Source organism: Azonexus sp. (assembly GCF_030824335.1).
Taxonomy (GTDB): Bacteria; Pseudomonadota; Gammaproteobacteria; order Burkholderiales; family Rhodocyclaceae; genus Azonexus.
Genome location: NZ_JAVBXX010000006.1, coordinates 57,672 through 286,433, shown reverse-complemented (window position 1 = coordinate 286,433; position 228,762 = coordinate 57,672). Strand labels below are relative to the sequence as shown.

Sequence of the window (228,762 nt, the reverse complement as noted above, 5' to 3'; positions counted from 1 at the left end):
GTGACGATTCTGGGAAGTTTGGCCACATCGGCTGCAAACGTTCCAATGTCGTGGTACGAACCATTGATTTTGACCGTAACGGGTAACTCGGCATAGAAATCCTTGATTTCTTCCTTGCCCGGGCGGAAAAGTTCAAACTGCAAACCACGTCCCAAGCCAGCCTGATTCACCTCGATCAATAAGGCTTCAATTTCGGATTTGTTTGGCAACTGCTTGAGCAGCGCACCAAAGGATCGGTCAATTTCAGACAGTTGCTGCGTATAGAGTTCGAGATTGACGGCTTGGCGCTTCTTCTCAAGATACTGTTCTTTCAAGGCGGTTTCTTCCCTCTGGCGAGTTTCCAGAAGCGTGAATTGCTCACTCCAGAGAAACCACCAGCCAGCCAGCAGCAAGCCAGCAAACAAGCCAAGCAGAATTACTGCCTTGGGAATCAGCGGCCAAGTTCCCGGATCATTCGGATTCAGATGCCGAAAGTCTTCGAGAATTGCCTGAAAATCAATTTTGGGTAGCGAAGCAACCTTGAGTCCGAACGAACTGGCTTTCATTTCACCACCCCTTCCGGTGCCACCCGGGTCAATGTGAATTCCATACCAAACTCATTCACACGCCGACCTTGGAGGAGAACGGCTTTCGTTTCGATCAGGCGTGGCTGCTCAAGCCATGGCGAACCCTCAATATTCCGCATCAATGCGGAAACACGGGCATTCGACTGGGCATAACCGGTCACATTGACTTTGAGTCCATCCTGCTTCATGGATTTCAGGTAGACACCTTCAGGAACCTGACTCACCATTTCGCTTAATAGGTACACGGTTTCACCACGATCGCGCTGCAAGTTTTCAATCACCCGCTTTCGCGCAAGGAGTGCTTGAGTCTGCTCTTTCAGACGCTTGATCTGATCAAGCTGCTTGTCCAGAACTGCAATTTCCTGCTTCAGAAATGCATTTTTCCCATTTTGTTCTTCTATTTGCACGTCAATCAATGAGTAGACCGCAAAAATCACGACGGCAGCAAGAGCGGAGACCAAAGCAGCCAATACGATAAACTGCTCACGCCGAGCCTTCCTGGCCTCTTCACGATGGGGCAACAGGTTAATACGTATCATGCTGGATCAAACCTCCGTAGCGCCAAGCCACAGGCCACCATCAGGGACGACGAATCAGACAACAAGTTGCGAGCCCGAACCCGATCCGACAACAACATGTTGGCAAACGGGTTTGCAACCAAAGTATTGAACTGGGTACGTGTCGCAACGACTTCGTCGATGCCAGGGATTACCGCACAACCACCGGCCAAAACAACATGGTCCACCTTGTTGAATTGTGTCGAAGTAAAGAAAAACTGCAGCGCCCGCGATACTTCAAGCGCCAAATTCTCCATAAATGGGTTGAGCAACTCGACTTCATAGCCCTCTGGCAGATTGCCTGCACGCTTCGCTGCCTCCGCCTCTTCGAGACTCATTCCATAGTGACGGGATATATCGAGTGTCAATTGACTGCCACCAAAAGCCTGTTCACGGGCATAAACCTGCAAGCCATTACGCATTACGGTGAGATTCATCACATTGGCGCCAGCATCAATCAGGGCAACAACCTGATTTTTTCCATCGTCGGGAAGCTGACGCTCAATCAATTCAAACGCAGACAGCGTGGCAAAAGACTCGACATCCACCACGACAGCCTTCAAACCCGCTGCGTCTGCCACAGCCACCCGGTCTTCCACGCGTTCTTTTTTGGAAGCCGCAATCAATACCTCGACTTCGTCAGGCGAAGATGCCGCAGGACCGAGCACCTGATAATCAAGATTGACCTCGTCAATCGAGAAAGGAATGTACTGATTCGCCTCACTCTCGACCTGAAGCTCCAGATCTTCTTCGCGAAGGCCGCTTTGGACTATGATTTTCTTGGTAATTACTGCCGAGGTAGGCAAGGCCATGGCCACATTGCGTGTTGACGTACCAAGACGTTTCCAAGCACGCCGAACCACGTCGACGACTGCCTCAAGATTGGCAATATTGCCATCCGATACCGCGTCCTTGGGCAACACCTCTATGGCGTAGCGCTCAACGCGATACCCTTCTTTACCATTGGCGGACAATTCCACCAGCTTGACAGCTGACGAACTGATGTCGAGCCCGAGCAAGGGGCGCGCCTTCGGATTTAGCAAAGCGGAGATATCGAAGCCCACCACACCTCCAAAAAATCCTTACGGATTACGATGTTAGATGAAAAAGCAATAATTCACTTCAAATGCTAGCAACAAGCCATGACAGTGTAAAGCACTTTTATACCCCCCCCACAGGCTGAGCGTATAATGCGGCTCGCTCGTCACACTCTCGATTGTCACTCTTGATGCCTCCAGCGCTTCGCCTACTTGCCTACCCTGCCATTGCTTTAGCCGGCCTGATCGCCATTGTTCTGTCGATAGCCGTTATCGTCGTTGCTCTGGCCTACCCCAACCTGCCATCGCTAGAGGTTCTGACTGATTATCGTCCCAAGATCCCACTCCGGGTTTACAGCGCAGACGGCCACCTGATAGGTGAGTTTGGCGAAGAGCGACGGGCGGTTGTTTCAATCAACGATGTCCCCGATATTATGAAGCAGGCCATTCTGGCTGCTGAAGACGACCGTTTCTATCAGCACATCGGCATCGACTATGCCGGCATCCTGCGCGCGGCCAGCTCAAACCTGCTTAGTGGCGGAAAGAAGCAGGGTGCATCAACCATCACACAGCAAGTTGCCCGCAACTTTTTCCTGACCACGGAAAAAACCTACACACGCAAGCTGTATGAAGCGCTGCTATCGCTCAAGATCGAAAGCAGCCTGAACAAAGACCAGATTTTCGAGTTGTATATCAACCAGATTTTCCTCGGACAACGTGCCTACGGCTTTGGCGCAGCAGCTCAAATCTATTTCGGCAAACCGCTGCAGCAGATTTCCATCGCCGAAGCAGCCATGCTGGCCGGCCTGCCGAAAGCCCCCTCGGCATACAACCCGATTGCCAACCCTCGTCGGGCGAAAATTCGCCAACAATATGTTTTGCGGCGCATGCGCGAACTGTCATACATCTCCGATAGCCAATATGAGCACGCCCTCAAGGAGCCCATCGTAATCAAGCGGGAACTCACCGAATATGCGGTCAACGCCGAATTCGTCGCCGAAATGGCACGGCAGATCGCTGCAGAACGCTTCCCGGATGACGTCTACACACGCGGCATGAAGGTCTACACAACGCTGATCAAAGCCGAACAGGAGGCCGCCTATCATTCGCTTCGCAAGGGCGTTCTTGATTACGACCGGCGTCATGGCTACCGCGGCGCTGAGTCCTATCTGGACATGAAAGATGTGCAATCCGAACAGGACGAACACATCGACGTCATGCTGCAGGAAGTCAACGATGCCGGCGACCTGCTCCCCGCACTGGTCCTGAGCGCTGACAGCAAGCAGATTCGCACCTATATCAAGGGCGGAGAGCTTGTCACATTGAGTGGTGACGCCATCAAATTTGCGGCGAAAATGCTGGACGACAAGGCGCCAGCCAACAAACGCATCAAGCGCGGCGCCATCATTCGGGTCAACAAGGACCAGAACGGCAAATGGCAGATCAGCCAATTGCCCGAAGTCGAATCAGCCTTTGTTGCGGTCGACCCGAAAGATGGGGCGATTCGTGCCTTGGTCGGCGGTTTCGACTTCAATCGCAACAAATTCAATCATGTCACGCAGGCATGGCGCCAGCCGGGCTCCAGCTTCAAGCCTTTCATTTACTCGGCTGCGCTGGAAAAAGGCTTTCACCCGGGCAGCATGATCGCCGACGAGCCAATCGTCATTTCGGCTGGAGAAACCGGTTCACAAGCCTGGCAACCCAAGAACTACGACGGCAAGTACGACGGCCCGATGAGCATGCGTACCGCGCTGGCCAAATCGAAAAACATGGTGTCGATCCGTCTACTGCAGGCCATCGGTACCCAGTACGCACAGGATTACGTCAGCCGCTTTGGTTTCGATGCCGACAAACATCCACCCTACCTCACCATGGCGCTCGGCGCCGGTTCGGTGACCCCATGGCAGATGGTGACCGGGTATGCAATATTCGCCAATGGCGGTTTCCGTGTAACACCTTATGCCGTACGCGAAATTCGTGACGAAAAAGGTCGCGTACTGGCTCAGGCCAGTGGGCCTCAAGCCGGCGATGAATCGAATCGGGTGCTTGATCCACGCAACGCCTTTCTGAGCGACACGATGATGCGTGACGTAACCATTTCCGGCACCGCTGCCCGGACTTCCAGCCAATTGAAACGACACGATCTGGCGGGCAAAACCGGCACCACCAACGAATATGTCGACGCTTGGTTCTGCGGCTATCAAGCGACGGTGGCAGGTTGTGCCTGGGTCGGCTTCGATCAACCGAAAAATCTGGGGGGCCGGGAAACGGGTGGCGTTGCTGCCATGCCAATCTGGATCGGCTATATGGCCACAGCCCTGAAAGACGTGCCGCAGCAACTGCCAACCCCGCCGAGCGGCTTAAGCCCCCTTGGCAGCAGTTACGTTTACAGTGAAAACCAGCCCACCACGCCAGCCGCGAGTGCCGTTGAAGAAACCGCGGTGGCGCCGCCAGATCAGCAAACGCCGCTCGACTAACTCAGTCGAAACGCACCGGCTCGCCGGCCTGCTGGCTGGCGAGCGCTGATAATTTTTGCATCAACTCGGCACAGTCACGCGTATCCCGCCAGACCTCGCCATCCCAGCGAAAATGAAAGCCGCCGGCCCGCGCCGCGACCCAGATTTCCTTCGCCACGCCGTGCCGGTTGATGATGATCTTGCTGCCGTCGGCAAACTCGATTTCGAGCACACCCCCGGCGGCCAGTTCGAAATCGATATCGGCAGCGCAAGCCTCAAGCGCCGCATCGATTTTGGCCAGTGTTGCATCGGCCAAGGCATTGAATTCGCTGTCATCCATCGTGTGCTAACATCCCCGTTTTTCGCCGCCAGCGCGCCCCATAATGAGCCTGATCCGATTCGCCGCCGTACTGATCATCATGAGCCTTGCCGCCTGCGGCATGAAAGGCCCGCTCGAACTACCGCCCGCCCAAGGTACAAAGCCCCAAGGTGCCGATCTTAGCACGCCCAAAAAGCCGAATGCCCACTGACCCAAAATGACTCAATTCTCTCTGAAAAATGGCGTCCTGCACGCCGAATCCGTTCCCCTGACCACGCTGGCCAAGCAATTCGGCACCCCGGCCTACATCTATTCCCGCGCTGCGCTTGAAGCATCGTTGCAGGAATTTTTCACGGTGCTCGGCAGCCATCCGGCCGGTGCCGGCGCACTGGTCTGCTACGCCGTCAAAGCCAATTCCAACCTGGCGATTCTCAATCTGTTTGCCCGACTAGGTGCCGGTTTCGACATCGTTTCCGGCGGCGAATTGCAACGCGTACTGGCCGCTGGCGCCGATCCGAAAAAAGTCGTCTTTTCCGGTGTCGGCAAGACCGCTGCCGAAATGAAGCTGGCGCTGGACGCCGGCATCTTCTGCTTCAATGTCGAATCGCTCCCCGAAATCGACCGCCTGAACGAAGTCGCCGGCCAGTGCGGCAAACAGGCACCGGTCAGCTTGCGCGTGAATCCGAACGTTGACCCGAAGACCCACCCCTACATCTCGACAGGCTTGAAGGAAGCCAAGTTCGGCGTCGCCTACGATGATGCGCTGGCCCTTTACCGCCGCGCCGCCGCACTGCCCAACATCAAGGTCGCCGGGATCGATTGCCACATCGGCTCGCAACTGCTCGACCCGGCCCCCTTTGGCGAAGCACTGGAACGCATTCTGGCCCTGATCGACCAGTTGACCGCAGAAGGCATCCACATTCATCACGTCGACCTCGGTGGTGGCCTGGGCATCAAATACAAGGCTGATCAGGTGCAACCGACTGTCGCCGCCTACCTGACGCCGCTGCTCGACAAGCTGGCCGGTCGCGGCTTGCAGGTCGTGCTGGAGCCGGGTCGCCGGCTGGTCGGCAACGCCGGTTTGCTGCTCACCCAGGTTGAATTCCTCAAGGAAGGCGAGGCGAAAAACTTCGCCATCATCGACGCCGCGATGAACGATCTGATGCGTCCGGCACTGTACGAAGCCTGGCACGACATTCTGCCGGTCACGCCACGCGCTGGCGCCACCCGGGACTACGATATCGTCGGGCCGGTCTGCGAAACCGGTGACTTTCTCGGTCAGGCCCGCCCGCTCAACGTCGAGCCGGGCGACCTGCTGGCCGTCATGTCGGCCGGCGCTTACGGCATGGCGATGGCGTCTAACTACAACACCCGGCCGCGGGCCGTTGAAGTGATGGTAGACGGCGACCAGGTGCACGTCATCCGTCAGCGCGAGACCGTTGAACAGTTGTTTGCCGGCGAATCCGTATTGCCGGCATGAGTGGTCTGCGGGTCGATAAATGGCTATGGGCGGCGCGGTTTTTCAAAACCCGCAGCCTGGCCAGCGACGCCGTCAGTGGCGGCAAGATCAAGTTGAACGGCGCACCGACCAAGGCCTCGCGTGAGGTGAAAATCGGCGACCGCCTGGACATTGCCAACAGCGAAACGCGCTGGGAAGTCATCGTTCAGGGCCTGTCGGACAAACGCGGCCCGGCGCCGGAAGCACGCCTGCTCTACGAAGAAACCCCGACCAGCATCGCTGAGCGCGAAGCCGCGCAACTGCGGCGCAAACTGCAATACGAGCCGGCGGCTGATATCCACGGCCGGCCGACCAAGCGCGACCGGCGAAAAATGGACCGGTTCGGCAACTGAACAACAGTTTTGCCGATTCCTGCGGTCAACCACAGAAATCGACCAAAAATCAAAGCACCAGCGCCAAAGCCAGCGGTAGGAAGATCAGCGCCGCCAGATTGCCGATCAGCACGATGGACGCCACGCGCTGCGGCTCCTGCTTGTAACGTTCGGCAAACAGGAAATTCAGCACCGCCGGTGGTAGCGCGCCAAAGACCAGCAACATCGCCGCATCGCGTCCCTCCAGGCCGAGCAACAGGATCATCCCGTAGGCGATGGCCATGCCGGCCAAGGGCCGCAGCAAGGCGCTCCCCAGCGACAGTTTCCATTCGCCAAACGACACATCGGTCATCCGCACGCCCAGCGAGAACAACAACAAAGGCACCGACACATCGCCCAGCATCTTGATCGCCAACACCAGCGGCGGCCAGATCGGAATTTTCAGCACGGCCACGGTCAACCCGACGATTGCGGCAAAAACCACCGGGATGCGCCACAAGGTCAAAATCCGCGTTTTCGGATCGAGCAGACGGGCGCCAAAGGAAAAATGCAGCGTGTTCTCGACCATGAACAGGATCACCGCCGCCGCCAGGGCATCCTCACCCCAGGCCAGCACAGCCAATGGCAAGCCGATGTTGCCGGAATTGTTGAACATCATCGGCGGCACCAGCGTCTTCGGCTGCACCCCGGCCAGCCGGGCAATTCCCCAAGCCAGCAAACCACAGGTGGCAAGCACCAGAAAGCCACCCAGCGCCAGCGGGGCAAACGCGACGAGATCGATGGATTTGCCTGCCATCGCGGCAAAGACCAGCGCCGGCACGAACACATCCATGTTCAACCGGTTAGCCACCGCCATTTCCGGCTTGTGCCGACGCGCGTAAAAATACCCGGCCGCGACAATCCCGAAGATCGGGAACAGGATCATCAGCAAACGCAAAGCCAGCGAGGTATCAGCCATCAGCACGTCCAATGAGGAAATTGAATTTAACCACGCGCCCCGGGGCCCGCAACAAACACGGAGCAGTCCGGGTCAGGAGATCGACCCAGCATCAAGCACATCGCGGTCCCAGCCCGAACCTTGGCCTTACTCAAGCTTGCCAAAAGACAAGCCCAGCCGGGCGTGGCGACTGGGGGCGACGATTTCTGAAAAGCATGAGGAGTCCCCAGCCGCCACGCCCGGCGACGCAGTCGACCACCACCCCGGCCTCCTGCGCGCAAAGAAAAATCACAACACGTAACGCGACAGATCTTCGTCAGCCGCCACCTCGCCCAGCTTTTCATTCACATAAGCCGCGTCGACCGCAATATTCTCCTGACCGGCCTTGCCGGCCGAAAAGGAGACCTCTTCGAGCAACTTTTCCATCACCGTATGCAGACGCCGGGCCCCGATGTTCTCGGTTTTTTCGTTCACCTGGTAGGCAATCTCGGCCATCCGGCGAATACCGTCATCGGCAAATTCGACCGTCACCCCTTCGGTCGCCAGCAAGGCCTGGTACTGCTTGGTCAGGCAGGCATCGGTCTGGGTCAGGATGCATTCAAAATCGGCCACCGACAGCGACTCCAGTTCCACCCGGATCGGAAAACGCCCCTGCAACTCCGGAATCAGATCGGATGGCTTGGACAGGTGGAACGCCCCGGAGGCAATGAACAGGATGTGATCGGTGCGGATCATGCCGTACTTCGTGGAAACGGTCGTGCCCTCGACCAGCGGCAACAGGTCACGCTGCACGCCCTGGCGCGACACATCGGCGCCTTGCATGTCCGAACGGCTGGCCACCTTGTCAATTTCATCGAGGAAGACAATGCCGTTCTGCTCCACCGCCTTGACCGCCTCAAGCTTCACTTCCTCGTCGTTGACCAGCTTGGCCGCTTCCTCGTCGGCCAGCAGCTTGAATGCTTCCTTGATCTTCAACTTGCGCGACTTTTTCTTGCCGCCCCCCATGTTCTGGAACATGCCCTGAATCTGCTGGGTCAGTTCTTCCATCCCCGGCGGCGCGAAAATTTCTGCCTGCATGGACGGTGCGGCGACTTCGATGTCGATTTCCTTGTCGTCCAGTTCGCCTTCACGCAATTTCTTGCGGAATTTCTGCCGCGTTGCGTTATCTGCGGTCGACGCCGATTCCTCGGCATAAAAGCCGGGACTGCGCGCCGGCGGCAGCAGGGCATCGAGGATGCGCTCTTCGGCCGCATCTTCGGCGCGCACCCGCATCGCCTTCATGGCCCGCTCGCGGTGCGACTTGATCGCCATTTCGACCAGATCGCGAATGATCGTTTCCACATCGCGGCCGACGTAGCCGACTTCCGTAAACTTGGTCGCCTCGATCTTGATGAACGGCGCATTCGCCAGCCGGGCCAGCCGACGGGCGATCTCGGTCTTGCCGACGCCGGTCGGACCGATCATCAGGATGTTCTTGGGGGTGATTTCCTGACGCAAGGGCTCGGCCACCTGGGCCCGCCGCCAGCGATTGCGCAAGGCAATGGCGACCGCCTTCTTGGCGCTTTTCTGCCCAACGATGTGCTTGTCCAGTTCGGAAACGATTTCCTGTGGCGTCATGGCCGATCCTCCAGTCATTCGAGCACCTCCAGCGTGAAATTTCGATTGGTATAAATGCACAGATCGCCAGCAATCTCCAATGACTTGGTGACGATTTCCAACGGCGACAGTTCAGTGTTTTCCAGCAAGCCACGCGCCGCACTCTGAGCATAGGCGCCCCCGGAACCAATGGCGACGATGCCATGCTCCGGTTCCAGTACATCGCCGTTGCCGGTGATGACCAGCGACGACTCGCGATCGGCTACCGACAACATCGCCTCCAGCCGGCGTAGCGCGCGGTCGGAGCGCCAATCCTTGGCCAGCTCTACCGCCGAACGGACCAGATTACCCTGATGCTTGTCCAGCTTCGCCTCGAAACGTTCGAACAGCGTGAAGGCATCGGCCGTACCGCCAGCGAATCCGGCGAGGATGCGCCCCTGATACAGACGGCGAACTTTCTTCGCCGTACCCTTGATGACGATATTGCCCAGCGTGACCTGACCATCGCCGCCCATGGCGACGGAATTGCCGCGACGCACCGACAGGATGGTCGTGCCGTGATATTGCTCCATGTTTTTTTCCTGAACTTTAAGACTTGGGAACGATGATCCGTGCCTGTTTGTTGAGACCGACCACGGCCATCAATTCGGCAACCAGATGATTCGGGCTGCGAATGATGATTTCCTTGTTCGCTGCCTTGAATGGCGCCAGGCGATTGGCCAGCTGACCGGCCGAAAAGAAATCCATGCGCCGCACGCCAGAGAAATCGATCACCGGTTGGGCCGTCGTTTCCAGTAGCGGTAGCAGATCCTCGAAACGCTGGTTTTTCAGGTCGCCGGAAAGGAAATACGGTTCATCCATCAGCCAGTCTGCGGGCTCGACTTCTGCCATCACCTGACGCTTGGGTTTGTTCTCCCAAGAGGGCGGCGAACGCTCGAAAGTCACCGCGTAATCAACAGCCCGCTCCTCGAAGCGAGCCTGGTCGTCCGATTGCTGCAGCAATTCGAGCAGCAACAACCAGGGAGCCTCGTGCTCGGCACTACCGATCGGCAAGCGTTCACTCAGGCGCGTCAGGAAAGCATCGACATTGTACAAAGTCAGCAATTTGCCGGCACGGCGAGCGTTACCCAAGTGTTCGGCGAGGAACAGCGCAACCGTATCATCGCAACCGATCAATTTACTGAAATCGATCAGTACAGCGGGCTTTTCTTGCAACAACTTATCGAGTTGCTCAAGCAAAACACTGTTTTCTGCGGTCAACACGCCCTGCAGGACAAATTTCGGCGGTCCGGCCGGTGGCGTTTTTCCGACATCCCGGGCTACCGGTTCGCGCCAGGCCGGCGGCGATGTTTCGTGCACCCGGACAAATTCCAGCGCGAGTTGGTCATAGGCAGGCCGATCATGCTCAGCCTGCAGCAAATCGAACAACAAAAACCAGAAACGCCGCCCCGACTCGCCGGGGTAATCGATGATGAAATTTTCCAGCAGAGAGCGGGCTACCGCATCCTGTCCGTTGGCGTATAGCACGACAACCTGTTCAATATCACCCTGCAACGGGTCGGTATCGTTCGATACATCAATCGCCATGACTGTGGATTCACTGAAATCCAGGTCGAAATCGTCGTCAACGACAGGCAAGCTGACAGGCGCGGGAGCTTGTTGAGCCTGTACGGATTTGGCAATCGGGACATCCTTAGGCGGCTGAACAGCCGGTGTAGATGGCTTGCTTGGCGAAAATTCCAGGTCAGGCAGCGCCTCCGGCTGTTTCGCCACATCGGGCTGCGGCACTTGAGGGGGGCGCGGACGGACAGCCGGCCGCTCCGGCATCTTCTCGGGCTGTTTCTTGAAAAAGGAGAAAACCATGAATACTCCGCTGGCAGAAGGTGCGTTTTAGCACGTCATAGCAATCTCACGCAACGCCTAGACGATTCGACGTAACAGGTTTGGCGACAAGCCGTGTGCTGCAGCATTGAAAAATGACGTTGTTTTGGCAAGTACAACGTATTCCAGCGCATCATTTTTTACCCATGCCGACTAGCGGCAAGAGCAACACAAGCAAGGCACAGAGTGTTGGCCCGAACGGCTGATCGAAGTGCAAAGCAAGGAAAAATGCCGCCAGGTAAGCCAGCACGGAAATCGCGCTAGCCAGCAGATTCGTCTGCCGCCAGTTGCGCGCCCGGGAGAAAGCCAGCCACGAAGGAATGAACAGCAGTGCGAAACTGGCCATCAAACCCACACAAGCCGTGGCAATGGCGACAGCCAGCGCCACCAGAATGTCGAAGCCCAGATGCCAGCGCCACGCCGCTTTGGCGCTGGCTTTTTCCTGCGCCGGCATCAGGCGTCCGGCAATCAGGCGCGGCGTCAGCCAGCGCAAGGCGGGCCAGACGATGCAGGCAAGGCCCGCACTGGCCAGCAATTCCCCATGTCCGGAAAAATAGAGCTGACCATCGACCACCGCATGCGCCAGCGCTTCGCCCACCGCGCTATTGGCAGCCAGCAGCATGCCCGCGGACCATCCCGCCAGCACCATCACCGCATAGGCCGAATTGCTGCGTCCGGCACGTCCCGACTTGCCAGCCACCCCCAGCAAGGCGCCGCTGATTGCGCCGGCCATGACCGGCAGCGCACAAGCCAGCGCCAGCAAGCCGCCGGCCGCGGCCAGATGCGCCAGCCCCAGCGCGGCCAGCCACTCGTCGCGCAAGCGCAGCAAGTTGCCCAGAACGGGCAACAGTGCCGCCAGCAACAAGCCGGTCAAAAAGGGAAAGTGAAATATCTCATCCATGTGACCGACCCGACTGAACATTGACGATGCGCGCGCCCAGCGCATCGAGAAAATCGCGATCATGACTGACCACCAGACAGCCCCGAGTGCTGCTACCCGCCAGAATTTCTTCCCGCGCCAGCGTCAGATGCGCCAGATCCAGATTATTGGTCGGCTCGTCGAGCAGCACCAGGTCGGCCCCCACAGCCAGGCTGGCCCACAAACTGAGCAACTGGAACTCCCCGCCGGACAGCGCGTCCAGACGCTGGTCCAGACGGGCGGCCAGACTGGCTGGCGGCGGCAGGCAATCGGCGCCGGCAAAGGCCAGGAATTCGTGCCCGGTCAAGGGCATCTCGGCCAGCCGTACGGGTGCCTGTGGCAGAAAGGTGAGCTGCAGGCCCGGCGAACGCAGCACCCGCCCACCATGAATACGCGCCAGCCCGACCAGCGCCTTGAGCAACGTGGATTTGCCGGCCCCATTACTGCCCCACAGCCCGACAATTTCGCCACGCGCCAGACGCAGGCTGCACGGCGCCGTTGCCGGCTGTGCGTAACCGGCAACCAGCGCTTCCAGTTCGATCAGGCTCACGGCGCTTGCCGCGATGCGACCAGCACGTCGATCCAGCGATCGATCAACTGGAAATACGCCGCTGCACTAGCCGGGCTTTTCGGCTCCAGCGGCAAACTGGCCAGCGACCAACCGGTCGCCTGTGCCACACGCTCGGCACCGGATGCCGGCTGGTAAGGCGCGTGGATGATGACGCCACGCTTGCCCTGCAACTTGCCGATCAATGCCTGCAGATGCGCCGCCGTCGGCGGTATGCCGGGTAGCGGTTCCAGATAGCCGAGCACCGGCACCCCAACGAAATGCATCAGATAACTTGCATCCTTGTGATAAAGCACAGCACCCGGCGCGCCTGCGGCTTTGCCGCGCCATCCCGGCAGGCGCTCGGCCAGCGCCGCCCGAAAAACCGCCGCCCGCTGCCGGTAGGCGGCGGCCTGGGCGGGATCGAGCAGGGCCAGACGCTCGGCCAACGCAGCGGCAATCTTCGCCATGCGCTCTGGGTCAAGATTGACATGCGGATTACCCGCCGGATGCACGTCGCCCTTGCTCCGATCGGCGGCCTGCCCGGCCTCCAGCAAGCTGACCTGCGCGGCAGCCTCGAAATAGCCCGGCTGCCCCTGCTGCACTTTGGCATTACCCGCCCCGCCCACCGCAACAGGCAACCAGCCAATTTCCAGATCGGCACCAACGGCCAGCAACAAATCCGCATCGCGCAACGCCCGCATCATCGACGGCTTGACCTGCAAGCTGTGCGCATCGCGCTCGGGCGCCACAAGTTCGACCACCTTGACCGCCGGCCCGCCGATCTCGCGCGCCAGCATGCCCATGCTGGAGGTCGTTGCCACCACATCAAGCGCCAAGGCCAAGGACGCATTGAGCGCCAGACAAATCCCCATGATTATTTTCATCGTTGACCTCATCAGAACAGGTGTGCGCCGTGCGACCCCAGGCTGTGCTGGTACTGCAGATAGACTTCGTTCAGGTTTTCCCGCGCCCCCTCGACCATCAATTTGGCCCTGGAGAACTGCAGCCGGAAACGGGAAAATTCAGTTAAATCACGGCTCAGCGCAAAGGTCCAGCGGCGGGATGGATCCATCTGGCTCAAACGTCCGGCCGGCCCGTTGATTTCGTTGGTCATGCCGGTCACGTCATAACGCAGACCAGCTTGCCAGAACGGCAGGAAGCCGTAATTGCCTTGCAGATAGAAGCCATCCTGAATGAACTCGCGTTTCTGACCAACGCGGTCGCCCAACTCGTGGAAGGCAATCTTGAGGTCCTTGGTTTCGCGCAAATACTCTGCGGCCAGCTTCACGTTACCCCAACCGCCGTGTTTCGCCGCATCGTATTTGTACACCCAGTCCGTCCCCCAGAGCCGCCCCTGGCCTTGCAGACCATGGACAAAACTTGCCGGATTTTCACCCGTGTGGTCATGAACTTCCTGATGCTGCTTTGACCAAGCGCCCCATACACCGAACTGCAGGGCGTGCTTGTCGCCAAGATCCGGCGCAAATTTGGCATACAAGGTGGTCAGGCGCGGACCACGTTTCGTACCAGCCAATATGCCGCCTGAAGTATCGGCCAGTGCTGCGCCATCAGCCCGGCCGGTCGGTGTTGCCTCGCCAGCCGTCGCAAACAACTGCTCCTTGCCCTGCAGCATTTCCAGCCCGAGCAAGCTGTACCAGTTGCCGGTTTTCGGTACCCACTCCAGGCGCAGGCCGGTGTCGTTCAAACCATGCTCACCGAGCAGGCTGCGATAGGCCAGGTTCTGGTCAACAAAATCCCACTGGTGCGGATGCTGGGCGTTGAGATAACCGATACCGGACTGAAACTTGCCCCCGCGCAACTTCAAGCCGGCCGGCAAGGCCCGCGTATCGAAATATGCCTCTTCCAGTTCGACGCCACCACCGGCGGCAACCGTCATTTTCAGATTGGCATCGAAATATGGGCTGACTGCCGCAGAAAACACCAACTCGGTTTCACGTAGATTGAATCCGGACTCCAGTTCGCCATGATCATGCCCTTCGTGTGCATGGGCGTGATTGATCCCATCGATGCTTTCGAGCAGGCCCGGCCCTTTGCCCTTGCGGCCATCGCGGTAATAAACGCCATCCAGAATGACGGAAATCTGGGGATTGAAGCCTGCGGCCAAACCCGGCTGGGGGCGACGACTATCTTCTGCGGTCGACACCGGATTTTGGCTATTTTCCGCCGTCTTGCGGACGGACTTTTCGGCCGTCAACAGGCGGTTCTCAAGCGCCGCAATCCGCTGCTCGTAGGCCGCTTTCATCTGTGCGATTTCTTCGCGCAGGGCTTTCATATCAACATCCGCGGCAGCCGCGGGGAAGGACGACAAAACGCCGGCAGCAGCCAGCACGTACAGTGAAGGACGTAACATAGAAATTCTCCAGAAAAGCTGAAATAGCGCCCAGCCGGGCGCTTCACTCAATCAGGCTTGTTTCGAGAGAAATGGCGGCGCACGAATCGCATAGGCAATGCAGGCCGCGCCATGCACCGGCAGAGACACCAAACCGGCTACCCGGCATGCGGCCCCATCCAGCACGGGCGGCATGGCACTTTTCCCGCTCGGCGCATCCGGCAGATGATTGAATGCCAGGCAATCGTGACAAAGAATCTCTGCCGGCTCGCCCTGAGTGCGGGCCTGTTCGGCAAGATGCTCGACCCCATGCGCCAACATCAACTGCTGGGCACAGAGGAGCAACAGGGCAAGCGCCAGCGCCCGCCAGAATCCCGGAGGCTTCAGTACGCTCAAGCGCATGGCGGACACAAACCACTGATTTCAAGCGCCACCGAAATGCCGACAAAACCCGTCGGCAGGCTGGGCGTTGGCACGGGCATCGACGCCACGCAGAAAACGCGCCCGCAGCGCTGGCAATGAAAATGTGCATGCTCGGCATGGGCAAGCTGCATGGATTTGAGCATGAAGCGAAATACCCCGCGGGCATCCAGCGAACGACTGGCAATACCGCAACCAACCAGGCTGTCGAGCACGCGGTACAAGGTCACGCGATCCAGTTCCCCCGCGTCCTCTGCACTCAACCATGATTCGATTTCGGCGTGCGACAAAGCCGCCTGCGCCTCCAGCAAGCAGGACAACACGCGCAGACGAGGCTGGGTCACCTTGACGCCAGCCTGACGCAGCATTTCCTCTTGGGAAAGCGAAGGGAGTGAGGTTTTCGGCACGGCGCGAGTAAAACACAACGGCACACCAGATGCAACAATGTTGCATCTGGTGTGCCGCACAAAAAGTCGCCCGCTTAATCGACCTGAACGAGCAAGCCCTTCAGGTATTCACCTTCCGGAAAACTCAAGGCCACCGGGTGATCGGCCGCACCGGCCAGACGCTGCACGATGCGCGCCTCGCGCCCGGCATCGTGCGCCGCACCGGCGACGATTTTCTGGAACAGTTCCAGACCGATACCGCCGGAACACGAATACGTCATCAGCAAGCCGCCCGGTTTGAGCAGGCGGCAACCGAGCACGTTGATGTCCTTGTAGGCGCGGGCAGCCCGGTCGGCATGGGCGGCCGACGGCGCGAACTTGGGCGGATCGAGAACGATCAGGTCGAACTTGCGGCCGGCCTGGCGGAAATCGCGCAAAGCCTGGAAGACATCGGCTTCCAGCCATTCGGCGCGCTCGGCCGGCAAGGCAGGATTCAGTGCCAGATTAGCTTTCGCCTGGGCAATCGCCGGACCGGAAGAGTCGATCGACAGGACATGCGCGGCTCCGCCGGCCAGCGCCTGCAACGAAAAGCCGCCGGTGTAGCAGAAGCAGTTGAGGATTTCCTTGCCCGCTGCCAGTTGACCGAGCAATTGACGATTGTCGCGCTGGTCCAGATAGAAGCCGGTTTTATGCCCGCCAGCGATGTCGACCGCAAGCGTCACACCGTTTTCCTCGATGCTCAGCGGCGTCGTCGGCGCCTCGCCATGCAGCCAGCCGGTCACCGGCGTCAAACCTTCGAGACCGCGCACTTCGGAATCCGAACGCTCATAAATCCGCGCACAACCAGTCGCCTTGAGCAGGCCGGCGACAATCGCGTTGCGCCATTTATCGGCGCCGGCCGAGGTCAATTGGACGACCACAGTATCGCCATACTGATCGGCGATCACGCCGGGCAAGCCATCGGACTCGGCGTGAATCAGGCGCAGCCCCTGCTGGCCGCGCAAGGCCGGCAGCACCTGACGGCGCTCGACCGCCGCTGCAATGCGCCGCTTGAAGAAAGCGTCATCGATTGCCTCGTTCGGATCGAAAGTCCAGAAACGGGCGCGAATCTGCGATTGCGGACTGTAAGCGGCGCGTCCCAGCGGCCGCAGGTTGTCGGCCAGTACTTCAACCGTATCACCCGGCCGGGCACGCCCTTCGAGACGGCCCACCGAACCGGCAAACAGCCAGGGATGGTGCTGCTTGAATGCCGAACGTTCCTTGCCAGGCATGAGTATCAATTGGGCCATGATTTCCTCGAATTCAAATTGCGCGACGCAAAATGCAAGAAGCCCCGGTTACCTTGCGATAACCGGGGCCCTGAAGACGGTTGCTGCTTAGTTGCCCAGCGGCTTGCGGCTACGCTGCTGGCACTCAACGGCGTACATGGTCTTGAACATGGTCTTGCCCAGGCCCTTGAACAGGCGCTTGACGGATTTAGAAACGCAGCGGCGTTCCAGAATGTTGCGACGGGTGCGGTTGATGGCCATGAAAAATCCTTGAATTCGGGGAACTTGAAAGGGGTGAATCATAGAGGTTGACGCGATTAACGTCAATTACCGCTTGATTTTCTGTGCTTTTTGGTTTTTGGCGCCTAGAGGCAGTTGACCGCAAAATACCTCAACGCTTGGCCCTTGGATGCGCTGAGTCGTAAACCTTGGCCAGATGCTGGAAATCCAGATGCGTATAGACCTGCGTCGAAGCGATGCTGGCATGCCCGAGCATTTCCTGCACCGCGCGCAAATCGCCTGACGACTGCAGAACATGGGAGGCAAAGGAATGACGCAACATATGCGGATGCACATGCCCCGGCAAGCCCAGACGAACCGCCCGCTGCGCCAGACGCAACTGCACCATGCGCGGCGAAATACGCCTTCCGCGCCGGCTGACGAACAAGGCCGTTTCATCGGCGGCCGCCAACTCGTCACGCAGCGCGGCCCAGACCTGCAGCGCCGCACAGGCCTGCCGCCCGACCGGGACAAGACGCAACTTGTTGCGCTTGCCGAGCACCCGGACTTCGCCCTCATGCACGATGCTGTCGAGCGCCCCGCGCTCAAGGCCAACCAACTCGGCGAGGCGCAAGCCCGACGAATAGAACAGTTCGAACATCGCCGCGTCGCGCGCCTCGAGACGCGGGTCTTCGTCTTCGGCAGGCTCCAGCAGCCGCGAGGTTTCGTCCACCGACAAAGCCTTCGGCAACAAGCGTGGCGATTTGGGTGCCTTGATCGCTTCACAGGGATTGGCGCGCACCAAGCCACGCTCACCCAACCAGGCGAAAAATCCGCGCCAGGCCGACAGCACCCGGCCCAGTGAACGTCCGGACAAACCGCGAGCATGCATTTGCGCGACAAAACGCCGGATGTGATGCACCAGCAACTGGTCGAGCGGCGTCTCAGCAGCAGCCAGCAGCAGTTTGTCCAGATCGCGCCGGTAATTGACGACGGTATGCGGCGACAGCCGACGCTGATCCGACAATTCGTTCAGATATGCATCGACTGCCTGCGCCGGGCTCACAGTGCGCTCTTGGTCACCCGGGCTAGCGCAGCGGATACCATTTCGCCGATCCGCTCAAGGTACAAGGTGCCCATATCGGCGTAGAAACGCTGGTTCTCTTCGCTGCCCAGCGCAATCATGCCGATCGTCCCACCCCCATTGCGCAGCGCAATCAGCGCCTGCGAACGGATGTGCGATGCCGCCTCGCCAAACCACGATGCCGTGCCAAAGCCGGCGGTCGAGCCGCAATAAGGACGGGCCAGGGTTTCGGCAAAGACCTGCAATTCCTCACTGACTGCCGCAAACTCCGGCAGATCCTCGATGCCTTCCGGCTTGTCCCACAGGCGCAAGGCGACGTGCGGCACAGTGAAGTCATCGCGCAAATGGAAATTCAATAGATGAATGACCGCCTGGAAGGTTTCGGCGGCAATCAGGCCGACGGCCAGACGATGCACTTTTTCGCTGATCTGGTCGTTTTCTTCGCCGAAAGCGATCAACTCGGCCAGCTTGCTTTCACTCGCCCGGTTTTTTTCGCGCAAGGTCAGCATCTGGCGCTCGGCCAGCGATACCGCACGGCCACCGTGCGGATGCGGCAGGAAAATCTGCGCCATCAAATCGGCGTACTGCTCGAAAAAGCCGGGATTGTTTTTCAGGTACTCGGCAATTTCATCAGGAAACATGGCGCTCATAATTCGATTTCTCCGGAAAATACAGTCACAGCCGGCCCGGTCATCATGACCGGCCGCGCTTCGCCGCCCCAGGCAATGGTCAGGTCGCCACCGCGCGTCGTCACCCGTACCGGCGACTCAAGCAAACCGCGCCGGATGCCGGCGACCACCGCCGCACAGGCGCCCGTGCCACAGGCCATGGTTTCACCGGCACCGCGCTCATAGACCCGCAAACGGATGGCGTGTTTGTCGACCACCTGCATGAAGCCGGCATTGACCCGCTGCGGGAAACGTTCGTGCGACTCGATCAACGGACCGTGTTCGCCGACCGGCGCCCGATCTACGCAATCGACCACCTGCACGGCATGCGGATTGCCCATCGAAACGACGCTGATTTCCAGTGTTTCGTCAGCCACATCGAGGTTATAGATCACGACATCGTCGTCGTGCAGGAAGGGGATTTCAGCCGGGGAAAAGCGCGGAATTCCCATGTCGACCGTAACATTTCCATCACCCTCGAGACGCAGGGTGATCAGCCCTTTCATGGTCTCGACGCGGATTTCGCGCTTGTCGGTCAAACCCTGCTCATGCACGAAACGGACAAAGCAGCGCGCACCGTTGCCGCATTGCTCGACTTCGCCGCCATCGGCATTGAATATCCGGTAGCGGAAATCGAGCCCGGCCTGGCTCGGCCGTTCAACCAGCAGTATCTGGTCGCAACCGACGCCGAAGTGCCGGTCGCCCAAGTAGCGCAACTGCTCCGGGGTCAGGGAAACCTGCTGCCGCACACCGTCCAGCACGACAAAGTCGTTGCCCAGACCATGCATCTTGGAAAATTTGAGCTTCACGAACTTCCCCACTATTTGATTTCAAAAAAGAATAGCAGAGACAGTGGGTTATCTCAAAATTCTAAAGCTTTTTCTCCATCACGAAATCGTCCATCACATAACCATGACCGATGTCGTCCACTGTCGTGGTGCGCACGGCAAAACCGTATTTCATGTACGAGTTGATCGCCTTGTCGTTGCGCTTGTTGACCTGCAGGATCACACAGGGATAGCCCTGCTTCTTTGCCCGCTCGGCGACATGGGCGATCAACTGGCCGCCAACACCACGCCGCTGCATGTCGGGATGAATATATAGCTTGTCCAACTTGAATTCGCCCTTGTAGATTTCGCTGAAGGCGAAACCCACACGGCGTCCATCATGGAAAGCCTGATCCAGCCATTTGTGCAGGTCTTCGAGATCATCGTACAGACGTTCATGGCCATAGCGCTGCTCGAGCATGAAGTCGATCTGTTCCTGGGTAATGATGCCAGGATAAGTGGCCTGCCAGATTTCGCGGGCCAGCAAGGCAATCGCAGGAACGTCGGGCGGCGTGACGGGACGAATTTCAATATTCAGGCTGTTCATGTTGTAAACCTATGTTCTCTGGTTGGCCCGGATGATTCGTTGTTAACCCGCACGGAGATGGCCCGGTCCGTACGCGCGCAGCATGATAACGCACATACGCTCAATCAGACCGGTGGCGCCTCGGCACCACGCGGTCGCTTGTAGCGGTGATAGCCCCAAAGGTATTGCGTTGGGCGCTGGCGGATCAGCGCTTCAATTTCGCTATTTATCTGCTGCGCCCGGTCGACCGTAGAACCCGCCAATGGCTGACTTGGTGGCAGAAAATGCAGGCAATAGCCACGCCCATCAGGCAATCGCTCTCCCCAGGTCAGCAGGGAAGCCGCACCGGTTTCCGTCAGACGGGCAGCCAAGGTCATGGTGTAGGCATGACGGCCAAAAAATTTCAGCCAGACACCTTCGCCGTTTTTCGGTGCCTGATCGGGCAACATGCCGACCATCTGGCCTTTTTTCAATGCCTTGATCAGCGAACGTACGCCGGACAAATCGGCGGGGGCCAGATGCTGGCGCTCCCGCTGCCGACCGGCCAGAATCATTTTTTGTGCCGCCGCCGATTTGGGCGGACGATAGAGCACCGTGATGTCGCCAATCCGCGAAAGATACTGGCCGACAATTTCAAAGCAGCCAAGATGCGGGGTGAGAAAGACGATCCCTTTTTTTGCCTGCAAGGCGGCCTCGACATGCTCCCAGCCCTTGACCTCGACGACTTGCGCGCATGCCGCATCAAGCGGCCGCATCCAGATGCGGGCCAGTTCGAGCATCTGCTTGCCCGCTTCCTCGGCCGCCCCGGCATGCAGCGATTCGTCAAAACCTGCCTGCGCCATGTTTTCTTGCAAATTGCGCCGATAGGTCGGCGACAGCCAATAGGCAACACGACCAAGCCATGCCCCCAGAATATGCAAAAAGCGCAACGGCAGCAGGGAAAGCAGACGGAAGAGAAAGACCATGTGAGTGCGGGGGTTGAAACCCGGCGCAAAAGGATTAATATTATCTGATCGCCGAGTTAAACAGACAACTTGCGGGGCGATTTACAAATCCTGCTAAAGCGTCGCCTGCTCGTGGTCCAAAGCTGGTTGCGCCGGATCAAAGGACCACTGGAGCTGCACCATGAGCGAATACTTCTTCACCTCGGAATCGGTTTCCGAAGGCCACCCGGACAAGGTTGCCGACCAGATTTCCGACGCCATCCTGGACGCGATTCTCGCGCAGGACCCGCACTCCCGGGTTGCTGCCGAAACCCTGTGCAATACCGGCTTGGTCGTACTGGCCGGGGAAATCACCACGCACGCCAATGTCGATTACATCCAGGTCGCGCGCGACACGATCAAGCGTATCGGTTACGACAACACCGATTACGGCATCGATTACAAGGGCTGCGCTGTCCTGGTTGCCTATGACAAACAGAGTCCGGACATCGCCCAAGGCGTAAACAAGGCCTACGACAACAATCTGGATCAAGGCGCAGGCGACCAGGGCCTGATGTTCGGTTACGCCTGCGACGAAACGCCGTCACTGATGCCGCTACCGATCTACCTGTCGCATCGCTTGGTCGAACGCCAGGCCTTGCTGCGCAAGGACGGCCGCCTGCCTTGGGCTCGTCCGGATGCCAAGTCGCAGGTCACCATCAAGTACGTCGATGGCAAGCCTTTCGCCATCGATACCGTTGTGCTATCCACCCAGCACTCCCCTGACATCAGCCTTGACGACCTGCGTGAAGCCACCATTGAAGAAATCATCAAGCCGGTTCTCCCCAAGGAATTGATCAAGGGCGACATCAAATATCTGGTCAATCCGACCGGCCGTTTTGTTGTTGGCGGACCACAAGGTGACTGCGGCCTGACTGGCCGAAAAATTATCGTCGACACTTATGGTGGCGCAGCGCCGCACGGCGGTGGGGCTTTTTCCGGCAAGGACCCTTCCAAGGTCGACCGCTCTGCTGCCTATGCCGGTCGCTACGTCGCAAAAAACATCGTTGCCGCCGGCCTGGCCAGTAAATGCCTGGTCCAGATATCCTATGCCATCGGCGTCGCCCACCCGACGTCGATCATGGTCGATACCTTCGGTACTGGAAAAGTCAGCAACGAAACGCTAACCGCCCTGATCCAGAAACATTTCGATCTGCGCCCGAAAGGCATCGTCAACATGCTTGACCTGCTCCGCCCGATTTACCAGAAAACCGCGGCATATGGTCACTTCGGCCGCGACGAGCCGGAATTTACCTGGGAAGCCACTGACCGCGCCGCAGTATTGCGTAGCGACGCTGGCCTTTAAGCGATCCAGGCCATACACAGGGGAAGCCTCACGGCTTCCCTTTTTTTTCGTTAGAATCATGCGATATGCTAAGAAAAATACCCGTCGACCAACTCACCCTCGGCATGCACCTGCAAGCATTTTGTGGCGCTTGGCTTGACCATCCGTTCTGGCGGACAAAATTTGTTCTGGTCGATCCGAATGACCTTGTGCTGATCCGGGAAAGCAATATCACCGAAGTCTGGATTGATGCAACCAAAGGCAAAGACATTGCCCCGCAGAATGTCTCCGCATGCACCGAAATTCTTGCGGCAGAAGATATTCCCGCAGAACCACCGGTAGTGCAAAACAAGGCGACCTTTGCCGACGAAGTAAAAAAAGCCGGCCAGATCGTCAACAAGGGCAAGGAAGCCGTGCTCTCGATGTTTCAGGAAGCACGCATGGGCAAGGCCATCGAAGCAGAGGCTGCCGCTCCACTCGTCGAGGAAATCTCCAATTCGGTCATGCGCAACCCCGGTGCGCTGATCAGTCTGGCACGGCTAAAAACAGCCGATGACTACACTTATATGCATTCGGTTGCAGTCTGTGCGCTGATGATCGCACTGGCTCGCCAATTGGGCCTTGATGAGCAGGAAACACGGGAAGCAGGCATGGCTGGATTGCTGCACGACTTGGGCAAGGCCATGATCCCGATGGAGGTTTTGAACAAGCCAGGAAAACTGACCGACGAAGAATTCGCTGTCGTTAAAACCCATCCGGAAGAAGGACACAAACTCCTGCTTCAAGGCAAAGGCATCAATGCGATCACACGTGATGTTTGCCTGCATCACCACGAAAAAGCTGATGGAAGCGGCTATCCAAAAGGCCTGAACAACGACAGCATGAGCCTCTACGCAAAAATGGGCGCGGTGTGCGATGTTTATGATGCGATCACCTCCAACCGTCCATACAAGGCCGGCTGGGATCCGGCGGAGTCGATCAAGCGTATGGCCGAATGGAAAGGTCACTTTGATCCGGCAGTATTCCAGGCCTTCGTAAAAAGTCTCGGTATCTATCCGATCGGTTCATTGGTCAGGCTGGAATCGGGCAAACTGGCCATCGTGGTTGAACAAGGCGAAAAATCCCTGCTGTCGCCCAAGGTAAAGACTTTTTTTTCGACCCGTTCGCAAGCCTACATAAAGCCGGAAACCATCGATCTGGCACGCAGTGCCGAAAAAATAGCCGGGCGTGAAGATGCACAAAAATGGGGGATCAAAGACATCGACCGGTATTGGGTCGGCTGATTTCTTTTGGCAACAAATCAATAGCAGTTTTAGCCTGGCATCGAAAACCATACTCTCAACAATGTTAAACTCAATTTGCATATGTATAATGCATTGAACTAACAATGGGGAGACAAAAATGCCAAAAGGCTATTCAGGGCGCGCCACAAAAGTACCCGCTGAAAAAGCTGAATACACCGCTGCGGTGCGTTACAGGGATGGCAGCAGCGAAATTTTCCGGGTAAAAAACGCCGACAACTTGGCCGATGCTAGAGCCACGGTTCAGGCGCAGCTCATGAATATCCACGCCCTGCTCATCGCTCGCCGCAGGAGTAGTTGTTGAACAAATCAGTCTCCTCACGATAGCTAGCGTATAATCCGCCACCTACCGAGGGGCGCTGCAGGAGCCAGATGATCAACATCACTCCCAGGCTCGGTTTAAAACGGCGCTCACTGATCAACCCTGCCGGGCGCAGGGGGCCGCCGGTGAGCAACAACGCCGTTATTCCCCTCCCCGTCACAGTTATTTAGGAGCTTACTGTGGCTGAATTCAAAGACTACGTCATCGCTGACATCAACCTTGCCGACTGGGGTCGCAAGGAAATCCTCATTGCCGAAGGCGAAATGCCCGGCCTGATGGCCATTCGCGAAGAATTCGCGAAGACCCAGCCGCTCAAGGGCGCGCGCATCACCGGTTCGCTGCACATGACCATCCAGACCGCCGTGCTGATCGAGACGCTGACCGCGCTCGGCGCCGAAGTCCGCTGGGCCTCGTGCAACATCTTCTCGACGCAGGATCACGCCGCGGCCGCGATCGCCGCGCAGAACATCCCGGTCTTCGCCGTCAAGGGCGAAACCCTGGTCGATTACTGGGATTACACCCACCGCATCTTCGAATGGGCCGATGGCGGCTACTCGAATATGATCCTCGACGACGGCGGCGATGCCACCCTGCTGCTGCATCTCGGCGCCCGTGCCGAGAAGGACATCTCGATTCTGGCCAAGCCGGGTTCGGAAGAAGAAACCATCCTCTTCGCCGCCATCAAGGCCAAGCTGGCTGTCGATCCGACCTGGTATTCCGTACGCCTGGCCCAGATCAAGGGCGTCACCGAAGAAACCACCACCGGCGTGCATCGCCTGTACCAGATGCATGCGCGCGGCGAACTCAAGTTCCCGGGCATCAACGTCAATGACTCGGTGACCAAGTCCAAGTTCGACAACCTCTACGGCTGCCGCGAATCGCTCGTCGACGGCATCAAGCGCGCCACCGACGTGATGATCGCCGGCAAGATTGCCGTCATCGCCGGCTACGGCGACGTGGGCAAGGGCTCGGCCCAGGCCATGCGCGCCCTGTCGGCCCAGGTCTGGGTTACCGAAATCGACCCGATCTGCGCCCTGCAGGCCGCGATGGAAGGCTACCGCGTCGTCACCATGGAATACGCCGCCGACAAGGCTGACATCTTCGTCACCACGACCGGCAACTTCCACGTCATCACCCATGACCACATGGTCAAGATGAAGAACAACGCCATCGTCTGCAACATCGGTCACTTCGATAACGAAATCGATGTCGCCTCGATCGAGAAGTACCAGTGGGAAGAGATCAAGCCGCAGGTCGACCACGTCATCTTCCCGGACGGCAAGCGCATCATCCTGTTGGCCAAGGGTCGCCTGGTCAATCTCGGCTGCGGTACTGGTCACCCGTCCTACGTGATGAGTTCCAGCTTCGCGAACCAGACCATCGCCCAGATCGAACTGTGGACGGAAGCGGTCAAGGGTTCGAACAAGTACCCGGTCGGCGTCTACACGCTACCCAAGCACCTCGATGAAAAGGTTGCCCGTCTGCAACTGAAGACGCTGAACGCCCAATTGTCCGAGCTGACCGACGAACAGGCCGCCTACATCAGCGTACCGAAGGAAGGCCCGTACAAGGCCGACCACTACCGCTACTAAGAAGCAGCAGCCCGAACAGGCCGTCCATCGATGAGCATGAACTCTTTCCATGCCCGCCAAGGTGGGCGGCCAAATCTGGCAAAAGCGGATGAAAAGTCCGCAAAAAAACCTGTCGACCGTGGCGGGCTGCAACGCGCCGATGCCTTGCTGGTCCAGCGCAAGCTGGCCACATCGCGCACGCAAGCGCAAAAGCTGATCGCCGCCGGTCGGGTTTTGCTCGATGGTGCGCCGCTGGCCAAACCGTCGATTGAATTGCCGCCGGACGCCGCGTTGACCGTAGTCGATGACGACAATGACCGCTACGTTTCGCGCGGCGCCTTTAAACTGCTTGGCGCACTGACCGAAACCGGCCTGGCCGTCACCGGTAAGACTTGCCTCGACGTCGGCCAATCCACCGGCGGCTTCACCGATTGCCTGCTGCAGTCGGGTGCCCAACGCGTCGTTGGCGTCGATGTTGGTCACGGTCAACTGCACGGCAGGCTGAAAAACGACGCCCGCGTCACGGCGCTCGAAGGCATCAACTGTCGCGCGCTGAGCGCAGCCGATCTCGGCGACGCGATGCCGGACTATGGTTTCGACCTGATCGTCGGCGATGTGTCCTTCATCTCGATGACACTGATCCTGCCGCAGTTGCCGGCACTGCTGGCCAACAACGGTGATCTGCTGCTGCTGATCAAACCGCAATTCGAAGTCGGGCCGGGCAATATCGGCAAGGGTGGCATCGTGCGCGACCCAGCGCTTTACCGTAGCGTCGAAGCCAAATTCAGGGAAAATGCCCAAAATCTCGGGTTGACCGTAAAAGCCTGGCTGGATAGTCCAATTACCGGCGGTGATGGCAACCGCGAATTCTTCATCTGGTTGAACAAATGAATACTGAAATTTCCATCGAATTTTTCCCACCGCAAACCCCTGAGGGGATTGAAAAACTGCGGTCGACACGTGCCGAACTGGCAAAACTGAACCCACAATTTTTCTCCGTAACCTACGGTGCGGGCGGTTCGACCCGCGAACGCACCTTCTCCGTCGTCAAGGAAATTGCTGCCGAAGGCTTCGATGCTGCACCACACCTCTCGTGCATCGGATCAAGCCGCGAATCGATCCGCGAAATCCTAGGCGAATACAAAGCCGCCGGCATCAAGCGCACCGTTGCCTTGCGCGGCGATCTCCCCTCGGGGATGGCTGAAACCGGTGAGTTTCGCTACGCCAACGAACTGGTCGAATTCATCCGCGCCGAAACCGGTGACTGGTTCAGCATCGAAGTCGCCGCCTACCCGGAGTGGCATCCGCAAGCCCGCAGCCCGAAGGACGACCTCGACGCCTTCGTGCGCAAGGTAAACGCCGGTGCCAATTCGGCTATCACGCAGTATTTCTACAATGCTGACGCGTACTTCCACTTCGTCGACGAAGCAAAAGCACTTGGCGTCGATGTACCGATCATTCCCGGCATCATGCCCATTGTCGGCTTCACCAAACTCGCCCGTTTCTCCGACGCCTGCGGCGCCGACATCCCGCGCTGGATGCGGAAGAAATTTGAAAGCTTCGGCGACGATACCGACGCCATTCGCGCCTTCGGCCTAGATTCGGTAACGCAACTGTGCGAACGCCTGCTAAAGGGGGGAGCACCCGGACTGCACTTTTACTCGATGAACCAATCCGCACTAACCGTCGAGATATGCAAAAGGCTCGGTTTGAAGTAATTTCACGGTCAAGCGTTTTCCATCCTGCTCCAGCAGAATTGCGAATCTGGAATCTGCGTTGCGAGCAAATTTACTTAACCTCCCTGCCGCGCCAACGATACCGAGATGGTTACCACCAACGATATACAAACCCTGCTGGACAGCAGCTATACCTACAAAAACAGTGACTTTCCGATTGGCACGCCCGTGCAAATCGGGGTCAATTTTTTACTCTCCCGTCCAGGCGACTGGCCGGAAACCACTTTCCAGTCGTTGACCAGTAAAAACCTGGATATTTACGAGCAAAACATCCTTGAGGCGCTGGCCTTAGTCGAACAGGCTTGTGGCGTTGATTTCGTTCTGCTTCCGGAAAACCAGGCTCGCATCCTGCTCGGTTTGTCTTCCATCACCGCCACAGATCTGGCGGGATATGCTCAACATCGATACAAGGATAGCTTGAGTCAATACGTCACCCAGATCGTCTATGACGACGAGACAATTGACTCATCAAACTTTCAAAGTACGATCATTCACGAAATTCTTCATGCCTTGGGCCTCAAGCATCCGGGACATTATTCGCCCGACGATGAAGGCCCCTATTTATCAAGTGACAAAGACAATACCGGCAACACGGTCATGTCCTACAACTTTACCGGGCAAGATGATCTGAATCTACGCACGTACGACATTGCTGCCCTGCAATATCTCTATGGCCCACCAATTTCGGCTGGTATCCGGGTCGGAATATCCTCCGGCGATAAGCAGCGAAGTGGCACCGCAGCCGATGAGTTATTCGCGCTCAATAGCTATACGCTTTGGACACAAAACAACGATACCCAATTCACCAGTACCGATGGATCAGTCTACCGGGCCACCGAAACAGGCATCCTGATCGATGGCAACAGCGGTATCGATGAGGTATTTATTCCGCTTGCTCAACACCAGGTCGAAATTTCACCTGCTGGCGACAATGTGTTGAATATTTCCAGCGAATGGAGCATCGAACTCTCCGACAATAACACCGGCAAGCTCAAGCTACTTGACCGCCTCGAAGAGATCGAACGCCTACGCTTCTCCGACAAGAAGATTGCCTGGGACATCACGGACAATGCGCTGGAAACAATGCAACTTATCGCGACCATTGCTCCCGCGCTAGAAAATGACCTGCCAACACGCGGCGCCATTCTTCGGCTTTTGGACCAAGGCAATTCACTTCAATCCCTGTTTGAATTGGCCATTCAAAACAACCTTGTACCCAACATCAACACAGACTTGGCAGCTCAAACCATCCACAATGTTCTCCCCAGTATCACCGGCAGCCAGTTTGATGATCTAAAAGCCGTTTGCATCGACTATATCGAGAACAATGGTCAAGCCAAATTTCTCTCCGACGTAGCCAGTTTAAGCATGAACGTGAATCTCGTAGGCTTGCAACAGAATGGCATGGAATACCAGCAAGTCTGAGCGAGAAGCATAAAAACTCTCATGTTTTCCCGAAAACACCCCCAATACAGGACGGCATTGCAGAAGAGGTATGCAAACTATCTATCCGAGCCACACTTTCCAGCAGGGGTGGGGTAAGCTCTGACAATGGAACGCATTGAAGCACTCACCCTGATCGCCGAACAAGCCAGCAATGGAGAGCTTGCTTTCCCGACAGGATTGGATAATTCGCTAAAAATACTGCGCCAGCTAGACGATCCGGACTGTCACATAGAGCGGGCAGTTCAACTGATCAAGAGCGAACCGCTTATTGCCGCAAGAGTCGTTTCAGTTGCCAATAGCGCAGCCTACAACCGAAGTGGGCGAGAAATCACCGAATTGCACAGTGCAATATCCCGTATTGGCTTGCGCACAACGCGCACACTGACAATGGCCATTACAACACGGCAAATGGCAGGCTCACCAAAATCAGCCGAGCTTCGCGAGGCCACGGCAAAACTATGGGACCACACCGCTCACGTCGCCGCCCTGTGCCATGTCATTGCGCGCAGAATCACGCACCTTGATCCTGAAACCGCTTTTTTTGCCGGAATCGTCCACGAAATTGGCGGCTTCTATCTAATTTCCCGAGCAGCTGACTTTCCTGGACTGCTAAAAGGCGATCCTGCCGACTGGGCTGAACAGGCAGAACCGACCATCGGGCGTGCCATTCTCAAGAGGCTGGATATCCCGGAGAGCACGACCCGAGCAATCGAATCCATGTGGGAGGGACTTCTCGCCCTCCCTCCCGTCAGCTTGGGAGATACCCTGCTGCTAGCCAACGAACTTTCCACGGCCAAATCGCCTTTATACGAAGCGGATAGCCTCACGACAGGAAGCGCAACCGGACTGATAGACTCCTTGGTCGACGATGCAATGCTGAGCAGCATTCTTGAAGATGCCTCAGCCGAGGTTGAATCCCTGGCCGCAGCACTGCACTTCTAAAACATCCGTCGTATTTCAATAGCCAATCAACACCGTTGACGTTCTCAAAACAGGCTAATATAATGCGCGCTTCCCTTGGGCCGGGTCGGTAGCTCAGTCGGTAGAGCAGCGGACTTTTAATCCGTTGGTCGCGAGTTCGAATCTCGCCCGACCCACCAAACAGGAAAATTCTGGGGCGCTAGCTCAGTTGGTAGAGCAGCGGACTCTTAATCCGTAGGTCGACAGTTCGAATCTGTCGCGCCCCACCAGAATTCAAAGGCTTGCGCCTAGGCGCAAGCCTTTTTTGTTTCCAGCTCAGATTTGTCGTCAATTATCAAAGCTCAAACAGCGCCGTAATTGCCACCAAGCACAAAATCGCTCGCAGCTTGCCCTCCCTCCTGCTTTTCCCACAGAAACCAGGTTGAGCAGTTCAGCAGGCCATACAGAGCTGCTGGCCCATTTTTCTCTACGTCATAAAAAATTTCTCCATATACAAAAAGCAGCTACCTGCTTCCCCAACAATCCCGCTACACTTTCCAACCTTGAGATTGGCGAACATTTTCTGCACCAGCCAGCCGATCGACCGATCTTCGCCATTGCTTCATCAAATCGCATGACAACGCTTAGCCCATCGACCCGCCATCACTCAACCCGCCCTTCACTAGCCGGGATGCTGGCTTGCGGGTTCGTATGGCGACAATCGCCGATATGACTGCCACGGAAACACAGCTACCGGACGCCCCAAAACAGAGGGACAACGGCCATCGCGACATGCATAATCAATTTCAGTTGCTACGGCGCGTCATGGAACGTTGCCGGCAAGCTGTCGTATTCACCGATTCCGAAAACATAATTTGTGAAGTTAACGACGCCTACGTCGCGATGAGCGGCTTCAGCCGCGAGGAAGCAATAGGCAAACCGCCATCGATTGGCAAATCGGGGCGTCACGATGCCGCGTTCTACAAGCAGATGTGGGATGCGCTGGAACAGGAAAATTACTGGGAAGGAGAAATCTGGGATCGTCGGCAAAGTGGCGAAGCCTATCCCAAGCACCTGACCATCAGCCGCCTGCTTGATGAAACCGGACGGGTCGTAAACTACGTCGCCATGTTCGAAGACCTGACGGAACAGAAGGCGCTGGAATCCGAGCTTGAGCGGCGCACCCACTACGACTCGCTGACCGGCCTGGCCAACAAGGTGCTGTTCCGCAATCGACTTGAACACGAATTCCGCATCGCCGACCGCCGTAAATGCAATGTTGGTTTGCTGTTATTGAATCTGGACCGCTTCCGCAAAGTTAACGAAAACCTGGGCTATGTCGCAGGAGACCGACTGATCCAGATGGTTGCCGCCAGACTCACCGAAAACATTCGCAAAACCGACCTGATGGCGCGCGAAAACAATTCGATGGAGCGCTCGGCAGACACAATTTCCCGCTATGACGGGGACGAATTCACTTTCATTCTGGCCGATCTTGCCGCGCCGGAAAACGCGGCAATTGGTGCGCGCCGACTGACCCGCGCTTTCGAAACACCTTTTCTGATCGATGGTCAGGAAATTTACCTCTCGGCGTCCATTGGCATTGCCGTCTATCCTCAGAACTCAAAAACCCTTGAAGGCTTGATGTGCTGCGTGGAAACCGCGCTGGATGATATGCGCCAGGCAGGTGGCAACAACTTCCGCTTCTTTTCGGAAGCGATGAACCAAAGCAGCAACAACCGCTTTCAGATTGAAAGCGAAATGCGCCGGGCCTTGGCCAGCAGCGGCTTTGCATTGGCTTACCAGCCAAAAATCGATCTGGCCAGCGGCAAAACCACCGGCCTTGAAGCGCTGGTGCGCTGGCGCCGGGAAAATGGCAGCCTGATGTCACCGGCCGAATTTATTCCACTGGCCGAGGAAACCGGCATGATCCTGCCACTGGGCGAATGGATACTCGAAACCGCCTGTCGTGACGTGCATGCCATCAACCAGCACCAGGGTCTTGAGCTATCTGTTGCGGTCAACCTCTCAGCCCGTCAGTTTCAGTACGGCCAAGTCCCCCAGTTGATCGACCGGGTGCTCGCCAGCACGGGACTCCCCGCCCACCTGCTGGACCTCGAAATCACCGAAAGCATGGTGATGCAGGATGTTGAGACGGTGATTGCCACCATGCACGCGATTCGCGAGCGCGGCGTGACACTGGCCATCGACGACTTTGGTACCGGTTATTCGTCCCTGGCCTATCTGAAACTGTTTCCGATCGGCACACTCAAGATTGACCGTTCATTCGTCAAGGATATTGAAACCGATCCGAATGATGCGAACATCTGCGACGTCACCGTACTCCTGGCCCACAAACTGGGGCTAAGCGTGGTAGCGGAAGGGGTCGAGACAGCAGGCCAGCTGAATTACCTGCTCTCTGTTGGCTGTGACCAGATCCAGGGCTATTTGATCAGCAAACCGCTACCGCTCACCGAGGTCGAAGATTTCCTGCGCGCGCACAAACCGAGCACGCTGAATGGAACAGTCGACTTATGGTCCGGCGACCTGGCGGACTGATCCTGAAATAATCGAAGCACAGGGAAATGCCGCCCGGCGGGCTGGACGCCCGCTTCTGCGGTCAACTTACTTGCGGGCGAATTTTTCCGTCAATTGCTGCAGCTTCTGCTGCTTGACAGCTTCTGCCTTGGCCGCAGCCTCGACAGCCTTGCGCTGCTCGGCCTGCTTCTTGAAACGCTCCTTCAGCAACTCGGTCGCGTGCTGACGATTTTCATCGGTCACTTCACCGGCCGGCGTGCCATCAAGATTCAGACGGTGCGTGGCCTTCTCCATTTCCTTCAGATACCGGGTCGCCATGGTGTGACTGCGCATGGCCAAGCGAACAGATTTCTTGCTCAGTTCCGGCAATTCGGCAAACAACTGCTTGTCGATACCGATGGCGAGCGGGCTAAAGTTGCGAAAAACATCGTAACGCGCTTGCAAATCCTTCAACAAGGCACGGATGTCATTCGGTTTGTCAGTAGCAGCGGGAGTGGCAGATTCAGCAGTAGTCATAATGAATGCGATCAGATCAAGGCGCGAAGGGTAGCACGAATGCGCCCTTTCGTGCCTTGCAATGGCGTTCAGACGCCATTCTTGCGGAACCAGTCCAACATGCGCCGCCAGCCATCCTCAGCCTCTTCCTTGCGGTAACTGGGCCGATAGTCGGCGTGAAAGGCATGCGGTGCATTATCGTAAAGATGGAGGCGCGAAGCCTGCGCCGCCGAACCGCCCTTTTTCAGCGCAACTTCCATGGCATCGACCGTTTCCACCGGAATGCCGGTGTCGACCCCACCATAAAGACCAAGTACCGGCGCCTTCAGTTCGCCGACCAAGTCGATCGGGTGGCGCGGCGTATATTGATTGACCGGGCTGACCAGCCGACCGTACCAGGCAACGCCAGCCTTGACGCCCGGATTGTGGGCGCTGTACAGCCAGGTGATGCGGCCGCCCCAGCAGAAACCGGTGATCGCCAGGCGCCTCGTGTCGGCCCCCTGCTTCGCCGCCCAGGCAACGCTGGCGTCGAGATCAGCCATGACTTCGGCGTCCGGCGTCTTGCTGCTGATCTTGTCGATGATTTCGGCAATGCTGTCGATCTTGCGCGGATCGCCCTGGCGGGCGAACAGTTCCGGGGCGATGACGAAATAGCCGAGCTTGGCCAGTCGGCGTGCGGTGTCGCGGATGTATTCATGGACACCGAAAATTTCCGAGATCAGCAATACCACCGGGGCTTTCGCGACGCCCTCCGGCGCGGCGCGGTAGGCCACCATTTCCCCATCGCCAACCGGCACCTTGACCTCGCCTTCCAACAAACCTGCGACATCTGTCCTGATGGCTGTCTGCGCGGCCACCGGCAGGGTTGCCAAGGCAAAACCGGCGCCCAGGCTGGTAACCAGAAAACTGCGCCGGTCAAAGCCTTGTGCCGGCACCAGACTATCGAATTCTGCTTTGTGGTCCATGCCTCTCTCCTTGGTTGATTTACATCAGAACGATGTCGTATTGCTCGGGCGAATAACTGGGTTCGGATTGCAGTGAAACAGCTTTACCGATGAAATCGGAAAGCATCGCCAGCGATTGCGACTCCTCGTCGAGGAACAGATCGACAACGTCCGGCCCAGCCAGAATCCGGTATTCGCGGGCATTGAACTGGCGCGCCTCGCGCAGCAATTCGCGCAGGATTTCGTAGGCCACGGTACGCGCGGTCTTGACCTCGCCACGCCCGCCGCAGGTCGGGCAAGGCTCGCACAGCACATGGGCCAGCGATTCGCGGGTGCGTTTACGCGTCATCTCGACCAAACCGAGCTGCGTAAAACCGTTGACCGTAAGACGCGTGTGATCGCGCGCCAGTGCCTTGTTGAACTCGTCGAGCACTGCCTTCTTGTGCTCCTCGTTCTCCATGTCGATGAAATCGACAATGATGATGCCGCCCAAGTTGCGCAAGCGGAGCTGGCGAGCGATGGTCACCGCCGCTTCCAGATTGGTTTTGAAGATCGTGTCGTCGAAATTGCGCACGCCGACAAAACCGCCGGTATTGACGTCAATGGTCGTCATCGCCTCGGTCTGGTCGATGATCAGATAGCCGCCGGACTTCAGATCGACCCGGCGGGCCAGCGCCTTCTGGATTTCCTCCTCGACGCCATGCAGATCGAACAATGGACGCTGGCCGGTGTAATGCTCCAGCATCGGCAACACAGCCGGTGTGTACTCCTCGGCAAAACCGTTCAGTTTCTGGAAGTTTTCTCGCGAGTCGATCACGATGCGCGAAGTTTCCGGATTGACGAAATCACGCAGCACGCGCTGCCCCAGTGACAACTCCTGATACAACAAACTGGGTGGTGCGCAGGTGCGCGCCTTGTCGCGAATATCGGCCCAGGTCTTGCGCAGATAACCGATGTCGGTGGCAAACTCTTCGTCGCTGGCATTCTCGGCCATCGTCCGCACGATGAAACCACCCGGCTCATCGGCCGGCACCAGGCGGGTGATTTTTTCGCGCAGGATTTCGCGCTCGGCTTCCGCCTCAATGCGCTGCGAAATCCCGATGTGCTTTTCCTGCGGCAGATACACCAGCATGCGGCCGGCAATCGAAATCTGCGTCGACAAGCGGGCGCCCTTGGTTCCAATCGGGTCCTTGACCACCTGGACGACGATGCTCTGACCTTCATGCAACATCTTTTCGATCGGCCGTTCACCAGCCCGCTCCTGGCTGGATTCACGCGGCAACCAGATATCGGCCACATGCAGAAAAGCGGTGCGCTCCAGCCCGACATCGACAAACGCTGATTGCATGCCGGGCAGGATGCGCACGATGCGCCCGAGATAAACATTGCCGACCAGCCCGCGACTGGCCGTGCGCTCGATGTGCAATTCCTGCACGACACCTTGTTGCATCACGGCAACGCGCGTTTCCTGCGGCGTGAAGTTGATCAGGATTTCTTCGGACATAGGCTCTACAATGCACGGTTTTCTGCGGTTTCTCCCGCTCAAGTCTGGATTCTACTATGCGCAAGGCCCCCGAACTTCTCGCCCCCGCCGGCTCGCTCGATATGATGCGCACGGCCTTTGCCTTTGGCGCCGATGCAATCTACGCCGGCCAGCCGCGTTACAGCCTGCGCGTGCGCAATAACGAGTTCGGTCACATCGAAACATTGGGCGAGGCAATTGCCGAGGCGCACGGCCAGGGCAAGCAGTTTTTTGTCGTCAGCAACATTTTTCCGCACAACGCCAAACTGAAGACCTACCTCGCCGACATGGCGCCGGTCATCGCCCTGAAGCCGGATGCGCTGATCATGTCCGACCCAGGGCTGATCGACATGGTGCGCGAACAATGGCCGGAACAGGTCATCCATCTGTCGGTGCAGGCCAACACGGTGAATTGGGCGGCGGTGCGTTTCTGGAAAAAAATGGGGGTTGACCGCATTATTTTGTCGCGCGAACTGTCGCTCGACGAAGTCGCCGAAATCCGCCAGGAATGCCCGGATGTCGAACTGGAAGTCTTCGTCCATGGCGCGCTCTGCATCGCCTACTCGGGCCGCTGCCTGCTTTCCGGCTACTTCAACCACCGCGATCCGAACCAGGGCAGCTGCACCAACTCCTGCCGCTGGGATTACAAGGTATCGACCACGGGGGGAGAATTGCCCGCCAATACCGATTCTTGCGGTCAACCGATCAAATTCCACCAAAACCGCGATCAGGAAATCCTGCTCGAAGAAAAACAGCGTCCGGGCGAACTGATGCCGATCGAGGAAGACGAACACGGCACCTACATCATGAACTCCCGCGACCTGCGCGCCATCGAGCATGTACATCGCTTGGTCGAAATCGGCGTCGACTCGTTGAAGATTGAAGGCCGGACCAAGAGCCCCTACTACGTCGCCCGCACTTGCCAAGCCTATCGTCAGGCCATCGACGATGCGGTGGCCGGTCGCCCGTTCAATCCGGAACTGTTGTCCGAACTGGAAAACCTGGCCAACCGTGGCTACACCGACGGCTTCTACCAGCGCCACCACGATGCCGAATATCAGAACTACCTGCGCGGCCATTCCGAATCCGACCGCAGCCAGTACGCCGGCGATGCAGTGCGTTTCGATGCAGCACGCGGCCTGATGGAAATCGAGGTCAAGAACAAGTTCAGCGTCGGCGACCGTATCGAAGCCGTGCATCCCAAAGGCAATCTGCAACTCAACATCGAGCGCATGGAAGACAAGAACGGCCAGCCGATCAGCGTCGCACCGGGCAGCGGCCACCGGGTCTGGATTGCGCTGCCGGAAGATCAAACCGGTGCTTTCGTCGCCCGTTTCGTCTAGCCGTCAGGAGATGAATCCACAACCGTCACGCATGACACTGATCGACGCCCTGAAAGCCGTCGCATCACAACTCATCGTCCTCCATCATCTGGTCCTCTACGGTCCGCTGGCCATCGGCGCCGGACTGACCTTTCCCGATCTGCGCGAATGGTTGTCCGACTATGGCCGGATCGCAGTGCAAGTGTTTCTCGTCATTGGCGGGTTTCTCGCGGCACGCAGCCTGGCTCCGGCCGGCCGGGGCCCGCAAGACAACCCGCTCACCCTGATCGCCCGACGCTACCTGCGCCTGGCCGTCCCGTTCGTGATTGCCATCAGTCTCGCAATCATTTGTTCGGCCATTGCCGACCACCTGATGGACGACGAGGCCATTCCGGCGCGTGCCAGCATCAAGCAGTGGCTGGCCCATGCGCTGCTGCTGCACGGCATTTTGGGTGTCGAGTCCTTGTCGGCTGGTGTCTGGTATGTCGCCATCGACTTTCAACTGTACGCAGTGATCGCTATCCTGCTCTGGCTCGGCCACAGCGCCTTTGGTGCCATTGGCGCCCGCAGCCTGGTCCTCGGGCTGGCTGCCGCCTCGCTGTTCTGGTTCAATCTGGATAGCAGCCTGGACAACTGGGCGATCTATTTCTTCGGCTCCTACGGCCTCGGTGCTGCCGTGTTTTGGGCCAGCAACGGGAGCAGCGATAAAGCGGGCGAACGCCGCTCCGGCGGCAATTGGCTAGGCATTGTCGCCGCGCTCACGGTCATTGCCCTGCTCATCGACTTTCGCCTGCGCATCGGCCTCGCCCTGGGCGTGGCCTTGCTGCTCGGCTACAGCCAGCACAGCCAGTGGCCGGAACGCTGGCTGAATGCCCGTCCGTTGGCCTTTCTCGGACGTATTTCCTATTCGGTCTTCCTGATCCACTTCCCGGTGCTGCTTCTGGCCAACGGCCTGTTCGTATTCTCCGGCAGCGCCTCACCGGAGGCCGCCTGCCTCGTGCTGCTGACCGCCTGGGCAAGCAGCACGCTGGCCGGCTGGATGTTCTACCGCTGGGTGGAAAAACCGTCGGCCAAGCTGCGTTGGCCGACAACCGTCAGTCGGCCAGTTCCGCGCGTCCCCGGAAATATTCCAGCGCCTCGGGATTAGCCAGAGCCTCGACATTTTTCACCGGCTGGTCGTGCACCACGTTGCGCACGGCCAGTTCGACGATCTTGCCCGACTTGGTGCGCGGAATATCCTGCACCTGAACCACCTTGGCCGGCACATGGCGCGGCGTGGTATTGGCCTTGATCTGCTGTTTCACCCGTTCGATCAAGCCGGGATCGAGTTGCAGCCCGTCCTGCAACTTGACGAACAACACGACCCGCACATCGTCGTTCTTGCCTGGCGGCCAGTCCTGGCCGATCACCAGCGACTCGAGAATTTCCGGCAATTGTTCGACCTGCCGGTAGATTTCCGCCGTCCCGATGCGCACACCGCCCGGATTGAGCGTGGCGTCGGAACGACCATAGATGATCACACCGTCATGCGCAGTCAGTTCCGAGAAATCGCCATGGCACCAGACATCAGCGAAACGCTCGAAGTAAGCGGCGCGATATTTCCTGCCATCAGGATCGTTCCAGAAACCGACCGGCATGACCGGGAAAGGTTTGGTGCACACCAGTTCGCCCTTTTCCGAACGCACCGGCTGCCCGGCGTCATTGAACACATCGACCGCCATGCCCAGCCCGCGACACTGGATCTCGCCGCGATACACCGGCAACACCGGATTGCCGAGGACAAAGCAGGAAACAATATCGGTACCACCGGAAATCGACGCCAGCAGGATGTCCTGCTTGATTTCGCGATACACCCAGTCAAACCCTTCCGGCGACAGCGGGCTGCCTGTCGAGAACATTGCACGCAACGCACTCAGATCATGGGTTTTGCCTGGCGTCAGGCCCAGCTTGGCCGCCGCGTCGATGAATTTGGCCGACGTGCCGAAATGCGTCATCTTTTCCGTTTCGGCCAGATCGAACAGCACCTTGCCCTTGTCGGCAAACGGCGAACCGTCGTAGAGCAACAAGGTGGCGCCGGCCGCCAGACCAGATACCAGCCAGTTCCACATCATCCAGCCGCAGGTCGTAAAGTAGAACAGACGATCACCGGGCCGCACGTCGCTGTGCAACACGTGTTCCTTCAGATGCTGCAGCAGCACGCCGCCGTGGCAATGGACAATGCACTTCGGCACACCGGTCGTACCCGACGAGAACATGATGAACAGCGGATGATCAAAGGCGACGCGCTTGAAAATCACTGTTTTATTGCGGTCGACCGCAGAATTTTGTGAATTTGCCTTTTCGTCCAAGTCCGACCACGACACTGCCCCGGCAATCTTGTCGATGGCCGGCTGTTCCGCGAGATAAGGCACCACCACCGTTTTGACCAGCGACGGCATTTTGGCCACGACTTCGGCGTTCTTTTCCAGGCAATCGACCGGCTTGCCGTTGTACCAGTAGCCATCGACACAGATCAGCACCTTGGGCTCGATCTGGCCGAAGCGGTCGAGCACGCCCTGCACGCCAAAGTCCGGCGAGGCCGACGACCAGATGGCGCCGAGCGCCGTGGTCGCCAGCATGGCGATCAGCGTTTCCGGCAGATTGGGCAGGTAACCAGCGACCCGGTCGCCCTCGCCGACACCGGCAGCAATCAGGAACGACTGGAAACGGGCGACTTCGGCATACAGCTCGACCCGCGTCAGCCGCCGCTTGACCTTGTCCTCGCCCCAGAAGACAAGCGCCTCGCCATCATCTCGATTTTTCAGAAGATTTTCAGCGTAATTCAGACGCGCCTCGGGAAACCAGCGGGCGCCGGGCATCACGCTGCCGCTGCTGCCTGTGGCGACATCCGTTGCGGAAATATCGCGGTCAACCAGCACTTGCGTGCCTTTTTCACCAATGGCTCCGCAGAAACGCCAGACCTGCGTCCAGAACGCTTCCGGCTGGTCCACCGACCATTGCCACAAATCGGCATAAGTACCGTGCCCGGTCGCTTGCATGAATTGCGCCATGCGCGTATCGCCCACCGTGGCGGGATTAGGCTTCCATAAAGGCAAAGGGTCAATCGCGTAGGTCATGTTGTCTCCGTTTTTTGTTTTGTATCCGGCGCATGGACCGGTTCCAGAATCAAACCATAACAGCAAGCCCCGCCAGTGGACTGTCATCAGCCGGACACTCGGACAGCAGGTAATCCAGCCGCCGAATTAGGCGCCCACTGCACCCCGCATCGAACGACACGGCCAAGTCAAAATGCTACCGGCGCCTGCCTCACCGCTTGTCGGGAGCCAGACGCCGGCAGGCTTGCCAAGATCAAATACTGCCTTACATGCCGAGATAGGCGGCACGCACCTGCTCGTTGCTGATCAGTTCCTGACCGCTGCCGGTCAGCGTCACATTACCGGTTTCCAGCACGTAGCCACGATCGGCAATAGCCAGCGCGGCAAAGGCATTCTGTTCGACCAGCAGAATGGTCATTCCTTGCGCCTTGAGCGCCTTGATGACGTTGAACACTTCCTGCACCAGCAACGGCGCCAGGCCCATCGACGGCTCGTCGAGCAACAACAGTTTGGGCCGTCCCATAAGTGCGCGACCGATGGCCAGCATCTGCTGCTGACCACCGGACAAGGTACCGGCGGGCAAATCGCGCTTTTCCTTCAGGATGGGGAACATGGCAAAAACCTTTTCCATGTCTTCCGGCACCTGATGTTTCGGCTGGGTGTAGGCGCCAAGGCGCAAATTGTCCTCGATGGACAGTGGACCGAAGACCTGGCGCCCTTCCGGACTCTGGCAGATACCGCGCCGCATGCGCAAATCGGCGCGCAACTTGACGATATCTTCGCCATCGAAAACGATACGGCCGGCACTCGCTGGTTGAACGCCGGACAAGGTGCGCAGGAAAGTCGTCTTGCCGGCACCGTTCGCGCCGACCAGGGCAACCAGTTCGCCCCGGCGCACTTCCAGATCGATCCCCTTCAGCGCCTTGATCCGGCCATAACAGCTTTCCAGCCCCGACACCGAGAGCAAGACATCGCCCGATACCTTGCTCGCCCCCGGTTGCAGAATGCCCGCACTGTGCGCGCCCAGGCCAATCGAATCGGGCGCCAGGCTGGCAATCCGGTGGAACAACTGGCGAAATTCGGCGGCTGCCTGATCACCAAACAAGGGGTCGCTGTTATCGAGAAAGGCCCGGTCGATCACCGTCCAGTCCTCTGCCGTCAGCACCTCGCGGGCCAGCGGCATGGCATCTTTTTCCTCGGTCCGGATATGCGCTTTCAGGCTTTGCGTATAAATACGCAGCGCCTCGGCAAATTCCGTATTACCCAAGGTTCCGGCGGCCGTCGCAGCCAACTGTTCACGCAAGGATTTGAGCACCTCCGGTCCATTCCGGTGTTCAACCTGCAAACGGTCGATCACGACGGCGGCTTCGGGGCTGCGCTGACGCAATGCAGGAAAAAGATACTCATCTTCCTTCGCATGATGGCAGCCATCCATGAACTGCTCGATGTAATCAAAAATGGCACCAAAGAAAGCCGGATCGACCTTGCTGCCGGCCTGCATTTCGTCGGCCACCTGATCAATCGTGGTGGCGATGCGCCACAGGTTCTGATGCTCTTCGGTAATGATGCGCAATGCTTCCATGCTGGTTCCTTAAGCGTGCGTGCCGAGATAGGCGGCGATCACATCCGGATTGTTGCGAATTTCTTCGCCCGTTCCTTCGGCGAGTTTCTTGCCGTAATCGAGCACCAGAATGCGGTCCGATAGGTTCATGACCATTTTCATGTCATGTTCGACCAGCACCACGGTGATGCCCGCATCGGCCACCTTGCGCACCAGGTGATCGACCTCGATGGTTTCCTTCGGATTCAGACCGGCAGCCGGTTCATCAAGGAAGATGATGCGCGGCTTCATGGCCAGTGCACGGGCAATTTCCAGACGCTTCAGCGCACCATAGGGCATCGCATCGGCACGCTCGTTGACATAGGCTTCCAGACCGACGAACTGCATCAACTGGATGGCTTCCTCGCGCACTTCCGCATCGCGACGACGCAAGGCGGGCAGACGGAACGCGGCCTTGAACAAGTTGCGATCCAGGCGCAGATGCGCCCCGACCATGACGTTTTCGACCGCCGTCATGTTCATGCAGATCTGCAGATTCTGGAAAGTCCGCGCCATGCCGCGCTCGGCGAGTTCGTTCGGTGATTTGCCGTGGATCGCTTCGCCATCGAGCCGGATTTCACCCGTGGTCGGCTTGTAGACCCCGGTAATCAGGTTGAACAACGTCGTCTTGCCAGCACCATTCGGCCCGATGACCGAGTAGACGATGCCTGCATCAATGCTGAAACTGACGTTCTGGACGGCCTTGACGCCACCAAAGTGGATCGACAGATCCTTGACTTCAAGCAGTGCCATGCTCATTCCCCCTTACCGAATTTGGCGGCCAGTGTCGGCACAATCCCTTTCGGGAGGAAGATCATGAAGCCCATCAGGATGGCACCGAAGACGACGGTTTCCCAACCCTCGAAAGTTGCCAGTGCCTGCGGCAGCGCAGTCAGCAAGACCGCTCCGACCAGCGAACCGAAGACCGACGCCATGCCGCCGACGACCACCATGGTGACCAGTTCGATGGAGTGGAAGAAATCGGCGAAATTCGGGCTGACGAAACCGATGTAATGTGCCGTGACGCTACCCATGATGCTGGCAAAGACTGCCGACAACACGAAGATGGAAACCTTGTAGCGAACCACGTCGACCCCGACTACCTGTGAAGCCACCTCGGAACCATGCAAAGCCCGCAGGGCGCGGCCAAAAGGCGAGTCGATCAGGTTCTGCGAAGCCCACACGGCAAATACCAGCATCGCGGCAATGATCCAGTACCACTGCTTGTCACCGTAAATCTCCAGGCCGAACAGGCTCATCGGCAAGACCGGCATGCCATCCGGCCCGCCCGTCCATTGCGCTTCGTTACGCAGCGTGATGTTGATGATGATGCCCAGACCGAGCGTTGCCATCGCCAGATAGTTGCCCTTCAGCTTGAAGATCGGACGCGCCACCAAGGCGGCGAGCAAGCCGGTGATCAGCGCACCGGCGCCCATGGCGAGCAAGGGATGCCAGTTGAAATGCGTCGGCAGCACCGCCGAGGCGTAAGCGCCAATCCCGAGAAATCCGGCATGCCCCAGACTGATCTGCCCGGCAAAGCCGATCAGCAGATTCAGGCCGAGCACGATCATCGCGTTGATCGCCATGCGGATTGCCAGATCGAGATAAAAGCTGTTCGGTGCAATGAAAGGCACCAGCAACAGGATGGCAATGACGATCAGAAGACCGATGTTGAGTTTCTTTTGCATGCTTACACCCGATCAGTCGATTTACCGCCGAACAGACCGCGCGGCATGAAGAACAGGATGAAGATGATCAGGATGAAAGGCATCGCGTCCTTGTAAGCCGACGAAATATAACCGGCCCCCATCGCCTCCAGGATACCGACCAGCAAGCCGCCGACCACCGCCCCGAGACCGTTGCCCAAGCCGCCAACTACGGCGGCAACGAAGCCCTTCAGGCCGAGCATGATGCCGACGTCGTAAGAAGTCATGGTGATCGGGGCAATCAGGATGCCGCCAAGCGCGCCCAGCGCAGCCGCCATGGCAAAACTCATGAACAACACCCACGACGTATTGATACCAACCAGCTCGGCCGCCGTGCGATTGAACGACGTCGCCAGCATGGCCTTGCCGGATAGCGTGCGATTGAAGAAATACCAGAGTACGGCGACCACGACAGCCGTCACACCGAACACCCACAGACTCTGCGGCATCAAGGTGGCACCCAGAATCTGGATCGGTTCCTCGCCGGAAAACGCCGGCAGGGCGAAGGTACTCTTACCCAGCCAGACCTGAACAAGACCGCGGATCACCAGCGAAGCACCGATGGTGATGATGATCAAGGTGACCGTTTCGGCGCCCTTGACCGGCTCAATCGCCAGTTTTTCCAGCAGCACACCAACCACGGCGGGCAACAGGATGGCCAGCACCAAGGCCACCGGCAGCGGAAAGCCGGAAACCGTAAAGAACACAGCCAGCATGCCGCCGAGCATGATGAATTCGCCCTGGGCGAAATTGATCACGTTGCTGGCGTTATAGATCAGCGTAAAACCCAGCGCAGCCAGCGCATAAGTTGCACCGACAGTGAGTCCAGAAAATAGGAATTGCAGGAATTGGGCAAGCATCAGATGCGCCCTTTCCGTGCCGGCAGCACCTCGTACACGGCGCTCCACCTTTGCGGTAGTTTCATTATGTCTCCTCCTGTTGTTCTGGTTGCGACCCGCAAATCTAGACGGTGCGGATTAAAACAAATTCTGAAATGTGAAACTCATTCTGTCAAGCAGAAATGAGACAAAAACTTAAGATTTATTGAAATTCTTGTATCAAGAAATATTGCGCTGCGACGACCATCAAACCGCAGGCAGAATTATCGCCGCCACAGGGGCATCAAGCCCAGCAAACCCAACAAAGGGCCGGGCAGCAGCAGCCAGGCAATATGATCTCCCCAAGCCGGCACCCAAGCCGTGCCAAGCTGGATCGAAATCATCGTGATGGCAAAACCGATGGCGTTCTGGAAGGCCAATGCACTGCCGACGATTTCCGGCGGGCAAGCGCGGGCTGACATGGCTGAAAAATGCGGCGAATCGGCAATGACGCTGGCGCCCCAGATCAGCAACAAACCCAGTTTCAGCCATCCCGGCAGGTCGGCCAGCAATGGATAGAGCACGCAACACAACGCAGACAGTGCCAGGCAGCAAGCCGCAACGGGCGCACTACCGACACGCCGGCTCCACCAACCGCCAAGCACACAACCGACGGCGCCAATCCCGACGATGAGAAAAGCCAGCCCCGAGACCTGCGGGCTGCCCGGCAAGGCCAGGCCGTAGCCCACGACCAACGCAGGGACCAAGGTCCAGAAGGCATAAAGCTCCCAGCAGTGACCAAAATATCCCAAGGCCGAAGCCCGGAATTCCGGAATCCTGAAGGTGTACAGCACACGCCCCAAACGTAATGGCGGCGCATCGTGCCGGCGCTTCAGGTGTGGCCCGTCACCCAGCCGGAAGACCAGTCCCGCCGCCAGTAAAGCGAGCAGCGAAGACACCAGGATGGTCGCCTGCCACGCCGCACCGCTACCGAGCAAACGGATGCCGTGCGGTAACGCCGTCCCCAGCGTCAACATACCGACCAGCCAGGCCAATGCAGAACCAGCCCGTTCCGGCACCCAGCTAACCACCAGCTTCATGCCCAAAGGGTAAACCCCGGCCAGGCAAAGACCCACAGCAAAGCGCAAGGGCACGCCGCTCGTCATGCCCGAGGCCAGCAGGGCAAAAGCCGCATTGCTTGCCGCACCAAGCACGGCGCAAATGGCGAAAATCCGGCTGGCGGAAAAGCGGTCGGCCATACCGGTGATGGCGAAAATCAGCGTGCCGAGGATGAAGCCGAACTGCACCGCATTGGTCAACGTCCCCATATCGGCCGCGCTGATTCCCCACTGACGAATCAGGTCATCGGCCGCGCTGTTGGCCGAAAACCACAACGACGTGCCAAACAATTGGGCAACGACAATGATCAGAACCGGATGTTTCATGGTGCGACAGCCAGCAAGCAGGACGACCAGCGCCGGACAAGACCGGTCGGCAAAACGCTCAGGCTTTTTTCTCCCCGCCGGTATAACCCAGGCGGGTCGAGAGTTCCGCCGCAGCTTGCGTCACCCCCGTAACCACCTTGCTGCCCGGACTCATGTCGAACATGCCTTTGACACCGACTGCCAGCATGGACATGGTGATTTCGTTGCGAAAATTGAACACCGGGGCGGCCACAGCTTCAACCCCATTCACTAGGTAGTAATCGGAAATCGCCGCGTAACCATCGGCCCGCACTTGCGCCAGCAGCCGATCCACATCGGCCCGCGTTTTCAGGCTGGGCGGCAGATCGGGCTTTTTCAATTCTTTGGCAATTTGACGGTCGACCGCATCATTGGCCAACCACGCGGCAAAAACCCGCCCACTGGCCGAAGTCAGCAAGGCCAGCGCGGTGCCGGTGACGACGTTAACGGTAATCGGCCGGCGCGGTCGTTCCCAACGCACGATCACCGGCCCGGTATCGCTCCACACCGCCAGCGCAGTCGTTTCGTTAATCTGGTCGCGCAACTGCGCGATGGCCGTCAAGCCAAGACGAACACGGTCCAGGCGATCAATCGCCACCAGACCGACATTCAGCGCCGACGGCCCGAGGTCGTAACGCGAGGTGATCGGGTCCTGCTCGACAAAACCTGCGCGGATCAGGCTGACCAGATAGCGGTGCGCCTTGGACGGCGGCATTTCCGCTGCCACCGCAATATCCTTCAACATCATCGAACGCTGACCATTGACGATGGCACGCAGGATGCCCATGCCAATTTCCAGCGACTGCACGCCGTGCTTGCCATCCATTTCGTCGCTCATGAGCGCTCCAAAAAATTCCCGATTAAGAAACGTGTTTTATTCTATAGAATCTTCCGGTGTTTTGTCATTGAGCTCATCATGTCCCAACTCCGCGTCTATGCCATCGACGGCATCGTTCCCGTCGTTCATCCCACTGCTTACGTACACCCCAGCGCCGTCCTGATCGGCGACGTCATCATCGGCCCGGATTGCTACGTCGGCCCCTGCGCCAGCCTGCGCGGCGATTTCGGCCGGCTGATCCTGGAACGTGGCGCCAACCTGCAGGATACCTGCGTGATGCACGGCTTCCCCGGCACCGATACCGTCGTCGAGGAAGACGGCCATATCGGCCACGGTGCCGTGCTGCATGGTTGCCGCATCGGCAAAAATGCACTGATCGGCATGAACGCCGTGATCATGGACAACGCCAGCATCGGCGAATCGTCCATCGTCGCCGCCAGCGCCTTCGTCAAGGCCGGCGCCGAAATCCCGCCGCGCAGCCTGGCCGCCGGCATGCCGGCCAAGGTCATCCGCGAACTATCAGCGGAAGAAATCGCCTGGAAGGGCGAAGGCACGCGAACCTATCAGGAACTGACCCGGCGCTGCCTGAGCACGATGGTCGAGTGCGATCCGCTCAGCGAAATCGAGGCCGACCGGCCGCGCATCCACATGCCGGATGTGATTCCGTTGGTTGAGATGAAGAAGCGTTGAGCAATCGCTTTAATATAACTAAGGCATACCATCTCACGGTATGGCCTTTGTCATATTTACCCACAGATCAAGCCAAGTGATAATACCCAAATTTCATTGAAGCAAGACATCCAAGTGTTCGTCTTATCCGCCCCCCCCAGTTCGACCTGGAATGAAGACAAGAAGCATGCCGGAAAGGACGCAGACCGGGAAGCCAGCGGGCGGTGAGCTAACCGATGAACAGAAAGCGTTCAACCGGATGCTGTCGGCGGTTCGGTCCCTTGTTAAGCATCCGTTCCGCGTGGTGAAGCGCCAGTTCGGTTTCGTGAAGGTTCGCCATCGTAGTCTGCCGAAAAACACCGGTCAGATTATGACGCTGTTTGTACTGCCCAATTTCTGCCTGGCCCGCGAGCAATTACTGCCTTTGCTGAGCGAGGTGCGCCCGTGAAGCGGGAAATACCGGGCAAAACCCCGGAGTTTCACGGTCAACCGTCGAAAATCACCAGCTTTCATCACTTTATGACAGGCAGCCAAAAATGGGCGGCAGTTCAGAGAATCCTTTACACATAACGTTTCATAGAACCCAACACAATGAGCAAAAAAACTGCCGCCATACTGACTTCATTGCTTGCAATTTCAGTCTTATTTTTTTTATTAAAAGAATGGGTAGCCTCTCATCTATTTGACCCGTTGCTACCTGCATATATTCAATTAGCCTATCCATCATTTAATCCAGTCAACGGCAAATTAGGTGGCAAAGAAGTCATCATACCAAGTCACTTTGCAAACTATATTGAATATGACAAACAAAATGAAAGCTCCAAAAAAAAACAAATAAAAAGCTTCGGTTTTTTTGTACGATACCCCGACATGTCAGGATTAAGCACAGAAGAACTTGTTGCAGAAAAAAACAAGCAAACAATAAACAACACAATGTGGATTGACGTTGGAATAAGCTCTGGAACAATATATCCTGGAAATGGTTTTCTTGACAGGCGCGCCAGTTATATAAATTCACCTGAACACAAAAACTCCGAACAATCCGGCTCAAAATTTAAGTTTGAGCGCTCAAATGAATTATTTCACGATTTGATTGTATACAAGCCGCTCGGAGTAAATATAGAAAACCGAGTCCCCTTCAAAACAGACGGAGACGATATCGACTTTTTTATCAACAGAAATAATAAAAACGAAGTAACCACATACATCGAATGTAGCAATGTTCTAATTGAATCAGCCCCTTGCATACACTACTTCAGTTTAGAACCAAACATGGAGGTCAAAGTTTATGTCGGATATCGCAGAGGGATGCTCCCTGAGTGGAAAAAAATTCAATTTAACCTAACGCATCTCATTGGTAGCTGGGTAATCCAAAACCAATAAAAATTGAAAATAATGGCCAAAAATTCCCCATATTAACCCGGAAAATTCATAGAGCGGTTATTTTATGATATTGAATCCACAGACTGTTCAATATTGGTGGCAGCACTATCAAAACGATGGGCTAAAGGCCGCTGTTGATAGTGGGCAACGAGGCCACGAGGTTGGAAAATCACGGACCTTGGGTCGCGTGCAGGAATGGATGAACCAGGAACTGATCAGCGAGAAGATGCCTGATCGGTTGGAGCTTTCATTTGCCTTGTGGACACCGGCGTACTCGCCAGAACTCAATCCCGACGAGCACCTCAACGGTGACCGGAAAGTCCGGATTCTTTGTGGCTAACCGGCGAAAAACCGCGATGAATTGGAATCCAGGATACGCGGCGCCATGAAGAAACCACAAAATTGGCCGTCCCGGATCAAAGCCTATTTCAAACACCCAATAAATCAATATACCGCTTGATATTTAGTCAAATTAACTATTAGATTTCCGGTGTAACAACATACCTATTCAAATTGCAGGTCACCTCATGAGCAAAAACCCAGTTGACTATTATCTTTTTGGATGGCGAGTTTTCGCCAGAAAAATAAGCACAATAATCATCAGCACACTATTTTCATGTGCCATTTTACATTTATTTTTTGTTAGCTTTTTTATAAAATCAGAACACACCCGACTTCCTGAAGAAATTTTTGTCACTTTCATTTTATTTGCCTGTGCATACCTTTCCGTTTTATTGCTATGGTTAATTACTACCCCATTCTTTATAAGAATCGAAGCTTTCGACAACCCGTCGTTAATAATCAACAGCTTGCTATATTACGGAATAAGCCACACCAGTCCTTTTAGATTAAATATGGACGCAAGACCCCCCAGAGAAATAGACAAGCCCATATACAAAATAATTATTGAAAACTACCACAACGATGTACTTTATGTTGTTTCTATTTTGTTTTCATCGTTTATCCTAGTGGCAATACAAACCCCCCATGAAATATCAAATTTTTATATAATAAACAAATCAAGTTTGTTTTACTTCTCATCCTTTCTAGTCGCATTCTATGGAGCAGGCTCCTCAATTATTAGCCTAATCTTGATATTTTATTGCAGAGTGATTGATTACTTTTCCACTTAATCCGCAAACAAAAATCACAACCATGACGAACGATTACATATTTAAACGGAATTGAATTTCAGCAATAGCTCGTAGTACAAGAGACGGCACTGCAATAATAATTCATATAAAACGACGCATGTATTTTTACTGAATAATTCCAAGCATTTTTAAACCAGAAACCAACTACCTTGTATGCTTAGGGAAACCCATGCACAAGATCACATCATGCAACTCGACTTTTGAATAAACACATTGTTATTGAGTAGATGAGTCATATGAAACCGCCCGGAAAAAAATAGGAGAATTTTTTGACTAATTCTTGGATTTTTATTTTATTTATCATTTCTTGGCTAGCAAATGTTGCCGCAATTTTATTTTTATCAGAAGGCCTAAAACAAGAAAACAAATGTTATCTAGCAACAATGATAGATTTTGTTTTATCTAAGAATATCAAGAAACAAACATTAGCTGCTTCATATTTCAATGCAATATTTTTTTCTATCCTGTTAATAGTTTCAAATTAGCAGGACACGCAAAACTCCACTCTTGTGCCCAAAAAATGGACTAAAACCCCGCTAAAATCTGGTTTTCAGCCCCCACAATTGATCATTCACAGAAAATCCATTACCACAAACATCAAATACCGAAGGCATCTGAGATATTTTTAATATGCTATTAAAAACTCCTGCAACAGGAGAACATTTAGTATCAAAAGAAGGACCTCATGTAGGTGCGAATGCACTTAAATCTTTTGAAGCAATAGATCGTTTTGTAAACAGCCATTAAAAATACCCAGGCACTTGGATAATTTCTGGTTTAGGAAAACTCTGCATAAGCGCCCATCATGCAGCGCAATTTGAGAAAATTACTGCATTATCATTGAGTTGATGAGACAGATGAATCAACTGAGCTTGGCCGAGACGGGTTTTTAGCGAAAGCTGGCAAGCAACCCCACGGACCTGCCAGAAATCGTTGGCTTGTTCAGAGTATCCATATTGAATTTCCGGGTTAATATTTATATCTCTAGAGCCAATCGCACATGAAAAAAACAGATTATTGCAATGGATTTTTTTTGAAAGCCGGAAAGTTTATCCTAATAACAGAAAAAAAATTTATGTTTTTTGGAATATTTTTTGGCCTATTTTTATTCTTCATTCCTTCTATTCACGGAGGAATGCAACAATTTCTAAAAGGAATACCACTTCTATATTCCGCATTTGAATCAGCAACAAAACTAGAAAATACTTTTGTTTACCCAATGTTAATAGTCACAATTTATAACGCAGTTGTACTACAAGTCGCCATAAAAAGAGGATTCCCTGGAGGATGGGATACAAATATAGAAAATGGGCTACCAACAGCAAAAGAAGTAAACGACCGAATGCTATTCCCCTCTTCTAAAAATGAAGCAATAGTATTTTCACTCTGGGTTATTTTAAAAATAATGGCAATTTTTATTTGGACTTGGCCTTTCCTGCTTTTAGGCTATTTTCTTCGGATTGGAAAATAAAATGACGGCTATCGTAACAATGGGAGATCCTGGGATTCTCTGAACAACCCGACGTTTTCTAGCGGGTCGTCATAAATGCGACGAAGAACAGGCGATTTCGACTGTCGACCGTAAAATTCAGGGGATTTCCCCATATTTCCCGTTTCACGGGCGCACCTCGCCCGGTAAGGGCAATACTCGCTTGCGAACCATCCTCAAATTGACCACCGCAAACAGGGGCACGATTTGACAGATTTTCTTCGCCAGACCACAGTAGCAAACTTTTACAAAGCCATGTATTGACCCGGCTGAAACTGCCTCAACCAAGCTTTCAGCTTGTCAGCACTAGCACAGACCAGCAGATCGTTTTTGTACTGGAAAACCACTTGCTGCATGGTCACCACATCCTTTGTCAGTAGCCGCAGCAGCTTCCCCGGCGCCAGCCCGGTGGATGACGGAATCCCGAACTGACGGCGGAACTCGGCCTCGACATGGCGAATCTCCCGCGTCAGTTCAGCGAGTTGCTCGACCAGAACCCGGTTGTAGTGCTCCAGGCGTGATTCACCGATATTGAGCAGTGCGGTCTGATCGATCTGTTCGACTGCCAGTTGCAAGGCCAGCAACTGCAGCAGATCGTTTTTTTCATAGGCTTCATTGGCTTGCTGCATCAATACGGTTTTGCGCAAGGCCTCATCCGGATTGGCTGCACGATCCGGGTGCAGGACGCTGACCAGTTTGCGATACACCTCACGCACCGACAGGCTGGCCTGTTTCGTTTCCAGAGCATCGCGTGATGCACGGGCCTGTTGCCGCAGGGTTTTCTGGCGCCCGGAGCGTTTTGCGGCACGGGCTGCTGCCTGGGCATCAAGTTCGGCCTGCATGGCGTCGACCTGGGCCTGTATCTGCTGCAGCAAATCGGCCTCACTGGCTTCATCAAGGTTCGGCGGCCCGGAAAGTGCTGCCGATTGTGGTGCGAGTTGCGCGGCGGCTTCGCCGTGTCGGCGGGCAATGGCCGGCTGGGCATCACCTGCCTCTTCGTCCGACAAGCCTTCAGCCAGGCTGACGATCAAGGCATCGACCGTCTTGACTTCCCGGCCGGTCAAATCCCAGTGAGCGACAGCCTCGTCCAACGCAAGAATGAGAGCCCGACGCAGTGCCAGTGACTGCTCGAACAGCGGCAGCAATTCATGTACGTACTTCTGGCGGAATTGCCCGATGGCAGTTTCCCAGGCGGCCAGTTGCGCCCGCTGTTGTTCGATCTTCCGGCTCAGGGTATTGAAGGTCTGCTGTGCCTCGGACAAAGGCGGCGCATCCGCTTCATTGAAGATTGCGAGCGCCTGGTATCGACAGGGATGTGCGGGCTGACCAGTCAGAGTGCCGGCGCCAGCAAGGGGTCATCCTGCGGGAAACGCTCGACGCTGGATGGCAAACGCACCGGGGACGAACCGTCGGCCAGCGTCAGCGTCGCATCGAGGTGACGCTCGGCGCCGGGCAGCAAGCGCCGATAAAGATCCTTGCACAGCAGGCGGGCTTTCTGCCCCGGCCAATCGGCCGGCAACAGCACTTCGGGCAGTTCCGGATCGCGCAGCAACAGCCGGCGGTAGTCGTGGATCAGCAGCAGGCGAAGCAGAAATGCATCCGCATCATCGACCTCGGTCTGTCGTTCGCTGCGCAGCTCGGCCAAAATGGGCAAGTAAGTCGCCACGAAGGCACTGTAGGACTCGGCCAGTTCCTGCAGATTCCAGGCCCGGCGCACCAGGTCGGCATCGTTGGCCGACAGGCCGGACAAGGAATCGGCGGCCAGCAGCGGCATCAGGCAATCGAGCAGGGAACCCAGTCCTTCGGCGACCAAGGCATCGAATGCCGCCGTCAGGTCGGCACTGGGGTGCACGAAGCAATCGCCGGGCAAAACGCCAAAACCTTGCCAGAACAATGCCTTGCGCAGTCGATCGCGCTCCTTGGGGTCGATTTCCTTGACCACAAGGATCAAACGCCAGCGCCTGTCCCAGACCGGTGCATGCGACGCATAAATATGCCGTGACGCCTCTTCGAAACGCTGCCGGCCGGATTGCGTGAGCACGTAATCAGCGCGCCGGCCAACCGTTTCCGTACGCAGCCATTCTTCCTTGGCCAGACGAAATACCGAGGTCCGGATCAGGCGTTCGTTCAATTCCAGCGGCTCGAGCAAACGGATCAAACTGCCCAGCCAGATGCGTCCGCCACGCGGCACGATGGCATCGCCGAAGGCGGAAATGATCAGCGATCCAGCCTGGACACGGCGCTGTTGCCGAAAATCGTCCAGGCGTTGCTTGATGGGGGCTATCACGGGGTCAGTCAGGGCGGAGAACCTGCGCATGTTAGCGATTCCCGCCATGACTGAACAGCCTTCCTTAATCAGAATGGCAATTTGAAAGGATCGTCTTCACCCGACTGCTGCACTTGCTGCGAGAAAAACCCTTCCGTATGGATCAGCTCCGGTTGCGCCCCAAGCTTCTTCACCGTAGCCACGCAGGTTTCGACAAATTCTGGACTGCCGGCTGCGAAAATGCTGTATTTGGACAAATCCGGGTACAGCGCCGGCAGAACGGCGTCGATGCGACCGGACTGATAGCCTTCGACCACTTCCCGGGTCAACGTGATTTTGTAGTCAAAATTGCGGTGCTTGGTGCGCCACCAGGCCATCATGCCTTGGCTGTAGACGTCTTCCTTGGTGCGCGCAGAAAACACCATGCCGACCGGCCGCTTGTAACCACGGCGCAATGCCGCTTCGGCCAGCGCCAGAATCGGTGCCAGACCGGTGCCCGCCGCCAGACAAAGGACTGGCGTATCGACCGAAGGATCGCCAATGAATGTACCGTAAGCACCGGATACCTTGACGTTGTCGCCAACCACCAGCTTGTCGTGCACCCAGGCACTGGTCAGGCCGCCATCCTGGCGCGCCACCTGCAATACCAGTTCGCCATCCGGGCGCGGTGCATTGGAAATCGAATAGGCACGCGGCGGAACGTTGTCGCGGGCATTGCCCAAGGTGACGTACTGGCCGGGCCAATAGCGGATCGGCTGGCCGACCGGACGCAGGCGCAGTTCGACGACACGCGCCGCGACCTGGCGCTTGTCCACGACGACGAACAAAGCATCCTCGCGCGGTGGAAACAGCTTCGGCTTGGCATCTTCGGTGCCCCACTCGATGCTGATTTCCTCAGAAATCGGCTTGGCCATGCACATCAGGCCATAGCCTTGCTTGCGCTCATCCTGCGACAGCGCCATGTCGAGCACCATGCCCTGGTCGAACTGACCGGCAGTGACCTTGACCTTGCACTCGCCGCAAGCACCAGCCCGGCAATTGTTGGGCAATGCGTAACCGGCTTTTTCCAGCGCCATCAATACAGTGTCGCCATAAGCACAGTCGACCGACTTGCCAGAGGGTTGCATCACGATACGAGCCATTTTTCTTCCTTTTGCTTTTCTGGTTTCTCTGTCGCGGCAAGGCCGGCGCTCCTTGCGAAGCACCGGCCGTTTTTGCTGCTTGATTACAGCCCGCGGACTTCCTGCGGGCTGCGGTCGACCCCGATCAGAAGACCGGAATGATGTCGTCCATTTCGATATCGCTGATTTCCTGGCCGGTGATGCCGACTTCCGGAATCGCCGGGAACGGAATGTTGTAGCGATCGAGCACACCCTTCAGGTTGATCATCGCGTTCTTCCAGTTTTCCTTCTTGGCTTCGTAGCTCGGGATACCGAAACCGGCACCGCGGGCAACTTCTTCGCCTTCACGCTGGTTGGCGATGAAGTCGGCCGGCAGGTCCCAGAATTCCATCGGCGGCTCGAACAGCACGGCCGACAGGAACAGGTAACCGGCACGAATCTGCTTGGTCACGATAGCCTTGGTCGAGTCGTCGAGACCCGGGTAATCGCGTTCCATAACAGCCATACAGATTGCCATGTGACGGCCTTCGTCGCGGCCGATGTTCTTGAAACCTTCCTTGAAGACAGCTTCGCGGGAGTTCTCGTACATCTGCTTGAAAATGGTCGCAGCAGCGATTTCACCCATCAGGAAGGAGCTGAACAGCACGGCCAGGTCGTACTTCGGCACAGCCTGCTTGTAGCCGGTCCAGTAGCGACCGCCATTGAAGTACAGCCACTTGACGTTCTTCTGCAGGCGACGACCGAGATCGGTCTTCGGTTCGTAGGTGATCGGGTCCGGATGGCCGAGCAGCTTGGTGATGGCCAGGCCACACATGATTTCGTGGTTCTGTTCGTCACGGGTCACCGAGAAGAAACACTTGCGGACCGGATCTTCTTCATGCACTTCATAGGTCTTGATCAGCGCTTCGGCGAAAACCGGCGGAGCGGAAGCGTCGAATACCGACAGCAGGCTCCACCAGTAGGCGATGGATTCGCGCTCTTCCCAGGAGTAGCTGTCTACGTCCAGCGTATCCCAAGGGAGCTTTTCCGGATCCCAGTTTTCACGCAGGGAGGCTTCCCAGACTTCCTGCAGCTTCTTGGTCTTGCTGTTCCAGGACAGCGGATAGATGTTCGGCTGCGGGGTTTCCGGCGGAAATTCCATCTTGTCCGCAAATTTTTCCTTGTGACTTGCCATGTCTCTCTCCTAATTCAATTCGTCAGGTGGGCGGACAACCCAAGTCGGGCTGCCATGGGATGAATCATGTTACACACAGAACACGTGTGTCAACATTTTTTGTATCGCTTTAGAAAAAATCTGTTTTATCGCGGAAGAAAATACAGGGAAAATTTTCTGCAAATACTAAAAACACCCAGCAATCACGGTTGTTTTATATTGATATTTTTGTGCAACGCGGAATAAATTCCGCTATACAAAACTCGATTCTCTGTGCTGTAATGTGATACGACATGAAACAACATGAAGCAACAATCGGTAACGTGTAGCAAAACCCAGCGCTGCGCCGCCACCTGACAGGAGAATCGATATGTCCCACCCGCTGCTCGACAAACACCGCGCCACGCTTGATGGTGCCCTGAACGCCATCGCCACCCGTGGTTACTGGTCGGCCTATAACGAAATGCCCAGCCCCAAGGTCTATGGCGAAACCGCTCCGGCCGATGGCAAGAGTGCATTTGATGCCCACCTGGGCAAACAGTTCGTGCTCGACCAGCCAGGCCAGAACGCTTGGCATGGGGGCGAGCAGTCGCCCTATGGCATCGACCTGAACGTGACTTATCCGGTGTGCGACATCGAAGCCCTGATCGCCGCCGGCAATGCCGCGATGAGCGGCTGGCAGAAAATCGGCAACGATGGCCGGACCGGCATTTGTCTGGAAATTCTTGATCGCCTGAACAAGCAGAGTTTCGAGATCGCCCATGCCGTGATGCTGACCACCGGCCAGGGCTGGATGATGGCCTTCCAGGCCGGCGCGCCGCACGCCCAGGATCGCGGCCTGGAAGCGGTCGCCTACGCCTATCGCGAACAGGCTTTCGTTCCGGCTGATACCGTCTGGGAAAAGCCGCAGGGCAAAAACCCGCCGCTGGTCATGAAGAAGCACTTCCAAGTCGTCGGCCGTGGCATCGGCGTCGTTGTCGGCTGCGGCACCTTCCCGACCTGGAATACCTACCCCGGCCTGTTCGCTGCGCTGTCCACCGGCAACGCGGTGATCGTCAAGCCGCACAGCAATGCCATCCTGCCCGCCGCGATCACCGTGCGCACGATCCGCGCCGTGCTGGCCGAAAACGGCATCGACCCCAATCTGGTCACGCTGGCTGTGGCCAACGACCGCGCCACGACGCAGAAACTGGTCACCCACCCGGCCGTCAAGTCGGTCGATTTCACCGGTGGCAACGTCTTCGGCCAGTGGCTGATCGACAACTGCCGCCAGGCGCAGGTTTATGCCGAACTGGCTGGCGTCAACAACATCGTCATCGACTCGACCGACAGCTACAAGCGCATGCTCGGCAACCTGGCGTTCACGCTGTCGTTGTATTCCGGCCAGATGTGCACCACCTCGCAGGCTATTTTCGTCCCGGCCGGCGGCATCGAAACCGACGAAGGCCACAAGTCCTACGACGAGGTTTGCGCCGATCTGGCAAAGTCCGTCACCGGTTTCCTGAGCAAGCCGGAAGTCGCCCACGCCGTACTCGGTGCGATCCAGTCGGCCGATACCCTGAAGCGTATTGAAGAAGCCGCTTCCGGCAAGCTGGGCAAGGTCATTCTCGCCCCCACCAAGCTGGACAATCCGGAATTCCCGAAAGCCGAAGTACGCACCCCGCTGCTGCTGGCGTGTGACGCCGGCGACGAAGCCGCCTATATGGAAGAGCGTTTCGGCCCGATCAGCTTCATCGTCAAGGTCGCCGACACCGCTGCTGCCATCGCCCTGTCCGAACGCATTATTGCCACCCACGGCGCGTTGACCGCAGCAGTCTATTCAACCCAGCCCGCCGTTATCGAGGCAATGACCGAAGCCACCTGGCGTTCCAAGGTCGCCCTGTCGATCAATCTGACCGGCGGTGTCTATGTCAATCAATCGGCGGCTTATTCCGATTACCACGGCACCGGCGGCAACCCGGCAGCCAATGCGTCCTACGCCGATTCCGCCTTCGTCGCCAACCGCTTCCGCGTTGTCCAGCGCCGCTACCACATCTGAGGTTTGCCCATGCAATTCGAAAACATCCTCTTTGACGTCAGCAACGGCATCGCCCGCCTGACCCTGAACCGTCCGGACAAGCTGAACAGCTTTACCGACGACATGCACGCCGAACTGCGCGTCGCGCTGGATCGCATCCAGGACGACAAATCCATCCGCGTGCTGGTGCTGACCGGCGCCGGCCGCGGTTTTTCCGCCGGGCAGGACCTCGGCGACCGTGCCATGCAGATCCAGGCCGGCAAGATGCCGGACATCGGCAACACCGTCGAACGCAATTACAAGCCGCTGGTGCTGCGCCTGCAGAACCTGCGCGTGCCGACCATCGCTGCGGTCAATGGAATTGCCGCCGGCGCCGGTGCATCGGTCGCGCTGGCCTGCGATCTGGTGATCGCCGCCAAGTCCGCCTCCTTCCTGCAGGCCTTTTCCAAGATCGGCCTGATTCCGGACACCGGCGGCACCTGGTTCCTGCCGCAGCGCGTCGGCATGGCACGCGCCATGGGTCTCGCCCTGCTGGCCGAGAAGCTGCCGGCGGAAAAAGCCGCCGAATGGGGCCTGATCTGGCAGTGCGTCGAGGACGCCGAGTTCGCTGCTACGGTCGACGCCATCGCGACGCAACTTTCCACCGCGCCGACCAAGGCGCTGGTCCGTACCCGCCAGGCCATGCACGCCGCACCGGGGCACACGCTGGAACAGCAATTGTCGTTCGAGGGCAGCTACATGCGCGAGCTCGGCTGGTCGCCGGATTACGCTGAAGGCGTCGCCGCCTTCATGGCCAAGCGCGCGCCCAACTTCACCGGGGAATAAGCGATGACCGCTCTCGCCCAAATGGCGGTCGTCGCCGTGGTCGGCACCGGCGCCATGGGTGCCGGCATTGCGCAGATTGCCGCGCAGGCCGGCCACCCGGTCAAGCTGCTCGACAATCGGCCCGGCGCTGCGGAGAAAGCCATCGAAGGCATCCGCGCCCAGTTCGCGAAAATGGCCGAAAAAGGCAAGTTGACCGCAGAAGCCGCCCAGGCCGCCGGCCAGCGCCTGCAGCCGGTCGCTGAACTGGCCGAACTGGCCGACTGCGCGCTGGTGGTCGAAGCCATCGTCGAAAATCTCGAAGCCAAGCAGAAGCTTTACGCCGACCTGGAAAGCATCGTCGGCAGCGACTGCATTTTCGGCACCAACACCTCGTCGATTTCGGTCACCGCCATCGGCGCTGCACTGAAGCAACCGGAACGCCTGGCCGGCCTGCACTTCTTCAACCCGGCGCCACTGATGGCGCTGGTTGAAATCGTTTCCGGCCTGGCCACCACGCCGGCCGTCGCCGATACGCTGTTCGACACCGCCAAAGCCTGGGGCAAAACCCCGGTGCACGCCAAGTCGACCCCGGGATTCATCGTCAATCGTGTGGCCCGGCCGTATTACGCCGAAGCCCTGCGCCTGGCGCAGGAAGGTGCTGCCGACTACGCGACCATCGATGCGGTGATGCGCGAAGCCGGCGGTTTCCGCATGGGGCCGTTCGAGTTGATGGACATGATCGGCCACGACGTCAATTTCGCCGTGACCAATTCGGTCTGGCGCGCCTTTTACAACGACCAGCGTTTCCTGCCCTCGCTGATCCAGCAGGAACTGGTCGATGCCGGTTTCTACGGCCGCAAGAGCGGGCGCGGTTTCTACGATTACCGCGAAGGCGCCGTGCGGCCGGCGGCAAACACGATGGCGGCGCATACGCCAGCCGGCAAAATCACCATTTTTGGTGAGTCGACCGCTGCAGAAGCACTGGCTGAACGCTTGCAGCACAGCGACCTGAGTTCCAGCCGGGCGCCGGCGACCGATGGCCGCATCGCCGAAATCGGCCGCGCCGTCATTTACGTCACCGACGGCCGCAGCGCCACGCAACGCGCTGCCGAAAGCGGCGTCGCCAACACCGTGCTGATCGATCTGGCCCTCGATTACTCACAGGCCAAGCGCCTGGCCATTGCCGTGGCCGAACAGTGTGAACCGGCTGCCGCCGCGTCGGCCGTCGGCCTGTTGCAGGCCGCCGAATTCGCCGTCTCGCGTTTCCACGACGTACCCGCCCTGGCTGTCATGCGCACCGTCGCCATGCTGGCCAACGAAGCGGCGGATGCGGTCAACCAGGGTGTTTGCTCGGAAAGCGCGGCCGATTCGGCCATGCGTCTGGGCGTCAATTATCCGCAGGGGCCGCTAGCCTGGGCCGATCAGGTGGGCGTTGCGACGATCTGCGATGTGCTGGCCAATCTTGGCTCCACCTACGGCGAAGACCGTTATCGCATCTCCCCGCTGCTGCAGCGTGCCGTTTTTGCCGGAAGGAACATCCATGACTGAACCGAAACTCAGCCTTGCCGAAGCGCAAGCCCTCGCCGAAGCCACCGCCGAAGCGATGTGGTCACGCGACCGTGCGGCCCAGGCGCTGGGCATGAAAATCATCCGTGTCCAGCCGGGCAGCGCCCTGCTCACCATGCCGGTACGCGGCGACATGGTGAACGGCCACCACATTTGCCACGGCGGCATGATCTTCAGCCTGGCCGATACGGCCTTTGCCTACGCCTGCAACAGCTACAACAAGAATACGGTGGCCTCGGCCTGCCATATCGATTTCCTGGCACCGGCCCGCGAAGGCGACCTGCTGGAAGCCGAGGCCGTCGAGCAGTCGGCGGCTGGTCGTACCGGCGTGTACGACATCACCGTGCGCATTGCCGGCGGCAAGACCGTCGCGCTGTTCCGTGGCAAGTCCTATCGTATCAATGGCGAAGTGATCGCCGGTTTGCAGCAAGCCGACCAGCCTGCCTGAACAACAAAAGAGAGAGGAGACAATCATGACTGCAAAAAAACCCCTGCCCGGCGATCTTGAGCCGATTGAAACGGCCAGCCGCGACGAAATTTCCGCGCTGCAACTTGAGCGCATGCAATGGTCGGTACGCCACACCTACGACAACGTCGAGGCCTACCGGAAAAAGTGCGTGGACAAGGGCGTCCATCCGGATGATCTGAAGACCCTGGCCGATCTCGCCAAGTTTCCGTTCATGACCAAGCTGGACCTGCGCGACAACTATCCGTTCGGCTTGTTTGCCGTACCGCGCGACAAGGTGGCCCGTCTGCACGCCTCGTCCGGCACCACCGGCAAGTCGGTCGTCGTCGGCTACACCGCCCGGGATATCGAAAACTGGTCTGACCTGATCGCCCGTTCGCTGCGCGCCGCCGGCGTCCGGCGCGGCGACATGGTGCATAACGCCTACGGCTACGGTATGTTCACCGGCGGTCTTGGCGCCCATTACGGCATCGAACGCCTCGGTTGCTGCGCCGTGCCGATGTCCGGTGGTCAGACCGAGAAGCAAGTGCAGCAGATCATGGACTTCCGGCCGGACGCCATCATGGTCACACCATCCTACTCGCTGGTGATTGCCGAAGAATTCGAGCGCTTGGGCATCAAGCCGGATGAAATTTCACTCAAGGTCGGCATCTTCGGTGCCGAGCCGTGGGGTGAAGGCATGCGCGCCGAAATCGAACGCAAGCTCGGCATCGACGCCATCGACATCTACGGCCTGACCGAAGTCATGGGGCCGGGCGTCGCCTGTGAATGTATCGAGTCCAAGGACGGCCCGGTGATCTGGGAAGACCACTTCTACCCGGAAATCATCGACCCGGAAACCGGCGAAGTTCTGCCCGACGGTGCCGAAGGCGAACTCGTCTTCACCTCGCTGACCAAGGAAGCCTTCCCGGTCATCCGTTACCGTACCCGCGACCTGACCCGCCTGCTGGCGCCAACGTCGCGCGCCTTCCGTCGTATCGGCAAGATCACCGGGCGCACCGACGACATGCTGATCATCCGCGGCGTCAATGTCTTCCCGACCCAGATCGAGGAACAGATCCTGCGCGACCAGCGGCTGGCCGGCAATTACCAGGTCGTCGTCACCCGTGACGGCCACATGGACAACCTGGAAGTGCGCTGTGAAGTTCAGCGCGAGCTGTCCGGCAAACTGCCGGCTGCAGAAATCCAGCAAATGACCAAGGAACTGCAGCACCGCATCAAGACCATCATCGGCGTGTCGACCAAGATCACCATTATGGAATTCGACGCCATCCCGCGCACCCAGGTCGGCAAGGCCAAGCGTGTGCTCGACGAACGCCCGAAGCAGAACTGAGGAAAACACCATGATTGAAGCCTTTATCTGCGACGCCATCCGCACCCCGATTGGCCGCTACGGCGGCGCGCTGGCTGGCGTGCGCGCCGACGACCTCGGCGCCATTCCGCTCAAGGCACTGATGGAACGCAATCCGCAGGTCGACTGGACGGCCGTCGATGACATCATCTACGGCTGCGCCAACCAGGCCGGCGAAGACAATCGCAACGTCGCCCGCATGTCCGGCCTGTTGGCCGGCCTGCCGATCGAAGTGCCGGGCACGACGGTGAACCGCCTGTGCGGCTCCGGTATGGATGCGGTCGGTCTGGCCGCCCGCTCGATCAAGTCCGGCGAAACCTCGCTGATGATCGCCGGCGGCGTCGAAAGCATGTCGCGCGCACCGTTCGTGATGGGCAAGGCCGACTCCGCCTTTTCGCGCAACGCGGCAATCTACGACACGACCATCGGCTGGCGCTTCGCCAATCCGCTGATGAAGAAGCTCTACGACACGCACTCGATGCCGCAGACGGCTGACAACGTGGCCGAAGAATTCAAGATCAGCCGTGCCGACCAGGACGCCTTCGCCATCCGTTCGCAACAGCGCTGGGGCGCCGCCGATGCGGCCGGGCGTTTTGCCGACGAACTGGTGCCGGTGGTCATCGCGCAGAAAAAAGGCGATCCCAAGGTCGTCGACCGCGATGAGCATCCGCGGCCCGAAACCACGCTCGAACAACTGGCCAAACTAAAGGGTGTGAACGGCCCGGACCTGACGGTCACTGCCGGCAACGCCTCCGGCGTCAATGACGGCGCCTGCGCGCTGCTCATCGCTTCCGCCGCTGCCGCCGGACAATACGGACTGAAGCCGCTGGCCCGCGTGGTCGGCATGGCAACGGCCGGCGTACCGCCGCGCATCATGGGTTTCGGCCCAGCCCCGGCAGTGCGCAAGGTGTTGGCGCAGACCGGCCTGACGCTGGACCAGATGGACGTCATCGAGCTGAATGAAGCCTTCGCGGCGCAAGCGCTGGCCGTGCTGCGCGACCTTGGCCTGGGCGACGACGCAACGCATGTAAACCCGAATGGCGGCGCGATTGCCATCGGTCATCCGCTCGGCATGAGCGGTGCCCGCCTGGTCACCACCGCGGCTTACGAACTGCAACGCCGAGGCGGACGCTACGCGTTGTGCACCATGTGTATCGGTGTGGGACAGGGCATCGCGATGATTATCGAGCGGGTCTGAAAACTGTTTCAATTTTTCAGAATACATTCCATAATCCGTAACACATTAATTCAAAACAGAGGAGACAAATCCATGAAGCAAAGCATGAAGAAACTCGCTGCCGGCGCTGCGCTGGTCCTTGGCGCTTTCGGTGCCTACGCTGCCGACCCGATCAAGATTGGTTCCGTTCTGTCGGTAACCGGCCCGGCTGCTTTCCTCGGCGACCCCGAACTGAAGACCCTGCAACTCTACGTGGACGACATCAACAAGAAGGGTGGCGTCATTGGTCGTCCGCTTCAGTTGGTGCATTACGACGATGGCAGCGATGCCAACAAGGCGAACGGTTTCGCCAAGCGCCTGATCGACGACGACAAGGTTGACCTGATCGTCGGCGGCACGACCACCGGCGGCACGATGTCGATGGTGCCGCTCGTCGAACGCGCCGGTATCCCCTTCATTTCGCTGGCCGGTGCCGTCGTGATCGTTGAGCCAGTCAAGAAATTCGTTTTCAAGACCCCGCACACCGACCGCATGGCCGCTGAAAAAGTCTTCGAAGACATGAAAAAGCGCGGCCTGACCAAGGTTGCCCTGTTCTCCGAAACCTCCGGTTTCGGCCAATCCGGCAAGAAGGAAACCGAAGGCGTTGCCGCCAAGTACGGCGTCACGCTGGTGGCCAATGAAACCTACGGTCCGAAAGATACGGACATGAGCCCGCAACTGACCAAGATCCGCAATACGCCGGGTGTCCAGGCCGTGTTCATCTTCGGTCTGGGTCAGGGACCGGCCATCGCCACCAAGAACTACAAGCAACTGGGCATTACCCTGCCCTTGTATCAGTCGCACGGCGTCGCTTCGGATGAATTCCTGAAGCTGGCCGGCCCGGCTGCCGAAGGGGTGCGTCTGCCCTCCCCGGCTCAGTTGATCCCGGAAAAACTGCCAGCCAACGATGCCCAGAAGCCGGTCGTCACGGCCTATGACAAAGCTTACAAGGCAGCCTACAAATCCGAGGTTTCGACCTTCGGCGGCTACGCCTACGACGGCTTGATGATTGCGGTCGACGCGATCAAACGGGCAAATTCCACGGACAAGACCAAGGTCCGCGATGCCATCGAAGCGACCAAGGGCTTTGTCGGTACCAGCGGCACTTACAATATGTCGGCAACCGACCACATGGGCCTCGACCTCTCCGCCTTCCGCATGCTGGAAGTCAAGAACGGCGACTGGTCGCTGGTTCAATAAAGCGCGGCAAACAATCATTCGACTTGGCCGCCAGGGTGACTTGGCGGTTTTTTTTTGGAGAAACAGCAATGACACAAGTGGTATTGACAGAAATCCACGGCAAGGTAGGCCTGATCCGCATCAATCGTCCAGAGGCGATGAATGCATTGAACAACGAAGTAGTCGATGCCATCGGTGCTGCGGTCGACGCCTTCGAAGCCGATGAAAACATCGGCTGCATGGTCATCACCGGCAACGAAAAAGCCTTCGCCGCAGGAGCCGACATCGGTTTCATGAAGGATTTCGACTATATGCACGCCTACAAGACGGACTTCATCACGCGCAACTGGGAACGCATCAAGACGACGCGCAAACCGGTCATCGCGGCAGTCGCCGGCTTCGCACTCGGCGGCGGCTGTGAAATGGCGATGATGTGCGACATGATCTTCGCGGCCGATACGGCCAAGTTCGGCCAGCCGGAAATCCGCCTCGGCACCATGCCCGGCGCCGGCGGCACCCAGCGCCTGCCACGCGCCGTCGGCAAGGCCAAGGCAATGGACATGTGCCTGACCGCCCGCATGATGGACGCAGCCGAAGCCGAGAAGGCCGGCCTCGTCGCCCGCATCATCCCGGCCGATCAACTGCTGGAGGAAACGATGAAGGCCGCCGCCACCATCGCCGGCTACTCGCTACCGGTGATCATGATGATCAAGGAAACGGTCAATCGCGCCTACGAAAGTTCGCTGAACGAAGGTCTGCTGTTCGAGCGCCGCGTCTTCCACTCGGCCTTTGCGCTGGAAGACCAGAAGGAAGGCATGGCGGCCTTCGTCGAAAAACGCAAACCGGTGTTCAAGAACCGCTAAGCATTTTTCCACCTGTCAGACTGCCTTGCAGGGGCAGTCTGGCAGGCATCAAAGCGGATGCAGGTCGAAGCGCTTGAGCAGTTCCCCGGTTTCACAAACCGGCAAACCCATGATGCCGGTATAGCTGCCGGCAATGTATTCGACAAACAGCCCGGCCTTGCCCTGGATGCCGTAGGCGCCGGCCTTGTCCATTGGATCGCCGGACAAGACGTAATGCCGGATTTCATCGTCCCCGAGTTGGCGAAAGCGCACCTCGCTCACGGATAGTACGTATTCCGTGCGGCCCTGATAACAAACCGCCACGCCGGTCAGCACTTTGTGGGTCCGACCGGAAAGCCTTGTCAGGATGGCAGTCGCATCGGCGGCATCAAGCGGTTTCCCGATGATCTCGCCATCCAGGGCCAATGTCGTATCTGCGGCGAGCACCGGCCGCTGCAGCAAGCGCCGTTCATTGACCAGACTCAGGCCGTACCCGGCCTTGGCACGGGCTACCCGCTCAACATAGGCCACCGGGTCTTCAGTCGGCAGAGGCGTCTCATCAACTTCCGGGTCGGATCGTGGGCCACCGCGAAACAGTATGGTTTCAAAATCGATCCCGACCTGATGCAGCAACTCACGGCGGCGCGGGCTGCGCGAAGCAAGATAGATACGCATTATCCCTCCCGATGATAGGGGTGATTTTTCAATACGCTGACCGCCCGGTAAAGTTGTTCGCACAACAGCAAACGCGCCATGCCGTGCGGCAGCGTCAGGCTGGACAGGCGCAACTTGTCGTCGGCCTGTTGCTTGAATTCTTCGTCCAGCCCGTCGGCCCCGCCGATCAGCAAGGCGACGTCCCGGCCATCCTGCATCCAGACTTCCAGACGCCGGGCCAGCTTGAGCGTAGTCAGGTCGTCGCCTTTTTCATCGAGCACGACAATCCGGCAACTGCCCGGCAGGGCATCGCGGATGCGGGCCTTTTCAGCAGCCAGCAACTGTTCACGGGTTTTGGAGCCACGCGGTTCCGGCTTGATTTCGCTGACGCTGGCCGCCAGTTCGCGCGGCATGCGCTTCAGATACTCGGCGCAGCCATCGTTGACCCAGTCGGGCTGGCGATGGCCGACAGCCAGTATCGCCAGCTTCATTCCTTGGCGGCCGGCTCCGCCAGCTTGCGGCGCTGGGCCGGCGTCACCTGCCAGAGTTCTTCCAGGTTGTAATGGGTGCGCACGGTCGGCAGCATGACATGGACAACCATGTCGCCAATATCGACCAGCACCCATTCGCCCCCGGCTTCGCCCTCGGTCGAAATAATCTCGCCGCCGGCCTCTTTGACCTTTTCGACGACATTCTGGGCCAGCGCCTTGACCTGGCGATTGGAATCGCCGGTCGCAATGACCAGTCGATCGAACATCGAGGTCAGCTTGCTGGTGTTGATGACTTCGATATCCTTGCCCTTGATATCTTCAAGGGCGGAAACGACGATTTTTTGTAGCTTGCGTATGTCCATCAGGAGTTTCTATAGAGAGAATGGGACGAAATATAGTCGAGAACGGTGTCCGGCAGCAAATAACGCGCAGATTGAGCCTTGGCCAACAAGCCGCGTATCTGGGTTGCCGATATTGCCAGCTGGGTCATGGCGAAAGTAACGATACCGCCGGCTGGCGCGGCTTTCAGGTCGGCCACCTGTGCCAGATGGCGGCTTGAAAAAACCTCGCCGAGGGCGTCAGGCAAGGCGGCGACGTCAATGGGAAAACCGGGACGATGCGAGACCGCAACATGGGCCAGGGCAAAAATATCGCGCCAGCGATGCCAGCCAGCCAATCCGGCGAAGGCATCGGCGCCAACCAACAGTACCAACGGCTGCTCATTGCCCAGTTCGCGTCGCAGACGTTCCAGCGTATGCACGGTATAACTCGGGGCTGCGGTTTCGACCTCCGACGCATCCACTGAAAATCGGGGATTATCGGCCGTCGACCGCAAAACCATGGCCAGGCGCTGGGCCGCCGTCACTTGCGGCGTGTCGCGATGCGGCGGATTGCCGGCCGGAATCCAGCGGATTCCGCCCAGCGCAAGCCGCTCGATGGATTCTTCCGCCAGCCGGAGGTGACCGTAATGAACCGGATCGAAGGTACCGCCAAAAATCCCCAGCGGCTCAGACAATTTCCGAAATACCGAAAATATCGCGGTAGCCAACATAGAAGCTGGCGAACACCGTAGGGGCAACAACCAGAGCCATGGCAACACTGACGATCACGGCAGCAAATTGCTGCAAACCGGGCAGAACGATCAACAACAAACCCAGCACAAGTCCCGGCAAAATTGCCGCCGACAGCAGCAGCCCCAAGCTGTAGACCAGAAAGGGCCGCCAGTTCATCGAGCAGGCCATGAAACTGAAAAACAACGACTTGCCCAGCGGCAGTCGATGCCAGGCCGCCAGTACCGGCGCGAACCACCAGGCCATCAGGACGGGCGTCATCAGCAAGGCAACGAGCAAGGCCGGCAAGGTGAAATCCGCACTGCTCAGCGCAGCTTTTTCTTCCCGGCTATCGGCCAGCATGAAACGCAGTAACTCACCCCCATCAACAATGGTGGACAAGCCCAATGCGGCGAGCGTTGCAAATAGATAGAGTGCGCCGAGCAACAGCAGGGTGCGGGTATTTTCGCGGAAGCCCCCCAGCAGGGTCCGGATATTTGCCGATTGCCCGCGCTCTACGTTGCAAGCTGCCTGCATCAAGCCGACCGACAAGCCGGGGATGGCGACCGATGCCGCCAAGGCACCGATCAGCGGAAACAGGTTAAGAAACACAATGGCAAACCAGTAGGCCACCACCAGCATCGACAAGGTCAGCGGGTTGCGCCGGTAAATAGCGAAGCCGGCAGTGATCCAGCGCCACCCGGCAGCCGCCGGCAAAGTTTGCGCCCGCATCTCAGGCCTCCAGGAAAATATCGCGGTAGGACGCGTAGACCGCAGCCGAGAACACCGGCAGCAACAGCAGCAATCCCAAGCCGATCGGCAGCATGGCAAAGAAGCCGGCAACCACGAGGAAAATGCCGAAAATCGACATTGCCAGCCAGTTTTTCAAGCCGGCGGCGAAACTGGCCTTCATCGCAGCCAGCGGTTGCATGTCATGAAAATAAACCAGGGCCGGGGCAAACCATACTGACATGATGACGGGAACGGACAACACAAGGACCAGCAGAAAGGCCAGCATGACGCCGCCAAAGGCGATGCCAAAGCCACCGACCTTGCCGGTGATCGCGCCGCCAAGCAAGCCACCGCTGACCAGCAGAAAGGCCAGAAAAGCGATACCGAACATACCGACAGCGAAAAACACACCAACCATGACCAATTGCCCGGCGCGCTGGCGAAAACCGGCAAAGAGTTCGCCAATCTGCGGTTCGCGCTCATCGGCAATGGAGCGACAGATCTGCAGCATCCCGGCACCGAATAGCGGCACCAGCAGATGCGCCGCGACCTGACCGAACAGCGGCACAATGGAGATCGCCATCAACATGACCAGCATCAGCACACTGCTGCCTAGCCAGATACCGGGATGCGCCAAAAATGTCGCCCACCCCTGGGTCAGCCAGTCAAAGCAGGCACCGGGGTCGACCTCTCGGCTATCGCCATCGAATGGTGCCGGGGCCATCGGGAATACGGGATTTTCGTTCATGCGCGGATGCTAGCCGGGGAGCGGATCGGGGGCAAGGCGGAATTGCTCAAGCAGGTAGCGGAATTCATCCGGATTCTTGATCGTCACCACGTCGCCGGCCCGCGGGCTATGCCGGGCATCGAGTCGAAGCAACCAGAAACGTAGCGCGGCAGCACGCCGCTGAGCCGGCCAGGCATGGCGTTCTGCTGCGGTCAACGGGCGAATTTCCTGATATCCGGCGCACAACGCTGCCAGTCTTTCCGGATCCAGGGACCAGTCATTGGCGACCACCGCCAGGTCGAATAGCCAAGCATCGACACCGGCGAAATAAAAATCGAGCAAGCCCGACAGTTGACCGGCATCGTCCCACAGCACGTTATCGCGGAAGAGGTCGGCATGAATGACCCCCTGCGGCAAGGCCGCGTAATTCTGGGCGGACTGGAATGCCAGTTCATCGCGCAGCAAACGGGCTTCATCGGCAGGCAAAGCCGGCAGCAGCACTTCGCCAATCGATTCACGCCAGGACGCGCCACAAGGATTGACCGGCGCATGTTCCAGCCCTGCGGCTGCCAGATGCAACTGTGCCAGCGCCCGGCCAACCGCCCGGCAGTGACTGCTGGCCGGATGTTCGATGGCTCGTCCGGGCAAACAGGAGAGCAGGGCGGCCGGCTTGCCGTTAAGCGGACGCCAATAATTAACAGCCCCGACAGGCGTTTGCGGTAGCGGACAAGGCAAGCCACGCGCCGCCAGATGCGCCTGCAGGCGCAAATAGAAGTCGAGCGTCGAGGCATCGAGCGACTCGAACAGCGTCAGCACAAAACGCCCGGAGCCCGTGGTGACGAAATAATTGGAGTTCTGCATGCCGGCAGCGATACCGACATGCTCGATCAACTCACCCAGCGCCAACGGCTGGAGCCAGGCCGCGAGTTCAGCGCGCCCGACCGAGGTATAAACAGACAAGATTTACCAGCTATGAATGACCCACATCGGCGGGCGCACCGGGTTGGGATTGATCTCGCTTTCCATCATCACGCCGTCACCCTGACGATCGACCAGATAGTAAGGTTTGCCGACACTGGGCGTGACCTTGACCATGTACAGCTTGCCCTTGATCCGGTATTCCTCACGCGTTTCCTTGGCGTTCCGGACGATGGTCACCTGCGGCTCCATCGCTGCATCAAAGGCTTCCATTTCCGGCGGCGGTGGCGGCACGGCGGGCAGCGGTTGCAAATCGCCCTGTTGCGCCGAGACGGGCAAGACGGGCAAGACGGCGAACAACAGAATGGCAAGCAGGCGACGCATGATATTTCCTCGTGAATTGGCCTTCATTTTATTACAGGTTAAGCATCAACTCGCGCTCGGCCGGTAACGGGCTGAACGGACGCGCCTCGTAATGCTTGAAGATGGCTTCGACGACTTGTTCCGGCTGGTCGATCAGCTGGATCAGATACATGTCCTCGGCATCGATCATTTTCTCGCGCACCAGCGTGTCGCGAAACCAGTCGACCAGCCCTTTCCAGAAATCCGAACAGACGAGAATGATCGGCATCTTGCGCGCCTTGCCGGTCTGGATCAGCGTCAGCGCTTCCATCAGTTCGTCGAGCGTACCGAAACCGCCGGGCATCACGACATAAGCGCTGGCGAAGCGGACGAACATGTACTTGCGGGCAAAGAAGTGGCGAAAGGTCTGCGAGATATCCTGGTAGGGATTGTTGGCCTGTTCGTGCGGCAACTGGATGTTCAGGCCGACCGATGGCGACTTGCCAAAGAAGGCGCCTTTGTTGGCCGCTTCCATGATCCCCGGTCCACCGCCCGAGATCACCGAGAAGCCCGAATCGGACAGCAAGCGGGCGGTTTTTTCCGCCAGTTCGTAATATGGCGTGCCTTCCGGGATACGCGCACTGCCGAACATCGTCACCGCTGGTTTGATCGCGGCCAGCCGGTCGGTGGCCTCAACGAACTCTGACATAATGCCGAAAATCCGCCAGGATTCGCGGGCCGTCGCGCTCTTCAGCGCAGCCTCCGTCTCCACGCCCATCACCAGTTTATCGCTCTCGGTCATCCTATGCCTCTCTTGTTGTTGGTGGACGGTTCGTCCTATCTCTACCGCGCCTTCCATGCCCTGCCCGACCTGCGCAACAAGGCCGGCGAACCGACGGGGGCGATCTACGGTGTTTTGAACATGCTACGTCGTCTGGAAAGCGACTACAAGGCAGACTACAAGGCCGTCGTCTTCGACGCCAAGGGCAAAACCTTCCGCGACGACTGGTTCCCAGAATACAAAGCGCACCGCCCACCGATGCCGCCCGAGATGGTCGGCCAGATCGAACCGCTGCATGCGGCGATCCGCGCCGCCGGCTGGCCGCTGCTGATGGTCGACGGCGTCGAGGCCGACGACGTGATCGGCACGCTGGCCGAAAAAGCCACGGTCGACGGCATCGAAACGCTGATTTCCACCGGCGACAAGGATTTGACGCAACTGGTCAATCCGCTGACCCGCTGGTACAACACGATGAGCAACGAGTTGCTCGACGAAGCCGGCGTCGAAGCCAAATTCGGCGTGCCACCGGCACTGATCATCGACTACCTGACACTGGTCGGCGACACCGTCGACGGCGTACCCGGCGTCGCCAAATGCGGCCCGAAGACCGCCGTCAAATGGCTGACCCAGTACGGCTCGCTCGATGCCATCGTCGCCAATGCCGACAAGATCACCGGCGTAGTCGGCCAGAACCTGCGCGACCACCTCGATTTCCTGCCGCTAGGCAAGAAGCTTGTCACCGTCGTGCGCGACCTGCCGGATTTACCGGCACCGAGCGCGTTGACCGCAACAGAACGCGACAGCGACACGCTGCGCACACTGTACGAGCGCTACGAATTCCGCACCTGGCGCCGCGAACTCGATGTGCCGGCCGCTGAAAACGTCGCCACAGAAACGAGTACGACCGCCGCCCCGGAAACCGCCACACCACCGACCGCGCCGAGCGAAGTCCGCTACGAAACCGTACTCGATTGGGCGACTTTCGATACCTGGCTGAAAAAGATCGAAAACGCGCCGTTGACCGCAGTAGACACCGAAACCACCAGCCTCGACAGCTTCGCGGCGCGCATTGTCGGCGTCTCGCTGTCGGTCGAGGCGGGCGAGGCCTGCTACATCCCGCTCGCCCACAATGGCCCCGGCGTCGTCGAACAGTTGCCGCGCGACGAGGTGCTGGCCAAGCTGAAACCCTGGCTGGAAGCCGTCGACCGCAAGAAAGTGCTGCAGAACGCCAAATACGACCAGCACATCTTCGCCAACCACGGCATCCGCCTTGCCGGCGTCGCCCACGACACCATGCTGCAAAGCTACGTCATCGAGTCCGACAAGGGCCACGATCTCGGCCAGTTGTGTACGCGCCACCTCGGCCTCGAAACCATCGCCTACGAAGACCTGTGCGGCAAGGGCGCCAAGCAGATCAGTTTCGACCAGGTCGACCTCGAACGTGCCGCCACCTACGCCGCCGAAGACGCCGACGTGACGCTGCGCGTGCATGACGTGCTGCACCCGCAATTCGCCAGCGAACCCGGTTTGAGCCGCATCTACCACGACATCGAACTACCGGCCCGCCAGGTCATCTGGCAGATGGAGCGCACCGGCATCCTGATCGACGGCGACACGCTGGCCCGGCAAAGCCACGAAATCGGCCAGAAGATCATGGCGCTGGAAACCCAGGCCTTTGAGCTGGCCGGCCAGCCGTTCAACCTGGCCTCGCCGAAACAACTGGGCGAAATCCTGTTCGGCAAGCTCGGCCTGCCGGTGAAGAAGAAAACAGCCTCCGGCGGCCCGTCGACCGACGAAGAAGTGCTGTCCGAACTGGCGCTCGACTACCCGCTGCCCAAGCTGCTGCTCGAACACCGTTCGCTGTCCAAGCTGAAGGGCACCTACACCGACAAGTTGCCGCGCATGATCAACCCGGAAACCGGCCGCGTGCACACGCACTTCTCGCAGGCTTCAGTGGTCACCGGCCGGCTCGCTTCCAGCGAACCCAACCTGCAGAACATCCCGGTGCGCACCGAGGAAGGGCGGAAGATCCGCACCGCTTTCATCGCCCCGGAAGGCAGCAGCATCGTCTCGGCCGACTATTCGCAAATCGAGCTGCGCATCATGGCGCACCTCTCCGGCGACGAGCGCCTGCTCGAAGCCTTTGCCCACGGCGAGGATGTGCACCGCGCCACCGCCGGCGAGATTTTCGGCGTCACGCCACTGGAGGTCGGGCCGGACCAGCGGCGCGTCGCCAAGAGCATCAACTTCGGCCTGATCTACGGCATGAGCGCCTTCGGCCTGGCGCGCCAGCTCGGGCTGGAACGTAGCGCAGCAGACATTTACATCAAGCGCTATTTCGAGCGTTACCCCGGCGTCGCCCGCTACATGGAAGAAGCACGCAATACGGTGCGCGAGCACGGCTACGTCGAAACCGTCTTCGGCCGCAGGCTATGGCTGCCGGAAATCCGTTCGAGCAACGGCAACCGCCGCCAGGCCGCCGAACGCGCCGCGATCAACGCACCGATGCAGGGCACCGCCGCCGACCTGATCAAACTGGCGATGATTGCCGTGCAGGACTGGCTGGAAAAATCCGGCGGCCGGACCAAGCTGGTGCTGCAGGTGCATGACGAACTGGTGCTGGAAGTACCGGACAGCGAACTGATCGAAGTTCGCACCCATCTGCCGCGCCTGATGACGCAGGTGGCGCAGATGAAGGTGCCGCTGGTGGTTGAAGTCGGCGTCGGGCCGAACTGGGAAGCCGCGCACTGAGCGCGCTTTTCAGCGAAATATCACGGTCGACCAGCCATGATCAGCGAAGCATCCGGAAAGCCGCGCTGGTCCCCGGCGGCACCACGGCAATCGGCTCGAAAGCGTAGCTGCCTGCCGCGGCAAGCCTGACCGCGTCGGTGACCAGCACCTCGCCGGCTTTGGCAATATCCTCGCCCAGTTTTGCCGCTGCGTTGACCTCGCTCCCGTAAACATCGCGGTCGCCGATCCGCAACAAGCGACCAAAACCCAGACCGACGCACAAGCCGATGCGTTCTTCCGCTTCCCGCCCGACGCTGTAAGCCTCGCAGACGCGCTGCATGGCGTCGGCACATTCGATCGCCTTGCCGATATTGCGGAAGATGATCAGCAGGCTGTCGCCCTCGACCTTCAGCAGTATGCCGTCGTGGGCGTCGATGCATGGCGTCAGCAAACGCTGCGACTCGTAGATCAGCTGCAGGAAATGAATGATCCCGAACGACGCGACACCGCTGGAAAAGCCGGCCAGGTCGGTAAACATCACCGCCCATTCCTCGCCGAACAAATCCCAGATACGGGCGTCGATCATGCCCTTGTCGGCACCGGGCGCCAGCCGCTCGGCAATCAGTTTCTCGATCCGGTCCTCGGATGCACTGAGGCCGACGTTGCGCGTATAAGCCATGTCCCCCCCGGGAAGTCCTGCCTGTCTGATGGCTAATGATGCACGAATCCGGCCGCGTGCGAAAAGTGGAACCGATGCCAACAAAATTAGCTATTGGTCAAAAACCGCCTTCATGCCACCAGGCGCAAAAGTTTAGGCTCGTTGCGCAAGAGGATGCACCATTTCGCCACAGCCGAAAGTTCAGCTTCCGACTTGGTAAGGCAGACAATCTCTCGAGCAGTTCCCTTTAAGCGCTCACGTGCTGCCGCAGAAGTTCCTGCATCTGACAAAGCCAGCAGATATTTGTTGATTAGCTTTGTGGTGTTCTGCCAAACCTTCCGGCGCTCTTCTGCCAACGCTTGGTGCTCGGTCAGTTTCAGGCGCTCCACGGTGCGCCTTACCCGCACTTCTTCCCAACGCGCTATGCCAGGTGCGGGAACTGCTTTCCCCTCCTCATCGAAAGCCAGCAGGGTGACGTCATAGGCATTCGTCGGGTCGAGAAAGTGTGGAACTTCATCCCCTTCGCAACGACGGGTAAACGTCGAACACTGGGAACCATATCGGAGCGGAAACCAAGCGCCCTTCTTTCGATTGGGTACGGTGCCGGCGATACGGAAGTTTGTGTAATCAAAAGCCAGCCACCAATAGCCGTCGCGCTCTGGTCCCTTGATGTTGCGAGCAGCCTTTTTGGGGCGGAAGTGTTCAACATCCAGATGTGATGCAATGTCCCGAGCTTCGGTGAACCAGCACTTTCCTCCAGACAGCGCTAGCAACCAAGGTTTCAGTTTCCCCCAATGGCCGCCGTGTTTGTCGATCAGCTCATTGCGCTCTTTTATTTTCCCTGCTGCATGGAGCTTTGCAAGCTCTGCAACTAGGCGCGCCGCCTCAGCTAACCATGCATCCCAATCGGCTTGTGACCAGCGAATCTCGGCAGGCAGATCTGCGTCGGTAGGCAGTTTGCTTTCAAGGTCAATGAAGATCACTTGCCTGCCTCTTCGCGCAAGATTTCGTCGATGATGGAGTCTGCAATAGCGTCCTGCTCGACTTGCTCCTCGGGCGTGAGCACGGGTTTGCGAAAGCGCCGGTGTTGCGCCATCTTGCGCACGAACAGCGCGTAATCCGGGTCACGGAAGTCGGCATTGGAAAAACCCAGATCGGCCAGATCGGTAGACAGGCGGCTCAACTCGGCGTCTTCCGCGGGCGTGCGCGGCGATTTCACGAACAACTCATTACGGCGGAACAAGCGGCGTTCGGTTTCGATGTCCAGCGTGGATGAGAGGCCGAACAGCTCGCTCTTGAGCAAACCGGTCACCCCCATGCCCTGCGGATGTTCGTCAGGCACATCGACCACCGTGCGCCCACCATCGCGGCGCAGGATATGGACCTGCTCGCGCTTGAGGCTGCCCACCATCATCGGGTCGTGGGTGGTGATTAAGACTTGGGACTGCACTTGATAGGTGCTTGAACTAAGAACCAAGCGCCCTGACAGGGTGGAGTCAGATGGTTGTTCCAATACGCCTTCAATATCGTCGAAATAGCGCAGCTTCCAGATCGGGTTCAGGTGGGTGTCCGGCTCATCGAGCAGGAACAGGCAGTGGTCTTCGCGGGTGATGCGCATCAGGCCCAGCACGGTGAGCATCTGCAGCTCGCCTTCGGAGAGCTGGGTAAAGCTCACCTTGCCGCCGTGCTCATCACGCTTCTTGACGGTGATGCGTACTTCGTCGATCAGGTCGCCGATATAAGCGCCCTCGGCGTAGCGGAAAAAGCTGTCGGTGCCGCCGACCAGCTCGCCCAGTTGCTTGAGCTTGTCCTGGCTGGGCACGAACAGATACAGCTGCTTCTGTTTCTCGCTGCGGCCACGGAAGTCGATCTGCTTGGTTGCCTCCTGCTCAATCGGGGCCCAGGCCACTTGCCAGAGCTTGTCGAGGAATTCGCTGACCACATTGCCGCGCGCATACCAGAAGCGCGGGTCGCCTTCGTTCAGCTCCTGTTCGTCGAACTTGCCGCCACGGCGCTTTTCACGCAGGCGGTGCGGTTCTTTCAATACGAACAACGCGGATTCCAAAGATTCGATGTGCAGATTCCTGAGCACTTTCTGAAACACCGGATCGTCGGACAGCAGGCAAGCCAGCAGCACCAACTGGCTGTGGCCACCCCGGCAATAGAACAGACGGCGCAGGCGGTCATCGCCCGCTTGCTTCTGCTTCGACTCGCGGCGGCGTTTAGCTTCTTCGACGGCGCGAATATCCGCCTCGGAACCGGTAAAGTTTTCCAGTAGCTGTTCGGACAGCACCTCGTCGGTGGTGATCTCCTGGCGCTGATTGAAACGGCGCTGGTGCTCCTGAAACAAGGCCTCGATGCGCTCGTTGCGGCCCGAGTAATAAGCAAAGATGTGCGCGGGCAGCAGCTCGCGGTTTTTCAGCAGATGGCCCTGCGACTCGGCCTTGCCATCCACCCACACAAAGGGGCGCTTCTGCTTGGCGGTATCTGCCTCAATGCGTACCGTGTGGCCACGAATGCCGTATTCCAGCGTGTAATCGAAGGCCGCTTCGCGGTCCAAATCCACGTCGCGGAATATGGTGATCAGCGCTTCGATCAGGTTGGACTTGCCGGTACCGTTCTGACCGATCAGCGCGTGGCTGCGGATGGGTTTCGGCTTCGCATCCGCCGGCGTGCCGACTGCGGGCGGCAAGTGCGACTCGAAGCTGATGTCGAGATCGCGTAGGTTGCGGAAGGCCGGGATACGGATGCGCAGTAGCTGCATATCAGGCGCTCACCGTTTCGGCTGGCTTTTCGCGCATTTCGGCGGGCGCCGGTTCCAGAATCCAGCCGTGCGCCACCTCGGTTTTCAGTTGCGCGTAAAACGCGTCGATCTCGCCGCCGAAGCGCTGCCACAAATCCTTGGCGCTCATTTCGCCGTGGTGCCGGGCCAGAATCGTGGACAGCGGCGCCTGGGCCTTGATGTCGGGGGCGGCGCCCAGGCGCAGCGGGGCGACCAATTCGGTTTGCGGGGCTTTCATGGGTTCCTCTTCTTGTTCGATGGCGATGCCGGTGAGGCTGGAAACGGTCGCCGCTGCGGCTTGCTCCGCCAAACGGTGACTCTTTCGAAGACGCTCGCTGTAAACGTCGACGACCTTCATGAATGCTTCAATCTTTGTCAGTATTCGCTGCTGCTCTTCAATTGGCGGCAGAGGAATAGTGATTGAGCGAAGCTTGTCTTGCGAGATGTTCATCTGACTATCTGCCATCCCGGATTTCAATCGCTCAACAATGCGACCGGGCTCACCCGCGGATAAGCAAAGAGCAACAAAACGAGGATTGATGAGATCGTCAACAATATGAAACCGGATTAACTTGTCCGAGATCATCAACCTCGGCGGGGCAGCATCAACTACACAGCAAATTCCTACGCGATTCTTTGGGCCAGCGCGAGTGATCAAAATATCACCGACTTCGATCTGATATTGGGGGCGAGGATCAAGTGAAGCTGGCAGTTCCTTGTGCTCGTGCGGAAGAAAACGTAGAACTTGTACGGCAGTTGTTTTCAATACGCCCCATTTATTTTCGTCATCGCGAGCACTGGGTAAACATGCTGGACTCCAGCCTGCATCGATCGTGGAAATCGCCTCATCCAATGTGATGGATGCCCAATGGGCAGGCAAAGTCGTTTCCACCAGTTCCTCTGGCTTAACGTGTTTCTTTCGAAAGAAAGAACCGTCTGCGATCCCCCGCTCCTTGGCGGCCAGAATCTTCCCTTTCAAGACCGAAGCTGGCTCATCAAGCTCATCGAGATTACTCAGATAGCCCGATACGGCGAGATCAAGAACAGCCTTGCGCAAGTCATCGACATCGTCCTGCCCATGAAACAGCCGCCCGAAGTTGTCGGCCAGGCGTGCCCAGGTGGTTTGCAGTTCGTGCGGGCTGGTGGCGTTGGCGACGGCTTGCAGGGTGGACTGGCGCAGCTTGTTTTGCAGTTCGCGACGGGCCTGCTGCTGTGCTTCCAGCGTGTCGCACAAGGCCATCAACTCATCGAGTTTGGCGACGATGCGGGATTGTTCTTCGCTGGGTGGAAGTCCGATGCATGTTGCAACAATCTTTTCCTTGGAGATATTCGGCTGCGCGCCACCCGCGCCGAGCCCAATGAAATAGTTCTTCATCGCCCGCAGCGTTAAAAGCAAGAAGCGATTATTCAAACCATTGTGTGGCGTGCATGCACACACAGCTTGGTTCGTGGTGCTCTTAACACCAACAATCGAAGTTTGACCAATATTGGCGCCATACATAGCGATCAGCACGTCGCCCGGAATATTCAAGCGCAATGAGCATTCTTTTAATGCGAGCTCAGATACAAACTCTTCTGAACTCGTGATGTAATCTGCCTTCAATTCGCCGGACTTGAACCAAGGAATTGTCCCGCCGTAATAACTTGAATTTCTGCGCGAAGGCGTTGAACCTGCTCCCCAATCGCCCAGCTCGCCAAGTTCAACAAAAACCCAATTTGGTGGCATATCACCATCGGCATACAACTGTTTCGAATTAACTTTCTTGGAAGCTCTACCGCGTTTTTTTGGATTACCAACTGACGCATACTGCCGCATCCTCGCAAGTAACTCCTTTGCGCACTCATCTGTAGCATTCTGTTCAACGAGCTTACCCGTTACAGCCAAGTGCAAGACCAATTCCCGCAATCGCTCGATTCCCCCTGGCGCGTTGGCAATATGCCCAAACTCCGCCAAAAATTGCTGCGCATCCATCAGGCATCGTCTCCACGATTTTCCAGCCGGGCGCGTGAGCGGGCTATGGCTTCATGCAGTTTGGCTTGCAGCACTTCCCTGGGGGGCAGGCTGGTGAGGTATTCGGCGACGTGGATGCCGCTGGCGTCCAGTTCCAGCAGTTCGACCTGCTCCTGCTTTTTGCCACTGCACAGGATGATGCCCAAGGGCGGCGCTTCTCCGGGTTCTTGCTCGTATTTCGCCAGCCAGCGCAGGTAAAGCTCCATCTGGCCCTTGTCGGCTGCCTTGAAATCACCCAGTTTCAGCTCAATCGCCACCAGCCGTTTCAGACGGCGGTTGTAAAGCAGCAGGTCGATATAGAAATCGTCGTTGTCGATCTGGATGCGCTTTTGGCGAGAGACGAAGGTGAAGCCTGCGCCCAGTTCCAGCAGGAAGTTTTCCAGCTCGCGCAGGATGGCATCCTCCAGGTCTTTCTCCAGATAGCGGTCCTGCAGACCAAGGAAGTCCAGTATGTAGGGGTCTTTCAGTACCAAGGCTGGGGTGATGGTGCCGGTTTGGCGCAGGGTGGCCAGCTCTTGTTCCAGCAGTTGCTCGGGTTGCCTGGACAAGGCGGTGCGCTCGAAGAGCTGGGAGTCCAGCCGGTCTTGCAGGGTGCGGGTGCTCCAGCCTTCCTGCTGGCACATTTGCAGGTAGAAGTCGCGTTTGAGCGGGTCGTCGATGTAGATCAGGGTTTTGAGGTGCGTCCAGCTCAATTGTCTCCGCACTGCGGAGACAATTTCCTCCGAGGGAATGGCTTCGGCAAAGCGCAGCATGTGGCGCAGGTTTTTGGCGGAGAAGCCGCGTCCGTAGTCGGCTTCCAATTGTCTCGACAGTGCGGAGACAATCTGCTCGCCGTAGGTAGCGCGTTTGCTGCCCAGCACTTCGGTGCGAATACGGTGGCCGATGTGCCAATAAAGCATCGTCAGTGCACTGTTGACCGCAGCGGCTACTTGCCCTCGGCTTTGTTCGATCAGTTGGCGGATATCGCCCAGCAATTGCGGTCCGGCAGTCTCCGCTGCGACGGGCTTCATGCTTCGGCCTCCGGGCTGAAGTGATGTGCCAGTGCGGCGGCCAGTTCGCTTTTGAGTTGGTTTTCGGTTTCCTCGATTTCGCCCAGCAATTTTTTATATTTCTCCAGCAGCACCTCGGGGTCGTGGGTTTCTTCTTCCGGTGCGTTGGGGTTTTTGATGTCTAGATTGAAGATGGGCCAGTAGATGCGGTCACCCGCCGCTTGCGCATCACGGGCTTGCAAGTCGAGGCTGTCCGCCACGTCACGTAGGTGGGTCGCCGAGTTTTCCAGTAGCGCAATGATTTGTTGAGTGCTCTCACGCTCAATGGCCGATTGCAGTTCCTCTACCAGCACCGAGAGGTAAGCCTGTCCGTCTGCATCGGCTTTTTTGAGGTCGCCCTGCAAATCCGCCAATTGATCCTTCAGGTAGGCCGCCAATGCAGGATCATTGCGTCGCCCGGTCAGACTATCGGCCAAGTACTTTGCCTGACGACGCTTCAAACCGGCTTTAGCGCGCAACTGCTCGGCCTTGTCCAAATGCGGCTGCGCAGCAGCTTCAGCCTGTTCACGCTTGCTCTTGAAATCCACCTTCCAGGCGAATTCGTTTTCCACGCGGTCGGCAAAGTCGTTGGCCTCGGTGCCCCACCAGTCTTGCTCGGGTTTGAACTCTTCAAGGCGGATGGGCTTGGTTTTGGAATAGCTTTTGTAGCCGGCCGGGTAGGGATGTTCGTAGAACCAGATGGTGTCGGTGTGGAAGTGCTCGGTTCCGTCATCGACCGTGGCGCCCTTGGTGAAGAACAGCAGGTTGGTCTTGATGGTGGTATAGGGCGCGAATACGCCCTTGGGCAGGCGAATGATGGTGTGCAGCTTACAGTCGCGCAGCAGCAGTTTTTTCAGCACGCCCTTGATGCCGTCGCCAAACAAGAAACCATCGGGCAGCACCACGGCAGCGCGGCCGTTTTCTTTCAAGAGCTTCTTGATGATCAGCGCCATGAACATGTCGGCGGTTTCGCGGGTGCGCAGGTCGGCCGGGTAGTCGCTACCGACACCATCATCTTCGTAGCCGCCAAACGGCGGGTTGGTGATGATGCAATCGACCTTGTCGTTGGCGCTCCATTCGTTCCAGCCGATGCCCAGCGTGTTGCGGCGCTCGATCTGGCCGGGGTTGTCAATCTCATGCAGCAACATGTTGGTGGTGCACAGCAGGTGGGGAAGCTGCTTTTTTTCGATGCCGTGGATCAGCGCTTCAATGGCGCGTTTGTCTTCGGCGCTGGATTTGGTGGTGATCTGGTTGCGGAAGTGATCGATGGCGGCGGTCAGGAAGCCACCGGTGCCGCAGGCCGGGTCCATCACGGTTTCGCGCTGGTCCAGGCGCGGGTTGACTTGGGTTGCCATGAAGGCAGTGATGGCGCGCGGCGTGTAGAACTCGCCAGCATTGCCGGCGCCGCGCAGGTCGTTGAGCATCTGCTCGTAGACATCGCCCAGGCTGGCACGGGTTTTGAAGTCGTGGAAGTTGATGGCGTCTTCCAGCTTCTCGATCACGGCCAGCATCTGCGGGCCGGATTTCATGTAGTTGTTGGCGTCTTCAAAGACCTGCTTGATGACCTTGTGTTGTGGGCTTTGGCTGGCGTCGATCTGGTCTTTGAGGGCGGGGAACAGCTCGTTGTTGACGAAGCTGATCAGCTCGCTGCCGGCGATTTGCGGTTTCTTCTTGCCTTCGGCATCGGCCTTGTAGGCCGCCCAGTTGCGCCAGCGGTAGCGCTCAGGCAAGGGCGACTTGTAGGCGGTATTGTCGTCTTCCCATTCCTCCTCGCGCTGGTCGAAAACCTTGAGGAAGAGCATCCAGGTAAGTTGGCCGAGGCGTTGGGCATCGCCGTCGACGCCGTCGTCCTTGCGCATGATGTCCTGGATGGATTTGATGGTGCTGCTGAGATTCATCGTTGGATTCGCTTAATCGTGGGCCTGATGCGAATCAAGCCTGCTTTGGTTCGGGTATGTCGTAGAGCGCTTGTTCGAGCTCGTGCACCGCTTGGGTGTATTGCTCGAGGCTGCCGAAGATACCGCGCCGGATCTGGGTTTTGCTACCAAACTGATCAAACGGCGGCAGCTCCAGTACCTTGGCATCTTCAACATCCTGCACGCCGTGGTCGGCAAATTTGTCCAGCAGGGCTTCGAGGACTGCGCGGGCCTGCTCGCCGTACTTGCCGAACACATTGCGCTTCTTGACGTTGTTGGCGCGTTCACGGCGAGTGAGGGGCTTCTGGTCGAAAGCGACGTGGGCGACCAAGTCAAAGACATCCAGCTCACTGCCATTGGCAACGGCCTGCTGCAGGATGGTCAGTGGTACGCCGTGCTCAGCCAGCTCTTCCAGTACGGCCTGCTTTCGCTCGGCACTTTTCCAGCGGCGCAGGAAGTCGGTCATCGTGCCGAACTCGGCTTGCAGCGCCTTCTTGATGTCGTCCTTGAGCAGGACACGGTAGTCCTCGGTGATGAGTTTGCCGTCAGCATCAAGGTATTGCGAACGCTCGACGGCAACCCGCACGTTGACGTCGTCGATGACATATTTCACGCGACCTCCGCCGCCCGTGTTGCCGCCGGGCTGTGTCTCTTCGCCCCCTGTGGAGTCCGGACCATAGGGCGTGGGATCGGGTTCGCGTGTCCCGGGCACTTCGGTGATTTCCGGCGGCACCACGGGTTCGCCCGGTTTGGGCTCGTAGATCACCACCGGATCACCATCAAAATCCGGGTCAGCAAACAGGCGTGTGGCGCCTTTGAAATCCATGATGGTGAAGTACAGCTTCTGGTAGTCCTCACGCAGGCGGGTGCCACGGCCAATGATCTGTTTGAACTCGCTCATCGAGTTGATGTTCTGGTCAAGCACGATGAGCTTGCAGGTCTTGGCATCGACCCCGGTAGTGAGCAGCTTGGATGTCGTGGCGATGACCGGGTAAGGCTCGTCGTTGTCGATGAAATACGAAAGCTGTGCTTTGCCTTCGTTGTCGTCGCCGGTGATGCGCATCACGTAACGGCGATTGCTGGCGGCAGCCGGAATCAACTTGACCAGCTCTTGCCGCATGCGTTCGGCGTGATCCTGGTCGTCGCAAAAGACGATGGTCTTGGCCATCGGATCGATGGCCTTAAGGTATTCCCACACCTTGCTGGCAACGAGCCTGGTGCGTTTTTCCAGCACCAAATTGCGGTCGAAATCCTTGGTGTTGTATTGGCGTTGCTCAACCGTCTGACCGAGCTTGTCGACCTTGCCTTTTTCGGGCGTGTAGCCAACGGCATCGACATCGGTGGCGATGCGGATCACCTTGTACGGGGCGAGGAAACCGTCCTCGATACCTTGCTTGAGCGAGTAGGTGTAGACCGGGTCACCAAAGTAGGTGATGTTGCTGACTTCCTTGGTTTCCTTTGGCGTGGCGGTCAGGCCCAGATGGGTGGCGCTGCTGAAGTATTCGAGCACCTCACGCCAGGCCGAGTCTTCTGCCGCACTACCACGGTGACATTCATCGACGACGACAAGGTCAAAGAAGTCCGCCGGAAACTGCTTATAGATTTGCTTCCACTCTTCCTTGCCGGTGACCGCCTGATAAAGGGCAAGGTAGATCTCGTAGTTCTTCTTGATCTCGCGATTGGTGATCTTGTGCATCACCTCGCCAAAAGGAGCGAAGTCCTGCTGCATGGTCTGGTCTACGAGAATGTTGCGGTCAGCCAGAAACAGGATGCGTTTTTTGGCCTTGGCCTTCCACATGCGCCAGATGATCTGGAAGGCAGTGTAAGTTTTGCCGGTACCAGTAGCCATGACTAACAACACGCGCGGCTGGTTTTTGGCAATGGCTTCGACGGCACGATTGATGGCGACGCGCTGGTAGTAGCGGGGCTCTTTGCCACTGCCATCGGTGTAGAACGGTTGCTCGATCAGTTTGACGGCTTCGGGCGCGGCTAGACCTTTCCACTGCTGGTAGAGCGGCCAAAGATCATCGAATGAAGGAAACTCGCCAAGCTGGAGTTCGCGCTCGACGGGCTGGGTGATGCCGGTACGGTCATGAATCAGGAAGGCATCACCATTGCTGCTAATGGCGAAGGGAGCATCCAGCATTTCGGCATAGGCCAGCGCCTGCTGCATGCCATGCCCCACTGAAAACTTGGCCTGCTTGGCTTCAACAACGGCAATGGGCACGTTCGGTCTGGCGTAGAGCACAAAATCGGCCCGCTTGGGGCCGCCCTTGGCCTCGGGGTTCTTGACGCGAGCGGCGAGTTTGCCGCGCACCATGACACGACCATCGGTAAGTCTGACTTCCTCGCGAAACTGATGCTGCTGCCAACCCGCCTGCTGAATGGCAGGCGTAATGAACTTGGTGCAGATATCGCGCTCACTGAGTTGGTATTTATCCAAGCTTTACCCTCTTCCCTTCATCACATTCTATTTTCCTAAAATCAGCCGCAATCAAACATCAACAAACAAATTCAGAAGCACAGATTTACCCAGAATGTCATAAGTCTACAGGCAGACGGAACGGGAAGCATCTTCAGCATTTCATTACAGCTACTGCCATACACCCTCAATTCTTAAGTTTCCTTTAATCCCCCAGCTGCATCCTTGGAATCATGTTGTTATCCGAGGTCATCATTGTGGCTGCCATCCAGAAAATCATCCAGACACGCCAGCAGGCGCTCTCCATCCGCCATACGGTTGTCGGAGCACCGCAGCGGGCGGCGGCGGAAAGCTTCATCGCCGATATTTTCCGTAGCCATTACGACGCCGAAGTCAAAAGCTTCGCGCCCAACCTGATGCTGCTTGAACGCGCCGAGCAGATCGTCGCGACAGCAGGCTGGCGCTGCGCCGGTGAAGACCGGCTGTTTCTCGAAAATTATCTCGACGTGCCGATTGAAACTGCCGTTGCCCGATTGGCCGGCCAACCGGTCCGCCGCGAAGCCATTGTCGAAGTCGGCAACCTGGCGGCAACCCGTGCCGGTGGCAGCGTCGATGTGATCCTCAGCCTGGCCGCCCATCTCGACCGGCTCGGCTACGAATGGGTGGTGTTTACGGCCACCAACGAACTGATCGGCATCTTCCGCCGTCTTGGCCTGCCGCCACTGGCCCTCGCCCCCGCCGACCCGAGCCGCCTCGGCGAGCAGGCGGCCGACTGGGGCAGCTATTACGACAGCAAACCGGTTGTCGTGGCCGGTCGTATCCGCCTGGCGCTGGACATGGTGAAACGTCATGGCTGAGTTTTCCTGGCTCGACGAACTCGCCGCTCGCGCCCCCGATGATGTGCTGCTGCACGCCCCCGCCGGCAACTGGTCGGCCGGCGAGATTCACAACGAACTGCTGGCGCTCGGCGAACGCTTGAGCGGCAGCCGGGTCGTCGGCGTGCTGGCCGACAATGGCCCGGCCTGGGTTGTCGCCGATCTGGCTTGCCAGACATCAGGCATCGTGCATCTGCCGCTACCCGGCTTTTTCAATGCCGACCAGTTGCGCCATGCGCTCGAACAAAGTGGCGCCGATACCGTGCTGACCGATCAACCGGAACGCATCGGCCAGCTCGACCTGGGTTTCGCAATCACTGGCCGCTGGCAGGGATTGACCTGGCTGCGCCGGGTCGTCGACGCCGTTGCCTTGCCACCGGGTACGGCAAAAATCTCCTTCACCTCGGGCAGTACCGGCGCGCCCAAAGGCGTCTGCCTCAGTGCGGCCGGCCTGATCGATACGGCGCTGGCTCTCCGCGAACGGCTGGCTGACCTCCCGCTGACGCGCCATCTGGCAGTCTTGCCGCTGGCCTTGCTGCTGGAAAACGTGGCCGGCGTTTACGCGCCATTGCTGCGCCGTATGCCGGTGCACCTGCCGTCGCTGAGCACGCTGGGCTGGGCCGGCATGGCCGGTTTCGATCCGGCCGCGCTGGACCGTGCAGTCCACGACACCCAGCCGGCCAGCCTGATCCTGGTGCCCGAGCTGCTCAAGGCGTGGACACTGTTTTTGGCCCATTCCGGCGGTCGACCGGAAAATTCGCTCAAATTCGTCGCCGTCGGTGGGGCGCGTGTCGCACCCGAGCTGCTGGCCACGGCCCGGCAAGCCGGCATTCCGGCCTACCAGGGTTACGGCCTGACCGAAGGCGGCTCGGTGCTGGCGATCAACCGGCCGGGCGACGATGGTGAAGGCGTCGGGCGGCCGCTCAGACATGCCCAGATCAGCATCGAATCCGGCGAACTGTTTGTCCGAACCCGTGCCTTCCTCGGCTACGCCGGTCTGCCAGCCCCTGACGGCAGCAGCTTTCCGACCGGCGACCTGGCCAGCTTCGACGCGTTCGGCCACCTGCATCTGGCAGGACGGCGCAAGAACCTGCTGATCACCTCGTTCGGTCGCAACATTTCGCCCGAGTGGGTGGAGGCCGGACTGCTGGCCAATCCGCAAATCCTGCAAGCCATCGTGGTCGGCGACGGACAAGCAGCCCTCAGCGCCATCGTCGTTCCCATGCCGGGCAGCAGCCCCGTCGCCATCGAACAAGCCATACAGCGCACCAATCAGCAGCTTCCGGATTACGCCCGGATCGCCCATTGCATTACCAGCCCCCCCTTTACGCCAGGCAACGGCCTGGCCACCGGTAACGGTCGCCCGCAGCGGCCAGCCATCATTGAACACCATCGTGCTGCACTGGCAGCGCTTTATGCCCAGGAGGAATCTTCCCATGTCGTTTTATGATCAACTGAAATCCACCACTGCCGAAGCCCGCAGCCATCTGCTGTCGGCCCCAATCCTCACCGACTGCCTGCAGGGCCGGGTCGAACTCGACAGCTATCGTGCTTTCCTCGCCCAGGCCTATCATCACGTTCGCCACACAACGCCGCTGCTGATGACGCTCGGCGGTCGTCTGCCGGAACGTCTGGGCTGGATGCGCAAGGCAGTTGCCGAATACATCGAGGAAGAGATCGGCCACGAGGAATGGATTCTCGACGATATCGCTGCCGCCGGTGGCGATGCCGACGCAGTACGTAACAGCCGCCCCGACCTGCCGGCCGAAATCATGGTCGCTTACGCCTACGACCTGATCAATCGCGGTAACCCGGCCGGCTTTTTCGGCATGGTCTTCGTCCTCGAAGGGACCAGCGTCGATCTGGCGCTGACTGCTGCCGACCGCATCCAAGAAGCCCTGAAGCTGCCCGATCAGGCCTTCTCCTACCTGCGTTCGCACGGCACGCTGGATCAGGAACACACGCAACACCTGGCCCGCCTGCTCGACCAGATGACGCCGGAAGATCAAGCCGATGTCGTGCACGCTGCCCGCGTCTTCTTCAAGCTTTACGGCGACATCTTCCATGCGCTGCCAGCGGCGGCAGTGGTTGCGAGCGGCACATGCAACTGAACCAGACACGCATCCTGCTGACCGGTGCCAGCGGCGGCCTCGGCTGTGCCCTGGCCCACGAACTCGCTGTCGCCGGTGCGGCCCTGCTGCTGACCGGCCGCGACCCGGTCCAGCTGGCCCGCCTCAACCTGCCGGCCAAGACCGATTACCAACTGCTGCAAACCGACCTGACGACCAGCGACGGGATTGAAAACACTGTCCAGGCCGCCCGGAATTTCGGCGCCAACGTACTGATCAACAACGCCGGCGTCGGCGGTTTCGGTCTGTTCGCCGAACAGGAATGGCAGGATGTCGAGCGTATTCTGGCCACCAACCTGGCCGCCCCGCTGCGTCTCACCCAGGCACTCCTTCCCTGGCTGAACAAACAACCAGAAGCCGCCATCGTCAACGTCGGCTCGACCTTCGGCAGCGTCCCGTTCGCCGGGTTCGCCGCCTATTCGACAGCCAAGGCCGGCCTGCGCGCCTTTTCGCAAGCCTTGCGCCGGGAACTGGCCGATACCTCGGTACACGTCATCCACGTTGCACCGCGCGCCATCGATACGCCGATCAATTCACCCGTCGTCCGGGCGCTGAATACTGCACTGGGCAGCGGCATGGATACGCCGGAAACCGTCGCCCGACTGATCGTCGAGATGCTCAACAACAACACCCCGGAACGCCACATCGGCTTTCCGGAGCGCCTGTTCGCCTGGCTCAACGGCTTTGCCCCCGGCCTCGTCGACCAAGGCCTGCGCGGCAAGCTGAGCACAATCAAACAACACGCCACCCATCTCCGTACCGAGTAAAGGACACACCATGTCTCGTCTGAAATCCCTCATTCTCGCCGCCTGCCTGACGCTGGCATCGGCCGCCCAGGCTGCGCCTGCTGATGATCTGATCCGTCCGATCCAGGATCGCTGGGCCGAAATCAAGTACCAGCAGCCGGAAAAACAGCAAGCCGACCTCTACCACGAGCTTGCCGGACAAGCCCGCAAGCTGGCCGAAGCGCAGCCCAACCTGGCCCCGGCATTGATCTGGGAAGCCATCGTCGTGTCCAGCGAAGCCGGTGCCCGTGGCGGCCTCGGCGCATTGTCAATGGCCAAGGAAGCCAAGCGTCTGCTCGAAGAAAGCCTGAAGCTCGACGAAAAAGCCCTGAACGGTTCGGCCTACACCAGCCTGGCCACGCTTTACGCCAAAGTACCGCGCTGGCCGATCGGCTTTGGCGACAAGGCGAAGGCTGAAGAACTGTTCCGCAAGTCATTGGCCATCAATCCCAGCGGGATTGACCCGAACTTTTTTTACGGCGAGTATCTGATCGATGAAGACCGCGTTGCCGAAGGCCGGCGCTATCTGGAAAAAGCCCTGAGCGCAGCGCCTCGCCCGGGCCGGGAAACGGCCGATCAGGGACGGCGCCGCGAAATTCAGGCCCTGCTCAGCAAAACCGCCAAGGACGCACGCTAATTGAGAGTTCTGCTCGTTGAAGATGATGCACTGCTCGGCGACGGTATCCGCGCCGGGCTGATGCTCGACGCTTATGCGGTCGACTGGGTCAAGGATGGACAAATGGCCCTGCATGCCCTGGCCGACCACAGCTACGACGCCTGCATCCTCGACCTCGGGCTACCCGGCAAGGACGGACTTTCCGTCCTGCGGGAGATGCGCCGCGGCGGCGACCGGACCCCCGTCCTCGTCCTGACCGCACGCGACACCCGGGAAGACAAGATCAGCGGCCTCGACCACGGCGCCGACGACTACCTGACCAAGCCCTTCGATCTGGGCGAACTGCAGGCGCGCATCCGCGCCCTGCTCCGGCGCGCCGGCGGCATCGCCCACCCGCTGTTCGAACACCGGGGCGTCACGCTTGATCCGGCCAGCAAGCGGGTCAGCTTCCAGGGCTGCGACGTCCCGCTGTCCGGCCGCGAATATGCACTACTGCATGCCTTGATCAGCCAGCCGGGCCATATCCGCAGTCGCAGCCAACTCGAAGAAAGCCTGTATTCCTGGGGCGATGAGGCCGGCAGCAATACCGTCGAAGTGTACATCCACCATCTGCGCAAGAAATTCGGCGCCGATTTCATCCGGACTGTCCGCGGTCTCGGCTACCAGCTTGGCGAACAAGCGGGCGAGCAATTGGGTGAACAACGGGGAGACGAAGGCCGATGACCCGGCTGTTGCCGGCCGAGCGCATCCATTCGCTGCGCTGGCGCCTGCTCGGCGCCGTCTGCGCGGCTGTCCTGCTGATCTGGTTGCTCACCGGCTGGTTCAGCTACACCAAGGCGCAGCACGAAGCAGAAGAGTTGATGGACGGCAATCTGGCGCAGACCGGTCGCCTGTTGCTCGCCATCGTGCACGACAATGAGGCGAACCTCGGCGAACTGGCGAACCGACTGGCTACCGTCCGCGGCGCCGCCGACAATATCTACGAACCACCGCTGGAATTCCAGATCGGCCTGGGCGATGGCACTATCCTGGCCCGCTCGATTGACGCGCCGGCACTGCCTATTCTGGGCATCGCCGATTACAGCGACATCATCCGTCACGACAACGCCTGGCGCGTCTTGAACACGGTTTCCGGCGATGGCCGCTACCGCGTGCAAGTGTCGCAATCCATCCTGCTGCGCGATCAGGCAGCGCTCGAAGTCGCCATCCAGACGGTTCTGCCGCTACTGCTCATCGTGCCCGTGCTGATTCTTCTGATCTACCTGTCGATCCAGCGCGCCTTGCGTCCGCTTGACCTGCTGGCCAAGGAAGTTTCGGCCCGCACGCCGGACAACCTGGCCGCCCTGCCCGATGCGCGCATTCCCACCGAAGCCAGGCCGCTGGTCAACGCGATAAATCGCCTGTTCCAGCGCGTGGACCGCACATTGGACAACGAGCGTCGTTTCACCGCCGATGCCGCACATGAATTGCGCACGCCGCTCGCCGCCATCAAGGTGCAGACGCAGGTTGCCCTGCTCAGCCGGGATACAGCGATGCGCGAACACGCGCTGCAGCAGATCGAATGCGGCGTAGACCGGGCCAGCCGGCTGGTCGAACAACTGCTCCGACTGGCCCGTCTTGACCCCTTGAGCAGCCCGCCGGCCAGCCTGCCGTTCGATCTGGGTCATCTGGTCGACGAGACACTGAAGGCCGCCCGGCATGCCAAAGCCGACGCCACCCAGGAAGTCAGCCATAAGCTGCCGGCCACACCGGCGATTGTGCTCGGCGATGCCGACCTGCTGCAAATTGCCATCCGCAACCTGCTCGACAACGCCCTGCGCTATACCCCGCCCGGCAGCACTATCCAGGTGACAATCTCCGAGTCGGCGACACACTACGGCCTGACCGTTGCCGATAACGGCCCCGGCGTTCCGCCTGCGGCACTAGTCCGCTTGGGTGAGCGCTTTTTCCGCGGTCAACCCGGCAGTATTGAAGGAAATGGCTTGGGCTTGGCCATCGTCGCCCGCATTGCCGAATTGCACGGGGCAGAACTGAAGTTGGCCAACCGGCCCGAAGGCGGCTTCTCGGTCAGCCTGAATGGCCTTCGGCGCGCCACGCCGGACAACTGAGCGCACCGCAACACATGCTTCTTGCTAGCGCTCATTTCTATCCACGCTTGCCTTAGCGGCTGAACTTGTAAAACAGGTTGGGTTCGCTCACCACGTACAGCTTGCCGGCATCGTCCATGGCCAGCCCTTCAGCTTGGGGAATCTTGCGTTTCAAGCCGTGTTTGCCAGCGCGCAAAGACATTTTGCTGATCGCCTTTCCGGCTTTGTCCAACTCGACAATCAAGCGCGATTCATCGGACAGGGCGAGCAAATGGCCGGTCCTGGCATCGAAATACAGGCTGGACAAATCGCGCAAGGGCAAAGCCTTGGTATACGCCGGGTTATCGTGAATCTGCAGCGCCGACGCAGGGCGGCCGGCAAAGGGAAAACCGGTGATTTCGTATATCTGCATCGGATCGCGCTCCTTCGCCACGAACAGGCGCCCGCCAGCGCGATCATAAGCCAGCCCTTCGAAACCAAGATTGCCATTACGCCCGATACCGATGGCAACCTGGCTGTTGTGCTGCACATCCAGACGTTCCGTTGTCTCGTCGATCACGACCTCGATCACCGCTTGCCGACGCTCGTCCGTAATGACGTAGCGGCCGGGCGAAATGTATTCGATGGCCTCCGGGTCGGCGACACCGCTCAAGGGAATGCGCCGCAACACATCGCCATCCAGCGACAGTTCGATGATTTCCGGGCGCTTGTTGGTCACGGCAAAAAGTGAGCGGCGATCCGGATCGTAAGTGAGGCCGGAAACATCGTCCTTGACCCCGACAATCGGCTTGGCATCGATCTCGACCTGGAAATCAGGCAACCAGACGGCGTTCTGCCGCACCGAATCGGCTGTCGTCATCTGCTGAAAAGCCAGTGCCGAACGGATGAATGGGTTGGCCCAGGGTTTGAAGTCATTTCCTGCGGTCGACCAGGCAATTACGGCAAAAATCACCAGCAGCGAAACCATCGCGTAGCTTTTCAGCAGACGGGATTTGCCGTGTTTTACCGTACTGGACGAGGCAAGGACTTCTGGCGTTTTGCCGGGCGTATCGGAGGGCGGAAGGCGCATGACTGCTTTCGTGAATTTGCGATGCGATGCATCTTGCACCACGAACATTAAACTTAATGTGACACTGCGATTCATGAAGCGTTTACCCTGACTGCCGCAGCATTCGCCGATGCTTAAACTCCTTTCCCTACTTCTCTTGTCGCTCTCACTGGCCTCACCTGCGGCCGCCGAAGAGCAATACGTGATTCGCCGGGCCGTTGAAGCCGGGCAATTGAAACCGCTCTCCGACATCCTGTCCGGGGTACAAACCCGCCACGCAGGCAAAGTCCTGGATGTCGACCTGGAACGCGACCGCAGCGGTCGCCGCGTTTACGAAATCACCATTCTGAAAAACAGCGGACAACGAACCAAGATTCTGGTCGATGCAACCAGTGGTATCGAACTCGCCAGCGCACCGGAAGCCAACCCGGCAGCGAGACCGACGGCCACAGCACTGCGCAGCCTGCTGGCCAAATATCCGGGCCATATCCTGGAACTCGAACTCAAGCAGGGCGCAGATGCCCGGCTGATCTACGAAATCCAGATCATCCAGCAGGATGGCCGGTTGCGCGAATTCGTCATCGATGCCCGCACCGGCGAATTGATCAATGCCAGCGGGCATCGTCAGGAAGTATTGCGTAGTCTGAAAACCTTGCCCGATATCCTGGATCGCCTGCCGGCGCGTTACCGGGGCGTTGTTCAGGAAATCGAACTGGAATACGATCAGGAAGGGCGTTATTTCTACGAAATCGAAGTGCGTCTGGCCGATGGCCGGGTTTTCGAACTCGATGTCGACGCCATATCCGGCAAGATACTGAATGGAGAGGAAGTCGAGCGATGAGAGTCCTCGTCGTCGAAGACGACCCCGAACTGGCCCGCCGCATTGCCGCCGGGCTGGAACAGGACGGCATGATCGTCGAAACCGTCGGCGAAGGAAATGCAGCGTCTTTCCTCGGCTGCACCGAAGATTACGATGCAGCGGTACTCGACCTCGGCCTGCCCGGACAGGATGGCATTTCGGTCTTGCGCCACTGGCGCGAAAACGGTCGTCACATGCCGGTGCTGATCCTGACCGCCCGCGCCCGCTGGAGCGACAAGCTGGCCGGCTTCGACGCCGGGGCCGACGATTATCTAACCAAGCCCTTCTTGCAGGAAGAAGTTGCGCTGCGTCTGCGTGTTCTGCAACGGCGCGCCTTGGGTCACGCGACATCCACCCTGCAAGCTGGCCCCTTGAGCTACGACAGCACCAGCGGTCGCTTCACGCTGGATGGCCAACTGCTGACGCTGACGGCGCAGGAGCAACGCATCCTGGCTTATCTGATCCAGCGCAAGGGCCGCGTGGTCAGCCGCAGCGAGATCGCCGAGCATGTTTACGCACGCGACCTCGACCCGGATTCGAACACACTGGACGTGCTGATCGGACGCATACGCCGCAAACTCGTCGCCCCGTTGATCCAGACCGAACGCGGCCGGGGGTTTTGCCTGACCGATGGTGGCGATGCCGCTTAGCACCATCCAGCGCGCGGGGCTCGGCATCCGACTGTTCATGCTCGGCGCCCTCGCCGCCCTGCTGGTCAGCACGCTGGGCGGCTGGGCCTTGCGCCAGAGTGTGCAAACCACGCTGTGGAACAGCTTTGAACAGCGCCTGACGGAAAAGGCTGAACGTCTGGTGGGCGGGCTGAATGTCATGCCTGGAGAAACCGAGGTCCGCTGGCATGGCCGCAACAACGATGAATTCGCCCGGATATTTTCCGGCTGGTACTGGCAACTGGAAAGCAGCGGCGAAATTCAGGCCTCGCGCTCCCTGTGGGACAGTCGTCTGGAAACATCCAGGGCACAGGCGGTCGACGACGAAGCGACGCTCAATCGCCTGATCGGGCCGCAAAACCTGCAACTGATGGGCATTGTTCGGCAAGTGGAAATCGATGGCTACCCGGCCAAGCTGCACATTTACGGCCCGGCAGCCGAAACCGAAGTCGAACTGGCGCGCCTGGATCGCATCCTGCTCTTCACCCAGCTCGGGCTGGTCATTGCCTTGCTGTTGAGCAGCCTGTTGCAAGTCCGGCTTGGCCTGATTCCCTTGCGCCGCCTGCGCGCCAAGCTGTCCGAAGTCCGTGCCGGCACCGCCGAATGTGTCGGCAGCCATTTCAGTCCGGACCTCGACCCGTTGGCCGAAGAACTGGATCTGGTGCTGGCGCGCAACGCCAAAATCGTCACGCGTGCCCGCGGCCATGCTGCCGATCTCAGCCATGCGCTGAAAAAACCACTGTCCATCCTGGGTGCCGACAGTGCTCTGCGCGAAAACACGCTGCTGCATCAGCAGATCACCTCAATGTCGCGTTTGATCGATCGTCACCTGACCCGAGCCGGCAGCGGCGCCGGCAGTTTTTCCCAGATTGCCGTCGCCGAGCGGATCGCCGGCCTCATTGCGCTGATGCAGCGACTGCACAGCGAACGCGCCATCAACTGGGAAAGCCGGATCGATGGCGGCCTCTTCTGGCGCGGTGAACCGACAGACTTTGAGGAAATGCTGGGCAATCTGCTGGATAATGCGGCCAAATGGGCAGACAGCCGGATTGTCATCGAAGCTTTCGTTCAGCAACACGAACTGTTCATCCATATTGACGACGACGGTCCGGGGCTGTCGGAAGCGCAGATCAAGGAAAGCGGTATCCGTGGCCGGCGTTTCGACGAGAATGTCGAGGGTAGCGGGCTGGGGCTGGTGATTGCCGCCGATATTGCCGACACTTACGGCGGCGACATCGTCCTGAGCAGAAGCCCGCTTGGTGGGCTGCGTGTTGCGTTGAACCTTCCCGCCTGAGTCCGGCCAAAGGCCCGTTTAAGCTTAATTTAATCCACCCACAGCATAGTGGGCCATTTTCATCGTGAGAGCATCCATGTCCCAAACACTCCCCGCTGCAAGCACGAAAAGTCGCCTGGAGCGGGTTTGGCAACGCCTTGATATTTTCGGCCCCTACAGCGGCCTCGCCATGCTCTTCCTGCTCGGCCTGCCGCTGCTTTCGCTGTCCCGCATCACCTTGATGCTGTGGCAGTCGGAACGCGTCGCCGCCACCGGCATCTGGCCGGAAATGCTGGCGCAAGGGGTGCGCGTGGACATCATCCAGCTGTCGCTGCTCACGCTGCCCCTGTTGTTGCTGGCACCGATTCTGGCCACCCGCCCGCTATGGCCGCTGTGGCGTCGCCTGAGCATGTTCTGGGTGGTCCTGGCGATTGCCGGCCTGGCCCTGCTGGAAGTCTCGTCGCCCGCTTTCATCACCGAATACGACACCCGGCCGAACCGTCTGTTCGTCGAATATCTGAAATATCCGGGCGAGGTCATGGGCATGCTGTGGGGTGGCTTTCGCCTGCAGTTGCTGGGCGGCCTGCTGTTTACCGCCTTTTTCGGCTACGCCGCCTATTACCTGATGCGTCCCTGGCGGAACAAGCAGGCGGTCTGGTCGCACCTGCGCCTGTGGCTGACCTGGCCGTTGCTCGTTCTGCTCTGTGCCTTTGCCGTGCGCTCCAGCCTCGATCACCGACCGGCCAACCCGGCGATGTTCGCGCTGACCGGCGATCCGATGGTCAATACGCTGATCCTCAATTCCGCCTGGTCGGTCACCCACGCCATCTACGGCATGCGCCACGAAGCCCGTTCCAGCGAGATTTACGGCACGATGGAAGAGGCCGACATCATGGCCGAGGTGAAGGCTGCCCGGGCCAGCCTCGGCGATCCCCGTCCTCTGCTTGGCGACCCCGAAATTCCCACATTGACTGCCCAGACGGCCAGCAGTAAACGCAACAAACCGCTCAACCTGGTGATCATTCTTGAAGAAAGCCTGGGCGCGACCTTTGTTGAATCGCTGGGCGGCGTGCCAGTCACCCCGGAACTGGAAAAGCTGAAGAAACAGGGTTGGTGGTTCGAGCAGTTGTACGCCACCGGCACCCGTTCGATTCGCGGCATCGAAGCCGTCGTCACCGGTTTCCCACCCACCCCGGCGCAGGCCGTCGTCAAACTGTCGCTGGCCCAACGCAATTTTGCGTCGCTGGCTTCCATCCTCGGCACGCAGGGCTACGAATCGGAATTCATTTACGGCGGCGAAGCGCATTTCGACAACATGCGCAGTTTTTTCACCGGCAATGGTTTTAACCGCATTACCGACGAAAACGACTACACAAACCCGGTGTTCAAGGCCAGTTGGGGCGTTTCCGACGAAGATCTGCTCAACAAGACGCACGAACGCCTGAGCGCCAAGCACAAGGAAGGCAAACCCAGTTTCACGCTGGTCTTCACATCGTCCAACCATTCGCCCTTCGAGTTTCCGGATGGGCGCATCGACTTGTACGAGCAGCCCAAGGGCACCGACAACAACGCCGTCAAATACACCGATTACGTGCTCGGCCAGTTCATGAAGCAGGCGCAAGCCAGCGATTACTGGAAGGACACGATCTTCGTCGTCGTCGCCGACCACGATATCCGGGTGCGTGGCGACAGCCTGGTGCCGATCGAACGCTTTCACATTCCCGGCCTGATCCTGGGGGCCGACCTGAAGCAAAAGACGATCAAGACCGTCGCCAGCCAGATCGACCTGGCGCCGACGCTGCTCTCGCTACTCGGCATCGACAGCAAACACCCGCTGATCGGCCGCGATCTGACGCGGGAAGACCCACAAAACCCTGGCCGCGCGATGATGCAATACGAACAGAATTACGCCTGGATGGAAGGTGACAAGGTCGTCGTGCTGCGTCCGGAAAAAGCCCCGGCACACGGGCGCTATGAAAAGACGACGAAACACCTGGCCGTCGTGCCTGAAGCGCCCAAGGACGGTGCCGTACTGGAACGCCGGGCACTCGCCCATGCGCTGCTGCCAGCCTGGCTGTATCGGGAACAGCGTTACCGGCTGCCCGATTAAGGGAAAGACGCCGGCAGCCTGAGCGTCGTCAGGCTGCCATAATCCGGCGTGTGGCGCAGGCTGTCGGCAATGCTGGCCGCTGCGGCATGCGCCAGCAGCAGGCGGATCACGCCGGCATGGGTGACCAGCACATGCTCACCATCGCCCAGGCCACCCACGAATTCGAGCACGCGCTCACGCAGTTGGTACGGCGATTCACCACCCGGCGGCGCGTAGCCTTCAACATCGGCGGCCCAGGCATCGAGCTGGCTGCGCGGCACCAAATCCCACGGTCGACCTTCCCAGGCGCCAAAATTCATTTCCATCAAGCGTGCATCGAGTTGCACGGACGAGTGTGATGAATTCGACGAATCGGTCAGCCTTTCAGGCTGCACTTCCGCAAGCATTTCTGCCAGTACTTCTGCTAATTCCCGGCAACGGCGTAGCGGGCTGCTCCACAACGTGAATCCCGGCGACAAGCCCGGCAACAACTCAGCACGCAGACGTTCTGCCGTCGCCACCGGATTTTCGGCCGCTACATCGAGTTGACCGTAACAAATGCCCGGCTCGATCAGCGGCTTGGGGTGGCGGATCAGATGCAGGATCATTTTGGCAACATCATTGCGGCAAACTGGCCAGCAGGCCGAGATAGAAGGCGATTTCACTGACTTGCTGCACCGCCCCCAGACAATCGCCGGTATAGCCGCCAAGCCAGCGGCGGAATTTGGTGGCCAGCCAGAGCGTGGCCAGCAAGGCCAGCAAACAGGCGAGCAGCATGTTTTGCCAAGGCAGGAAAAACAGCGCCACCGCGCCAAAGCCAGTTGCCACCAAAAAAGCCGGGCCGGACAAACGCGTCGCCAGCGGTTTGGCCTTGGCCAGCAGATCCTCGCGCACGTAGTCCATCGTCGCCAGCAACAAGGTCGAACACCAGCGCGACCAGGCGTGCCCGGCGAGCAAGGCCCAGGGGACCAGCGCGGTGTCGAGCATCGATAGCAGCACGAACTTGCCGCTCAGCCCCAGCCATAGCGCAACGACACCGTAACTGCCAACCCGAGAATCCTTCATGATTTCCAGGATGCGCAGCTTGTCCCAACCGCCGCCCAGGCCATCGGCCGCGTCCGACAGGCCATCTTCGTGAAACGCGCCGGTCGCGTAAATCGTCGCCGCCATCGCCAGCAGCACCGCCACCGGCTGCGGCCAGAGTTGCAGCACGGCCAGATAGACCAGTGCGGCGATGCCGCCAATCAACAGGCCGACCGCCGGGAAATAACGCGCCGAATGATTCAGCGCCTCAGCCGAATGACCGACCCAGGCCGGCACCGGCAGCCGGGTGAAGAAACGCACGGCGCCGAGGAAATATTCCAGCTCGCGGCGCAGCATCAGGCGGCTTTGCTGGCTTGCTGCGCCGCGTCCTGGTCCGCCACGCCGGCCGACTCAAAACTGGCCATCTCGTTGAGGAAGGCGACCGACGCCTGGACCAGTGGCCAGGCCAGCGCCGCACCGGTGCCTTCGCCAAGACGCAGACCGAGGTCGAGCAACGGCTCGGCCTGCAGCGCCTGCAACTGGGCACGATGGCCGGCTTCAGCCGAGCGGTGGCAGAAGATGCAGTAGTCGAGCAGCGCGGGGTGAAGGCGGACTGCGGTCAATGCGGCAGAACCGACGATAAAGCCGTCGATCAACAACACCATGCCGGCTTCGGCAGCGGCCAGCATGGCGCCGGTCATCATGGCGATTTCAAAGCCGCCGAACTCGGCCAGCACCGCCAGCGGCGCATTGTTGCCGCCAGCCGCCCGGTAGCGGGCCAGCGCCTGTTCGAGCAGCGCCTGCTTGCGCGCCAGCCCGGCATCGTCGAGGCCGGTGCCGCGCCCGACGCACTCGGCCAGCGGCACGCCGGTCAGACAATGCGTGATCAGCGAGGCCGACGCGGTATTGCCGATGCCCATCTCGCCGAAGCCGACGACATTGCAGCCCTGCACCGCCAGTTCACGCACGATGGCGGCGCCACGGGCAATCGCTTCGGCGCACTGCGCGGCGCTCATCGCCGGCTGTTCCAGGTAGTTGGCCGTGCCGTGGGCGATTTTTGCCGCAATCAAGCCGTCGACCGCAGTAAAGTCGTGCGCGACGCCAGCATCGACGACCGACAGCGCGATGCCGTTCTGCCGGCAGAACACATTGATCGCCGCGCCGCCGTTGAGGAAGTTGCCGACCATCTGCCAGGTCACGTCCTGCGGGTAGGCCGACACGCCGGCCTTGGCCGCACCATGGTCGCCAGCAAAAACCAGCATCTGCGGCTGGCGCAGGGCCGGCGTCAGGGTTTGCTGGATCAGCGCGACTTTCTTCGCCACGCTTTCCAGCTGGCCCAAGGCACCGACCGGCTTGGTCTTGCGGTCAACCTTGTTTTTCAGCGAATTTTCGATGGCCCGGTCAGGGGCCGAAATCTTGAACGAATGCATCCGATTCTCCAAAAGCAAAAGGGCCTCGCGGCAGCGTTTGGCCAACGCAGCCGCGAAGCCCTGTCCACAGGCTTGCAGTTTTGACGTACGACAGGTCTTCTGGCTTTCGGATCGTCCGGCTCGCCGCGCCTTCCCGGCAGGTTTGTCTCCCCGCGTAGTGGCATCGTGCAGCGACCGTCCCCGATTACAGCGGCGGGCCCGCCCCGGAATTGCGCCTGAACCGAATCAAGCGCGCACCGGGTTCCTTGATGTCGAACGGCACGGATTATAACCCTGCCTCTGCCTTTACCTTGTCCTCTCCCCCGCCTTCACCGAGAATGCCGGACATGAAAGAACTGATCCTTGGCGGTGCCCGTTCCGGCAAAAGCCTGCTCGCCGAACAACGCGCCGCGCAATCCGGGCTGCACGTCATCTATCTCGCCACCGCCGAAGCCCGCGATGGCGAAATGGCGCGTCGCATCGCCCATCATCGCGAACGCCGCCCGGTCGACTGGGGCTGCGCCGAAGAAACCCTGCACCTGGCAGACAAACTGCGCGAACTGGCCAGCCCGGACACCTGCATCCTGGTCGATTGCCTGACCCTGTGGCTGTCCAACCTGCTCTTTGCCGGCTGTGCCGCCACGCAGGCGGAAGCCGGCGAAGCCATCGATTGCCCGCTACTGCGCGAGCAAACCGGCGCGCTGATCGAATGCCTGCCGCAACTGCCCGGCCGGGTGATCCTGGTCTCCAACGAAGTCGGCTGGGGCATCGTGCCAATGCACCCGGTATCCAGGCTTTTTGCCGACGAACAGGGCCGCCTGAACCAGCGCGTCGCGGCGGTTTGCGAGCAGGTCACGCTGGTGGCGGCGGGTCTGCCGCTGGTGCTGAAAACTGCGCAGCCAGCGTAAATAACGCCCGCCGCAACATCTTCGCGCGTTATTGCATCAGGGATTTCGGCTTGGCACCCAGCATGTGCCGGACCTGCGCATAACGACTGAGGAATTCGACGATGGCCATCTGGGCATCCGGACGCCATGTTGCGGCGCCGAGACTGCTCATGATCATCCGCTTTTCCTCACGCCCCAAACCGGACAGGCGCTTGATCAACGCCCGTTCGCCGGGAGGAATGAATATCGGGACCGGCGCTTCGGCCGGCGCAACGGCGGGGCCACCATAGGCCGCCAGAAAGTTGCCCAAACGCTGCGCGAAGGCATCCGGCGCATAGGCGTCGCGGCACAGTTGCGCTACGCCGTCCAGCAGTGCCTGACGCGACATCCGAGCGGGAACGATATTGGTCGCAAACGGGTTGGCTGCACTTTGCCAGTCCTCGCCTACCAGTCGCCCCTCCGTCGCCAAACGGGCATGCAACGGCGTTCCCGGTGGCGCGACGAGCGCACCGATCCCAATCAATGGCAATGGGGCCGTGGCAAAAAACTCATTCAGCCGGTCGAAAATATCCGGCCCATCGGCATCGAAGCCAACGATGATTCCCGCATAGACCATGATGCCGTGAGCGAGAATCAAATTCAGCGCCTCGCCGGCACCGTGGTAGAGGTTTTGCCGTTTGCCGGCAGCCCGCAGACTGTCTTCGTTCACCGTTTCAATGCCGATGAACACCGTATCCAGCCGCGCCGCCTTGCAGGCCGCCATCAAGTCGGGGTCGCGGGCCAGGTCGATCGATACCTGGGTCATGAAGCAAACCGGATCATCGCGATGCGCTGCATTCCAGGCGCTGAGCGCCTCCAGTACGGCATGGGCGTGGCGACGGTAAACCGTGAAATTGTCATCGGCAAGAAAAATTCGCCGGTAGCCGTGACGATAAAGCACTTCAAGCTCGGCAATGACCTGCGCCGGGTCCTTGTGGCGCTGGTGACGGCCGAGATACTGGATCACATCGCAGAAATCGCAGGTAAACGGGCAGCCTCGCGACGTCTGGATGGTGCCAAGATTGGCCCCGTGATTCGGATACAAATCCCAGCGCGGCACGGGCGAATTGCGCAGATCGGGGCGCGTTCCCAAGTAACGATCCTGCCAGTGGCCGGATGCCAGATCGGCAAACAAACCTGCAGCAATATCCTCGATCTCGCCAGTAACCAATATATCGGCATGCGGTCTCAGGTCGTCCGGACTGAGTGAGGCATAAGGCCCGCCCACCAACACCAGCTTGCCACGCCTCCGATAGGCATTGGCCAGGGCAATCATGCGGTTGCGCTGCGAAACCTTGCCGGTAATCGCCACGATGTCGCATTCATCACACGGGTCACCATCCGGGCCGAGCGGCTCGATCGCCTCGTCGGTCAGCCGGATTTCCCAGTCAGGCGGGACGAAGGCAGCCAGCGTGGCAATGGCCAGATCCGCGGTCGTTGTGCGACGATCGCCACCCCAGGCAGCGTAGACCTCGGCCGAGTGGTAGCTGGGTGCATCGGCCACCGGGTTGATAATGTGAATCCGCAAAATTCTGCTCTCGCTCAGGCGTTATGACGGCGGATTCTAACAGCCGGACAGCTTGTAGCCGACCAGCGGACACCCGGATAACTCATATCGCCGTCCGGGCGGCATGACTTTTCCCTAAACCACTCGCCTTCTGCCGGGGAAATTCCATCAATACGTCCTTGCCGCCCCTCACCCCGTCAGGCGTGATACGTTGCCGCTGCCTTTTCCTTGAAGTATTCCGGGTTCAGCCGCCACTTCCCATTGCCCAGAAGTTCCAGCACCTGCTGGTGATATTTGAGAATGGATAACCGGTGGCCGATGCTGATCAGGGTCGTGGACGTGCCGGCCAACTCACGATACAGGCTTTCTTCGTTGGCACCGTCGAGTGCGCTGGTCGCTTCATCGAGCAAGGCGTAACGCGGCGCCGTGAGCAGCAGGCGGGCAAAGGCGATGCGTTGCTGCTCACCGATCGACAACACCTTGGCCCAATCGAGTTTGGCATCGAGGCCACCGAAACGGGCTGCGATATTCGGCAGATTGACCCGTTCGAGCAATTCCAGCAGTTCATCATCGGCAATCCGGCGCGCCTGTTGCGGGTAGAGCAACTGGCTGCGCAGACTGCCCAGCAGCATGTAAGGCCGTTGCGGCAGAAACAGCATTTCTGTCTGATCCGGCCGGATGATGCGCCCGTCTCCCGAGCGCCAAAGCCCGGCAATGGCGCGTAACAAGGAACTTTTCCCGCAACCGCTGGAACCCACGATCATCAAACCCTCGCCGGGATTGATCGTCAGCGACAGATTCTTGATCAGCGTCCGCTCCTGATTCGGGGTGCGCAAGCTCAGGTCTTGAATCGCGATATACGAATCCTGCACCGCTTCAATTTCATCCCCGGCCTTCGCCTTTGCCGTCCCGGCCAGGAATCTGGCAAAGCCATCCAGACGATCAATCCCGGCAATGAATTTGCTGAGATTTTCAAAATGATCGACGATCACCGTGAGCGCCACCAGGATGGCAGCAAACGCACCAGCTGCCTGGATCGCCCGCCCAACCTCCAACTCTCCCGAAATCACCCGCCCCGCAATGATCATGCTGGGCAAAACGATGGTCATGAAACTGTAGGCATACTGGAAAAAGTTGAGTTTCAGTTGCGCCCAGATGAGCTTTTTGGAATTGTCGAAGACTTCATCAAAGTGCTGATCGACCAGACCTGACTCCTGCGCTTCACCACGATAAAACGCAATGGCTTCGGCATTTTCCCGCACACGCACCAGACTGAAGCGAAAGTCCGCCTCGCGCTTGAGCTGGTAAAAGTTAAGCCCGATCAATAACCTGCCAAAGCCCAACACGGTCACAGCCGTGCCAATCAGCGCATAGAAAATCAGGAAAACCACCAATTCCCGGGAAATGGTCCACAGCACACCGCTGAACGCCACCAATTGCAGCAAGGCACCGACCAGGACCAGCAGGAAAAACAGCGACTTCTGGGTAAAGGTATTGATGTCTTCGGCCATGCGTTGATCGGGATTGTCGACTTCGCTGCTGGCGTTCAGTGCGTAATACGCCCGATGGCTGAAATAGCTGCCAAGAAAACTGCGGGTCAGCCAACGTCGCCACTGCAGTGCCAAGCGGTCCCGGACGTAGTAAAAAAACGCATAAATCGGCACGGCGATGGTGAGGACGAGCAGACATTTCTTGATCGAAATCCAGAACCGATCGGCATCCTTTGCCGCCAACGCCGAGGTAAATTCCCCCGTTTGCTCGTTAAGCAGGACGGCAAAGCTGGTTTGGCCCAGCAACAATGCGACAAGCAGGAGCAGCAGCCCGCGCGCCTGCCATTTCTCGTCTTTACACCAGTACGGCAGCGCAATGGTGCCAAAACGCCGCCACAACAGGTGATCGAAGTGGATCATAGGTTAGCAGCGCCTTGCCGTACCGGCCCATTCAGCAGACTCTTCATACACACCCTCCCCTTAGGCGTCACTGCGCCGACAGGAAAGCTTAAAGGCGCCCGGTACTTATCTCTGTCGCTTGCCGCACATAATCAGCGGGCACGGGATGTATCCCTCACGCAGGGGAAAAACTGCAATGGTCAATCGGACTGGATTAGCCTATTATCGATTCGTCAATCTATTCATGAATCGATTCGTCTTGCCTACCGATCACGTGCTAAGCATCCGTACATTACTTGCCAGCGGCCCGCTTAAAGCGCGTCATTTGGTTGAAAAAATGGGGGTTAGCCAAGCTACGCTGTCCCGTGCCATGCAGTCGCTGGGCAATCAGATTATCCGCTTTGGCCACTATCAATCGATTCACTACGCGCTGCGCCGGCCCTTGCTGGCCGTGCCGGACATTCCCATCTATCGCGTCACTCCAGAAGGCCAGGTCGAGACGCTTGGGCAACTCAGCCCGGTGCAGCCCACCGGCTACGTGATGACCAAGGCCGACGGCAGCACCAGCCACAGCGAAGGCTTCCCCTGGTGGCTGGACGACATGCGGCCACAAGGTTTTCTCGGTCGCGCCTTTGTCGCCGCCCAGGCGGCAACACTCGCCCTGCCGCCCCGCCTGGGTGATTGGCAGGAAGAACACATCCTGCGCGCCCTGCTCAGTCAACCGGGCAGCGACGCCATCGGCAATCTGATCGTCGGCGACGCCGGGCGCACGCACTTCATCCAGCGCCCCGAGCCAGTGGCGTTACCGGCTGGCGGGCTTGCCGCCGCCTACGCCGAACGCGCCCGGCAAGCGCTTAACGGCGAAACTCCGGCCTCATCGGCCGGCGGCGAGCAACCCAAGTTCGGCGCCTATGCCGAAACGGCCAACGGCGCGCGCCACGTACTGGTCAAATTTTCACTCGATCTCGGTGCGAGCGCTGACAACCCCATCGCCCAACGCTGGCGCGACTTGTTGCTGGCCGAACACCACGCACTCACGCTGCTGCGCGAAAACGCAATTGCCGCCGTTGCCACACGGATCATCGACCACAGCCAGCAACGCTTTCTCGAAGTTGAACGTTTCGACCGCATCGGCCCGCACGGCAGGCGCGGCCTCATCTCGCTCAGCGCCATGGACGCCGAATTCATCGGCCTCGGCCGTGGCGGCTGGCCGGCCATGACCGCCCGCCTGCTCGCCGAACGCCATATCACCAGCGAAGCGCACCAAGCCGCCTGCCTGCTGCACGCCTTCGGCACGCTGATCGGCAACACCGACATGCACCCCGGCAACCTCTCCTTCGTCACCGACAGCGGCCGCCCCTACGACCTAGCCCCGGCCTACGACATGCTCCCCATGGCCTTCGCCCCGCGCAGTAGCGGCGAACTCCCCGCCACGTTGCCCGCCGCCGGGTTCTATAGTCAGATCAGCACCACCCTGTGGGACCAGGCACTCAAGCTGGCACAGGCCTATCTGGAACGCTTGAACAAGGAAGCGGGATTCACTGGCGGATTTGGCGACTGTCTTGCTGCACTGGAAAGGCACGTGCAGACCGCAGCGGAACGGATTGGGCGGCTGGGGTAGGTTTCTGGAACGCAGTTGTCAGCGCAACTTTCACCGTCAGCGAAGCAGCGGAATATCTGGAAGTTTCCGTCCCGACCTTTCGCCGTTACGTGCAGGCTAAAAAAATAATTCCCGATCAAGTCGGCGGCAGAAATCAGTTTTTGCAGCGAAAGACCTGAAAGCCTTCAAGCGCGCCTTGAAGGACGTCAAACGCCACTGATTCGAGTTGGGCAAGGGATGAAACAACGGCCGGTAATACCCGGCCGATTTTGGTTTTGGCTGTTTTTTCCCGGTTGACCGCAAAAGTCTGGAAAACCGGCTTGCCCTGAGGAGGCCGACATCGAATGTTGAGCCAACTTATCCTGACTTATGTCGAAAACCATAAGTTATAACTCCAACCATAAGTAGCCATAAGTTGGAGCCCAGGATGAGTGCAATCAAGCCGTTTACCTTCCATTGCCCAGGTCTGGCGGAGAGTTATTGCGACAGCCTTGGGGGGCCAAGGTTTGGCGGATAGTCGCTCCGGCTTGTTCCTGGCGGCACCAAGACGCACGGGGAAAAGCACTTTCCTGCGTGAAGACCTGCTTCCCGCCATGCAAAAGCGAGGCTGGACCACGATCTATGTGGACCTGTGGGCGGACAAATCGAAAGACCCGACGTTGCTGATTACCAGTGCTGTCAAAGCGAAAATTGGTACTTTTGCCGGTGTCATCGCCAAGATGGCCAAGGCGAGCGGGCTTGAAAAAGTGAATGTGTTCGGCGCCTTGAGCCTGAACCTCGATTCCCTGGAGCTACCAACCGGGCTGACGCTGGCTGATGCGCTGGAGGCTTTGGTTGAGGCCGGGAAAGCGCCCGTCGCCATCGTCATTGACGAAGCGCAGCACGCACTCTCAACCCAGGCCGGCGTGGATGCCATGTTTGCCCTCAAGGCGGCACGCGATCACTTGAACCAGGGGAGCGGGCAGCAAGGGCTGTTCATCGTTTTGACGGGTTCCAACCGTGACAAGCTGGCCCATCTGGTGTTGAAACGTACCCAGCCTTTTTTCGGCTCCCAGGTGACGCGCTTCCCCTTGCTGACCAAGGATTTCACCGACGCCTATACCGACTTCGTGAACCCGATGCTGGCGGATGACAACCAGTTTCGTCACGAGGACATGTTTGAAGCCTTCAAACTGGTCGGGCACCGCCCAGAGATGCTGCGGAGCATCGTCGGCGAGATTGCCCTGGATGCTGGCGCGGAGCACCTTGGTGAGGCGCTGAAGAATGGTGCGGAAGAAATCAAGGAGCGGATGTGGGGCGCAATGGAAAGCGAGTTCGCCGGCTTGCCTGACATTCAGCGGGCGGTGCTGGAGACCCTCATCGCTCAGGGCAGGAATTACGTCCCCTTTTCCGAGGCCTCGATGCGCGCGTATGCCAGCCTTTTGCAGCAGGACAAGGTTTCGGTTCCATCGGTTCAGGCTGCTCTGGATGCCTTGCGTGAAAAGGGCTTAGTCTGGCGTGCGGCCTACGGTGACTATGCCCCGGAGGACGAAAGCCTGGCGAGTTGGTACAAGAACAAAATGCCAGGATGAGCATGAGCGAACTACTGGAAAGGCAGGTGCAGACCACAGCGGAACGGATTGGGCGGCTGGGGTAGGTTTCTGCGGTCAACCGGGGAAAATGGCTAAAAAATCGGCCACCTAAAATCGAGCCAGAATTTGGCACGACCATGCCAATAACCAGCCAGCCTTGTCGTCCGCCGCGTTTTTTGACGGCGCTTCACCTGTATCCGTTGCCCAATAATTCATTCCCAGCGCCGCCAGCACATTCAGATAAGCCCCCATCGTCACCGATGGCTCACCCTGCTCGATGCGATGCACGCTCACCCGCGACATCCCCGCTGCCTCGGCCAAAGCCGTGACACTGACCTGCAAGGCCTTGCGCCGGGTTCGAAGCCGACACCGAGGGCAGCATCGGCGACGACGGCGGGAATTGGCGGGCTTTGGTAGGCATAGTGTTTCTCATACTAGTCAAACTGACCGGCTTGTGAATATTGAGAAACACTTTTCAGATCGCAAAAAGAATTGCCGCCGGTTTTGCGGTCGACCGTAGGAATCGGCAATAAACCGAGATCAACCCGACCCTTGCCACCTATTTCTTCAACTCGGCCCGGTCGGCGATGCGTCCCAGACGCACCAGACGAGAAGCAATCGCCCCCTCTGTACGCCGGTGTTTTGCCGCAAGCTGCTTGGCGCTGACGCCCTGATCGAAGCAGGCCAGCAGATCGGCATCTTCTTCAGCCGACCACGCGCCACCGGCATTTTCCGGCAAGGAACGTTCTCGCTCCACCCGCTTTTCGGCCTTTTCCAGCGCCTGTACGGCAACGAAAAGCGCCCGGACAATTTGCGGATCGTTGATGACGCTCTCAGCAGGAAGCAGTTCGCCGGTCTCCGGATCAACGCCGTTGGCGAGGGATGAAATGATTTGTTTGGATTGGGTTGGTGTCATTTCGAATATTTTGACAAAAGAAACTAAAGAAGTCAGGGTGATTAATTGCCGAATTAAATTAATTCACTCCGACCCGTTTTAGTGGTTCTCTACGATTTAAACCGATTTTTTAGTTATTTAATCTTCATTGACTTATACAAAGACAACGCGACAAATTTTGCTCTGTTTTTAATATCAAGCTCACTCCAATCATCCGAACAAACACCGACAAGCTCCAAAGGGTAGCCACAACTCTTAAGATTTTTTATTTTTTCAACGGGAGATTTATCACGAAGATCATTACTATTAGTCTTTTCGTCAACAAGAATAAGGTTACCAATATTTGCAACAATTGATGCAGAAACCCCATTTTTTATAGAAGACTCAGGAATCAAATGCTCAATCGTCAGCGAATCATGGTTAATATCTAGCCCACAAATAGTATTGCCATACAATAAACTCAAGGCATACTTAATGACATTTTTGTATTTTGTTATATTTGACAAATACTCAAATTCACAAAATTTTACTTCGAACTCCTCGTAGTTTGGCAACTTATCTGACAATGCCAGAAATAGAGAGCTAAAAATTATTTGGCATTCATCATTAGATTTTGCATTACTCAATCGTATAGCATGACTTGAGTAAATTGTTGCAATAGATCCAGATGACCGTTGCGACGTTACAGCATTAAAGACAAAGTGAAAATATTCTATTTTTCGCAATGCAACCTTAGCAACGCGAAGGGTTATTATTTTTTTATAGTAGGCACGAAGAATCGACAAAACCATCGACGACTGTTGCTTTACTTTAAACAAACGAAACGCAATAAGAGTTTTCTTAATATCAAACTCTTCTTTGCTCCAAAAATGTCCAACAGGGTTAATTTGCACACGATAGATATTTGCTGAATCACTCAACAATCTCAATAAACCAGCCGCTTTCTGGTCGTCATCACCAACAAATCTTGATATTTCTGAATATAGTTTTTTATCTGTCGTATAGGCATGAGCAGATATCCAATAGTGGAGCAAAAAAGTATCAAGAACGCCTGTTTCACTTATGTCATCAAAACTTTTAACCAATGCATTCCAAGACTCCTTTGCCGAATCCAAAGTGGCACTAGTCGCACGAATTTTTTTCAGAAGCAAGCTTTTCACCAAATCTGACGTATTTAAATCCCTACCTCTCGCATTAAGAGTTTCAAAAATTAAGTATGCATCCTGCTCATTATCCAGCTGAATAAATACAAGCTTCAGAGAAAGTATCTTATCGCGCAATGATTTCAAAGTCCCGACAGCCACTTTTTCTGAGAATAACGAGAGCTGTCCATCCACGCTGTTAGATTTGCCGATCTTTGCTTGCAGTCGATCGGAAATTATCTGAAAAGCAGCCATGAGATTTTGCTCTTCTACACCGACATCACACTGAAACTTATACCCATCAAAACTTTGAATGTGTGCCTGCAGATAAGGAAAAGACGTCTCAGAATTCAAGACAAACTCTTGCTGATTATCTATATTTGGCTGTTCAACATATTTATGAACACCACGAGCAAGGTTATCCTCACCTATTGCCGCAAATTCATTTCTTATTGCCGCCAACATTAGAGTTATTGTAGTCAGCCGCTGCTGCCCATCAACAATCCCAAAGTACGGCTTATTTTGCTGATAAACAACCATAGAACCAATGAAATAATCACTTCCTTGATCCAATACAACATCATCCCAAAAGTTTTCAACCTCATCACGCTCCCACGAATACGGACGCTGGAATCGTGGAATTCTAAAATACCCTAAAGAAAATATATCTTGAATCTCTTTATCACTTGCATCAATTTTCATTCTGTATCCCAACCCTTATTGTTCGCATATCATTAATTCCCTAGTCGCCCGCGTCATCGCCACATACAACAACCGCGCCTCCTCATCCTTCCGCCCTTCATCCACCGCCCGCCCCGCCCCCGGTATCGCCACCAGCGGGAACTCCAGCCCCTTGCAGCTGTGCATGGTCAGGAACTTCACGGTGTCTTCCTTTTCGGCGAAGGTGATGTCGTCCTGATAGGTCACCGGGATACCGGCCTTCCTCAGCGTTGCCAATACCGGTTTGCCGATGTGCGGGTAGTCGCGGTAGATCACCGCCATGTCGCTCCACGGGGTGCCGGTCTTGTGGGCTTCTTTCAGGTGCTTGGCGATGTAGTCGGCTTCTGCCTGAATGCTCGGCAGCTTGATCAGTAGCGGCTTGGGGCCGTGGCGGCCGGCGCTGACCGGGGCGACCAGCGGTACGCCGTCTTCGTCCGAGGCGCTGGGCTTGAGCAGGTCGCTGGCGATGCCGCTGGCCAGTTCGAGCACTTCCTGCGTATTGCGGTAGTTGATCTTGAGGATGGTGGTGCGCCCCTGGGCCTGGATGCCCAGGCTCTTGAAGCTGAGTTTGCCGCGCTTGTCGCGGCCATAGATGGATTGGGCGTCGTCGTAAAGAACGAGCAGCGAGTTGGTGCTCGGGTTGACCATCTGGGTGACGAGCTTGAGCCATTCCGGCTGGAAGTCGTGGCCTTCGTCGATCAGCACGGCGTCGTACTGGCCGGCCGGGATGATGTTGGCGTCTACGGCACGAATGATGCGGTCGACCAGTTCGGAAGCGTAAAAATCATTGTCCTTGCCGTTTTCCGGCAGGCCGGCATCGTAGGCGACGAGTTGAGCGCGGCACCACTGGTGGAAACTATGGACGAGCACCTTGTCGGCCAGCCCCTTGGCCGCCATGCTGCGCGCCAGCCGCTTGGCCAGGGTACGGTTGTAGCAGAGCACGAGAATGGGCCGGGCGCAGACCTTGGCCAGGTGTTCAGCGCGGTAGCCAAGAATCAGCGTCTTGCCGCTGCCGGCCACGCCGTGAATGACGCGGTGGCCTTCGCCAAGGCTGCGCGCCAGTTGTTCCTGCTGGATATCCATGACGCGGACGATGTCGGGAATTTCCGCTTCCGGCTCGTCGAACAGGCCACTTTGCACGGGGGCGACGATGCGGATTTCCGGAAACAGGTGCCAGCGGATGCGGTCGATCTGCGGCAGCGACAACGGCACGCTGCGGGCAAAGGGCAGCATGCCCCACAGCCGTTCCTGAAAGGCTTCGGCATCGATGCTTTCTGTCATTTCGTCCTGACAAATGACACGATGGGCTTCGATCACGTCACCGAGATTGGTGCTGTCGAATTGCTTGCGGCTGATGTTGGCGAGGACGACACCGTAGCTCCACGGGAAGAGCAGTGATCCCTGCAGGCGGCCGCTGTTGATGGTGAGCTGCGGGTCGCGTTGCAGCAAATTGCTGACTTCGTGAGCGTATTGCCGGGCCTGTTCGAGTGGGTTGACGACGCGTTTGAGACCATGCGGGGTAAGGATGCTGACGCTTTGCCGGTCGATATCGCGGATGGTGTCGAGCTTCCAGTCCTTGACCTCGAGCACCAGCAGACCACGGCGCGGGTTGAAGACGACAAAGTCGGGATGCACATTGCGCGGGCCGAGCGGTACGTCGTACCAGAGCAGCCAGTCGGCTTCGAGTTTTTGTTCGAGGCGATATGCCAGGCGCCGTTCACCGCCCGTCATGCGCGAGACGCAGGTGCCGATTGCCGGTATCAGCGCAGCCAAGGCCGCCCCCTATGCTTTTGTAATCGTCAGATTATGTCACTTAGGAGAGCGAAACCAAACAGCGGGGACTGGCTTTTTCAGCCAATTTCCCCGCTGCGCTGCATTCAAACTGGCAAATACGGCCTGAGTTTTTCCCAATCCAGCGCCGCTTCAACCGAATCGGCCAAGCGATTCAAATCGGCTTCGCGACGGGCGGCGAAATCGATGGTTTCGGGGTCGCGCATGCCAGCCCAGGCCAATAGTGCGGTCAACGCCTCGGGATGGTCGAAAACGCCGTGGCAATAAGTGCCCAATACTAGGTCATCGGCCGAGATGGCGCCGTCTTGTCGCCCCCCTTCCAGCCCATCTACCAAGTGCACGGCGGAGCGCGACAAACCGGTGCCGCGGGTCACACCGAGGTGAATTTCATAGCCAGTCATGGCCGGCGCGCCGGCCAGCGCCAAATGCCCGCTGACGTTGCGTAGCTGCTTTTCGCTCTCCAGCGTCGTGTCGACCGCGAGAAAGCCCAGGCCCGGCGTGCTGCCCGCTTGCCCTTCCAGGCCGAGCGGATCATGAATGGTTTCGCCGAGCATCTGGTAGCCACCACACAAGCCGATCACCTTGCCGCCATAACGCAGGTGTCGGGCGATCGCCTGGTCCCAGCCTTTTTCGCGCAGCCAGGCGATATCGGCGCGCACAGCCTTGGAGCCGGGCAGGACGATCAGGTCGGCCGGCGGCGGGGTTTCGCCCGGCGCGATCCAGCGGAAATCGACTTCCGGGTGCAGGCGTAGCGGATCAAGGTCGTTGTGGTTCGACGTGCGCGGATAGGCCGGCGCAATCACTTTCAATTTCGCGCTTTTCTTGCCGTCGACCGCAGCCGTGGCAATGGCGTCTTCGGCATCGAGCATCAATCCGTGCAGATAGGGCAGAACGCCGAGCACCGGCTTGCCGGTGCGCTGTTCCAGCCAGTCGAGACCGGATTCGAGCAGCGCGATGTCGCCGCGAAAGCGGTTGATGACGAAGCCGACGACGCGGTTTTGTTCCGATTCGGACAACAAGTCCAGCGTACCGACCAGATGCGCGAAGACGCCGCCACGGTCGATATCGGCGACGATGATGACCGGGCAATCGACCGCCTCGGCAAAGCCCATGTTGGCGATGTCGCGGTCGCGCAGGTTGATCTCGGCCGGCGAACCGGCGCCTTCGACCAGCACGCAGTCAAATTTTGCGGTCAACCGCGCCCAGGAGGCCAAAACCGCGCCCATCGCCCGTGGTTTGTAGTCGTGGTAAGCCTTGGCATCGAGGTCGGTGGCGACCTTGCCGTGGATGATCACCTGCGCCTTCTTGTCAGTCGTCGGCTTCAACAGCACCGGGTTGAAATCGGTATGCGGTTCAAGGCCGCAAGCCAGCGCTTGCAGCGCCTGTGCCCGACCAATCTCACCGCCATCGACGGTCACCGCCGAATTGAGCGCCATGTTCTGCGGCTTGAACGGCGCAACCTTGACTCCCCGGCGCTGCAAAATGCGGCACAGCGCTGCAACCAGCGTCGTTTTGCCAGCATCGGAGGTGGTGCCTTGGACCATCAGGGCGTTTTTGAGCATGGTGAATTCAGCGGGAGAAAACGGGCGATTATCACCGATGTTTGATCGTGCCAAAGTAGGACCTACAATTGCAGTACGATCATTGGCCTACTTACCCCGATTTGGAGATCTAACGTGAGACCAGCGGAAACATTGCTTACCCACAGAGACTCCGTGCTTTCAATTGCTGCAAGCATGGGGATGCGCAATGTCCGGGTCTTTGGCTCCATCGTTCATGGCGAAGATAGAGACGCCAGCGATATCGACCTTCTCGTCGATGCACCGGATAACGCAACCTTGCTCGACATGGTGGCACTCCAGCGAGCATTGGAAAGCAAGCTCGGTTGGCCGGTCGATGTCCTGACGCCGGATGACTTGCCAGTGAGATTCCGGCAACAGGTTTTGGCTGAGGCGAAAAAGCTGTGAAGGCAGTGCAGCGCGATGCTGGCTATCTGGACGATATTTTGCTGGCCATCGGCAAAATTAACCGCTACGTCAACGGCATGGACTTGGCTGACTTCGTGGCCAATGACATGGCCCAGGACGCCGTGCTGCGAAATATTGCGATCATTGGGGAAGCTGTAGGCAAACTCAGCAAGGACCTTACTGCAAGATATCCCGAGGTGCCGTGGATCAACATTTCCGGGATGCGCAATCGATTGGTGCATGAATACAACGGCGTAAACCTCAAAATGGTCTGGAACACCATCCAGCAGGTTCTCCCGGATTTCCATGCCACGATCCAAGCCATCCGGTCGACGCAGCAGGTTTCGGAATAGCCAGCCGCTCTTGCTTCACAGTCTTGCCTCGCTTAGCATCCTTCCCTTCCATGTCTCTCGGTGCCCGCAAGGGAGAATCGGGAAGGCGGTGCGAATCCGCCACGTGCCCAGCGCTGTAAGGATGACGGGCGATGCTTAAGCCACTGCGCAAGCGGGAAGGTGCATCGGCCGGGTGAATCCGAGTCAGAAGACCGGCCGGGGGACAAAATCGGGCGGCTTGGACAGGCCGCCTGCGCTTTTCCAGAAGGGGAATCCATGGAAAACCAGACTGCGCCGCTGGCGCACGCTTTTTCCGACGCCGACCGGGCGGCGGTGTATCAGGCCATTTTCAACCGGCGCGATGTGCGCGGCCAGTTTCTGCCCGATCCGGTGCCGGACGAGGTGCTTGCCCGCGTCCTGATGGCGGCGCACCACGCGCCGTCGGTCGGTTTCATGCAGCCGTGGAATTTCCTGCTGGTCCGCTCGTCGACCGTAAAACAACGCGTGCACGCCGTCTTCCAGCAGGCCAACACGGAAGCCGCCGCGATGTTCCCGGCAGAAAAGCGGGAGATTTACAGCCAGCTCAAGCTGCAGGGCATTCTCGACGCGCCGCTCAACCTGTGCATCACCTGTGACCGTTCGCGCAGCGGGCCGGTGGTGCTGGGCCGCACGCACATGCCGACCATGGACCTGTACAGCAGCGTGTGCGCCGTGCAGAACCTGTGGCTGGCCGCACGCGCCGAAGGGCTGGGCGTCGGCTGGGTCAGCATCTTTCACGAGAAGGCCTTGCAGGATGCGCTGGGGATTCCGCACCACATCGTGCCGATTGCCTACCTGTGCATCGGCCAGGTCAGCCATTTCAACGCCAAGCCGGAACTGGAAAAGGCCGGCTGGCTGCCGCGCCTGCCGGTGACCGATTTGCTGTATCACGAACAATGGGGCGAACTGGATGCCGGCGATTCCGGGCAAAAAATGCCGTTGACCGCAATATTGGCCGAAATGCAGCAGGCCATCCAGGATCAGGGCATTTTCCCGGCATGACCTTCCCGCTGCTGCTTGACGGATATTTCGCCATGCCGCTGGCCGCTGCCTTCGGCGTGGCGCTCGACCGCCTGCTTGGCGAATTCCGGCGCTTTCACCCGCTGGTCGGTTTCGGCAATCTGGCAGCGAGCATCGAACGCTGGCTGAATCCGCAACAGGCACATACGAAACGACGACAAATCGCCGCCGGCTGGCTCGGCTGGTCGCTGGTGGTCTTGCCCTTCGTCGCGCTGGCCTGGGCTGTGCGGCCACTGGCGCCGTTCGTCGTCGATGTGCTGCTGCTGTATTTTGCCCTCGGCGCGCAAAGCCTGTGCGAACACGCCGAAGCCATTGCCCGGCCACTTCAACGTGGCGATCTGGCCGAGGCGCGGCAACGCGTCGGCTGGATTGTCTCGCGCAACACCTCGGCGCTCGACGAATCCGGCGTTGCCAAGGCCGGCGTCGAATCGCTGCTGGAAAACGGCAACGATGCGATTTTCGCCACCCTGTTCTGGTTCGCGCTGCTCGGCGGCCCCGGCGCCGTGCTGTTCCGGCTGGCCAATACGCTGGATGCGATGTGGGGCTACCGGACGACTCGTTACAACCTGTACGGCCGCTTTGCTGCCCGCTTCGATGACGCCCTGAACTGGCTGCCGGCCCGCCTGACTGCGCTGACTTACGCGCTGCTCGGCCAGACGCGCATGGCGCTCAACTGCTGGCGCACCCAGGCCCCCGGCTGGGACAGCCCGAACGCCGGCCCGGTGATGGCAGCCGGCGCCGGCAGTCTCGGCGTGCAATGTGGCGGCGCGGCGATTTACCACGGGCAGGAGGAAATCCGGCCACCGCTCGGCTGCGGTCCGGCCCCGGTCGCCGCCGACCTGGCCCGTGCCATCGCCTTGGTCCGGCGCAGCCTCTGGCTGTGGCTGGTCGGCCTTTGGCTGATTGCTTCACTGAATCATTTTCTGCACCCCTGGGTGCAATCTTTCCTGACTGGACTGCCCCATGCTTGACCACGGTGGCCGCCTGCGCGAAGCCGCAGCCCGTTACAACATCCCGCTGAGCGACTGGCTCGACCTGTCGACCGGCGTCAATCCGCATGGCTGGCCGGTGCCGCCATTGCCGCCAGCCGTCTGGCAACGCCTGCCAGAAGAGCACGACGGGCTGGAAGCGGCTGCCGCCGATTACTACGGCAACCCCAACCTGCTGCCGGTCGCCGGATCGCAGGCCGCCATCCAGTGGCTGCCGGCCTTGTTGCCGCGCGCCGCCGTCGCCTGCATCACGCCGATCTACAGCGAACATCTGCAAGCCTGGCAACGTGCCGGGCACAAGCTGCGTCTGCTGCACAACGCGCCCCTGAGCCGCGCGCTGGGCGTCGCCACGCCGTATGTGCTGCTGTGCAACCCGAATAATCCGAGCGGGCACCAGCACAGCCGCGAGGCGCTGGTCGATGCGGCGGCGCAACTCAGAAAACGCGGCGGCTGGCTGATCATCGACGAGGCTTTCATCGACGCGACACCGGAACACAGCGTCACCGCGCTGGCCGGCACGGCCGATGCGCCGAACCTGATTGTCTTCCGCTCGCTCGGCAAGTTTTTCGGGCTGGCTGGTGTGCGTGTCGGCTTCCTGTTTGCCGGCGAGGAACTGCGCCACAAGATGGCCGAGGGCATCGGCCCGTGGACGCTGTCCGGCCCGGCGCGCGAAGTGGCCCGCCTGGCCCTGGCCGATCGCGCCTGGCAAAACGCCATGCGGCCCCGCCTGCTGGCCGAAGGACAACGTCTGCATGCGCTGCTGGAAAAGTTGGGCGAAGTCCGTTCGACCGCCCTGTTCGCCACGCTGAAAACGCCACAGGCCAGCGAACTGCATGAGCATCTAGCCCGCCGCGCCATCCTGACCCGGCATTTTGCCGACCAGCCTTTGCTGCGCCTCGGCCTGCCCGGCGACGAAGCCGGCTGGCTCGCCTTGGAAAACGCCCTCGCCGACTGGAATCCCGCATGAAACCGACGAACATTTTGAGCAAACTCCGGCTTTTTCGCCCGTTCAGCGCGTTGACCGCAGTATTTCTGCTGCTTTCGCCCACAACGCCTGCGCAGGCCAACGAACGCGTGTTCAAGGACGATACCGGGCGCGAAGTCCGGCTGGCCGGGCCGGCCAAACGCATCATCGCGCTCGCCCCGCATATCGCGGAAAGCCTCTATGCCGCCGGCGCTGGCGACAAGCTGGTCGGCACGGTCGATTACAGCGATTACCCGCCGGCGGCGAAAAAAGTGCCGCGTGTCGGCGGTTATTCGCGCGTTGATCTGGAAGCCGTGATCGCCCTGAAACCCGACTTGGTGCTGGTCTGGGAAAGCGGCAACAACATGACGCAGGCCGACAAGCTGCGGGCGCTCGGTCTGACGGTCTATATCTCGCAACCCAACCGCATGGAAGACGTGGCCGGCCAGCTTGAACGCCTCGGCCAACTGGCCGGCACGGAAAACGTCGCCAATGCGGCGGCGGCAAACTTTCGCCAGCGTCTGGCCGGACTGCGCCAGGCCAATGCCGACAAGCCGAAAGTCCGCACCTTCTACCAGATCTGGAAAGCGCCGCTGATGACGGTCGGCGGCCCGCAAATCATCAGCGATGCGATCCTCTTGTGCGGCGGCGAAAACGTCTTCGGCCACCTGCCGCAGATGGCGCCACGGATCAGCATCGAATCCGTCATCGAAACCGATCCGGAAGCCATCATCGCCACCGGCATGGGCGACGCCAAGCCGGAATGGCTGCACGACTGGGACAAATGGACGCGCATGACCGCAGTAAAGCGCAACAACCTTTTCCACATCAACCCGGACATCATGCAGCGCCACACGCCGCGCATTCTCGACGGGGCCGAGAAACTCTGCGCCCATCTCGATGTCGCACGCAGCCGTCGTCCGAAAAAGTGAACGCCATGTCTTTGCCGCTTTCTTCTCGCCTGCCCCAGCGCATCGTCTGCCTGACCACCGAAACCGTCGAAGTGCTTTATGCCTTGGGCGAACAGGCGCGGATTGTCGGCATTTCCGGCTATACCGTCCGGCCGCCGGAAGCGCGCAAGGAAAAGCCCAAGGTCTTTGCCTTCACGACGGGCGACATCGACAAGATTCTTGCGGTCAACCCCGATCTGGTCCTCACTTTCTCCGATCTGCAGGCCGACATCGCCCGCGACCTGATCAAGGCCGGCATCCCGGTCTACGCCTTCAACATGCGCAGCGTCGAAGACATCCTGGCGATGATCGAAACGCTCGGCCGACTGGTCGGTGCCGAGGCCAAGGCACTGGCGCTGGTCGCCACGCTGGAAGCGCAGATCGAACAGGCCCGGCAAATCGCTGCCGAACGCATCGCCCGCAGCGGCCGCCGGCCGCGCGTCTATTTCGAGGAATGGGACGATCCATTGATCAGCGGCCTGCGCTGGGCCTCCGAGCTGATCGAAATCGCCGGTGGCGAGGATATCTTCGCCGAGCGCGCCCGCTCGCCGCTGGCCAAGGATCGCCGACCAACGCCCGAAGAAGTCATTGCCGCCGCGCCGGACATCATCATCGGCTCCTGGTGCGGCAAGCACTTCCGCCCCGAGCGGGTCGCCGCCCGGCCCGGCTGGGAGAGCATTCCTGCGGTCAACCAGGGCCGGATGCACGAAATCAAGTCCGCCATCATATTGACGCCCGGCCCGGTCGCCATCAGTGAAGGGCTGCCACTGCTGCTCGACATCCTGGCGCAGTGACGCATACCTGCGCCGACGCTGCGGCAAACACTTATTGCCTTGGCATGTCACAAGCCCCTATAGTGCGCAAATGCTGCGGCTTGCCCTGATCATTTTTTTCATTCTTTGTAGCCTCTCCCAGACCGTCCGGGCAGAGGAAATTGCGCTCGTCATTGGTGACGACAGTGCCCCCTACAAGGAATTTGCCAACACCCTGCGGCAAAGTCTGCGCGGTAGCAAATGGCGTATCCGCTATACCGACGAAACCCTCAGGCCGCTTGATCAGGAACCGGTAGATCTCGTCATCACGGCGGGAAGCGACACCTTTCGTCGAACGCTTGGCAACACGGGAAAATCTCCCCTGCTGGCCACGCTGTTACCCGCCAACGCCTACTACAGCATCCTGGCGCAAAAACCGTCCTCGCCCAGCATCTCTGCCATCTACCTTGATCAGCCAGCCAACCGGCAAGCCCGACTGATCCGTCTATTGCTGCCAGCCAGCCAGCGCATTGGCGTACTGGCCGGCGATCAGTCGATGAGTCAAGCCAATAGCTTTCGTTCGGTTTTTACTACCCAGCGCCTGCATATCATCACGGAATCTGCCGACAACGATGAACAGGTCCTGCCCAAGCTTGAATCCCTGTTACCCCGTATCGATGCATTACTGGCCCTGCCGGACCCGCTGATTTATTCACGCAACAGCGTCAAACCACTGCTCATCACGGCTTATCGCTTCCGCCGACCGGTCATTGCTTTTTCCGCAGCCTTGGTCAAAGCTGGCGCACTGGCCGCCCTGTATTCCAGCCCCGCACAGATCGGGCGCCAGACAGGAGAAATGATCGTCGCACGAGGTAACCGTCTGCCGCCCCCGACCGGGCCAGCGGAGTTTTCACTCAGCATCAACCATAGCGTTGCCAACACCTTTGGCTTGCGCCTTCCCGAAGAGGCCGAGTTGTTCCAGAAACTACTAGCCGGCGGACCCGAACAATGAACAACGCAACACTGCGCCAGCGTCTGCTACTACTCACCCTCCTGCCCGGCGTACTGATCACCGCAGTGCTGGTGCTGTATTACTCGATGAACGGGATCAGCGCGCTGGAAACCGAACTGCGGGCCAAAGGCTTGTCCACCGTACGCTATCTGGCACCGATCAGCGAATACGGCATCATCTCCGGCCAAATGGACAGCATTTACGGCCTGGTTCAGGCGGCCATCCAGGAGCCCGGCGTCAAGGCTGCCATCATCGTCAATCAGCGTGGACGCACACTGGCCGTCAGCGGCCGGATATCCTTGCCCGCCGACATCATTCGGCAACAACTGACAGCTCCGCAACAAGTGGCTGAGAGCAAATCCTGGATAGCTTTCGGGGCACCGGTGATCCGTACCCAGAACGACAAGGACCCGCTGTTCGACTTTGTTGGCCCGGAGGACACGCCACAGGAAACCATCGGGCATGTCTTTGTCGAACTGGACAAGGAAGAATTGGCTGCACGTCAGCGCGAATTGCTCCAGCGCAGTCTGGTTATTGTCCTGCTGGGGCTTGGCCTGATGGCCGCCTTCGCGATCTTCATGGCCGACCGCCTGGCCCAGCCGCTGCAACGACTGGCCCGCGCCGTGCGCAGCATGTCGACCGGCCATTTCGATACTCGCGTCCCGACCCTGTCGACCGGAGAATTGCGCGTACTGGAAGAGGGTTTCAACGATATGGCGGCACACATTGAGGAAGCCCATCGCTCAATGCAGACCCGTATCGAAGAAGCTACCGCACAACTTCTCTTTCAAGCCAGACATGATGCGCTCACCGGCCTGGCCAATCGACGCGAGTTCGAATTACGCCTGGACAAAGCGCTGGCAGGCGTACATGCCGGGGGGGCTGAATTCAGCGTGCTGTACATCGACCTGGATCGCTTCAAGACGGTCAACGATGCTTGCGGCCACCTGGCTGGCGACGAATTGCTGCGCCAGATTTCACTACTGTTTCAGGGACGGCTGCGCGAGGAGGATACGCTGGGACGCCTCGGCGGTGACGAGTTCGGGATACTGCTGGCCAACTGCCAGCCAGCCAAGGCACGCCAGATTGCTGACGAGCTGTGCGCATTGGCTGCGGAATACCGCTTCGTCTGGCAGGACAAGATTTTTGCCATTGGTGCCAGCATCGGGATTGCCCCTGTTACCCGCGAGGTGCGCGATACCCAGGAGATCCTCTCGCGCAGCGATGCCGCCTGTCTGCAGGCCAAGGAGCAGGGACGCAATCAAGTGTGCGAGCCAACGACGCAACCGTACACCGAGCGACGCAAAGATCACGGCAACTGGGCCAGCCGCCTGAGCAGTGCACTTGCCGAGGGGCGTCTGATTGTCGAAGCGATTCCGATCCGGGCGCTGCAAGCCGAGTTGCCTGGCAGTCCGATTGCCGAACTCACTGCCCGCCTGAATGAACCGGGCCAGCCACCCATCGCGCTGAACGCCTTGATCGACGCCGCCGAACGCTATGACATGGCCAGCACCTTCGATCACCACTTTCTGGAAACAGCGATCAACGCACTCGCTCGCACAGCCGAACATCAGCGGCCAATGCGCTGCCTGCTACCGCTGTCGCGTAATGCCATTTCCAGCCCAAAAACCGGTGATTTCATCGCTAGCCAACTGGGCAAGCACGGCATTGCCGGGGACGGTCTGTACCTGATGTTCTCGGAGGAGATCAGCACGCATCACACCAGCCAGATCATCGAGTTTTCCCGGCGCATGCGCGAATTGGGTTGCCAGATCGTACTTACCGAGTTCGGCGGGGGGATTTCGTCCTTCTCGTTACTGCGCACCATTGGCCCCAGCCATGTCAGGCTGAGCAGCAGCCTGACACGCGGTATTGGCGATGGCGTCTCGTCGACCGCGCTATTGCGTGCAATCCTGGAAATCGCTGCCGAGCAGCGGATTTATTCGATTGCCCAAGAGGCCGACGACACCTTGCTACTCGATCAATTACGCAGACTCGGCGTAGCCTACGCGCACGGCAAGGCGGTAGCGCCACGCGAACCCTTCGACGCCTGGTTTGAAGGTGCCGTCATGCGGGGACGTACCCGTTAGTTCGGCAATACCGCTCACAAATCCAGGCGCAAGGTGAGCCAATGTCGACGATCAACAGTGCGTTGGGTAGGTTCGCTTCCCGCCCCTCTTTGTTCATTGTGTGCACCGTTCAGCGACTGCACGGTATAGGCCACTTCACCGCGCTGCCCGGCTAACGAAAATGGATAGGCCAAGCGCGCATCAGTCCGCTTGTACTTGCCGACATTGGTATTGCGCGTCCACTTCATCGCATCCACCCAGTAGCGGGAGAGCGAGAAATCGAAGCCATAAGGCAGCTTCTGCATGAACATCACCGACGACGAATGATGCGGTGCCGAATTCTCGGCCAGATTGACATATTTCTCCACATCCGAAGTGAACCAGAGATTGCTGCCCTCAACCGCTGCGATTGTTTCCCCATGGTCGGAAAACCGGCTATCGATCTTGATGCTTGCGTGGTTCAACAGTATCCGGGTTGTTTCGAACGGTGACCATTTCCACTGGAACTCGTACCCTTGGATATCGATGTCCTGAATCGACTGCTCGGAGCGAGGGGTTACTGGATTGGATGACGGGCCTGGGCGAATCAGCATCACGCGATCCGTCAGTTTTTCGCGAAAATGCCGCACATCAAGGCTCATCCGCAAGGCACGCCAGTCTCCCAGATAGGCCAGCTCCCAGCTATCCAGACGCTCTGCCGGCAGTTGCGGATTACCGATCTGGTCATTGCGAGTAATCGTCGGACCTTGCCGATAGTTTGCGCGATAAGCCAGGATGCTCGAAGAACGCCAGGCCTGCGAATAGCCGAGCCGTACCGTGTTTTCCGGTGTCAGGTGAAAAGCCAGGCTGGTTCTCGGCGATATCTGGTTACCCGCCAGCGTGTCGTATTCGTTGGACACGCCAAGATTGGCCGTCAACCAGGTCGTCGGTTTCCATTCGCCATTGGCAAAGGAACGCCAGACATCGCGCTTGACCGTGCCCAAGCCGCGCAACAAGGTATTCGAGGACATGGCATCGCGCCGCCAGCTGGCCCCCCAGACAACCCGGGTATTTCCCGCCGGAGAAAAATGATGGACCGCCTCCAACTCATGGCGCTGCCCCCAGTCGCCGGACAAATTTATTTCCTCGAACCCTGGGGGATAATCCGGATCGATGAAACTCTCGTTACCTTTGTCTTCACTAAACGTATAGCGCAGGGAAAAATCCGCATCGGCAGACAGGGTACGCAGCCAGCGCATTTGCATCCAGGTCGACGACTCTTCCAGGTTGCGCAAAGGATCTCCCGCCTCACCCACGACTGGTGTTGCTTCAAGATCAAGGCGACCCCGGGCAAAACGCCCGTCGACTTTCCCGAAATTCAATTCCAGCGCATCGCTGGAATTCACCTGATAATCGAAACGGGCATCAAGTCGGCGGTTACGGTATTTATCACGCCAGTTATAACTGTTATCAAGACCATCGTCGCTGGCTTCCTGATAAGTCAGACGGAAATTTCCCGCATCACCGAAAGCACCACCGCCCCGCACGGTGTAGTCACGCACGCCTTGATTGCCATTGCTGGCAGACACTGAAACGCCACGAACCAACGACGGGTCGATGGTGATGATATTGACCACGCCAAGAAAGGCGTTGGTACCGTAGGAGACAGAATTCGAACCACGTACGACTTCGATGCGTTCGATATCTTCCAGCGCCACCGGGACCAGCGCCCAGTTCATGCCCCCCCGAAACAATGGCGAATGCAGCGAACGACCATCGATCAACACCTGAACACGCGGCGAAAAATCATTGTCGTCGGTAATGCCGTGATAGGTCACTCGTGCCGGCGCATCGCTATGCGCAAAGGTCTGAAATCCAGGTACCAGTCGGAAAATGTCGTTCAGCGAACGAACACCGGAGGCACGAATCATGTCGCGATCAATCACGCTCACCGACGCAGGTGCATCGGCCAGACGTTGCTGCAAACGACTGACCGACCCGACAACCGGCAACTCGGCAAAGAAAATATCTTCATCTGCCATGGCGGATGAAAACGCGCTGACCAGCAACAGGGGTAAAACACGGCGCGACAATGTCTTCATCGGCTAGATACTCAAGAGATCGGTGACTCAAGGTTCCCGGGCATGGCCAAGGCCTGCTTCCAGGCACCGGCGAAGCAATCGGACTGGGCGCCCATTATCGCACCATGGCGCCCTGTCGCGACCAAGCAAAGCGCCAAACCGGCCTGATCCACCGAAGTCACCGCCCCGACATCGACTTCATCGACCCCGACACGCGTCAAGGCATGCATGAAATCATTGCGCAAAGCGCCGCTCAAACCACCAGTGATGCGCATTACTTTTCGCCCGGCCAGCTCGTTGACCGAAAGAATTGACCCCTGCCCCGACGCCAGAGCCGCCTTGATTCCATCTTCGATCAAAACCTGACTGATCAATCCCGGCTGGAAACGCGCACCGAAAAGATCCCCCACCCGACTGACCACGGTTACCGGCATATCAACCACGGGCGAACCGAATAGTGAAAACTCGCAGCCGATGCTGCGCCCGATAGCGAGTTGCATCCCGCAACGCAACATCAATCCGGACATCGACAGATTCTCGATGAAACCATCGCCCATCTGCCCCCCGTAGCCGATCCGGACCACGGGAGGTTCTCCGAAACGAATGCGTTGATGCCGTCGCTGCTCAATCATTTCTGAACTTTCAATCGATAAAGTTATCCACGCAAGATAGTACCAAAGTCTTATTTGTTGCCCCCACGACTTCCGTGGATTCCTCTCTGCATCGAATTGACTTTTCACAGCCCGCTGGGTATCTTCAAGCCTTGTCGGAAGCTTCCGGCGGCGCCGATTTGAGCTCAGATTGCGGGCGCCTTTAAAAATGCAGCTAAAACGGGGACCACCCAGTTCGCGTTTTAGCCGACTGGGTTTTTTTGTTTTTGGGAACACCATGCCGGGTATTGGCGTCGTCGAATCGCAGCGCATCCATTTCAGTGAGCCACTACATCTGCGTAGCGGCGGCATACTGCCATCCTTCGATTTGGCAGTCGAAACCTACGGTACGCTGAATGCGGCAAAATCCAACGCGATTCTGGTCTGCCATGCACTCTCTGGCCACCATCACATCGCCGGTCACTACGCCGACCAGCCGAACAACATTGGCTGGTGGGATAACATCATCGGTCCCGGTCGACCACTGGATACGGATAAATTCTTCATCGTCGGCCTGAACAACCCCGGCGGGTGTCACGGCTCCACCGGCCCGTCCTCGCTGAATCCAGCCACGGGAAAGCCTTGGGGGGCTGACTTCCCGATGGTTGCAGTGGTTGATTGGGTCAACGCCCAGGCTCGGCTGGCCGATGTTTTCGGCATCGATCAATGGGCGGCAGTCATGGGCGGCAGTCTGGGCGGCATGCAGGCGCTACGCTGGAGCATCACGTATCCGGAGCGCGTACGCAACGCATTGATCATCGCCTCGGCCCCCAAGCTGTCGGCGCAGAACATCGCATTCAATGATGTCGCGCGCCAAGCCATCCTGACCGACCCCGACTTTCACGGCGGTCACTATTATGAACACGGCACCCGGCCGTTGCGCGGTCTGCGCCTGGCCCGCATGCTCGGCCACATCACGTATTTGTCGAACGATCAGATGGGCGAGAAGTTTGGCCGCGAATTACGCAACAATGCCTTCTCCTTCGATTTCGACGTCGAATTCGAGATCGAATCCTACCTGCGTTATCAGGGCGACAAATTTGCCGGCTATTTCGACGCCAACACCTACTTGCTGATGACCAAGGCACTGGATTATTTCGATCCAGCCCGCCTCGACGACGGCGATCTGGTCAAGACCATGGCCCGCACCCATGCCGAGACCAACTTCCTGGTCGCCTCGTTCACGACCGACTGGCGCTTTTCACCGGCGCGCTCACGGGAAATTGTCGCTGCCTTGCTAGCCAATGGACGCAAGGTTTCCTACGCTGAAATCGACCTGAACTACGGCCACGATTCCTTCCTGATGGAGGATGCCCATTACCACGGACTGGTTGCCGCTTTTCTCGGGAACATCAAGCTATGACACATACACTGGGACGTCCCGACTTTGATGTGATTGCCAGTTGGGTAAAACCGGGGCATCGGGTACTTGATCTTGGCTGCGGTGACGGTTCGCTACTCAAGCGTCTGATTGAAGTGCGTGACGTTCAAGGCTGGGGCGTCGAGATCGACGATGCAAACATTCTGGCCGCCGTCAAACAAGGCATCAATGTGATCCAGAGCAATCTGGAAAATGGCCTGGCTGATTTCGCCGACGATGCCTTCGACCATGTCGTGCTGTCGCGCACGCTGCAAACCGTCCGCCATACTGAAACCATCCTGCGCGAGATGCTGCGCGTCGGCAAGGAAGCCGTCGTCTCTTTTCCTAATTTTGCCTACTGGAAAAACCTGCGTTCGGTGCTTGATGGCCGCATGCCCGTCTCCGAAGACCTGCCATACCAGTGGTACGACTCGCCCAATGTGCGGTTCTTTACCTTGCTGGATTTCGAAGCGCTTTGCACGCAGATGGGCCTGATCATTCGCGAACGCCAGGTACTCGACGAAGCCGGCAATCCCGTTGTTGCCGACGAAGCACGCGACCTGAATTTTCTCGGCAGCCTGGCTGTTTATCGCCTGACTCGCCCACGTTGATACGACAAAATATCGGGGCAAGAGCGCCAACTCGCTACTGCGGTTTTTCCTGATTCAATTACCCCGGTAGAAGAACCGGCTTGGTTGCCAGCGGAGTCAGTCATCCAGCGCCCCCTGCACCTGCGGGCGCCCCAAACGAGTCAGCGCAGTACGCAACCACCACACCATGACCACACCGGGCACGGCAACCACGATCGAGAACAGGAAGAAAGCCGGCCAGCCAATACTGACGGATAACACACCGGAAAGCGGACTGACGTAAATTCGACCCACAGCGGCAAAAGCCGACAGCATCGCATAATGTGTTGCGGTGAAACGCTGGTTGCACAAGCCCATCAGCAAGGCAACAAAAGCCACGGTGCCCATGCCGCCGCTGATGTTCTCGCCAGCGATCACCACCAGCAACAAACAATCGAGCGCAGCAGGCTGGGCAAGCGAGACGATTCCCCAGTCGAACGCCGGCATCATCACCTCGCCCCAAGCTCCTTTGCCTAACTGAGCCAGCAGGTAAAAACCAAAATTCGACACCAGTTGCAAGATGCCAAACAGCAACAGCGAGCGATACAAGGCCAGCCGCGTCATGATCAGCCCGCCAACAAAAGCCCCAAAAATAGTCAGCCAGATACCGATAACCTTGTTGGCAATACCGACCTCTTCCTGCGCAAAACCCATGCCCTTGATCAGGAATGGCGTCGTCAGACTGCCGGCAAAAGCATCGCCCAACTTGTACAAAATGATTAACGCCAGAAAAGCCGCAGCACCTTGCTGAGCAAAGTAGCTGGACAGCGAACGGTTCAGGGTTTCAAAGCCGGCCCGTTTCGCCGCCCAAGCCGCCAATGGCAGCGCCAATGCAATCTCGCCAAGAACGAAGAGCAGTTGAATCCAGCGATTGCTGTCATCGGGATTGAGTCCAAGCAGAATCAACAGTTGCCGGGCCAGCCAGTAACCGACGACGACACCACCCAGCATCGCGGCAAATCCAAGCAATTCACGTTTGGGGTCGGAGGCAAGCGGCTTCAGTGTTGCCGACACTCTCGGCAGCATGAATAGTGACAGCACACCGCAAACCAGCATGATTGCCGCCATGGTTTCGTACACACGGGGCCACGACTGCCATTGCCCAGCCCAAACCAGGGAAATCCCGCCAGATAGAATCATGGCCAGGCGGTAGGCAAAAACATGCACCGATGCCCCCAAGCCACGCTCTTCCTCGGGCAAAAGATCAGTCCGATAAGCGTCGACCACAACATCCTGTGAAGCCGACAGAAAAGCCACCAAAACTGCAGCAATGGCAAACATTTGCGGCGTGGCACTGGGCGACAAACGGGCCATCCACCAAAGCAAGGCGGCCAGCGCCAGTTGAGTCAGCACCAGCCAACCTCGACGGCGCCCCAGCAACGGCGGCTCAAACCGATCCATCAAGGGCGCCCATAAAAACTTGAAGGTATAAGGCACGCCCACCAGACCGAAAAAACCGATGGTGGCGAGATCAAGCCCGTCAATCGTCAGCCAGGCCTGCATTGCCTGGCCGGTCAGCGCCAGCGGCAATCCGGAAGCAAAGCCGAGCAGCAGAATGGCGAACAAGCGCCAGCCTCGACTCAACGCAAGTAACGTCACTGGCCTGCCTCACGGCGCTTGAGCGCCTCGTCCTTCCGTTTGAGTCTCCGCCGATCCAGCCACCAGGCATAAACCGGGAGAATCAGCATCGATCCCGGCAACAGCAACACTATCAGGTACGGTGACAGATGGGCGATGCGGCGCAAATGCTCCAGCAACTCCAATCGCTCGGCTGGCGTCCACTGCCCCCCATTACGGGCCTTCATCAGCAATGGCATCATGCCTCTGGTCGCCATGACCTCGCCGATGACTCGCTGAACCTCGCGCCGCTGCGACGACAACAACTGGCGCCACCACCCCGGCAGGACGGCGGTCACTGTTTCACTTTGGCTCGAGCTCAACGCAAACGACTCAGGGTTGTACGCACAAGCTGCCAGCCTCGCCAAACAAAAAAGCCGCGCTTGGCCCAGCGAATTGCGCGGCCAGGACGGAGTATTACGGCAACAGCGACCGATGCTCCAACAGCTAATGGATGCTGTTTCAGCCAATCGATGCCACGCAAGGTGGCATCACCTTTGGCCAGCAGACGCTCCAAACTCTCGGCATGGTAGGAAAGCGCATCCCGCTGACTCGCAATCCGCGCCCCTAGTGCGCCACGCCGCGCCGCAAGTTCGAGCCGCTTTTCGTTCATTGGCGAGACTGTCCACGCAAATGCGCAACATCCGCATCAAGCTCGGCCAGGCTGCTGCGAAAGAGACTGCTGGGTGCTTTTGCCTGTTTGCGCAGGGACAAAACCAGTAGCGCAGCGCCAAGCAAAAACAGCAGGGCAAAAAAACCGAAAACCAGCACACGCTGCTCCCAGAAGGCCAGCGCAAAGCTGAAGACAGCCATGATGACACCCAGCGCGATCAAAAATGCCGCACCAATGGCCTTTGCCCACATACCGATCAGCCGATATTTTTCCTCCTCGATCTCGGTGACCAGAAGTTCGGCGCGCGTACGCCCAATCGACAAAACGGTTGCAACAAGATTCTTCAGCCCGGTGAAGAGGCCTTCGTGAGCGCCTTCGCCGCCAGCTTGGCCGGCCATCCGATTAACGACGGCCGATCAACACGCCCAGCGCCAAACCCAGCGCAGCAGCAACACCAACAGCCTTCCACGGCTGGTCATGGACGAAATCGTCGGTAGCACGAGCTGCAGCCTTGGTCTTGTCGACCATTGCATGTTCCATGTCAATAACGCGATCCTTGGCGTCGCGCAGGCGAGCCCCCAGACGATCACGCAATTCGCCAACTTTCTCACCGGCCACACCGGTCGTTGCGCGCAGTAGCTCTTCGGTATCAGCGATCACAACCTTCAGATCAGAAACCAGTTTTTCCTTGTTGGCAGCAGCGATTTGTTCGGACATTTGGAAACCTCGTCATAAAGCAGTTATTCAGAAAGCACAGGTTAGCCCGTCCTGCCGCGTAAATCAATTCGCATCGCTCACTACGCGATAATCGTAGTCGACGATCAACGGTGCGTGGTCCGAAAAGCGCTGCTCCTTGTAAACCGAAGCTTGGCGAGCCATCGCGGCAATGCCTGGCGTGGCAATCTGATAATCGATCCGCCAACCGACATTTTTTGCCCAAGCCTGACCACGATTGCTCCACCATGTGTAACAAGCATCAGTCGCTTCGGGATGTAGCTGACGATACACATCGACCCAACCCAACTCATCAAACACACGACTCAACCAGGCACGCTCTTCGGGCAGGAAACCCGAGTTCTTCTGATTGGATTTCCAGTTTTTCAAATCGGCTTCTCGATGCGCAATATTCCAGTCGCCACAAAGCACTATCTCCCTGCCTTCGGCCCGCAAGGCCAGCATTTTCGGCAGAAATACATCGAGAAAGCGGAATTTTGCCTCTTGGCGCTCCGGCGAGGATGAGCCAGAAGGCAAATAGAGCGATATCACCGACAAATTTCCGAAATCCGTGCGGATATAACGTCCTTCGGCATCGAACTCCCCTGCATCGAAGCCCTCGACGGCAGCCACTGGTTTGTGCCGACTCCAGATACCAACACCGCTATAACCCTTTTTTTCGGCACAGTGATAGTGCGCATGCATACCATCCGGTGCCAACATTTCTGCAGACAAGTCCGGCAATTGAGCTTTCAACTCCTGCAGACAAACAATATCCGCCTGCTGGGCAGCCACCCAGGGCAGAACGTTTTTGCTCCAGGCAGAGCGGATTCCATTGAGATTCAGGGAGATGATGCGTAACATTGCGCGGATATCGGTTGGTTTGCTGATTGCGATTGGAGAGTTATGGATTTTCGTCAGGATTTCATCGAATTCGCCCTCAAATGCCAAGTGCTGCGCTTTGGCGAATTCAAGACAAAGGCCGGGCGGCTATCGCCTTATTTCTTCAATGCAGGCCTGTTCAATGACGGCGCCTCGCTGGGACGACTGGCCGAATTTTACGCCAAAGCCGCAAGCACCGGCGGCATCCAGTTCGACATGCTGTTCGGACCGGCTTACAAAGGCATTCCGCTGGTTGCTGCGATCACCATCGCACTGGCCAATCAAGGGCAAAACTTTCCCTTTGCCTTCAACCGCAAGGAAGCCAAGGATCACGGCGAAGGTGGCACCATCGTTGGAGCCCCGCTCACGGGCCGCGTCCTGATTGTCGATGACGTCATTTCAGCGGGCACCTCGGTGCGTGAATCCGTCGAGATCATCCGTTCAGCCGGCGCCACACCAGCTGGCGTACTGATTGCACTGGATCGCCAGGAGCGCGGCCAGGGAGAATTGTCCGCCGTTCAGGAAGTGCAACGCGATTACGGCATCCCTGTATTGGCGGTTGCCGGACTACGTGACCTGCTGGCGTACATCGGAAATCACCCGGAACTCGCAGAGCACCGCATCGCAGTTGCCCGTTATCGCGAGCAATACGGTGTTGATGCAGCGTAAGCACTTACTGGCGCTTTGCCTACTGTTTGGCCTGGCCACACCAGGCTGGAGCGGCTCGGAGTTTTATTGTTGCAACGACCAAGTAACCGGCCGCCGTGTTTGCGGCGATTCCCTGCCGCAGCAATGCCGGGGAAAAGCGTACCGGATATTCGACAAGGCGGGCAACCTGCAGAAAGAGGTTGGGCCACCGCTTACCCCGGAACAAAAAGAAGCCATCCGGGAGCAGGCGCTTCGCGCCAAACAACTTGAAGAAACACAACGCGAGCAACGGCGTCTCGACCAGGCCTTGCTCGATACCTATGCCACCCCCGAAGATATCGAACGAGCCCAGAACAAGGCAGAAAATGACGTGAAACTGCTGATTCAGATGGCACAAGAAAAAATCCTTGCGTCACAGAAACAGCAACGAAAACTGGCCGCCGAAGCCGAGTTTTACAAGCGCAAGGCGATGCCAGCCGATCTGGAAAAAAACCTGCGCAACATTGGCCACGAGATCCAATTGCAACAGGAATTCATCGATCTTAAAAACAAAGACATGGTGGCACTACGTGCGAAATATGACACCGAACGTCGCCGCTACTTTGAACTGACCGGACGCAGTACAAACACCCCGCGTCCAAGTCAGCCGGTTACCGCTACTCCGCGAGTTTCGCCTTCAACAAGTCGTTGACCTGCTGCGGATTGGCCTTGCCTTTGGCCGCCTTCATTACCTGACCGACCAGGGAGTTAAACGCTTTTTCCTTGCCTGCCTTGAATTCGGCAACATTGGCTGCATTGGCTGCAAGCACATCATCCACCAATTTCTCGATGGCGCCGCTATCGGTAATCTGCTTCAAGCCCTGCTTTTCAATCACCTGGTCGGCCGTCGCACCTTCACCCAGCCACAGCGCCTCGAAAACTTTTTTCGCGATGTTGTTGGAAATGGTGTTGTCGGCGATACGCAGGATCAGGCCGCCCAATTGCTCGGGCGATACGGGTGAAGCAGCGATGTCGCGATCTTCCTTGTTCAGACGCGCCGCCAGATCGACCATCACCCAGTTGGCACAGGGCTTGGCCGAGGTTTTACCGGCGACTGCTACGGTCGACTCGAAATAATCAGCCATTTCCTGGCTCGCTGTCAGCGTCGCAGCGTCGTAGGCGGACAGTCCCAGCTCATTGATGAAACGTTCGCGTTTCTGCTGTGGCAATTCCGGCAGTTCATTCCGGACACGGGCAATCCAGTCTTCGCCGATGACCAACGGCAGCAGATCGGGATCGGGGAAATAGCGGTAGTCGTGCGCGTCTTCCTTGGTGCGCATGGTCCGCGTTTCGCCGGTATCCGGATCGAACAGCACGGTGGCCTGCTGGATTTTGCGCCCTTCCTCAATCTCGTTGATCTGCCACTGAACCTCGAAATCAATGGCTTCCTTGAGGAAGCGGAAGGAGTTCAGATTCTTGATTTCGCGCCGGGTACCGTATTCGGCCTGCCCCTTGGGGCGAACCGAGACATTGGCATCGCAGCGGAACGAGCCTTCCTGCATGTTGCCGTCGCAAATGCCGATCCAGCGCACCAGCGCATGCAGCGCACGGGCGTAGGCGACGGCTTCGTCGCTTGAGCGCATGTCCGGTTCGGTGACGATTTCGAGCAAGGGCGTACCGGCACGATTCAGATCGATACCGGATTTGCCCTGGAAATCTTCGTGCAAGGACTTGCCGGCGTCTTCTTCCAGATGGGCGCGGGTCAGCGTGACAACTTTTTCATAAGCCTTGTCGCCACTGCCTACCTGCAAGGTCAGTTGGCCACCGACGACGACCGGCAAATCCATCTGGCTGATCTGGTAGCCCTTGGGCAAATCCGGGTAGAAATAATTCTTGCGCGCAAAGACGGATTTCGGTGCGACGTGGGCGCCTATGGCCAGCCCGAAGCGGATCGCACACTCGACTGCTTTTTTGTTGAGCACCGGCAAAACACCGGGCAAAGCAAGGTCGACCGCACAAGCCTGCGTATTCGGCTCGGCGCCGAAGGCAGTCGAGGCACCGGAGAAAATTTTCGAAACGGTCGCCAACTGCGCGTGCGTTTCAATGCCGATCACTACTTCCCACTGTTTCATGGTTTCATCCGTTCAATGACAACGCCCGTTCCGTGCATCGACGACGACGGGCCACAGATAATCGAAAGCCTTGCCCTCACAGGACTTTGGGCAACTGTTGAAAGCCAGGGTGACGTTATTTCCCTGCTCCCACATACGTAACGTACAGGCGCTGTCCTGCTTGTGCCGCAACAAAGTCTGCGGCAAGCGGGCCTCCTGCTCGAAATCCTTCAGATTGAAGCGACAACTGCCATGCGACTTCATGCTGATCTGCGCCTCAAGCGCCTTCACATCAGCATTCTTGACCAGCAAATTGAGCCGGGTCACCGTACCGATCGCATCGCGATGCGAACACTTCGACTTGACGTTGAGCGGCCGGGTTGGCTGTGGCTTCAGATTCCGGTTGGCCAGATATTTCAAGGTCGAATTCTTGAATTTCGGCGCTTCGCTGACCTCCTGCACCGGCTCGGCCGGCGCCTCGAGCACCAGCCCCGGCTCAGGCTCCCTGGGTGCCGAAGCACAGGCTGCCAGCAGCAATCCACCAAGCACGATCAGAACACCACGCATTCAGGCGATGTCCGCAGGACGCCGGTTATGCCAGTCAGTGGCCAATTGATAGCGATGCGCCACATTGAGCAGGCGGGCCTCGTCGAAATAATTGCCAACCAGTTGCAAACCTACCGGCAAGTCGCTGGCAAAGCCACAAGGAATCGACATGCCCGGCAAGCCGGCCAGATTGACCGCAATCGTGTAGATATCCGACAAGTACATCTGCACCGGATCGGCCGCCTTTTCACCCAGCTTGAAGGCGGTCGATGGCGAGGTCGGGCCGAGAATCACGTCACAGGACTTGAAGGCCTCGACGAAATCATTGGCGATCAAACGACGAATGCGCTGCGCCTGCAGGTAATAGGCATCGTAGTAACCGTGCGACAGCACATAGGCACCGATCATGATGCGCCGCTTGACCTCACCGCCAAAGCCCTGCGCCCGCGTCTTCATGTACATGTCGTCGAGGTTGCCGTATTCCGGCGCCCGATAACCGTAACGCACGCCGTCGAAACGCGACAGGTTGGAACTGGCTTCAGCCGGCGCGATGACGTAATAGGCCGGCACCGACAGATGCGAATTGGGCAGCGACACTTCTACGGTCGACGCCCCCAGTTTGCGATATTCGGCAATGGCTTCCTGCACGGCCGCCATGACTGCCGCGTCGCAACCGGCGCCAAAAAACTCTTTCGGCAAGCCGATACGCAGGCCGGCCAGAGGTTTATCGCCCGCCGTTGCGTCAAGCTCGCGCGTGTAATCCTCAACCGGGCGATCCAGCGAGGTCGAATCGCGTGGATCGAAACCGACCATGGTATTGAGCAAGAGCGCGCAATCCTCGGCGCTGGCTGCCATCGGGCCGCCCTGATCAAGCGACGAAGCAAAGGCGATCATGCCGTAACGGGAAATCACACCGTAGGTCGGCTTCAGGCCGGTCAGATTGCACAAGGCCGCCGGCTGGCGGATCGAACCGCCGGTGTCTGTCCCGGTTGCTGCCGGCGCCAGACGCGCCGCAACGGCTGCCGCGGAACCGCCGGACGAACCACCCGGCACGCGACTGCGATCCCACGGATTCTTGACCGGACCAAAATACGAGGTTTCGTTGGACGAGCCCATCGCGAATTCGTCCATGTTGGTCTTGCCCAACGAGACCATGCCGGCATCGCGGTGCATTTTCTCGATCACCGTCGCGTCGTAGGGCGACACGAAATTGGCCAGCATTTTCGAACCGCAGGTCGTCGTCCAGCCCTCGGCGCAGAAAATATCTTTCTGGGCGATTGGAATGCCGGTCAACGGCCCGGCCGAGCCTGCCGCAATTCGCGCATCCGCGGCACGGGCCATTTGCAGGCTTTTTTCGCGGTCGACCGTAACAAAGGCGTTTATTTCAGGATTCAGGCGCTCAATACGATCGAGGAACAGGGTGCTCAACTCGAGGCTGGAGATTTCCTTGGCGGCCAGCGCCTGCGACAACTGTTTCAGGCTTTTGTGAATCATTCGATCACCTTCGGCACGAGATAAAGACCGGCTTCGGTTTCCGGCGCAACAGCCTGGAATGCAGCCCGGCGATCAGTTTCGCTGACCGCATCGTCACGCAGGCGCTGACTGAGATCCTGAGCATGCGCCATGGGCTCGACGCCCCGGGTATCCACAGCCTGCATCTGCTCGATCAATTCGAAGATGCCATTGAGGTGAACTTGCGTGGTTAGCGCCTCGGATTCACTGACCTCGATGCGGGCGAGATGAGCGATCCGCTGAACCTGTTCTAGTGTGAGCGACATGGGCTTGAAAAAGACTTTCTGCAGTGCACAAAATCTTAAAAACGAAAGCGTTGTAAGGTATCATAAAAGCTTTACCTACCGCATCCCCCGCGCGGAGCACAGACTAGATGTTCGGATTCCTCTCCAAGTATTTTTCCAACGACCTCGCCATCGATCTCGGCACGGCCAATACGCTGATTTACGTGCGTGGCCGCTCGATTGTTCTCGACGAGCCATCGGTCGTTGCCATTCGCCTCGAAGGCGGACCCAACGCCAAGAAAACCATCCAGGCCGTCGGCCGGGAAGCCAAGGAAATGCTTGGCAAAGCCCCCGGCAGCATTACCGTGATTCGTCCGATGAAGGACGGCGTGATTGCCGACTTCACCGTGACCGAGCAGATGCTCAAGCAGTTCATCAAGAAGGCGCACGACTCCAAGCTGTTTTCACCCAGCCCGCGCATCATCATCTGCGTGCCGTCCGGCTCGACGCAAGTTGAGCGTCGTGCCATCCGCGAGTCCGCACTGGGCGCCGGCGCCAGCCAGGTTTACCTGATCGAAGAGCCCATGGCAGCAGCCATTGGTGCCGGCCTGCCGGTTTCCGAAGCCACCGGCTCGATGGTCGTCGACATCGGCGGCGGCACGACAGAAGTCGGCGTCATCTCGCTCGGCGGCATGGTCTATGCTGGCTCCGTGCGCGTTGGCGGCGACAAGCTCGACGAAGCAATCATCAATTACATCAGCCGCAACTACGGCATGATGATTGGTGAGAACACCGCCGAAAACATCAAGAAAAACATCGGTTCGGCTTTCCCGGGTGCCGAAATTCGGGAAATGGAAGTTTCCGGCATCAACAAGGCCGAAGGCATTCCGCGCAAGTTCACCATTTCGTCCAACGAAATCCTCGAAGCGCTGACCGACCCGCTCAACCAGATCATTTCCGCCGTGAAGTCCGCGCTGGAAAAGACGCCACCGGAACTCGGTGCCGACATCGCCGAAAAGGGCATGGTCCTGACCGGTGGTGGCGCCCTGTTGCGCGATCTCGACCGCCTGCTGATGGAAGAAACCGGGCTGCCGGTGATCGTCGCCGACGAACCGCTGACCTGCGTCGCCCGTGGTTGCGGCATGGCGCTGGAAAAGATGGACAAGCTGGGCAGTATTTTTGCCTCGGATTAAGGCGTCGACCGCAATAATGCAGGATTGATCGCGATGGCCGGCATCGACCACGCTCCACCGCCTTTCTTCAAGCGAGGGCCAGCACCGCTGGCCCTTCTGACGTTTTACGTCGCCATTTCGCTGGCCTTGTTCGTCATCGACTTGCGCCTGCGCAGTGTCGACCTGGTGCGCCAGAGCATTGCCCTAGTCACCGATCCAGTGCAACGTGTCGCCCAAACACCGGGCAGCTTGGTTGATTATGCGGCGGACTATCTACGCGGCCTGCAAAACCTGCTCGACGAAAACACTCACCTGAAACAGGCCCAGTTGCGTACGGCGCCCAATCTGCTGCGCCTGGAGCACCTGGAAAGCGAGAACGAGCGTCTGCGCAAATTGCTTGCCGTCAAGGAACGCGAAAAGGCCAGCGGCGAGGTGGCCAAGATCATGTACACCTCGCGCGACCCTTTTTCCCGGCGCATCGTGATCGACAAGGGACAACAGGCCGGCATCATTGCCGGACAGCCAGCCATCGACGAGGCCGGGATTGTCGGCCAAGTGACCCGAATTTTCCCTTTTTCTGCCGAAATCACGCTGATTACCGACAAGGATCAGGCCGTCCCGGTGCAAATCGTGCGCAATGGACAGCGCTCGGTCGTTTTTGGGCTCGGCAACGGAGATCTGGAACTGCGCTACATCCCGGCCCATGCCGACATCAAGGAAGGCGACCTGCTGGTCACCTCGGGCCTGGACGGGATTTATCTGCCGGGCTTCCCGGTCGCCCGTATCGCCAGTATCGAGCGTGAAAACACGTACACATTCGCTCGCATCCGCTGCGTTCCTATTGCTGCCGTCGAAAACTTCGGTGAAGTACTGGTCCTCGCGCCGCGTCAGGCGCAACCGGCTCCGCCTGAAGAGGTTATGGGGCGCAGCGGCAACACGGGCGTCCCCAAAAAGGCAGCGAGCAAGTAATGCAACCAACTTTTTCTTCATCGCGCATTCTGCTACCGGCCAGATCATGGTTCGTCATCTTCAGCCTGTTCGCCGCCCTGCTACTGAACTTCCTGCCGACCGCCCACTGGCCCGGCATACCCGACTGGGTAGCCCTCGTTTTATGCTTCTGGAGCATTCGAGAACCACGCCGAGCCGGCATGGGCTGGGCCTTCATGCTCGGACTGGCGATGGATGTCGCCGATGGTGCCGTACTGGGCCAGCATTGCCTGGCCTATCTACTGTTGTCCTACGTCGCAGCAGGGCAATCCAGGCGCATCCTGTGGTTTCCGCTAAGCCAGCAGGCCCTGCAGGTACTGCCCATCCTGCTCGGTAGCCAACTGATTCAGCTTGTCATGCGCTTACTTGCCGGTGGCGAGTTTCCCGGCTGGAGTTATTTGATCGGCCCACTTGTCGCTAGCACCATCTGGGTGCCCATCACCTTTCTGCTGCTGCTGCCGCAATACCAGCCAGTGGAGCGTGATGACAATCGGCCACTCTGACACAGACAGATAATGGGCGATTTTCATCACAACGAGCAGGAGCCGGAACGTTTCCGCCGACGCACGCTGCTCGCAGGCATGCTGGTATTACTGGCCTTCCTCATCCTGTTCGGCCGGTTTTTTTACCTGCAGATCATCCAGCACGAGTATTACGCGACCCGCGCTGAAAGCAACCGCATTTCACTGGTCCCGATCATGCCCAACCGGGGCAACATCGTGGACCGCAACGGGGTCATCATGGCCCGCAACTACTCGGCCTTCACGCTCGAAATCACGCCATCCAAAACACTGGGCCTGGAAGAAACCATCGATGGCCTGAGTGAAATCATCGAGATACAACTCAAAGACCGTCGACGCTTCAAGCGCTTGCTCGAAGAATCGAAAAATTTCGAGTCCATCCCCATCCGGACCCGCCTGACCGATGCCGAAGTTGCCCGCTTTGCCGCCCAGCGCTTTCGTTTTCCCGGCGTCGAGGTTAAAGCCCGCCTTTTCCGGCAATACCCGGAAGGCACACTGGCTGCTCATGCGATTGGCTACATCAGCCGGATCAATACCAAAGATGCGGAAATGATCGAAGCGAGCGGACATACCGCAAACTATAAGGGGACGGAACATATCGGCAAAGTCGGACTCGAAGCTCACTACGAATTCGAATTGCATGGTACGGCAGGTCACGAGCAGGTCGAGGTCGACGCTGGTGGTCGAGCAGTGCGTGTCCTTTCCCATACCGCCCCCATTCCCGGCAACAACCTGACGCTGACCCTGGATACCAAGCTACAGGCGGTTGCCGAGCAGGCCTTCGGTGGCCGGCGGGGTTCGCTGACTGCCATCGACCCAAGTAATGGCGCCGTGCTCGGCTTGGTTTCCTCTCCGGCATTCGATCCCAATCTCTTTGTCGACGGCATCCGCTTTGACGACTGGGATGAACTCAACAACAGTCCGGACAAGCCCATGCTCAACCGGGCCATCTACAGCACCAATCCGCCCGGCTCGACCTTCAAGCCACTGATGGCACTGGGCGCGCTGACCACAGGCAAGCGAGCCGCCAACCAAGCAATTGCCGACCCCGGCTTTTTCAACTTCGGCAATCGCCGCTTCATGGACGACAAGGTCGGCGGCCACGGCTCGGTCGACATGCACAAATCCATCGTCGTTTCGTGCAACACCTATTACTACGTACTCGCCAACGACATGGGCATAGAGAATATTGCCCGCTTCATGGGCGATCTCGGCCTGGGGCGACGTACGGAAATTGACATTCCTGGCGAAGCTACCGGCATCCTGCCATCCGCCGCATGGAAGCAGCAGCGCTTCAAAAAGCGCGAGCAACAAAAATGGTACGCTGGTGAAACCATTTCGGTCGGCATCGGCCAGGGCTACAACGCCTACTCCACCCTGCACATGGCACATGCTTTGGCCAACATTGTGAATTACGGTCAGGTTTTCCGTCCCCATCTGGTACACACCATCACCAACCCAACCACTGGAGAAATCCGGGTGGTAGAGCCACAACCGATACGTCAAATCCCCCTCAAGCCGGAGCACGTCGAGGTGATAAAACGCGCCATGGCCGGGGTAGTCAAGGAAGGGACCGGGTCGCGCGCCTTTGCTGGAGCGGCTTACGAGTCAGGCGGAAAAACCGGCACCGCACAGGTGTTCGGTCTGAAGGGGGGACAGAAATATGTCGCGGGGCGAGTCGGTGAACGCCTGCGCGATCACTCCTGGTACATCGCCTTCGCCCCGGTAGACAAACCCCGGCTGGTCGTTGCAGTAATGGTCGAAAATGGCGGTTTCGGCGCACAATCCGCCGCGCCGATCGTGCGTCAGGTCTTCGATTACTATCTGACCGGAAAACTACCCGGCGGCCCAGCACCAGAGGTCGATGCCCCCGAGGGTGATGGCAATACGGAGCTGCTCGAGGAAGCACACGATGAAGCTCATTAAACGCATCATTCGCGGCATATTGGCCCACCTCGACATGCCGCTGTTCCTGATCATCCTCGCCCTGATGGGCATCGGTCTGCTGACGGTTTATTCGGCAACCGCCAGCGACGGCTTCTGGAAACTCGACAAGCAACTTGTGAACATGGCGCTATCGATGGCCGTCATGCTGCTGGTCGCCCGAACCCCGCCACAAACTCTGATGCGTTTTGCCGTACCGCTCTATGCGCTCGGCGTCATTCTGCTACTTGGCGTCGCGCTGTTCGGTATTGTGGTCAACGGCTCCCGCCGCTGGATTTCGCTCGGCATCGTCCGCATCCAGCCCTCGGAAATCATGAAAATCGCCATGCCGTTGATGCTTGCCTGGTATTTTCACAAACACGAGTCGATGCTGCGGGCCAAACACTATGCGATTGCCAGCCTCATCCTGCTGGTACCGATCATTTTCATCCTCAAGCAACCTGACCTTGGTACCTCCCTGCTGATCGGCGCAGCCGGTTTCTTTGTCATTTTCCTGGCAGGCCTGCCGTGGAAAGTGATTTTTGGTCTGGGAGCCCTCGCCGGTGCCGCATTGCCCTTTGCCTGGACCATGCTGCACGACTACCAGCGCCGCCGTGTGTTGACGCTACTAGACCCAACCTCGGACCCGCTCGGTGCCGGTTACCACATCATCCAGTCGACCATTGCCATCGGTTCGGGCGGCAGTCTCGGCAAAGGCTGGCTCAAGGGTAGCCAGACCCACCTCGAATTCATCCCGGAAAAGCACACCGACTTCATTTTCGCTGTATTTGCCGAAGAATGGGGATTGCTGGGCAATGGCATATTGCTCATCCTGTTCACCCTGCTGATCGGCCGCGGCCTGATGATCGCCGCTGCCGCGCCCACCATGTTCTCCCGGCTGCTGGCCGGCTCGCTGACACTGGTCTTTTTCACCTACGCTTTCGTCAACATGGGCATGGTTTCCGGCATCCTGCCGGTCGTTGGCGTCCCCTTGCCCTTTGTCAGCTATGGTGGCACCGCGCTGGTCACCCTGATGCTGGGGATCGGGATCCTGATGAGTATTCACACACACCGCATGCTGGTAAAAAAATGACGCCCCCCCGCCATCTATTTCTGCTGTCTTTTTCATTACTGCTTGCCGCCTGTGGCAGTCAGCCGGAACGGCCGGTTCAGGATGCCCGGACGGAAAGCAAACCCGCACCGGTCAAATCTGCGTCTGGCGCTACAACCAAGCCACGCTGGGGTGGCGGCTACTACAAGGACGACGGCCCAGCCGACGACATCCCGGAAAATCTCGAACAAACGCCGGATGCCATGCCGCGCTGGGAACCACTGCACAAGCCGGCACTTCGCCCTTACGAGGTTTTTGGCCAGCGCTACGTACCGAATACTGCCGTTGTTCCATACAAGGCCCGTGGCACCGCCAGTTGGTATGGCAAGAAATTCCACGGCCAGAAGACGTCGATTGGCCAGCCCTACGACATGTTTGCCATGACGGCTGCCCATCCGACCCTGGCTCTGCCCTCCTACGTTCGGGTGACCAGCCTGCAGAGCGGGCGTTCAGTCGTCGTTCGAGTAATTGATCGCGGGCCCTTTCATGCTGGACGGATCATCGATCTTTCCTATACGGCCGCTTACAAATTAGGGCTGATTCACGGTGGCAGCGGTCAAGTCGAAGTTGAAGCCATTGTGCCCGGCGAAAGCGCCTCAACGACATACGCTCAGGTCGCACCGCCCAGCATGCCGATAGCGTCAGCACCGCCGGTTGCCGAAGTCAGTACCCTGCCAGCCGGTATTTATCTGCAACTGGGCGCCTTTGCCAACGCCGACAATGCCGACAACCTGAAGCGACACATGGAGCGGGAACTGGACTGGATCAAGGAGCAGATGGTCATCCTGCGGACCAACGGCCTGCATCGTGTACAACTGGGGCCTTACCAGACGCGCCAGCAGGCTGAGACGGTGGCTGAACAGATCCGCAACAACCTGGGTTACAAACCCTCGTTTGTCAGCCGCTGAACGATTTCAGTCAGCCAGCCCAACGGTTGCGCTGACGATATTCCCGCGCCCTTCATATTCAAGCCGGGAGAAACTGGTCAGACGAGCCATTGCGATACCCCGGCCATTCGGATCAAATGCCCGTTCAGGTGCGAAGTCGAGAAATTTTTGCCAATCGAAGCCATCGCCTTGATCTTCGATGCGGAAGCTGATCGAGGCTGCCTGCCGCTCAATCCGGATCACCGCCTGCCGTCCCTTGAATTGCGGCAGATCCAGCCGGCGCCGGATTTCCGCCTCCCAGTCGCCATCCCATTTAAGTAGGGATTTTTCGCGATAGGTGATGCCAAGATTTCCGTGTTCGACAGCGTTGACCATGAGATCCGACAAACCGGGAGCAACCCGGTCCGGTTCCGGACACAAGCCGGCCAGAACCGGCACCAGACAGGAAACATCTTCGAGCGTGGAAAACACATACTCGGCAGCCAGCAAACGCTTCTGTGCTTCCTCTTGCTGCGCCGCCTGGGAACGCAACGCTGCACGCGCCCGCCGATCTTCCAACGCCGCCCGGACGATGGAGATCAAAGCTTCCGGCGCATAAGGCTTGGTCAGGTAGTAATAAGCCCCCGCCTCCAGCCCCTCTCGCACCTGCTCGGGGGCCGACGCGGCGGTCTGCATGATCACCGGCACATCGGCAAAGCGCGCCTCACGCTTGATCCGGCGGAGGAACTCCATGCCATCCATACCCGGCATCATGCGATCGAGCACGACCAGCGAGAAACTGGCATCGACTTCCTGCATGCGCTGCCAGGCGAGCAGTGGATCACTGAACAATTCGAGCCCCAGGCTCTCCTGCTCAAGGAAATCCTCGATCAGCATCAAGTTGATTGCTTCGTCGTCGACTACAAGGACACGGTTTTCGGACATGAATACAAGCTTTCCAGCAGAACGGGCGTGGCAGGAATCCTAGCATGAGCGTACCGTTTGATGCGGATCAATGGTGAAGATCGGGCACTGGCTATACTGCCTTGCTTGTCCAGAATGAAAATTGACATGCCCTCCCTGCCCGATCTCGTCTGTCCGGCCGGCAGTCTGCCGGCACTCAAGGCTGCCATCGACCATGGTGCCGATGCGGTCTATCTCGGTTTCAAGAACGATACCAACGCACGCAACTTCGCCGGCCTGAATTTCGACCAGAAAAACATGGCTGAGGGTATCCGCTACGCCCATGCCAAAGGTCGCGAAATCCTGTTGGCGCTCAACACCTTTGCCCAGGCCGGGCGGGTTGCCGAATGGCAAAATGCCGTCGATGCTGCGGTCGACCAAGGCGTGGATGCCATTATCCTGGCCGACATCGGCCTGCTCGATTACGCCCGGCAACGCCACCCGCAGCAGCGCCTGCACCTCTCCGTCCAGGGATCGGCCACCAGCTACGAGGCGATCAACTTCTGCCAGCGCGAATTCGGCATCCAGCGGGCGGTTTTGCCGCGCGTGCTGACCCTGGCCCAGGTTGAGCACGTCATCAAGAACACCAGCGTCGAAATCGAAGTCTTCGGCTTTGGCAGCCTGTGCGTGATGAACGAAGGTCGCTGCTGGCTGTCGTCCTACGCCTGCGGTGAATCGCCGAACACGGTTGGTGCCTGCTCGCCGGCCAAGTACGTCAAATGGGACAAGTTACCGGGCGCCATGGAAACCCGGCTCAACGGCATCCTGATCGACCGCTTCGGCGATGCTGAGCCGGCCGGTTATCCAACCCTGTGCAAAGGCCGTTTCGATGTCCAGGGCGACACCTATTACGCGCTGGAAGAACCAACCAGCCTGAATGTCCTGTCCATCCTGCCCGATCTCATCAAGATCGGCGTCAGGGCGATCAAGGTGGAAGGCCGGCAGCGCAGCCCGACCTATGTCGCCCAGGTCACCCGCACGCTACGCGCAGCACTCGATTCGTTGCGCGACGGCAGCGAACATTTCCAGGTCAAACCAGCTTGGCAAGCCGAATTATCCAAGGTATCGGAAGGCAGCCAGGCGACGCTGGGTGCCTACAACCGGCCGTGGCGCTGAAGGAATCGACATGAAACTGTCTTTAGGTCCGCTCCTCTATTTCTGGCCAAAAGCCGAAGTCATGGCGTTTTACGCGGAAATCGCCGAAAACCCCGCAATCGACATCATTTATGTCGGCGAAGTGGTCTGTGCACGACGCCAGCAACTGCGTAGCGCCGACTGGATCGGTCTGGCCCGCGACTTGAACGACGCCGGCAAAGAAGTAGTCATCTCGGCGCAGGCACTGCTCGAATCGGAAAGCGACCTGAAAGCACTGCGCCGGCTGATCGACGAACTAACCGAGAATCCCGGCTGCAAAGTTGAAGCCAACGATCTTGGCGCGGTCAACCTGATGGCCGGGCGTGATTTCGTCGCCGGGTCGCATATCAACATCTACAACGAAGCCACGCTGGCCACCTACGCCCGCTTCGGCATGAAGCGCTGGGTGCCGCCGCTGGAAGCGTCGCGCGACATGATCGCGACGCTGCACGACACGCGGCCGGCCGGCATCGAAACGGAAGTCTTTGCTTTCGGCAAGCTGCCACTCGCCTTTTCCGCCCGCTGCTTTACCGCCCGCCATTACGACCTGAACAAGGACGACTGCCAGTTCAAGTGCCTGGACCACGCCGAAGGGTTGACGCTGAAAACCCGCGAAGGTCAGGCATTCCTGACCATCAACGGCATCCAGACCATGTCGGCACAAAGCTATAACCTGCTGGCTGAAGTTCCGGAGATGCTGCGAATGGGCATCGATATCGTGCGCATCAGCCCGCAGCAGCAACGCCTCGGCGAAATCATCGCAGCATTCGATGCCGCCAGAAAAGGGCAAAATATTGCGGTCGACGCTGAAAAATGGTCAGAAACCGGGCTGGTTAACGGTTACTGGTTCGGTGACGCCGGTATCAAGCAGCACCACACACAATCCCTGGCTCAACTGGGCGCCTGAAAATGAACAGTCAATTTCTCATCCCCAAATTCAAACTGCCAAATTTTGTTGCCCGTATTGGCCAGAAACTCCCGCAGTGGCCGCACGCACTAGCCCTGGTTGGTGCGCTGAACACAGCGCTGAAAATGAAATTGTTGCCGGAAAGCGAGTTGACCGCACTCGAAGACAAACTGTTTCACGTCCGGGTGCTCGATACCGGCGGCGAAGCCTGGTACACCTTCAGCCAGGGCTTGTTCCGTCCGGTTTTCCGGCCGCAACGCGCCCCCGATCTGGCCTTCGCCGCCAACCTGTCGGCCTACCTGCAATTGCTCGCCCGGCAGGAAGACCCGGATACGCTGTTCTTCAACCGGGAACTGGAAATCACAGGCGATACCGAACTCGGGCTGATCGTCAAAAACATGCTCGATGCCATCGAGTTACCGAAGCTGCCAACATTACCATTTGCTAGCCGCTAGCCGCTAGCCGCTGTACATCAAAAAGCCCCGGACCGCTTGCAGCAACCCGGGGCTCTTCACCTCAAATCAGCGCGCCACCCGCAAGCTTAGTTGCCGCTACGCGCCTCTTCCGCAATGAAGATTTCGACCCGGCGATTCACCGCCCGACCCTCGGCCGACGCATTGTCGGCCACCGGCTCCCGTGAACCTCGGCCATCGATACTGATGCGCTGCGACGCGACGCCGCGCGGCACCATGTAATCGCGTACTGCCGCAGCACGATTCACGGATAGCGGGTTATTCACCGTATCCGATCCCGTGCTGTCGGTATGGCCGACAATCGTCACCCGCGTGACGGCATGCTGCGCCAGACTACTGGCCAGACGATCCAGCACCGGCCGCATCGACGGTTTGACATCGTAACGTCCCGTATCAAAGGAAATATCGCTGGGAATCTCCAGTTTCAGGCGGTTATCACCGGTTTGCGTCACCTCGACGCCAGTACCCTGCGTCGCCTGCTCCATGGTCGCTTTCTGCTCCTGCATGCGCTTCGACCACAGATAGCCGCCACCACCGCCCAATGCCGCGCCGGTCGCCGCACCAATTGCAGCGCCCTTGCCGCGATCCGACTTGCTCGACGTGGCCATGCCAAGCACAGCGCCAGCCACTGCACCAATTGAGGCGCCGGTTGCGGTATGGCGCTGGGTCTCATCCATACTGGCGCAGCCCCCCAAAAACAGCGTGATCGTACTCAAGCAAATTAAGGTTTTTTTCATCGTCTATCCTTCTTTGGTGTTGTTGATTTCTGGAGTGGCAGGGGAAAGAACGATGGCGAGTCAATCTGGCCGGAAAAACCTCAGGCGCTTTTCGCCGCGAGCCTTGACCATGGATTTGGCCAAGGCATCCGACAATCATTTGCCCTTGCTGGCATCCTTGATGTTTTCTTTCAAGTCACCGTAGGCCGCCTGAACTTTACCGCCAGATTTCTGAAGCTTTCCTTCCAGCTCCAGATCGTCGTTGCCGACGAGCTTGCCAGCGACTTCCTTGACTTTGCCTTTGGCTTCTTCGATACGACCCGCAGCTTGATCCTTGTTCATGGTGTGCTCCTGAAAATGAAATTGATTGAGGGCATCAGTGGCGAAAATGCGCTATAGCAACTGAGTTGGAGAGAATAGGCCGGGCACTGCCAGCAATCGGTGCGCTAGCACACCCATGGCGAACAAACTCGCCAATATGCTTGAACAAACGGCAAAGCAAGGAACTTGGCTCAACGCTCAAACGAAATGCTGAAACAGCCCCAGGCAGAACACGCGCATGCCGGACGTGGACAAAAAAAGGGAGGCCTCGGCCTCCCCCTTTGCTTCAAGACAGTAAATGCTTAGTCCTTTTTCTGGGTGTCCAGACGGAACTTCACATAGCTGCCCGGTGCTGGTTCAATAACCTTCAGCGCACCAGCTTCGGCATTGCGCGCCGGCACCTTGGCACTGCCACCTGGCAGGCTGGTGACCCACTGATGCCAGTGCGTCCACCAGGAACCTGCATTTTGCGTGGCGCCGGCGAGGAAATCGTCCGGACTTTCCGGCAGATTGCCGTCGGTCGCGTCATTGGTCCAGAAACCATACTTGTTGGCAGCTGGCGGATTGACGATACCGGCGATGTGGCCGGAACCACCCAGCACGAACTTGGTATTGCCGGATGGCAGACGGGCACCCATGTAGGTGCTCTTCCACGGGGCAATGTGATCTTCGATGGTCGAGATGAAATAACACGGGGTCTTGACCTTGCTGATGTCGATCTTGACGCCACCCAACGTGATGCCACCCGGTTCCTTGAGCAGGTTGTCCAGGTACATGTTGCGCAGGTAGAAGCTGTGCATGGCAGCCGGCATGCGCGTCGAATCGGAGTTCCAGTAAAGCAGGTCGAACGGGAACGGATCCTTGCCCATCAGGTAGTTGTTGACCACGAAAGACCAGATCAGGTCATTGGCGCGCAGCATGTTGAAGGTGCCGGCCATTTCCGAACCTTCGAGGAAACCGCGTTCGGCCATCTTCTTTTCCAGACCGGCGACAGCGCCTTCGTCGAGGAAGATGCCCAATTCGCCGGGTTCGGAGAAGTCGAGCATGGTCGTGAAGAAGGTGGCGGAATTGACCCGCTTGTCCTTCTTGGCGGCCATGTAGGCCAGCGTGGTCATGGTCAGCGTACCGCCCAGGCAATAGCCGGCCATGTTGACGCTGTCTTCGCCGGTATGGGCGCAAACCTGATTGACCGCTTCGAGCGAACCTTCGAGCAGGTAATTTTCGAAGGATTTTTTCGCCAGCTTCTCGTCTGGATTGATCCAGGACATGATGAAGGTGGTGTGGCCCTGGTTGGTTGCCCAGTTAACCAGCGAGTTCTTCTCGCGCAGATCGAGGATGTAGTACTTGTTGATCCACGGCGGCACGATCAGGAAAGGCTTCTTGTACTGGTCCGGGGTCTTCGGATCGTACTGGATCAACTGGAACAGTTCGTTCTGGAAAACCACCTTGCCCGGCGTCGTGGCGACGTTCTTGCCCATTTCGAAAGCCGAGGTATCGGTCATCCGGATGCGCAACTGGCCATCACCAGCCTCAACGTCGTGCAGCAGGTTGTTCAGACCCTTGATCAGGTTCTGGCCGTGGCTCTTGACCGTCTCGCGGAAGACTTCCGGATTGGTCATGGCAAAGTTGGACGGCGACAGCGCGTCGATGTACTGGCGGGTGAAAAAGTTGACCTTCTGCTGCGTCGCGTCATCCAGACCGTCGGTATCAGCCACCGTATCGTGGATGTGACGGGCGGCGATCAGGTAGGACTGCTTCATGAAGTCGAACAGGAAATGCTGCTCCCATTCCTCATCCTTGAAGCGATTGTCACCCTTCTTCGGCGCGGCAACCGGGGAAGCGTTCGGCATGCCCATCATCTTCATCATGGACCCCTGCCACAACGAGAAGTAGTCCCACATCATGTTCATCTGGGTCTGGGCAAGCTTGTACGGATTGGCCATCAGGCGTGCCGACAAATCCATGAAGGCCTTGGCCACGCCGAGTTCGTCGCTCGGTGCATCCGCGCCATCCTTGGCCTTCTTTTCCATGTACTGGGTGATGATGCGCGAGGCGCGCTGGGCGACTTCGGCATAGGTCTTGGCCATCTCGGCCGGGTTGGGCAGGTTATGGCCCGTTTCTTCGTTTTGTTGCGACATCAAAAACTCCCTCTGTCAGTGTGCGGCGGGTCGGTGCTGCAACCGCGAATAGCGAATCACCCCGTCGGCGTCGGTCTTGCGCGACAGCCGACCAGCTTGCTCAAGGTAGTTCAGATGGGCAATTGCTTCACCCATCGCGAACATCGTCTGGTGTGTATCGAGCGCCCGACCAAACAACACGTCGAGCGACTCAGCAGCGCTCTTTGGCGCCTCTTCACAGCTGTTCTCAAGAGCATGCAATCGTTCTTCGTGGTGCGCATGCAAGGCACCCACTCGCGCTTGCACCCCGGTAAAGGGCAAGCCGTGTGATGGTAAAACCAGGGTCTGTTGCGGGATTTCCCTTGCCATCTCGTCCAGCGAGTCCAGATACCAGCGCAATGCGTCAGCCTCCGGCGTAGCGGCAAAAACACTGATATTCGTGGAAATTCTTGGCAAAAGCATGTCTCCTGAAATTAACACGCCAAGTTCGGCACAGTAAAGCGCCATATGCTCGGGAGCATGACCATAACCGATATATATTTGCCAAGTGTGACAGCCAATGCGTAATACGTCGCCTTCTTTCACGCGCCGGTAGTATTCCGGCAGGGCCGGCACGGCTTTGCGATAACCGGAACCCCGAGTGGCAAACTTGGCGAGTTGTTCGCCGGCCAGCCCATGCTGGCGGAACTGCTCGACCATGAAGCGCGCCCCATGCCCGCCAACCTCGTGCCAAACGGCGTGTGCCGTCAGGAATTCGCCGGTCGTCATCCAAAGGCTGGCACCGGTTTCCGCCATCAACCAGCTGGCCAGTCCCAGATGGTCGGGATGGAAATGCGTGACGATTAGCCGCTTCACCGGACCATCGAGTGATTTCAGGATGTCCTGCCAGGTCGACCGCACAGCATCGTCGGGAAAGCCGGTATCGATGATGGTCCACCCATCGACATCGCGCAGCAGCCACAAATTGATATGGTCGAGCTGGAACGGAAGTGGCATGCGCAACCAGAATACCCCGGGAGCAACCTCGGTGAGCTCGCCGGCAGCGGGAATCTGGGGAAAAGGATATTGCAGGGACATGGCGTGAAAAAAAGACGGCGGGCATTCAAGTTACCATACGGTAGCGGATTGAAAAAACCCCTTTCTTCTGATTAACTTCGCGGCAACATCAGGAGACCGCATGAGCCAGTCGGCCATCACCTTTGCCATATCAGACCTCGCCCGGGAATTCGGCATCACGCCGCGCACCATCCGCTTCTGGGAAGACCAGGGCATCCTGGCGCCGGAGCGCGAAGGCAGCAAACGCATTTTCACGCGGCGCGACCGGGCACGGCTGAAAATGGCCCTGCGCGGCAAGCGCCTCGGCCTCTCCCTGGCCGAGATCAAGGACTTGATCGGCATGTACGACTCGACCGAGGACGACACACCGCAACTGCTCGAATGCCTGCGCATCATGGAAAAGCGGCGGGCGGCGCTGGAACAGCAAAGGGAAGACATCGAAGCGGTACTGGCGGAAATCGGGCAATTTGAAAAACTCTGTCGTGACGAATTGGCAAGGCGCAGCTAGTGTGTTTTTTTCCCGTGCATGTTGACGTTAACGTAAACGTCAATACAATCACAAAACACACTGCGCAAGCAGCACGGAGACCAAGCATGAACCAACGCACCGCCGACCCCCACTTTGCCGAACGCGTCCGCGCCAGTTTCGCCAAACAGCACGCGATGGATTTGATTCACGCGACGCTGCCGGTCGTTGAAGCCGGGCTGACGGAGATTCACCTGCCGCATTGGGAAGGCGTCGAGCAGCAGCACGGCTTCGTGCATGGCGGCGTGGTCGGCATGATCGCCGACTCGGCTGCCGGCTATGCGGCGATGACGCTGGTTTCGGCCTCGGCATCAGTGTTGACCGTGGAATACAAGATGAATCTGGTGGCCCCGGCCGATGGGGAAAAACTGATAGCCCGCGGCAAGGTGGTGCGCCCGGGAAAAACCCTGATCGTCACGCAAGCCGAAGTATTTGCCGTCAAGGACGGTCAGGAAAAGCTGTGTGCGCTGATGCAGCAGACCATCATGGTCATGCACGGCAAAACGGAAAAATAAACTTAAAACGGAGACAAACCATGCATATCCCTAGCCTCGACTTTGGCCTCGGCGAAGACATCAACCTGCTGCGCGACGCGGTAAAGGCATTTTCCGATGCCGAAATCGCACCGCGTGCCGCCGAAATCGACCGGATCAACGAATTCCCGGCCGACCTGTGGAAGAAATTCGGCGACATGGGCCTGCTCGGCATGACCGCCGGCGAAGAATACGGCGGCACCAACATGGGCTACCTGGCGCACATCGTCGCGCTGGAAGAAATTTCCCGCGCCTCGGCCTCGGTCGGCCTGTCCTACGGCGCGCACTCGAACCTGTGCGTGAACCAGATTCGCCGCAACGGCACGGAAGCGCAGCGACAAAAATATCTGCCCAAGCTGATTTCCGGCGAACACGTCGGCGCGCTGGCCATGTCCGAGCCGAATGCCGGTTCCGACGTGGTGTCGATGAAGCTGAAGGCCGAAAAGAAGGGTGACCGTTACCTGCTGAACGGTTCCAAGATGTGGATCACCAACGGCGGCGATGCCGACACCCTGGTGGTCTACGCCAAGACCGACCCGAACGCCGGGGCCAAGGGCATGACCGCCTTCATCGTCGAAAAGGGCATGAAGGGCTTCACGCACGGCACCCACCTCGACAAGCTGGGCATGCGCGGTTCCAACACCTTCCCGCTGTTTTTCGACGATTGTGAAGTGCCGGAAGAAAACGTGCTGGGCGGCGTCGGCAACGGCACCAAGGTATTGATGTCCGGTCTGGATTACGAGCGCGCCGTGTTGTGTGGCGGGCCACTCGGCATCATGGCGGCGTGCATGGATGTCGTTGTTCCCTTCATCCATGAACGCAAACAGTTTGGCCAGGCCATCGGCGAATTCCAGTTGATGCAGGGCAAGATCGCCGACATGTATTCGACCTGGATGGCCAACCGCGCTTATGTCTATGCCGTTGGCCGCGCCTGCGATGCCACCGACCATGCGCGCACCTTGCGCAAGGATGCCGCCGGCGCGATCCTCTACTCGGCCGAAAAAGCGACCTGGATGGCCGGCGAGGCAATCCAGACGCTGGGTGGCGTCGGTTACACCAACGAATATGCCACCGGCCGACTGTGGCGCGATGCGAAGCTCTACGAGATCGGAGCAGGCACTTCCGAAATCCGTAGAATGCTGATCGGTCGAGAACTTTTCGCCGAAACCGCATAAACACGCTCCCGCCGGCGCCCCCGGACGGGGCGCCGCAACAAGGAGCTAAACAGCATGACTGTCACCCTGCGCATACTTTCCGCCAACGATCCCGCCGCCCTGGAACAGGTGCGGCAGTATTTCCGCAACTATGCGGCCTGGCTGGGCGTCGACCTGTCGTACCAGAATTTCGACCAGGAAATGGCCTCGCTGCCCGGCGCCTACGCCGAGCCGGAGGGACGGCTGTTTTTTGCCGAAATCGACGGTCGACCGGCCGGCTGCGTCGGCATTCGTGCCTTCTCCGAAGGCATCTGCGAAATGAAGCGCCTGTACGTCACACCGGAGGAGCGCGGCTTGGGTATCGGCCGGACGCTCGCCGTAGCCGCCATCAAGGCAGCGCGGGAGATTGGCTACAAGCGCCTGCTGATCGATACGCTGCCCAACATGCGGATGGCCGTGAAGCTGTACCGCGAACTGGGCTTTACCGAAGCCCCCGCTTACTATCCCAGCCCGGTCGAAGGCACGATTTTCCTCGCCCTCGATCTGGAAAACTGGTCGGAAGAAGAAATCCGCAACGAAAACCTCTCGCACCTGTTCGATTACAACCGGGCCTGGGCCAAGCAGATGCAGGAAATCGACCCGGAATACTTCAATCGCCTGGCCCAGTTGCAAAGCCCGGAATTCCTGTGGATCGGCTGCTCCGACTCGCGCGTGCCAGCCAACCAGATCGTCGGCCTGCTGCCAGGCGAGGTTTTCGTTCATCGCAACGTTGCCAACGTCGTCGTCCATACCGACCTCAATTGTCTGTCGGTAATCCAGTACGCGGTCGATGTGCTCAAGGTCAAACACATCATGGTCGTCGGCCATTACGGCTGCGGCGGTGTGCTGGCAGCGCTGAACCGCGCCCGTGTCGGCGTCGTCGACCTGTGGCTGCGCCATGTCCATGACGTGCATAACAAGCATCTTGCTGCGGTCGACCTGCTGCCAGAAGCAAAAAGGCACGACCGGTTGTGCGAACTCAACGTCCTTGAGCAGGTGGTCAATGTCTGCCACAACCCGGTCGTCCAGGATGCCTGGCAGCGCGGCCAGCAACTGACCGTACATGGCTGGATCTACGGCCTGCAGGATGGACACATGCACGATCTCGGCATCACCGTCGATACGCTGACTGATTTACCCACCCGCTACGACGCCGCGCTGAAGGCGTTGGAAGCTTGATTCATACAATAATTTTTTTCCTGGAGAACTCAGCATGAACAATGACCCGATTGTTATCGTTTCCGCGGCTCGTACCGCCATGGGCGCCTTTCAGGGTGGCTTTGCCGGCCTGACTGCCGCCAATCTCGGTGCCGAAGCGATCAAGGCCGCCGTCGCCCGCGCCGGCATCGACGCCAATTTGATTGAAGAAGTCCTGATGGGCTGCGTATTGCAAGCCGGTCAAGGTCAGGCCCCGGCCCGTCAAGCCGCCTTGCAGGCCGGCCTGCCGCTGTCGGCCGGTTGCGCCACCATCCACAAGGTCTGTGGTTCGGCGATGAAGGCGACCATGCTCGGCCACGACGGCATTCTCGCCGGGTCCTACGGCGCCGCCGTGGTCGGCGGCATGGAGTCGATGACCAACGCCCCCTACCTGCTGCCGAAAGCGCGCGGCGGTTATCGCCTCGGTCACGGCCAGATGTTCGACCACATGTTCATGGACGGTCTGGAAGACGCCTACAGCAAGGAAACCCGTGGCCGCCTGATGGGCACATTTGCCGAAGAGTGTGCGACCACTTACGGCTTCACCCGTGAAGCGCAGGACGCCTACGCCGTGCAATCGACAACCCGTGCCATCGAAGCCAGCAACAACGGCAGCTTCAATTGGGAAATCACCCCGGTCACCGTCGCCGGGCGCAAGGGCGATGTCGTCATCGACAAGGATGAAGGCCCGTTTGCGGTCAACGTCGACAAAATCCCGACTTTGAAGCCGGCATTCAAGAAGGACGGCACGGTCACCGCCGCCAATTCCTCGTCGATTTCCGATGGCGCTGCCGCCATGGTGCTGATGCGCGAATCGCAAGCTGCCAAGCTGGGCCTCGCCCCGATTGCCCGCATCGTCGCCCACACCACGCATGCCGGCGTGCCGGCGCTGTTCCCGTCGGCCCCGGTCGGCGCAATGCAGAAATTGTTCGCCAAAACCGGGTGGACCGCAGAATCGGTCGATCTGTTCGAAGTCAACGAAGCCTTCGCTGTCGTCGCCATGGCAGCACTGCATGACCTCAAGCTCGACCCGGCCAAGGTCAACGTGCATGGCGGCGCCTGCGCGCTCGGCCACCCGATTGGTGCGTCCGGCGCGCGTATCGTCGTCACGCTGCTCGGCGCACTGAAGAAGTACGGCAAGAAGCGCGGCGTCGCGTCCCTGTGCATCGGCGGTGGCGAAGCCACGGCCCTCGCAGTGGAAATGCTCTAAGTGCCGCAGACCCGTTCGCTGACCTACACCAAACTCGTGGCCGCGATGGCCATGTGGGGCGGCACGTGGATTGCCGGGCGGGTCATTGCGCAAGAGCTTTCCGCACCGCTGGCCGTCGCCTCGCTGCGCTTCGCACTGGCCGGGCTGGTCATTGCCGGCGTGATGCTGGCCACCGGCGGCAACATTCCCTTGCCGCAAGGCAAGCGCGAATGGGGACTGGTCTGGGCGCTGGGCTTTTTCGGCATCTTTCTTTACGGCCTGTGTTTCTTTTTCGGCCTGCAACACATCACGGCCGGGCGCGGCGCGCTGGTCGTCGCGCTCAACCCGGTGGTCATCGTGATCTTCGCCTGGCTGCTCGGCAAGGAAAGAATGAATCCGCGCAAGGCGCTGGGCAGCCTGATCGCCCTCGCCGGCTGCCTGACGGTGATCGGCAACGGCGACCCGCTGGCCCTGCTGCACGGCACGGTCGGCATCGGCGAATTGCTGATCGTCGGCTGCGTCGTCACCTGGACCGCCTATACCTTCATCGGCTGGCGGGCGACCGGTTTGTTCTCGGCGCAGGCGACGACGCTCTACGCCAGCTTCACCGGCGCCATCCTGCTCGGGCTGGCGGCACTGGTGCAAGGCCATATCGATCTGAGCGCCTGGTCCTGGCGGGTGTGGAGCGGCATGTTCTTCCTCGCCATCTTCGGCACCGCCATCGCCTACACCTGGTTTACCGAAGCCGTGCACAAACTCGGGGCCGGCCACGCCTCGGTGTTCATCAATCTGGTACCGGTCTTCGCCGTGCTGCAAGCCGCCGTCCTGCTCGACGAGCGCCTCGGCCTGCCGGTGCTATTCGGCGGACTGCTGGTGATTGCCGGCGTCTGGCTAACCACATTACAAAAAAATTCTCTGGAGAAAACAGCATGATTCTGACGCAAGAACAGGAAATGATCCGTGACACCATGCGCGCCTTCGCGCAGGAGCGTCTCGCCCCCTTCGCCGCCGAATGGGACAAGAACCACACCTTCCCGGCCGACGCGCTGAAGGAACTGGGCGAACTCGGCGCACTGGGCATGGTCGTGCCCGAAGAGTGGGACGGCGCCGGCATGGATTACATGTCGCTGGTGCTGACGCTGGAAGAAATCGCCGCCGGCGACGGCGCCACCTCGACCATCGTCTCGGTGCAAAACTCGCTGGCCTGCGGCATCACGCAGAAATACGGCACCGACGCGCAGAAAGAAGAATGGCTGAAGCCGCTGGCCCGGGGCGAAAAGCTCGGCTGTTTCTGCCTGACCGAGCCGCACACCGGTTCCGACGCGGCCGCGATCACCACCCGCGCCGACCGTGATGGCGATCATTTCGTACTCAACGGCGTCAAGCAGTTCATCACCACCGGCAAATACGCCCAGATGGCCATCGTCTTCGCTGTCACCGACAAGGCGGCCGGCAAGAAGGGCATTTCCTGCTTCCTGATCCCGACCGCGACGCCGGGTTTCATCGTCGGCCGCACCGAAGACAAGATGGGCCAGCACGCTTCCGATACCGTGCAGATCATCCTGGAAAACTGCCGCGTGCCGGCTTCCGCGCTGCTCGGCAAGGAAGGCGAAGGCTACAAGATCGCGCTGTCCAATTTGGAGGCAGGCCGGATCGGCATCGCCGCCCAGAGCATCGGCATGGCCCGCGCTGCGTTTGAAGCCGCCGTGCGTTACGCCAAGGAACGCGTCACTTTCGGTGTGCCGATCATCGAACACCAGGCGGTCAATTTCAAACTGGCCGACATGAACACGCTGCTCGACGCAGCCCGCCTGATGGTCTGGCGCGCCGCCCAGTTGAAAGACGCCGGCAAGCCCTGCCTGAAGGAAGCCTCGATGGCCAAGATGTTCGCCTCCGAAGCCGCCGAGAAGATCGCTTCCGACGCCATCCAGATTCACGGCGGCGTCGGCTACACCAGCGACTTCCCGGTCGAACGCATCTACCGCGACGTGCGTATCTGCCAGATTTACGAAGGCGCCAACGACATCCAGCGGCTGGTCATCGGGCGCAGCATCGCCAACGAGTAAATTTCAGCAAAATCTGCGGTCGACCGGGAAAAAAGACAAAAAACCGGCGGCCGCAGCCAACCGAACTACCAGGAGACAAAGATGACCGCATCCGCAAAAACCCCGCTCGATTTTTACTTCGACTTCTCCAGCCCCTACGGCTACCTGCTGGCCGAGAAAATCGACGCCGTCGCAGCGCAACACGGGCGCAGCGTGAACTGGCACCCGATCCTGCTCGGCGTGATTTTCCAGGCCACCGGCTCGCGCCCGCCGGCCGACGGCGAAAGCGCCAAGGCCAAGTATGTCTACAAAGATTTCCACCGTTCGGCCCGCCACATGGGCGTGCCCTACAACCCGCCGTCACGCTTCCCGCTGCCGACGCAGAACGCCGCCCGTGCCTTCTACTGGCTGCAGACGCAGGATGCGGCACTGGCCAAGCAATTTGCCCAGGCTACCTATCGCGCCTTCTTTGTCGACGACCGGGACATTTCCGCCCCTGACACGGTGCTGGAAATTGCCGGAAAACAGGGTGTCGACCGCGAGAAGCTGGCGACCGCGCTGCAAACGCCGGAAATCAAGGCCTGCCTGAAGGACGCCTGCGAGCTGGCACTGGCCATCGGTGTCTTCGGGTCGCCGCACGTGATCATCGACGGCGAACATTTCTTCGGTGCCGACCGTCTGCCGCAGATCGAACACTGGCTGCAAAGCGGCGGCTTTTAAGCACCGGCTTCCGCGACAACCATGAAAAGCCTCTGCGTCTTTTGCGGCTCCAATGCCGGCCACAATCCGATCTACCGTGCCGAAGCGGAAAAGCTCGGCCGCCTGCTGGCAGCCCGCCAGATCGAACTGGTCTACGGCGCCGGCAATATCGGGCTAATGGGCGCCGTCGCCGACGCCTGCCTGGACGCCGGTGGCAAAGTCACCGGGATCATTCCTGAAGCGCTGGTCGGCAAGGAAGTGGCCGGTCGCCCGGTCGATCACCGGGCGCTGACCCGGCTCGAAGTGGTCGATTCGATGCACACCCGCAAGGCGCGCATGGCCGAGTTGTCCGATGGTTTCATCGCGCTGCCCGGCGGCTTCGGCACCTTCGAGGAGTTTTGCGAAATCCTGACCTGGGGACAGCTCGGGTTCCACGTGAAACCAATGGGCCTGCTCAACATCAACGGCTTCTACGACCCGCTGCTGGCCTTGTTCGATCACGCCGTCAGCGAAGGCTTCCTGCGCGCACCCAACCGGGCGATGGCGCTGGTCAGCAGCGACATCGACGACTTGCTGGAGCAAATGGCCAACTACCGGCCAGAGCCGGTCAGCAAATGGTTGAAAGAGGAAAAAGACTTGTAAGTTAGACAGTTGCACATCGGCAAAGCCGACCATCATTCAGGACACACAAGAGAAAAAAGCGAGGAGACATGACTACCCTGAAAACCCAACTCAATCCGCGAGCGGCTGATTTCCAGGCCAACGCGGCAGCCATGCAGACGGTCGTTGCCGATCTGCATGACAAGGTCGAGAAGATCGCCCTCGGCGGTCCGGAAGCGGCACGCCAGAAGCACCTGGCGCGCGGCAAATTGCTGCCGCGCGAACGGGTCAACGGCCTGCTCGACCCCGGCACACCCTTCCTCGAGATCGGCCAGTTCGCGGCCTACGGCATGTACGGCGGCGATGTACCGGCCGCCTCGGTGATCGCCGGCATCGGCCGCGTCGAAGGCGTCGAATGCATGATCGTCGCCAACGACGCGACGGTGAAAGGCGGCACTTATTACCCGTTGACCGTGAAAAAGCACCTGCGGGCGCAGGAAATCGCGCTGGAAAACCGCCTGCCCTGCGTCTATCTGGTCGATTCCGGCGGCGCCTTCCTGCCCATGCAGGACGAGGTCTTCCCGGACAAGGAACACTTCGGCCGCATTTTCTTCAATCAGGCCAACCTGTCGGCGCAAGGCATTCCGCAGATCGCCGCCGTGCTCGGCTCGTGTACCGCCGGTGGCGCCTACGTGCCGGCGATGTGCGACGAGTCGATCATCGTCAAGAATCAGGGCACCATCTTTTTGGGCGGCCCGCCGCTGGTCAAGGCGGCAACTGGTGAAGTCGTTTCGGCCGAAGACCTCGGCGGAGCCGACGTGCATACGCGCATCTCCGGCGTGGTCGACCATCTGGCGGAGAACGACGCGCACGCACTGGCCATCGCCCGGCGCATCATCAAGGACCTGAACTGGAAAAAGGCCCCGCCGGTCACGTTGACCGCACCCGTGCCGCCGCGTTATCCGGCGCAGGAACTGTACGGCGTCATTCCGACCGACAGCAAGAAGCCGTTCGACGTGCGCGAAATCATCGCCCGCATCGTCGACGACTCCGATTTCGACGAATTCAAGGCCCGTTACGGCACCACGCTGGTCTGCGGTTTTGCGCGGATTTTCGGCTACCCGGTCGGTATCGTCGCCAATAACGGCATCTTGTTCTCCGAATCCGCACTGAAAGGCGCACATTTCATCGAACTGTGCGCCCAGCGCGGCATTCCGCTGGTCTTCCTGCAGAACATCACCGGCTTCATGGTCGGTCGCAAGTACGAAAACGGCGGCATCGCCCGTGACGGCGCCAAGATGGTCACCGCCGTGGCTACCGCCAAGGTGCCGAAATTCACCGTGGTGATCGGTGGTTCGTTCGGCGCCGGCAATTACGGCATGTGCGGCCGCGCCTATTCGCCGCGCTTCCTGTGGATGTGGCCGAACGCCCGCATCTCGGTGATGGGTGGCGAACAGGCGGCCGGCGTGCTGGCCACCGTCAAGCGCGACGGCCTGGAAGCCAACGGCAAGACCTGGAGCGCCGAGGAAGAAGCGGCCTTCAAGGACCCGATCCGCGAGCAATACGAAACGCAGGGCCACCCCTACTACGCCAGCGCCCGCCTGTGGGACGACGGCATCATCGACCCGGCCGATACCCGCCGCGTCCTTGGTCTCGGTCTGTCCGCCTCGATGAATGCCCCGGCCGAAGAAACGAAATTCGGCATCTTCCGGATGTAAGGAAAAAACATGTTTACGACTTTGGAAATTGAACTCGCCGGCCCGGTGGCCACCATCTGGATGAACCGCCCGGACATGCACAATGCCTTCGACGAAATCCTGATCGCCGAACTGACTGCCGCCTGCATTGCACTTGACGACGACAACGATGTACGCGTCGTCGTCCTCGCCGGTCGCGGCAAGAGCTTCTCGGCCGGGGCCGATTTGAACTGGATGAAACGCGCCGCCAATAACGGCGTCGACGACAACCTGAACGACGCCCGCGCGCTGGCCAGAATGCTGCGTGTGCTGGCCGAAATGAAGAAGCCGACGATTGCCCGCGTGCAAGGTGCCGCACTGGGTGGCGGCACCGGCCTGACGGCCGCCTGCGATATTGCCGTGGCCTCGACAAAGGCGATTTTCGCCACTTCGGAAGTCAAGTTCGGCATCATCCCGTCGGCCATCAGCCCCTACGTCGTGCGCGCCATCGGCGCCCGCCAGGCTTACCGCTACTTCCAGTCGGCCGAGCGCATCGACGCCGCCCGCGCCCGTGAAATCGGCCTGGTCCACGAAGCGGTCGAACCGGAACAACTCGACGCCAAGGTACAGGAAATCGCCACCGCGCTGATCCAGGGCGGCCCGCTGGCTCAGGCTGCGGCCAAGGACCTGATCCGAGCCGTGGACAACAAGCCGATCAACGACAACGTGGTCGAAGACACGGCCCACCGCATTGCCCACCTGCGCGCCACACCGGAAGCCCGCGACGGCATCGCCGCCTTCCTCGACAAACGCCAGCCCGCCTGGCTCGCGGAGTAAATGGCCATGTTCAGTAAAATCCTGATTGCCAACCGGGGCGAGATTGCTTGTCGCGTCATCAAGACGGCGCGGCGCATGGGCATCCGCACCGTTGCCGTGTATTCCGAAGCCGATGCCAACGCCCGTCACGTGCGTCTGGCCGACGAAGCCGTGCTGCTCGGCCCGGCCGCCGCCCGCGAATCCTATCTGGTCGCCGACAAGATCATCGACGCCTGCAAGCGCACCGGTGCCCAAGCCGTCCATCCCGGCTACGGCTTCCTGTCGGAAAACGCCGACTTCGCCGATGCACTGGCCGCCAACGGCATTGCCTTCATCGGCCCGCCGGCTTCCGCGATTCGCGCCATGGGCTCGAAATCCGAAGCCAAGAAATTGATGGGCAAAGCCGCCGTCCCGCTGACCCCGGGTTATCACGGCGACGACCAGACGCCGGCATTGCTGCACAAGGAAGCCGATGCCATCGGCTACCCGGTGCTGATCAAGGCGGCCGCCGGCGGTGGTGGCAAGGGCATGCGATTGGTCGACAAAAGCGACGACTTTCCCGATGCACTGGCCTCGTGCAAACGCGAAGCGATTTCCAGCTTCGGCGACGATCATGTGCTGATCGAAAAGTACATCACCAAGCCGCGGCACATCGAAATCCAGGTGTTTGCCGACAGCCAGGGCAACTGCGTCTATCTGTTCGAGCGCGACTGCTCGGTGCAACGACGCCACCAGAAGGTTCTGGAAGAAGCGCCGGCGCCGGGCATGACGCTTGAGCGCCGCCGCCAGATGGGCGAAGCGGCGGTCGCCGCAGCCAAGGCAGTCGGCTATGTCGGCGCCGGCACGGTCGAATTCATCGCCAATCAGGACGGTTCGTTCTATTTCATGGAAATGAACACCCGCCTGCAGGTCGAGCACCCGGTGACCGAAATGATCACCGGGCAGGATCTGGTCGAATGGCAACTGCGCGTCGCCGCCGGCCAGTCGCTGCCGCTGGCCCAGGAACAATTGCAGATTCGCGGCCATGCGCTGGAAGCCCGGATTTACGCCGAAGACGCCAACAAGGGTTTCCTGCCCGCCACCGGCAAGCTGATTCGGCTCGTCCCGCCGGCCGACAGCGTCAATGTGCGGGTCGATACCGGGATCGAGGAAGGCGACGAAATCACGCCTTACTACGACCCGATGATCGCCAAGCTGATCGTCTGGGATGAAACCCGCGACGCCGCGCTGGCCCGCATGCGCAAGGCGCTGGCCGATTACCGGGTGGCCGGCCTGACGACCAATATCGATTTCCTGTCGCGCCTCGTCGCCTGCCCGGCTTTCGCCAGTGCCGACCTCGACACCGGCCTGATCGAACGGCAAAAGGAATTCCTCTTCCCGGCCATCCAGGCCGTGCCGCGCGATGCGCTGCTCGTCGCCACAGTCGGCGAACTGTTGTGGGAACAGCATCAGGCCAGACAGGCGGCGCAGCACAGCGGCGACCCATACTCGCCTTGGCACGCCCGCGACGGCTGGCGGATGAATTCGTCGTCGGCGCGCAGCATCAGTTTCAAGGACGGCGACACGCTGGTCGATGCGCACGTCCGCTATCTCGGCGAGCATTGGGCGATCACGCTGGGCGGCGAAACCACGCTGGCCCGCGGCAAGAAACTGGAAGGCGATCGCTTTGCCGTCGAACTCGACGACCGCCGCCTGATTGCCAGCGTCGTCGTTTCGCAGGATTCCACGGTCGACAACCGGCGCAGCATCTTTTTGCAGGGAAGCACGTACTCACTTCTGCGCGACGACCCGTTACACCGTGTCGACGCTGGCGACAGCCACGGCGGCGGCCTGACCGCACCAATGCCCGGCAAGGTCGTCGCCCTGCTCGCCCACCCCGGCCAGAAAGTGGAAAAAGGCACGCCGCTGCTCATTCTCGAAGCGATGAAAATGGAACACACCATCACCGCCCCCGCCGCCGGTACCGTCAAGGCATTCTGCTACGCGGCCGGCGAACAGGTCAGCGATGGCGCGGCGCTGGTTGAGTTCGAGACCGTCGCAGGATAACTTGCCCACCCTGAAGGTTGGTGCTACTTTGGTAACACCAACCTCGGAGAACCCTCATGGCGACCACCTCACTCAAACTTTCGGATGAACTGAAACAACGCGCCATTGCCGCAGCCGAGCAGCAAGGCATGTCACCGCACGCCTTCATGGTCAGCGCCATCGAACAGGCAGCATCAGCCGCCGAGTTGAGACGGGGCTTTGTCAATGACGCTTTGGCAGCGCGGGAAGAAATGCTCAGGTCTGGAGAAGGCTACGATGCCAGTGATGTACGCGCCTACTTCCAGGCGAGACTCGCTGGCGATGACCCACAGCTTCCCCAGCCCAAAAAATGGCGACCCTGAGCTACTCACCCTCGGCTATCGCCGACATCAGCCATCTGACTGATTTTCTGGCGGAATCAGATCCAATCGCAGCAAGGGAGACCTTTGCGTTGATCGATGAAGCCATCTCGATTCTGGCTCGTCATCCATTGATCGGGCGCCCGATCGACGACCACTTGCGGGAACTGGTCATTTCCCGCGGCAAAACGGGTTACGTTGCCCTATACAGTTTTGAAGCCCCGGAAGATGCCGTACTGATCCTCGCCATTCGCCACCAGCGTGAAGCTGGTTTTTGGCGTTGCTGAATCAACGGGGTCTGCCCCATTTACCCTTCCCTTGATAACGCTTGGCCTGGAGACGATCATGACCACCACTTCTCGGAAAATTTCCGATGAAACCAAGCGAACAAGACCAAATGGGTACATATGGATGGCTGCACAACAGTTTTTTAATGCTGCCGAACACTTATGGAATGCCGATGATATTGGCCTTGACCACTATGTCGGTCCGCTAATCGTAAATTACGCTTTTAGTTGTGAGTTGAGCCTTAAAGCATCTGAGGGACTCGTGAAATCCTCCAAAGTTACCCCCGAAGGACTTTTAATGGCGGTAAACACTGAGTCGGCTGTTCGTGGACATGACTTGTATACGATCTTCACTAAGTTAAAGCCAGAAACTCAGAATGCAATCGAAATAGGCTTTCTGGAATCGACAGAAATCCAGCTAGTTCCCTTGCTAAAAGAGTGCTCGAAATATTTCGAGCAGGGACGTTATTCGTTCGAACAAATTGGAGGCTCATACTCGTTATCTGGAGTGCGCACTCTCGCAAAAGGGCTGCTGGATTCAGTTATGGGCTTACGGTAAAGACCATCCTTAACGAACAACTATCCGGCCCCCTCGAGCGCAGACAGAAGTCATCAAGAACAACGGAACAAACACCATGAACCTACCCACCAAAGTAAAAATCGTCGAAGTCGGCCCGCGTGACGGGTTGCAGAACGAAAAAACCCTCGTCCCGAGCGAAACCAAGATCGAGTTGATCAACCGTCTGGCCGATGCCGGCCTGCGGGTCATTGAAGCGACGTCTTTCGTGTCGCCGAAATGGGTGCCGCAGATGGGCGACAACGCGCAGGTGCTGCAGGGCATCACGCGGCATCCTGCTACGGTCTACCCGGTTTTGGCGCCCAATTTGCAGGGTTTTGACGCAGCGGTGCAGGCCGGGGCAACGGAAGTCGCCATTTTTGCTGCGGCTTCCGAAAGTTTTTCCCGGAAAAACATCAATTGTTCCATCGTGGACAGCCTGAAACGCTTCGAACCGGTGGTTTGTGCGGCTTCGGCACTGGATATCAAGGTGCGCGGCTATGTGTCCTGTGTCGTCGGCTGTCCTTATGAAGGGGCCATCGATCCGGACAAAGTGGCCGAGGTGGCGCACACGCTGTTCGAGATGGGCTGCTATGAAGTCTCGCTCGGCGACACCGTCGGCGTCGGCAATCCAGCCTCGATCCAGCGCATGATCGAAGCTTGCGCCAAGCGCATTCCCGTTACCAAGCTGGCCGGGCATTATCACGACACCTATGGCATGGCGATTGCCAATATCTACGCTTCATTGCAGATGGGCATGGCAACGTTCGATGCGTCGGTTGCCGGACTGGGCGGCTGTCCCTACGCCAAGGGAGCATCCGGCAACGTGGCGACGGAGGATGTGGTTTATCTGTTACACGGATTGGGCATTGAAACCGGCATCGATCTGGCTAAACTGGCGCGTATCGGCGACTGGATTTCCAGTGCCATCAATCGCCCGAACGGTGCCAAAGCCGGTCGGGCAATCTGTGCCGGGACGACCGAGTGAGCCTTTTTTCTACCATTGCCGATCTGCTCAAACCCACCGCCCCCCCCGACCCCGAGGTGGCTGCCGCGCTGGATCGGGTGATCGGCATGGTGGACCCGCTGGTGCGCGCTGCGCCGCGCCTGGAAAAGCATTTGCTGGGCGCCGTCGAACATGCGCTGGGTTACTGCGACGAACTGGTCAGCGCCCTGCCCGGCCCGATCGAAATCAACCGGCGCAGTTTTGGCAACGACATGCTGGTGCATGCGCTGTTTGCCACGCCCAACGACATCGATGACATGCTGGGTCGCAGCCAGGCTGTCCGCGATTTTCTCGACCGTCCGGAATGCTGGGCCAGCGACTGCTTCTGCGCCATGTTGGCGGCGCGTAGGCAACAGAAGCGGCAGTTCGGCATGGCCCAACAGGGCGACATCATCCGCGCCGATGTGCCGCAGGAGGTGCTGTATTTTTCCGATCAGACCTTGATCGAACCGTGCTGCGACCTCGACACAACGCGCCATCGATTGCGCGCCAAGGCGCTGGAAAGCTTGCTGCGCACTTTCAACAGCCATGTCGAGACACTGCGCCATGAACGCGAACACTTGCGCGCTGACCTGTCGATCGAACATGCGCAGATTCTCGCCATCCAGCAGCGGCACGACGGTGACGAGGAGAAGAAACACACGCGGCATCTGGTCGAACTGGATGTCCATTTGCGCCAGAACGGCGAAGCCTTGATGCCGGAAAACCTGGTCGAAGTGCTGGTCGAATTCCTGCGTCACCCGGAAACCGCCCTGAGCCTGACACCAGTCAGCATCTGCATTGACCGCATGGGCATCGTTCAGGATGCTGGCAAAAGCAGCGCCGACGCACAAACCATCGTTTTCCCGGAACTTTCCAGTCGTGACAGGCGTCAGCATCTGGCAACGCTGGTCCGCATCTCGCGCGACGAAGCGCTGAATGCCGTCAATAAATCCCGCGAACGCCAGAAACGCTACATCATCATCTAATGCCAGCTTCCCCTTGCATCAATATCTGCCAAATGGACCCGGACAAGGAGTTTTGTCTGGGCTGCTTCCGCACGCTGGACGAAATCGCCCACTGGGCACGCAGCGACGAGCAGACCCAGCACGACATACTGGCTGCCGTAGCTATCCGACGCGAGGCACAGGAAGCTCAGGATCAGCAGCCTCAGTGAGCCTTGCCATGAACGAAAACCACGAAGAACGCTATCAATGTGTCGGCATCTGCATGAGTGACCCGGACTCCGGCTACTGCCTGGGCTGCGGTCGACCGCCAATGGAATCGCCCGGCATCGTGGCCGAAGCCGTCATGCCATCGGCCGACAGCGCCCACGCCGGCGATGACCCGGACACTCCGGAATAATGCCAACACTGCCTGACAGCCTGCTGGTTCTCGAACGCGGTTGGCTTTCCGCCAACAACATCCTGTGTTTCGACGGCGATCAGGCAACGCTGATCGACAGCGGCTACGTGACGCACGCCGAACAAACCGTGGCGCTGGTCGGCCAGGCCTTGGCCGGTCGACGCCTGAGCCGGCTGATCAACACCCACTCGCATTCCGATCATATCGGCGGCAATGCGGCCCTGCAGGCGGCTTTCGGCTGCGAAATCACCGTCCCGGCCGGCTTGCATGCGGTAATTGCCGAGTGGGATGAGAATGCCCTGCTGCTGTCGCCGCTCGGCCAGCAAGGCGCGCGTTTTCAGCACGACAAGACGCTCAGCGCCGGCGGCGAGCTGGAAATGGGCGGGCTGAACTGGCAGGCCATTGCCGTTCCCGGTCACGACATGGAAGCGCTGGCCTACTACAACCCGGAAAAACGCATCCTGATCTCCGGCGATGCGCTGTGGGAAAACGGCTTTGGCTTGATCTTTCCCGAATTGCTGGGCGAAGCCGACGGGATAACCGAAACGCGAGCAACGCTGGAAATGCTGGCTCGCCTGCCGATCGATATCGTGATTCCCGGCCACGGCGCACCGTTTTCTGCGGTCGACGAGGCGCTGGCCCGTGCTTTCCGCCGACTCGACAGTTTTGCCGCCAATCTCGACAAGATGGCCTGGCATGCGATCAAGGTACTGGTCGCCTTTGCCATGATGGAACGGCAAAGCCTGCCAGCCAGCGGGTTTGCCGCCTTTGTCCAGGGTATCCCCTTCGCCATCGACGTCAATCGGCGTTATCTCGGCCTGGCCGACGAGGTGCTGGTCCAGCGCATCGAACAGGAACTGATCCTCGTCGGGGCACTGCACCTGCGCGACGGCCTGCTGAGCGCCAAATAAGCGCTCGCTGAAGTTTTAGCCTTTGCCTTGTTTGGCGTTCAGGCCTTCGGCAGGGCGCGACGAATCAGGTGCGTCCAGTAGCTGACGCCGTGCACCAGCAGTTCATCGTTGAAGTCGTAATGCGGGTTGTGCAAGGTGCAACCGCCGGTGCCCGGGCCGTTGCCCAGCCAGACATAACAGCCCGGTTTTTCGCGCAGCATGTAGGCAAAATCCTCGGCCCCCATCGACGGCAGAATGTCGGTCAGCACCTTGTCCGGCCCAAACACCTCGCCCGCCACCGATTGACAGAATTTGGCCTCGTTAACGCTGTTGACCGTAGGCGGATAGCGATGGTCGAAAGCCACGCTGATCTGCGCCCCATTGGCTGAGGCGATGCCGCTGCACAGGCGCTCAATGGCACGCTCGACGCTGTCCTGCACGGCCGGCGTGAAAGTACGGATGGTGCCGCGCATCAGCACTTCCTCGGGAATGATGTTCCAGGCTTCGCCGGCGTGAAACTGGGTCACGCTGACCACGGCCGCATCGCACGGATGCAGCGTCCGGCTGACCACGGTCTGCAAGGCCTGCACCAGTTGCGCCCCGGTCACGATGGCGTCGATGCCCTGGTGCGGCATCGCGGCATGGCAGCCGTGGCCGCGTACCTTGATCTCGAAGCCGCAGGTGCCGGCCATCACCGGCCCGGGCATGACCATCATTTCACCGACCGGAATGCCCGGCCAGTTGTGCAGGCCGTACACGGATTCGACCGGGAATTGCTCGAACAAGCCATCCTCAATCATCACCGCCGCCCCGCCTTCCGACTCCTCGGCCGGCTGGAAAATGAAAACTGCCGTACCGTCGAACTCCGGGTTGTCCGCCAGATAGCGGGCGGCACCCAGCAACATGGCGGTATGGCCGTCGTGACCGCAGGCATGCATTTTTCCCGGATGCTTCGAGTGGTGCGGAAATTCGTTCAATTCACCGAGAGGCAAGGCGTCCATGTCGGCGCGCAGGCCGATCATCCGCGGTGAAGTCCCGGCCTTCAGCACACCGACCACACCAGTCCGCGCCAATCCACGATGCACTTCCAGGCCATAACGTTGCAACTCGCGGGCGACGATGTCTGAAGTCCTGTATTCGTCGAAGGCCAGTTCCGGGTGCGCGTGAATATCGCGGCGTATTGCGGTCAACTCGGCCAGAAAGGGTAAATCGAGCAGGGGAAGGGTTGCAGCCATGATGTCTCCTTTTCTGCCTATTATGCCGTGGCTTGCGGCAAGGCAGACCCTTCATTATGCTCTGTCTCATGGAACTCATACTGATCAGCGGCTTCTCCGGTTCCGGCAAGTCTGTTGCCCTGAACCTCCTCGAAGATTCGGGTTACTACTGTGTCGACAATTTGCCCGTAGCCATGCTGACCGTTCTTGTCCGCATGCTCCGGGAAGAAAAAGTAAGCAAGCTCGCCATCGCCATCGATGCCCGATCCGGCGGCGGTATCGAATTACTGCCGGAAAAGCTGGAAATACTCTCGGAAGACAACGTCCGTCACACCTTCCTGTTTCTTTATTCGAACGAAGAAACGCTGCTCAAGCGCTATTCGGAAACCCGGCGCCGCCATCCGCTGGCCTCGGACCAACAGACACTGGCCGAAGCGATTCATACCGAGAGCGAATTGCTCGCCCCGATTTCCAACCTCGGCCACCGCATCGATACCAGCGGGCTGAAAGCCAATGCCTTGCGCGAATGGGTGCGCCAGTTCATCGAAGCCGACGCCAGCCAGGGACTGACCTTGATGTTCCAGTCTTTCGGCTTCAAACACGGCATTCCGCTTGATGCCGATCTTGTGTTCGATGTGCGCTGCCTGCCCAACCCGTATTACACGCCCGAATTGCGTCCACTGACCGGGCGCGACCAACCGGTCATCGATTTTCTCGAAGGCGAACCCGACGTCTTGCGCATGCGGGCAGATATCGCGCGTTTCGTCAGTGACTGGCTGCCGAATTACATTCGCGACAACCGCAATTACCTGACAGTCGCTATCGGCTGTACCGGCGGCCAACACCGTTCGGTCTACCTGGCCGAAGTGCTGGCTGGCGAATTTTCCCATCAGGCCACCGCGCCGGTTCGTACACCTTTGCGTACACTCGTCCGGCATCGCACGCTGGCCGGCGCTTGATGCGCTGGCTTGCCCTGTTCCGGCCGGGCGACTGGCTGATTCTGTTGGGCGGCGGCGCATTGGTCGGACTAAGCATCCCGATGTTCTGGCAAGGCGGGCTGGCCGACCGAGCGATCATCCGGCAGGAAGGCCAGGTGTTTGCCGATATCGACCTCAAGACAAGAAAGCAGATCGAGGTGCCGGGACCACTGGGCAACACGCTGATTGCTGTCGAACCCGGGCGCGCCCGCGTCGTTTCCGACCCCGGTCCGCGGCAATATTGCGTCAAGCAAGGCTGGCTGATGCGGCCGGGCGAAATCGCCATCTGCGCTCCCAATCGCGTCAGCGTGCAAATCACCGGCCGGACCAAGGTCTATGACTCAATCAGTTACTGAACTCACCGTGACACCGGAAGACCGTCGCGTTGCCTGGCTGGCGACGGCGGCGGTCGGCCTGTCGCTGGTCGATGCAGCGATTCCCTCGCCGCTGCCCGGGGTCAAACCGGGGCTGGCCAACATCATCACGCTGGTCGTGCTGTTGCGCTACGGCTGGGGCACGGCAGTCTGGGTCAGCGTCCTGCGCGTGCTCGCCGGCAGCCTGCTGCTCGGCTATTTCCTCGCCCCCGGCTTCTTCCTGTCGCTGAGCGGGACCACGCTCAGCCTGCTCACCCTCGGTGCCGCCCGTCATCTGCCGGTGCGCTGGTTCGGACCGGTCAGCCTGTCGATCCTCGCGGCCTTCGCCCATATCGGCGGCCAGCTGTTGCTCGCCCGGCTCTGGCTGATTCCGCACGACGGGGTCTTCCTGCTGACGCCGGTGTTTGCCGGCGCGGCACTGGTGTTCGGCACCATCAACGGTCTGATCGCAGCTAAACTGCTGGCTGATACGCCCGCTACGGATTCCCCACGATGAGCAAAACCATCTGCCTCGCCCTGACCGGCGCTTCCGGCATGCCCTACGGCCTGCGCCTGCTGGAAAGCCTGCTGGCCGCCGGCTGTCGCGTGCAACTGCTGTATTCGCAGGCGGCGCAGATCGTCGCCCGCCAGGAAATGGATTTCGAACTGCCGTCACGGCCGGCCGACGCCCGGGCGGCGCTGATTTCGCGTTTTCCTGCGGTCGACCGCGAAAATCTGCAGGTTTTCGGCCGCGAGGAATGGTTCGCGCCGGTCGCCTCGGGCTCCAACCCGCCCGACGCGATGATCGTCTGCCCCTGTTCGATGGGCACGCTGGCATCGATCGCCCAGGGCCTGTCCGACAATCTGATCGAACGCGCTGCCGACGTCGTCCTCAAGGAAGGCCGCAAGCTGGTGCTGGTTCCACGTGAAACGCCGTTTTCGGCCATCCACCTGGAAAACATGCTGCGCCTGGTGCGGGCCGGCGCCATCATCCTGCCGCCCAACCCGGGCTTTTACCACCACCCGCAAAGCGTTCAGGACATCGTCGATTTCGTCGTCGCCCGCGTCCTCGATCAAGTCGGTGTCGCACACACGCTGATGCAACGCTGGGGCGAGGCGCACTGACATGGGCTGGTTCGATTTCATTCGCTCACCAGATGGCGGCAGTGTAGAAACGCTACGTATCCCACTGTTTCCACTCAATACCGTGCTCTTTCCCGGAGGCGTCCAGCCGCTGAAAATTTTCGAGCAACGCTATCTGGACATGGCCGCCACCTGCCTGAAAAACGGTTCGCCCTTCGGTATCTGCTTGATCGACAGCGGCAACGAAATCGGCGAGGCCGCGCTGCCGCATCTGGTCGGCACGCTGGCAACAATCGGCAACTGGGACATGGAGCAACTCGGCATCCTGATGATCAACGCCATCGGCGGCCGGCGCTTTCGCATTCTCGACCATGAGGTCGGCGCCAGCAAACTACTCGAAGCCACCGTCGAGTTGCTGATCGAACCAGAAGCCCCGTTGCCACAAAATCGCGAACGCCTGTTGCCGCTGCTGCAACGCATCATCAGCGACCTCGGCCCGGAACGCATCCCCGAACCGCACCGCTACGACGATGCTGCCTGGGTCGGCTACCGCATCATCGAAGTGCTACCGGTACAGAACCTGGCCAAACAGAAACTGCTGGAACTCGACGACCCGCTGGCCCGGCTGGAAATCCTGGAAAAATTCCTGGATCAGCGCAAACTGCTCGGCTGAACTTGGTGGGAAATGTTCGCTAATCGGCTACAAAATTTCATTTTCGCAGCCCTTGTCGGCAGCACGATCTGCTCAGCAAATGCGACAGACAATGCCCCCATCCCCGACTATCAGCGCGACACGCTCACCGGCAACTGGCACGGTCTGCGCAGCAATCTTTACCAGCGCGGAATCGCCGTGGAGGCCGGCTTCAAGCTCGACAGCTTCAACAACCTGAACCGTGGATTCGGCAGCGCTTCCCGCAGCATGAGCAACCTCGATCTGAAGCTGCGTGCCGACCTCGAAAAGCTCTGGGGCTGGGAGGATGGCACGGCCTATTTCCACCTGCTCGACAACCGGGGCGCAGGCATCAACGCACGAGAAATCGGCAGTTTGATAGGCGTTTCGAACATTGAGGTGCCGGTCGGTACGAGCAGGCTCTTCCATGCCTGGATTCAGCAAAGCTTCATGGCGGAACAGTGGTCCTTGCTGGCCGGACTTTATCCGGTCGACTCCGAATTCTCCGTCCTCGACTCTGCCAGCGTATTCATCAATCCCGCTTACGGCGTATCAGCCGACCTCGCCCTGACCAGAGGCCCATCGATCTTCAACAACTCGGCCGCCGGCATGCGCGTCAAATGGCAGGCCAGCGACCGTACCCGCTACGGAATGCTCGCACTGCTTGACGGCATACCCGGCGATCCGGCCAAACCCAAGGGCACGCACATCAAATTCGGCAAGCACGATGGGAACTTCACGATTGCTGAATTTGGCTGGATGCCCATCGAACAAGGCCATGTTTTCGAACCCAGCGACCCGGGCGATATCCTGCAGCCGCCGGAATTGAAATTGCACGAAAAACATGAAGGCGTTGCCAAATATGCCATCGGTGCATGGCGTTACAGCAACAAGGTTGATGACCAACTTGCGGTCGACCGCTTGGGCAACCCGAAAAAGAGAAACTCGTGGGGCGCCTACCTGCTAGCCGAACACTCACTGTGGAACCTGCAAGGCAATCCGGCACGCCAGGTCAACGGCTTGCTTCGTTACGCCTTCACCGATGGCAACTCAACCCCCATCAAGGCACAACTGAACCTCGGCATTGCCGTACGCGGGCTTCTAGCAACGAGACCCGATGACACCTTCGGCCTGGCCTGGACTACTGCCGGGCTAGCGAAAAAATACCGCAGCAGCCGGCAAGGGAATGACGGTCTGAACATGGCGCACGCCGAAAACGCCGCAGAACTGACCTACCGCATTTCAATCAACCACTGGCTGGCCATCCAACCAGACCTGCAATGGATTCATCATTCAGGTGGCGATGCCGGCGCCCGCAAAGCGCGTGCCGCAGGTATCCGCTTCGAAATCCTGCTCTGAAACCTATCGCGCATCGGCAAAGAAACGACTTGCTCCAGCATCGTTGCTCGCCAAACGGTAGTTGATCTCCAGCCTGCCCTCGCGATAAAAGGCAAAAACGTCACCGGTCCTCACCCCGTCCGAATCACAGGCGATATGCACATAACCCGACCCGGTCGACGCCGGTAAAGCGCGCGCCGTCGTCCTCGCGCACAGGTGTTGAGAATACCGTTGCACGCTGGCATATGGCGAAGAGGCGTACTGCAGCGTAGTCGATCCGTACTCGACAGCCAAAGTCGGCGCCGCATTGAATGCCAGCAGAACAAAAAATAGATATCGGTACATGACAATGAAACTCATGGAATGAACTGGGTGCATTAGAAGCAAATTCCATGAAAACTTCATGACAAAGGACTGGGCAACAAAAAAGCCAACCTGCGGGGTTGGCTTGTGCTTTCGACTTTCTGTATTTTGGAGCGGGCGAAGGGAATCGAAAACGTCGAACAGACGTTACAACCGACTACTTAGCATCTCCGTATTCAATGCAAATTATTAATAATCAACGCACTGCAGAAGAACTCTGAAGCACAGTTGGGGGCATCCGAGCGATCGACATTTGACTCGGCACTACCAAACTAGATTTCACTGTGACCAGACACGCTTAAGTGCGTCACCCAGCCCCTAAAAATATTGCCAACGGCATTCGTGAGAGAGTAGTCTTCAGCACACGTTAATAACTGAACCGCCCACGTATTGCGTGGATGGGTGAATAAAATACTTCATTATGCGAAACTTATTTAATGGCTACTATCGTCCATCAGACCAGCAATTCGATGAGATTTGGAAAACCGGCACAATTGCGTTAGACGCAAATGTTCTTCTTAACCTCTATCGATATTCTATCGATACTCGAGATCGATTAATTTCGATTCTCAAAGAGTTTAAATCGCGGCTATGGCTGCCTCATCAGGCAGCGCTCGAATTTCACAAAAACAGACTTCCGGTTATATTTGAACAACTGGATGCGTATGAAAAACTTGAGTCATTGTTAAAAAACAACAAGTCTGATTTAGAAAAAAAATTTGCTGATTTCAAGCGGCATCCAATCATTCGGATCGACTCCCTTGCAAGTCGACTCGAAAAAGGATTTGATTCTGCTTTGAAAAACTTAGATGAACATCGGCTTAAACACCCTCAAACTGATGAAGACTCAATTCTAAATACAATAACGGAGCTATTCGATGGTCGAGTTGGCGCCCCTTACGATGATGAGCGGCTAGCCAAGATATACAAGGATGGTGATATACGATATTCAAAATTAAAACCACCTGGTTACAAAGACGCACAAACCAAAAAAGATGACGGAAAGTTCGGGGATTTAATTATTTGGTTGCAAATGATTGATTATGGAAAACAAACAAAATCGCCATTAATCTTGGTTACCGACGATGTCAAAGAAGATTGGTGGTTGAGAATAAATGGCAAGACTATTGGACCGAGACCTGAACTGATCAGTGAAATGCAAAAGGAAGCATCAGTAGATTTCTATATCTACAAAACAGATCAATTTATGGAATACTCCAATAAATTCATCAAGAAAAGCATTTCTACTGCAGCTCTCAATGAAGTTAGGGATGTTCGTCGAAGGGCTATCTTTGATGCTTTGTTAAATAAAGATGATTATCTTGTTTCCGGCACTGCTCGTGAACAGCTTGTTTCTGGATATAACAGACTACTTGAGAAAAAATTAGCTATTGAAGCTGAATTAAAGGGCGTCGATAATGTAATTCAGATGGGGGTTTTTGAGGAAGACTCAAAAGACATGGCGCTGGTAATTGAAAAGGCTACCGACTTGCGGAATCAGCTAGCTTTGATCTCTGCTGAGATATCAAGTGTTTCAAAGGCGATCTCGATTAAGTCGGATAAGAATAACTACTTGAGCGCTTGGGAGTTAGTCAGTGATGGTGACCACAAAGATATTGGCAGAACACGACTTGCGGCATTAAAGGCCCTTCTCTCAAAACCAAATTGTTAGAAGCAAGACCATGCCAGCTCTCAGAGCCCGCACAATTGTGCATACCATTCTTGAACCGAACGATAGCTTCTAACCAGAAATCTACCAGACAACAAAAAAGCCAACCGCTTTTGGTTGGCTTTTTCTTTTGCAGATCAACGGCCTACGAGAATTCTATATGGAGCGGGCGATGGGAATCGAACCCACGGCTCTAGCTTGGGAAGCTAGGGTATTACCATTATACGACGCCCGCTCGGACGGCAAGGACGCGATTCTAAGCCTAGATCGCGTCCTGTTCAATGGCTCAATCGTCTTCAGCTATCGGCAAGTTTGCGGTATTGCCCGGCGTGGAACAGCAAAGGTGCCAATGCAGGCGATTCCGTGAAACGTTCGACGCGTCCGACAAAGATCAGATGATCGCCGCCTTCGTGGGCGGTTTCGTTGGCGACTTCGAAGGTGGCACAGCAGTCCGGAAAAACAGGGGCACCACCGGCACCGGCTTGCCAGGGCAAGCCGGCGAAGCGGTCGGCAGGCCAGGTGGCGAAACGGTTGGACAGATCCTGCTGACCAGCCGACAGGATATTGATGGCGTGGTGGCTGGCCTTGCGGAAGGCTTCCAGATTGTGCGAACCGTTATCCAGGCACCACAGCACCAGCGCCGGCTGCAAGGAAACGGCGGAAAAGGAATTGACCGTCAGACCGATTGGATGTCCATCCGGGTCGATGGCCGTAACGATGGCGATACCGGTGGCAAAGCGGCCGAGCGCGTTGCGCAGGGAACGGGTATCGGGAACGGGCTGGGTCATCTGGAATCGCTGCGGGAAAAAGGCCGTATTATCCCGGCTCGCCGATTCTGCGTCGAGATGAAATTTGCCGAAAGAACAAAGCTTTGCCCAACGCCTGATTGCCTGGCAAAAAACCGCCGGGCGCCATGACCTGCCCTGGCAGCAAACGCGCGACCCTTACCGGGTCTGGCTGTCTGAAATCATGCTGCAACAAACCCAGGTCGCGACGGTGATCCCCTATTACCAGCGTTTCCTCGCCAGCTTTCCCGACGTGGCGGCGCTGGCCAGCGCGCCGATCGAGCAAGTCATCGAGCATTGGGCCGGCCTCGGCTACTACGCACGGGCGCGCAATCTGCATCGCTGCGCGCAACAGATTGTTGCGGTCCACGGCGGAATTTTCCCGAAAACCGCCGCTGAACTGGCGGAATTACCCGGCATCGGCCGGTCGACCGCAGCCGCCATTGCGGCATTCAGCTTTGGGCAAAGGGCGGCGATTCTCGATGGCAACGTCAAACGTGTGCTGTGCCGGGGTTTTGGGATCGGTGGTTTTCCCGGTTCGGCACCGGTTGACCGCAAACTTTGGGAACTGGCCGAAACCTTGCTGCCGGAAAGCGCCATAGAGGCCTACACGCAAGGCTTGATGGACCTTGGGGCAACCTTGTGTACGCGCGGCACACCGCTCTGCCCGGCCTGCCCGTTCGGCGAAGATTGTGTCGCCAGGCGCGACGGGCGACAGAAGGAATTGCCGGAAGCGCGCCCGCGACCGAAGATTCCGGAACGCACATCAACTTTCGTGCTGATCACGGATGGCACGCATTTGCTGCTCGAACGCCGACCGCCCAGCGGACTGTGGGGCGGTCTGCTGGTGCCGCCGGAAGGTGAAGTGGATCAGGTTCTCGCGGCACGCGGACTGACCGTCAGCGAACGCCAGAACCTGCCAACCTTACGCCATGCCTTCACGCATTTTCGCCTGACCCTGCAGCCGGTGCTCTGTCACTTGCCCAGCCAGCCAGCGATGGTCGGCGAATCCGGTCAGGTGTGGATTGCACTGGATGCCGCAGTCAATGCCGGCGTACCGACGCCAATCCGCAAGCTGATCCAGTTACTGCTTCGCCCCGGGGCTTAAGCAGCCATGTACTTTACTGCCGGGCCGCCTTGGCCTCGGCACGTGCCTTGCGCTCGGCCACCTTGGCTTGATGTGCGGCCATCTTGCGCTCATGGGCTGCCGCTTGCTCAGCCTTGCGCTGCGCCCCCGTCTCGGCCTTGGCCGCTTTTTCAGCCAACGTCTGCTGGCGGCGCTGCTCGGCTGCGGCGCGCTCTGCACTGACCTGCTGCTCCCGGTTTTCCAGTTCGCTTTTGCGCTGTTCGGCCTCTTCCACCAAACGGACTTCGCGCGCCTTGGCCTGCTCGCGCTTGACCTCGCGCTCAAGCGCATTGGCCTCGACCTTCAGACTACGCATCTCCCGGGTTATCGCGTTATGTTCCTTACGCGCCTTGTCGATACAGGCATTGACCAGGAATTTCTGCTGACAGGCCTGAGTTTGCGCGGCGAACTCTGTATCCGCAGCCTTCTGACGCTGTTCGGCATCCGTCTGCATGCTGGCAGCCTGATTCAGACGCGCCGCCCAATCGACCTCCTCGGCCCAAACAGGCACAGCCATCATGACAAGCGTCAGCCCGGCAACCACTGATAGGGATCTATATTCCATTTTTCGTAACTTTCGACGTTGCTGATGCGATCCTGTTGTGACAGCGCCAGATCGATCAATTCCGGCCGGATATAGTGTTGCTGGCCGGTATGGTAAAAAACCTCGACCACCGGCTCAAGCAGCTTGTCTTCATTCTGTTCAACCACGACAGCCAGGCGCTTGCTCTCCAGCATGACCAGAGAACCGCTGGGATAGATACCAATCGAACGGATGAACGCATGCACCAACTGCACATCGAAATGATGGCCGCTCCACTCCAGCAGCTTTTTCAGCGCCAGCGTCGGCGGCATGCCCTTGTGGTACACCCGCTCCGAAGTAATGGCGTCGTAAACATCCACGATGGAAGCCATCTGGCCATAGGGTGAAATACGCTCCGCCGCCAAGTGGCCGGGATAACCCGAGCCATCGAAACGTTCATGATGCTCAGCCGTTACCTGCATGGCAATCCGGCTGATACCCGGCGTCTGCTCGAGGACCCGGACGCCCTCATCGACGTGATGCTGCATGTGGCCGAACTCTTCATCACTCAGCTTGCCCGGCTTGTTCAAGATCCGGTCAGATACCCGCGCCTTGCCCACATCGTGCAACAAGCCGCCGAGTGCCATTTCCTTGATCACCGGGCGCTCCAGCTTCATGCCGCGGCCAAAGGCAACGAGTAGCGCGCAGACGCTGACCGAATGGCGAAACGTATAGTCGTCGTGGTGTTTGAGACGGGCCAGCGGCAACAGTGCATCGTGGTTGCGGAAAATGGAATCGACCATCCCCTCGACCAGCGGCTCGACCCGATCCACCTGGATTTGCTGACCCAGGCGGACGTCATCCATCAGCGAACGCACCAGTTTGCTCGCTTCGCCCTGCAAACGACGCGCTCGGGCCGCCTCATCCTTGAGCGTGACGATCACCGGTTTGTCGGTTTTTTTCTCGGCGATTTTCTGCAACTGGCGTTCGAGGTCGGCATTGACCTCTGCTTGCGTCGGTGCCTCGCGCACATCTGCGCCTTTGAGCGTATCGATGTACAGCGTTCGGATACCGATATTTGCGACCTTCTCCACCGTCGCGGTATCGAAAACGTGAAACGATCCGGTCAGAAACGGATGATCCAGCCAGCCACAATTCAGATCGTGAATGTGCATTCCCGGTTTCAGCTGGTCGATGCGAATCTGCTTGATCATGCAGGAATTCTAGCAGCCCACCGTTATAATTCGGCCCCTCATGATAGCCCTGCGCCAACTCACTTTCGCCCGTGCCGGCCGCCCCTTGGTGGTCGATGCCAGCCTGCAACTCCATCCCGGATGGAAAATCGGCGTCGTCGGCGCCAACGGTTGTGGCAAGTCCAGCCTGTTCGCGCTGATCGCCGGAGAATTGCACGCCGAATCGGGCGATCTTGAACTGCCGGCCAGCTGGCAGATTGCCCGCGTCACGCAGGAAACCCCGGCGCTGCCCGATGCGGCGCTCGAATTTGTGCTCGATGGCGATACTGAATTGCGCCGCGTCGAACGCGAACTGGTCGCCGCTGAAGCCGCCGGCGATGGCGAGGCGATAGCGCATCTGCACACCCGCTTTGGCGAAATCGACGGTTATTCGGCCAAGGCCCGCGCTGCCGAAGTGCTGCATGGACTGGGCTTTTCCGATGCCGATTTCCTGCGCCCGGTCGCCGATTTTTCCGGTGGCTGGCGGGTACGGCTGAACCTCGCCCGCGCGCTCTCCTGCCGCGCCGACCTGTTGCTGCTCGACGAACCGACCAACCACCTCGACCTCGACGCCGTACTGTGGCTGGAGCAATGGCTGAAAAGCACGCCGGCGACGCTGTTGCTGATTTCGCACGATCGCGACTTTCTCGATGCCGTAGTCGGCCAGATCATCGCCATCGACCAGCAAAAACTGACGCTGACCAGCGGCGGCTATTCCGACTACGAGCGTGCCAAGGCCGCCCGACTGGCCGTCCAGCAATCGGCCTTTGCCGCCCAGCAGCGCGAAATCGCCAAGCTCAGCCGCTTCGTCGAACGCTTCAAGGCCAAGGCCACCAAGGCCCGGCAGGCGCAGAGCCGGGTCAAGATGCTCGAACGCATGGAAATCGTCGCCGCAGCGCATATCGATTCGCCGTTCAACTTCAGCTTCCGGCAGCCGGAAAACCTGCCCGATCCATTGCTCAGCATTGAAAATGCCTCCGCCGGCTACGTGGACCGCAAGATTCTCGAAAACATCACGCTGGTCCTGCGTCCGGGCTGCCGCATCGGCCTGCTCGGCCGCAACGGTGCCGGCAAATCGACCTTGATCAAGCTGCTGGCTGGCGCGGTGGCGCAACAAGGTGGCGAGCGCAAGGAAGCCAAGATGCTGAACATCGGCTACTTCGCCCAGCATCAACTGGAACAGCTGCGGCCGGACGAATCGCCACTGCAACACCTGCAGCGCCTCGAACCACTGACGCCGGAACAGGAACTGCGCAACTATCTGGGCGGCTTCGATTTTCGCGGCGACATGGCAGCGCGTGCCATCGAGCCGTTCTCCGGCGGGGAAAAATCCCGGCTCGCCCTGGCCCTGCTGATCCGCACCAAACCCAATCTGCTGCTGCTCGACGAGCCGACCAATCACCTCGACCTGGAAATGCGTGAGGCACTGACCTTCGCCATGCAGGAATTCGAGGGCGGCATGGTCGTCGTGTCGCACGACCGTCACTTGCTGCGCACCTGCGCCGATGAACTGCTGCTCGTCGATGCGGGCCGCGCTACGCCCTTCGATGGCGATCTCGACGATTACGCCGCCTGGCTCGCCGCCCAACGCAATGCAGAAAAAGTTGCGACCCCGGATGCCGCGGCCGAGAAGAACGAACGCCTGCAGCAACGTGCCGAAGCCAAGGCCAACCGGCAGGCGCTGCTCGCCGAACGGCGCAAGCTGAGCAAGGAAATCGAGCAACTCGACAAGAAACTGGCCAAATGGCACAGCGAAAAAGCCGCGCTTGACGTTCAATTCGCCGATCCCGAGTTTTATATTGCGGTCGACCGGGCAAAAAACGAAGAAATGCACCGCCAGGCCAGCGAACTGGGTGAGCAGATCGACACCGCCGAACTGCGCTGGCTGGAATTGCACGAAGCGCTGGACGCCCTGCCGGCTGTTGACTGATCGTCACTGACAATTGCCGGTTTTCTCCGCTTTTGCCTGATTTTGCCCGGTCGACCGCAGCAAATGCTGCGCAGGCTTCCAAACAAGCCCGACGGCATCAGGTAAAATTCCCGTTTTTCGAACTTTCCCGCTGGGAGCCATACCGTGCAAATCGTCTGCCTTGACCTCGAAGGGGTCCTCGTCCCTGAAATCTGGATCGAATTCGCCGAGCGCACCGGCATTCCCGAACTCAAGCGCACGACGCGCGACGAGCCGGATTACGACAAATTGATGAGCTATCGCCTGAACATCCTGCGCGAGCACAAGCTCGGCCTGCCGGACATCCAGAAGGTGATCGGCGAAATGGGTCCGATGCAGGGCGCGCGCGCCTTTTTGGACAAACTGCGCGAGGATTATCAGGTCATCATCCTGTCCGACACGTTCTACGAATTCGCCCACCCGCTGATGCGTCAGCTCGGCTGGCCGACGCTGTTCTGCCATTCGCTGGAAGCCGACGCGTCCGGCATGCTGGTCGCCTACCACCTGCGCATGCCGGATCAGAAGCGCGAAGCGGTCAAACGCTTCAAGGAACTGAACTTCAAGATCGTCGCTGCCGGCGATTCGTACAACGATACGGCCATGCTCGGCGAAGCCCACGGCGGCATCCTGTTCCATCCGCCGGAAAACGTCATCCGCGAATTCCCGCAGTTCCCGGTCGTCCTCAATTACGACGACCTGCGCACGGAAATCGACAAGGCTTTCGCTCGAGCCTGACGGCTCTGGCGCAAGCCTTCGGCGCGGCGCACCACTCCGGCTCGCTGCGCTCCCCGCCCCCCTGAGGGGGGCTATCTACCCCGTCCCAGGCACTCGTCAACATGCATAGCGACCGCTTCTACACGCTCTCCGCCTCCTGCCCGGACCAGGTCGGCATCATCGCCAAGGTTTCCGGCTTCATCGCACAACACGGTGGCTGGATACTTGAATCCAGCTTCCATGCCGACGATCTGACCGGTCGCTACTTCATGCGTATCGAGATCAAGGCCGATTCGCTGCCCTTCCTGCTCGCTGAATTCCGCGAGCGTTTTCGCAGCGAAGTCGGCGAACCCCTGTCGATGGACTGGCGGATCAACGACAGCGCCGTCAAGAAGCGCGTCGTCGTGCTGGTATCCAAGCAGGAACACTGCCTGTACGACCTGCTGGCGCGCTGGCAAGCCAAGGAACTCGACATCGAGATTCCCTGCGTCATTTCCAATCACGACACCTTCCGTGGTTTCGTCGAATGGCATGGCATCCCCTTCCACCACGTGCCGGTGAACAAGGACAACAAGGCCGGTGCCTACGCCGAGATGCAACGCATCTTCGACGATGTACGCGGCGATTCGATGGTCTTGGCCCGCTACATGCAAATCCTGTCGCCGGAACTATGCGATGCGCTGAGCGGCAAGATCATCAACATCCACCACAGCTTCCTGCCCAGCTTCGCCGGTGCCAAGCCCTACCATCAGGCCTACACGCGCGGCGTCAAACTGATCGGCGCTACCTGTCATTACGTGACCAGCGAACTGGATGCCGGACCGATCATCGAACAGGACGTCATCCGCATCGATCACTCGGATTCGCCGGAAGACATGGTGCGTTACGGCAAGGACATCGAGAAGACAGTTCTGGCACGCGGCCTGCGCTACCATCTGGAAGATCGTGTACTCGTCCACGGCAACAAGACCGTGGTTTTCCGCTGATGCTGATTTCCCGCCAAAATTCGCTGCTGCTCATCGTCGACATCCAGGCCAAGCTGGCACCGGCCATTTTTGACGCCGACGAGGTTGTACGCAACAACGTTCGCCTGCTTGAAGGCGCACGCCAGATGGGCGTGCCTGCCTTTGTTTCGGAACAGTACGTGCAAGGTCTTGGCCACAGTCTCGCGGCCATTCGAAATGCAGCCATCACCGATGTAATGGCCGATCCTGCGGTCAACGCCCGTTTTTTCGAGAAAACGCACTTTTCCTGTGCCGCCGAACCGGGCGTCGTCGATATGCTGCGTCTGGCGGGACGCCAGCAAATCATCCTGACCGGCACGGAAACGCATGTGTGCGTGCTGCAAAGTGCCCTTGGCCTGCTGGCTGCCGGTTTTTCCGTATTTCTCGTGGCCGATGCCGCATCCTCACGCACGCCTTTCAGCCGTCAGGCCGCCATCGACCGCATGCGTTCGGCCGGGGTAAATATCGTAACGACGGAAATGGTGCTTTTCGAGTGGCTGCACCGGGCTGCCACCGATGAATTCCGGGCCATGTTGCCGCTGATCAAATAAAACAGTCGCTGCTCCCGATACGAAAACCGCCTTGAAGGCGGTTTTTTTTGGCCAGAATCCGGGCAAAAAAATGGGCACCCGAGGGTGCCCAAAAGGAGAGAGATACTGATGGTAAAACTTAGTGGTGGTAAGCCGTTTCGCCGTGAGCGGTGAGGTCAAGACCTTCACGCTCTTCTTCTTCCGGCACACGCAGGCCGATCACCATATCAACCAGCTTGTAGGCCACCAGGGAAACCACACCGGACCAGATGATCACGGTACCGACACCCCAGATCTGCGCGGTAACCTGAGCAACCATATCGTACGGGGCAACAGCATTGGCCACGTAGTCATAGACGCCTGTACCACCCAGTTTCGGATCGGCAAACACGCCGGTCAGAATGGCACCCAGAATGCCGCCCAGGCCATGTACGCCGAACACGTCCAGCGAGTCATCGGCACCCAGCATGTGCTTCAGACCATTCACGCCCCACAGGCAGACGATACCGGACAGCAGACCGATGACGATGGCGCCCATCACACCGACAAAACCAGCAGCCGGCGTAATCGCTACCAGACCGGCAACCGCACCGGAAGCAGCACCCAGCATGGAAGGCTTGCCCTTGAAGATCCACTCGGCAAACATCCAGGACAATGCGGCACTAGCCGTTGCAACCCAGGTATTGACCATGGCCAGCGCAGCACCGCCAGAGGCTTCGAGCGCGGAACCGGCGTTGAAGCCGAACCAGCCGAACCACAGCAGCGAGGCACCGATCATCGTGAAAGTCAGGGAGTGCGGTGCCATGGCAACGCTGCCCAGACCGGTACGCTTGCCAATCATGTAGGCACCCACCAGGCCGGCGATTGCGGCATTGATGTGAACCACCGTACCACCGGCGAAGTCGAGCGCGCCCTTCTGGAACAGGAAGCCTGCCGTTGCACCGGCAGCTTCAGCAGCTGCGGCATCGATGTAGGCATCCGGACCCGCCCAATACCAGACCATGTGAGCCATCGGCAGGTAGGACAGGGTGAACCAGATCACCATGAAAACCAGAATGGCGGAGAACTTGGCACGTTCAGCAAAGGAACCGACGATCAGGCCGCAGGTAATGGCAGCAAAGGCGCCCTGGAAGATCACGAAAATCAGTTCCGAGATCACGACACCCTTGGTGAAGGTCGCACCGACGGATTCTATCGTCACCCCATTCAGGAAGAGCTTATCCAGCGTGCCGAAGAACGCATTGCCTTCGGTAAATGCCAGCGAATAGCCGTACACCACCCAGAGCACGGAGATCAACGAGAACACCGTGAATACCTGCATGAGGACGGACAACATGTTCTTGGCGCGAACCAGGCCACCATAGAACAGCGCCAGACCGGGGATCGACATCAGAATGACCATTGCCGCGCAAACCATGACCCAGGCGTTGTCGCCCTTGTCCGGCACGGGCGCTGGCGTGGCGGCGGCCGGTGCTGCAGCATCGGCCGCCGGGGCAGCAGCAGGAGCCGCTGCATCAGCAACAACGGCAGCAACCGGGGCTGCTTCCGCCGCTTTTTCTTCGGCCCAGGCCGGTGCCCCGAAGGACACCGCGCCCAACAGGGCCAGCATGGCAAAAATTCGTTTCATGTTAGAACTCCTTACAGAGCATCGCCGCCGGTTTCACCGGTGCGAATACGAACAACTTGTTCAAGATCGAAAACGAAAATCTTGCCGTCGCCGATCTTGCCGGTGCTGGCCGATTTCTCGATAGCTTCGATGACCTGATCGATCTGCTCTGCCTTGACGGCAGCCTCAAGCTTCACCTTCGGCAGGAAATCGACCACATACTCGGCGCCGCGATACAGCTCGGTATGGCCTTTCTGGCGACCAAAGCCCTTGACCTCGGTCACCGTGATGCCCTGTACGCCAATGGCGGACAGCGCCTCACGCACTTCGTCAAGCTTGAATGGCTTGATGATGGCAGTAACGAATTTCATGAGTGTTCCCCTATCTGGAAAAACCTGTTTTGCTCCGTCGGCGCGGGCCAAATTGCCGACGGAGGAGGGTCAAACGGAATTAAAAAGCTTTGGTAACGGAAAGAACGGCAATACCACGACCAGCATCCTTCATCTTGCTGCCGAAATTCAGGCCGCCAGCGCCGTTGTCAGAGTTGGAGTTGGTGAAGCAGTACGGCTGGAATGCCTTCTTGCAGTTGCCATCGGCGTTGGTATCGACGTAAGCCAGACCGACCACCCAACCGCTCAGATCCTTGGTCACGCCAACCTTCCAGTCGGTGTAGTCGCCGTTCTTGATGTTCTTGGCGTACAACTGGCCCAGGTGGCCGTTGACACCCCAGCCATTGCCCAGGTCATAGGTCAGGTTGGCTTCGAGGTAGCTGGTACCCGAGGTGCTCTTGCCTGCATCGTTGGCGGTGCCGCGCAGCGAGAAGTAGTCGTCGATTGAGTAGGAGTACTTGACGGACAGGAACTTCCAGGAAGCGCCCAGGTAGATTTCCTTGTTATTGACAGCACCCTTCTGGGCGCGGGTGTCGAAACCGCGCGCTTCAGAACCTGGGTAGTAGTAATAAATGGCGCCGACATCCAGGCCCAGATCACCGAACGAGGTGCGGTAGCCGCCGTAGAAGTCCATTTCCAGGTTGCCGTCAGGGAAACCGGCACCGGAAGAAACATTCGAGTTCCAGTTGCCGGCATAGAAGCCGCTGGAATGGGTGTAATCGATACCGCCTTGCAAAGCCGCCTTGCCAAAGGTCTGATCGATACCACGGAAGCGATAGCTGGAGAACAGACCAACGTTACCGGCAACCGTGTGCGGGCTGGCTTCTTCAGCAGCGGCAGCAACCTGAACAGCGGCCGGAGCTGCGAATGCGCCAACGAGGGCCAGAGCGATTAGGGATTTCTTCATGTTTTCTCTCCTGTAAGGAAAAGTGGATCAAGGATAAAAAATCTTTGTGCAACACAATAAAGCATGGCGCGTGCCAGCTATTTTTTCTATTTATATTCATAGAGCTATTCAAAACAAACGGTTTACGCACTTATTCAGAGCACCAATAAGGTGCAGTCACAAAGCGTTACGCACCAGCGCTGAGCCATGACGAAAAGCTGATCAAATACCCCTGTGCTAAACTGCTTCGCCTACGGAGGAAGAACATGCTCGACCCAAAAATACTGGAAGATTTCGGCGCCAAAATGAGCGCCCTGCTGGCCAACTCTCCGGCCAGAGACATCGAAAAAAATGCCAAGGCGATGGTCGGTGGCCTGCTTGGCAAGCTTGATCTGGTTACCCGTGAGGAATTCGACATCCAGGCCCAGGTCCTGGCCCGCACGCGGGAGCGCCTGCAGGCGCTGGAAGCCCGCGTCGAGGCACTGGAAAAATCCCGCAACAGCAGCGCTCAGTAAACCAGCATGGCGCTGGCCGTTGCGCTGAGCCGCGGACTCGATGGCCTGAACGCGCCACCGGTCACGGTCGAAGTGCATCTGGCCAACGGCCTGCCCGCACTGACGTTGGTTGGCCTCCCGGATGTTGAAGTGCGCGAGGCGCGCGACCGGGTGCGCGCCGCCATCGTCAATTCCGGCTTCGAATTTCCTGGCAAACGGATCACCGTCAATCTGGCGCCGGCCGACCTGCCCAAGGAATCCGGGCGCTTCGATCTGCCCATCGCGCTGGGCATACTCGCAGCCAGCGGGCAGATTCCCGCGGCCAAACTGGCCGCCTACGAGTTCGCCGGTGAGTTGTCGCTATCGGGCGAACTGCGCCCGGTACGCGGCGCGCTGGCCATGGCCCTGCATGCCGCTGGCGACGGAAAAATCTTCATCCTGCCGCAAGCCAGCGCCTGCGAAGCGGCACTGATCGGTCAGCAGAACATTCTCGGCGCCAGCTCCCTGCTCGCCGTTTGCGCGCATCTGGCCGAGCAGACGCATTTATTGCCCCCACCCGCGGTCGACCGTGAAATTTCCGAGATTTTCCCCGATCTGGCCGATGTACGCGGCCAGACCCAGGCCCGGCGGGTACTGGAAATCGCTGCTGCCGGCCAGCATTCTTTATTGATGCTCGGTCCGCCCGGTGCCGGCAAATCCATGCTGGCCGCCCGCCTGCCCGGCCTGATGCCGCCACTCAACGAAGCTGCCGCCCGCGCCTCCGCCGCTGTTTTGTCACTGGTCGGCGAGTTTCGGCCGGCCCGTTACGGTCAACGCATGTTTCGCAGCCCGCATCACACTGCTTCGGCGGTGGCGCTGGTTGGCGGCGGCAATCCACCGCGCCCCGGCGAAATCAGCCTGGCCCACCAAGGCATTCTGTTTCTTGATGAACTGACCGAATTCGACCGCAAGGTACTGGAAACCCTGCGCGAGCCGCTGGAAAGTGGCCGTGTGCACATTGCCCGCGCCGCCCGTCATGCCGAATTTCCGGCCGAATTCCAGCTGGTCGCCGCGATGAATCCCTGCCCTTGCGGCTACCACGGCTCCAGCCAGAAGCCGTGTCGCTGCACGCCGGAACAGGTCGCGCGCTATCGCGGAAAATTGTCTGGCCCATTCGTCGACCGCATTGATCTGGTCATTGAAGTGCCGGCCTTGCCGACCGAAGCCCTGAGCGGCAAAGCCGCAGGCGAATCGTCGGCCAGCGTGCGTCAGCGCGTCACCCACGCCTGGGCGACCCAGCAAAGCCGCCAGAACAAGGCCAACGCCCGCCTGAGCACACGCGAAATCGACGCCACTTGCCAGCCGGATGCGGCCGGTGCCGCGCTATTGCAGCAGGCGGCACAACGTCTCGGCCTGTCGGCCCGGGCCTGGCATCGCATCCTCAAGGTGGCGCGGACCATCGCCGATCTGGCCGACAGCGCCGACATTGGCGCGGCCCACGTGGCCGAAGCCATCCAGTACCGACGCTTCGCCCGGGATTGAACATGCCGCCCAATGTGCAACCCACGCCACGCAGCACCCGTGGCATCGCCTTGTTGCTCGCCTGCCTGGCGGCGCTCGGGCCATTTTCCATCGACACCTACCTGCCATCCTTTCCCGACATCGCCGACAAGCTTGACGCGACGACGCTCGAAGTCCAGCAGACGCTGGCCGTCTACCTGTTTTCCTTCGCCGCAATGACCTTGTGGCACGGCGCGATTGCCGACCGTTTCGGCCGCCGCCGGGTCATTCTGTGGGCGCTGGTCTTGTTCGGTCTGGCCTCGGCCGGCTGCACGCTGGCCACCAACATCGAGCAACTCTGGTTCTGGCGTGCCATGCAGGGCATGACGGCCGGCGCCGGCATCGTGATCAGCCGCGCCATCGTGCGCGACCTCTTTGACGGCGCCGACGCGCAGCGCCTGATGGCCCAGATCACCATGATGTTCGCCCTCGCCCCGGCGCTCGCCCCGGTCATTGGCGGCTGGCTGCAAACCTGGTTCGGCTGGCGTTCGGTTTTTGCCTTTCTGGTCGTGTCGACCGCAATATTGTGGCTGGCCTGCCTCAAATTGCTGCCGGAAACCCTGCCGCCGGAAAAGCGCCAGTCGCTGCGCCCGGGCTATCTTGCCGGCGCTTACTGGAAAGTCATGACCTCGCCGCGCTTCCTGCTGGCCTGTGCCGCGCTGGCCCTGAATTTTGCCGGTTTCTTCGTTTATGTCCTGTCGGCGCCGGTTTTCCTGATGCAGCACCTCGGCCTGCCGGAAACTGCCTTCCTGTGGCTATTCGGCCCGGCCATGCTGGGCCTGATGGGCGGTTCCTGGTGCGCCGGACGACTGGCCGGCAAGCGCTCGCCAAGCTGGACCATCGCCCTCGGCTACGTCGTCATGGGCTGCGCCGCACTGATCAATCTGCTCATTTCCTACACGCTGCCGCCCGGCTTGCCGTGGAGCGTTCTGCCACTGTTCATCTACACCGTCGGTATGTCGCTGGCGATGCCCAATCTGACGCTATTCGCGCTTGATCCCTTCCCCGCCCAGCGCGGCCTGGCCGCGTCCTGTCAGACCTTTTTCCAGTCCAGTTCGAATGGCATCGCCGCTGCACTGATCGCGCCAGCCATCTGGGGTGCTACGTCCAGTCTGGCGCTGGGCATGGCCAGCCTGCTCACGGCTGGCGCCCTGTGCGCCCTCGCCCATCGCCAATTACGATTGCTGCCAGGGTAAGCCGCGCAAGCGCCAACCGCCCAGCGTGCCGCGATGGAAATCGTCGTCGAGCCCGCCTTCAAACCCTTCCAGCACGTTGATGACCTGCGTAAACCCGGCCTGTTCCAATGCTTCACCAGCAAAAACCGAGCGGCTGCCGCTACGGCAGATCAACACGACGGGCCGCGTCAGATCGCCCTTGACCAAACGCTTCACGTTGTCGGCAAAGTACGGATCGATTTCCCAATCCGGCGCTTCCTGCCAGGCCACATGCTCGGCACCAACCGGATGCCCGACGTACATATGCTCGATTTCCGTCCGGCAATCAACCAGCACGGCATCCGGCGTCTGTTGCAGAAAGGCGTGGGCGGCAAGGGGATCAAGATGCTGCATGGGCTTATCGGAAAATTTGAATGAAGCAATATTATGGAAGCAAGCGCATAAGAAACGTCAACTTCATGCTTTTCTCACCGCTTCAAAGTACGCCAGCTCATCCAGCGTATTGATGTTCTCGAACGCCGCTGCTTGATCGTCAAACGCCACTTCAACCGTTTTCAAGCTGGAATACCAGCGCTCGAACTTGCGCTCGCCGGCCAGCAAATATGCCGTCAGATGCGGCAAAACCTCGCGCCTGCAGAGGCAAAACACCGGGTGCGGCTGATCGCCGGTACGGGCCACCGCAATCTCGGCATCTGCTGCGGTCAACGCGGAAAACAGGCGAAAAACCAGGTCGACCGGAAGAAAGGGCGAATCGCAAGGCGCGGTCACGACAAACGGTGTTTCGGCCGCCGATAACGCGGCATGCAAGCCGGCCAGCGGCCCGGCAAAATCAGGAATGGCGTCAGCCACAACCGGGTAGGCAAAAGCTGCATAACGCTCGCCATTCCGGTTGGCATTGATCAACAACGCGCCAACCTGCGGCGCCAGTCGCTCGATGACCCACGCCACCATGGGTTTGTCCTGGAGCAATTGCAGCCCTTTATCCACCTGCCCCATCCGGCGCCCCAAGCCGCCAGCCAGCACAACCCCCGTCACGGCTTCAATTTTCATCACGGCATCCAGAACAAGATCAGCCGGCATTCTACCGAGCCAGCGGGCAATCATGTCCCATCGGGCTCGACACAGGCCTGTTCCGTCTCTATGCTGAAAGACTATGGCATGCATCCCACCGATGCGCTCGCCAAGCCGTCCCCGATACCGCATCGACCTCAAGGAAACGCCATGGAAAACGCAGCAAGCAGCGAAGTCGAAAAATCCGGGAAAACGATCACCACGATCATTTACGCCCTGTACGCCGTCTCGTTCCTGGTCGGCATCTCGGCCATCGTCGCCATCGTGATGAACTACGTCAAAAAAGACGACGTCGCCGGCACCTTTCTCGAAAGCCATTTCCGCTGGCAAATCCGAACCTTCTGGTTCGGTCTGCTCTGGTGCGTCGTGGGAGGGCTCACCTTCGTCTTCATCATTGGCTGGTTCGTACTCATTGCCAATGCCATCTGGTTCATCTACCGGATCGTCAAGGGATGGCTGAATCTGAATGACAACAAGGCCATGTATTTGAGTTGACCGGGATGAAGCATCTGCTGTTTCGCAAAACCACGAAACACATCAATTCAGCCAGACAGGCCGATGCGCCGCAAAGCCATGAATATGCCGTTGGCCATTTGCCGATATCCTTCAGCATTGGGATGAATGCGGTCGGCGCACCATTCCGGGCGGGCCAGCACATTGGAAAACACATCGCTGATCAGCGGCACGCCTTCCGCTTCGGCCAGCGCCTGATAAATCGGAGAATCGGATGGCTTGCCGGCCACCACGGCAAGCAGGGAAAGCTCGGGTACGCCGATCAGCACGACCTGTGCGCCACTCTGGCGGACCAAACTGACCAAATGTTGCAAGTCTTCACGCACAGCGTCCGGTGAGCGGCGACGGAGAAAATCGTTACCGCCAAGCTCGATCACGACCAAAGCCGGCCGATGTTCAGCCAGCAATGCGGGCAAACGGCTGCGCGCCGCCTGGGCGGTATCGCCTGGTATGCCGGCGTTGATGATCTCCCAGCCGGTCGAAGCGGCGAGCAAGCTTGGCCAGTCCTCGCCTGGCTCGGCCCCCGTACCGAAAGTCACGCTGTCGCCAAAGGCCAGCACGCTGCTGCCGCGCGGAATTGCCTGATATTCCTGGGCCTTGCCGCAAGCTGAAGACAAGCAGGAAGCCAGCGTCAGCAGCAGAAATTCGCGTCGTTGCATGGATACGTCCATTGAATGTGGAGCCAGCAGTTTAGCGCTGACCAAGGCGGCATTGCTCCCCCCGCTTCGCCGAATAGCGCAGGCCAATCTGGACAGGCGTCGCTTCCCCGCGTAGCATCGCGGCCCCTCCCGCAAAGCTTCCCGATGCCTCACTTTTCCCCCGCCCGCGCCTGCGGCATTGACTTCGGCACCTCCAACTCCACCGTCGGCTGGCAACGCCCTGGTCACCCGACCCTATTGCCGCTGGAAGATGGCAAGCCGACGCTGCCCTCGGTCGTTTTCTTCAATGCCGAAGAAGACTCGGTCAGTTTTGGCCGCGCCGGCCTGCGCGAATATCTCGATGGCTATGAAGGCCGGCTGATGCGTTCGCTGAAAAGCCTGCTCGGCAGCAGCCTGATCGACGGGCGAACCGACGTGCAAGGCAAGGTGATCGGCTTTCGTGACTTGCTGACGCAATTCATCGGCAATCTGAAAACACGGGCCGAAGCGCAGGGAGAACGCAGTTTCGATCACGCAGTGCTCGGTCGGCCGGTGTTTTTTGTCGATGACGACAGCAGCGCCGACCGCCTGGCCGAAGAAACCCTGGCCGATATTGCCCGGCGCATCGGTTTCAAGGAAGTCAGTTTCCAGTACGAACCCATTGCCGCCGCCTTTCATTACGAAACCACGCTGGCGCACGAAGAAACCGTGCTGATCGCCGACATTGGCGGCGGTACGTCGGATTTCTCCATCGTTCGGCTGTCGCCACAACGCAGCAAAATGGCTGACCGGGCCAGCGACGTGCTGGCCAACGGCGGCGTGCATATCGGTGGCACCGATTTCGACCGGCAATTGAGCCTGGCCGCCGTCATGCCCCTGCTCGGCCACCGTAGCCAGTTGAAGAACGGGCGCGACATGCCGGCCAGCATCTACTTCAATCTCGCCACCTGGCACACCATCAACTTCGCCTATGCGCGGCAGGTCTGGGTCGAGCAACAGCGCCTGGCCATCGACGCGGCCGAGCCGGAGTGCATAGAACGCCTGTTGGCGCTGATTCGGGAACGAGCCGGTCATTGGCTGGCGCATCAGGTCGAACAAGCCAAAATCGCCCTCTCCGATGACGCCACCGCCAGCCTGCCACTCGAACGCTTCGCGCCGGGCGAGCAAAAGCTGCTGACGCGCATCGAATTCGATCTGGCAACGGAAATGCTGGTGGAAAAAGTCGAAACCGCGGTCACCCGCCTGCTGCCTGAAGCAGGGCTGGCCGCCAACCGCATCGACACCATTTTCTTTACCGGCGGCTCCAGCGGCATCCCGCAACTCCGCCAACGCATCGCCGCACTCCTGCCGCAAGCGCGAGCCGTGGAAGGCGACCTGTTCGGCAGCATCGGCGCCGGCCTGGCGGTGGATGCTGCAAGACGCTACGGGAACTGAACGGTTTATCGCCTGAATCGCGCAAAAAAGCGGCAGTAGCTGATGGAAATTGCCACTTTTCTGCGGTCGACCGCAAAACGTCAGTCGATTGTGCAGTCTTTCGTGAGAAAAAGCGCCTACAGAACGGATCGACCTTCAAACGACCCGCATCAACCTGCCAACGCCCTCAACAAAGCGGTGCGCGAGACGGCGATTTGGGCGCAGCCATGGGCAATAGCTTGGCGCAACGCCGGATCGACGTGACGGAGGAATTCGGCAGGCGTGGTCTGTTCGGCAAACATGGCCTTGGCGTGGGCAAACAGGGCCAGCGTTCCCGATTCGCCCAAGTGCCGATAGACGTAGGCAGTGAGCGGCGACTGACTGGAGTCGCGCTGGGATTCGGCGCGCCGGCCCTGATCGAAGACATCGAGCATTTTCTGGTCGACATCGGGGTGATCGGCCACGGGTGGCAAACAGTCCTCGATGTGCGCCGGCTGCTCCGTTCCGCTAGCGATATCGCCCAGCAACATGGAGATCGGACAATCGCCGCCGGTCAACATGGCCAAGGCTTCAATAATGGCCAGCGCGCTCAGCTTGCCGGCCAGATAGCGACGGGCGAATTCTAGATTTTGCCCGGCTGCCGCCGATAGTGCGGTGAATTCGGCAGTAGGCGGGATGCCATCGAAAGTATGAAAGATATTGGCCGGATTCAGGAAAGAGAGAAACCCCTCCATCCGGCCAAGTGCCTGACGGTAATCCCGTACCGTATAAACCCCCACGGCGACCAGCGCCGCATTTGATTCCTCGATCAGCAACCAGGTATTGGCCAGGAATTGCGCCGGATCGGGCTCGGCAAAACCGCCAACGTCGCGATTGGCCAGTGCGACAGCTTCACCGGTGATGCCGCGCAGATGCTGGGCAGAACAGCCCAGGCCGAATTGCGTATTGCTGAGCGCAAGGCGACGGTAGAGGGATTCGGGCATACAGGCCCCATCGGCACCGGCTGGACGGAATGGCACCGTCGCTTCGATACAGGCGATGACGGTGAGCAATTCGGCCGGCGCCAGCCAGGGTTCCAGCACACTCGCCGCGATCACGGCGCTGACAAATTCGTTCAGCCCGCCGAGTGGCGCGAGCCGTGCGCCATCGGAAAATCCGAATACTGCAGCGCTCAAACGCAGCGGCAAGCCGGCCTTCGGTCCGATGTGCAGGATGAAATCTTGATCGACCCGCTCGACCATGCTGTCCACGCCGGGCAGGATATCCACCGGGAAAGCACGGTCCAGCTGAAAATAGGCAATATCGTGGTAAAGCGCCGCCAGCGTGGCCAATGGCGAAGCACCAGCGCAAACGTCGAAGACATGCCGCGAGGTGTGATAGGCCCGGTTCGGGTTATCCATCGTGCGGTGAATCTGTATCGCCAGACGTTCAACTTCCGGCATCGGCACTGTTTTGCCGAGACGGTGCAGCGCGGCATCAAGCGTCAGAACAATTTGATTGATACCGGAAGTCGTCATGATTTTTTAGCGTCCGCGTGGTTTGCCTGCAGGTTTTGGCCGGGCACCTCGTGGTTTTGGCCCATTTCCGGTCGGGAACAGCATGGGCTGCCCGGTACGGCGTACCGGCTTTTCACCGGTAAAGTCGTCGTAACCGACCCAGTTGCCGGGCGTTCCCTTGGCGGCACCCAGTCTCGGTTTTTTGACCTTTTTCGGTGCCGATGGCATGACGCCAGTCGCCGGCACGCGATGCGTTGGCGCAAAACCCGGCTCTTCCTCGCGGCTCAGCGCTTGTTTGGTCAGCGTTTCGATGGCGGAGAGCAGCGGTGCCTCGTCGGCGCAGACCAGCGAAATCGCCTCGCCGGTTGCCCCGGCCCGACCGGTCCGGCCGATCCGGTGGATATAGTCTTCGGCGACGATGGGCAGGTCGAAATTGACCACCTGCGGCAGATCGTCGATATCCAGACCGCGGGCCGCCACATCGGTGGCGACGAGAATCTGTACTTCACCGGCCTTGAAGCTTTCCAGGGCTTTCTGCCGCGCCGCCTGCGGCCGGTCACCGTGGATCGAATCGGCGGAAATCCGTTTCGCACGCAGACGGGCCACCAGTTCCTCGACGCCCTTGCGGGTTTTGACGAAAACCAGCACCTGACCCCACTGCCGGTCTTTGAGCATGAACATGAACAGCTCGCCCTTGCGCTTCTTGTCGACCGGCACCACCCACTGCTTCACCGCCTTGACCGTGGTATTGCGCGGACTGACTTCGATGGTCAGTGGTTCGCGCAGACGGGCCTTGGCCATGCTGCGGATCTGCTCGGAGAAAGTCGCCGAAAAGAGCAGCGTCTGGCGTTTTCTGGGCAGTGCGGCGAACAGCGTATCGAGTTCGTCGGCGAACCCCAGGTCCAGCATGCGGTCGGCTTCGTCGAGGACCAGCACCTGGACTTCCTTGAACTTGATTGCATTCTGGCGAAACAGGTCGAGCAGGCGACCGGGGGTGGCGACCAAGACATCGACGCCGCGGCGCAGACGCATCATTTGCGGATTGATGCTGACCCCGCCGTAAGCGGCATAACAACTGACGGCAAGCCCCTCGCCGTACTCGCGGAAGCTGGCGTTGACCTGTTCGGCCAGCTCGCGCGTCGGCACCAGAACCAGGGCGCGGATGCAGTTGCTGCCCACTTTCTTTTCATCGGCCGCCAATTTGTGCAGCAACGGCAGCGCGAAGCCGGCGGTCTTGCCGGTGCCGGTCTGCGCGGCGGCCATCAGATCACGACCCGCCAGCACTGCCGGAATCGCCTGCTCCTGAATGGGCGTCGGCGTGTCATAGCCCAGGGTAGCGAGGGACTGCAGGAGCGGTGCGGCAAGTCCGAGATCGGCAAAGGTCATGGATAGTTTACTCAGGGGGAAAGTGGGGATTTTAACCCGTCGACCGGCCAGACCCGCAGGGGAAGCAGTAATGAAAATGGCCCTGCGGGCAAACCGGCAGGGCCATGAAACTGCGGAAAAATCAAACCTTGAACTGGGAAACCGTCTGCGTCACGTCCTGCGCCAGCTGATCCAGGCGCTGCGCGCCGGCTGCCGTTTCTTCGGCCGCCGCGTTATTCTCGTCGGTCATCTGGGCAATGCTCTCCACATGGCGCGCGATATCCAGGCTGGCTTCGCTCTGCTCCTTCAAGGCGCAGGAAATCTCGGTCACTGCAGCCGAAACCTTGCCGGCCTCGGCGCGTATCGCCTGGATGCGTTCGCCGGCATCCTGGGCCAGCGTCTGACCGGATTCGACCTGCTTGACCACCAGATTCATTTCTTCCACAGCCTCTGCGGCGGAAAGCTGCATCTTGCCGATCATCGCGCTGATCTCGCCGGTCGAATGGGCGGTCCGTTCAGCCAGCTTGCGCACCTCGTCGGCGACCACGGCAAAACCGCGCCCCTGCTCGCCCGCCCGAGCCGCCTCAATTGCCGCATTGAGCGCCAGCAAATTGGTTTGATCGGCCACATCCTTGATCACCTGCACGACACTGGAAATCTGCTGCGACTCGTTACCCAATGCCTGGATCACCTCGGACGCCTGGGCCACGGTACGTGCGATGGCGCCCATCTCGGCGGCCGTCTTCTCGATGATGTCGCCGCCCTGATCGGAAATCTCGCCAGCCGATTGCGCAATCGCCTGCGCATCGCCGGCACTGCTGGACACCGTATTGATACTGACCGTCATTTCCTCGATTGAGGCAGCCATCGCCGAGGTCGAGCTGCTCTGGTTGGCCGAACTGGTCGCAACCTGCTGGGCAGCGGTAGACAGCGACTCGACGGCGCTGCGCACTTCTCCCATGCGGGACTGGATATCCTGCATCGAGGTTTGCAGGCGATCCACCAGACCATTGAAACTGCGCACCATCTGGCCGATTTCGTCATCGCTGTTGACCGCCACCCGACGGGTAAAGTCACGATGCTGGGCAATGTCCTCCATGGTGCTGCGGGTCAATTCCAGCGGCCCCATGACGGCGCGAAATACTGACACGCCGACGACAAGCAAGACAGCCAGGCCAGCAAGAAAAGCCCCCTGCTGAACCCAGGTCATCGTACTCATGCTGGCTTCCGCGGCAGCCCCCGACGCCTTGGCTTGCGTATCTTCGTAATGGATCAATTCGTTGAGTTTGGCCTCGGAACTGCGGAACTTGTCACGCTGGGCAAAATAAGCCGAGTAGAAATCCCGGAAAAGCTGTTGCTGCTTCACCGTGTCGTCCGGTGCCACAGCAGCCAACTGGCGCATGATGCCACCCCATTGCTGATTCAGTTTCGTCCACTCGGCCCATTCCTGGTCAAGAGCCTGGCGCATGGTCGACAATGTAGCCGCCTCATCACCGACCACGGGAATCTTGCGGTAATTGGCCAAGCTCTCTTCGGCCCGTTTCCAGGCAGCCTCGTAAAGCTTGACGGTCTGGGCGAACTCCTCACGTGCCTTGGCCGAATAATCGTTTTCCCACACGCCAGCCTGGAGTGCTGAACGGACCACGTCGGTCTGCGCCTCACTTGCGATCAGCAAATACTCAACCGATGGCAAGCGCACCTCGACCACCTCGCTCAGGGCAGCGCCGGAAGACTTCATGCCGAACGTTCCGGCTCCCCCAACCACCACAAGGGAAATAACAGCAACACCAATCAGGGTCAAAAGTTTCGCTTTGATATTCATGTAAGTTCCTCGCTGATAGGTTATGCAACGCAATTCTGTTTGACGCTGATCTTAATGGGGAAATCGATCACTGGCCGCGACAATCAGAAAGTCAGGGTGTGCCAATGCGGGTCGAGCACCCGCGCCACAAAAGCCGTGGCACCAGCCGAAGCAGCCTGCGCCACCAGACACTCATGCTCTCCCACCCAGGCCGCCCGAGCCATGCCGCAGGCCAGTAAACGAACATCCTCGGCGGCGACTTCGCGCAGGAAATCGCCAACCGATTTGTCGCGGCTGGCGCTCGGCCATGCCGTATCGGCCAAGCCTTCAACCAACCAGCGGACTGCCGGCCCGGCAAAGTGGATTTCCACCCGGGCATCGAGTGCCCGCGCTGCCAGCGCATGGACCAGTGGCGTAACCACCAGCTCGGGACGCTCCGGGGTCGCCGCCCAGATAAGAATGGCCAGTTGCTCAGACAAAATTCGCCTCCGGCTCGATCGTCAGGATGTGCCGACGATATGCTGCGGCATCGACCAGCCCAGCTTTTTCCGCCACCCAGTGCGTCGCCCGCACTCGAGCCATCCAGCCGGCACCGTAGGGGTCGAGATTCACCCGCTTCGGCTGCTCCTCGGCGGCATCGTTGCCTTCGAGCAAAATGAAGGAAATCGGGGCGTGGACCGCAAGAACGGTCTTCCGGCACTCGACTGTCCCCATGCCGCGCCCAATCGCCACTTCGGCACCTTTCGGCTTGCAGGTAAAGGCAATGATCTCACCAGCCAGAAAAATGCCGAAGCGAGTCGCGCCGATCAGTTGCTCGCCACCGTCGATTTCCTGCACCCACATGTCGTACTCAGGGCAATAGAGGCGATCATCGGGAATATTGCCGGTGAAAGGAATGTGGGGCATGAATCAGGGCTTCGCGAGAAAATCAAAGGGAAACGACCAACCCGCCAATGCATGCCGGGAGCCAAGTCAGGCGGAGAGTTTAGTTATTCCGCACCAATCAGGCCAGCCGCCGAAGAAAGCCGCACCAGTTGTGCGTTGTTCTCGACGCGAAGCTTGTCCATGATCCGGGCCCGATAGGTGGAAATGCTCTTGTTGCTGACCTGCAAGCGTTCGGCAATTTCGGCGTTGCGTTCGCCGCGCACCAGCGCCATGAAGACCTCCATTTCACGTTTTGACAAGGATCGGAGCCGCTCATGAACCTGATCGCGATGGCTTTTTTCCGGATGATGGAAAACACCTTCAGCTTTACTGAACGGCGCGTCCTTGGCCATTGAATGCCGGATTTTCCCTGCCATACCCTGCAATTCCGCCAGCGCAAACGCCAGTGTTTCCTGTTTTGCCTGCGCTGCAATTTCTGCCTGGTAGCGATCCGTCACATCCACATGAATCACAACCACCTCCCTGGGCATCGAGCGGCGGATGGGTTTGACGGTAAGCATGAACCAGCGCTGCTGCTCAGGCGCATGACACGGATATTCAAGGGAAAAACTGCTGCGCCGGCCATCCAGAACGGCCCGTATGCCATCATGGACAGCCTGGGCACACTCCGTAACGCTCCCACTGGCCGCCAGACAAATCGCCAAGTAATTACTGCCAATATCCGTATTTGCCGGCAACGATCCATCAAGCAATCGATTGGCGGCGGCAAATTCACGCCACGGACGATTGGTCGTGACAATCACGCCATCCTGATCAAGCACCGCAATATTTGCCCCGATTTCATCCAGGGCTCTGGCCGCGCGCTCGTTTATCCTGGCCTGCGAACAACTGAATTCTGATTCTTGTTTTTTCATGATTTTTCGTTCGCCTCCCTGTCAGAAATCCTACTACTTTTAGCCTACGTAGGGCATAGCTGACAGACAGACCGGCTTTTGAACCATAAAATCCGGCCCCTCGAAACGATGCTCCAGCCAGGCCCACTCTCCCTCATGTACCAGACAGCGCCCGACCATCAATGACCTACCGCTTACGACTGACAGCGACTGTTCTTGTAATCAACCTTTTCGTGATCTTGCTGGCCGCGACATCGGCCTATCTGGGCTACCGTCAATACCAGGAACGTGCCGAAACCACCACGCAGAATCTGGCCGAGGTTCTGGAAAGCAATCTGGTCAACAACATCAAGCGGGTCGATGTGTCGCTGCTGGCACTGCTCGATATCCACAAGATTCACCATGCGGAGCACCACAGGAACCCAGCATTGATGAACGGGCACATCGAGCAAATCCGTGCCCGGCTGCCCGAGGCTGACGCCATCCGCCTGACCGACAAAAATGGCTTTCTGATTTCAGGCAACGACGTAGGCCAGCAGGACAGGGTCAATCTGTCCGATCGCCCGCACTTCACCCAGTTGAAGAACAATCCGGACGCCGGACTGCTCATTTCCAAGCCACAAATCAGCCGGATCAACGATAAATGGGTCATTGTGCTGGCCCGCCGAATCGACCTGCCAGATGGTAGCTTCGATGGCATGATTTTCGCGGCATTGGCCCTGGATTTCCTGTCACAGCAGTTTGCTTCGCTGAACCTTGGCCCCGGCGGCATCGTGTCGCTACGCGACCACGAATTCGGACTGATTGCCCAATACCCCGAGCTGGACGCGACGAAACGTTTCATCGGGCAAAAAAATGCAGACCCGGCCAAGCAGGCGTTGTTCAACGCCGGCGCCAGCAAAGGCACCTTCCGCAGCAGTGGCCCTGACTTCCAGAACCACACCGTCACCTTCCACAAATTGCAGGATTTGCCACTCTATGTGTCCGTCGGTCTATCCTCAACGGACTATCTGAAACACTGGCGCAACGACTCACTGAAGCTGCTCAGCATTGCGCTGCTCTTCCTCATTGCTTCGATTTACGCAGCGCATGTCCAGTACCGGGCCTGGCAAAACAGCCAGAAAGCGACTGAATACATCGCCCACCAGGAAGCGCTGTATCACGAGTTGGTTGAAGATACGCCCATGCTGGTCGTGCGCTACCTACCCGACACACGAATCATTTTCGGCAATGCTGCGTATGCCGATTTCCTCGGCGTGCCAGCCAGCGAAATTCCCGGAAAACACCGGCTGGATTTCATTCCCAATCCGGCGGACAAGGAGCAAGTCAAGGCACGGATTGCTGCCCTGACCCCGGAACACCCGGTCGCCGCGCACGGTCAACATCGTGCGCAAGGCAAAAACGGGCAAACACGCTGGACCCAGTGGACTGACCGGGCTTTCTTCGATAGCACCGGTAACCTGACCCATTTGCAGGCCATCGGCGAAGACATCACCGAGCAGAAGCGGACGCGCGACATCCGGGCGGCACGGATGCGACTGATGGAGTTCGCCAGCGACCACAGCATGAACGAGTTGCTCACCGCAACACTCGATGAAGCCGGCAACCTGACCGAAAGCCCGATCGGCTTTTACCATTTCCTTGAAGCCGACCAAAAAACGCTGTCACTGCAAACCTGGTCGACCCGCACCCAGCGCGACTATTGCAAGGCCGAGGGCAGCGGCCGCCATTACAACGTCGATGAAGCAGGCATCTGGGTCGAAGCCGTGCATCTGCGCCGCCCGGTGATCCACAACGACTACGCGACGCAGGAAAACAAACGCGGACTACCGCCGGGGCATGCTGCGCTGCTGCGTGAAATGGTCGTACCGGTATTCCGCAAGGGGCTTATCGTCGCCATTCTCGGTGTCGGCAACAAACCGACGCCCTACACCGAGGACGACATGCAGGCGGTTTCTCTGCTCGCCGACCTGGCCTGGGATTTCGCCGAAAGTAAACGCCTGGAAGCCGAACTGGTCGCCATGGCCACCACGGATTTCCTGACCGGATTGTTCAACCGGCGTTATTTCATGGGGCAAATGGACAACGAACTCGCTCGTCTAAAACGCGTGGACATCACGCGTGCTGCCGTATTGATGCTCGACCTGGACCATTTCAAGCGGGTCAATGACCGCTACGGCCACGCTGCCGGCGACGCGGTGCTCAAGCAGTTTGCCAGCACGCTGCAAGGCGAATTGCGCAAGATCGACACGGCAGGACGTTTGGGGGGTGAAGAGTTCGCCATCCTGTTGCTCGATGCCGATCTGGCTGCGGCTGAGACATTTGCCGAACGTCTGCGCAGCAAGATTGCCGAGACGCCGATCGAGCATGATGGCCAAATCCTCAGCATCACTGTCAGCATCGGCATCACGGTGCTGCATGGCGATGATGCAACGGCTGAAACCGCCCTGTCGCGTGCCGATGAGGCGCTTTACGAAGCGAAAAATACCGGCCGGAACCGGGTGCGGGTGGCGATGCCGGTATAAGCCGGATTGGTTTGTCAGCTATTTGGCAGGATTGGCGGAAGAGAGCAGGAGTCGAACCTACCCAAGCCTGTTTGACAGGCCCTGCCGGTTTTGAAGACCGGCCGCCCCACCGGGGAACGATCTCTTCCGTGGATCATGAACCGAATTGCGTCGGCGTTCCACGTGAAACGTGGGTATCACGAACCCGGCGAGTGTAGCCGATACGGTCGAAGAATTCGAGAATGTGGATGGCGACTTTGCGCCCGCCGCCGATCGCATCGCGCAAGGAAGCTGCGCGAACGCAACCATCACGTTCGTTGATCCGGGCGACGTGCTGCGCCAGTTCGGCAACGGCTTGCGCCGTGAAGTAATGATCGTGCGCCACCGGCCAGGCATCGCCATGTCGGGCGATGCGTTTGAACAACGCACGCACCGTGTCTTCGGCAATGCCGCTGGCTTTCGCCACATCGCGCACGCGCGGCGGGTTGTACGGGTCGGCGGCCAGCGCCGGTTGCAACGTCAGCCAAAGGTCGCGGTCGGCTGGCGCCAGTTGCACGCGGTGTTCCGGCAGGTGCAGCCAGGCATGGGTCTGGGCAATACGGCCGTCTTGCAGTGGCTCGACCAGCAAGGCATCGAAGGCCGGCCGGGAGAGTGTCGGCATGGTCAGGCGGCGCAGACGGTCGCGCTCGACGCCGGTCAGATCCGGCGCCCGCTCGTGTTCTGCGGTCAACGCCGCGAACAGGCGATTTTCCAGCGCCAGCCAGCCGGCCGGTGCAAAGGCCGTCGTTCCGACCAGCTTGAGTTGCAAGCGACGGCACAGTTCGCTCAGGGTGTCGGCATCCAGATTGCGGTTCAGCGCATAGGCTGCCAGATCGACCCCGGCAGCTTGTCGTTCGGCGGCCAGCAACAGCGCAACGGCCGGATCGGGATCGGCCAGCGCAGCGAGCATGGCCAGGCGCTCCGGGCTGCGCCGCTTGCGACTGGGCGGGAAAATATCGAGCACGACACCGCCCCCGATGGTGTGCCGTGCGCCGGCATCGCGCAGGATGAAACGGTCGCCGGCCAGGGCGGCGATTTCTCCCTCGGCACCGCTGCTGGCAGCTGAACGCTCGAGACTGATTTGCGCCCAGTCTTCGCCGCCGGGCGGTATTTCCTCTGCCCCGAGCAAGGCGATACGGACCAGCACATCCTCGGCGCCCAGATGCAGGTGGGCCAGCGCACCGTGCTTGAGTGCGGGCTGCGCGGAAAGGATGCGGATCTTGGCGTCGAACCGCCGCAAGGGCGCATGCAAGGCCGGCGCAAGGACCCACATGCCACGCGCGATTTCCGCCTTTTCAATACCGGCCAGCGCCAGCGCGATACGTTGCCCGGCATGACCGACTTCCGCCGGCGCGTCCTGCACGCGCAGGCTGCGCACGCGAACCGGCTTGTTCGGCGGACTCAGCAACAGTTGATCGCCGACCTTGACCGAGCCGGCAAAGGCCGTTCCAGTCACCACCGTGCCGGCGCCGGACAAGCTGAAGCAACGATCCACCGCCAGCCGGAAACCACCGCCGGCGCGCTGCGTTTCGCGCTCGGCGGCCGCTACTTCAAGATGCGCCTGCAGTGCCGCGATGCCCTCGCCGCTCAACGCGGCGACCGGAAAGATGGGCGCATCGGCCAACGTAGTACCGGCCAGCAACTCGACGATCTCGCTTTTTGCCTGATTAATGCGGTCGACCGGAGAAATATCGATTTTTGTCAGCGCCACGGCACCGCGCCGGATACCGAGCAACTCGATGATTTCCAGATGCTCGCGCGTTTGCGGCATCGGGCCGTCGTCGGCCGCGATGACGAGCAGTGCGAAGTCGATGCCGGTGGCGCCGGCCAGCATGTTGTGGATCAGCTTTTCATGGCCCGGCACGTCGATGAAACCCAGCGTAGCCGTGTAGGCATAACCGAGATCGACCGTGATGCCACGCGCTTTCTCTTCCTTCAGGCGGTCGCAATCGACGCCAGTCAGGGCTTTGACCAGCGTTGTCTTGCCGTGGTCGATGTGGCCGGCGGTGCCGATGATCATGCGCAATTACCTTTCGATGTATTTGAAAACCTCCGGCACCCATGCCACAGGCCGGACAAGCATTTTATGCCATCAGCGCCAGTCGGCAGGAGGCGCCTCGTCATGAAGCGCAACAGCGGCAAAAGCACCAGCCTGGTGCGATTCCAGCAGCGCAGACCGCGCAGACATCCCCAACGCACCGATACACGGGACAGGCGTTTTGGAATGGCTCTTGCTTAAACATTTGGCATGACAACTATCGAGCCGTGCAATGTCCAGTAATACCGCCAAGCATCCCGCCCAATCGCCCATCGAAAATTACCTGAAAGCACTGCACGCCCGACACGCTGCGCTCGACGACGGCGAAGTCGCCGACTACATCCCCGAGCTGGCCAACGCCAATGCCCACTGGTTCGGCATCAGCCTCGCCACCCGCGACGGTCATGTTTATGAAGTCGGCGATACGCGCCAGACATTCACCATTCAATCCATTTCCAAGGCACTGGCTTACGGGCTGGCACTCGAAGATCGGGGCGAAGACTTCATTCTCTCCAGAATCAGCGTCGAACCTTCCGGCGACGCATTCAATGCAATCAGCCTGAAAGCGGAGAGCGGCGCGCCGTTCAATCCGATGATCAATGCCGGCGCCATCGCCACCTGCGGCCAGATTCAGAAACGCGACGGGCGTTCGCGGATCGAGCGCATTCTGGCCTATCTCTCCGCCTGTGCCGGACGGCCACTGAGCATCGATCAAGCCGTTTATCGTTCGGAAAGCGACACCGGCCACCGCAACCGGGCCATTGGCTGGATGCTGCGCAATTTCGGCATCATTGACGAAGAGCCGACGGAAATTCTGGAAACTTATTTCCAGCAATGCGCCATCCAGGTCAATTGCCGCGATCTCGCAGTGATTGCCGCGACGCTCGCCAACCACGGGCGCAACCCGCTGACCCACGAACAGGCCATCGCCCCGGAATACGTGGAGAACATACTTTCCGTCATGGCCAGCTGCGGCATGTACGACTTTTCCGGTGAATGGCTGTACCACATCGGCCTGCCGGCCAAGAGCGGTGTCGGCGGCGGTGTTCTGGCTGCCCTCCCCGGCCAGCTCGGGATCGGCGTTTTCTCGCCACCGCTGGATGCCCAGGGAAACAGCGCCCGTGGCATACGGGTCTGCACCGACCTCTCGCACGACCTTTCCCTGCATCTGTTCGCCAATGGCCCACAACTCCCGGCCAGTATCCGGCTCAGTTACGATGCCAGCCAGGTGGCGTCGCGACGCCAGCGTGCGCCCGAGGCACGGCAGGTCCTGCTGAGCAGCGGGCACCGCATTCGACTGCTCGAACTGCAGGGCGAACTCAATTTCGTCACCACCGAGACGGTGATTCGCGCCGCGCTCAAGCAGGCCCCCTATTGCCAGTACCTCATTCTCAATTGCCGCAATGTTGCCAGTCTGGATGACGTGACACGCAAGCTGTTCGAAGAATTGAAGGACAGCCTGGAAAATCAGGGCGTCCAGCTGCATCTATGCCCGGCCAGCCGCCTGCTCGCCCTCGCACCGGCGATCGCCAAGCTGCCTTTGCATGCCGATGACGATGCCGCGCTTGAGTACTGCGAGAACCAGTTGCTCGCCGAGTTGATCGGTCCAGACTGGGATCAGGCACCGCCCGTCGAGATTGGCAACACCCACCTGCTACGCGGCCTGCCTGCCGACGATCTGGCCTGGCTGGCACGCGAAATGCCGACGCATGACGCGGCAAGCGGTGAATGCATTATCGAAGCCGGCGATAACGCCGAATCGCTCTTCCTGCTGCTTTCCGGCACGGTGGAAGTGCGCCTGCCGGAGCCGAGCGGGAAATCCGGCAAACGCGTCGGTGTTTTTGTCGCGGGCATGAGCTTTGGCGAGATGGGGCTGATCGACGGCGCACCGCGTTCAGCCCATGTACTCGCCCACACACCGGTCGTCTATCGGGTCATTGACCGCGCCTTGTTCGACCGGCTGGAAACAGAACGACCAAAACTGAAAATCCGGCTACTGGAACGGCTCGCCTGCCAGATTTCAGACAACCTGCGCCGTTCCAACCGGGAAATTGCAGCCTTCAAGAACTGAGTTGATTAACCGAACATATCCTCGTACATCCGACCGGCCCACGCGAAGTCCTCGGTCACGAGTTCTTCGCGGCGCAGGTTGTCATCGTCCTGATCCTGGATGATGACGCCCTTGTCGTTGACCCAGTATTTGAAGCGCACTGCGACATCCTCGCGTGGCTTGGTGTTCACCATCATGAAACACAGGTTGTCGGGCAGCGCGTACTTCGGCTCGCGGCCCTTGACGCGTTCGGCGATGTACTTGGCGACGATCTTGGCGTGGGCGTTGGCAACGTGCCCGGCCTTCGGGTAGAAATTGAACTGCGGCGAGACGGCACCGACGGCATCACCGATCACATAGACATCCGGATCGTCCTTCATGTTCAGGAAGAAGGGATCGACACCGGCCCAGCCGGTCAGCTTGCCTTCGGCGTTCTTGCCGATCAAGCCGGCCTTCCAGGCCATGTCGCCAGCCTGGTGCGGCGCCATCAGGATGCTGTGGTCGAAGCTGAAGTCGCCGACTGCGGTCTTGATCTTCTTGTTGAACGGATCGACTTCCTTGATCACCGCCTTCGGCACGTAGGTGATCTGGTCCTTGTACAGATTCTCGAAGGCTTCCTGGAAGCCGCCGGTGATCGGCATCGGACTCGGTTTCGGGTCGAGAATGGTGATCCGGCCCTTGATTTTGCGTTCCTTGAACAGGCCGGCGATCAAGCAGGCGCGTTCGTACGGTGACGGCGGGCAGCGGTGCGGCGGCGGCGGCAGCGTCATCACCAGATCGCCGCCCTTGAAGTTCTGGATGCTCTGCTTCAGGCGGAAATGTTCGGCGTTCGGAATGTAGGCGGCCGGGAACATCGCCTTGGTGTAGTCGGCCGCCTTGCGGTCGTTGCCGAACCAGGCTTCGTAGTTGTAGCGGATGCCGGCGCCGACGATCAGATAGTCGTAGTCCAGCCAGCCCTGCGCGGTAATGACGCGCTTCTTGTCGCGTTCGAAGGCGGTGACTTCGGTCTGCACGAAGGTATAGCCGTACTTCTGCGCAACTTCCAGATAGCTGAAGGTCAGGAACTGGGTATCGACCACATCGACCAGCCACTTGTTGCTCATCGGGCAGGAGAAAAACACCGGATTGCGTTCCAGCAGTACGACGTCGAGTGTCGGATCGAGCAATTTCAGGTGCTTGGCGGCCGACACGCCACCCCAGCCACCGCCGCAGACGACGACGCGTTTGGCGCTTGTTTTCGGCAGCAGCGGATCGGATTGCATGTTGATCAGGAAAGGCAGCGGGCTGCTCGGGGCTGCGATGGCGCCCGCCGTGCCCAGCGCGGCACTGGCGGCAAGGAATTGCCGGCGATTGATAGTCATGTGGTTGTCTCCATTCAAAAAACCACCCGGGCACGGAGATGCCCGGATTTACAGGGTGGCACCCGAGGGCGCCGAGGGTCGGGAATGGCGGGCGGTACGCGGACCGCCCGGCACGGTGAAACACCGGGCCATTTCCGGAAAAATCAGAATTTCAGTTGGGCCAGTTGCGCGACGAAGCGGGCCTCGTCCTTCGCTTCCAGGCAGCGCAGGTCGAGATGGTAGGCATCGTCGCGGATGTAGCCGATGACCGGCACCGGCAGGCCGCGGAACGCATTTTCCACGGTCAACAAGGTTTTTCCCGGTTTTTTTGCCGTCGACCGGAAAACCAGCGCCAGCGATGGCAAACGTTCGACCGGCAAGGCACCGCTGCCAATCTGGCTGCTGCATGGCTCGACGCTGACCGTCAGCAGCGTACCCAGCGCCGTCTGCATCACCGGCAGCAGGCGTTCACCCTGCGCGGCAATATCGGCTAGCGGCCGGGTCAGCAAGCGCAGGGTCGGCAGGCGTTCAACCAGCCGGTCCGGGTCACGGTACAGGCGCAGCGTCGCTTCGAGCGCGGCCAGCGTCGTCTTGCCGACGCGCAAAGCGCGTTTCAGCGGGTTCTTCTTGATCTTCGCGATCAGGTCCTTGCGACCGACGATCAGCCCGGCCTGCGGGCCGCCCAACAGCTTGTCGCCGGAGAAAGTCACGATATCGGCCCCGGCCGCCAGCGCCTGCTGCGGCGTCGGCTCGGCCGGTAAACCGAGCGCCGCGAAGTCGGTCAGCGTGCCGCTGCCGAGGTCTACGACGAACGGCAAACCAGCAGCGTGGGCAATTTCGGCAATGATTTTCTCGTCGACCGCCGCCGTAAAACCGGTGACCGCGTAATTGCTGGTGTGGATTTTCATCAGCAACGCCGTTTTCGGGTTGATCGCTTCCTGAAAATCCTTGGCGTGCGTGCGGTTGGTCGTGCCGATTTCGTGCAGCTTGACCTGCGCCCGGCGCATCACGTCGGGAATGCGGAAGGCGCCGCCGATCTCGACCAGTTCGCCACGCGAGACGACTGCTTCCTTGCCCTGGGCCAGCGCATTGAGCGTCAGCAGCACAGCGGCGGCATTGTTGTTGACGATGGTCGCAGCGTATTGACCAAAATTCGCCGGTGAGCCGCCAGCCACCAGTTCGGCCAACAGGCCGGAAACCAGATCGTCGCGGTCACCGCGCCCGCCGGAAGCAAGGTCGTACTCCAGCGCGCAGGGCGAACGGGCTGCATCCACCATCGCGGCAATGGCTTCTTCGGCCAGTTGGGCACGGCCGAGGTTGGTGTGCAGCACCGTGCCGGTCAGGTTGAAGACGGCGCGCAATCTGGCCCGACCAGCCTCTGCCGCACGGCGGCCGATGGCGGCGAGCAAGGCCCCGTTCTCCGGCAAAGGCAGCCCGTGCTTCAAACCTTCGCGGGCAGCGGCCAATTCGGCGCGCACACAGGCAGTGACCGGCTGGCGACCATGCGCTTCGATCAAATCGGAAAGTTGGCTTAAAACGCGGTCGACCGCAGGAAGATGTCTTTTTTCGTTCATGGCTTTCACCCGGACCGGGCAGAAAGGTTAATCAACCGGTTTAGCCGCTATAGGCACCGATGAGCAGAAAATTCGGGCCGGAACGCTGGTAGCCGGCCTCGTCGACCAGCATGTCGAGCGCCAGTGTCGCCAGATCGTCGGCCACGGGATCGACTTGCGGGTCCTTGTCCTGATAGACGATTTTCAGGTAACTCTTGCAGGCGTCGCAGGTCTCGGCGCGCACCGCGCCGGCATTTTTCAGCTCGCTGCCTTCGAGTTCCTGCAAGGCAACCGCCTTGTCGGTATCGCAGGTCGTGCAGGTGGCACGGGCGACGTTCCATTCGGTATTGCACAGGCTGCAATGCAGGTAACGCAGGTTGTTGATCGCCGATCCCAGACGGACAACGCTGGCGACCGCCGGGCTGCCGCAACACGGGCAAACGGCGTGAACGTCGAGTGGCTGCAATTGCTTGACGTCGAGCTGGCTGGCAAGGCGGGTGAACACCACCTGCAACGCTGCGGCAACAAAAGGTAATTCGGCGACGTCGCCGGCTTCCGGCTCACCGCTCAGCAGCGTATCAGCCAGTTTGTCGAGGCGGGCATCGTCGGCCTTGGCCAACGTTGCCAGAACACTGGCGGCCCCATTGGGCGCCGTCGTGGCAAGTTCGCCGGCCATGCCACGCAGTACATCGCGCCAGGCGACGGGACGAGCAGCCACGTTCAACGGGGGCATGCCATGCGTACGCGCTTGTTCGAGCGCGGTGGCATCCGGCAGAGAAAGTTCGGGCAAGGCATTCAGGGCTGCTTGCTGAGCCTGGCTCAACTGGCCGAGGAAAGCCAGCCAGTCACCCAGGCTATGGCCGACGGCGAGCGCGGCGAAGCGGTCAGCACGCTCGGCAAACAGGCTGGCTGTCGCTGGCAACAAGAAAGGCGCGGCGTCTTCGGCCGGCGGATGGAAATCAATCGGTTGGCTGTGCATGGCAACTCAAAAAAACGGGGGATGCAGAGAATGTTCTCCGCAGAGCCCCCTAAACGCAAGGTAAAGCTAAATCGTTCCGGTTATTTGCCCGTTACTTGACGGTACCAGCCACGATGATGCTGCTTGGCCCAGCCCCGGGTTACCGTGCCGTACCACATGGCGCGGATGGTGCCCTTGACCCAGATCGCGGCATAGACGTGAACCATGATCAGACCGATCATCACGGCGCCAGCGGCGGCATGAACAACGGCACCGAGCCGCACGAGCTCCACCGGCAGGCCGAACCAGGCGCGCCAGATGAAGATGCCCGATACCGTCATCAGCAGCATGCAGATGGCCATTGCCCAGAACATGACTTTCTGGCCACCGTTGTACTTGCCCTGTTCCGGCATGTCGTGGTCGTTGCCATCAATCATGTTCTGCGCTTTCGATAGCCACTCCTTGTCCGCCGGCGTCATCTTGTTCAGATGCTTGAAGCGGAGGTAGAGGCCAAGGAAGGAGACCGCCATCAGCACCCCGAGGTAGGGATGGATGATGCGGGCCCAGGTCGGGCCACCGAATAGCTGCGTCAGCGGGTAGAAGGCCGGGTGAAAGAAAGCCAGACCAGAGAGGGCGAGCAGGATAAAGCTGATGCCCACCACCCAGTGATTGGCCCGTTCCCTAGGCTCGTAACGCTTGAGGTCTTTCGGATCGCGGATCATTTTGCACCTTCCTTGTCTTCAGCCTCGATCTCGTCCTCGATCTCTTTCGAGACTTCGTTCGGACCCTTGGTCACATAGTGGAACAGGCTACCCAGTGCGACGCCAGCCAGCGCCAGCGTCGCCAGCGGCTTGGCAAAGCCCTTCCACAGCGAAACCAGCGGGCTGATCGACGGATTGGCCGGCAGGCCGGCATACAGATCAGGCTTGTCGGCGTGGTGCAGCACGTACATGACGTGCGTCCCGCCAACACCCTGCGGGTCGTACAGCCCCGCCTGCTCGTAGCCACGTTCCTTCAGGTCGGTGACGCGCTTGGCCGCGTAGTCCTTCATGTCCTCCTTGCTGCCGAACTGGATCGCCCCCGTCGGGCAGGCCTTGGCGCAGGCCGGCGCCTGGTTGACGGCCACCCGGTCGGAACACAGCGAGCACTTGTAGGCCTTGCTGTCTTCCTTGGAGATGCGCGGGACGTTGAACGGACAGCCGGTCACGCAGTAACCGCAGCCGATGCAGTTTTCCTGATGGAAATCCACAATGCCGTTGCTGTACTGGATGATGGCGCCCGGGGCCGGACAGGCCTTCAGGCAACCGGGGTCGGAACAGTGCATGCAGCCGTCCTTGCGGATCAGCCACTCGAGCTTGTTGTTCTGCTCGACCTCGGTGAAACGCATCACCGTCCACGATTTTGCCGTCAGATCCATCGGGTTGTCGTAGACGCCGTGGCAGTTGCCGACTTCGTCGCGGATGTCATTCCACTCCGAGCAAGCCACCTGACACGCCTTGCAGCCGATGCAGGCGGATACGTCGATGAGCTTGGCGATTTCGATGGTTTCCCGCACTTGCGTGGAGGGCGTCGTCGTCGCGGAGCGCTGTTTGATGTCTAGCGATTGCAGTGCCATATCAGCTCTCCCTTACGCTTTCTCGATGTTGACCAGGAACGCCTTGTACTCCGGCGTCTGCGTATTGGCGTCGCCGACAAACGGCGTCAGGGTGTTGGTGATGAAACCAGGCTTCGTCGCCCCCTTGAACCCGTAGTGGATCGGGATACCGACCGTGTGCACCTTCTTGCCGTCGATGTCGAAGGCCTTGATGCGTTTGGTCACCACTGCCACCGCCCGGATAAAGCCACGGTTGGAGCGGACCTTGACCTTGTCGCCGGCAACAATACCCTTCTCTTTCGCCAGTTCCTCGCCAATTTCGACGAACTGTTCCGGCTGCATGATCGCGTTGATCTTGCTCTGCTTGGTCCAGTAGTGGAAATGCTCGGTCAGGCGGTAAGTGGTCGCCACGTACGGGAAGTCCTTGGCCTTGCCGAACGCTTCCATATCACCCTTGTACACGCGGGCAGCCGGATTGCTGATTGCCTTCGGGTTCTTCGGGTGCATCGGATTGTTGTCGAGCGGGGTTTCGAACGGCTCGTAGTGCTCGGGGAACGGACCTTCAGCCATCAGCTCGCGGCTGAACAGACGCGCCACGCCTTCCGGATTCATGATGAAGGGCATGACGTTCTGGTCGGGCGCGGCATCCGGACGCATGTCGGGGATGTCGTTGCCACCCCAGGCCGTGCCGGTCCACTTGAGCAAGGTCCGTTTCGGATCCCACGGCTTGCCCGACGGATCGGCCGAAGCGCGGTTATAGATGATGCGGCGATTGACCGGCCAGGCATAACCCCAGTTCAGCGTCTGGCCGAGGCCGGACGGATCGCTGTTGTCACGCTTGGCGGTGTTGTTGCCGGCTTGCGACCAGCTACCGCAATAGATCCAGTTACCGCAGGCAGTCGAACCGTCGTCGCGCAGCATGGCAAAGCTCGGCAACTGTTCACCGGCCTTGACCAGGACCTTGGTCGGGTCTTTCGGATCGAGCACGTCGGCCAGTGCCTTGCCGTTGATTTCGCGCAACAACTCTTCCGGCGACGGCTTGGCCGGCTGGTTGTAGGCCCAGGTCAGCTTCATGATCGGATCGGGGAAGGCGCCGCCATCCTTGGCGTACATTTCCTTCAACTTCAGGAACAGTGCCGCCATGATCTCGGTGTCGTCCTTCGACTCGCCCGGACCATCCGCCGCCTTCCAACGCCACTGGATGACGCGGCCGGAGTTGGTGAAAGTGCCGGCGGTTTCAGCGAACAGCGTGGTCGGCAGGCGGAAGACCTCGGTCTGAATCTTGGCTGGATCAACATCATTGAACTCGCCGTGCGGCTTCCAGTACTCGGAGGTATCGGTCGCCAACGGGTCCATCACCACCATGTACTTCAGCTTGGACAGGCCGTCGCTGACCTTCTTCTTGTTGGCTACGGAAGCCAGCGGGTTGAAACCCTGACAGAAGAAGCCGTTGACCTTGCCCTCATACATCGCGTTGAAGATCGACAGCACATCCGACGCCCCGCCCAGTTTCGGGAAGTAGTCGTAGGCGAAGTCGTTATCCTTGTTCGCGGCGTCGCCCCACCAAGCCTTGGCCAGACTGGTGTGCCACTTGGGGAAGTTCTGCGGGAAGTTCATCTGGCCCGGACGCAGCGGTTTCGGCGTGCGCTTAGTCAGATAAGTGGTGCGATCCGGATCGGCATCGGTCGGCGCCGAAACGTAACCCGGCAGGTTCTGCGCATACAACGCGAAATCGGTGATGCCCTGGACGTTGGCGTGACCGCGCAAGGCGTTGATGCCGCCGCCAGCCATGCCCATGTTGCCGAGCAGTTGCTGGATGATCGCCATGCAGCGGATGTTCTGCGAGCCGACCGAGTGCTCGGTCCACCCCAGTGCATACAGGCTGGTCATCGTCTTGTCCGCTGTTGCGGTCGACGCGATGTATTCGCACACTTTCAGGAAGGCTTCCTTCGGCGTGCCGCAAACCTTGGCCACCATTTCCGGCGTGTAGCGCGAATAGTGCTGCTTCATCAGTTGCCAGACGCAGTTCGGGTCCTGCATGGTCTCGTCGACCTTGGCAAAACCATCGTCGCCCATCTGGTACTTCCAGGTGTCCTTGGCGTAGCTGCGCTTCTCCTCGTTGTAGCCGGAGAAGATGCCATCCTCGAACTTGAAGCCGGTATCGATCAGGAAAGTCGCGTTGGTGTAATGGCGGACGTATTCGTGATGAATCTTGTCGTTGGCCACCAGGTAATTGATGACGCCGCCCAAGAAGGCAATGTCGGTCCCGGAGCGCAACGGCGCATAGTAGTCGGCCACCGCAGCAGTGCGGTTGAAGCGCGGGTCAACGACCACGAGCTTGGCCTTGCGGTTCTTCTTGGCTTCAATCACCCACTTGAAGCCGCACGGATGCGCTTCGGCAGGGTTGCCGCCCATGACGAGAACAACGTCAGCGTTCTTGATGTCCACCCAATGGTTGGTCATCGCACCACGCCCGAAACTCGGAGCCAGACTGGCCACCGTAGGGGAGTGTCAAATGCGTGCCTGGGTGTCGATCGAGGTCATGCCCAACGCGCGAATCGTCTTCACGGTCAGGTAGCCGGCCTCATTCGGTGCTGCCGATGATGCGAGGAATCCAGTGGTGGTCCAGCGATTGACGGTGACGCCAGCATCGTTTTTGGCGATGAAATTCGCGTCGCGGTCGGCCTTCATGTGCTTGGCGATGCGCTCGATGGCTTCGTTCCAGGAAATCTTCTTCCATTCCTTGCTGCCCGCCTCGCGCACTTCCGGCCACTTCAGCCGGTTCTGGCTCTGGATCATGTCGCGCAGACCCGCGCCCTTCGGGCACAGCGTGCCGCGATTGACCGGATTATCCGGGTCGCCTTCGATATGGATGATCTCGGCCTGCGAATTCTTGGATTTATCGCCGGTCGAGTAAATAAGGACACCGCAGGACACCGAGCAGTACGGACAGATGTTCCGTGTTTCGGTGGCGCGGGCCAGCTTGAAGGTGCGTACTTCCGCGAGGGCTGCGGTCGGTGAGAATCCCATCAGCGCGATGGACGACCCCCCTAGCCCGGCGGAGCAGACCTTGAAGAACTGCCGCCTGTTCATGTTCATTATGTTTTTCCTCCTGAATGCGACGCCATGTCGCAAGGAAAAACCACTGCAACGACCATGCCATTACCGCTAAGTCGTTGAACGATCAGTAATCGGAACTTGAACCGTCAGCGGCAACTGGGACAATTTGTCCTGCCGCAATGACGGACGGACAAATTGCCCCACTCATCTGCTGCGGTCGACGCGCTGTTTCAGCGAAAAACCGTCAGCGCCAGTTGCCGCCACAGGATTCAGAAAGTAATGACCTTGTCGGCCAGCAAGGTCGCCTCGGCCAGTTCGGCCAGCGTACCAATCTGCGTTCCGGCAATCAACGGTAATTCACCCAGGCCACGAGCCAGCGCGCAGGTCCGGCACAAACGGATATCGACACCACAACTGACCAGCGTCTCGACCATGCCCTGCAGCCCGTTACCCGCGCCATCGATCTGATTCGGCAGCCCCAGCACCGTGGCATCCGACATCAGGAAAATGCGCACCACCGGCTTGTCGTCCCGACTGACCAGCGCCGTCGCCAGACGCAAGGCGGACAGACAGCGTTCGCTGCCATAGGGCGCGGCGTGAATGATGATCAGGATGTTTTGCATGGGGATTCCTTGGAAAAAGACTTACTGTAAAGCAAGGGCAATCGCCCGGAAACTGCTCAAACCGGCTTCGATGTTTTCAATAATTTCACCCGCCAATTCATCGGGTTCCGGCAGATTATCCAAGTCGGCCAGGCTCTTGTCTTTGAGCCAGAAGATGTCGAGACTGGTCTTGTCCCGGGCGACGATCTGCTCGTAACTGAATTTACGCCAGCGGCCTTCCGGGTTTTCCGTCTCGTGCCAGGTTTCACTGCGTTCGTAGCGATTCAGCGGGTTGTAGCAGGCGATGAAATCCTGCATATCCTCAAAACCCAGCGGCTTCTTCTTCAGCGTGTGGTGGATATTGGTGCGGTAGTCGTAGACCCACACGTCCCGCGTCCACGCTTCCTTGCGCGCCGGCTGGTTGTCAAAGAACAGCACGTTGGCCTTGACGCCATTGGCGTAGAAGATGCCCGTCGGCAGGCGCAGGATAGTGTGCAGATCGGTCGTTTCCAGCAACTTGCGGCGCACCGTTTCCCCTGCCCCGCCCTCGAACAGCACGTTGTCCGGCACCACCACGGCGGCGCGACCGGTGCTCTTCAACAGGCTCTTGATGTGCTGCACGAAATTGAGCTGCTTGTTCGAAGTCGTCGCCCAGAAATCCTGACGGTTGTAAGTCAGTGCATCGGTTTCCTGCTCGCCTTCCTCGTTGGTGAAGCTCATGCTGCTCTTCTTGCCGAAGGGCGGATTGGCCAGCACGTAGTCGAAAGTCTGGCTCGGTGCGGCCACCAGCGCGTCATTCGGCGAAATCGGGCTGTCGCCATCAATCTCGCCGATGTTGTGCAGGAACATGTTCATCAAGGCCAAACGGCGTGTCCCGGCGACAATCTCGTTACCGAAGAAGGTGTCGTGCTTCAGGAAAGCCCGCTGCTCACTATCCATGCCCGGATATGTCGCCACCAGAAAATCGTAGGCGGCGAGGAAGAAGCCGCCAGTACCGCAAGCCGGATCGCCAATCGTCTTGTTCGGCAACGGCCGCATGCACTCGACCATCGCCCGGATCAGCGGCCGTGGCGTGAAATACTGCCCGGCGCCCGACTTCGTATCCTCGGCGTTGCGCTCCAGCAGACCTTCGTAGATATCGCCTTTAACATCCGCCCCCAGCGTCACCCAACTGGTTTCATCGACCATGTCGATCAAGCGTGACAACTTGGCCGGGTCCTGAATCTTGTTCTGCGCCTTGGTAAAAATCTGCCCGAGCAGCCCCGGCTTGCTGCCCAGCTCGCGCAACACCGTCACGTAATGCACCTCCAGCGCCGCACCACGCACCGCCTTCAGGCTGGCCCAGCCGAGGTTTTCGGGAATACCGATTTTTCGGTTATACGGCGGTCGACCGTATTCATCGGCCATTTTCAGGAAGATCAGGTAAGTCAGCTGCTCAAGATAGTCGCCATAGCTGACCCCGTCGTCGCGCAGCGTGGTACAGAAGCTCCAGACACGGGAGACGATGGATGCGGTTGCGTTCATGAAATTTATTCTTTTCCTCTCTCCGACATCAATGTCGGAGAGATCACGTAAAACTTTGAATTAACAACGGATATTCGTAGCCATGTAGGCCTGCTTAGGATTACTGCTGGAAGCAAATGCAGGGGTCAGCAATTTTTCCTGAACCAACGGATTAAGAATCCGTTTTCGGAAATCATCTGAATCCCTGTTCAGCAAATGAGCCAAGACCCTACGGCCCAAATAGCGGCCCAGGCAAAGCTTCAGTACTACCCGGCGCATTTCTTCCCGGGGAAGATGTTTGTTTTCCCGAGCCGGCGAGGCTATTTCCATTAGGCTGCTCTGAAGCTCCGGTGGTAAATCCTCCCAATCGACGTATTGCGGCATGAGCTCCGGTGGTTTGACGCCAAGCTCCGGTGGTATACCCGTTAGCCCCGGTGGTATCGGCATCGACTCCGGTGGTTTACCTGCGCCCTTGACCGCTTGCGCAATCTCGACCCTAAGATCAAACAAGGCATCTTCGCGTGCCTTTTGCCAAGGTAGGAAATAAACCATTCCTCGCCCTGCTCCATCCGGCAGAAGCACCCCATCCCGCGCTAACCGTGCCAGTATTTTCGAGACATCAGCCGGGTGTTCAGTACAAACCTCCAGAAGACGAGCATGGCTCACGACACCCTCCGCACTGGCAACAATCAAAGCCATGCGCTCCGTATCCGAAAGCGAATGGAAGCGTTCGCCCAAATGCGCCTCCAACTCGGCAATCGTTTCCTCCGGCACCAGACTGGTCATGCGCAATTCCATCAAGGTCTGTTCCGGTTCGCGCACCTCGTAGAGAACCGGGCGGCGCCAATGCCGATTGGCCCAGTTGCTATAAATCTTCGGAATCCCCGAACCGGCATGATCGCCATAGCCCACCAGTTGGAACATGGTTTGCAGCCGACGGTTGCGGCAATCGCTATTGCCGCCCTGTATGGCCATTTCGGGTGAAATCCGCATCAAGCCCGGATTACGGAAACCGAACATATCCGGGCGCTTGACCACCAGCACCGAAGCCCGGCCCGAGAAATCGGCATGGATCAGCGTATTGACCAGCGCTTCCCGCAAGGCCTCATGCACCGGCGTGTCTTCAATCCGCTGGCCATCCTTTAGCTGGAACTGGATTTTCAGATCGGCCGTCAGCTTCTGATACACCTTGCGGAAAAAGTCGTAGATATTCCCCGACCAACTGCCATCCGGCACCAGGCGGTCAACCCAGCGTTTTTCCGCCTTGGCTTCCGGCCGCTCCTGATAATCGACCATGTAATGCGGCAAAGCGTCGCGGATCACCTCGGCGCGCCCGAACATCAGCAAGCCAGCCAGACGAATCCCCGAATAGCCCTCCTCCCGGTTCTTGCCGACTGCGCCAATGCGTTCGAGAAACTCCGGCACCGGCAAATCCGCCCAGACATGGCCGGGTTTGACGGCAGAAAAACGGTTCCGGTAGGCCGACACGGTATCCATATCCAGATCGTTGAAATCGAAACCCTTGAGAATCCGCTCGTCACGCGAATCCTCGACCCGTTCCGCCAGCATGCGGCGCACCGTTTCATCGTCGGCCGGGTAATCGCCCTCGTAGCGCCGCAGATAGGTGCCACCCAGCGGGTTGCTGCCCAGATGCACCGGCTTCGCCTGACGCGGCGCGCGTGGCACCTCGATACGCAGCACCGTCTTGCCATCGATCTTGATCTGCTGAATGGCCTGCTCGGTCAGCAGATTGATGCTGATCTGCTTGCGGTTGTGCAGGTTGTCCCAGATCGCCTTGCGCAAGCGCTCGACATCGGCAATGCCCAAGGCCTTGAATTCACCACGCGGCTTTTCCTGCACGCCAAGCAGGATGATCCCGCCATCGGCATTGGCCATGGCGCTATAGCTTTTCCAGAAATCCTCCGGCACCTCGCCGCGACCGTCCCGGCCCTGGGCTGCCTTGCATTCCAGGTCATAGGCTTCAGCCAGGCCAGCGAGTTCGGAAATATCGATCAGATCATCCATGGCGTTATCTCGGAATACCTGTTTTTGCACAAAGGCAGTATCAACAATTGGTCAGCGGCTTGCTGACCAATTTTGCCTGCCGGCCCTTCGCCGGGGAAGCCGACCGTTCGGCGCGGATGCGTTCGAGCAGGGCGGTGGCGGGTTCTTCGTTTTTGGCCTGTTTTACCAGTTGACCGTGGAAAGCCTTTTTCAGGATGGACTGGCGCAGCGCGTCGGCCTGTTGCAGCGCGGTGGCGAGGGTTTGGTCGAGTTGGTCGGCTTCGGAGAGTTTGGCGTCAAGAACAGACAGTATTTCTCGCTGCTCATCCAGAGAACACAACGGATACGGCAAGCCCTGAATCATTCCCAAATTCAAAATATCCATAGTTGTTCCCTGCGACTCAGTCGCGTACAAGGAACGCAAGAAACCACTCTCAAAGTACGCTTTGAAGAAAGCAGGTTCATAGGCAGCAAGGTTCAAGCTGATTTTGACTAAACGAGGATTAATGATTCCGGGACGTGCAAGTTCAGGCAATACCAAGACTTTTCCGATTGTTCCAACCAAACTGATCAGCACATCAAATGGCCGAACTGCACAGGAAGAGAGATCGGCATATTTCGACTCAGAAATGAAGTAGTCACCATATGCGTGGTCGCCACGAATTACCTGTTCCTGCCCGTAAATTTTGAAGCCGTCGGACACATAAAACTCTTTCTTCAAGGCTGAACCGAAAGGCCCAGCCTTAACTGCGTGCTTCCCAAAGGCTTGAATCGTTTCCAATCTAACCCATCCCCAACCCTCCGGCAGTACAGGCAACACGGCGAGTTCTTCGACGGTGAGGGGTGGTAGTGGCTTGGGGGGTTTGGGTTTGGGGCCTGATTGGCCGGCGGTTTGCCAGTCGGCGAGTTGTTGCTGGTGGCGGGCTTCGCGTTCGCGGTTGATGCGTTGTTGCAGGGCGGCGGCGGATTCGAGCTGGTCGCGGTGGGCGGCGCGCCATGCTGCGGTCAACTTGCCCTCGAAGGCATTTTTGAGCAGCGACTGGCGATAGACCTTGAGCTGTTCGCGGGCGGTTTTCAGGCTGGCCACGCCCTGATCGAGTTCGGAAAACAGTTCCTCGATCTTGGCGACAATGCGGTGTTGTTCGGCGGTCGGCGGAACGGGGATTTTGCAGGCGCTGAGGTAAGGCGTGGTGACGCGCCGCTGGCCAACCGCACCGGACATATTGTGTTCGGCCACATGGCGAAACGCCCGGCTGGAAACGAAGTAATAAACGAACTGCGGGCTGATGCCGGGATGCGCGCGCAGGACGTGAAACTCTGTCGAGCCGAAGCCAAGGCCATTGTGGAGCGCCGGAACGACAGCCATCTTGCCGTTTTCCATGCAGGGCGTGATCTTGGCAAACAAGACATCGCCCTCGCGGAACGGCGTGTAGCCTTTTTTGACCTCGCCGAATTTGCGCGTCGCGGAAACATCTATCACGCCGCTCTCGGCCTCAACAGCGGGCATCGGCACGAACGAGACTACCAGATCGTCAGCGATAGCCGATTTGTCGATGGTTGGATTGACCAGACAAATTTCAGATAGCTCTGCCTTTTCCCAACCCGCCGGCAATTCCCCAAGCTCCATCACGCCACCAACGCCTCATTCAGCTCATCCAGCAAAGGGTCCAAGCCCTCGCCGAACAGTTGCCACATCTTCCCCAGCCCACCCTGACCAAAGGGAGGAAGCTCAAGATCGTTACGGTCGACGTGGCAGGAGTGGGCAATGTGGTCGCGGAGCATGCGTAGCCAGTTCATTTGTTCTTCGTTGAATTTGTCGGCGCCGCCGGCGTGGTGCTGCATGATCCAGGTCTGGAAGTTCTTGCGCACGGTGTCGGCGAACGGGGTGATCTGGGCGTCCAGGCCGCAGACGCGGCGGATCAGGGCGACCAGCGCCGTCAGTTCCTGTTCCGGCGGGGCGCCATTGTAGCTGTCCAACTGGCCGTAGGCTTGCCAGATGCGCAGCGGGGCGAGTTTGGGTTTGTCGGCTTTGAGTTTGTCGAGCACCTGGCGCACGAGCTTGAGCGTCACTTCGCGCCGGCGCCAGGGTTGGGCGAAGAAGATGGTCAACGCCTCGATTTCGTCGCGATTTGTCGCCAGCCAGTCGGCGAACTCGTGGGTCAATGCTTCGGCATTGGCGGCACTGTCCTTGTTCCAGCCGGCGTAGGTGACGCCATCCAGGTTGTCGTGGTCGATGGTCTGTTCTTTTTCGCGGCGGATGGTGTCGATCAGCTCGATGAATTCGCCGTTCATCAACGCCGCCGCTTCGCCGACGAGTTGTTGCTGGGCCTGATCGCGCAGCGTGTCGCCGGGGTCGTTGCCGATGGGCAAGCCGGCGAGGTCGAGGGCGCGGGCTTCGATGAGGTCGCCGTCGATGGCGTTGAACAGTTTGCTGACCAGATGGCTGAGTTCGACGCCGCCGGCCGCGTCGCGCAGGCGGCGCTGGTCGTCGGCGTCGAGCTGCTTGTTGAGGCGGGCGAGACGGCCGGCCAGCGAGGATACGCTGTCGGTATCGGTGGCGCCCATCAGGATGCCCATCGCCAAATCCTTGAGCGGCACGCCGGGCTTGGTGATGAGCGGCTGGCTGGCGGTCTTCAGCGATTTGGTGACGCCGATGGCGTCGACAATGACGTAGTGGGTCTTGGCGCTTTTAGCGCTGGGCGTGACCTTCTTGAGGTCGTCCATGTCCAGCGTGCGGGTGCCGCGGCCTTTCATCTGCTCGAAGTAGTTGCGGCTTTTGACGTCGCGCATGAAGAGCAGGCATTCGAGCGGTTTGACGTCGGTGCCGGTGGCGATCATGTCGACGGTGACGGCGATGCGCGGATGGTATTCGTTGCGGAACTGGGCGAGGATGGATTTGGGGTCTTCGCCCTGCTGCACGCTGCCGTCGGCCAGCTTTTTGTCCTGCGCGGCGCGGTAGGTGACTTTCTTGCAGAAGGCGTTGCCTTCGCCGAATTCCTCGCGCACGGTCTGGATGATGTCGTCGGCGTGGCTGTCGGTCTTGGCGAAGATCAGGGTCTTGGGCACTTCGGCGCGGCCGGGGAAGATGGCCGGCAGGTTGTCGCGGAAGGCGCGGATGACGGTGCGGATCTGGTCCGGGTTGACGATGTCGCGGTCGAGCTGGGTGGCGGTGTAGGCGGCGTCTTCGTCCTGCTGTTCCCAACGCTTCTTGCGGGTCAGGCGCTCGCGCTTTTCGACCTGCTGCTCGGCGGCGATGACGGCGCCTTGCTGGGTGATGCGGGTATCGATCAGGTAGATCTCGTTGCCGACATTGACGCCGTCGGCGACGGCTTTTTCATGGCTGTAGTCGCTGACGACGTTCTTCTTGAAGAAGCCATAGGTGCGGTTGTCGGGCGTCGCGGTGAGGCCGATCAGGCTGGCGTCGAAGTAGTCGAGCACCTGCTGCCAGAGGTTGTAGATGCTGCGGTGGCATTCGTCGATGAAGATGAAGTCGAAGAACTCGGGCGGAATCTTGGCGTTGTAGGCGACGGGGGCCGGGGCTTTGGGCTGGGTCAGCTCGGCCGGGTTAATTTCTTCGGCGGCTTCGTCGAGTTCCTTGTCTTGCAGCAGCGAGTAGAGGCGCTGGATGGTCGAGATGCAGACGTCGGCGCCCTTGTCGACGAAACTGCTTTTCAGGCGCTGCACCGTGTAGAGCTCGGTGAATTTGCGGTTATCGTCGATGGGCACATAGGCCATCATTTCCTGCTCGGCCTGCTCGCCGAGGTTTTTGGTATCGACCAAAAAGAGCACCCGTTTGGCGTCGGCGTGCTTGAGCAGGCGGTAGATGCTGGTGATCGCGGTGTAGGTCTTGCCGGCGCCGGTGGCCATTTGAATCAGCGCACGCGGCCGGGCTTCGCGGAAGGATTGTTCGAGATTGGTGATCGCCGTTTCCTGGCAATCGCGCAGGCGGAGTTCTTTCGCCGACTGGTGTTCCGGGTTGAGCGGCGGCAGTTCGGCGAGGCGGGCGCGCAGGCTTTCACCATCGGCTAGCCAGTCGCGCAGGGTTTCCGGGCGGTGGAAGCTGAAGATTTCGCGCGAACGCGGCTTGGGGTCGCGAGCGTCGGTGAAGCGGGTGACGATGCCAGTGGCTTCGTAGAGAAAAGGCAGCGGCTGCTGGTTGTTGACCCACTTGAGCTTGGCAGCGGCGTAACCTTCGGTTTGCGGCTCGTGGGCGGTCAGGCGTTGCCCTTCTTCTTCACGCTTGGCTTCAATGATGCCAACCGCCTTGCGATCCACGAACAGCACGTAGTCGGCAGGGCCAGCATCGGTGTGCCATTCGCGCACCGCCTGGCCGATCCCCGTTGAGAAATCGATCTTTTTCTGCACCGCCCAGCCAGCAGCGCGCAATTGCACATCGATGTGATCACGGGCTTTCTGTTCGGGGTTTTGATTTTCGGTCATTCGCAAACACGGGTTCGTTCGACACGCTGAAGCCGTTCATCATACCCAAGCACAGCGTGCAATGTATTCCGGGGGAATGCTTGTCTACAAGCATTCCATTGCTTCCAGCCCAACAGGTTTGCGATGATGCAGCATACGCGGAGAGAATCATGGAAGAAAGAACATCGGCCAACGGCAATGCACCGTCGCCCCAGCAGCAATTTTCGGTGCTTGTCGTCGATGACGAGCCGGGCATGATCAGTTTTTTGCAGCGCGCGCTGTCGCAGCATTACGGCAAGGTCGACACCGCCGGCAGCGTGGAACAGGCGCTGCCGCTGCTCCGCCACCGGCTCTACGATCTGATCGTGCTCGACATCTCGCTGCCCGGCCGGTCCGGCATCGAATGGCTGCACGACCTGCGGGCCGACGGCTTTGCCGGCGACGTCATCCTGATCACCGCCTACGCCGATCTCGATACGGCCATCGATGCCCTGCGCGCCGGCGCATCGGATTTTCTGCTCAAGCCGTTTTCCGTCGCCCAGATGCTCAATGCCGTTGCCCGCTGCTTCGAGCGCTCGCTGCTGCGCCGGGAAAACTTCGTGCTGCGCCGCGAAATCGCCGAGCGTTCGACGGCCGTCGATGGCGTGATCTGCCAGTCGGACGCCATGCAGGGCGTTTGCGAACGCATCAAGCGCATCGCCCCGAGCAATGCGACGGTTTTGCTGACCGGCGAATCGGGCACCGGCAAGGAAGTCGCGGCGCGCGCGCTGCACCAGATGAGTCCGCGCCATAACGGCCCTTTCGTGCCGATCAATTGTGCGGCGATTGCTGCCGAACTGATCGAGTCGGAACTGTTCGGTCACGTCAAGGGCGCCTTCACCGGCGCCCACAGTTCGCGTGAAGGCCTGTTCTACTATGCTCAGGGCGGCACGCTGTTTCTCGACGAAGTGGCCGAAATGCCGGCGGCGGCGCAGGCCAAACTGCTGCGCGTGCTGGAAGAGCGGCGCATCCGGCCGCTCGGTTCGGAGCAAGAAATCCCGGTCGATGTGCGGGTAATCGCCGCGACCAATCGCGACCTGAAGGAAGACGTGGCCAGCCAGCGTTTTCGCCAGGATCTCTACTATCGTCTGCAGGTCGTTGAAGTGAACCTGCCGCCTTTGCGCGAACGGCCGGAGGATGTCGTACTGCTCGCCCGGCACTTTCTCGCTGGCATGGCGCAAAGCCTCAATGTGCCGCCGCTGGAAATGACCCCGCGCGCCCTCGCCCGAATGACCGCCTACGACTGGCCGGGCAATGTACGTGAGTTGCGCAATTTCATCGAACGCTCGCTGATTCTCGGCTGGTTCGACCTCGGCCCGGATGACGACAACCAGCCCCCGAGCAGCCCGTCCTGCTTTGAAACGCTGGAAGCCGTCGAAAAACGCCACATCCTGGCCACCCTGCAGGCCTGCCACGGCAACAAGTCGGAAGCCGCACGCCAGTTGGGCGTTTCGCGCAAGACACTGGACCGCAAGTGTTCGGCCTGGGGTTGCGATTGAGCCAGCCGGCCACGCCGCAGGGCAACACGCGACACTCGATCCGCCGCCGTCTGCTCGGTCTGGCATTGTTGCCGCTGGGCGTCGTGTTGCCATTGCTGTTGATCACACTGGCCAACTGGGGCAGCGGCTACCTGGATCGACTGCTGCTCGCCAAGGTCGGGGCCGACCTGGTCATCGCCAACAGTTATTTCGACCGCGTCAGCGCTGGCATCGGCACCGCGGTCGATGGTCTGGCCAGTTCTTCGCGCCTGGCCGGTCAACTGGAAGCCGAACCCAAAGCCGGCAACGCCAAGCGGGATGGCAAGTTGCATCAATGGCTGCAACAGGAAAAGACCCGTCTGAAACTCGATTTCCTGCACCTGCTGGACAGCAAAGGCTGCGCCAACGGCTACCGGGACACACCATGTTTTACCGGCTGGCCAGTCGTCGAGCAGGCGCGCCAAGGCAGTTCGCGCACGGAAAACGACACTTTTTCTTCCGCCCAACTGGCTGCCATCGCGCCGGCACTGGCCCAACGCGCGCATACCCCGCTGGTCCCCACGCGCAACGCCGCCCCCGACCCGCGCCAGGCAGAACAGCGCGGGCTGGTCGTGCATACCGCAGCGCCGGTGCATGATCGTCAAGGCCGGCTGATCGGCGTGCTGGCCGGCGGCGTGTTGCTAAACGGCAATCTCGAATTCATCGACCGGCTGAACGAAATCGTCTATCCCGAAGGCGAATTGCTGCTCGACAGCGTCGGCACCGCCACACTCTTTTTGGGCGATGTACGCATCGCGACCAACGTCCGTCTGTTCGAAGGCCAGCGCGCGATCGGCACGCGGGTATCGCAAACGGTACGCGACACCGTACTCGGCGCCGGAAAAACCTGGCTGAACCGGGCTTTCGTCGTGCAGGACTGGTATTTCTCCGGTTACCACCCCTTGCTCGACAGCCGGGGCGAACGAGTCGGCATGCTTTACGTCGGTTTCCTGGAAAAACCTTTTGCTGCGGCAAAAAAATCGGCCCTGCTCGGCATCATCGGGCTGTTTGCGCTGGCCATGCTGCTCGCTGCCATTTTCGCTGCGCTGTGGGCACGCAAGGTCTTCCGGCCCATCGAGCGCATGCACATGACGATGGCCGCCATCGAAGCCGGGCAAGCCGGCTCCCGCGTCGGCCCGGTCGATAACGAAGACGAAATCGGCGAACTGGCCCGTCATTTTGACCAGTTGCTTGAAGGTCAACAAGCGCAGGCGCGAGCCCTGCAGCGCTGGGGCGAGTCGCTGGACGGCAAGGTCGCCGAGCGTACCGCCGAACTGCAGGAAGCGCTGGCCAACCTGCGCGCGACGCAGGGCAAGCTGATCAGCAACGAGAAAATGGCCGCCATCGGGCAGTTGACCGCAGGCGTGGCGCACGAAATCAACAATCCGATTGCCGTCATCCAGGGCAATCTGGAAATGGCGCGTAGCCTGCTCGGCGAACAGGCCAAGCCGGTCGAACCCGAATTCCGGCTGATTGCCGACCAGGTGCACCGGATTCGCCTGATTGTCGCCAAGCTGCTGCAATTCGCCCGGCCGCAGGAATACGTCGGCTACCTCGAACCGGTCGGCGCCACGCAATTGATTCACGACAGCCTGCTGCTGGTCGGCCATTTGCTGCGCAAGGGCAACGTCGCCATTGAACAGAACCTGGCATCCAGCCGGCTGGTGAGTTGCAACAAGAACGAGATGCAGCAGGTCGTCATCAACCTGATCGCCAACGCCATCCAGGCCATGCCCGACGGCGGTACGCTCGGCCTCGCCGTCGAAGACTGGGATGAGGCGGACATGCCGATCGGCCTGCGGCTGTCGGTCACCGATACCGGCCCCGGCATTCCCGAGGCTGAACGCGAACGCCTGTTCGAGCCGTTCTACACCGCGCACAAACCGGGCGGCCACGGGCTGGGCCTGTGGGTCAGCAAATCGCTGGTCGAACGCTACGATGGACGGATCACGGTCGACAGCGAAGCCGGCCGCGGCGCCCGCTTCACGCTATGGCTGCGCTGCGAACCGCTGGGTTGAGCGGCAAACTCGCCTGGCACGAAATACGCAAATTCTTGCGGTCGACCGCGATATTTTGCGCAAAACCAGCAGGTTTTCCCTACGAAAATCAGTTGCTTGGCTTGGCAGCGGCCGGCCAGCCCGGTAAACTGCGCCCCTCTGCCGAGGAGCGCTGCGACTTTTTTCCAAAAGCCAGGCTCGGCAATGTTCAACGGCGCTCGCAAACCCTGTTTTAATGCCGGTTTGCGACGCCGTTTGCTTTTGCAGCCAGCAAAACGCTTCGGTCCTGCGCTCCGGTCCTGCGCTCTGATCCCGATTTCCGAGGTTTTCGCCATGCAAGCTGATCGTACTTCCGAACTTCAATCCCTGCTCGCCCAACGCCTGCTCGTCCTCGACGGCGCCATGGGCACGATGATCCAGCGCCACGGATTACAGGAACGGGACTACCGCGGCGAGCGCTTCGCCGATCATCCGCACGACCTCAAGGGCAACAACGACCTGCTGGTGCTGACTCGGCCCGACATCATCGGCGGCATCCACCGCGAATACCTGGAAGCCGGCGCCGACATTCTGGAAACCTGCACCTTCAACTCGACGGCGGTATCGCAGGCCGACTACCAGTTGCAGCCCATCGTCTATGAACTGAACAAGGAAGGCGCCGCGCTCGCTCGTAAACTCTGCGACGAATTCACCGCCGCCAACCCGAAGAAGCCGCGCTTCGTTGCCGGCGTCCTTGGCCCGACCAGCCGCACCGCGTCGATCTCGCCGGATGTGAACGACCCCGGCTACCGCAACGTGACTTTCGACGCGCTGGTCACCGATTATCTCGAAGCGATCAGCGGGCTGGTGGATGGCGGCGCTGACATCCTGCTCGTCGAAACCGTGTTCGACACGCTCAACGCCAAGGCCGCGCTGTTCGCCATCGAAACCTTCTTCGACCGCGTCGGCCGCCGCTGGCCGGTGATGATTTCCGGCACCATCACCGATGCTTCCGGGCGCACGCTGTCCGGCCAGACCGCCGAGGCTTTCTGGAATTCGCTGAGCCACATCAAGCCGCTGTCCTTCGGCCTGAACTGCGCGCTCGGCGCCAACGAACTGCGCCAGTACGTCGAGGAACTGTCGCGCGTCTGCGACTGCTACGTTTCCGCCCACCCGAACGCCGGCCTGCCGAATGCCTTCGGCGGCTACGACGAAACACCGGAAATGCTGGCCGACGAGATCGAAAGCTGGGCCAAGGGCGGCATCGTCAATATCGTCGGCGGCTGCTGCGGCACCTCGCCCGACCACATCCGCGTCATCGCCGAACGCGTTGCCGCGGTCAACCCGCGCCAAGTGCCGGAAATCGAGAAGAAACTGCGCCTGTCCGGGCTGGAGCCGTTCAACGTCGGCGCCGATTCGCTCTACGTCAATGTCGGCGAGCGAACCAACGTCACCGGCTCGAAAGCTTTCGCCCGGATGATCCTCGAAGGCCGCTTCGACGACGCACTGGCTGTCGCCCGCCAGCAGGTCGAGAACGGCGCCCAGGTCATCGACATCAACATGGACGAGGCGATGCTCGATTCGCTCGCCGCGATGGACAAGTTCCTCAAGCTGATCGCCTCGGAACCGGACATTTCGCGCGTGCCGATCATGATCGACTCGTCGAAGTGGGAAGTCATCGAAGCCGGCCTCAAGTGCATCCAGGGCAAAGGCATCGTCAATTCGATCTCGATGAAGGAAGGCGAAGCCAAGTTCATCGAACAGGCCAAGCTCGCCCGCCGTTACGGCGCCGCCGTCATCGTCATGGCTTTCGACGAAAAGGGCCAGGCCGACACCTTTGCGCGCAAGACGGAAATCTGCAAACGCGCTTACGAACTGCTGCTGAGCATTGGCTTCCCGGCCGAAGACATCATCTTCGACCCGAACATCTTCGCCATCGCCACCGGCATTCCCGAGCACGACAACTACGCCGTCGATTTCATCGAATCGGTGCGCTGGATCAAGCAGAACCTGCCGCACGCGCATATTTCCGGCGGCGTTTCCAACGTCTCGTTCAGCTTCCGTGGCAACGATGCGGTGCGCGAAGCGATCCACACCGTTTTCCTCTACCACGCGATCCAGGCCGGCATGACCATGGGCATCGTCAACGCCGGCATGCTCGGCGTGTACGACGATCTGGAAGCGGTGCTGCGCGAGAAGGTCGAAGACGTTGTTTTGAACAAGAACCCCGGCGCCGGGGAGGCGCTGGTCGATTTCGCCCAGACAGTGAAGGAAGGCAAGGCCAAGGACAGCGGCCCGGATTTGAGCTGGCGCGAGCAGTCGGTGGAAAAACGGCTTGAACACGCGCTGATCAAGGGCATCACCGATTTCGTCGTCGCCGACACCGAGGAAGTGCGCGCCAAGCTCGAAAGCGAAGGCAAACCGCCGCTCGCCGTCATCGAAGGCCCGCTGATGAACGGCATGAATGTCGTCGGCGACCTGTTCGGCGCCGGCAAGATGTTCCTGCCGCAAGTGGTCAAATCGGCGCGTGTCATGAAACAGGCGGTCGCCCACCTGCTGCCCTACATCGAAGCGGAAAAGACCCGCACCGGCCTGGGCAGCAAGGGCAAGATCCTGATGGCCACCGTTAAAGGCGACGTGCACGACATCGGCAAGAACATCGTCGGCGTGGTGCTCGGCTGCAACGGCTACGACGTGGTCGACCTCGGTGTCATGGTCAGTTGCGACAACATCCTGAAGGCGGCGCTCGAACATCGCGTCGACATCATCGGCCTGTCCGGGCTGATCACGCCATCGCTGGAAGAAATGGCCCACGTCGCCAGCGAGATGCAGCGCCTGAAGATGAAGCAGCCGCTGCTGATCGGTGGCGCCACCACCAGCCGCGCCCACACCGCGATCAAGATAGCCCCCAACACCGACGGCGCCGTGGTTTACGTGCCGGATGCGTCGCGCGCCGTCGGCGTCGCCACCAAGCTGCTCTCCGCCGACCAGCGCGACGGCTACATGGCCGAAATCGTCGCCGAATACGAAACCGTGCGCGCCGAACACGCCGGCCGTAAAGGCGCGACGCTGGTCACGCTGGCCGAAGCCCGCGCCAATCGTTTCACGTGGAACGCAGCGCACACGCCAGTCAAACCGGCGCAGTTGGGCCGCCAGGAACTGAGCATCCCGCTCACCGAGCTGGTCCCGGTGATCGACTGGTCGCCCTTCTTCCAGAGCTGGGACCTGGCCGGCCGCTACCCGGCCATCCTCAACAACGACGTCGTCGGCGAAACCGCCCGCCAGTTGTTCCACGATGCGCAGGCGATGCTGGCGAAAATCGTCGCCGAAGACTGGTTGACCGCAAAAGCCGTGTTCGGCCTGTATCCGGCCAGGGGCGAGAACGAAGACATCGTGCTGTACAGCGATGAATCCCGTACCCAGGAACTGACCCGCTGGGTCGGCCTGCGCCAGCAGATCAAGCAACCGCAAGGCAGGTTCAATACCGCGTTGGCCGATTTCGTCGGTGAGCAGGATTACGTCGGCGCCTTCGCCGTCACCGCCGGCCTCGGCATCGACGAACGCGTCGCCGCCTTCGAAAAGGCCAACGACGACTACTCGGCGATCATGCTCAAATCGCTCGCCGACCGCTTCGCCGAAGCCGCTGCCGAATGGCTGCACAAGCAAGTACGCACTCACTACTGGGGTTACGCAAAGGACGAAAACCTGGACAACGACGCGCTGATCGCCGAGCAATACCTGGGCATCCGCCCCGCCCCCGGCTATCCCGCCTGCCCTGACCACACCGCCAAGCGCGAACTGTTCGCCCTGCTCGACGCGCCGGCCATCGGCATGGCCCTGACCGAATCCTGCGCCATGACCCCGGCTGCCGCCGTCTCCGGCTTCTACATCGGCCACCCCGGCGCCAAATACTTCGCCATCCCGAA

At 59.2% G+C, this 228,762-nt stretch carries 215 protein-coding genes, 4 tRNA genes, 2 pseudogenes and 4 riboswitches (2 of these 225 running past the window's edge); of the genes and pseudogenes, 110 read left to right on the top strand and 111 right to left on the bottom strand.

Translation table 11 applies throughout. From position 1 onward, the window contains the following. The 3 genes in view from RCI20_RS03655 to RCI20_RS03645 are tightly spaced (each overlapping or abutting the next) and all read right to left on the bottom strand, a layout consistent with a single transcriptional unit that may run on beyond the window. On the bottom strand, positions 1 to 545 hold the 5' portion of the coding sequence (locus tag RCI20_RS03655; protein ID WP_306603189.1) for a type 4a pilus biogenesis protein PilO. Its footprint begins 166 nt before the window's first position; the window shows 545 of its 711 coding nt (coding positions 1–545); it begins with the start codon at positions 543 to 545; its stop codon lies off the left edge, out of view. After that, entirely contained in the window at positions 542 to 1,105 is a 564-nt protein-coding gene (locus tag RCI20_RS03650; protein WP_306603188.1) for a PilN domain-containing protein, read from the bottom strand. Before RCI20_RS03650 ends, RCI20_RS03655 begins: the two co-directional genes overlap by 4 nt. Next, positions 1,102 to 2,187 (bottom strand): pilus assembly protein PilM, encoded by a 1,086-nt coding sequence (locus RCI20_RS03645; RefSeq protein WP_306603187.1) that lies wholly within the window; start codon positions 2,185 to 2,187, stop codon positions 1,102 to 1,104. Before RCI20_RS03645 ends, RCI20_RS03650 begins: the two co-directional genes overlap by 4 nt. A gap of 164 nt (positions 2,188 to 2,351) precedes the next feature. Between RCI20_RS03645 and RCI20_RS03640 the strand changes: the two genes are divergently transcribed. After that, entirely contained in the window at positions 2,352 to 4,637 is a 2,286-nt protein-coding gene (locus RCI20_RS03640) for a penicillin-binding protein 1A (RefSeq protein ID WP_306603186.1), read from the top strand. Between the two features lies 1 nt (position 4,638). Here the strand turns inward: RCI20_RS03640 and cyaY are convergent, their stop codons facing one another. Then, the gene (cyaY, locus tag RCI20_RS03635) at positions 4,639 to 4,956 is read right to left on the bottom strand and encodes an iron donor protein CyaY (RefSeq protein ID WP_306603185.1); all 318 of its coding nucleotides are present in this window, start codon (positions 4,954 to 4,956) and stop codon (positions 4,639 to 4,641) included. A 43-nt stretch (positions 4,957 to 4,999) separates the two neighbouring features. Between cyaY and RCI20_RS03630 the strand changes: the two genes are divergently transcribed. From RCI20_RS03630 to RCI20_RS03620, 3 genes are read left to right on the top strand one after another with little or no spacing between them, the layout of a single operon-like run. Next, positions 5,000 to 5,146, top strand: a complete 147-nt coding sequence (locus RCI20_RS03630) for a lipoprotein (protein ID WP_306603184.1) — start codon at positions 5,000 to 5,002, stop codon at positions 5,144 to 5,146. A 6-nt stretch (positions 5,147 to 5,152) separates the two neighbouring features. Further along, on the top strand, positions 5,153 to 6,415 hold the full coding sequence (gene lysA, locus RCI20_RS03625; RefSeq protein WP_306603183.1) for a diaminopimelate decarboxylase: 1,263 nt from the start codon (positions 5,153 to 5,155) through the stop codon (positions 6,413 to 6,415). Next, the gene (locus RCI20_RS03620) at positions 6,412 to 6,786 is read left to right on the top strand and encodes an RNA-binding S4 domain-containing protein (protein ID WP_306603182.1); all 375 of its coding nucleotides are present in this window, start codon (positions 6,412 to 6,414) and stop codon (positions 6,784 to 6,786) included. The genes lysA and RCI20_RS03620 overlap by 4 nt, the downstream gene beginning before the upstream one ends. A 49-nt stretch (positions 6,787 to 6,835) precedes the next feature. Here RCI20_RS03620 and RCI20_RS03615 read toward each other — a convergent pair whose 3' ends face one another. The 17 genes from RCI20_RS03615 to RCI20_RS03535 all read right to left on the bottom strand — a co-directional run bounded on the left by RCI20_RS03615 (position 6,836) and on the right by RCI20_RS03535 (position 21,361). Beyond that, the gene (locus RCI20_RS03615) at positions 6,836 to 7,723 is read right to left on the bottom strand and encodes an AEC family transporter (protein WP_306603181.1); all 888 of its coding nucleotides are present in this window, start codon (positions 7,721 to 7,723) and stop codon (positions 6,836 to 6,838) included. A gap of 267 nt (positions 7,724 to 7,990) precedes the next feature. Further along, complete coding sequence (gene hslU / locus RCI20_RS03610; RefSeq protein ID WP_306603243.1) at positions 7,991 to 9,319, bottom strand: ATP-dependent protease ATPase subunit HslU; 1,329 nt, start codon at positions 9,317 to 9,319, stop codon at positions 7,991 to 7,993. Between the two features lie 14 nt (positions 9,320 to 9,333). Next, entirely contained in the window at positions 9,334 to 9,870 is a 537-nt protein-coding gene (gene hslV, locus RCI20_RS03605) for an ATP-dependent protease subunit HslV (RefSeq protein ID WP_306603180.1), read from the bottom strand. Positions 9,871 to 9,886: 16 nt separating this feature from the next. Then, the gene (locus RCI20_RS03600) at positions 9,887 to 11,161 is read right to left on the bottom strand and encodes a hypothetical protein (protein ID WP_306603179.1); all 1,275 of its coding nucleotides are present in this window, start codon (positions 11,159 to 11,161) and stop codon (positions 9,887 to 9,889) included. 151 nt (positions 11,162 to 11,312) lie between these two features. Beyond that, positions 11,313 to 12,080: a metal ABC transporter permease gene (locus tag RCI20_RS03595; RefSeq protein ID WP_306603178.1), complete on the bottom strand. Its 768-nt coding sequence runs from the start codon at positions 12,078 to 12,080 to the stop codon at positions 11,313 to 11,315. Continuing rightward, positions 12,073 to 12,648 (bottom strand): ATP-binding cassette domain-containing protein, encoded by a 576-nt coding sequence (locus tag RCI20_RS03590; protein WP_306603177.1) that lies wholly within the window; start codon positions 12,646 to 12,648, stop codon positions 12,073 to 12,075. Before RCI20_RS03590 ends, RCI20_RS03595 begins: the two co-directional genes overlap by 8 nt. Beyond that, positions 12,645 to 13,532, bottom strand: a complete 888-nt coding sequence (locus tag RCI20_RS03585) for a metal ABC transporter solute-binding protein, Zn/Mn family (RefSeq protein WP_306603176.1) — start codon at positions 13,530 to 13,532, stop codon at positions 12,645 to 12,647. Before RCI20_RS03585 ends, RCI20_RS03590 begins: the two co-directional genes overlap by 4 nt. An 11-nt stretch (positions 13,533 to 13,543) precedes the next feature. Further along, the gene (locus RCI20_RS03580) at positions 13,544 to 15,019 is read right to left on the bottom strand and encodes a hypothetical protein (RefSeq protein WP_306603175.1); all 1,476 of its coding nucleotides are present in this window, start codon (positions 15,017 to 15,019) and stop codon (positions 13,544 to 13,546) included. Between the two features lie 51 nt (positions 15,020 to 15,070). Beyond that, entirely contained in the window at positions 15,071 to 15,400 is a 330-nt protein-coding gene (locus RCI20_RS03575; RefSeq protein ID WP_306603174.1) for a hypothetical protein, read from the bottom strand. After that, positions 15,391 to 15,786 (bottom strand): Fur family transcriptional regulator, encoded by a 396-nt coding sequence (locus tag RCI20_RS03570; RefSeq protein ID WP_306603173.1) that lies wholly within the window; start codon positions 15,784 to 15,786, stop codon positions 15,391 to 15,393. Before RCI20_RS03570 ends, RCI20_RS03575 begins: the two co-directional genes overlap by 10 nt. Positions 15,787 to 15,899: 113 nt before the next feature. After that, a complete protein-coding gene (locus RCI20_RS03565; protein WP_306603172.1) occupies positions 15,900 to 17,093 on the bottom strand; it encodes a class I SAM-dependent rRNA methyltransferase in 1,194 nt (397 codons plus the stop codon). A gap of 87 nt (positions 17,094 to 17,180) precedes the next feature. Next, positions 17,181 to 17,333, bottom strand: a complete 153-nt coding sequence (locus RCI20_RS03560; RefSeq protein WP_306603171.1) for a hypothetical protein — start codon at positions 17,331 to 17,333, stop codon at positions 17,181 to 17,183. Positions 17,334 to 17,463: 130 nt separating this feature from the next. Then, positions 17,464 to 18,357, bottom strand: a complete 894-nt coding sequence (gene xerC / locus RCI20_RS03555) for a tyrosine recombinase XerC (RefSeq protein ID WP_306603170.1) — start codon at positions 18,355 to 18,357, stop codon at positions 17,464 to 17,466. Next, a complete protein-coding gene (locus RCI20_RS03550) occupies positions 18,354 to 19,025 on the bottom strand; it encodes a DUF484 family protein (RefSeq protein ID WP_306603169.1) in 672 nt (223 codons plus the stop codon). The genes xerC and RCI20_RS03550 overlap by 4 nt, the downstream gene beginning before the upstream one ends. Beyond that, entirely contained in the window at positions 19,022 to 19,852 is an 831-nt protein-coding gene (gene dapF, locus RCI20_RS03545) for a diaminopimelate epimerase (RefSeq protein ID WP_306603168.1), read from the bottom strand. Before dapF ends, RCI20_RS03550 begins: the two co-directional genes overlap by 4 nt. Before the next feature lie 61 nt (positions 19,853 to 19,913). Beyond that, positions 19,914 to 20,417: a GNAT family N-acetyltransferase gene (locus tag RCI20_RS03540; RefSeq protein ID WP_306603167.1), complete on the bottom strand. Its 504-nt coding sequence runs from the start codon at positions 20,415 to 20,417 to the stop codon at positions 19,914 to 19,916. Positions 20,418 to 20,521: 104 nt separating this feature from the next. Next, positions 20,522 to 21,361: a lysophospholipid acyltransferase family protein gene (locus RCI20_RS03535; protein ID WP_306603166.1), complete on the bottom strand. Its 840-nt coding sequence runs from the start codon at positions 21,359 to 21,361 to the stop codon at positions 20,522 to 20,524. 160 nt (positions 21,362 to 21,521) lie between these two features. Between RCI20_RS03535 and metK the strand changes: the two genes are divergently transcribed. From metK to RCI20_RS03480, 11 genes are all read left to right on the top strand, one after another. Further along, a complete protein-coding gene (metK, locus tag RCI20_RS03530) occupies positions 21,522 to 22,685 on the top strand; it encodes a methionine adenosyltransferase (protein ID WP_306603165.1) in 1,164 nt (387 codons plus the stop codon). A 65-nt stretch (positions 22,686 to 22,750) separates the two neighbouring features. After that, positions 22,751 to 23,947, top strand: coding sequence for an HD-GYP domain-containing protein (locus RCI20_RS03525; protein ID WP_306603164.1), 1,197 nt, complete (start codon positions 22,751 to 22,753; stop codon positions 23,945 to 23,947). Between the two features lie 118 nt (positions 23,948 to 24,065). Next, positions 24,066 to 24,269, top strand: coding sequence for a hypothetical protein (locus tag RCI20_RS03520; RefSeq protein ID WP_306603163.1), 204 nt, complete (start codon positions 24,066 to 24,068; stop codon positions 24,267 to 24,269). Positions 24,270 to 24,310: 41 nt separating this feature from the next. Continuing rightward, a riboswitch (S-adenosyl-L-homocysteine riboswitch) is annotated at positions 24,311 to 24,385 on the top strand. An 81-nt stretch (positions 24,386 to 24,466) separates the two neighbouring features. Continuing rightward, positions 24,467 to 25,879 (top strand): adenosylhomocysteinase, encoded by a 1,413-nt coding sequence (gene ahcY / locus RCI20_RS03515; RefSeq protein WP_306603162.1) that lies wholly within the window; start codon positions 24,467 to 24,469, stop codon positions 25,877 to 25,879. Positions 25,880 to 25,909: 30 nt separating this feature from the next. Beyond that, the gene (locus tag RCI20_RS03510) at positions 25,910 to 26,749 is read left to right on the top strand and encodes a TlyA family RNA methyltransferase (RefSeq protein ID WP_306603161.1); all 840 of its coding nucleotides are present in this window, start codon (positions 25,910 to 25,912) and stop codon (positions 26,747 to 26,749) included. After that, entirely contained in the window at positions 26,746 to 27,576 is an 831-nt protein-coding gene (gene metF / locus RCI20_RS03505) for a methylenetetrahydrofolate reductase [NAD(P)H] (protein ID WP_306603160.1), read from the top strand. The genes RCI20_RS03510 and metF overlap by 4 nt, the downstream gene beginning before the upstream one ends. 105 nt (positions 27,577 to 27,681) lie before the next feature. Further along, positions 27,682 to 29,019: a hypothetical protein gene (locus tag RCI20_RS03500; protein WP_306603159.1), complete on the top strand. Its 1,338-nt coding sequence runs from the start codon at positions 27,682 to 27,684 to the stop codon at positions 29,017 to 29,019. Between the two features lie 126 nt (positions 29,020 to 29,145). After that, positions 29,146 to 29,982, top strand: coding sequence for an HDOD domain-containing protein (locus tag RCI20_RS03495; protein WP_306603158.1), 837 nt, complete (start codon positions 29,146 to 29,148; stop codon positions 29,980 to 29,982). An 82-nt stretch (positions 29,983 to 30,064) separates the two neighbouring features. Continuing rightward, a tRNA-Lys gene (locus RCI20_RS03490) sits at positions 30,065 to 30,140 on the top strand. A gap of 14 nt (positions 30,141 to 30,154) precedes the next feature. Beyond that, positions 30,155 to 30,230: transfer RNA gene (locus RCI20_RS03485), tRNA-Lys, on the top strand. 502 nt (positions 30,231 to 30,732) lie between these two features. After that, positions 30,733 to 32,499, top strand: coding sequence for a bifunctional diguanylate cyclase/phosphodiesterase (locus RCI20_RS03480; protein WP_306603157.1), 1,767 nt, complete (start codon positions 30,733 to 30,735; stop codon positions 32,497 to 32,499). Between the two features lie 66 nt (positions 32,500 to 32,565). On the opposite strand, the gene RCI20_RS03475 is transcribed toward RCI20_RS03480, so the two are convergent. The 3 genes from RCI20_RS03475 to rng form a co-directional block, all read right to left on the bottom strand. Continuing rightward, complete coding sequence (locus tag RCI20_RS03475) at positions 32,566 to 32,994, bottom strand: ProQ/FINO family protein (protein WP_306603156.1); 429 nt, start codon at positions 32,992 to 32,994, stop codon at positions 32,566 to 32,568. 68 nt (positions 32,995 to 33,062) lie between these two features. After that, positions 33,063 to 33,938: a dienelactone hydrolase family protein gene (locus RCI20_RS03470; RefSeq protein ID WP_306603155.1), complete on the bottom strand. Its 876-nt coding sequence runs from the start codon at positions 33,936 to 33,938 to the stop codon at positions 33,063 to 33,065. Positions 33,939 to 33,957: 19 nt separating this feature from the next. Further along, on the bottom strand, positions 33,958 to 35,421 hold the full coding sequence (rng, locus tag RCI20_RS03465) for a ribonuclease G (protein ID WP_306603154.1): 1,464 nt from the start codon (positions 35,419 to 35,421) through the stop codon (positions 33,958 to 33,960). 56 nt (positions 35,422 to 35,477) lie between these two features. On the opposite strand from rng, the gene yegQ reads away from it, so the two are divergent. Together yegQ and RCI20_RS03455 are read left to right on the top strand one after the other, a co-directional pair. After that, on the top strand, positions 35,478 to 36,782 hold the full coding sequence (yegQ, locus tag RCI20_RS03460; RefSeq protein ID WP_306603153.1) for a tRNA 5-hydroxyuridine modification protein YegQ: 1,305 nt from the start codon (positions 35,478 to 35,480) through the stop codon (positions 36,780 to 36,782). 10 nt (positions 36,783 to 36,792) lie between these two features. Beyond that, entirely contained in the window at positions 36,793 to 37,908 is a 1,116-nt protein-coding gene (locus tag RCI20_RS03455) for an acyltransferase (RefSeq protein WP_306603152.1), read from the top strand. Here RCI20_RS03455 and RCI20_RS03450 read toward each other — a convergent pair. The 7 genes from RCI20_RS03450 to RCI20_RS03420 all read right to left on the bottom strand — a co-directional run bounded on the left by RCI20_RS03450 (position 37,856) and on the right by RCI20_RS03420 (position 46,281). Beyond that, positions 37,856 to 39,877 carry an acetoacetate--CoA ligase gene (locus tag RCI20_RS03450; RefSeq protein WP_306603151.1) on the bottom strand — a complete coding sequence of 674 codons (2,022 nt, stop codon included), beginning with the start codon at positions 39,875 to 39,877 and terminating at the stop codon, positions 37,856 to 37,858. The genes RCI20_RS03455 and RCI20_RS03450 overlap by 53 nt on opposite strands. 244 nt (positions 39,878 to 40,121) lie before the next feature. Further along, positions 40,122 to 41,438, bottom strand: a complete 1,317-nt coding sequence (locus RCI20_RS03445; RefSeq protein ID WP_306603150.1) for an ATP-binding cassette domain-containing protein — start codon at positions 41,436 to 41,438, stop codon at positions 40,122 to 40,124. Between the two features lie 9 nt (positions 41,439 to 41,447). Next, complete coding sequence (locus tag RCI20_RS03440; RefSeq protein ID WP_306603149.1) at positions 41,448 to 42,209, bottom strand: ABC transporter ATP-binding protein; 762 nt, start codon at positions 42,207 to 42,209, stop codon at positions 41,448 to 41,450. 2 nt (positions 42,210 to 42,211) lie between these two features. Beyond that, on the bottom strand, positions 42,212 to 43,144 hold the full coding sequence (locus RCI20_RS03435) for a branched-chain amino acid ABC transporter permease (protein WP_306603148.1): 933 nt from the start codon (positions 43,142 to 43,144) through the stop codon (positions 42,212 to 42,214). A gap of 2 nt (positions 43,145 to 43,146) precedes the next feature. Then, positions 43,147 to 44,022, bottom strand: coding sequence for a branched-chain amino acid ABC transporter permease (locus RCI20_RS03430; protein WP_306603147.1), 876 nt, complete (start codon positions 44,020 to 44,022; stop codon positions 43,147 to 43,149). Between the two features lie 242 nt (positions 44,023 to 44,264). After that, on the bottom strand, positions 44,265 to 45,425 hold the full coding sequence (locus RCI20_RS03425; protein ID WP_306603146.1) for an MFS transporter: 1,161 nt from the start codon (positions 45,423 to 45,425) through the stop codon (positions 44,265 to 44,267). A gap of 58 nt (positions 45,426 to 45,483) precedes the next feature. After that, positions 45,484 to 46,281 carry an IclR family transcriptional regulator gene (locus RCI20_RS03420; protein ID WP_306603145.1) on the bottom strand — a complete coding sequence of 266 codons (798 nt, stop codon included), beginning with the start codon at positions 46,279 to 46,281 and terminating at the stop codon, positions 45,484 to 45,486. Between the two features lie 78 nt (positions 46,282 to 46,359). Here RCI20_RS03420 and paaY point away from each other — a divergent pair, with 78 nt between their 5' ends. The 4 genes from paaY to RCI20_RS03400 all read left to right on the top strand — a co-directional run bounded on the left by paaY (position 46,360) and on the right by RCI20_RS03400 (position 48,673). Beyond that, entirely contained in the window at positions 46,360 to 46,971 is a 612-nt protein-coding gene (paaY, locus tag RCI20_RS03415) for a phenylacetic acid degradation protein PaaY (RefSeq protein WP_306603144.1), read from the top strand. Between the two features lie 151 nt (positions 46,972 to 47,122). After that, positions 47,123 to 47,398: a transposase family protein gene (locus RCI20_RS03410; protein WP_306603142.1), complete on the top strand. Its 276-nt coding sequence runs from the start codon at positions 47,123 to 47,125 to the stop codon at positions 47,396 to 47,398. Positions 47,399 to 47,541: 143 nt separating this feature from the next. Continuing rightward, positions 47,542 to 48,333 carry a hypothetical protein gene (locus tag RCI20_RS03405; RefSeq protein ID WP_306603141.1) on the top strand — a complete coding sequence of 264 codons (792 nt, stop codon included), beginning with the start codon at positions 47,542 to 47,544 and terminating at the stop codon, positions 48,331 to 48,333. A 199-nt stretch (positions 48,334 to 48,532) separates the two neighbouring features. Next, the gene (locus RCI20_RS03400; RefSeq protein WP_306603140.1) at positions 48,533 to 48,673 is read left to right on the top strand and encodes a hypothetical protein; all 141 of its coding nucleotides are present in this window, start codon (positions 48,533 to 48,535) and stop codon (positions 48,671 to 48,673) included. A gap of 210 nt (positions 48,674 to 48,883) precedes the next feature. On the opposite strand, the gene RCI20_RS03395 is transcribed toward RCI20_RS03400, so the two are convergent. Beyond that, positions 48,884 to 49,036, bottom strand: coding sequence for a hypothetical protein (locus RCI20_RS03395; RefSeq protein WP_306603139.1), 153 nt, complete (start codon positions 49,034 to 49,036; stop codon positions 48,884 to 48,886). 1,451 nt (positions 49,037 to 50,487) lie between these two features. Here RCI20_RS03395 and RCI20_RS03390 point away from each other — a divergent pair. Continuing rightward, entirely contained in the window at positions 50,488 to 50,958 is a 471-nt protein-coding gene (locus RCI20_RS03390; protein WP_306603138.1) for a hypothetical protein, read from the top strand. A gap of 263 nt (positions 50,959 to 51,221) precedes the next feature. On the opposite strand, the gene RCI20_RS03385 is transcribed toward RCI20_RS03390, so the two are convergent. The 4 genes from RCI20_RS03385 to RCI20_RS03370 form a co-directional block, all read right to left on the bottom strand. After that, positions 51,222 to 52,238 (bottom strand): J domain-containing protein, encoded by a 1,017-nt coding sequence (locus RCI20_RS03385; RefSeq protein WP_306603137.1) that lies wholly within the window; start codon positions 52,236 to 52,238, stop codon positions 51,222 to 51,224. 68 nt (positions 52,239 to 52,306) lie between these two features. After that, positions 52,307 to 53,293 carry a phenylacetic acid degradation operon negative regulatory protein PaaX gene (gene paaX, locus RCI20_RS03380; RefSeq protein WP_306603136.1) on the bottom strand — a complete coding sequence of 329 codons (987 nt, stop codon included), beginning with the start codon at positions 53,291 to 53,293 and terminating at the stop codon, positions 52,307 to 52,309. A gap of 38 nt (positions 53,294 to 53,331) precedes the next feature. Further along, positions 53,332 to 54,384: a 2Fe-2S iron-sulfur cluster-binding protein gene (locus RCI20_RS03375; RefSeq protein ID WP_306603135.1), complete on the bottom strand. Its 1,053-nt coding sequence runs from the start codon at positions 54,382 to 54,384 to the stop codon at positions 53,332 to 53,334. 124 nt (positions 54,385 to 54,508) lie between these two features. Beyond that, positions 54,509 to 55,537, bottom strand: a complete 1,029-nt coding sequence (locus tag RCI20_RS03370) for a hypothetical protein (protein ID WP_306603134.1) — start codon at positions 55,535 to 55,537, stop codon at positions 54,509 to 54,511. 349 nt (positions 55,538 to 55,886) lie between these two features. Between RCI20_RS03370 and paaN the strand changes: the two genes are divergently transcribed. From paaN to RCI20_RS03330, 8 genes are all read left to right on the top strand, one after another. Beyond that, the gene (gene paaN, locus RCI20_RS03365) at positions 55,887 to 57,554 is read left to right on the top strand and encodes a phenylacetic acid degradation protein PaaN (RefSeq protein ID WP_306603133.1); all 1,668 of its coding nucleotides are present in this window, start codon (positions 55,887 to 55,889) and stop codon (positions 57,552 to 57,554) included. Positions 57,555 to 57,563: 9 nt separating this feature from the next. Beyond that, positions 57,564 to 58,358, top strand: a complete 795-nt coding sequence (gene paaG, locus RCI20_RS03360; RefSeq protein ID WP_306603132.1) for a 2-(1,2-epoxy-1,2-dihydrophenyl)acetyl-CoA isomerase PaaG — start codon at positions 57,564 to 57,566, stop codon at positions 58,356 to 58,358. A 3-nt stretch (positions 58,359 to 58,361) separates the two neighbouring features. Then, the gene (gene paaH, locus RCI20_RS03355; protein WP_306603131.1) at positions 58,362 to 59,885 is read left to right on the top strand and encodes a 3-hydroxyacyl-CoA dehydrogenase PaaH; all 1,524 of its coding nucleotides are present in this window, start codon (positions 58,362 to 58,364) and stop codon (positions 59,883 to 59,885) included. Further along, entirely contained in the window at positions 59,878 to 60,351 is a 474-nt protein-coding gene (gene paaI, locus RCI20_RS03350) for a hydroxyphenylacetyl-CoA thioesterase PaaI (protein WP_306603130.1), read from the top strand. Before paaH ends, paaI begins: the two co-directional genes overlap by 8 nt. A 25-nt stretch (positions 60,352 to 60,376) precedes the next feature. Beyond that, complete coding sequence (gene paaK / locus RCI20_RS03345) at positions 60,377 to 61,702, top strand: phenylacetate--CoA ligase PaaK (protein WP_306603129.1); 1,326 nt, start codon at positions 60,377 to 60,379, stop codon at positions 61,700 to 61,702. Positions 61,703 to 61,712: 10 nt separating this feature from the next. Beyond that, the gene (gene pcaF, locus RCI20_RS03340; RefSeq protein WP_306603128.1) at positions 61,713 to 62,918 is read left to right on the top strand and encodes a 3-oxoadipyl-CoA thiolase; all 1,206 of its coding nucleotides are present in this window, start codon (positions 61,713 to 61,715) and stop codon (positions 62,916 to 62,918) included. 72 nt (positions 62,919 to 62,990) lie between these two features. Further along, the gene (locus RCI20_RS03335; RefSeq protein ID WP_306603127.1) at positions 62,991 to 64,136 is read left to right on the top strand and encodes an ABC transporter substrate-binding protein; all 1,146 of its coding nucleotides are present in this window, start codon (positions 62,991 to 62,993) and stop codon (positions 64,134 to 64,136) included. Between the two features lie 68 nt (positions 64,137 to 64,204). Beyond that, positions 64,205 to 64,978 (top strand): enoyl-CoA hydratase, encoded by a 774-nt coding sequence (locus tag RCI20_RS03330; RefSeq protein WP_306603126.1) that lies wholly within the window; start codon positions 64,205 to 64,207, stop codon positions 64,976 to 64,978. Positions 64,979 to 65,026: 48 nt separating this feature from the next. On the opposite strand, the gene RCI20_RS03325 is transcribed toward RCI20_RS03330, so the two are convergent. Genes RCI20_RS03325 through RCI20_RS03285 form a run of 9 tightly spaced genes read right to left on the bottom strand, consistent with a single transcriptional unit; the run spans position 65,027 to position 70,672 of the window. After that, positions 65,027 to 65,632 (bottom strand): nucleoside triphosphate pyrophosphatase, encoded by a 606-nt coding sequence (locus RCI20_RS03325; RefSeq protein ID WP_306603125.1) that lies wholly within the window; start codon positions 65,630 to 65,632, stop codon positions 65,027 to 65,029. Continuing rightward, the gene (gene rlmH / locus RCI20_RS03320; RefSeq protein WP_306603124.1) at positions 65,632 to 66,102 is read right to left on the bottom strand and encodes a 23S rRNA (pseudouridine(1915)-N(3))-methyltransferase RlmH; all 471 of its coding nucleotides are present in this window, start codon (positions 66,100 to 66,102) and stop codon (positions 65,632 to 65,634) included. The genes RCI20_RS03325 and rlmH overlap by 1 nt, the downstream gene beginning before the upstream one ends. After that, positions 66,099 to 66,464, bottom strand: a complete 366-nt coding sequence (gene rsfS / locus RCI20_RS03315; RefSeq protein WP_306603123.1) for a ribosome silencing factor — start codon at positions 66,462 to 66,464, stop codon at positions 66,099 to 66,101. The genes rlmH and rsfS overlap by 4 nt, the downstream gene beginning before the upstream one ends. Next, the gene (gene nadD / locus RCI20_RS03310) at positions 66,464 to 67,117 is read right to left on the bottom strand and encodes a nicotinate-nucleotide adenylyltransferase (RefSeq protein WP_306603122.1); all 654 of its coding nucleotides are present in this window, start codon (positions 67,115 to 67,117) and stop codon (positions 66,464 to 66,466) included. Before nadD ends, rsfS begins: the two co-directional genes overlap by 1 nt. After that, positions 67,110 to 67,883: a BPSS1780 family membrane protein gene (locus RCI20_RS03305; RefSeq protein WP_306603121.1), complete on the bottom strand. Its 774-nt coding sequence runs from the start codon at positions 67,881 to 67,883 to the stop codon at positions 67,110 to 67,112. Before RCI20_RS03305 ends, nadD begins: the two co-directional genes overlap by 8 nt. Position 67,884: 1 nt before the next feature. Continuing rightward, on the bottom strand, positions 67,885 to 68,631 hold the full coding sequence (locus RCI20_RS03300) for a BPSS1780 family membrane protein (protein WP_306603120.1): 747 nt from the start codon (positions 68,629 to 68,631) through the stop codon (positions 67,885 to 67,887). Between the two features lie 9 nt (positions 68,632 to 68,640). Beyond that, on the bottom strand, positions 68,641 to 69,570 hold the full coding sequence (locus RCI20_RS03295) for a homoserine kinase (protein WP_306603119.1): 930 nt from the start codon (positions 69,568 to 69,570) through the stop codon (positions 68,641 to 68,643). Between the two features lie 3 nt (positions 69,571 to 69,573). Further along, a complete protein-coding gene (locus RCI20_RS03290; RefSeq protein WP_306603118.1) occupies positions 69,574 to 69,912 on the bottom strand; it encodes a DUF2782 domain-containing protein in 339 nt (112 codons plus the stop codon). Positions 69,913 to 69,943: 31 nt separating this feature from the next. Continuing rightward, a complete protein-coding gene (locus RCI20_RS03285) occupies positions 69,944 to 70,672 on the bottom strand; it encodes a TIGR00730 family Rossman fold protein (protein WP_306603116.1) in 729 nt (242 codons plus the stop codon). Between the two features lie 3 nt (positions 70,673 to 70,675). Between RCI20_RS03285 and polA the strand changes: the two genes are divergently transcribed. Beyond that, positions 70,676 to 73,402 carry a DNA polymerase I gene (polA, locus tag RCI20_RS03280; protein WP_306603115.1) on the top strand — a complete coding sequence of 909 codons (2,727 nt, stop codon included), beginning with the start codon at positions 70,676 to 70,678 and terminating at the stop codon, positions 73,400 to 73,402. 40 nt (positions 73,403 to 73,442) lie between these two features. Here the strand turns inward: polA and RCI20_RS03275 are convergent, their stop codons facing one another. From RCI20_RS03275 to hsdR, 7 genes are all read right to left on the bottom strand, one after another. Beyond that, the gene (locus RCI20_RS03275) at positions 73,443 to 74,060 is read right to left on the bottom strand and encodes an adenylate/guanylate cyclase domain-containing protein (protein ID WP_306603114.1); all 618 of its coding nucleotides are present in this window, start codon (positions 74,058 to 74,060) and stop codon (positions 73,443 to 73,445) included. 110 nt (positions 74,061 to 74,170) lie between these two features. Then, positions 74,171 to 75,022 carry a hypothetical protein gene (locus RCI20_RS03270; RefSeq protein ID WP_306603113.1) on the bottom strand — a complete coding sequence of 284 codons (852 nt, stop codon included), beginning with the start codon at positions 75,020 to 75,022 and terminating at the stop codon, positions 74,171 to 74,173. Further along, complete coding sequence (locus RCI20_RS03265; protein WP_306603112.1) at positions 75,019 to 76,803, bottom strand: AAA family ATPase; 1,785 nt, start codon at positions 76,801 to 76,803, stop codon at positions 75,019 to 75,021. The genes RCI20_RS03270 and RCI20_RS03265 overlap by 4 nt, the downstream gene beginning before the upstream one ends. A 1-nt stretch (position 76,804) precedes the next feature. Continuing rightward, the gene (locus RCI20_RS03260) at positions 76,805 to 78,793 is read right to left on the bottom strand and encodes a restriction endonuclease subunit S (RefSeq protein ID WP_306603111.1); all 1,989 of its coding nucleotides are present in this window, start codon (positions 78,791 to 78,793) and stop codon (positions 76,805 to 76,807) included. Next, complete coding sequence (locus tag RCI20_RS03255; RefSeq protein WP_306603110.1) at positions 78,793 to 79,842, bottom strand: YhcG family protein; 1,050 nt, start codon at positions 79,840 to 79,842, stop codon at positions 78,793 to 78,795. The genes RCI20_RS03260 and RCI20_RS03255 overlap by 1 nt, the downstream gene beginning before the upstream one ends. Further along, entirely contained in the window at positions 79,839 to 81,758 is a 1,920-nt protein-coding gene (locus RCI20_RS03250; RefSeq protein ID WP_306603109.1) for an N-6 DNA methylase, read from the bottom strand. The genes RCI20_RS03255 and RCI20_RS03250 overlap by 4 nt, the downstream gene beginning before the upstream one ends. Before the next feature lie 34 nt (positions 81,759 to 81,792). Next, positions 81,793 to 84,219 (bottom strand): EcoAI/FtnUII family type I restriction enzme subunit R, encoded by a 2,427-nt coding sequence (gene hsdR / locus RCI20_RS03245; protein ID WP_306603108.1) that lies wholly within the window; start codon positions 84,217 to 84,219, stop codon positions 81,793 to 81,795. A gap of 212 nt (positions 84,220 to 84,431) precedes the next feature. Between hsdR and RCI20_RS03240 the strand changes: the two genes are divergently transcribed. Genes RCI20_RS03240 through RCI20_RS03210 form a run of 7 tightly spaced genes read left to right on the top strand, consistent with a single transcriptional unit; the run spans position 84,432 to position 90,711 of the window. Continuing rightward, positions 84,432 to 85,055, top strand: a complete 624-nt coding sequence (locus tag RCI20_RS03240; protein WP_306603107.1) for a thermostable hemolysin — start codon at positions 84,432 to 84,434, stop codon at positions 85,053 to 85,055. Further along, positions 85,048 to 86,523 carry an AMP-binding protein gene (locus RCI20_RS03235; protein ID WP_306603106.1) on the top strand — a complete coding sequence of 492 codons (1,476 nt, stop codon included), beginning with the start codon at positions 85,048 to 85,050 and terminating at the stop codon, positions 86,521 to 86,523. The genes RCI20_RS03240 and RCI20_RS03235 overlap by 8 nt, the downstream gene beginning before the upstream one ends. Continuing rightward, positions 86,510 to 87,184: a TenA family transcriptional regulator gene (locus RCI20_RS03230; protein ID WP_306603105.1), complete on the top strand. Its 675-nt coding sequence runs from the start codon at positions 86,510 to 86,512 to the stop codon at positions 87,182 to 87,184. Before RCI20_RS03235 ends, RCI20_RS03230 begins: the two co-directional genes overlap by 14 nt. Beyond that, positions 87,175 to 87,969, top strand: a complete 795-nt coding sequence (locus RCI20_RS03225) for an SDR family oxidoreductase (protein ID WP_306603104.1) — start codon at positions 87,175 to 87,177, stop codon at positions 87,967 to 87,969. The genes RCI20_RS03230 and RCI20_RS03225 overlap by 10 nt, the downstream gene beginning before the upstream one ends. Before the next feature lie 10 nt (positions 87,970 to 87,979). Then, positions 87,980 to 88,624: a hypothetical protein gene (locus RCI20_RS03220; protein ID WP_306603103.1), complete on the top strand. Its 645-nt coding sequence runs from the start codon at positions 87,980 to 87,982 to the stop codon at positions 88,622 to 88,624. Continuing rightward, on the top strand, positions 88,625 to 89,326 hold the full coding sequence (locus RCI20_RS03215; RefSeq protein WP_306603102.1) for a response regulator transcription factor: 702 nt from the start codon (positions 88,625 to 88,627) through the stop codon (positions 89,324 to 89,326). Further along, positions 89,323 to 90,711: an ATP-binding protein gene (locus tag RCI20_RS03210; RefSeq protein WP_306603101.1), complete on the top strand. Its 1,389-nt coding sequence runs from the start codon at positions 89,323 to 89,325 to the stop codon at positions 90,709 to 90,711. Before RCI20_RS03215 ends, RCI20_RS03210 begins: the two co-directional genes overlap by 4 nt. Positions 90,712 to 90,763: 52 nt before the next feature. Here RCI20_RS03210 and RCI20_RS03205 read toward each other — a convergent pair whose 3' ends face one another. Then, positions 90,764 to 91,759 carry an SdiA-regulated domain-containing protein gene (locus RCI20_RS03205; protein ID WP_306603100.1) on the bottom strand — a complete coding sequence of 332 codons (996 nt, stop codon included), beginning with the start codon at positions 91,757 to 91,759 and terminating at the stop codon, positions 90,764 to 90,766. A gap of 109 nt (positions 91,760 to 91,868) precedes the next feature. On the opposite strand from RCI20_RS03205, the gene RCI20_RS03200 reads away from it, so the two are divergent. The 4 genes from RCI20_RS03200 to RCI20_RS03185 all read left to right on the top strand — a co-directional run bounded on the left by RCI20_RS03200 (position 91,869) and on the right by RCI20_RS03185 (position 96,648). Continuing rightward, a complete protein-coding gene (locus RCI20_RS03200; RefSeq protein WP_306603099.1) occupies positions 91,869 to 92,579 on the top strand; it encodes a PepSY domain-containing protein in 711 nt (236 codons plus the stop codon). Beyond that, positions 92,576 to 93,247 (top strand): response regulator transcription factor, encoded by a 672-nt coding sequence (locus RCI20_RS03195; protein WP_306603098.1) that lies wholly within the window; start codon positions 92,576 to 92,578, stop codon positions 93,245 to 93,247. Before RCI20_RS03200 ends, RCI20_RS03195 begins: the two co-directional genes overlap by 4 nt. Next, positions 93,237 to 94,559 (top strand): sensor histidine kinase, encoded by a 1,323-nt coding sequence (locus RCI20_RS03190; RefSeq protein ID WP_306603097.1) that lies wholly within the window; start codon positions 93,237 to 93,239, stop codon positions 94,557 to 94,559. The genes RCI20_RS03195 and RCI20_RS03190 overlap by 11 nt, the downstream gene beginning before the upstream one ends. A 76-nt stretch (positions 94,560 to 94,635) precedes the next feature. After that, positions 94,636 to 96,648 (top strand): LTA synthase family protein, encoded by a 2,013-nt coding sequence (locus tag RCI20_RS03185; RefSeq protein WP_306603096.1) that lies wholly within the window; start codon positions 94,636 to 94,638, stop codon positions 96,646 to 96,648. Here the strand turns inward: RCI20_RS03185 and RCI20_RS03180 are convergent. The 3 genes from RCI20_RS03180 to cobT are packed head-to-tail and all read right to left on the bottom strand — an operon-like array spanning position 96,645 to position 99,080. After that, complete coding sequence (locus tag RCI20_RS03180) at positions 96,645 to 97,235, bottom strand: histidine phosphatase family protein (protein WP_306603095.1); 591 nt, start codon at positions 97,233 to 97,235, stop codon at positions 96,645 to 96,647. The two genes, RCI20_RS03185 and RCI20_RS03180, sit on opposite strands and share 4 nt — an antisense overlap. Positions 97,236 to 97,245: 10 nt before the next feature. After that, positions 97,246 to 98,007: an adenosylcobinamide-GDP ribazoletransferase gene (locus tag RCI20_RS03175; RefSeq protein WP_306603094.1), complete on the bottom strand. Its 762-nt coding sequence runs from the start codon at positions 98,005 to 98,007 to the stop codon at positions 97,246 to 97,248. Further along, complete coding sequence (cobT, locus tag RCI20_RS03170) at positions 98,007 to 99,080, bottom strand: nicotinate-nucleotide--dimethylbenzimidazole phosphoribosyltransferase (protein WP_306603093.1); 1,074 nt, start codon at positions 99,078 to 99,080, stop codon at positions 98,007 to 98,009. The genes RCI20_RS03175 and cobT overlap by 1 nt, the downstream gene beginning before the upstream one ends. Before the next feature lie 71 nt (positions 99,081 to 99,151). Next, positions 99,152 to 99,365, bottom strand: a riboswitch (cobalamin riboswitch). Positions 99,366 to 99,406: 41 nt separating this feature from the next. Here cobT and cobU point away from each other — a divergent pair. Further along, positions 99,407 to 99,967 (top strand): bifunctional adenosylcobinamide kinase/adenosylcobinamide-phosphate guanylyltransferase, encoded by a 561-nt coding sequence (gene cobU, locus RCI20_RS03165; RefSeq protein WP_373691463.1) that lies wholly within the window; start codon positions 99,407 to 99,409, stop codon positions 99,965 to 99,967. 28 nt (positions 99,968 to 99,995) lie between these two features. Here cobU and RCI20_RS03160 read toward each other — a convergent pair whose 3' ends face one another. Both RCI20_RS03160 and RCI20_RS03155 read right to left on the bottom strand, forming a co-directional pair. Then, on the bottom strand, positions 99,996 to 101,513 hold the full coding sequence (locus RCI20_RS03160; RefSeq protein ID WP_306603091.1) for a radical SAM protein: 1,518 nt from the start codon (positions 101,511 to 101,513) through the stop codon (positions 99,996 to 99,998). Positions 101,514 to 101,689: 176 nt separating this feature from the next. Next, positions 101,690 to 103,402 carry an ABC transporter ATP-binding protein/permease gene (locus RCI20_RS03155; protein ID WP_306603090.1) on the bottom strand — a complete coding sequence of 571 codons (1,713 nt, stop codon included), beginning with the start codon at positions 103,400 to 103,402 and terminating at the stop codon, positions 101,690 to 101,692. 223 nt (positions 103,403 to 103,625) lie between these two features. Here RCI20_RS03155 and yjjJ point away from each other — a divergent pair, with 223 nt between their 5' ends. From yjjJ to RCI20_RS03145, 3 genes are all read left to right on the top strand, one after another. Beyond that, positions 103,626 to 105,002: a type II toxin-antitoxin system HipA family toxin YjjJ gene (gene yjjJ / locus RCI20_RS03150; RefSeq protein ID WP_306603089.1), complete on the top strand. Its 1,377-nt coding sequence runs from the start codon at positions 103,626 to 103,628 to the stop codon at positions 105,000 to 105,002. After that, positions 104,918 to 105,160, top strand: coding sequence for a helix-turn-helix domain-containing protein (locus RCI20_RS17725; protein ID WP_373691472.1), 243 nt, complete (start codon positions 104,918 to 104,920; stop codon positions 105,158 to 105,160). Before yjjJ ends, RCI20_RS17725 begins: the two co-directional genes overlap by 85 nt. 348 nt (positions 105,161 to 105,508) lie before the next feature. Then, entirely contained in the window at positions 105,509 to 106,552 is a 1,044-nt protein-coding gene (locus tag RCI20_RS03145; RefSeq protein WP_306603088.1) for an AAA family ATPase, read from the top strand. 108 nt (positions 106,553 to 106,660) lie between these two features. On the opposite strand, the pseudogene RCI20_RS03140 reads toward RCI20_RS03145, so the two are convergent. The 5 genes and pseudogenes from RCI20_RS03140 to RCI20_RS03120 all read right to left on the bottom strand — a co-directional run. Next, a pseudogene (locus tag RCI20_RS03140) lies at positions 106,661 to 106,909 on the bottom strand (helix-turn-helix domain-containing protein); the annotation flags it as partial. Between the two features lie 202 nt (positions 106,910 to 107,111). Further along, positions 107,112 to 107,468, bottom strand: a complete 357-nt coding sequence (locus RCI20_RS03135; RefSeq protein ID WP_306603087.1) for a hypothetical protein — start codon at positions 107,466 to 107,468, stop codon at positions 107,112 to 107,114. A 113-nt stretch (positions 107,469 to 107,581) separates the two neighbouring features. Continuing rightward, positions 107,582 to 109,291 (bottom strand): DUF262 domain-containing protein, encoded by a 1,710-nt coding sequence (locus tag RCI20_RS03130; protein ID WP_306603086.1) that lies wholly within the window; start codon positions 109,289 to 109,291, stop codon positions 107,582 to 107,584. A 15-nt stretch (positions 109,292 to 109,306) separates the two neighbouring features. After that, positions 109,307 to 111,082 (bottom strand): DEAD/DEAH box helicase, encoded by a 1,776-nt coding sequence (locus RCI20_RS03125; protein ID WP_306603085.1) that lies wholly within the window; start codon positions 111,080 to 111,082, stop codon positions 109,307 to 109,309. A gap of 104 nt (positions 111,083 to 111,186) precedes the next feature. After that, positions 111,187 to 112,662, bottom strand: coding sequence for a cobyric acid synthase (locus tag RCI20_RS03120; protein WP_306603084.1), 1,476 nt, complete (start codon positions 112,660 to 112,662; stop codon positions 111,187 to 111,189). Positions 112,663 to 112,815: 153 nt separating this feature from the next. On the opposite strand from RCI20_RS03120, the gene RCI20_RS03115 reads away from it, so the two are divergent. The 9 genes from RCI20_RS03115 (at position 112,816) to RCI20_RS03075 (ending at position 121,215) form a co-directional block, all read left to right on the top strand. Further along, positions 112,816 to 113,067 (top strand): nucleotidyltransferase family protein, encoded by a 252-nt coding sequence (locus RCI20_RS03115; RefSeq protein ID WP_373691462.1) that lies wholly within the window; start codon positions 112,816 to 112,818, stop codon positions 113,065 to 113,067. Further along, positions 113,064 to 113,420 carry a DUF86 domain-containing protein gene (locus RCI20_RS03110; RefSeq protein WP_306603083.1) on the top strand — a complete coding sequence of 119 codons (357 nt, stop codon included), beginning with the start codon at positions 113,064 to 113,066 and terminating at the stop codon, positions 113,418 to 113,420. The genes RCI20_RS03115 and RCI20_RS03110 overlap by 4 nt, the downstream gene beginning before the upstream one ends. Positions 113,421 to 113,461: 41 nt before the next feature. Further along, a riboswitch (cobalamin riboswitch) is annotated at positions 113,462 to 113,635 on the top strand. Between the two features lie 40 nt (positions 113,636 to 113,675). After that, a complete protein-coding gene (bluB, locus tag RCI20_RS03105) occupies positions 113,676 to 114,440 on the top strand; it encodes a 5,6-dimethylbenzimidazole synthase (protein WP_306603082.1) in 765 nt (254 codons plus the stop codon). Next, entirely contained in the window at positions 114,437 to 115,429 is a 993-nt protein-coding gene (cbiB, locus tag RCI20_RS03100; protein ID WP_306603081.1) for an adenosylcobinamide-phosphate synthase CbiB, read from the top strand. Before bluB ends, cbiB begins: the two co-directional genes overlap by 4 nt. After that, positions 115,422 to 116,414 carry a threonine-phosphate decarboxylase CobD gene (gene cobD, locus RCI20_RS03095; protein WP_306603080.1) on the top strand — a complete coding sequence of 331 codons (993 nt, stop codon included), beginning with the start codon at positions 115,422 to 115,424 and terminating at the stop codon, positions 116,412 to 116,414. The genes cbiB and cobD overlap by 8 nt, the downstream gene beginning before the upstream one ends. Continuing rightward, positions 116,411 to 117,343 (top strand): cobalamin-binding protein, encoded by a 933-nt coding sequence (locus RCI20_RS03090; RefSeq protein ID WP_306603079.1) that lies wholly within the window; start codon positions 116,411 to 116,413, stop codon positions 117,341 to 117,343. The genes cobD and RCI20_RS03090 overlap by 4 nt, the downstream gene beginning before the upstream one ends. A 5-nt stretch (positions 117,344 to 117,348) precedes the next feature. Further along, entirely contained in the window at positions 117,349 to 118,155 is an 807-nt protein-coding gene (locus RCI20_RS03085; protein ID WP_306603078.1) for a cobalamin-binding protein, read from the top strand. A gap of 70 nt (positions 118,156 to 118,225) precedes the next feature. Beyond that, the gene (locus RCI20_RS03080) at positions 118,226 to 119,125 is read left to right on the top strand and encodes an ABC transporter substrate-binding protein (RefSeq protein WP_306603077.1); all 900 of its coding nucleotides are present in this window, start codon (positions 118,226 to 118,228) and stop codon (positions 119,123 to 119,125) included. After that, positions 119,122 to 121,215: a diguanylate cyclase domain-containing protein gene (locus RCI20_RS03075; protein WP_306603076.1), complete on the top strand. Its 2,094-nt coding sequence runs from the start codon at positions 119,122 to 119,124 to the stop codon at positions 121,213 to 121,215. The genes RCI20_RS03080 and RCI20_RS03075 overlap by 4 nt, the downstream gene beginning before the upstream one ends. Before the next feature lie 14 nt (positions 121,216 to 121,229). Here the strand turns inward: RCI20_RS03075 and RCI20_RS03070 are convergent, their stop codons facing one another. Continuing rightward, the gene (locus RCI20_RS03070; protein ID WP_306603075.1) at positions 121,230 to 123,275 is read right to left on the bottom strand and encodes a TonB-dependent siderophore receptor; all 2,046 of its coding nucleotides are present in this window, start codon (positions 123,273 to 123,275) and stop codon (positions 121,230 to 121,232) included. 11 nt (positions 123,276 to 123,286) lie between these two features. Further along, positions 123,287 to 123,886 (bottom strand): PilZ domain-containing protein, encoded by a 600-nt coding sequence (locus RCI20_RS03065; RefSeq protein WP_306603074.1) that lies wholly within the window; start codon positions 123,884 to 123,886, stop codon positions 123,287 to 123,289. Positions 123,887 to 124,142: 256 nt separating this feature from the next. On the opposite strand from RCI20_RS03065, the gene RCI20_RS03060 reads away from it, so the two are divergent. Together RCI20_RS03060 and metW are read left to right on the top strand one after the other, a co-directional pair. Then, positions 124,143 to 125,267 carry a homoserine O-acetyltransferase gene (locus tag RCI20_RS03060; RefSeq protein WP_306603073.1) on the top strand — a complete coding sequence of 375 codons (1,125 nt, stop codon included), beginning with the start codon at positions 124,143 to 124,145 and terminating at the stop codon, positions 125,265 to 125,267. Next, positions 125,264 to 125,875, top strand: coding sequence for a methionine biosynthesis protein MetW (gene metW / locus RCI20_RS03055; RefSeq protein WP_306603072.1), 612 nt, complete (start codon positions 125,264 to 125,266; stop codon positions 125,873 to 125,875). Before RCI20_RS03060 ends, metW begins: the two co-directional genes overlap by 4 nt. 96 nt (positions 125,876 to 125,971) lie before the next feature. Here the strand turns inward: metW and RCI20_RS03050 are convergent, their stop codons facing one another. From RCI20_RS03050 to RCI20_RS03025, 6 genes are all read right to left on the bottom strand, one after another. Beyond that, entirely contained in the window at positions 125,972 to 127,492 is a 1,521-nt protein-coding gene (locus RCI20_RS03050; protein WP_306603071.1) for an MFS transporter, read from the bottom strand. After that, positions 127,489 to 127,809 (bottom strand): hypothetical protein, encoded by a 321-nt coding sequence (locus RCI20_RS03045; RefSeq protein ID WP_306603070.1) that lies wholly within the window; start codon positions 127,807 to 127,809, stop codon positions 127,489 to 127,491. Before RCI20_RS03045 ends, RCI20_RS03050 begins: the two co-directional genes overlap by 4 nt. A gap of 20 nt (positions 127,810 to 127,829) precedes the next feature. Next, positions 127,830 to 128,123, bottom strand: coding sequence for a YqjK-like family protein (locus RCI20_RS03040; protein WP_306603069.1), 294 nt, complete (start codon positions 128,121 to 128,123; stop codon positions 127,830 to 127,832). After that, positions 128,120 to 128,521: a phage holin family protein gene (locus RCI20_RS03035; RefSeq protein WP_306603068.1), complete on the bottom strand. Its 402-nt coding sequence runs from the start codon at positions 128,519 to 128,521 to the stop codon at positions 128,120 to 128,122. Before RCI20_RS03035 ends, RCI20_RS03040 begins: the two co-directional genes overlap by 4 nt. A 4-nt stretch (positions 128,522 to 128,525) precedes the next feature. Continuing rightward, complete coding sequence (locus tag RCI20_RS03030) at positions 128,526 to 128,840, bottom strand: YqjD family protein (RefSeq protein WP_306603067.1); 315 nt, start codon at positions 128,838 to 128,840, stop codon at positions 128,526 to 128,528. A gap of 63 nt (positions 128,841 to 128,903) precedes the next feature. After that, positions 128,904 to 129,701 carry an exodeoxyribonuclease III gene (locus RCI20_RS03025; RefSeq protein ID WP_306603066.1) on the bottom strand — a complete coding sequence of 266 codons (798 nt, stop codon included), beginning with the start codon at positions 129,699 to 129,701 and terminating at the stop codon, positions 128,904 to 128,906. A gap of 42 nt (positions 129,702 to 129,743) precedes the next feature. On the opposite strand from RCI20_RS03025, the gene pyrE reads away from it, so the two are divergent. Beyond that, positions 129,744 to 130,388, top strand: coding sequence for an orotate phosphoribosyltransferase (gene pyrE, locus RCI20_RS03020; RefSeq protein WP_306603065.1), 645 nt, complete (start codon positions 129,744 to 129,746; stop codon positions 130,386 to 130,388). Next, positions 130,378 to 131,058 (top strand): hypothetical protein, encoded by a 681-nt coding sequence (locus RCI20_RS03015; RefSeq protein WP_306603064.1) that lies wholly within the window; start codon positions 130,378 to 130,380, stop codon positions 131,056 to 131,058. The genes pyrE and RCI20_RS03015 overlap by 11 nt, the downstream gene beginning before the upstream one ends. On the opposite strand, the gene gatB is transcribed toward RCI20_RS03015, so the two are convergent. The 4 genes from gatB to gatC are packed head-to-tail and all read right to left on the bottom strand — an operon-like array spanning position 131,024 to position 134,781. Next, positions 131,024 to 132,478, bottom strand: a complete 1,455-nt coding sequence (gene gatB, locus RCI20_RS03010) for an Asp-tRNA(Asn)/Glu-tRNA(Gln) amidotransferase subunit GatB (RefSeq protein ID WP_306603063.1) — start codon at positions 132,476 to 132,478, stop codon at positions 131,024 to 131,026. The genes RCI20_RS03015 and gatB overlap by 35 nt on opposite strands. 12 nt (positions 132,479 to 132,490) lie before the next feature. Beyond that, entirely contained in the window at positions 132,491 to 133,024 is a 534-nt protein-coding gene (locus RCI20_RS03005) for a hypothetical protein (RefSeq protein ID WP_306603062.1), read from the bottom strand. Then, positions 133,025 to 134,497, bottom strand: coding sequence for an Asp-tRNA(Asn)/Glu-tRNA(Gln) amidotransferase subunit GatA (gene gatA / locus RCI20_RS03000; RefSeq protein ID WP_306603061.1), 1,473 nt, complete (start codon positions 134,495 to 134,497; stop codon positions 133,025 to 133,027). After that, on the bottom strand, positions 134,494 to 134,781 hold the full coding sequence (gene gatC, locus RCI20_RS02995) for an Asp-tRNA(Asn)/Glu-tRNA(Gln) amidotransferase subunit GatC (protein ID WP_306603060.1): 288 nt from the start codon (positions 134,779 to 134,781) through the stop codon (positions 134,494 to 134,496). Before gatC ends, gatA begins: the two co-directional genes overlap by 4 nt. Before the next feature lie 107 nt (positions 134,782 to 134,888). On the opposite strand from gatC, the gene RCI20_RS02990 reads away from it, so the two are divergent. Genes RCI20_RS02990 through RCI20_RS02965 form a run of 6 tightly spaced genes read left to right on the top strand, consistent with a single transcriptional unit; the run spans position 134,889 to position 141,361 of the window. Next, positions 134,889 to 135,932 (top strand): rod shape-determining protein, encoded by a 1,044-nt coding sequence (locus RCI20_RS02990; protein WP_306603059.1) that lies wholly within the window; start codon positions 134,889 to 134,891, stop codon positions 135,930 to 135,932. A 33-nt stretch (positions 135,933 to 135,965) separates the two neighbouring features. Then, positions 135,966 to 136,880: a rod shape-determining protein MreC gene (gene mreC, locus RCI20_RS02985; protein WP_306603058.1), complete on the top strand. Its 915-nt coding sequence runs from the start codon at positions 135,966 to 135,968 to the stop codon at positions 136,878 to 136,880. Then, positions 136,880 to 137,401, top strand: a complete 522-nt coding sequence (gene mreD / locus RCI20_RS02980; protein WP_306603057.1) for a rod shape-determining protein MreD — start codon at positions 136,880 to 136,882, stop codon at positions 137,399 to 137,401. Before mreC ends, mreD begins: the two co-directional genes overlap by 1 nt. 12 nt (positions 137,402 to 137,413) lie before the next feature. Beyond that, a complete protein-coding gene (gene mrdA, locus RCI20_RS02975; RefSeq protein WP_306603056.1) occupies positions 137,414 to 139,345 on the top strand; it encodes a penicillin-binding protein 2 in 1,932 nt (643 codons plus the stop codon). Beyond that, a complete protein-coding gene (gene rodA / locus RCI20_RS02970) occupies positions 139,332 to 140,435 on the top strand; it encodes a rod shape-determining protein RodA (RefSeq protein WP_306603055.1) in 1,104 nt (367 codons plus the stop codon). The genes mrdA and rodA overlap by 14 nt, the downstream gene beginning before the upstream one ends. Further along, entirely contained in the window at positions 140,432 to 141,361 is a 930-nt protein-coding gene (locus RCI20_RS02965; RefSeq protein ID WP_306603054.1) for a septal ring lytic transglycosylase RlpA family protein, read from the top strand. Before rodA ends, RCI20_RS02965 begins: the two co-directional genes overlap by 4 nt. Before the next feature lie 6 nt (positions 141,362 to 141,367). Here RCI20_RS02965 and RCI20_RS02960 read toward each other — a convergent pair whose 3' ends face one another. Next, complete coding sequence (locus RCI20_RS02960; protein WP_306603053.1) at positions 141,368 to 142,264, bottom strand: response regulator; 897 nt, start codon at positions 142,262 to 142,264, stop codon at positions 141,368 to 141,370. Positions 142,265 to 142,390: 126 nt separating this feature from the next. Here RCI20_RS02960 and RCI20_RS02955 point away from each other — a divergent pair, with 126 nt between their 5' ends. From RCI20_RS02955 to RCI20_RS02945, 3 genes are read left to right on the top strand one after another with little or no spacing between them, the layout of a single operon-like run. Next, a complete protein-coding gene (locus RCI20_RS02955) occupies positions 142,391 to 143,398 on the top strand; it encodes a peptidase U32 family protein (RefSeq protein WP_306603052.1) in 1,008 nt (335 codons plus the stop codon). A 10-nt stretch (positions 143,399 to 143,408) separates the two neighbouring features. Then, entirely contained in the window at positions 143,409 to 144,323 is a 915-nt protein-coding gene (locus RCI20_RS02950) for a U32 family peptidase (protein ID WP_306603051.1), read from the top strand. A gap of 2 nt (positions 144,324 to 144,325) precedes the next feature. Then, the gene (locus RCI20_RS02945; protein ID WP_306603050.1) at positions 144,326 to 144,778 is read left to right on the top strand and encodes an SCP2 domain-containing protein; all 453 of its coding nucleotides are present in this window, start codon (positions 144,326 to 144,328) and stop codon (positions 144,776 to 144,778) included. An 86-nt stretch (positions 144,779 to 144,864) separates the two neighbouring features. Here the strand turns inward: RCI20_RS02945 and RCI20_RS02940 are convergent, their stop codons facing one another. From RCI20_RS02940 to RCI20_RS02925, 4 genes are all read right to left on the bottom strand, one after another. Continuing rightward, a complete protein-coding gene (locus tag RCI20_RS02940; RefSeq protein ID WP_306603049.1) occupies positions 144,865 to 145,533 on the bottom strand; it encodes an OmpA family protein in 669 nt (222 codons plus the stop codon). A 135-nt stretch (positions 145,534 to 145,668) separates the two neighbouring features. Continuing rightward, a complete protein-coding gene (locus RCI20_RS02935) occupies positions 145,669 to 145,854 on the bottom strand; it encodes a CsbD family protein (protein WP_306603047.1) in 186 nt (61 codons plus the stop codon). Positions 145,855 to 146,135: 281 nt separating this feature from the next. Beyond that, positions 146,136 to 147,971, bottom strand: a complete 1,836-nt coding sequence (locus tag RCI20_RS02930) for an alpha/beta hydrolase (RefSeq protein ID WP_306603045.1) — start codon at positions 147,969 to 147,971, stop codon at positions 146,136 to 146,138. A 15-nt stretch (positions 147,972 to 147,986) separates the two neighbouring features. Further along, entirely contained in the window at positions 147,987 to 149,027 is a 1,041-nt protein-coding gene (locus RCI20_RS02925; RefSeq protein WP_306603044.1) for an MBL fold metallo-hydrolase, read from the bottom strand. Between the two features lie 100 nt (positions 149,028 to 149,127). On the opposite strand from RCI20_RS02925, the gene RCI20_RS02920 reads away from it, so the two are divergent. The 20 genes and pseudogenes from RCI20_RS02920 to RCI20_RS02825 all read left to right on the top strand — a co-directional run bounded on the left by RCI20_RS02920 (position 149,128) and on the right by RCI20_RS02825 (position 165,968). Then, positions 149,128 to 149,514 carry a MerR family DNA-binding transcriptional regulator gene (locus tag RCI20_RS02920; protein WP_306603042.1) on the top strand — a complete coding sequence of 129 codons (387 nt, stop codon included), beginning with the start codon at positions 149,128 to 149,130 and terminating at the stop codon, positions 149,512 to 149,514. A gap of 86 nt (positions 149,515 to 149,600) precedes the next feature. Then, positions 149,601 to 150,047: a PaaI family thioesterase gene (locus tag RCI20_RS02915; RefSeq protein WP_306603040.1), complete on the top strand. Its 447-nt coding sequence runs from the start codon at positions 149,601 to 149,603 to the stop codon at positions 150,045 to 150,047. Between the two features lie 20 nt (positions 150,048 to 150,067). Further along, on the top strand, positions 150,068 to 151,240 hold the full coding sequence (locus RCI20_RS02910) for an isovaleryl-CoA dehydrogenase (protein WP_306603039.1): 1,173 nt from the start codon (positions 150,068 to 150,070) through the stop codon (positions 151,238 to 151,240). Between the two features lie 21 nt (positions 151,241 to 151,261). Beyond that, positions 151,262 to 152,437 (top strand): annotated as a pseudogene (gene can / locus RCI20_RS02905) (carbonate dehydratase); the annotation flags it as partial. A 34-nt stretch (positions 152,438 to 152,471) separates the two neighbouring features. Then, entirely contained in the window at positions 152,472 to 153,665 is a 1,194-nt protein-coding gene (locus tag RCI20_RS02900) for an acetyl-CoA C-acyltransferase (protein ID WP_306603037.1), read from the top strand. Further along, complete coding sequence (locus RCI20_RS02895) at positions 153,666 to 154,577, top strand: DMT family transporter (protein WP_306603036.1); 912 nt, start codon at positions 153,666 to 153,668, stop codon at positions 154,575 to 154,577. Beyond that, complete coding sequence (locus RCI20_RS02890; RefSeq protein ID WP_306603035.1) at positions 154,574 to 155,710, top strand: acyl-CoA dehydrogenase; 1,137 nt, start codon at positions 154,574 to 154,576, stop codon at positions 155,708 to 155,710. Before RCI20_RS02895 ends, RCI20_RS02890 begins: the two co-directional genes overlap by 4 nt. Positions 155,711 to 155,791: 81 nt before the next feature. Then, positions 155,792 to 156,409: a 2-hydroxychromene-2-carboxylate isomerase gene (locus RCI20_RS02885; RefSeq protein WP_306603034.1), complete on the top strand. Its 618-nt coding sequence runs from the start codon at positions 155,792 to 155,794 to the stop codon at positions 156,407 to 156,409. Between the two features lie 21 nt (positions 156,410 to 156,430). After that, positions 156,431 to 157,030, top strand: a complete 600-nt coding sequence (locus RCI20_RS02880; RefSeq protein WP_306603033.1) for a TIGR00730 family Rossman fold protein — start codon at positions 156,431 to 156,433, stop codon at positions 157,028 to 157,030. A gap of 68 nt (positions 157,031 to 157,098) precedes the next feature. Beyond that, positions 157,099 to 158,706 (top strand): carboxyl transferase domain-containing protein, encoded by a 1,608-nt coding sequence (locus RCI20_RS02875; RefSeq protein ID WP_306603032.1) that lies wholly within the window; start codon positions 157,099 to 157,101, stop codon positions 158,704 to 158,706. A 9-nt stretch (positions 158,707 to 158,715) separates the two neighbouring features. Further along, positions 158,716 to 159,501 carry an enoyl-CoA hydratase/isomerase family protein gene (locus RCI20_RS02870; RefSeq protein ID WP_306603030.1) on the top strand — a complete coding sequence of 262 codons (786 nt, stop codon included), beginning with the start codon at positions 158,716 to 158,718 and terminating at the stop codon, positions 159,499 to 159,501. Positions 159,502 to 159,507: 6 nt separating this feature from the next. Next, positions 159,508 to 161,526, top strand: a complete 2,019-nt coding sequence (locus tag RCI20_RS02865; protein WP_306603029.1) for an acetyl/propionyl/methylcrotonyl-CoA carboxylase subunit alpha — start codon at positions 159,508 to 159,510, stop codon at positions 161,524 to 161,526. Positions 161,527 to 161,582: 56 nt separating this feature from the next. Beyond that, entirely contained in the window at positions 161,583 to 161,867 is a 285-nt protein-coding gene (locus RCI20_RS02860; RefSeq protein WP_306603028.1) for a CopG family ribbon-helix-helix protein, read from the top strand. Beyond that, complete coding sequence (locus RCI20_RS02855) at positions 161,855 to 162,151, top strand: type II toxin-antitoxin system RelE/ParE family toxin (RefSeq protein WP_306603027.1); 297 nt, start codon at positions 161,855 to 161,857, stop codon at positions 162,149 to 162,151. Before RCI20_RS02860 ends, RCI20_RS02855 begins: the two co-directional genes overlap by 13 nt. Positions 162,152 to 162,209: 58 nt before the next feature. Beyond that, positions 162,210 to 162,710 carry a hypothetical protein gene (locus RCI20_RS02850; protein WP_306603026.1) on the top strand — a complete coding sequence of 167 codons (501 nt, stop codon included), beginning with the start codon at positions 162,210 to 162,212 and terminating at the stop codon, positions 162,708 to 162,710. Between the two features lie 76 nt (positions 162,711 to 162,786). Continuing rightward, the gene (locus RCI20_RS02845) at positions 162,787 to 163,695 is read left to right on the top strand and encodes a hydroxymethylglutaryl-CoA lyase (protein ID WP_306603025.1); all 909 of its coding nucleotides are present in this window, start codon (positions 162,787 to 162,789) and stop codon (positions 163,693 to 163,695) included. Next, positions 163,692 to 164,681, top strand: coding sequence for a hypothetical protein (locus RCI20_RS02840; RefSeq protein ID WP_306603024.1), 990 nt, complete (start codon positions 163,692 to 163,694; stop codon positions 164,679 to 164,681). The genes RCI20_RS02845 and RCI20_RS02840 overlap by 4 nt, the downstream gene beginning before the upstream one ends. After that, complete coding sequence (locus RCI20_RS02835) at positions 164,681 to 164,869, top strand: DUF1289 domain-containing protein (protein WP_306603023.1); 189 nt, start codon at positions 164,681 to 164,683, stop codon at positions 164,867 to 164,869. Before RCI20_RS02840 ends, RCI20_RS02835 begins: the two co-directional genes overlap by 1 nt. Before the next feature lie 8 nt (positions 164,870 to 164,877). Continuing rightward, positions 164,878 to 165,057 (top strand): DUF1289 domain-containing protein, encoded by a 180-nt coding sequence (locus RCI20_RS02830; RefSeq protein ID WP_306603022.1) that lies wholly within the window; start codon positions 164,878 to 164,880, stop codon positions 165,055 to 165,057. Further along, on the top strand, positions 165,057 to 165,968 hold the full coding sequence (locus tag RCI20_RS02825; RefSeq protein WP_306603021.1) for an MBL fold metallo-hydrolase: 912 nt from the start codon (positions 165,057 to 165,059) through the stop codon (positions 165,966 to 165,968). The genes RCI20_RS02830 and RCI20_RS02825 overlap by 1 nt, the downstream gene beginning before the upstream one ends. 38 nt (positions 165,969 to 166,006) lie before the next feature. Here the strand turns inward: RCI20_RS02825 and RCI20_RS02820 are convergent, their stop codons facing one another. Further along, positions 166,007 to 167,182 (bottom strand): M20 aminoacylase family protein, encoded by a 1,176-nt coding sequence (locus RCI20_RS02820; protein WP_306603020.1) that lies wholly within the window; start codon positions 167,180 to 167,182, stop codon positions 166,007 to 166,009. Positions 167,183 to 167,250: 68 nt separating this feature from the next. Here RCI20_RS02820 and rapZ point away from each other — a divergent pair, with 68 nt between their 5' ends. From rapZ to RCI20_RS02790, 6 genes are read left to right on the top strand one after another with little or no spacing between them, the layout of a single operon-like run. Further along, entirely contained in the window at positions 167,251 to 168,120 is an 870-nt protein-coding gene (rapZ, locus tag RCI20_RS02815; protein WP_306603019.1) for an RNase adapter RapZ, read from the top strand. Further along, entirely contained in the window at positions 168,120 to 168,494 is a 375-nt protein-coding gene (locus tag RCI20_RS02810) for a NusG domain II-containing protein (RefSeq protein WP_306603017.1), read from the top strand. The genes rapZ and RCI20_RS02810 overlap by 1 nt, the downstream gene beginning before the upstream one ends. Continuing rightward, the gene (locus tag RCI20_RS02805; RefSeq protein ID WP_306603015.1) at positions 168,475 to 169,008 is read left to right on the top strand and encodes a Gx transporter family protein; all 534 of its coding nucleotides are present in this window, start codon (positions 168,475 to 168,477) and stop codon (positions 169,006 to 169,008) included. The genes RCI20_RS02810 and RCI20_RS02805 overlap by 20 nt, the downstream gene beginning before the upstream one ends. Beyond that, positions 169,005 to 169,616 carry a flavin prenyltransferase UbiX gene (locus RCI20_RS02800; RefSeq protein WP_306603013.1) on the top strand — a complete coding sequence of 204 codons (612 nt, stop codon included), beginning with the start codon at positions 169,005 to 169,007 and terminating at the stop codon, positions 169,614 to 169,616. The genes RCI20_RS02805 and RCI20_RS02800 overlap by 4 nt, the downstream gene beginning before the upstream one ends. A 1-nt stretch (position 169,617) precedes the next feature. After that, positions 169,618 to 170,247 (top strand): LON peptidase substrate-binding domain-containing protein, encoded by a 630-nt coding sequence (locus tag RCI20_RS02795; RefSeq protein ID WP_306603011.1) that lies wholly within the window; start codon positions 169,618 to 169,620, stop codon positions 170,245 to 170,247. Between the two features lie 12 nt (positions 170,248 to 170,259). Continuing rightward, entirely contained in the window at positions 170,260 to 171,603 is a 1,344-nt protein-coding gene (locus RCI20_RS02790; RefSeq protein ID WP_306603009.1) for a carbohydrate porin, read from the top strand. Between the two features lie 3 nt (positions 171,604 to 171,606). Here the strand turns inward: RCI20_RS02790 and RCI20_RS02785 are convergent, their stop codons facing one another. Further along, the gene (locus tag RCI20_RS02785; RefSeq protein ID WP_306603008.1) at positions 171,607 to 171,942 is read right to left on the bottom strand and encodes a hypothetical protein; all 336 of its coding nucleotides are present in this window, start codon (positions 171,940 to 171,942) and stop codon (positions 171,607 to 171,609) included. A 424-nt stretch (positions 171,943 to 172,366) separates the two neighbouring features. Between RCI20_RS02785 and RCI20_RS02780 the strand changes: the two genes are divergently transcribed. Continuing rightward, the gene (locus tag RCI20_RS02780) at positions 172,367 to 173,617 is read left to right on the top strand and encodes a PIN-like domain-containing protein (protein WP_306603007.1); all 1,251 of its coding nucleotides are present in this window, start codon (positions 172,367 to 172,369) and stop codon (positions 173,615 to 173,617) included. Positions 173,618 to 173,775: 158 nt separating this feature from the next. Here RCI20_RS02780 and RCI20_RS02775 read toward each other — a convergent pair. Then, positions 173,776 to 173,849 (bottom strand) — tRNA-Gly (locus tag RCI20_RS02775). Positions 173,850 to 173,910: 61 nt separating this feature from the next. Beyond that, positions 173,911 to 174,402 carry a flavin reductase family protein gene (locus RCI20_RS02770; protein WP_306603006.1) on the bottom strand — a complete coding sequence of 164 codons (492 nt, stop codon included), beginning with the start codon at positions 174,400 to 174,402 and terminating at the stop codon, positions 173,911 to 173,913. Positions 174,403 to 174,466: 64 nt separating this feature from the next. On the opposite strand from RCI20_RS02770, the gene mutY reads away from it, so the two are divergent. Next, positions 174,467 to 175,507: an A/G-specific adenine glycosylase gene (gene mutY, locus RCI20_RS02765; RefSeq protein WP_306603005.1), complete on the top strand. Its 1,041-nt coding sequence runs from the start codon at positions 174,467 to 174,469 to the stop codon at positions 175,505 to 175,507. A 13-nt stretch (positions 175,508 to 175,520) separates the two neighbouring features. Here mutY and RCI20_RS02760 read toward each other — a convergent pair whose 3' ends face one another. Together RCI20_RS02760 and RCI20_RS02755 are read right to left on the bottom strand one after the other, a co-directional pair. Next, a complete protein-coding gene (locus tag RCI20_RS02760) occupies positions 175,521 to 176,090 on the bottom strand; it encodes a hypothetical protein (protein WP_306603004.1) in 570 nt (189 codons plus the stop codon). After that, positions 176,054 to 177,262 carry an HD-GYP domain-containing protein gene (locus RCI20_RS02755; RefSeq protein WP_306603002.1) on the bottom strand — a complete coding sequence of 403 codons (1,209 nt, stop codon included), beginning with the start codon at positions 177,260 to 177,262 and terminating at the stop codon, positions 176,054 to 176,056. Before RCI20_RS02755 ends, RCI20_RS02760 begins: the two co-directional genes overlap by 37 nt. 40 nt (positions 177,263 to 177,302) lie before the next feature. Between RCI20_RS02755 and RCI20_RS02750 the strand changes: the two genes are divergently transcribed. The 4 genes from RCI20_RS02750 (at position 177,303) to RCI20_RS02735 (ending at position 181,497) form a co-directional block, all read left to right on the top strand. After that, positions 177,303 to 179,210 carry an ATP-binding cassette domain-containing protein gene (locus tag RCI20_RS02750; protein WP_306603001.1) on the top strand — a complete coding sequence of 636 codons (1,908 nt, stop codon included), beginning with the start codon at positions 177,303 to 177,305 and terminating at the stop codon, positions 179,208 to 179,210. A 144-nt stretch (positions 179,211 to 179,354) separates the two neighbouring features. Next, positions 179,355 to 179,963, top strand: a complete 609-nt coding sequence (gene thrH / locus RCI20_RS02745) for a bifunctional phosphoserine phosphatase/homoserine phosphotransferase ThrH (protein ID WP_306603000.1) — start codon at positions 179,355 to 179,357, stop codon at positions 179,961 to 179,963. 101 nt (positions 179,964 to 180,064) lie between these two features. Further along, positions 180,065 to 180,928, top strand: a complete 864-nt coding sequence (gene purU / locus RCI20_RS02740) for a formyltetrahydrofolate deformylase (protein ID WP_306602999.1) — start codon at positions 180,065 to 180,067, stop codon at positions 180,926 to 180,928. After that, on the top strand, positions 180,928 to 181,497 hold the full coding sequence (locus RCI20_RS02735; RefSeq protein ID WP_306602998.1) for a hydrolase: 570 nt from the start codon (positions 180,928 to 180,930) through the stop codon (positions 181,495 to 181,497). The genes purU and RCI20_RS02735 overlap by 1 nt, the downstream gene beginning before the upstream one ends. Before the next feature lie 118 nt (positions 181,498 to 181,615). On the opposite strand, the gene RCI20_RS02730 is transcribed toward RCI20_RS02735, so the two are convergent. From RCI20_RS02730 to RCI20_RS02720, 3 genes are all read right to left on the bottom strand, one after another. Beyond that, positions 181,616 to 183,103 (bottom strand): ammonium transporter, encoded by a 1,488-nt coding sequence (locus RCI20_RS02730; RefSeq protein WP_306602997.1) that lies wholly within the window; start codon positions 183,101 to 183,103, stop codon positions 181,616 to 181,618. 11 nt (positions 183,104 to 183,114) lie between these two features. Then, the gene (glnK, locus tag RCI20_RS02725; protein ID WP_076091116.1) at positions 183,115 to 183,453 is read right to left on the bottom strand and encodes a P-II family nitrogen regulator; all 339 of its coding nucleotides are present in this window, start codon (positions 183,451 to 183,453) and stop codon (positions 183,115 to 183,117) included. 79 nt (positions 183,454 to 183,532) lie between these two features. Next, complete coding sequence (locus tag RCI20_RS02720) at positions 183,533 to 184,378, bottom strand: TorF family putative porin (protein ID WP_306602996.1); 846 nt, start codon at positions 184,376 to 184,378, stop codon at positions 183,533 to 183,535. A 245-nt stretch (positions 184,379 to 184,623) separates the two neighbouring features. Here RCI20_RS02720 and RCI20_RS02715 point away from each other — a divergent pair, with 245 nt between their 5' ends. The 3 genes from RCI20_RS02715 to RCI20_RS02705 are packed head-to-tail and all read left to right on the top strand — an operon-like array spanning position 184,624 to position 187,586. Beyond that, positions 184,624 to 184,872: an accessory factor UbiK family protein gene (locus RCI20_RS02715; RefSeq protein WP_306602995.1), complete on the top strand. Its 249-nt coding sequence runs from the start codon at positions 184,624 to 184,626 to the stop codon at positions 184,870 to 184,872. 6 nt (positions 184,873 to 184,878) lie between these two features. Further along, a complete protein-coding gene (locus tag RCI20_RS02710; RefSeq protein ID WP_306602994.1) occupies positions 184,879 to 186,372 on the top strand; it encodes a YifB family Mg chelatase-like AAA ATPase in 1,494 nt (497 codons plus the stop codon). A gap of 2 nt (positions 186,373 to 186,374) precedes the next feature. Next, entirely contained in the window at positions 186,375 to 187,586 is a 1,212-nt protein-coding gene (locus tag RCI20_RS02705) for a multidrug effflux MFS transporter (protein ID WP_306602992.1), read from the top strand. On the opposite strand, the gene RCI20_RS02700 is transcribed toward RCI20_RS02705, so the two are convergent. After that, the gene (locus RCI20_RS02700; protein WP_306602991.1) at positions 187,566 to 187,958 is read right to left on the bottom strand and encodes a rhodanese-like domain-containing protein; all 393 of its coding nucleotides are present in this window, start codon (positions 187,956 to 187,958) and stop codon (positions 187,566 to 187,568) included. The genes RCI20_RS02705 and RCI20_RS02700 overlap by 21 nt on opposite strands. A 63-nt stretch (positions 187,959 to 188,021) precedes the next feature. Continuing rightward, complete coding sequence (gene mobA / locus RCI20_RS02695) at positions 188,022 to 188,615, bottom strand: molybdenum cofactor guanylyltransferase MobA (RefSeq protein WP_373691471.1); 594 nt, start codon at positions 188,613 to 188,615, stop codon at positions 188,022 to 188,024. A 171-nt stretch (positions 188,616 to 188,786) separates the two neighbouring features. Between mobA and RCI20_RS02690 the strand changes: the two genes are divergently transcribed. Continuing rightward, positions 188,787 to 189,131, top strand: a complete 345-nt coding sequence (locus RCI20_RS02690) for a hypothetical protein (protein ID WP_306602990.1) — start codon at positions 188,787 to 188,789, stop codon at positions 189,129 to 189,131. A 47-nt stretch (positions 189,132 to 189,178) separates the two neighbouring features. On the opposite strand, the gene RCI20_RS02685 is transcribed toward RCI20_RS02690, so the two are convergent. Further along, a complete protein-coding gene (locus tag RCI20_RS02685; RefSeq protein ID WP_306602989.1) occupies positions 189,179 to 189,808 on the bottom strand; it encodes an arylesterase in 630 nt (209 codons plus the stop codon). A 144-nt stretch (positions 189,809 to 189,952) separates the two neighbouring features. On the opposite strand from RCI20_RS02685, the gene RCI20_RS02680 reads away from it, so the two are divergent. Continuing rightward, on the top strand, positions 189,953 to 191,221 hold the full coding sequence (locus tag RCI20_RS02680; protein WP_306602987.1) for an Hsp70 family protein: 1,269 nt from the start codon (positions 189,953 to 189,955) through the stop codon (positions 191,219 to 191,221). A gap of 149 nt (positions 191,222 to 191,370) precedes the next feature. Here RCI20_RS02680 and RCI20_RS02675 read toward each other — a convergent pair whose 3' ends face one another. From RCI20_RS02675 to RCI20_RS02650, 6 genes are all read right to left on the bottom strand, one after another. Further along, a complete protein-coding gene (locus RCI20_RS02675; RefSeq protein ID WP_306602986.1) occupies positions 191,371 to 192,717 on the bottom strand; it encodes a hypothetical protein in 1,347 nt (448 codons plus the stop codon). Positions 192,718 to 192,723: 6 nt separating this feature from the next. Next, positions 192,724 to 194,082: a DEAD/DEAH box helicase gene (locus RCI20_RS02670; protein WP_306602985.1), complete on the bottom strand. Its 1,359-nt coding sequence runs from the start codon at positions 194,080 to 194,082 to the stop codon at positions 192,724 to 192,726. Positions 194,083 to 194,203: 121 nt separating this feature from the next. Further along, positions 194,204 to 195,883, bottom strand: coding sequence for a methyl-accepting chemotaxis protein (locus tag RCI20_RS02665; RefSeq protein ID WP_306602984.1), 1,680 nt, complete (start codon positions 195,881 to 195,883; stop codon positions 194,204 to 194,206). A gap of 83 nt (positions 195,884 to 195,966) precedes the next feature. After that, positions 195,967 to 196,341 carry a DsrE family protein gene (locus RCI20_RS02660; protein WP_306602983.1) on the bottom strand — a complete coding sequence of 125 codons (375 nt, stop codon included), beginning with the start codon at positions 196,339 to 196,341 and terminating at the stop codon, positions 195,967 to 195,969. Continuing rightward, positions 196,334 to 196,768: a glycine cleavage system protein H gene (locus RCI20_RS02655; RefSeq protein ID WP_306602981.1), complete on the bottom strand. Its 435-nt coding sequence runs from the start codon at positions 196,766 to 196,768 to the stop codon at positions 196,334 to 196,336. The genes RCI20_RS02660 and RCI20_RS02655 overlap by 8 nt, the downstream gene beginning before the upstream one ends. Before the next feature lie 83 nt (positions 196,769 to 196,851). Beyond that, positions 196,852 to 197,661 carry a LuxR C-terminal-related transcriptional regulator gene (locus RCI20_RS02650; protein WP_306602980.1) on the bottom strand — a complete coding sequence of 270 codons (810 nt, stop codon included), beginning with the start codon at positions 197,659 to 197,661 and terminating at the stop codon, positions 196,852 to 196,854. 161 nt (positions 197,662 to 197,822) lie between these two features. On the opposite strand from RCI20_RS02650, the gene RCI20_RS02645 reads away from it, so the two are divergent. Further along, entirely contained in the window at positions 197,823 to 200,165 is a 2,343-nt protein-coding gene (locus RCI20_RS02645; RefSeq protein WP_306602979.1) for a diguanylate cyclase, read from the top strand. A 32-nt stretch (positions 200,166 to 200,197) separates the two neighbouring features. Here the strand turns inward: RCI20_RS02645 and RCI20_RS02640 are convergent. Both RCI20_RS02640 and selB read right to left on the bottom strand, forming a co-directional pair. Continuing rightward, positions 200,198 to 200,293 (bottom strand) — tRNA-Sec (locus RCI20_RS02640). 5 nt (positions 200,294 to 200,298) lie between these two features. Beyond that, the gene (gene selB, locus RCI20_RS02635; RefSeq protein ID WP_306602978.1) at positions 200,299 to 202,203 is read right to left on the bottom strand and encodes a selenocysteine-specific translation elongation factor; all 1,905 of its coding nucleotides are present in this window, start codon (positions 202,201 to 202,203) and stop codon (positions 200,299 to 200,301) included. Positions 202,204 to 202,453: 250 nt separating this feature from the next. Between selB and glsA the strand changes: the two genes are divergently transcribed. Continuing rightward, a complete protein-coding gene (gene glsA, locus RCI20_RS02630) occupies positions 202,454 to 204,292 on the top strand; it encodes a glutaminase A (RefSeq protein ID WP_306602976.1) in 1,839 nt (612 codons plus the stop codon). 5 nt (positions 204,293 to 204,297) lie between these two features. Here the strand turns inward: glsA and RCI20_RS02625 are convergent, their stop codons facing one another. The 11 genes from RCI20_RS02625 to RCI20_RS02575 all read right to left on the bottom strand — a co-directional run bounded on the left by RCI20_RS02625 (position 204,298) and on the right by RCI20_RS02575 (position 221,325). Continuing rightward, positions 204,298 to 205,632 carry an FAD-dependent oxidoreductase gene (locus tag RCI20_RS02625; protein WP_306602974.1) on the bottom strand — a complete coding sequence of 445 codons (1,335 nt, stop codon included), beginning with the start codon at positions 205,630 to 205,632 and terminating at the stop codon, positions 204,298 to 204,300. A 143-nt stretch (positions 205,633 to 205,775) separates the two neighbouring features. Beyond that, positions 205,776 to 207,185 carry an L-seryl-tRNA(Sec) selenium transferase gene (selA, locus tag RCI20_RS02620; RefSeq protein WP_306602973.1) on the bottom strand — a complete coding sequence of 470 codons (1,410 nt, stop codon included), beginning with the start codon at positions 207,183 to 207,185 and terminating at the stop codon, positions 205,776 to 205,778. A 40-nt stretch (positions 207,186 to 207,225) separates the two neighbouring features. Continuing rightward, entirely contained in the window at positions 207,226 to 208,143 is a 918-nt protein-coding gene (gene fdhE, locus RCI20_RS02615) for a formate dehydrogenase accessory protein FdhE (RefSeq protein WP_306602972.1), read from the bottom strand. An 80-nt stretch (positions 208,144 to 208,223) separates the two neighbouring features. After that, positions 208,224 to 208,844, bottom strand: a complete 621-nt coding sequence (locus RCI20_RS02610) for a formate dehydrogenase subunit gamma (protein ID WP_306602971.1) — start codon at positions 208,842 to 208,844, stop codon at positions 208,224 to 208,226. After that, the gene (gene fdxH / locus RCI20_RS02605; protein WP_306602970.1) at positions 208,841 to 209,737 is read right to left on the bottom strand and encodes a formate dehydrogenase subunit beta; all 897 of its coding nucleotides are present in this window, start codon (positions 209,735 to 209,737) and stop codon (positions 208,841 to 208,843) included. The genes RCI20_RS02610 and fdxH overlap by 4 nt, the downstream gene beginning before the upstream one ends. 12 nt (positions 209,738 to 209,749) lie before the next feature. Beyond that, positions 209,750 to 212,815, bottom strand: a complete 3,066-nt coding sequence (fdnG, locus tag RCI20_RS02600; protein WP_306602969.1) for a formate dehydrogenase-N subunit alpha — start codon at positions 212,813 to 212,815, stop codon at positions 209,750 to 209,752. Between the two features lie 230 nt (positions 212,816 to 213,045). Then, on the bottom strand, positions 213,046 to 213,399 hold the full coding sequence (locus RCI20_RS02595) for a DsrE/DsrF/TusD sulfur relay family protein (protein ID WP_306602968.1): 354 nt from the start codon (positions 213,397 to 213,399) through the stop codon (positions 213,046 to 213,048). Positions 213,400 to 213,420: 21 nt separating this feature from the next. Then, positions 213,421 to 214,902, bottom strand: coding sequence for a class I SAM-dependent DNA methyltransferase (locus RCI20_RS02590; RefSeq protein ID WP_306602967.1), 1,482 nt, complete (start codon positions 214,900 to 214,902; stop codon positions 213,421 to 213,423). A gap of 60 nt (positions 214,903 to 214,962) precedes the next feature. After that, entirely contained in the window at positions 214,963 to 216,906 is a 1,944-nt protein-coding gene (locus RCI20_RS02585; protein ID WP_306602966.1) for an RNA-binding domain-containing protein, read from the bottom strand. 40 nt (positions 216,907 to 216,946) lie between these two features. Next, positions 216,947 to 218,512 (bottom strand): restriction endonuclease subunit S, encoded by a 1,566-nt coding sequence (locus RCI20_RS02580; RefSeq protein ID WP_306603240.1) that lies wholly within the window; start codon positions 218,510 to 218,512, stop codon positions 216,947 to 216,949. Further along, a complete protein-coding gene (locus RCI20_RS02575; protein WP_306602965.1) occupies positions 218,512 to 221,325 on the bottom strand; it encodes a DEAD/DEAH box helicase family protein in 2,814 nt (937 codons plus the stop codon). The genes RCI20_RS02580 and RCI20_RS02575 overlap by 1 nt, the downstream gene beginning before the upstream one ends. A gap of 149 nt (positions 221,326 to 221,474) precedes the next feature. Here RCI20_RS02575 and RCI20_RS02570 point away from each other — a divergent pair, with 149 nt between their 5' ends. The 3 genes from RCI20_RS02570 to metH all read left to right on the top strand — a co-directional run. Then, complete coding sequence (locus RCI20_RS02570) at positions 221,475 to 222,842, top strand: sigma-54 dependent transcriptional regulator (RefSeq protein ID WP_306602964.1); 1,368 nt, start codon at positions 221,475 to 221,477, stop codon at positions 222,840 to 222,842. Beyond that, positions 222,839 to 224,878, top strand: a complete 2,040-nt coding sequence (locus RCI20_RS02565) for a cache domain-containing protein (RefSeq protein ID WP_306602963.1) — start codon at positions 222,839 to 222,841, stop codon at positions 224,876 to 224,878. The genes RCI20_RS02570 and RCI20_RS02565 overlap by 4 nt, the downstream gene beginning before the upstream one ends. Positions 224,879 to 225,015: 137 nt before the next feature. Further along, a riboswitch (S-adenosyl-L-homocysteine riboswitch) is annotated at positions 225,016 to 225,084 on the top strand. Between the two features lie 106 nt (positions 225,085 to 225,190). Next, on the top strand, positions 225,191 to 228,762 hold the 5' portion of the coding sequence (gene metH / locus RCI20_RS02560; protein WP_306602962.1) for a methionine synthase. It continues 88 nt past the right edge of the window; the window shows 3,572 of its 3,660 coding nt (coding positions 1–3,572); its start codon is at positions 225,191 to 225,193; its stop codon lies off the right edge, out of view.

Excerpts from the sequence above, each read along its gene's own strand:
- RCI20_RS03650 (WP_306603188.1), bottom strand. The coding sequence starts at position 1,105 with ATGATACGTATTAACCTGTTGCCCCATCGTGAAGAGGCCAGGAAGGCT.
- RCI20_RS03640 (WP_306603186.1), top strand. The coding sequence starts at position 2,352 with ATGCCTCCAGCGCTTCGCCTACTTGCCTACCCTGCCATTGCTTTAGCC.
- cyaY (WP_306603185.1), bottom strand. The coding sequence starts at position 4,956 with ATGGATGACAGCGAATTCAATGCCTTGGCCGATGCAACACTGGCCAAA.
- RCI20_RS03630 (WP_306603184.1), top strand. The coding sequence starts at position 5,000 with ATGAGCCTGATCCGATTCGCCGCCGTACTGATCATCATGAGCCTTGCC.
- lysA (WP_306603183.1), top strand. The coding sequence starts at position 5,153 with ATGACTCAATTCTCTCTGAAAAATGGCGTCCTGCACGCCGAATCCGTT.
- RCI20_RS03620 (WP_306603182.1), top strand. The coding sequence starts at position 6,412 with ATGAGTGGTCTGCGGGTCGATAAATGGCTATGGGCGGCGCGGTTTTTC.
- RCI20_RS03615 (WP_306603181.1), bottom strand. The coding sequence starts at position 7,723 with ATGGCTGATACCTCGCTGGCTTTGCGTTTGCTGATGATCCTGTTCCCG.
- hslU (WP_306603243.1), bottom strand. The coding sequence starts at position 9,319 with ATGACGCCACAGGAAATCGTTTCCGAACTGGACAAGCACATCGTTGGG.
- hslV (WP_306603180.1), bottom strand. The coding sequence starts at position 9,870 with ATGGAGCAATATCACGGCACGACCATCCTGTCGGTGCGTCGCGGCAAT.
- RCI20_RS03600 (WP_306603179.1), bottom strand. The coding sequence starts at position 11,161 with ATGGTTTTCTCCTTTTTCAAGAAACAGCCCGAGAAGATGCCGGAGCGG.
- RCI20_RS03595 (WP_306603178.1), bottom strand. The coding sequence starts at position 12,080 with ATGGATGAGATATTTCACTTTCCCTTTTTGACCGGCTTGTTGCTGGCG.
- RCI20_RS03585 (WP_306603176.1), bottom strand. The coding sequence starts at position 13,532 with ATGAAAATAATCATGGGGATTTGTCTGGCGCTCAATGCGTCCTTGGCC.
- RCI20_RS03580 (WP_306603175.1), bottom strand. The coding sequence starts at position 15,019 with ATGTTACGTCCTTCACTGTACGTGCTGGCTGCTGCCGGCGTTTTGTCG.
- RCI20_RS03575 (WP_306603174.1), bottom strand. The coding sequence starts at position 15,400 with ATGCGCTTGAGCGTACTGAAGCCTCCGGGATTCTGGCGGGCGCTGGCG.
- RCI20_RS03570 (WP_306603173.1), bottom strand. The coding sequence starts at position 15,786 with ATGCTGCGTCAGGCTGGCGTCAAGGTGACCCAGCCTCGTCTGCGCGTG.
- RCI20_RS03565 (WP_306603172.1), bottom strand. The coding sequence starts at position 17,093 with ATGGCCCAATTGATACTCATGCCTGGCAAGGAACGTTCGGCATTCAAG.
- RCI20_RS03560 (WP_306603171.1), bottom strand. The coding sequence starts at position 17,333 with ATGGCCATCAACCGCACCCGTCGCAACATTCTGGAACGCCGCTGCGTT.
- RCI20_RS03550 (WP_306603169.1), bottom strand. The coding sequence starts at position 19,025 with ATGAGCGCCATGTTTCCTGATGAAATTGCCGAGTACCTGAAAAACAAT.
- RCI20_RS03540 (WP_306603167.1), bottom strand. The coding sequence starts at position 20,417 with ATGAACAGCCTGAATATTGAAATTCGTCCCGTCACGCCGCCCGACGTT.
- RCI20_RS03535 (WP_306603166.1), bottom strand. The coding sequence starts at position 21,361 with ATGGTCTTTCTCTTCCGTCTGCTTTCCCTGCTGCCGTTGCGCTTTTTG.
- metK (WP_306603165.1), top strand. The coding sequence starts at position 21,522 with ATGAGCGAATACTTCTTCACCTCGGAATCGGTTTCCGAAGGCCACCCG.
- RCI20_RS03525 (WP_306603164.1), top strand. The coding sequence starts at position 22,751 with ATGCTAAGAAAAATACCCGTCGACCAACTCACCCTCGGCATGCACCTG.
- RCI20_RS03520 (WP_306603163.1), top strand. The coding sequence starts at position 24,066 with ATGCCAAAAGGCTATTCAGGGCGCGCCACAAAAGTACCCGCTGAAAAA.
- RCI20_RS03510 (WP_306603161.1), top strand. The coding sequence starts at position 25,910 with ATGAGCATGAACTCTTTCCATGCCCGCCAAGGTGGGCGGCCAAATCTG.
- metF (WP_306603160.1), top strand. The coding sequence starts at position 26,746 with ATGAATACTGAAATTTCCATCGAATTTTTCCCACCGCAAACCCCTGAG.
- RCI20_RS03500 (WP_306603159.1), top strand. The coding sequence starts at position 27,682 with ATGGTTACCACCAACGATATACAAACCCTGCTGGACAGCAGCTATACC.
- RCI20_RS03495 (WP_306603158.1), top strand. The coding sequence starts at position 29,146 with ATGGAACGCATTGAAGCACTCACCCTGATCGCCGAACAAGCCAGCAAT.
- RCI20_RS03480 (WP_306603157.1), top strand. The coding sequence starts at position 30,733 with ATGCATAATCAATTTCAGTTGCTACGGCGCGTCATGGAACGTTGCCGG.
- RCI20_RS03475 (WP_306603156.1), bottom strand. The coding sequence starts at position 32,994 with ATGACTACTGCTGAATCTGCCACTCCCGCTGCTACTGACAAACCGAAT.
- RCI20_RS03470 (WP_306603155.1), bottom strand. The coding sequence starts at position 33,938 with ATGGACCACAAAGCAGAATTCGATAGTCTGGTGCCGGCACAAGGCTTT.
- rng (WP_306603154.1), bottom strand. The coding sequence starts at position 35,421 with ATGTCCGAAGAAATCCTGATCAACTTCACGCCGCAGGAAACGCGCGTT.
- yegQ (WP_306603153.1), top strand. The coding sequence starts at position 35,478 with ATGCGCAAGGCCCCCGAACTTCTCGCCCCCGCCGGCTCGCTCGATATG.
- RCI20_RS03455 (WP_306603152.1), top strand. The coding sequence starts at position 36,793 with ATGAATCCACAACCGTCACGCATGACACTGATCGACGCCCTGAAAGCC.
- RCI20_RS03450 (WP_306603151.1), bottom strand. The coding sequence starts at position 39,877 with ATGACCTACGCGATTGACCCTTTGCCTTTATGGAAGCCTAATCCCGCC.
- RCI20_RS03445 (WP_306603150.1), bottom strand. The coding sequence starts at position 41,438 with ATGGAAGCATTGCGCATCATTACCGAAGAGCATCAGAACCTGTGGCGC.
- RCI20_RS03440 (WP_306603149.1), bottom strand. The coding sequence starts at position 42,209 with ATGGCACTGCTTGAAGTCAAGGATCTGTCGATCCACTTTGGTGGCGTC.
- RCI20_RS03435 (WP_306603148.1), bottom strand. The coding sequence starts at position 43,144 with ATGCAAAAGAAACTCAACATCGGTCTTCTGATCGTCATTGCCATCCTG.
- RCI20_RS03430 (WP_306603147.1), bottom strand. The coding sequence starts at position 44,022 with ATGCTTGCCCAATTCCTGCAATTCCTATTTTCTGGACTCACTGTCGGT.
- RCI20_RS03425 (WP_306603146.1), bottom strand. The coding sequence starts at position 45,425 with ATGAAACATCCGGTTCTGATCATTGTCGTTGCCCAATTGTTTGGCACG.
- RCI20_RS03420 (WP_306603145.1), bottom strand. The coding sequence starts at position 46,281 with ATGAGCGACGAAATGGATGGCAAGCACGGCGTGCAGTCGCTGGAAATT.
- paaY (WP_306603144.1), top strand. The coding sequence starts at position 46,360 with ATGTCCCAACTCCGCGTCTATGCCATCGACGGCATCGTTCCCGTCGTT.
- RCI20_RS03410 (WP_306603142.1), top strand. The coding sequence starts at position 47,123 with ATGAAGACAAGAAGCATGCCGGAAAGGACGCAGACCGGGAAGCCAGCG.
- RCI20_RS03405 (WP_306603141.1), top strand. The coding sequence starts at position 47,542 with ATGAGCAAAAAAACTGCCGCCATACTGACTTCATTGCTTGCAATTTCA.
- RCI20_RS03400 (WP_306603140.1), top strand. The coding sequence starts at position 48,533 with ATGAACCAGGAACTGATCAGCGAGAAGATGCCTGATCGGTTGGAGCTT.
- RCI20_RS03395 (WP_306603139.1), bottom strand. The coding sequence starts at position 49,036 with ATGAAAGTGACAAAAATTTCTTCAGGAAGTCGGGTGTGTTCTGATTTT.
- RCI20_RS03390 (WP_306603138.1), top strand. The coding sequence starts at position 50,488 with ATGAAAAAAACAGATTATTGCAATGGATTTTTTTTGAAAGCCGGAAAG.
- paaX (WP_306603136.1), bottom strand. The coding sequence starts at position 53,293 with ATGCGCAGGTTCTCCGCCCTGACTGACCCCGTGATAGCCCCCATCAAG.
- RCI20_RS03375 (WP_306603135.1), bottom strand. The coding sequence starts at position 54,384 with ATGGCTCGTATCGTGATGCAACCCTCTGGCAAGTCGGTCGACTGTGCT.
- RCI20_RS03370 (WP_306603134.1), bottom strand. The coding sequence starts at position 55,537 with ATGGCAAGTCACAAGGAAAAATTTGCGGACAAGATGGAATTTCCGCCG.
- paaN (WP_306603133.1), top strand. The coding sequence starts at position 55,887 with ATGTCCCACCCGCTGCTCGACAAACACCGCGCCACGCTTGATGGTGCC.
- paaG (WP_306603132.1), top strand. The coding sequence starts at position 57,564 with ATGCAATTCGAAAACATCCTCTTTGACGTCAGCAACGGCATCGCCCGC.
- paaH (WP_306603131.1), top strand. The coding sequence starts at position 58,362 with ATGACCGCTCTCGCCCAAATGGCGGTCGTCGCCGTGGTCGGCACCGGC.
- paaI (WP_306603130.1), top strand. The coding sequence starts at position 59,878 with ATGACTGAACCGAAACTCAGCCTTGCCGAAGCGCAAGCCCTCGCCGAA.
- paaK (WP_306603129.1), top strand. The coding sequence starts at position 60,377 with ATGACTGCAAAAAAACCCCTGCCCGGCGATCTTGAGCCGATTGAAACG.
- pcaF (WP_306603128.1), top strand. The coding sequence starts at position 61,713 with ATGATTGAAGCCTTTATCTGCGACGCCATCCGCACCCCGATTGGCCGC.
- RCI20_RS03335 (WP_306603127.1), top strand. The coding sequence starts at position 62,991 with ATGAAGCAAAGCATGAAGAAACTCGCTGCCGGCGCTGCGCTGGTCCTT.
- RCI20_RS03330 (WP_306603126.1), top strand. The coding sequence starts at position 64,205 with ATGACACAAGTGGTATTGACAGAAATCCACGGCAAGGTAGGCCTGATC.
- RCI20_RS03325 (WP_306603125.1), bottom strand. The coding sequence starts at position 65,632 with ATGCGTATCTATCTTGCTTCGCGCAGCCCGCGCCGCCGTGAGTTGCTG.
- rlmH (WP_306603124.1), bottom strand. The coding sequence starts at position 66,102 with ATGAAGCTGGCGATACTGGCTGTCGGCCATCGCCAGCCCGACTGGGTC.
- rsfS (WP_306603123.1), bottom strand. The coding sequence starts at position 66,464 with ATGGACATACGCAAGCTACAAAAAATCGTCGTTTCCGCCCTTGAAGAT.
- RCI20_RS03305 (WP_306603121.1), bottom strand. The coding sequence starts at position 67,883 with ATGCGGGCGCAAACTTTGCCGGCGGCTGCCGGGTGGCGCTGGATCACT.
- RCI20_RS03300 (WP_306603120.1), bottom strand. The coding sequence starts at position 68,631 with ATGAACGAAAATCCCGTATTCCCGATGGCCCCGGCACCATTCGATGGC.
- RCI20_RS03290 (WP_306603118.1), bottom strand. The coding sequence starts at position 69,912 with ATGCGTCGCCTGCTTGCCATTCTGTTGTTCGCCGTCTTGCCCGTCTTG.
- RCI20_RS03285 (WP_306603116.1), bottom strand. The coding sequence starts at position 70,672 with ATGACCGAGAGCGATAAACTGGTGATGGGCGTGGAGACGGAGGCTGCG.
- polA (WP_306603115.1), top strand. The coding sequence starts at position 70,676 with ATGCCTCTCTTGTTGTTGGTGGACGGTTCGTCCTATCTCTACCGCGCC.
- RCI20_RS03275 (WP_306603114.1), bottom strand. The coding sequence starts at position 74,060 with ATGGCTTATACGCGCAACGTCGGCCTCAGTGCATCCGAGGACCGGATC.
- RCI20_RS03265 (WP_306603112.1), bottom strand. The coding sequence starts at position 76,803 with ATGCAGCTACTGCGCATCCGTATCCCGGCCTTCCGCAACCTACGCGAT.
- RCI20_RS03260 (WP_306603111.1), bottom strand. The coding sequence starts at position 78,793 with ATGGATGCGCAGCAATTTTTGGCGGAGTTTGGGCATATTGCCAACGCG.
- RCI20_RS03255 (WP_306603110.1), bottom strand. The coding sequence starts at position 79,842 with ATGAAGCCCGTCGCAGCGGAGACTGCCGGACCGCAATTGCTGGGCGAT.
- RCI20_RS03250 (WP_306603109.1), bottom strand. The coding sequence starts at position 81,758 with ATGAATCTCAGCAGCACCATCAAATCCATCCAGGACATCATGCGCAAG.
- RCI20_RS03240 (WP_306603107.1), top strand. The coding sequence starts at position 84,432 with ATGTTGTTATCCGAGGTCATCATTGTGGCTGCCATCCAGAAAATCATC.
- RCI20_RS03235 (WP_306603106.1), top strand. The coding sequence starts at position 85,048 with ATGGCTGAGTTTTCCTGGCTCGACGAACTCGCCGCTCGCGCCCCCGAT.
- RCI20_RS03230 (WP_306603105.1), top strand. The coding sequence starts at position 86,510 with ATGTCGTTTTATGATCAACTGAAATCCACCACTGCCGAAGCCCGCAGC.
- RCI20_RS03225 (WP_306603104.1), top strand. The coding sequence starts at position 87,175 with ATGCAACTGAACCAGACACGCATCCTGCTGACCGGTGCCAGCGGCGGC.
- RCI20_RS03220 (WP_306603103.1), top strand. The coding sequence starts at position 87,980 with ATGTCTCGTCTGAAATCCCTCATTCTCGCCGCCTGCCTGACGCTGGCA.
- RCI20_RS03210 (WP_306603101.1), top strand. The coding sequence starts at position 89,323 with ATGACCCGGCTGTTGCCGGCCGAGCGCATCCATTCGCTGCGCTGGCGC.
- RCI20_RS03205 (WP_306603100.1), bottom strand. The coding sequence starts at position 91,759 with ATGCGCCTTCCGCCCTCCGATACGCCCGGCAAAACGCCAGAAGTCCTT.
- RCI20_RS03200 (WP_306603099.1), top strand. The coding sequence starts at position 91,869 with ATGCTTAAACTCCTTTCCCTACTTCTCTTGTCGCTCTCACTGGCCTCA.
- RCI20_RS03195 (WP_306603098.1), top strand. The coding sequence starts at position 92,576 with ATGAGAGTCCTCGTCGTCGAAGACGACCCCGAACTGGCCCGCCGCATT.
- RCI20_RS03190 (WP_306603097.1), top strand. The coding sequence starts at position 93,237 with ATGCCGCTTAGCACCATCCAGCGCGCGGGGCTCGGCATCCGACTGTTC.
- RCI20_RS03185 (WP_306603096.1), top strand. The coding sequence starts at position 94,636 with ATGTCCCAAACACTCCCCGCTGCAAGCACGAAAAGTCGCCTGGAGCGG.
- RCI20_RS03180 (WP_306603095.1), bottom strand. The coding sequence starts at position 97,235 with ATGATCCTGCATCTGATCCGCCACCCCAAGCCGCTGATCGAGCCGGGC.
- RCI20_RS03175 (WP_306603094.1), bottom strand. The coding sequence starts at position 98,007 with ATGCTGCGCCGCGAGCTGGAATATTTCCTCGGCGCCGTGCGTTTCTTC.
- cobT (WP_306603093.1), bottom strand. The coding sequence starts at position 99,080 with ATGCATTCGTTCAAGATTTCGGCCCCTGACCGGGCCATCGAAAATTCG.
- cobU (WP_373691463.1), top strand. The coding sequence starts at position 99,407 with ATGAAAGAACTGATCCTTGGCGGTGCCCGTTCCGGCAAAAGCCTGCTC.
- RCI20_RS03155 (WP_306603090.1), bottom strand. The coding sequence starts at position 103,402 with ATGATCCACTTCGATCACCTGTTGTGGCGGCGTTTTGGCACCATTGCG.
- yjjJ (WP_306603089.1), top strand. The coding sequence starts at position 103,626 with ATGAATCGATTCGTCTTGCCTACCGATCACGTGCTAAGCATCCGTACA.
- RCI20_RS03135 (WP_306603087.1), bottom strand. The coding sequence starts at position 107,468 with ATGACACCAACCCAATCCAAACAAATCATTTCATCCCTCGCCAACGGC.
- RCI20_RS03130 (WP_306603086.1), bottom strand. The coding sequence starts at position 109,291 with ATGAAAATTGATGCAAGTGATAAAGAGATTCAAGATATATTTTCTTTA.
- RCI20_RS03120 (WP_306603084.1), bottom strand. The coding sequence starts at position 112,662 with ATGCTCAAAAACGCCCTGATGGTCCAAGGCACCACCTCCGATGCTGGC.
- bluB (WP_306603082.1), top strand. The coding sequence starts at position 113,676 with ATGGAAAACCAGACTGCGCCGCTGGCGCACGCTTTTTCCGACGCCGAC.
- cbiB (WP_306603081.1), top strand. The coding sequence starts at position 114,437 with ATGACCTTCCCGCTGCTGCTTGACGGATATTTCGCCATGCCGCTGGCC.
- cobD (WP_306603080.1), top strand. The coding sequence starts at position 115,422 with ATGCTTGACCACGGTGGCCGCCTGCGCGAAGCCGCAGCCCGTTACAAC.
- RCI20_RS03090 (WP_306603079.1), top strand. The coding sequence starts at position 116,411 with ATGAAACCGACGAACATTTTGAGCAAACTCCGGCTTTTTCGCCCGTTC.
- RCI20_RS03085 (WP_306603078.1), top strand. The coding sequence starts at position 117,349 with ATGTCTTTGCCGCTTTCTTCTCGCCTGCCCCAGCGCATCGTCTGCCTG.
- RCI20_RS03080 (WP_306603077.1), top strand. The coding sequence starts at position 118,226 with ATGCTGCGGCTTGCCCTGATCATTTTTTTCATTCTTTGTAGCCTCTCC.
- RCI20_RS03075 (WP_306603076.1), top strand. The coding sequence starts at position 119,122 with ATGAACAACGCAACACTGCGCCAGCGTCTGCTACTACTCACCCTCCTG.
- RCI20_RS03070 (WP_306603075.1), bottom strand. The coding sequence starts at position 123,275 with ATGAAGACATTGTCGCGCCGTGTTTTACCCCTGTTGCTGGTCAGCGCG.
- RCI20_RS03065 (WP_306603074.1), bottom strand. The coding sequence starts at position 123,886 with ATGATTGAGCAGCGACGGCATCAACGCATTCGTTTCGGAGAACCTCCC.
- RCI20_RS03060 (WP_306603073.1), top strand. The coding sequence starts at position 124,143 with ATGCCGGGTATTGGCGTCGTCGAATCGCAGCGCATCCATTTCAGTGAG.
- metW (WP_306603072.1), top strand. The coding sequence starts at position 125,264 with ATGACACATACACTGGGACGTCCCGACTTTGATGTGATTGCCAGTTGG.
- RCI20_RS03040 (WP_306603069.1), bottom strand. The coding sequence starts at position 128,123 with ATGAACGAAAAGCGGCTCGAACTTGCGGCGCGGCGTGGCGCACTAGGG.
- RCI20_RS03035 (WP_306603068.1), bottom strand. The coding sequence starts at position 128,521 with ATGGCCGGCCAAGCTGGCGGCGAAGGCGCTCACGAAGGCCTCTTCACC.
- RCI20_RS03030 (WP_306603067.1), bottom strand. The coding sequence starts at position 128,840 with ATGTCCGAACAAATCGCTGCTGCCAACAAGGAAAAACTGGTTTCTGAT.
- RCI20_RS03025 (WP_306603066.1), bottom strand. The coding sequence starts at position 129,701 with ATGTTACGCATCATCTCCCTGAATCTCAATGGAATCCGCTCTGCCTGG.
- pyrE (WP_306603065.1), top strand. The coding sequence starts at position 129,744 with ATGGATTTTCGTCAGGATTTCATCGAATTCGCCCTCAAATGCCAAGTG.
- RCI20_RS03015 (WP_306603064.1), top strand. The coding sequence starts at position 130,378 with ATGCAGCGTAAGCACTTACTGGCGCTTTGCCTACTGTTTGGCCTGGCC.
- gatB (WP_306603063.1), bottom strand. The coding sequence starts at position 132,478 with ATGAAACAGTGGGAAGTAGTGATCGGCATTGAAACGCACGCGCAGTTG.
- RCI20_RS03005 (WP_306603062.1), bottom strand. The coding sequence starts at position 133,024 with ATGCGTGGTGTTCTGATCGTGCTTGGTGGATTGCTGCTGGCAGCCTGT.
- gatA (WP_306603061.1), bottom strand. The coding sequence starts at position 134,497 with ATGATTCACAAAAGCCTGAAACAGTTGTCGCAGGCGCTGGCCGCCAAG.
- gatC (WP_306603060.1), bottom strand. The coding sequence starts at position 134,781 with ATGTCGCTCACACTAGAACAGGTTCAGCGGATCGCTCATCTCGCCCGC.
- RCI20_RS02990 (WP_306603059.1), top strand. The coding sequence starts at position 134,889 with ATGTTCGGATTCCTCTCCAAGTATTTTTCCAACGACCTCGCCATCGAT.
- mreC (WP_306603058.1), top strand. The coding sequence starts at position 135,966 with ATGGCCGGCATCGACCACGCTCCACCGCCTTTCTTCAAGCGAGGGCCA.
- mreD (WP_306603057.1), top strand. The coding sequence starts at position 136,880 with ATGCAACCAACTTTTTCTTCATCGCGCATTCTGCTACCGGCCAGATCA.
- mrdA (WP_306603056.1), top strand. The coding sequence starts at position 137,414 with ATGGGCGATTTTCATCACAACGAGCAGGAGCCGGAACGTTTCCGCCGA.
- rodA (WP_306603055.1), top strand. The coding sequence starts at position 139,332 with ATGAAGCTCATTAAACGCATCATTCGCGGCATATTGGCCCACCTCGAC.
- RCI20_RS02965 (WP_306603054.1), top strand. The coding sequence starts at position 140,432 with ATGACGCCCCCCCGCCATCTATTTCTGCTGTCTTTTTCATTACTGCTT.
- RCI20_RS02960 (WP_306603053.1), bottom strand. The coding sequence starts at position 142,264 with ATGTCCGAAAACCGTGTCCTTGTAGTCGACGACGAAGCAATCAACTTG.
- RCI20_RS02955 (WP_306603052.1), top strand. The coding sequence starts at position 142,391 with ATGCCCTCCCTGCCCGATCTCGTCTGTCCGGCCGGCAGTCTGCCGGCA.
- RCI20_RS02950 (WP_306603051.1), top strand. The coding sequence starts at position 143,409 with ATGAAACTGTCTTTAGGTCCGCTCCTCTATTTCTGGCCAAAAGCCGAA.
- RCI20_RS02945 (WP_306603050.1), top strand. The coding sequence starts at position 144,326 with ATGAACAGTCAATTTCTCATCCCCAAATTCAAACTGCCAAATTTTGTT.
- RCI20_RS02940 (WP_306603049.1), bottom strand. The coding sequence starts at position 145,533 with ATGAAAAAAACCTTAATTTGCTTGAGTACGATCACGCTGTTTTTGGGG.
- RCI20_RS02935 (WP_306603047.1), bottom strand. The coding sequence starts at position 145,854 with ATGAACAAGGATCAAGCTGCGGGTCGTATCGAAGAAGCCAAAGGCAAA.
- RCI20_RS02930 (WP_306603045.1), bottom strand. The coding sequence starts at position 147,971 with ATGTCGCAACAAAACGAAGAAACGGGCCATAACCTGCCCAACCCGGCC.
- RCI20_RS02925 (WP_306603044.1), bottom strand. The coding sequence starts at position 149,027 with ATGTCCCTGCAATATCCTTTTCCCCAGATTCCCGCTGCCGGCGAGCTC.
- RCI20_RS02920 (WP_306603042.1), top strand. The coding sequence starts at position 149,128 with ATGAGCCAGTCGGCCATCACCTTTGCCATATCAGACCTCGCCCGGGAA.
- RCI20_RS02915 (WP_306603040.1), top strand. The coding sequence starts at position 149,601 with ATGAACCAACGCACCGCCGACCCCCACTTTGCCGAACGCGTCCGCGCC.
- RCI20_RS02910 (WP_306603039.1), top strand. The coding sequence starts at position 150,068 with ATGCATATCCCTAGCCTCGACTTTGGCCTCGGCGAAGACATCAACCTG.
- RCI20_RS02900 (WP_306603037.1), top strand. The coding sequence starts at position 152,472 with ATGAACAATGACCCGATTGTTATCGTTTCCGCGGCTCGTACCGCCATG.
- RCI20_RS02890 (WP_306603035.1), top strand. The coding sequence starts at position 154,574 with ATGATTCTGACGCAAGAACAGGAAATGATCCGTGACACCATGCGCGCC.
- RCI20_RS02885 (WP_306603034.1), top strand. The coding sequence starts at position 155,792 with ATGACCGCATCCGCAAAAACCCCGCTCGATTTTTACTTCGACTTCTCC.
- RCI20_RS02880 (WP_306603033.1), top strand. The coding sequence starts at position 156,431 with ATGAAAAGCCTCTGCGTCTTTTGCGGCTCCAATGCCGGCCACAATCCG.
- RCI20_RS02875 (WP_306603032.1), top strand. The coding sequence starts at position 157,099 with ATGACTACCCTGAAAACCCAACTCAATCCGCGAGCGGCTGATTTCCAG.
- RCI20_RS02870 (WP_306603030.1), top strand. The coding sequence starts at position 158,716 with ATGTTTACGACTTTGGAAATTGAACTCGCCGGCCCGGTGGCCACCATC.
- RCI20_RS02865 (WP_306603029.1), top strand. The coding sequence starts at position 159,508 with ATGTTCAGTAAAATCCTGATTGCCAACCGGGGCGAGATTGCTTGTCGC.
- RCI20_RS02860 (WP_306603028.1), top strand. The coding sequence starts at position 161,583 with ATGGCGACCACCTCACTCAAACTTTCGGATGAACTGAAACAACGCGCC.
- RCI20_RS02855 (WP_306603027.1), top strand. The coding sequence starts at position 161,855 with ATGGCGACCCTGAGCTACTCACCCTCGGCTATCGCCGACATCAGCCAT.
- RCI20_RS02850 (WP_306603026.1), top strand. The coding sequence starts at position 162,210 with ATGACCACCACTTCTCGGAAAATTTCCGATGAAACCAAGCGAACAAGA.
- RCI20_RS02845 (WP_306603025.1), top strand. The coding sequence starts at position 162,787 with ATGAACCTACCCACCAAAGTAAAAATCGTCGAAGTCGGCCCGCGTGAC.
- RCI20_RS02835 (WP_306603023.1), top strand. The coding sequence starts at position 164,681 with ATGCCAGCTTCCCCTTGCATCAATATCTGCCAAATGGACCCGGACAAG.
- RCI20_RS02830 (WP_306603022.1), top strand. The coding sequence starts at position 164,878 with ATGAACGAAAACCACGAAGAACGCTATCAATGTGTCGGCATCTGCATG.
- RCI20_RS02825 (WP_306603021.1), top strand. The coding sequence starts at position 165,057 with ATGCCAACACTGCCTGACAGCCTGCTGGTTCTCGAACGCGGTTGGCTT.
- RCI20_RS02820 (WP_306603020.1), bottom strand. The coding sequence starts at position 167,182 with ATGGCTGCAACCCTTCCCCTGCTCGATTTACCCTTTCTGGCCGAGTTG.
- rapZ (WP_306603019.1), top strand. The coding sequence starts at position 167,251 with ATGGAACTCATACTGATCAGCGGCTTCTCCGGTTCCGGCAAGTCTGTT.
- RCI20_RS02810 (WP_306603017.1), top strand. The coding sequence starts at position 168,120 with ATGCGCTGGCTTGCCCTGTTCCGGCCGGGCGACTGGCTGATTCTGTTG.
- RCI20_RS02805 (WP_306603015.1), top strand. The coding sequence starts at position 168,475 with ATGACTCAATCAGTTACTGAACTCACCGTGACACCGGAAGACCGTCGC.
- RCI20_RS02800 (WP_306603013.1), top strand. The coding sequence starts at position 169,005 with ATGAGCAAAACCATCTGCCTCGCCCTGACCGGCGCTTCCGGCATGCCC.
- RCI20_RS02795 (WP_306603011.1), top strand. The coding sequence starts at position 169,618 with ATGGGCTGGTTCGATTTCATTCGCTCACCAGATGGCGGCAGTGTAGAA.
- RCI20_RS02790 (WP_306603009.1), top strand. The coding sequence starts at position 170,260 with ATGTTCGCTAATCGGCTACAAAATTTCATTTTCGCAGCCCTTGTCGGC.
- RCI20_RS02785 (WP_306603008.1), bottom strand. The coding sequence starts at position 171,942 with ATGAGTTTCATTGTCATGTACCGATATCTATTTTTTGTTCTGCTGGCA.
- RCI20_RS02780 (WP_306603007.1), top strand. The coding sequence starts at position 172,367 with ATGCGAAACTTATTTAATGGCTACTATCGTCCATCAGACCAGCAATTC.
- RCI20_RS02770 (WP_306603006.1), bottom strand. The coding sequence starts at position 174,402 with ATGACCCAGCCCGTTCCCGATACCCGTTCCCTGCGCAACGCGCTCGGC.
- RCI20_RS02760 (WP_306603004.1), bottom strand. The coding sequence starts at position 176,090 with ATGGAATATAGATCCCTATCAGTGGTTGCCGGGCTGACGCTTGTCATG.
- RCI20_RS02755 (WP_306603002.1), bottom strand. The coding sequence starts at position 177,262 with ATGATCAAGCAGATTCGCATCGACCAGCTGAAACCGGGAATGCACATT.
- RCI20_RS02750 (WP_306603001.1), top strand. The coding sequence starts at position 177,303 with ATGATAGCCCTGCGCCAACTCACTTTCGCCCGTGCCGGCCGCCCCTTG.
- purU (WP_306602999.1), top strand. The coding sequence starts at position 180,065 with ATGCATAGCGACCGCTTCTACACGCTCTCCGCCTCCTGCCCGGACCAG.
- RCI20_RS02735 (WP_306602998.1), top strand. The coding sequence starts at position 180,928 with ATGCTGATTTCCCGCCAAAATTCGCTGCTGCTCATCGTCGACATCCAG.
- RCI20_RS02730 (WP_306602997.1), bottom strand. The coding sequence starts at position 183,103 with ATGAAACGAATTTTTGCCATGCTGGCCCTGTTGGGCGCGGTGTCCTTC.
- glnK (WP_076091116.1), bottom strand. The coding sequence starts at position 183,453 with ATGAAATTCGTTACTGCCATCATCAAGCCATTCAAGCTTGACGAAGTG.
- RCI20_RS02720 (WP_306602996.1), bottom strand. The coding sequence starts at position 184,378 with ATGAAGAAATCCCTAATCGCTCTGGCCCTCGTTGGCGCATTCGCAGCT.
- RCI20_RS02715 (WP_306602995.1), top strand. The coding sequence starts at position 184,624 with ATGCTCGACCCAAAAATACTGGAAGATTTCGGCGCCAAAATGAGCGCC.
- RCI20_RS02710 (WP_306602994.1), top strand. The coding sequence starts at position 184,879 with ATGGCGCTGGCCGTTGCGCTGAGCCGCGGACTCGATGGCCTGAACGCG.
- RCI20_RS02705 (WP_306602992.1), top strand. The coding sequence starts at position 186,375 with ATGCCGCCCAATGTGCAACCCACGCCACGCAGCACCCGTGGCATCGCC.
- RCI20_RS02700 (WP_306602991.1), bottom strand. The coding sequence starts at position 187,958 with ATGCAGCATCTTGATCCCCTTGCCGCCCACGCCTTTCTGCAACAGACG.
- mobA (WP_373691471.1), bottom strand. The coding sequence starts at position 188,615 with ATGAAAATTGAAGCCGTGACGGGGGTTGTGCTGGCTGGCGGCTTGGGG.
- RCI20_RS02690 (WP_306602990.1), top strand. The coding sequence starts at position 188,787 with ATGGAAAACGCAGCAAGCAGCGAAGTCGAAAAATCCGGGAAAACGATC.
- RCI20_RS02685 (WP_306602989.1), bottom strand. The coding sequence starts at position 189,808 with ATGCAACGACGCGAATTTCTGCTGCTGACGCTGGCTTCCTGCTTGTCT.
- RCI20_RS02680 (WP_306602987.1), top strand. The coding sequence starts at position 189,953 with ATGCCTCACTTTTCCCCCGCCCGCGCCTGCGGCATTGACTTCGGCACC.
- RCI20_RS02675 (WP_306602986.1), bottom strand. The coding sequence starts at position 192,717 with ATGACGACTTCCGGTATCAATCAAATTGTTCTGACGCTTGATGCCGCG.
- RCI20_RS02670 (WP_306602985.1), bottom strand. The coding sequence starts at position 194,082 with ATGACCTTTGCCGATCTCGGACTTGCCGCACCGCTCCTGCAGTCCCTC.
- RCI20_RS02665 (WP_306602984.1), bottom strand. The coding sequence starts at position 195,883 with ATGAATATCAAAGCGAAACTTTTGACCCTGATTGGTGTTGCTGTTATT.
- RCI20_RS02655 (WP_306602981.1), bottom strand. The coding sequence starts at position 196,768 with ATGCCCCACATTCCTTTCACCGGCAATATTCCCGATGATCGCCTCTAT.
- RCI20_RS02650 (WP_306602980.1), bottom strand. The coding sequence starts at position 197,661 with ATGAAAAAACAAGAATCAGAATTCAGTTGTTCGCAGGCCAGGATAAAC.
- RCI20_RS02645 (WP_306602979.1), top strand. The coding sequence starts at position 197,823 with ATGACCTACCGCTTACGACTGACAGCGACTGTTCTTGTAATCAACCTT.
- selB (WP_306602978.1), bottom strand. The coding sequence starts at position 202,203 with ATGATCATCGGCACCGCCGGCCACATCGACCACGGCAAGACAACGCTG.
- glsA (WP_306602976.1), top strand. The coding sequence starts at position 202,454 with ATGTCCAGTAATACCGCCAAGCATCCCGCCCAATCGCCCATCGAAAAT.
- RCI20_RS02625 (WP_306602974.1), bottom strand. The coding sequence starts at position 205,632 with ATGACTATCAATCGCCGGCAATTCCTTGCCGCCAGTGCCGCGCTGGGC.
- selA (WP_306602973.1), bottom strand. The coding sequence starts at position 207,185 with ATGAACGAAAAAAGACATCTTCCTGCGGTCGACCGCGTTTTAAGCCAA.
- fdhE (WP_306602972.1), bottom strand. The coding sequence starts at position 208,143 with ATGCACAGCCAACCGATTGATTTCCATCCGCCGGCCGAAGACGCCGCG.
- RCI20_RS02610 (WP_306602971.1), bottom strand. The coding sequence starts at position 208,844 with ATGATCCGCGATCCGAAAGACCTCAAGCGTTACGAGCCTAGGGAACGG.
- fdxH (WP_306602970.1), bottom strand. The coding sequence starts at position 209,737 with ATGGCACTGCAATCGCTAGACATCAAACAGCGCTCCGCGACGACGACG.
- RCI20_RS02595 (WP_306602968.1), bottom strand. The coding sequence starts at position 213,399 with ATGCAAAACATCCTGATCATCATTCACGCCGCGCCCTATGGCAGCGAA.
- RCI20_RS02590 (WP_306602967.1), bottom strand. The coding sequence starts at position 214,902 with ATGAACGCAACCGCATCCATCGTCTCCCGTGTCTGGAGCTTCTGTACC.
- RCI20_RS02585 (WP_306602966.1), bottom strand. The coding sequence starts at position 216,906 with ATGGATGATCTGATCGATATTTCCGAACTCGCTGGCCTGGCTGAAGCC.
- RCI20_RS02580 (WP_306603240.1), bottom strand. The coding sequence starts at position 218,512 with ATGGAGCTTGGGGAATTGCCGGCGGGTTGGGAAAAGGCAGAGCTATCT.
- RCI20_RS02575 (WP_306602965.1), bottom strand. The coding sequence starts at position 221,325 with ATGACCGAAAATCAAAACCCCGAACAGAAAGCCCGTGATCACATCGAT.
- RCI20_RS02570 (WP_306602964.1), top strand. The coding sequence starts at position 221,475 with ATGGAAGAAAGAACATCGGCCAACGGCAATGCACCGTCGCCCCAGCAG.